This is a genomic window from Burkholderia sp. HI2500 (genome assembly GCF_002223055.1).
In the GTDB taxonomy this organism is placed as follows: domain Bacteria; phylum Pseudomonadota; class Gammaproteobacteria; order Burkholderiales; family Burkholderiaceae; genus Burkholderia.
Map to the genome: position 1 here is coordinate 741,848 of NZ_NKFL01000006.1, position 229,400 is coordinate 971,247.

The 229,400-nt window shown below is 68.0% G+C and carries 197 protein-coding genes (2 of these 197 running past the window's edge); 106 read left to right on the forward strand and 91 right to left on the reverse strand.

Translation table 11 applies throughout. From position 1 onward, the window contains the following. On the reverse strand, window positions 1-29 hold the 5' portion of the coding sequence (locus tag CFB45_RS21110) for an MDR family MFS transporter (RefSeq protein WP_089429072.1). 1,486 nt of this gene lie to the left of the window's left edge; 29 of the gene's 1,515 nt are visible here — the first part of the coding sequence; the start codon lies at window positions 27-29; the stop codon falls past the left edge of the window. A gap of 229 nt (window positions 30-258) precedes the next feature. Between CFB45_RS21110 and CFB45_RS21115 the strand changes: the two genes are divergently transcribed. Next, the gene (locus CFB45_RS21115) at window positions 259-1,818 is read left to right on the forward strand and encodes a methyl-accepting chemotaxis protein (protein ID WP_089427209.1); all 1,560 of its coding nucleotides are present in this window, start codon (window positions 259-261) and stop codon (window positions 1,816-1,818) included. Between the two features lie 56 nt (window positions 1,819-1,874). Here the strand turns inward: CFB45_RS21115 and CFB45_RS21120 are convergent, their stop codons facing one another. Continuing rightward, window positions 1,875-3,542 (reverse strand): ATP-binding domain-containing protein, encoded by a 1,668-nt coding sequence (locus CFB45_RS21120; RefSeq protein WP_089427210.1) that lies wholly within the window; start codon window positions 3,540-3,542, stop codon window positions 1,875-1,877. Between the two features lie 126 nt (window positions 3,543-3,668). Then, entirely contained in the window at window positions 3,669-4,523 is an 855-nt protein-coding gene (locus CFB45_RS21125; protein ID WP_006485970.1) for a helix-turn-helix domain-containing protein, read from the reverse strand. A gap of 224 nt (window positions 4,524-4,747) precedes the next feature. Between CFB45_RS21125 and CFB45_RS21130 the strand changes: the two genes are divergently transcribed. The 3 genes from CFB45_RS21130 (at window position 4,748) to CFB45_RS21140 (ending at window position 8,551) form a co-directional block, all read left to right on the forward strand. Next, window positions 4,748-6,082, forward strand: a complete 1,335-nt coding sequence (locus CFB45_RS21130) for an NAD(P)/FAD-dependent oxidoreductase (protein WP_089427211.1) — start codon at window positions 4,748-4,750, stop codon at window positions 6,080-6,082. 82 nt (window positions 6,083-6,164) lie between these two features. Further along, a complete protein-coding gene (locus tag CFB45_RS21135; RefSeq protein ID WP_069251854.1) occupies window positions 6,165-7,259 on the forward strand; it encodes a potassium channel family protein in 1,095 nt (364 codons plus the stop codon). Window positions 7,260-7,462: 203 nt separating this feature from the next. After that, a complete protein-coding gene (locus CFB45_RS21140; RefSeq protein ID WP_179255086.1) occupies window positions 7,463-8,551 on the forward strand; it encodes a retroviral-like aspartic protease family protein in 1,089 nt (362 codons plus the stop codon). Between the two features lie 260 nt (window positions 8,552-8,811). Here the strand turns inward: CFB45_RS21140 and CFB45_RS21145 are convergent, their stop codons facing one another. Next, window positions 8,812-9,570: an SDR family oxidoreductase gene (locus tag CFB45_RS21145; protein ID WP_089427213.1), complete on the reverse strand. Its 759-nt coding sequence runs from the start codon at window positions 9,568-9,570 to the stop codon at window positions 8,812-8,814. A 140-nt stretch (window positions 9,571-9,710) separates the two neighbouring features. Next, on the reverse strand, window positions 9,711-10,655 hold the full coding sequence (locus tag CFB45_RS21150) for a LysR family transcriptional regulator (RefSeq protein WP_089427214.1): 945 nt from the start codon (window positions 10,653-10,655) through the stop codon (window positions 9,711-9,713). A gap of 166 nt (window positions 10,656-10,821) precedes the next feature. On the opposite strand from CFB45_RS21150, the gene CFB45_RS21155 reads away from it, so the two are divergent. Next, a complete protein-coding gene (locus CFB45_RS21155) occupies window positions 10,822-12,036 on the forward strand; it encodes an FAD-dependent monooxygenase (RefSeq protein ID WP_089427215.1) in 1,215 nt (404 codons plus the stop codon). 175 nt (window positions 12,037-12,211) lie between these two features. Here CFB45_RS21155 and CFB45_RS21160 read toward each other — a convergent pair whose 3' ends face one another. Both CFB45_RS21160 and CFB45_RS21165 read right to left on the reverse strand, forming a co-directional pair. Continuing rightward, on the reverse strand, window positions 12,212-13,147 hold the full coding sequence (locus tag CFB45_RS21160) for an alpha/beta hydrolase (RefSeq protein ID WP_089427216.1): 936 nt from the start codon (window positions 13,145-13,147) through the stop codon (window positions 12,212-12,214). Between the two features lie 61 nt (window positions 13,148-13,208). After that, window positions 13,209-14,306, reverse strand: a complete 1,098-nt coding sequence (locus tag CFB45_RS21165) for an OpgC domain-containing protein (RefSeq protein WP_089429073.1) — start codon at window positions 14,304-14,306, stop codon at window positions 13,209-13,211. 382 nt (window positions 14,307-14,688) lie between these two features. Here CFB45_RS21165 and CFB45_RS21170 point away from each other — a divergent pair, with 382 nt between their 5' ends. Then, window positions 14,689-15,843 carry a porin gene (locus CFB45_RS21170; RefSeq protein WP_089427217.1) on the forward strand — a complete coding sequence of 385 codons (1,155 nt, stop codon included), beginning with the start codon at window positions 14,689-14,691 and terminating at the stop codon, window positions 15,841-15,843. Window positions 15,844-15,888: 45 nt separating this feature from the next. Here CFB45_RS21170 and CFB45_RS21175 read toward each other — a convergent pair whose 3' ends face one another. Further along, window positions 15,889-16,800: a LysR family transcriptional regulator gene (locus tag CFB45_RS21175; protein WP_089427218.1), complete on the reverse strand. Its 912-nt coding sequence runs from the start codon at window positions 16,798-16,800 to the stop codon at window positions 15,889-15,891. 141 nt (window positions 16,801-16,941) lie between these two features. Between CFB45_RS21175 and CFB45_RS21180 the strand changes: the two genes are divergently transcribed. Both CFB45_RS21180 and CFB45_RS21185 read left to right on the forward strand, forming a co-directional pair. Further along, the gene (locus CFB45_RS21180) at window positions 16,942-17,958 is read left to right on the forward strand and encodes an aldo/keto reductase (protein WP_089427219.1); all 1,017 of its coding nucleotides are present in this window, start codon (window positions 16,942-16,944) and stop codon (window positions 17,956-17,958) included. 322 nt (window positions 17,959-18,280) lie between these two features. After that, complete coding sequence (locus CFB45_RS21185; RefSeq protein ID WP_174972364.1) at window positions 18,281-19,021, forward strand: sulfite exporter TauE/SafE family protein; 741 nt, start codon at window positions 18,281-18,283, stop codon at window positions 19,019-19,021. A 112-nt stretch (window positions 19,022-19,133) separates the two neighbouring features. Here the strand turns inward: CFB45_RS21185 and CFB45_RS21190 are convergent, their stop codons facing one another. The 3 genes from CFB45_RS21190 to CFB45_RS21200 form a co-directional block, all read right to left on the reverse strand. After that, entirely contained in the window at window positions 19,134-21,308 is a 2,175-nt protein-coding gene (locus tag CFB45_RS21190; RefSeq protein ID WP_089427221.1) for a hypothetical protein, read from the reverse strand. Between the two features lie 496 nt (window positions 21,309-21,804). Further along, the gene (locus CFB45_RS21195; RefSeq protein WP_089427222.1) at window positions 21,805-22,191 is read right to left on the reverse strand and encodes an ester cyclase; all 387 of its coding nucleotides are present in this window, start codon (window positions 22,189-22,191) and stop codon (window positions 21,805-21,807) included. Window positions 22,192-22,237: 46 nt separating this feature from the next. Continuing rightward, on the reverse strand, window positions 22,238-23,134 hold the full coding sequence (locus CFB45_RS21200) for a LysR family transcriptional regulator (RefSeq protein ID WP_089427223.1): 897 nt from the start codon (window positions 23,132-23,134) through the stop codon (window positions 22,238-22,240). A 511-nt stretch (window positions 23,135-23,645) separates the two neighbouring features. Here CFB45_RS21200 and CFB45_RS21205 point away from each other — a divergent pair. From CFB45_RS21205 to CFB45_RS21215, 3 genes are all read left to right on the forward strand, one after another. Further along, window positions 23,646-24,506 (forward strand): peptidoglycan DD-metalloendopeptidase family protein, encoded by an 861-nt coding sequence (locus tag CFB45_RS21205; protein WP_089427224.1) that lies wholly within the window; start codon window positions 23,646-23,648, stop codon window positions 24,504-24,506. Window positions 24,507-24,716: 210 nt separating this feature from the next. Beyond that, window positions 24,717-25,616 carry a class A beta-lactamase gene (gene bla / locus CFB45_RS21210; protein WP_089427225.1) on the forward strand — a complete coding sequence of 300 codons (900 nt, stop codon included), beginning with the start codon at window positions 24,717-24,719 and terminating at the stop codon, window positions 25,614-25,616. 106 nt (window positions 25,617-25,722) lie between these two features. Further along, window positions 25,723-26,595 carry a LysR substrate-binding domain-containing protein gene (locus CFB45_RS21215; protein ID WP_089427226.1) on the forward strand — a complete coding sequence of 291 codons (873 nt, stop codon included), beginning with the start codon at window positions 25,723-25,725 and terminating at the stop codon, window positions 26,593-26,595. Between the two features lie 68 nt (window positions 26,596-26,663). Here the strand turns inward: CFB45_RS21215 and CFB45_RS21220 are convergent, their stop codons facing one another. The 9 genes from CFB45_RS21220 to sapR form a co-directional block, all read right to left on the reverse strand. Continuing rightward, window positions 26,664-26,999 carry a type 1 fimbrial protein gene (locus tag CFB45_RS21220; RefSeq protein WP_089427227.1) on the reverse strand — a complete coding sequence of 112 codons (336 nt, stop codon included), beginning with the start codon at window positions 26,997-26,999 and terminating at the stop codon, window positions 26,664-26,666. Between the two features lie 379 nt (window positions 27,000-27,378). Continuing rightward, a complete protein-coding gene (locus CFB45_RS21225) occupies window positions 27,379-27,633 on the reverse strand; it encodes a GlsB/YeaQ/YmgE family stress response membrane protein (protein ID WP_089427228.1) in 255 nt (84 codons plus the stop codon). Between the two features lie 128 nt (window positions 27,634-27,761). Beyond that, entirely contained in the window at window positions 27,762-28,538 is a 777-nt protein-coding gene (locus CFB45_RS21230; RefSeq protein WP_089427229.1) for an ABC transporter ATP-binding protein, read from the reverse strand. Next, window positions 28,535-29,449, reverse strand: a complete 915-nt coding sequence (locus CFB45_RS21235; RefSeq protein ID WP_089427230.1) for an ABC transporter ATP-binding protein — start codon at window positions 29,447-29,449, stop codon at window positions 28,535-28,537. The genes CFB45_RS21230 and CFB45_RS21235 overlap by 4 nt, the downstream gene beginning before the upstream one ends. 1 nt (window position 29,450) lies before the next feature. Then, window positions 29,451-30,365: a nickel transporter permease gene (gene nikC / locus CFB45_RS21240; RefSeq protein ID WP_069251831.1), complete on the reverse strand. Its 915-nt coding sequence runs from the start codon at window positions 30,363-30,365 to the stop codon at window positions 29,451-29,453. A gap of 66 nt (window positions 30,366-30,431) precedes the next feature. Further along, window positions 30,432-31,502 (reverse strand): ABC transporter permease, encoded by a 1,071-nt coding sequence (locus tag CFB45_RS21245; RefSeq protein ID WP_089427231.1) that lies wholly within the window; start codon window positions 31,500-31,502, stop codon window positions 30,432-30,434. Window positions 31,503-31,512: 10 nt separating this feature from the next. Further along, window positions 31,513-33,114 (reverse strand): ABC transporter substrate-binding protein, encoded by a 1,602-nt coding sequence (locus tag CFB45_RS21250; protein ID WP_089427232.1) that lies wholly within the window; start codon window positions 33,112-33,114, stop codon window positions 31,513-31,515. Window positions 33,115-33,184: 70 nt separating this feature from the next. Beyond that, window positions 33,185-33,748: a D-alanyl-D-alanine dipeptidase gene (gene ddpX, locus CFB45_RS21255; protein ID WP_089429074.1), complete on the reverse strand. Its 564-nt coding sequence runs from the start codon at window positions 33,746-33,748 to the stop codon at window positions 33,185-33,187. Window positions 33,749-33,772: 24 nt separating this feature from the next. Continuing rightward, the gene (gene sapR, locus CFB45_RS21260; protein WP_089427233.1) at window positions 33,773-34,654 is read right to left on the reverse strand and encodes a sap1 transcriptional regulator SapR; all 882 of its coding nucleotides are present in this window, start codon (window positions 34,652-34,654) and stop codon (window positions 33,773-33,775) included. Between the two features lie 239 nt (window positions 34,655-34,893). On the opposite strand from sapR, the gene CFB45_RS21265 reads away from it, so the two are divergent. The 4 genes from CFB45_RS21265 (at window position 34,894) to CFB45_RS21280 (ending at window position 39,543) form a co-directional block, all read left to right on the forward strand. Continuing rightward, window positions 34,894-35,142 (forward strand): helix-turn-helix domain-containing protein, encoded by a 249-nt coding sequence (locus CFB45_RS21265; RefSeq protein ID WP_089427234.1) that lies wholly within the window; start codon window positions 34,894-34,896, stop codon window positions 35,140-35,142. A 3-nt stretch (window positions 35,143-35,145) separates the two neighbouring features. Continuing rightward, on the forward strand, window positions 35,146-36,480 hold the full coding sequence (locus CFB45_RS21270; RefSeq protein WP_089427235.1) for a type II toxin-antitoxin system HipA family toxin: 1,335 nt from the start codon (window positions 35,146-35,148) through the stop codon (window positions 36,478-36,480). Window positions 36,481-36,894: 414 nt separating this feature from the next. After that, complete coding sequence (locus tag CFB45_RS21275; protein ID WP_089427236.1) at window positions 36,895-38,151, forward strand: oxalate decarboxylase family bicupin; 1,257 nt, start codon at window positions 36,895-36,897, stop codon at window positions 38,149-38,151. Between the two features lie 84 nt (window positions 38,152-38,235). Beyond that, complete coding sequence (locus CFB45_RS21280; RefSeq protein WP_089427237.1) at window positions 38,236-39,543, forward strand: Nramp family divalent metal transporter; 1,308 nt, start codon at window positions 38,236-38,238, stop codon at window positions 39,541-39,543. On the opposite strand, the gene CFB45_RS21285 is transcribed toward CFB45_RS21280, so the two are convergent. The 7 genes from CFB45_RS21285 to CFB45_RS21315 all read right to left on the reverse strand — a co-directional run bounded on the left by CFB45_RS21285 (window position 39,447) and on the right by CFB45_RS21315 (window position 47,250). After that, entirely contained in the window at window positions 39,447-40,802 is a 1,356-nt protein-coding gene (locus tag CFB45_RS21285; protein ID WP_256978299.1) for a hypothetical protein, read from the reverse strand. The two genes, CFB45_RS21280 and CFB45_RS21285, sit on opposite strands and share 97 nt — an antisense overlap. Before the next feature lie 27 nt (window positions 40,803-40,829). Further along, on the reverse strand, window positions 40,830-41,372 hold the full coding sequence (locus tag CFB45_RS21290; protein WP_144025216.1) for a class I SAM-dependent methyltransferase: 543 nt from the start codon (window positions 41,370-41,372) through the stop codon (window positions 40,830-40,832). 170 nt (window positions 41,373-41,542) lie between these two features. Next, window positions 41,543-43,132: an ABC transporter substrate-binding protein gene (locus CFB45_RS21295; RefSeq protein WP_089427239.1), complete on the reverse strand. Its 1,590-nt coding sequence runs from the start codon at window positions 43,130-43,132 to the stop codon at window positions 41,543-41,545. Between the two features lie 136 nt (window positions 43,133-43,268). Then, the gene (locus CFB45_RS21300; RefSeq protein WP_089427240.1) at window positions 43,269-43,604 is read right to left on the reverse strand and encodes a sugar ABC transporter ATPase; all 336 of its coding nucleotides are present in this window, start codon (window positions 43,602-43,604) and stop codon (window positions 43,269-43,271) included. A gap of 257 nt (window positions 43,605-43,861) precedes the next feature. Next, window positions 43,862-44,191: a hypothetical protein gene (locus CFB45_RS21305; RefSeq protein ID WP_089427241.1), complete on the reverse strand. Its 330-nt coding sequence runs from the start codon at window positions 44,189-44,191 to the stop codon at window positions 43,862-43,864. 174 nt (window positions 44,192-44,365) lie between these two features. After that, window positions 44,366-45,925 (reverse strand): DHA2 family efflux MFS transporter permease subunit, encoded by a 1,560-nt coding sequence (locus CFB45_RS21310; protein ID WP_089427242.1) that lies wholly within the window; start codon window positions 45,923-45,925, stop codon window positions 44,366-44,368. A 422-nt stretch (window positions 45,926-46,347) separates the two neighbouring features. Beyond that, a complete protein-coding gene (locus CFB45_RS21315; protein WP_089427243.1) occupies window positions 46,348-47,250 on the reverse strand; it encodes a LysR family transcriptional regulator in 903 nt (300 codons plus the stop codon). Window positions 47,251-47,395: 145 nt separating this feature from the next. On the opposite strand from CFB45_RS21315, the gene CFB45_RS21320 reads away from it, so the two are divergent. From CFB45_RS21320 to CFB45_RS21330, 3 genes are all read left to right on the forward strand, one after another. Further along, the gene (locus CFB45_RS21320) at window positions 47,396-49,429 is read left to right on the forward strand and encodes an FUSC family protein (protein ID WP_089427244.1); all 2,034 of its coding nucleotides are present in this window, start codon (window positions 47,396-47,398) and stop codon (window positions 49,427-49,429) included. Between the two features lie 803 nt (window positions 49,430-50,232). Further along, window positions 50,233-51,408 carry a hypothetical protein gene (locus tag CFB45_RS21325; RefSeq protein WP_089427245.1) on the forward strand — a complete coding sequence of 392 codons (1,176 nt, stop codon included), beginning with the start codon at window positions 50,233-50,235 and terminating at the stop codon, window positions 51,406-51,408. A 125-nt stretch (window positions 51,409-51,533) separates the two neighbouring features. Next, on the forward strand, window positions 51,534-52,433 hold the full coding sequence (locus CFB45_RS21330) for a hypothetical protein (protein WP_089427246.1): 900 nt from the start codon (window positions 51,534-51,536) through the stop codon (window positions 52,431-52,433). 121 nt (window positions 52,434-52,554) lie between these two features. On the opposite strand, the gene CFB45_RS21335 is transcribed toward CFB45_RS21330, so the two are convergent. Both CFB45_RS21335 and CFB45_RS21340 read right to left on the reverse strand, forming a co-directional pair. Beyond that, window positions 52,555-53,475 carry a bestrophin family protein gene (locus CFB45_RS21335; RefSeq protein WP_089427247.1) on the reverse strand — a complete coding sequence of 307 codons (921 nt, stop codon included), beginning with the start codon at window positions 53,473-53,475 and terminating at the stop codon, window positions 52,555-52,557. 12 nt (window positions 53,476-53,487) lie between these two features. Next, entirely contained in the window at window positions 53,488-55,812 is a 2,325-nt protein-coding gene (locus CFB45_RS21340; protein ID WP_089427248.1) for an FdhF/YdeP family oxidoreductase, read from the reverse strand. Between the two features lie 155 nt (window positions 55,813-55,967). Here CFB45_RS21340 and CFB45_RS21350 point away from each other — a divergent pair, with 155 nt between their 5' ends. Beyond that, complete coding sequence (locus CFB45_RS21350; protein WP_089427250.1) at window positions 55,968-57,389, forward strand: aminotransferase-like domain-containing protein; 1,422 nt, start codon at window positions 55,968-55,970, stop codon at window positions 57,387-57,389. A gap of 53 nt (window positions 57,390-57,442) precedes the next feature. Here the strand turns inward: CFB45_RS21350 and CFB45_RS21355 are convergent, their stop codons facing one another. Next, window positions 57,443-58,693 carry a mechanosensitive ion channel family protein gene (locus CFB45_RS21355; protein ID WP_089427251.1) on the reverse strand — a complete coding sequence of 417 codons (1,251 nt, stop codon included), beginning with the start codon at window positions 58,691-58,693 and terminating at the stop codon, window positions 57,443-57,445. Window positions 58,694-58,803: 110 nt separating this feature from the next. After that, window positions 58,804-59,091, reverse strand: coding sequence for a hypothetical protein (locus CFB45_RS21360; protein ID WP_144025217.1), 288 nt, complete (start codon window positions 59,089-59,091; stop codon window positions 58,804-58,806). 97 nt (window positions 59,092-59,188) lie between these two features. Here CFB45_RS21360 and CFB45_RS21365 point away from each other — a divergent pair, with 97 nt between their 5' ends. After that, window positions 59,189-60,907 (forward strand): SulP family inorganic anion transporter, encoded by a 1,719-nt coding sequence (locus tag CFB45_RS21365; RefSeq protein WP_089427253.1) that lies wholly within the window; start codon window positions 59,189-59,191, stop codon window positions 60,905-60,907. Between the two features lie 130 nt (window positions 60,908-61,037). Here CFB45_RS21365 and CFB45_RS21370 read toward each other — a convergent pair whose 3' ends face one another. The 6 genes from CFB45_RS21370 to CFB45_RS21395 all read right to left on the reverse strand — a co-directional run bounded on the left by CFB45_RS21370 (window position 61,038) and on the right by CFB45_RS21395 (window position 65,565). After that, window positions 61,038-62,492 carry a DHA2 family efflux MFS transporter permease subunit gene (locus CFB45_RS21370; protein WP_089427254.1) on the reverse strand — a complete coding sequence of 485 codons (1,455 nt, stop codon included), beginning with the start codon at window positions 62,490-62,492 and terminating at the stop codon, window positions 61,038-61,040. Beyond that, window positions 62,489-63,052 carry an isochorismatase family protein gene (locus tag CFB45_RS21375; RefSeq protein WP_089427255.1) on the reverse strand — a complete coding sequence of 188 codons (564 nt, stop codon included), beginning with the start codon at window positions 63,050-63,052 and terminating at the stop codon, window positions 62,489-62,491. Before CFB45_RS21375 ends, CFB45_RS21370 begins: the two co-directional genes overlap by 4 nt. 66 nt (window positions 63,053-63,118) lie before the next feature. Beyond that, window positions 63,119-63,574, reverse strand: coding sequence for a MarR family winged helix-turn-helix transcriptional regulator (locus CFB45_RS21380; protein ID WP_089427256.1), 456 nt, complete (start codon window positions 63,572-63,574; stop codon window positions 63,119-63,121). A gap of 73 nt (window positions 63,575-63,647) precedes the next feature. Then, window positions 63,648-63,881 carry a DUF7661 family protein gene (locus tag CFB45_RS21385; RefSeq protein WP_089427257.1) on the reverse strand — a complete coding sequence of 78 codons (234 nt, stop codon included), beginning with the start codon at window positions 63,879-63,881 and terminating at the stop codon, window positions 63,648-63,650. A gap of 44 nt (window positions 63,882-63,925) precedes the next feature. Then, a complete protein-coding gene (locus CFB45_RS21390) occupies window positions 63,926-65,023 on the reverse strand; it encodes a serine hydrolase (RefSeq protein WP_089427258.1) in 1,098 nt (365 codons plus the stop codon). 242 nt (window positions 65,024-65,265) lie between these two features. After that, entirely contained in the window at window positions 65,266-65,565 is a 300-nt protein-coding gene (locus CFB45_RS21395; protein ID WP_089427259.1) for a hypothetical protein, read from the reverse strand. A 51-nt stretch (window positions 65,566-65,616) separates the two neighbouring features. Between CFB45_RS21395 and CFB45_RS21400 the strand changes: the two genes are divergently transcribed. Together CFB45_RS21400 and CFB45_RS21405 are read left to right on the forward strand one after the other, a co-directional pair. Next, on the forward strand, window positions 65,617-66,492 hold the full coding sequence (locus CFB45_RS21400) for a LysR family transcriptional regulator (RefSeq protein WP_089427260.1): 876 nt from the start codon (window positions 65,617-65,619) through the stop codon (window positions 66,490-66,492). A 79-nt stretch (window positions 66,493-66,571) separates the two neighbouring features. Continuing rightward, window positions 66,572-66,856 carry a transcriptional regulator gene (locus CFB45_RS21405; protein ID WP_089427261.1) on the forward strand — a complete coding sequence of 95 codons (285 nt, stop codon included), beginning with the start codon at window positions 66,572-66,574 and terminating at the stop codon, window positions 66,854-66,856. 58 nt (window positions 66,857-66,914) lie between these two features. Here the strand turns inward: CFB45_RS21405 and CFB45_RS21410 are convergent, their stop codons facing one another. The 3 genes from CFB45_RS21410 to CFB45_RS21430 form a co-directional block, all read right to left on the reverse strand. Next, window positions 66,915-67,658 carry a transporter gene (locus CFB45_RS21410; protein WP_089427262.1) on the reverse strand — a complete coding sequence of 248 codons (744 nt, stop codon included), beginning with the start codon at window positions 67,656-67,658 and terminating at the stop codon, window positions 66,915-66,917. Between the two features lie 80 nt (window positions 67,659-67,738). Next, window positions 67,739-70,504 (reverse strand): magnesium-translocating P-type ATPase, encoded by a 2,766-nt coding sequence (gene mgtA, locus CFB45_RS21415; protein WP_089427263.1) that lies wholly within the window; start codon window positions 70,502-70,504, stop codon window positions 67,739-67,741. Between the two features lie 718 nt (window positions 70,505-71,222). Beyond that, window positions 71,223-72,881, reverse strand: a complete 1,659-nt coding sequence (locus tag CFB45_RS21430; protein ID WP_089427266.1) for a S8 family peptidase — start codon at window positions 72,879-72,881, stop codon at window positions 71,223-71,225. Between the two features lie 421 nt (window positions 72,882-73,302). On the opposite strand from CFB45_RS21430, the gene CFB45_RS21435 reads away from it, so the two are divergent. Beyond that, window positions 73,303-74,199 (forward strand): glutamate/aspartate ABC transporter substrate-binding protein, encoded by an 897-nt coding sequence (locus CFB45_RS21435; RefSeq protein WP_089427267.1) that lies wholly within the window; start codon window positions 73,303-73,305, stop codon window positions 74,197-74,199. 75 nt (window positions 74,200-74,274) lie between these two features. Here CFB45_RS21435 and CFB45_RS21440 read toward each other — a convergent pair whose 3' ends face one another. Then, window positions 74,275-74,814, reverse strand: a complete 540-nt coding sequence (locus CFB45_RS21440) for a hypothetical protein (protein WP_089427268.1) — start codon at window positions 74,812-74,814, stop codon at window positions 74,275-74,277. Between the two features lie 299 nt (window positions 74,815-75,113). Between CFB45_RS21440 and CFB45_RS21445 the strand changes: the two genes are divergently transcribed. Both CFB45_RS21445 and CFB45_RS21450 read left to right on the forward strand, forming a co-directional pair. Then, a complete protein-coding gene (locus tag CFB45_RS21445; protein ID WP_089427269.1) occupies window positions 75,114-76,367 on the forward strand; it encodes a multidrug effflux MFS transporter in 1,254 nt (417 codons plus the stop codon). A 21-nt stretch (window positions 76,368-76,388) separates the two neighbouring features. Further along, window positions 76,389-76,910 (forward strand): GNAT family N-acetyltransferase, encoded by a 522-nt coding sequence (locus CFB45_RS21450; protein ID WP_089427270.1) that lies wholly within the window; start codon window positions 76,389-76,391, stop codon window positions 76,908-76,910. A gap of 39 nt (window positions 76,911-76,949) precedes the next feature. On the opposite strand, the gene CFB45_RS21455 is transcribed toward CFB45_RS21450, so the two are convergent. From CFB45_RS21455 to CFB45_RS21465, 3 genes are all read right to left on the reverse strand, one after another. Then, window positions 76,950-77,651: a hypothetical protein gene (locus CFB45_RS21455; protein ID WP_089427271.1), complete on the reverse strand. Its 702-nt coding sequence runs from the start codon at window positions 77,649-77,651 to the stop codon at window positions 76,950-76,952. Between the two features lie 100 nt (window positions 77,652-77,751). Further along, window positions 77,752-80,001 (reverse strand): penicillin-binding protein 1C, encoded by a 2,250-nt coding sequence (gene pbpC / locus CFB45_RS21460; protein ID WP_089427272.1) that lies wholly within the window; start codon window positions 79,999-80,001, stop codon window positions 77,752-77,754. A 10-nt stretch (window positions 80,002-80,011) separates the two neighbouring features. Then, on the reverse strand, window positions 80,012-86,065 hold the full coding sequence (locus CFB45_RS21465; RefSeq protein ID WP_089427273.1) for an alpha-2-macroglobulin family protein: 6,054 nt from the start codon (window positions 86,063-86,065) through the stop codon (window positions 80,012-80,014). Window positions 86,066-86,368: 303 nt separating this feature from the next. On the opposite strand from CFB45_RS21465, the gene CFB45_RS21470 reads away from it, so the two are divergent. The 5 genes from CFB45_RS21470 (at window position 86,369) to CFB45_RS21490 (ending at window position 91,549) form a co-directional block, all read left to right on the forward strand. Continuing rightward, window positions 86,369-86,875: a sugar dehydrogenase complex small subunit gene (locus CFB45_RS21470; protein WP_089427274.1), complete on the forward strand. Its 507-nt coding sequence runs from the start codon at window positions 86,369-86,371 to the stop codon at window positions 86,873-86,875. Next, complete coding sequence (locus tag CFB45_RS21475; RefSeq protein ID WP_089427275.1) at window positions 86,875-88,494, forward strand: GMC family oxidoreductase; 1,620 nt, start codon at window positions 86,875-86,877, stop codon at window positions 88,492-88,494. The genes CFB45_RS21470 and CFB45_RS21475 overlap by 1 nt, the downstream gene beginning before the upstream one ends. Window positions 88,495-88,496: 2 nt before the next feature. After that, the gene (locus CFB45_RS21480) at window positions 88,497-89,774 is read left to right on the forward strand and encodes a cytochrome c (RefSeq protein ID WP_089427276.1); all 1,278 of its coding nucleotides are present in this window, start codon (window positions 88,497-88,499) and stop codon (window positions 89,772-89,774) included. 185 nt (window positions 89,775-89,959) lie between these two features. Continuing rightward, window positions 89,960-90,379 (forward strand): DoxX family protein, encoded by a 420-nt coding sequence (locus CFB45_RS21485; RefSeq protein WP_089429075.1) that lies wholly within the window; start codon window positions 89,960-89,962, stop codon window positions 90,377-90,379. Between the two features lie 63 nt (window positions 90,380-90,442). After that, window positions 90,443-91,549, forward strand: coding sequence for a porin (locus tag CFB45_RS21490; RefSeq protein WP_046548031.1), 1,107 nt, complete (start codon window positions 90,443-90,445; stop codon window positions 91,547-91,549). An 84-nt stretch (window positions 91,550-91,633) separates the two neighbouring features. Here the strand turns inward: CFB45_RS21490 and CFB45_RS21495 are convergent, their stop codons facing one another. The 3 genes from CFB45_RS21495 to CFB45_RS21505 form a co-directional block, all read right to left on the reverse strand. Then, window positions 91,634-92,176 (reverse strand): cysteine hydrolase family protein, encoded by a 543-nt coding sequence (locus tag CFB45_RS21495; RefSeq protein ID WP_089427277.1) that lies wholly within the window; start codon window positions 92,174-92,176, stop codon window positions 91,634-91,636. Between the two features lie 229 nt (window positions 92,177-92,405). Next, window positions 92,406-93,725, reverse strand: coding sequence for an MFS transporter (locus CFB45_RS21500; protein WP_089427278.1), 1,320 nt, complete (start codon window positions 93,723-93,725; stop codon window positions 92,406-92,408). 44 nt (window positions 93,726-93,769) lie between these two features. Then, on the reverse strand, window positions 93,770-94,954 hold the full coding sequence (locus CFB45_RS21505) for a M20 aminoacylase family protein (protein ID WP_089427279.1): 1,185 nt from the start codon (window positions 94,952-94,954) through the stop codon (window positions 93,770-93,772). A 181-nt stretch (window positions 94,955-95,135) separates the two neighbouring features. Between CFB45_RS21505 and CFB45_RS21510 the strand changes: the two genes are divergently transcribed. Continuing rightward, entirely contained in the window at window positions 95,136-96,038 is a 903-nt protein-coding gene (locus tag CFB45_RS21510) for a LysR substrate-binding domain-containing protein (protein WP_089427280.1), read from the forward strand. 209 nt (window positions 96,039-96,247) lie between these two features. Beyond that, window positions 96,248-96,568, forward strand: a complete 321-nt coding sequence (gene ppnP, locus CFB45_RS21515; RefSeq protein ID WP_021162026.1) for a pyrimidine/purine nucleoside phosphorylase — start codon at window positions 96,248-96,250, stop codon at window positions 96,566-96,568. A gap of 90 nt (window positions 96,569-96,658) precedes the next feature. Here the strand turns inward: ppnP and CFB45_RS21520 are convergent, their stop codons facing one another. The 4 genes from CFB45_RS21520 to CFB45_RS21535 all read right to left on the reverse strand — a co-directional run bounded on the left by CFB45_RS21520 (window position 96,659) and on the right by CFB45_RS21535 (window position 101,007). Then, complete coding sequence (locus CFB45_RS21520; protein ID WP_021162025.1) at window positions 96,659-96,994, reverse strand: hypothetical protein; 336 nt, start codon at window positions 96,992-96,994, stop codon at window positions 96,659-96,661. A gap of 484 nt (window positions 96,995-97,478) precedes the next feature. Next, complete coding sequence (locus CFB45_RS21525) at window positions 97,479-99,266, reverse strand: chloride channel protein (protein ID WP_089427281.1); 1,788 nt, start codon at window positions 99,264-99,266, stop codon at window positions 97,479-97,481. Window positions 99,267-99,286: 20 nt separating this feature from the next. Further along, the gene (locus CFB45_RS21530; RefSeq protein ID WP_089427282.1) at window positions 99,287-99,700 is read right to left on the reverse strand and encodes a MarR family winged helix-turn-helix transcriptional regulator; all 414 of its coding nucleotides are present in this window, start codon (window positions 99,698-99,700) and stop codon (window positions 99,287-99,289) included. Window positions 99,701-99,831: 131 nt separating this feature from the next. Next, window positions 99,832-101,007: an HPP family protein gene (locus tag CFB45_RS21535; protein ID WP_089427283.1), complete on the reverse strand. Its 1,176-nt coding sequence runs from the start codon at window positions 101,005-101,007 to the stop codon at window positions 99,832-99,834. 362 nt (window positions 101,008-101,369) lie between these two features. On the opposite strand from CFB45_RS21535, the gene CFB45_RS21540 reads away from it, so the two are divergent. Then, a complete protein-coding gene (locus CFB45_RS21540; RefSeq protein ID WP_089427284.1) occupies window positions 101,370-102,338 on the forward strand; it encodes a LysR family transcriptional regulator in 969 nt (322 codons plus the stop codon). Window positions 102,339-102,387: 49 nt separating this feature from the next. On the opposite strand, the gene CFB45_RS21545 is transcribed toward CFB45_RS21540, so the two are convergent. Both CFB45_RS21545 and CFB45_RS21550 read right to left on the reverse strand, forming a co-directional pair. Next, on the reverse strand, window positions 102,388-103,752 hold the full coding sequence (locus CFB45_RS21545) for an MFS transporter (RefSeq protein ID WP_089427285.1): 1,365 nt from the start codon (window positions 103,750-103,752) through the stop codon (window positions 102,388-102,390). Window positions 103,753-103,825: 73 nt separating this feature from the next. Next, window positions 103,826-104,764, reverse strand: a complete 939-nt coding sequence (locus tag CFB45_RS21550) for a 2-hydroxyacid dehydrogenase (RefSeq protein WP_089427286.1) — start codon at window positions 104,762-104,764, stop codon at window positions 103,826-103,828. A 118-nt stretch (window positions 104,765-104,882) separates the two neighbouring features. Here CFB45_RS21550 and CFB45_RS21555 point away from each other — a divergent pair, with 118 nt between their 5' ends. The 8 genes from CFB45_RS21555 (at window position 104,883) to CFB45_RS21590 (ending at window position 114,521) form a co-directional block, all read left to right on the forward strand. Continuing rightward, a complete protein-coding gene (locus CFB45_RS21555; protein ID WP_089427287.1) occupies window positions 104,883-105,791 on the forward strand; it encodes a LysR substrate-binding domain-containing protein in 909 nt (302 codons plus the stop codon). 284 nt (window positions 105,792-106,075) lie between these two features. Next, complete coding sequence (locus CFB45_RS21560) at window positions 106,076-107,104, forward strand: TRAP transporter substrate-binding protein (protein ID WP_089427288.1); 1,029 nt, start codon at window positions 106,076-106,078, stop codon at window positions 107,102-107,104. A gap of 3 nt (window positions 107,105-107,107) precedes the next feature. Next, window positions 107,108-108,994 (forward strand): TRAP transporter large permease, encoded by a 1,887-nt coding sequence (locus CFB45_RS21565; protein WP_089427289.1) that lies wholly within the window; start codon window positions 107,108-107,110, stop codon window positions 108,992-108,994. Between the two features lie 22 nt (window positions 108,995-109,016). Continuing rightward, the gene (locus CFB45_RS21570) at window positions 109,017-110,087 is read left to right on the forward strand and encodes a LacI family DNA-binding transcriptional regulator (protein ID WP_089427290.1); all 1,071 of its coding nucleotides are present in this window, start codon (window positions 109,017-109,019) and stop codon (window positions 110,085-110,087) included. Continuing rightward, on the forward strand, window positions 110,084-111,106 hold the full coding sequence (locus CFB45_RS21575) for a hydroxyacid dehydrogenase (protein WP_089427291.1): 1,023 nt from the start codon (window positions 110,084-110,086) through the stop codon (window positions 111,104-111,106). Before CFB45_RS21570 ends, CFB45_RS21575 begins: the two co-directional genes overlap by 4 nt. Continuing rightward, on the forward strand, window positions 111,103-111,927 hold the full coding sequence (locus CFB45_RS21580) for an amidohydrolase family protein (RefSeq protein WP_089427292.1): 825 nt from the start codon (window positions 111,103-111,105) through the stop codon (window positions 111,925-111,927). Before CFB45_RS21575 ends, CFB45_RS21580 begins: the two co-directional genes overlap by 4 nt. A gap of 666 nt (window positions 111,928-112,593) precedes the next feature. Next, entirely contained in the window at window positions 112,594-113,367 is a 774-nt protein-coding gene (locus tag CFB45_RS21585) for a hypothetical protein (protein WP_089427293.1), read from the forward strand. Between the two features lie 20 nt (window positions 113,368-113,387). Further along, entirely contained in the window at window positions 113,388-114,521 is a 1,134-nt protein-coding gene (locus CFB45_RS21590; protein WP_089427294.1) for a transporter substrate-binding and LysM peptidoglycan-binding domain-containing protein, read from the forward strand. 94 nt (window positions 114,522-114,615) lie between these two features. Here CFB45_RS21590 and CFB45_RS21595 read toward each other — a convergent pair whose 3' ends face one another. Next, a complete protein-coding gene (locus tag CFB45_RS21595) occupies window positions 114,616-115,704 on the reverse strand; it encodes a calcium:proton antiporter (protein ID WP_089427295.1) in 1,089 nt (362 codons plus the stop codon). A gap of 551 nt (window positions 115,705-116,255) precedes the next feature. On the opposite strand from CFB45_RS21595, the gene CFB45_RS21605 reads away from it, so the two are divergent. From CFB45_RS21605 to CFB45_RS21625, 5 genes are all read left to right on the forward strand, one after another. After that, window positions 116,256-117,812 carry a 3-hydroxyacyl-CoA dehydrogenase gene (locus tag CFB45_RS21605; RefSeq protein ID WP_089427297.1) on the forward strand — a complete coding sequence of 519 codons (1,557 nt, stop codon included), beginning with the start codon at window positions 116,256-116,258 and terminating at the stop codon, window positions 117,810-117,812. 59 nt (window positions 117,813-117,871) lie between these two features. Next, window positions 117,872-119,194 carry a phenylacetate--CoA ligase PaaK gene (paaK, locus tag CFB45_RS21610; protein ID WP_089427298.1) on the forward strand — a complete coding sequence of 441 codons (1,323 nt, stop codon included), beginning with the start codon at window positions 117,872-117,874 and terminating at the stop codon, window positions 119,192-119,194. A gap of 38 nt (window positions 119,195-119,232) precedes the next feature. Beyond that, window positions 119,233-120,033 carry an enoyl-CoA hydratase-related protein gene (locus tag CFB45_RS21615; RefSeq protein WP_089427299.1) on the forward strand — a complete coding sequence of 267 codons (801 nt, stop codon included), beginning with the start codon at window positions 119,233-119,235 and terminating at the stop codon, window positions 120,031-120,033. A gap of 149 nt (window positions 120,034-120,182) precedes the next feature. Further along, complete coding sequence (locus tag CFB45_RS21620) at window positions 120,183-120,854, forward strand: MarC family protein (protein ID WP_089427300.1); 672 nt, start codon at window positions 120,183-120,185, stop codon at window positions 120,852-120,854. Window positions 120,855-121,043: 189 nt separating this feature from the next. Then, window positions 121,044-122,024, forward strand: coding sequence for an aldo/keto reductase (locus CFB45_RS21625; RefSeq protein WP_089427301.1), 981 nt, complete (start codon window positions 121,044-121,046; stop codon window positions 122,022-122,024). Window positions 122,025-122,044: 20 nt separating this feature from the next. On the opposite strand, the gene CFB45_RS21630 is transcribed toward CFB45_RS21625, so the two are convergent. The 4 genes from CFB45_RS21630 to CFB45_RS21650 all read right to left on the reverse strand — a co-directional run bounded on the left by CFB45_RS21630 (window position 122,045) and on the right by CFB45_RS21650 (window position 127,243). Then, complete coding sequence (locus CFB45_RS21630; RefSeq protein ID WP_089427302.1) at window positions 122,045-122,911, reverse strand: CPBP family intramembrane glutamic endopeptidase; 867 nt, start codon at window positions 122,909-122,911, stop codon at window positions 122,045-122,047. 74 nt (window positions 122,912-122,985) lie between these two features. Next, window positions 122,986-123,642 (reverse strand): VC0807 family protein, encoded by a 657-nt coding sequence (locus CFB45_RS21635; protein WP_089429076.1) that lies wholly within the window; start codon window positions 123,640-123,642, stop codon window positions 122,986-122,988. Window positions 123,643-123,796: 154 nt separating this feature from the next. Further along, window positions 123,797-125,734 (reverse strand): sensor histidine kinase, encoded by a 1,938-nt coding sequence (locus tag CFB45_RS21640; protein ID WP_089427303.1) that lies wholly within the window; start codon window positions 125,732-125,734, stop codon window positions 123,797-123,799. A gap of 444 nt (window positions 125,735-126,178) precedes the next feature. Next, window positions 126,179-127,243 (reverse strand): 2,3-butanediol dehydrogenase, encoded by a 1,065-nt coding sequence (locus tag CFB45_RS21650; RefSeq protein ID WP_089427305.1) that lies wholly within the window; start codon window positions 127,241-127,243, stop codon window positions 126,179-126,181. 474 nt (window positions 127,244-127,717) lie between these two features. Here CFB45_RS21650 and CFB45_RS21655 point away from each other — a divergent pair, with 474 nt between their 5' ends. Next, complete coding sequence (locus CFB45_RS21655; RefSeq protein WP_089427306.1) at window positions 127,718-128,929, forward strand: MFS transporter; 1,212 nt, start codon at window positions 127,718-127,720, stop codon at window positions 128,927-128,929. A 38-nt stretch (window positions 128,930-128,967) separates the two neighbouring features. Then, window positions 128,968-129,447: a DUF3331 domain-containing protein gene (locus tag CFB45_RS21660; protein ID WP_089427307.1), complete on the forward strand. Its 480-nt coding sequence runs from the start codon at window positions 128,968-128,970 to the stop codon at window positions 129,445-129,447. A 24-nt stretch (window positions 129,448-129,471) separates the two neighbouring features. On the opposite strand, the gene CFB45_RS21665 is transcribed toward CFB45_RS21660, so the two are convergent. Then, window positions 129,472-130,674, reverse strand: a complete 1,203-nt coding sequence (locus CFB45_RS21665; protein ID WP_089427308.1) for a GNAT family N-acetyltransferase — start codon at window positions 130,672-130,674, stop codon at window positions 129,472-129,474. 202 nt (window positions 130,675-130,876) lie between these two features. Between CFB45_RS21665 and pdxR the strand changes: the two genes are divergently transcribed. From pdxR to CFB45_RS21685, 4 genes are all read left to right on the forward strand, one after another. After that, complete coding sequence (gene pdxR / locus CFB45_RS21670) at window positions 130,877-132,349, forward strand: MocR-like pyridoxine biosynthesis transcription factor PdxR (protein ID WP_089427309.1); 1,473 nt, start codon at window positions 130,877-130,879, stop codon at window positions 132,347-132,349. 401 nt (window positions 132,350-132,750) lie between these two features. Next, window positions 132,751-134,331, forward strand: a complete 1,581-nt coding sequence (locus tag CFB45_RS21675) for a trypsin-like peptidase domain-containing protein (protein WP_089427310.1) — start codon at window positions 132,751-132,753, stop codon at window positions 134,329-134,331. Between the two features lie 227 nt (window positions 134,332-134,558). Further along, window positions 134,559-135,770, forward strand: a complete 1,212-nt coding sequence (locus CFB45_RS21680; RefSeq protein WP_089427311.1) for an MFS transporter — start codon at window positions 134,559-134,561, stop codon at window positions 135,768-135,770. Window positions 135,771-135,918: 148 nt separating this feature from the next. Further along, on the forward strand, window positions 135,919-136,473 hold the full coding sequence (locus CFB45_RS21685) for a DUF4303 domain-containing protein (RefSeq protein ID WP_089427312.1): 555 nt from the start codon (window positions 135,919-135,921) through the stop codon (window positions 136,471-136,473). 55 nt (window positions 136,474-136,528) lie between these two features. On the opposite strand, the gene CFB45_RS21690 is transcribed toward CFB45_RS21685, so the two are convergent. The 7 genes from CFB45_RS21690 to cobA form a co-directional block, all read right to left on the reverse strand. Further along, a complete protein-coding gene (locus tag CFB45_RS21690; RefSeq protein WP_089427313.1) occupies window positions 136,529-137,227 on the reverse strand; it encodes a fumarylacetoacetate hydrolase family protein in 699 nt (232 codons plus the stop codon). A gap of 125 nt (window positions 137,228-137,352) precedes the next feature. Further along, the gene (locus tag CFB45_RS21695; RefSeq protein WP_089429077.1) at window positions 137,353-138,294 is read right to left on the reverse strand and encodes a helix-turn-helix transcriptional regulator; all 942 of its coding nucleotides are present in this window, start codon (window positions 138,292-138,294) and stop codon (window positions 137,353-137,355) included. A gap of 119 nt (window positions 138,295-138,413) precedes the next feature. Beyond that, window positions 138,414-139,208: a YkgJ family cysteine cluster protein gene (locus tag CFB45_RS21700; protein ID WP_089427314.1), complete on the reverse strand. Its 795-nt coding sequence runs from the start codon at window positions 139,206-139,208 to the stop codon at window positions 138,414-138,416. 62 nt (window positions 139,209-139,270) lie between these two features. After that, on the reverse strand, window positions 139,271-139,870 hold the full coding sequence (locus tag CFB45_RS21705; RefSeq protein WP_089427315.1) for a uracil-DNA glycosylase family protein: 600 nt from the start codon (window positions 139,868-139,870) through the stop codon (window positions 139,271-139,273). 122 nt (window positions 139,871-139,992) lie between these two features. Beyond that, window positions 139,993-141,045, reverse strand: coding sequence for a CmpA/NrtA family ABC transporter substrate-binding protein (locus tag CFB45_RS21710; RefSeq protein ID WP_089427316.1), 1,053 nt, complete (start codon window positions 141,043-141,045; stop codon window positions 139,993-139,995). A 5-nt stretch (window positions 141,046-141,050) separates the two neighbouring features. After that, a complete protein-coding gene (locus CFB45_RS21715; protein WP_089427317.1) occupies window positions 141,051-141,647 on the reverse strand; it encodes an ANTAR domain-containing response regulator in 597 nt (198 codons plus the stop codon). A 156-nt stretch (window positions 141,648-141,803) separates the two neighbouring features. Then, complete coding sequence (gene cobA, locus CFB45_RS21720) at window positions 141,804-142,574, reverse strand: uroporphyrinogen-III C-methyltransferase (protein WP_089429078.1); 771 nt, start codon at window positions 142,572-142,574, stop codon at window positions 141,804-141,806. A gap of 666 nt (window positions 142,575-143,240) precedes the next feature. Between cobA and CFB45_RS21730 the strand changes: the two genes are divergently transcribed. Genes CFB45_RS21730 through CFB45_RS21745 form a run of 4 tightly spaced genes read left to right on the forward strand, consistent with a single transcriptional unit; the run spans window position 143,241 to window position 151,775 of the window. Further along, window positions 143,241-144,566 (forward strand): MFS transporter, encoded by a 1,326-nt coding sequence (locus CFB45_RS21730; protein ID WP_089427318.1) that lies wholly within the window; start codon window positions 143,241-143,243, stop codon window positions 144,564-144,566. A gap of 21 nt (window positions 144,567-144,587) precedes the next feature. After that, window positions 144,588-147,185, forward strand: coding sequence for a nitrite reductase large subunit NirB (nirB, locus tag CFB45_RS21735; protein WP_089427319.1), 2,598 nt, complete (start codon window positions 144,588-144,590; stop codon window positions 147,183-147,185). A 38-nt stretch (window positions 147,186-147,223) separates the two neighbouring features. After that, the gene (gene nirD, locus CFB45_RS21740; RefSeq protein ID WP_046547994.1) at window positions 147,224-147,571 is read left to right on the forward strand and encodes a nitrite reductase small subunit NirD; all 348 of its coding nucleotides are present in this window, start codon (window positions 147,224-147,226) and stop codon (window positions 147,569-147,571) included. A 16-nt stretch (window positions 147,572-147,587) separates the two neighbouring features. Beyond that, a complete protein-coding gene (locus tag CFB45_RS21745; protein WP_089427320.1) occupies window positions 147,588-151,775 on the forward strand; it encodes a bifunctional nitrate reductase/sulfite reductase flavoprotein subunit alpha in 4,188 nt (1,395 codons plus the stop codon). 25 nt (window positions 151,776-151,800) lie between these two features. Here CFB45_RS21745 and CFB45_RS21750 read toward each other — a convergent pair whose 3' ends face one another. Continuing rightward, window positions 151,801-152,424 carry a hypothetical protein gene (locus CFB45_RS21750; protein ID WP_144025218.1) on the reverse strand — a complete coding sequence of 208 codons (624 nt, stop codon included), beginning with the start codon at window positions 152,422-152,424 and terminating at the stop codon, window positions 151,801-151,803. Here CFB45_RS21750 and CFB45_RS21755 point away from each other — a divergent pair. The 3 genes from CFB45_RS21755 (at window position 152,423) to CFB45_RS21765 (ending at window position 157,128) form a co-directional block, all read left to right on the forward strand. Beyond that, window positions 152,423-152,857: a hypothetical protein gene (locus tag CFB45_RS21755; RefSeq protein ID WP_089427322.1), complete on the forward strand. Its 435-nt coding sequence runs from the start codon at window positions 152,423-152,425 to the stop codon at window positions 152,855-152,857. The genes CFB45_RS21750 and CFB45_RS21755 overlap by 2 nt on opposite strands. Window positions 152,858-153,256: 399 nt before the next feature. Then, window positions 153,257-155,851 carry a bifunctional lysylphosphatidylglycerol flippase/synthetase MprF gene (mprF, locus tag CFB45_RS21760; RefSeq protein ID WP_089427323.1) on the forward strand — a complete coding sequence of 865 codons (2,595 nt, stop codon included), beginning with the start codon at window positions 153,257-153,259 and terminating at the stop codon, window positions 155,849-155,851. Then, window positions 155,848-157,128: a virulence factor family protein gene (locus CFB45_RS21765; protein ID WP_089427324.1), complete on the forward strand. Its 1,281-nt coding sequence runs from the start codon at window positions 155,848-155,850 to the stop codon at window positions 157,126-157,128. The genes mprF and CFB45_RS21765 overlap by 4 nt, the downstream gene beginning before the upstream one ends. 78 nt (window positions 157,129-157,206) lie before the next feature. Here CFB45_RS21765 and CFB45_RS21770 read toward each other — a convergent pair whose 3' ends face one another. From CFB45_RS21770 to uxuA, 6 genes are all read right to left on the reverse strand, one after another. Then, window positions 157,207-157,620, reverse strand: coding sequence for a DUF934 domain-containing protein (locus CFB45_RS21770; protein WP_089427325.1), 414 nt, complete (start codon window positions 157,618-157,620; stop codon window positions 157,207-157,209). Then, window positions 157,617-159,401 (reverse strand): nitrite/sulfite reductase, encoded by a 1,785-nt coding sequence (locus tag CFB45_RS21775; protein ID WP_089427326.1) that lies wholly within the window; start codon window positions 159,399-159,401, stop codon window positions 157,617-157,619. The genes CFB45_RS21770 and CFB45_RS21775 overlap by 4 nt, the downstream gene beginning before the upstream one ends. 201 nt (window positions 159,402-159,602) lie before the next feature. Next, complete coding sequence (locus tag CFB45_RS21780) at window positions 159,603-159,998, reverse strand: hypothetical protein (protein WP_089427327.1); 396 nt, start codon at window positions 159,996-159,998, stop codon at window positions 159,603-159,605. 92 nt (window positions 159,999-160,090) lie between these two features. Continuing rightward, window positions 160,091-161,524: an aminotransferase-like domain-containing protein gene (locus CFB45_RS21785; protein ID WP_089427328.1), complete on the reverse strand. Its 1,434-nt coding sequence runs from the start codon at window positions 161,522-161,524 to the stop codon at window positions 160,091-160,093. A gap of 129 nt (window positions 161,525-161,653) precedes the next feature. Next, entirely contained in the window at window positions 161,654-162,964 is a 1,311-nt protein-coding gene (locus tag CFB45_RS21790; RefSeq protein ID WP_089427329.1) for an MFS transporter, read from the reverse strand. A gap of 71 nt (window positions 162,965-163,035) precedes the next feature. After that, on the reverse strand, window positions 163,036-164,100 hold the full coding sequence (gene uxuA, locus CFB45_RS21795; RefSeq protein WP_179255087.1) for a mannonate dehydratase: 1,065 nt from the start codon (window positions 164,098-164,100) through the stop codon (window positions 163,036-163,038). A 270-nt stretch (window positions 164,101-164,370) separates the two neighbouring features. Between uxuA and CFB45_RS21800 the strand changes: the two genes are divergently transcribed. From CFB45_RS21800 to CFB45_RS21810, 3 genes are all read left to right on the forward strand, one after another. Then, on the forward strand, window positions 164,371-165,093 hold the full coding sequence (locus tag CFB45_RS21800) for a FadR/GntR family transcriptional regulator (RefSeq protein WP_089429080.1): 723 nt from the start codon (window positions 164,371-164,373) through the stop codon (window positions 165,091-165,093). 161 nt (window positions 165,094-165,254) lie between these two features. Beyond that, on the forward strand, window positions 165,255-166,388 hold the full coding sequence (locus CFB45_RS21805) for an ABC transporter substrate-binding protein (protein WP_089427330.1): 1,134 nt from the start codon (window positions 165,255-165,257) through the stop codon (window positions 166,386-166,388). Beyond that, on the forward strand, window positions 166,385-168,175 hold the full coding sequence (locus CFB45_RS21810; RefSeq protein WP_089427331.1) for a bifunctional diguanylate cyclase/phosphodiesterase: 1,791 nt from the start codon (window positions 166,385-166,387) through the stop codon (window positions 168,173-168,175). Before CFB45_RS21805 ends, CFB45_RS21810 begins: the two co-directional genes overlap by 4 nt. 110 nt (window positions 168,176-168,285) lie before the next feature. Here CFB45_RS21810 and CFB45_RS21815 read toward each other — a convergent pair whose 3' ends face one another. The 3 genes from CFB45_RS21815 to CFB45_RS21825 form a co-directional block, all read right to left on the reverse strand. Further along, window positions 168,286-168,585 carry a DUF4148 domain-containing protein gene (locus tag CFB45_RS21815; RefSeq protein ID WP_089427332.1) on the reverse strand — a complete coding sequence of 100 codons (300 nt, stop codon included), beginning with the start codon at window positions 168,583-168,585 and terminating at the stop codon, window positions 168,286-168,288. Window positions 168,586-168,855: 270 nt separating this feature from the next. Then, on the reverse strand, window positions 168,856-169,110 hold the full coding sequence (locus tag CFB45_RS21820; RefSeq protein WP_027791787.1) for a hypothetical protein: 255 nt from the start codon (window positions 169,108-169,110) through the stop codon (window positions 168,856-168,858). A gap of 53 nt (window positions 169,111-169,163) precedes the next feature. After that, complete coding sequence (locus CFB45_RS21825) at window positions 169,164-170,489, reverse strand: D-serine ammonia-lyase (RefSeq protein ID WP_089427333.1); 1,326 nt, start codon at window positions 170,487-170,489, stop codon at window positions 169,164-169,166. Between the two features lie 109 nt (window positions 170,490-170,598). On the opposite strand from CFB45_RS21825, the gene CFB45_RS21830 reads away from it, so the two are divergent. Continuing rightward, entirely contained in the window at window positions 170,599-171,549 is a 951-nt protein-coding gene (locus CFB45_RS21830) for a LysR substrate-binding domain-containing protein (protein ID WP_089427334.1), read from the forward strand. 369 nt (window positions 171,550-171,918) lie between these two features. Here the strand turns inward: CFB45_RS21830 and CFB45_RS21835 are convergent, their stop codons facing one another. After that, on the reverse strand, window positions 171,919-172,767 hold the full coding sequence (locus CFB45_RS21835; protein ID WP_089427335.1) for a sulfite exporter TauE/SafE family protein: 849 nt from the start codon (window positions 172,765-172,767) through the stop codon (window positions 171,919-171,921). A 321-nt stretch (window positions 172,768-173,088) separates the two neighbouring features. Between CFB45_RS21835 and CFB45_RS21840 the strand changes: the two genes are divergently transcribed. Both CFB45_RS21840 and CFB45_RS21845 read left to right on the forward strand, forming a co-directional pair. Beyond that, entirely contained in the window at window positions 173,089-173,985 is an 897-nt protein-coding gene (locus CFB45_RS21840) for a LysR family transcriptional regulator (protein WP_089429081.1), read from the forward strand. A gap of 123 nt (window positions 173,986-174,108) precedes the next feature. Then, window positions 174,109-174,738, forward strand: a complete 630-nt coding sequence (locus CFB45_RS21845; protein ID WP_089429082.1) for a LysE family translocator — start codon at window positions 174,109-174,111, stop codon at window positions 174,736-174,738. Window positions 174,739-174,811: 73 nt separating this feature from the next. Here CFB45_RS21845 and yddG read toward each other — a convergent pair whose 3' ends face one another. The 3 genes from yddG to CFB45_RS21860 form a co-directional block, all read right to left on the reverse strand. Continuing rightward, window positions 174,812-175,756, reverse strand: a complete 945-nt coding sequence (yddG, locus tag CFB45_RS21850) for an aromatic amino acid DMT transporter YddG (protein ID WP_144025219.1) — start codon at window positions 175,754-175,756, stop codon at window positions 174,812-174,814. Between the two features lie 210 nt (window positions 175,757-175,966). Continuing rightward, window positions 175,967-176,254 carry a hypothetical protein gene (locus tag CFB45_RS21855; RefSeq protein WP_089427337.1) on the reverse strand — a complete coding sequence of 96 codons (288 nt, stop codon included), beginning with the start codon at window positions 176,252-176,254 and terminating at the stop codon, window positions 175,967-175,969. A gap of 97 nt (window positions 176,255-176,351) precedes the next feature. Beyond that, window positions 176,352-178,037, reverse strand: coding sequence for a purple acid phosphatase family protein (locus CFB45_RS21860; protein ID WP_089427338.1), 1,686 nt, complete (start codon window positions 178,035-178,037; stop codon window positions 176,352-176,354). Between the two features lie 323 nt (window positions 178,038-178,360). Here CFB45_RS21860 and CFB45_RS21865 point away from each other — a divergent pair, with 323 nt between their 5' ends. The 4 genes from CFB45_RS21865 (at window position 178,361) to CFB45_RS21880 (ending at window position 180,582) form a co-directional block, all read left to right on the forward strand. Continuing rightward, on the forward strand, window positions 178,361-178,660 hold the full coding sequence (locus CFB45_RS21865) for a YXWGXW repeat-containing protein (protein ID WP_089427339.1): 300 nt from the start codon (window positions 178,361-178,363) through the stop codon (window positions 178,658-178,660). Between the two features lie 244 nt (window positions 178,661-178,904). After that, entirely contained in the window at window positions 178,905-179,669 is a 765-nt protein-coding gene (locus tag CFB45_RS21870) for an RNA polymerase sigma factor (RefSeq protein ID WP_089427340.1), read from the forward strand. Further along, window positions 179,666-180,082, forward strand: coding sequence for a hypothetical protein (locus CFB45_RS21875; protein ID WP_089427341.1), 417 nt, complete (start codon window positions 179,666-179,668; stop codon window positions 180,080-180,082). Before CFB45_RS21870 ends, CFB45_RS21875 begins: the two co-directional genes overlap by 4 nt. Next, entirely contained in the window at window positions 180,079-180,582 is a 504-nt protein-coding gene (locus CFB45_RS21880; RefSeq protein WP_089427342.1) for a periplasmic heavy metal sensor, read from the forward strand. Before CFB45_RS21875 ends, CFB45_RS21880 begins: the two co-directional genes overlap by 4 nt. A gap of 147 nt (window positions 180,583-180,729) precedes the next feature. On the opposite strand, the gene CFB45_RS21885 is transcribed toward CFB45_RS21880, so the two are convergent. Continuing rightward, complete coding sequence (locus tag CFB45_RS21885; protein ID WP_254600172.1) at window positions 180,730-181,587, reverse strand: alpha/beta hydrolase; 858 nt, start codon at window positions 181,585-181,587, stop codon at window positions 180,730-180,732. A gap of 386 nt (window positions 181,588-181,973) precedes the next feature. On the opposite strand from CFB45_RS21885, the gene CFB45_RS21890 reads away from it, so the two are divergent. From CFB45_RS21890 to CFB45_RS21900, 3 genes are all read left to right on the forward strand, one after another. After that, window positions 181,974-183,368, forward strand: a complete 1,395-nt coding sequence (locus tag CFB45_RS21890) for a DUF1800 domain-containing protein (protein ID WP_089427344.1) — start codon at window positions 181,974-181,976, stop codon at window positions 183,366-183,368. Then, window positions 183,365-184,528: a DUF1501 domain-containing protein gene (locus CFB45_RS21895; RefSeq protein ID WP_174972527.1), complete on the forward strand. Its 1,164-nt coding sequence runs from the start codon at window positions 183,365-183,367 to the stop codon at window positions 184,526-184,528. Before CFB45_RS21890 ends, CFB45_RS21895 begins: the two co-directional genes overlap by 4 nt. 61 nt (window positions 184,529-184,589) lie before the next feature. Further along, a complete protein-coding gene (locus CFB45_RS21900; protein ID WP_089429083.1) occupies window positions 184,590-184,808 on the forward strand; it encodes a YXWGXW repeat-containing protein in 219 nt (72 codons plus the stop codon). A gap of 34 nt (window positions 184,809-184,842) precedes the next feature. On the opposite strand, the gene CFB45_RS21905 is transcribed toward CFB45_RS21900, so the two are convergent. Next, window positions 184,843-186,036 (reverse strand): tyrosine-type recombinase/integrase, encoded by a 1,194-nt coding sequence (locus CFB45_RS21905; RefSeq protein WP_089427346.1) that lies wholly within the window; start codon window positions 186,034-186,036, stop codon window positions 184,843-184,845. A 301-nt stretch (window positions 186,037-186,337) separates the two neighbouring features. Here CFB45_RS21905 and CFB45_RS21910 point away from each other — a divergent pair, with 301 nt between their 5' ends. Continuing rightward, window positions 186,338-186,718, forward strand: coding sequence for a DUF4377 domain-containing protein (locus CFB45_RS21910; protein ID WP_089427347.1), 381 nt, complete (start codon window positions 186,338-186,340; stop codon window positions 186,716-186,718). Window positions 186,719-186,727: 9 nt separating this feature from the next. Here the strand turns inward: CFB45_RS21910 and CFB45_RS21915 are convergent, their stop codons facing one another. Then, window positions 186,728-188,116 (reverse strand): DHA2 family efflux MFS transporter permease subunit, encoded by a 1,389-nt coding sequence (locus CFB45_RS21915; RefSeq protein ID WP_089429084.1) that lies wholly within the window; start codon window positions 188,114-188,116, stop codon window positions 186,728-186,730. 157 nt (window positions 188,117-188,273) lie between these two features. Between CFB45_RS21915 and CFB45_RS21920 the strand changes: the two genes are divergently transcribed. Continuing rightward, the gene (locus CFB45_RS21920) at window positions 188,274-189,134 is read left to right on the forward strand and encodes a LysR family transcriptional regulator (protein WP_089427348.1); all 861 of its coding nucleotides are present in this window, start codon (window positions 188,274-188,276) and stop codon (window positions 189,132-189,134) included. Between the two features lie 51 nt (window positions 189,135-189,185). Here CFB45_RS21920 and CFB45_RS21925 read toward each other — a convergent pair whose 3' ends face one another. Then, the gene (locus tag CFB45_RS21925) at window positions 189,186-189,536 is read right to left on the reverse strand and encodes a VOC family protein (RefSeq protein WP_011355015.1); all 351 of its coding nucleotides are present in this window, start codon (window positions 189,534-189,536) and stop codon (window positions 189,186-189,188) included. 259 nt (window positions 189,537-189,795) lie between these two features. Here CFB45_RS21925 and CFB45_RS21930 point away from each other — a divergent pair, with 259 nt between their 5' ends. From CFB45_RS21930 to CFB45_RS21965, 7 genes are all read left to right on the forward strand, one after another. Next, window positions 189,796-190,935 (forward strand): LLM class flavin-dependent oxidoreductase, encoded by a 1,140-nt coding sequence (locus CFB45_RS21930; protein WP_089427349.1) that lies wholly within the window; start codon window positions 189,796-189,798, stop codon window positions 190,933-190,935. Window positions 190,936-191,098: 163 nt separating this feature from the next. Next, window positions 191,099-192,292, forward strand: coding sequence for an acyl-CoA dehydrogenase family protein (locus tag CFB45_RS21940; RefSeq protein ID WP_089427350.1), 1,194 nt, complete (start codon window positions 191,099-191,101; stop codon window positions 192,290-192,292). Window positions 192,293-192,302: 10 nt separating this feature from the next. Further along, on the forward strand, window positions 192,303-194,060 hold the full coding sequence (locus CFB45_RS21945) for an FAD-dependent oxidoreductase (protein ID WP_089427351.1): 1,758 nt from the start codon (window positions 192,303-192,305) through the stop codon (window positions 194,058-194,060). After that, complete coding sequence (locus CFB45_RS21950) at window positions 194,060-194,578, forward strand: flavin reductase family protein (protein ID WP_089429085.1); 519 nt, start codon at window positions 194,060-194,062, stop codon at window positions 194,576-194,578. The genes CFB45_RS21945 and CFB45_RS21950 overlap by 1 nt, the downstream gene beginning before the upstream one ends. A 15-nt stretch (window positions 194,579-194,593) precedes the next feature. Continuing rightward, complete coding sequence (locus CFB45_RS21955) at window positions 194,594-195,655, forward strand: ferredoxin--NADP reductase (protein WP_089427352.1); 1,062 nt, start codon at window positions 194,594-194,596, stop codon at window positions 195,653-195,655. Window positions 195,656-195,694: 39 nt separating this feature from the next. Continuing rightward, window positions 195,695-197,281 carry a FadD3 family acyl-CoA ligase gene (locus CFB45_RS21960; protein ID WP_089427353.1) on the forward strand — a complete coding sequence of 529 codons (1,587 nt, stop codon included), beginning with the start codon at window positions 195,695-195,697 and terminating at the stop codon, window positions 197,279-197,281. Between the two features lie 32 nt (window positions 197,282-197,313). Beyond that, window positions 197,314-198,087: an SDR family NAD(P)-dependent oxidoreductase gene (locus CFB45_RS21965; RefSeq protein WP_089427354.1), complete on the forward strand. Its 774-nt coding sequence runs from the start codon at window positions 197,314-197,316 to the stop codon at window positions 198,085-198,087. A 52-nt stretch (window positions 198,088-198,139) separates the two neighbouring features. Here the strand turns inward: CFB45_RS21965 and CFB45_RS21970 are convergent, their stop codons facing one another. Further along, window positions 198,140-198,865 carry a lysozyme inhibitor LprI family protein gene (locus CFB45_RS21970; RefSeq protein WP_174972541.1) on the reverse strand — a complete coding sequence of 242 codons (726 nt, stop codon included), beginning with the start codon at window positions 198,863-198,865 and terminating at the stop codon, window positions 198,140-198,142. A 1,002-nt stretch (window positions 198,866-199,867) separates the two neighbouring features. On the opposite strand from CFB45_RS21970, the gene CFB45_RS21975 reads away from it, so the two are divergent. Next, on the forward strand, window positions 199,868-200,551 hold the full coding sequence (locus CFB45_RS21975; RefSeq protein ID WP_089429086.1) for a hypothetical protein: 684 nt from the start codon (window positions 199,868-199,870) through the stop codon (window positions 200,549-200,551). Window positions 200,552-200,563: 12 nt separating this feature from the next. On the opposite strand, the gene CFB45_RS21980 is transcribed toward CFB45_RS21975, so the two are convergent. Further along, the gene (locus CFB45_RS21980; protein WP_089427356.1) at window positions 200,564-201,790 is read right to left on the reverse strand and encodes an acyltransferase family protein; all 1,227 of its coding nucleotides are present in this window, start codon (window positions 201,788-201,790) and stop codon (window positions 200,564-200,566) included. Window positions 201,791-202,181: 391 nt separating this feature from the next. Between CFB45_RS21980 and CFB45_RS21985 the strand changes: the two genes are divergently transcribed. The 22 genes from CFB45_RS21985 (at window position 202,182) to infA (ending at window position 223,791) form a co-directional block, all read left to right on the forward strand. Continuing rightward, window positions 202,182-202,418, forward strand: coding sequence for a FitA-like ribbon-helix-helix domain-containing protein (locus CFB45_RS21985; RefSeq protein ID WP_039351245.1), 237 nt, complete (start codon window positions 202,182-202,184; stop codon window positions 202,416-202,418). Next, a complete protein-coding gene (locus tag CFB45_RS21990) occupies window positions 202,405-202,821 on the forward strand; it encodes a type II toxin-antitoxin system VapC family toxin (RefSeq protein WP_256976900.1) in 417 nt (138 codons plus the stop codon). Before CFB45_RS21985 ends, CFB45_RS21990 begins: the two co-directional genes overlap by 14 nt. Window positions 202,822-203,020: 199 nt before the next feature. Beyond that, a complete protein-coding gene (locus CFB45_RS21995) occupies window positions 203,021-203,917 on the forward strand; it encodes a VOC family protein (protein WP_089427358.1) in 897 nt (298 codons plus the stop codon). Between the two features lie 9 nt (window positions 203,918-203,926). Next, window positions 203,927-204,820 (forward strand): CoA transferase subunit A, encoded by an 894-nt coding sequence (locus CFB45_RS22000; protein ID WP_089427359.1) that lies wholly within the window; start codon window positions 203,927-203,929, stop codon window positions 204,818-204,820. Window positions 204,821-204,830: 10 nt separating this feature from the next. After that, window positions 204,831-205,628: a CoA-transferase subunit beta gene (locus CFB45_RS22005; protein ID WP_089427360.1), complete on the forward strand. Its 798-nt coding sequence runs from the start codon at window positions 204,831-204,833 to the stop codon at window positions 205,626-205,628. Window positions 205,629-205,636: 8 nt separating this feature from the next. Further along, window positions 205,637-206,569 carry an enoyl-CoA hydratase gene (locus tag CFB45_RS22010; RefSeq protein ID WP_089427361.1) on the forward strand — a complete coding sequence of 311 codons (933 nt, stop codon included), beginning with the start codon at window positions 205,637-205,639 and terminating at the stop codon, window positions 206,567-206,569. After that, on the forward strand, window positions 206,566-207,654 hold the full coding sequence (locus CFB45_RS22015; RefSeq protein WP_089427362.1) for an NAD(P)H-dependent flavin oxidoreductase: 1,089 nt from the start codon (window positions 206,566-206,568) through the stop codon (window positions 207,652-207,654). The genes CFB45_RS22010 and CFB45_RS22015 overlap by 4 nt, the downstream gene beginning before the upstream one ends. 24 nt (window positions 207,655-207,678) lie before the next feature. Beyond that, window positions 207,679-208,488 carry an enoyl-CoA hydratase family protein gene (locus CFB45_RS22020; protein ID WP_089427363.1) on the forward strand — a complete coding sequence of 270 codons (810 nt, stop codon included), beginning with the start codon at window positions 207,679-207,681 and terminating at the stop codon, window positions 208,486-208,488. Further along, window positions 208,485-209,654 carry an acyl-CoA dehydrogenase family protein gene (locus tag CFB45_RS22025; RefSeq protein ID WP_089427364.1) on the forward strand — a complete coding sequence of 390 codons (1,170 nt, stop codon included), beginning with the start codon at window positions 208,485-208,487 and terminating at the stop codon, window positions 209,652-209,654. Before CFB45_RS22020 ends, CFB45_RS22025 begins: the two co-directional genes overlap by 4 nt. A gap of 35 nt (window positions 209,655-209,689) precedes the next feature. Beyond that, entirely contained in the window at window positions 209,690-210,757 is a 1,068-nt protein-coding gene (locus CFB45_RS22030) for an acyl-CoA dehydrogenase family protein (protein WP_089427365.1), read from the forward strand. Then, entirely contained in the window at window positions 210,757-211,908 is a 1,152-nt protein-coding gene (locus CFB45_RS22035; RefSeq protein ID WP_089427366.1) for an acetyl-CoA C-acetyltransferase, read from the forward strand. Before CFB45_RS22030 ends, CFB45_RS22035 begins: the two co-directional genes overlap by 1 nt. 33 nt (window positions 211,909-211,941) lie before the next feature. Continuing rightward, entirely contained in the window at window positions 211,942-212,832 is an 891-nt protein-coding gene (locus CFB45_RS22040; protein WP_089427367.1) for an SDR family oxidoreductase, read from the forward strand. 3 nt (window positions 212,833-212,835) lie between these two features. Beyond that, the gene (locus tag CFB45_RS22045) at window positions 212,836-214,074 is read left to right on the forward strand and encodes an acyl-CoA dehydrogenase family protein (protein ID WP_089427368.1); all 1,239 of its coding nucleotides are present in this window, start codon (window positions 212,836-212,838) and stop codon (window positions 214,072-214,074) included. After that, entirely contained in the window at window positions 214,071-215,273 is a 1,203-nt protein-coding gene (locus CFB45_RS22050) for an acyl-CoA dehydrogenase family protein (RefSeq protein WP_089427369.1), read from the forward strand. Before CFB45_RS22045 ends, CFB45_RS22050 begins: the two co-directional genes overlap by 4 nt. Next, entirely contained in the window at window positions 215,270-216,070 is an 801-nt protein-coding gene (locus CFB45_RS22055) for an SDR family oxidoreductase (RefSeq protein ID WP_089427370.1), read from the forward strand. The genes CFB45_RS22050 and CFB45_RS22055 overlap by 4 nt, the downstream gene beginning before the upstream one ends. Next, window positions 216,070-216,555, forward strand: a complete 486-nt coding sequence (locus CFB45_RS22060; RefSeq protein ID WP_089429087.1) for a MaoC family dehydratase — start codon at window positions 216,070-216,072, stop codon at window positions 216,553-216,555. The genes CFB45_RS22055 and CFB45_RS22060 overlap by 1 nt, the downstream gene beginning before the upstream one ends. Before the next feature lie 17 nt (window positions 216,556-216,572). Then, a complete protein-coding gene (locus CFB45_RS22065) occupies window positions 216,573-217,778 on the forward strand; it encodes an acetyl-CoA C-acyltransferase (protein WP_089427371.1) in 1,206 nt (401 codons plus the stop codon). 150 nt (window positions 217,779-217,928) lie between these two features. Beyond that, complete coding sequence (locus CFB45_RS22070; RefSeq protein ID WP_089429088.1) at window positions 217,929-218,900, forward strand: WD40/YVTN/BNR-like repeat-containing protein; 972 nt, start codon at window positions 217,929-217,931, stop codon at window positions 218,898-218,900. Window positions 218,901-218,955: 55 nt separating this feature from the next. Then, window positions 218,956-221,418: an efflux RND transporter permease subunit gene (locus CFB45_RS22075; protein WP_089427372.1), complete on the forward strand. Its 2,463-nt coding sequence runs from the start codon at window positions 218,956-218,958 to the stop codon at window positions 221,416-221,418. Between the two features lie 67 nt (window positions 221,419-221,485). Beyond that, on the forward strand, window positions 221,486-222,565 hold the full coding sequence (locus CFB45_RS22080; protein WP_089427373.1) for a Rieske 2Fe-2S domain-containing protein: 1,080 nt from the start codon (window positions 221,486-221,488) through the stop codon (window positions 222,563-222,565). 290 nt (window positions 222,566-222,855) lie between these two features. Then, a complete protein-coding gene (locus tag CFB45_RS22085; protein ID WP_006483056.1) occupies window positions 222,856-223,059 on the forward strand; it encodes a cold-shock protein in 204 nt (67 codons plus the stop codon). A 468-nt stretch (window positions 223,060-223,527) separates the two neighbouring features. Then, the gene (gene infA, locus CFB45_RS22095) at window positions 223,528-223,791 is read left to right on the forward strand and encodes a translation initiation factor IF-1 (protein WP_089427375.1); all 264 of its coding nucleotides are present in this window, start codon (window positions 223,528-223,530) and stop codon (window positions 223,789-223,791) included. Between the two features lie 123 nt (window positions 223,792-223,914). On the opposite strand, the gene CFB45_RS39075 is transcribed toward infA, so the two are convergent. Next, a complete protein-coding gene (locus CFB45_RS39075; protein WP_179255090.1) occupies window positions 223,915-224,205 on the reverse strand; it encodes a hypothetical protein in 291 nt (96 codons plus the stop codon). Between the two features lie 410 nt (window positions 224,206-224,615). Between CFB45_RS39075 and CFB45_RS22105 the strand changes: the two genes are divergently transcribed. Together CFB45_RS22105 and CFB45_RS22110 are read left to right on the forward strand one after the other, a co-directional pair. Next, window positions 224,616-225,863, forward strand: coding sequence for an alkaline phosphatase family protein (locus CFB45_RS22105; RefSeq protein WP_089427377.1), 1,248 nt, complete (start codon window positions 224,616-224,618; stop codon window positions 225,861-225,863). Beyond that, window positions 225,860-226,108: a hypothetical protein gene (locus CFB45_RS22110; protein ID WP_089427378.1), complete on the forward strand. Its 249-nt coding sequence runs from the start codon at window positions 225,860-225,862 to the stop codon at window positions 226,106-226,108. The genes CFB45_RS22105 and CFB45_RS22110 overlap by 4 nt, the downstream gene beginning before the upstream one ends. Window positions 226,109-226,217: 109 nt before the next feature. Here the strand turns inward: CFB45_RS22110 and dmpG are convergent, their stop codons facing one another. The 4 genes from dmpG to CFB45_RS22130 all read right to left on the reverse strand — a co-directional run. Beyond that, window positions 226,218-227,249 (reverse strand): 4-hydroxy-2-oxovalerate aldolase, encoded by a 1,032-nt coding sequence (dmpG, locus tag CFB45_RS22115; RefSeq protein WP_089427379.1) that lies wholly within the window; start codon window positions 227,247-227,249, stop codon window positions 226,218-226,220. A gap of 16 nt (window positions 227,250-227,265) precedes the next feature. Further along, the gene (locus CFB45_RS22120) at window positions 227,266-228,165 is read right to left on the reverse strand and encodes an acetaldehyde dehydrogenase (acetylating) (RefSeq protein ID WP_046547936.1); all 900 of its coding nucleotides are present in this window, start codon (window positions 228,163-228,165) and stop codon (window positions 227,266-227,268) included. Window positions 228,166-228,178: 13 nt separating this feature from the next. After that, a complete protein-coding gene (dmpE, locus tag CFB45_RS22125) occupies window positions 228,179-228,961 on the reverse strand; it encodes a 2-oxopent-4-enoate hydratase (RefSeq protein WP_089427380.1) in 783 nt (260 codons plus the stop codon). Between the two features lie 118 nt (window positions 228,962-229,079). Further along, on the reverse strand, window positions 229,080-229,400 hold the 3' end of the coding sequence (locus tag CFB45_RS22130) for a DUF1329 domain-containing protein (RefSeq protein WP_089427381.1). It continues 1,062 nt past the right edge of the window; the window shows 321 of its 1,383 coding nt (coding positions 1,063-1,383); its start codon lies off the right edge, out of view; it ends in the stop codon at window positions 229,080-229,082.

The following is a 229,400-nucleotide window of genomic DNA, read 5'->3' on the forward strand; positions in this document are numbered from 1 at the left end:
GGCGGAGTGAGGAGGGTGTCGGTTGTCATCGAGATATCTGCCATGGCAGGGAATTGTGTCGAATATAGCCATTGATAGTTGACTGGTCAATTTCTGCCCAGCCTCGATGTGTTGCAACCGTAACAGGAGATTGCCGGCCCGGAAAATTGACCGGGATCACGGGAAAGCGGGGACGGACTCAAGTTTTTTGCAGGCAAACCGTAATCCAGAGTGCTGCGGACCGATTGCCGCGGCACTTTTCATCGCTCTCGTCCCGTCATGAACCTGAACGCCCTGTTTTCCCGTTTCTCGATCCGTACGCGGATTTTCTCCACGCTCGGCCTCGTTGCCGCGCTGCTCGTCGTATCGGGGCTGATCGGCCTCGCCGGCATGCAGAGCTCGAACCGCGCGCTCGACGAGGCTTATACGCAGCAACTGGCTGCGAAGACCGCGCTGTCGGCGGCCAGCCTGAACCTGACGATCGTGCGCACGACGCTCGACCGCGCGATGCTGCATCCGGAAGCGCCGGAGGTGCCCGATCTCGTCAAGAAGGCCGAGAGCTATCTCGCGAAGGCCGACACCGCCTGGCGCGGCTACGCGTCGATGCCGCACGACGGCGACGAAGGCCCGCTGGCGAGCCGCCTCGACGCCGCGCGCCAGGCGCTGATCGGGCAGGCGCTGAAGCCGATGATCGACGCGGTCCGCGACGGCCGTCGCGACGAGGCCGACCGGCTGCTGATGTCGGTTGCGCCGCCGCTGTCGGTCGCGCTCACGCAGGCGACCGATGCGCTCGATGCGTACCAGGTCGCACGCGGCAAGGACGTGTACGACACCGCGCAGACCTACTACGGCTGGATGCGCGCGGGCGCGATCGCCGGTATCGCGTTCGGCCTGGCCGCGTGCCTCGGTTGCGCGATCGGCCTGCATTACGCGATCACCCAGCCGGTGAACCGGCTGCTGTCGCATTTCCGCCGCCTGTCGGAAGGCGACCTGACGTCGGAGGTGCGCTGGTCGTCGCGTGACGAGATGGCCGAGCTGGTCAAGGGCGTGACCGGCATGCAGCGCAGCCTCGCGGATACGGTCCGCCAGGTCAGCCAGGGTTCCGAAGCGATCTCGACGGCGACGCACCAGATCGCGGCCGGCAACACCGACCTGTCGCAGCGCACCGAGGAACAGGCGTCCGCGCTGCAGGAAACGGCCGCGAGCATGGAGCAGCTCACCGCGACCGTGAAGCAGAACGCGGACAATGCGATGCAGGCGCAGGCCTGCGCGGATACCGCGAGCGAGATCGCCACGCGCGGCGCGACGGTGGTCGGCGAAGTGATCGGCACGATGAACGAGATCGACCAGAGCTCGCAGAAGGTCGCCGACATCATCGGCACGATCGAGGGCATCGCGTTCCAGACCAACATCCTCGCGCTGAATGCGGCAGTCGAAGCCGCGCGCGCGGGCGAGCAGGGCCGCGGCTTCGCGGTGGTCGCGGGCGAGGTGCGCACGCTCGCGCAACGTTCGGCGTCGGCGGCGAAGGAAATCCGCACGCTGATCGGCGAATCGGTCGAGCGCGTCGCGACCGGCTCGCGGCTCGTCGGCACGGCGGGTGCGACGATGCAGGACATCCAGCAGGCGATCGGCCGCGTGACGGGCATCATGACCGAGATCGCGGCTGCGTCGAACGAGCAGCGCGACGGGATCGAGCAGGTGAACCGCGCGGTGTCGCAGATGGACCAGGTGTCGCAGCAGAACGCGGCGCTCGTCGAGCAGGCTGCGGCGGCTGCCGCGTCGCTGGAAGAGCAGGCCGACGGGCTGCGCCGCGCGGTCGGCGCGTTCCGCGTCGCCTGATCGACCGCGGGCGGCGACGGGGCGGGCGCTTGCCCGCCTGCCGTCCGCCCGTTACATCAGACGGCCGCGAGTTGCGCGGCCGCGCGCGACGACGCGACGATCAGCAGCTTCATCGTCGCACGCGTCGCGCCGACGAACAGCTTGCGCGCGGCACGCGCGTCGAGCGTGTCGAAGTCGACCTCGGTGAGGATCACGCACGGCGCCGACTGGCCCTTGAAGCGGTAGATCGAATCGAGCAGCACGTCGCCTTCGCGATACTCCGGGTTGCCGAACAGGTCGTACTTGCCGGTGAAGCTCTTGAGCCGGTGCGGGCCGAGCTGATCGAGCGGCGCGAGCACCGAGCCTTCGCGGCCGCGATACGACAGCACCGCGATGTCCTGCTTGCGAAAGCCGAGCGACAGCGCATGCGTGATCGCCCGCTTGGTCGCGTCGATGCAGGCGTCGGCCAGTGCGTCTGCCGACGCGCCTTCTTCCCCGTACGACGACACCGACGGATCCGAACCGTCGAACGGGCTGCCCGAGCGCAGCTCGGCCGCCAGCGGCTCGACCCGGCCGACGATGTCGCGCACGAATTCGAGCAGGTCGCGCGGGCTGCGGTAGTTCGTGAGCGCCTTCAGCGTGACCCAGCCCGGCAGCGCGACGGGCTCGCGCATGTACAGGTTCTGCAGCGGATCTTCCAGCCACCACCATGCGCCTTCCGGCGCCAGCAAGCGCGCCAGGGCGGCCGCCCACGGCGCATGGAAATCCTGTCCTTCATCGACGACCAGCACGTCGAAGCGCCAGCGCTCGGGAATCGGCGTTGCCGCGAAGCGCGCCTCGAGCCGCTCGAATTCGCCGGGTACCTGGAAGTCGGGCGTATAGCCGCCGTCGCGCGCGACCCAGTCGCACAGCTGGTGGTAGTTCGCGATTTTCGCGCCGGGCGGCGCGATGCGCGCGATGTAGTCGGCGAGCGGCCGGTTGAAACACACGTAGAGCACGCGCTTGCCGGCCGCGACCGCATCGCGCATCGCCTGCACCGCGAGCTGCGTCTTGCCCGAGCCGGCCGTGCCGGTGACGCGCAGCCGGAACGGCGCGAATTCGAGCTGGCGCGCCCACGCGGCGAGCCCGCCCGACAGCCGCGTGACGAGCGTGCCGGCCTGGCCGACGAGCGCGCTCGTGTCGGGCGTGAGCGCGAGCTCGTCCGCGAGGAAGTGGTGGAGCTTCGGCGCGTTCGGAAAGTGTTCGTCGTCCTCCGGCAGGATCTGCAGGATCACCTGCGCGAGCTGCGCCTTGCGCGATGCATCGACGATGCGGTCGGCCGCGACGCCGGCGATCGACGCGTCGCGGATCGAGTAGTCGGGGCAGTACAGCAGCGCCTCGACGCCGTAGACACCCGCGCCGAGCGCGGCCGTCAGGCGCCGGTGCAGCGTTTCCTGCGTGCGCGCGAGCTGGATCGGGACATTGCGTTCCTTCTGCAGATAGACCTTCACGAGCCCCTTCGGCGTTTCGCGCAGGAAGCCGGCTTTCTGCTCGATCAGCAGCACGCGGCCGGCCGGGCTCACGACGACGAACGCGGCCTCGCCGAACACCGAGAACGCCTGGTCGGCGCGGGTCCAGTGCACGCCGTGATACACGGTGTAGCTGTCGGGCAGCGCATGTTCGAGCACGGCGAGCGTTTCGCGCTCGCGTTCGGCCGCGCCGGTCGCGGCGAGGCTTTTCCAGTCGTCGGGGATGAGGCGGGCCATGGCGTCGGGCGGCGGAAGCCGGCGTGGGCGTGAACGGGTGCGGCTATTGTACTGAGCTATGCACCGGTTCACGACCGCCGTGCCGCGCGGACGCTGGCCGTCAGGAGGAAGAACGGCCCGGGGACGTTACCCGCGGGCGAGCCGTTTCGCGAGATCGGCGCTGAGAATTGCCATGCGCGCGGGCTTTTCGTAGCAGACGACGTCGAACGCGCGGATCACTTCGCTGATGTCGGCCTCGCTCGCGCGGCCGGTGAGCAGGTCGCCGGTCAGCACGAAGATCGGTGCGCCCGGGTTGTCGGATGTGCGCACGGCCTTGATCGCGGTGGCGGCCGTGCTGTCGTCGAACAGCCATTCGGTCAGCACCGCGTCGAACGCCTGGCCTTGCAGCGCGTCGACGAACGGCGCGAGGCCGTCGAATGCGGCGGTCGCGAAACCCTGGCGTTCGAGATAGCGGCACAGTTCGGTCGCGCTGACGCGATCGGGGTCGATCACCGCGACGACGAGCTTGTCGCTCTCCGCGCGGCGCGGATAGATCTCGATCTTGTGCACGTCGTACGCGTTCTGGTAAAGCACGCCGGTGTGGCGCAGCACGCGCCAGCGGCCGTTTTGTTCGTACGCGACGAATTCGGGGCGCGCGCCGGCTTCGAGCGGCGCACCGATCCAGGCGGTGCACGGAATCTCGGCGACGCCCGCGTAAAGGACGGCCTCCTGCGAATAGGCGCCGACCATGCCGGGGTCGAGCGTTTGCGCGCCGAACAGCTGCGCGGCGGGTTCGCCGTACGCTTCGGCGACTTTCTTGATCTGCGCGAGCGTCCAGGGGCTGCTGCCGCGCAGTTTGCGGTGGCCTTGCGAGAAACTCAGGTCGAGGATGCGGCACAGCTCGGTGGTCTGCTGGCGCTTGCCGATGCCGTTGCGGGTCATCAGCTCGCGCACGCGCTCGGCAACCGCGAGGGAATCCGTGGTGATTGCTTCAGTGGTCATGCTACGGGAACGGATCGTGACGTTCAGAACGACGCCTTGCGGCAGTCTCGACGGACAGTCTTCATGACGTCCAGGGGCGAGCCGACCGGCCACGCGCGGAAAAGATAACTTTACCGCAAAATGGTCGTTATTCAGCGTGGCGAAAGGTGCGTTTGTGTGAAAGGTGTGTCACGACGTTACCACCGCCGCCCACATTCGGATGCATTAACGCCTGACAGGAAACAATGACGACAACCTATCCGCTGCATGATGCCCTGACCCGCATAGACACACCATTCCCGCACGAAGCCGACGTCGTGATCGCCGGCGCCGGCATCATGGGCTGCGCAGCCGCGTATTACCTGGGCCTGCGCGGCCTGAAGGCCGTCGTGCTCGACAAGTCGCGCATCGCCGGACAGCAGTCGACCCGTGCATGGGGCTTCGTGCGGCAGCAGGGGCGCGAAGCGGCCGAGGTGCCGCTGATGATGGCCGGCATCAAGATCTGGGAGGGGTTAGAGGAAACCCTCGGTTTCGATCTCGAATGGCGGCAGGGCGGCTGTCTTTATATTGCGGACAACGAAACGGACTGGGCGTCATTCAACGCGTGGCTCGCCGTCGCGCGCGACCACGGGCTCGATACACGCACGCTGACGCGCGCGCAGATCGACGAGTGCGTCAGCGGCCTTTCGCCGCAGGCGCGCACGCTCGGCGGGCTGTACACCGCGACCGACGGGCAGGCCGAGCCGCGTCGCGCGGCCGCCGCATTCGCCGCGCGTGCCGCGGAGGCGGGCGCGCGCTTCTTCGAAGGCTGCGGCGTGACTGCGATCGAGACGGCCGGCGGTGCGGTGGTCGGTGTCGTGACCGAGCGCGGCACGATCCGCACGCGGCGCGTGATCTGCGCGGCCGGTGCGACCAGCTTCCGGCTGCTCGATGGCGTCGGCATCCGGCTCCCGCAACAGGCCGTGCGCGGCACCTGCATGCGCACCAACGTGGTGCCGCCGGTGTCGGCGTCGACGGTGTGGGGCCACGGCCTCGGTATCCGGCAGCGCAAGAACGGCGCGATCAATCTTGCCGACGACATGCAGGTCGACGTCGACCTGACGCTCGGCCACCTGCGTGGGTTGAGCCTGTTCTGGCCGGAGTTCTGGTCGCAGCGCGACAAATTCCGGCTGCACGTGAACGGGGCCGCGTGGCGCGACGTGCTGGCACGCATCAACGGGGCGACCGGGCCGATCGAGCCGCGCGATCCGCAGCCGCAGCCGAATCGCGCGCATGCGCCGCGCGCGCTCGCGAAGCTCAAGGCGATCTTTCCCGCGCTGAAGGACGCGCAGATCGTCGAGGCCTGGGCCGGCCTGATCGACGTGCTGCCCGACGGCATTCCGGTGATCGATGCGCCGGGCACGCCGTCCGGGCTTGCGATCGCGACGGGGTTCTGCGGCCACGGTTTCGCGATGGGGCCGATCGTCGGGCGGCTGCTGGCCGAATGGATCGACACGGGTGCGCCGTCGCTCGACCTGTCGGCGTTTCGTGCGCAGCGCTTCGTCGACGGCACGATGGTGCGGCCGCGCAGCATGCTGTAACGGACGCATCGACGCGATGACGTCGGCCGGCCGCGGCCGACCCATCGTAGAATCGAGCCCGCATCCTTCAGGAGATTCCCCGTTGGCTTCGCCCTCCGCCCAGCGCCGCTCGTTGCGCTCACGCCTGCGTCGCGCCCGCAACCCGTGGCAGGCGCCGCGTGCGCGCACGCTGTTCACGCGTCCCGCGACGTCGCCGCGGCGCACACTGCTGTTCCGGATCGGCGCGGTCGTGCTGCTGTGCACGCTCGCGTTCCTCGTGCTGTATCTCGATCGCGACGGGTTGCGCGATTCGACCAAGAGCACGCCGATGACCGTCGCCGATCTCGTGTACTTCACGATGGTCACGGTCGCGACGGTCGGCTATGGCGACATCGTGCCCGTTACCGCGCGGGCGCGTCTGATCGATGCGTTCTTCATCGTGCCGATCCGCATCGTCATCTGGTTCATTTTCCTGGGCACGGCGTATCAGTTCGTGATCCAGCGCGTCATCGAGGAATTCCGCATGAAACGCCTGCAGAAGCAATTGTCCGATCACATCGTCGTCTGCGGTTATGGCCTGTCCGGCTCGATCGCGGTGCGCGAACTGCTCGAGAGCGGCGTCGATCCGGCGACGCTCATCGTGATCGACTCGCAGCAGCAGGCGATCGAGGCCGCGACGTCGCTCGGCGTGGCGGGATTGCTCGGCGATCCCGCGCATGAGGATCTGCTGCAGCAGGCACAGGTGCGCGAAGCGAAGGCCGTGATCATTTCGGTGACCGATGATCCGACCGCGATCCTGCTCACGTTGTCGGTGCGCAGCATCGCGCCCGATACGAAGATCGTCGTGCGGATCCAGGAGAACCTGTATCAGCGGCAACTGCGGCAGGCGGGCGCCGACGTGATCGTGTCGTCGACGAAGATCGGCGCGCTGCTGCTCGCGGATGCCGTGCATAGCCGCTATATCGTGCCGTTCGTGAACGATATGCTGTCGACGCGCGGCCGCGCGACGCTGCTCGAGCGCGAGGCGATGCCGCAGGAGGTCGGCTGCATGACGAACGTCGTGCCGGGCGCGATCGTCGTCGGGCTCGATCGATGCGGGAAGATTTTTTCGTTCTATGAAGACCCGCCGTGCCGGATCGAGAAAGGGGATACGCTGGTCGTGATTCAGTCGGCGCGGATTCCGGATCCGGATGTTTGACGGCTCGTATGGCAACATGGCCGACCGGTTGCCGCTGATGCAGGGAGGCGGCGCCGGTCCGGCGCACGCGAGGGATCGGCCCGCGCGAACGGGCCGCGAAATCAGAATTAAACGGGGCAATGAAAAGAATGATCGAGAGAGAAAGCGGGGCGACAAGGAACCCGCATGACGCAGATGGGCCGCACGCGTTTTCGAAGGGGCGCATGAGCCGGTCGGTTCGACGCGCCGTCAAGGTGGGCGCAGGGCTCGCGGTGCTGGTCGCCATGACCGCCTGCGACCAGGTCGGCATCGCGGTACCCGACGACATCAAGCCTGCTGTCGACACGTACAAGCTTTCCGGCATGTCCGTTTCCGACATGACGAAGCCCGACATCCGGCGGGCGCTGGTTCAACTGAGCCGGGAGGCTTGCAATCGGGACGCGATGGGCCGAATGGCCGCGCAGATCGACGCGCTCGGCTACCGTCGCGAAAGCGCGTCCGCGCTGATCGGGTTCGTCGATCGATGCGGGCGCGCGGACGGTTTCCTGAGTGCTGCCGCGAACGACCTGATGGCCGTGAGCGATTTCAAGGGCGCCGTGGAGGTTTCCGACCGGCTGATCGCAAACAACCCGTCGGAACCGCAGTATTACTTCGATCGCGGGCGCGCAAACGAAGGCTGGCAGCGCGACGATGCGGCATTGTCGGACTACATGCAGGCGCTGGCTTTGTCGACGAACCTGGCGACAGTCACCAGCAACCTGTTCATCCGGATCGCCGACCTGCATGCGAAGGCTGGCCGCTACTGCGATTCGGTCAGTGCGATCCGGATGTGGGTGTCGGCCGATCCGGAGCGTGCGGACAACACGCAGGCGAAGGGGATGATCGCGCAGTACGCGTCGCATGCGAGTTGCCCGTCGACGTATGCGGCCGGACAGGAGAGTTTTGCCAGGCAATCGGGCAATACGATTCGCGTGAAGGCGAAGGTCAACGGCATCGAGGGTGTGTTCATCGTCGACACGGGCGCGAGCTATGTTTCGCTAAGCGAAGCGTTTGCCCGGCGCGCGCAGGTTCCGACGGAGCAAGCCAAGCGGATTCGTCTGCAGACAGCCAATGGTGCCCGTGACGGACTGCTGGCCCAGGCCCGCGCGGTCAAGGTCGGTGCGGTCGAAGCGTCGGACGTGCCGGTATCGGTCGATGCGGGCGGCAAGTCGCCATACGGCGACGGCATCGACGGCTTGCTCGGCCAGTCTTTCCTGTCCCGTTTCGAGGTGTCGTTCACGCCGACGCGTTGGTCGATCAGCCAGCGCTCCTGACCGGACCGTGGCGTGAGTGGACCTCCTGCGTGAAGACTGGGCGGGCATCCGGAAGATCGGTCTGCAGGGGGCGGTTGCACGTGCACCCGCCGACATCGCTGCGATCTTCGCGCGCGCTCAATCGACCGGTGCGGCCGGTGGCGCTCGAGCCTTGGTGCAACTCGCGTTCGCCCGGCAACACGTGACGGCGTCCGCGATCATGGCGCGGGCGATGTCTCGCGATGCGGGCCGGACGGGATCGGGCGTCGCGTGCGTTTCGCTTATCCCCGTCCGACGAACGGCATGGCCGTCGCCATGATCGTCATGTTCAGGATGTTCGTGTCGAGCGGCAGGTTCGCCATCTGGACGATCGCGTTCGCGACATGCGTGACGTCCATGCGCGCTTCGGCTGCGAGGCTGCCGTCGGCCTGCGGGACGCCTTGCGTCATTCGGTCCGTGAGCGACGTCGCCGCGTTGCCGATGTCGATCTGGCCGCACGCGATGTTGTACCGGCGGCCGTCGAGCGCCAGCGATTTGGTGATCCCGGTCACCGCATGCTTGGTGGCCGTGTACGCGATCGTGTCGGGGCGCGGCGCATGGGCCGAGATCGAGCCGTTGTTGATGATCCGGCCGCCCTGCGGCTTCTGCGTTTTCATCAGGCGCCACGCGGCCCGCGCGCACAGGAAGACACCGGTCAGGTTGGTCGCGACGACGCTGTTCCACACGTCGAATTCGTATTCGTCGAGGGAAACCGGCGGCGCGTTGCGGCCGGCGTTGTTGAACAGCACGTCGAGCCGGCCGAACTGCTGCGCGATCCGGGCGAACGCGTGGTCGACCGAGGCTTCGTCCGTGACGTCCGCAGGAAACACGGGCGCGTCACCGCCGGCGGTGCGGATCGCGTCCTGCGTGTCGCGCAACGATGCCTCGGTGCGTCCGAGCAGCGCGACGGTGTAACCGGCCTGGGCGAGCGCGATGGCCGCCGCGCGACCGATGCCGGAGCCGGCGCCGGTGACGGCTGCGAATTTCTTCGAAACAGACATGGCTTGATTTCCTGCAGGTTGAAAGAGGGGCGAGGTGGCCGACGACCGGAATCGTCGCCACTTCGGCAATGTAGTCGAAATGTGCGGCGCACATGTTCGAGCGACATCGTCAGGCACGCGCGATGGCGTGATGACCTCGGCTACTTCTTCCGGCCAGGAGTGGCCTTCCGCGCCCGCGTGCCTGACTCCGCGAACAGATCGACGACCACGTCGCGCAGCCACTTGTTCCCTTCGTCCTGATTGACCCGCGTATGCCAGAGCATGTGAATCGGCGCGCCCGGCACCGTGACGGGCAACGCGCGCCAGCCGAGCGAGAACGGTGCGGCAAGCTGCTGCGCGAGATGTTCGGGCACCGTCGCGATCAGGTCGGTGCGCTGCAGGATGTAGCCGACGCTCATGAAGTGCGGCACCGTGAGCCGCACCTGGCGCGCCACGCGGCGGCGCTTCAGCCATTCGTCCACCTGCCCGTGACCGGTGCCGGCCGACACCACGACCAGGTGCTCGGCATTGCGCCATGCGTCGATCGTCAGCGGCGCATCCTCGAGCGGATGGCCGCGCCGAAAGAGGCACACATAACGCTGATCGAACAGCCGGCGCTGATAGAAGCCGCCCTTGAGCTGCGGCAGCAGGCCGATCGCGAGATCGACGCGGCCGTCGGCCATTTCGTCGCCGAGGTTGACGCTCGTGTCGCGCACGGTATTGAGCGCGATGCCCGGCGCCGCTTGCGACAGGTGTTCGAGCAGTGCGGGCAGGAACACGACTTCGCCGATGTCGGTCATGCCGATCGTCAGCGTGCGCGTGGCGCGCTGCGGATCGAAACCGGTCTCGGGGTTGAGCGCGGCGTGCAGCGTCGCGAGCGCGTGCGATACGGGTTCCGCGAGGCGCAGCGCGAACGGCGTCGGCACCACGCCGCCGGGCCCGCGCACGAACAGCGGATCGCCGAGCCGGCGGCGCAGCTTCGCGAGTGCGTTGCTCACGCCCGGCTGGCTCATGTTCATCTGCTCGGCGACGCTCGACACGCGCCGTTCCTGCATCAGCCGCTGGAAAAGCAGCAGCAGGTTGAGGTCGATATCGCTCAGTTCCATGGGTTGGGCCTCGCCGGAATCATTGCATTCAGTGATGAAGCAGATTCCGGTCATTTTATTGCGGAATGAAAGTCCGCTCCCGAGAATACCGATACGGCCCATGCAATCGACATGACCGCTGCGCACGCCGCAGACCCCCCATCGGAACATCGGAGACACCTTCATCATGCAGACGAACCTGAAGATTGCGATCGTCGGCGCCGGGATCGGCGGCCTGACGCTCGCGCTTGCCTTGCGCGAGCACGGCATCGACGCGCAGCTCTACGAACAGACGGAGGTGTTGCGCGAAGTCGGCGCGGCCGTCGCGCTGTCGGCCAATGCGACGCGCTTCTACGAACGGATGGGATTGCGGGCGGCCTTCGATGCGGTGTGCGCAGACATCCCGGGGCTCGTCTATCGCGACGGCCGCAGCGGCGCGGTGATCGGCCATCATCGCGGCGACCCCGACTATCGCCGGCAGTTCGGCGGCGCGTACTGGGGCGTGCATCGTGCGGATCTTCAGGCGCTGCTGTCGAAGGCGGTCGGCCTCGACGCCATCCATCTCGGCCATCGGCTGACCGATCTCGCGCAGCATCCCGATCGCGTCACGCTGTCGTTCGACAACGGTGTGCGCGTCGACGCCGATCTCGTGATCGGTGCGGACGGCGCGCGCTCGATCACGCGGCGCTGGATGCTCGGCTACGACGATGCGCTGTATTCGGGGTGTTCGGGGTTTCGCGGCGTGGTGCCGGCCGCGCGGCTGAGCCTGTTGCCCGATCCCGAAACGCTGCAGTACTGGATCGGGCCGCACGGGCACCTGCTGCACTATCCGATCGGCGACGACGGCGACCAGAATTTCCTGCTGGTCGAGCGCCATCCGTCACCGTGGCCGTCGCGCGACTGGGTGATGCCGTCGGAAGAGGGCGAGCAACTGCGTGTGTTCAGGGACTGGCATCCGGCGGTGGTGCAGATGATCACCGCCGTGCCGATCAGCCAGCGCTGGGGGTTGTTCCACCGGCCGCCGCTCGGCCGCTGGAGCCGCGGGCGCGTGACGCTGATCGGCGACGCCGCGCATGCGCTGGTGCCGCATCACGGGCAGGGCGCGAACCAGTCGATCGAGGATGCGGTGGTGCTGGCCGAGCAACTGGCCAAGGCCGGCCCAGGCAACTGGCGCGAAGCACAGGAAGCGTATGAGCGGCTGCGTCGCGGTCGCACGCGCAAGGTGCAGTACGCGTCGATCTCTGTGGCCGATGTGTTGCACCTGCCCGACGGGCCGGCCGCGCAGGCGCGCAATGCGCGTCTGGCCGAGCGCGACTGCGTGCTGCATCACCTGGACTGGATTCACGATTTCGATGCGCTGGCGAGGGAGCCGAGCGAGCGGCAGGGCGGCACTTGGCTTTGAGTCTGCCATCTGGAATCTGGATCAGGGGGCGCGGCGGCAAGCGCAACGAGTGCGCCTTCAGGCGCGACAGGCTCGCCGGGATTGCATGCGCCGGGCATGACGTGGGTCGACGGCCTATGGCCCGCCGATCACCCGCCGGCCTGACGAAAACGGGCGGGGCAACGCCCGCCCGCCGTCACTTCACGCATTCGAGCGCGTACTTCAACCCCTGCCCGAGCAGCCCGCGCCATACATCCCACGTGTGCCCGCCGTCGACGATGCGCAGCTCGGCCGGGTTCTGCGCGCGGCGCAGCTGCGTGTACAGCACGCTCGATTCGGCCTGGATGGTCAGGTCGTCGTCGCCGACCGCGATGAACATCGGGATTCGCCAGCTGCGCGCGAAATAGCCGCGCATCAGCGCCGGGTAGTTGAGCTCGTGCCACACGCGCGGGTCGAACTGCCGGTCGCCGAACACGCCGACGTAGCGCGCGGCGGAATTGAGCGGCGGCTCGTTCGCGTAGATTGCGGGGCTCAGCAGCATCGCGCCGCAGAACAGCCCGGGTTCGAGCAGCGAGAAGCGCAGCGCGCCGAAGCCGCCCATCGACACGCCGCCGATCGCGCGGCCCGCTCGCTGGTTCGACACCGCGAAGTGCGCTTCGACCTCGGGCAGCAGGTCGTTGAGGAACGCGCTCTGCATCTTCTCCTTGCGGTCGACGTACCAGTCGGTGCCGCCCTGCGGCATCACGATCACGACCGGCGGGATCTCGCGGCGCTCGATCAGCGTGTCGGCGGTGGCCTGCAGCCGGCCCTGCGTGACCCAGTCGTTCGCGTTGCCGGCGTTGCCGTGCAGCAGGTACATCACCGGGTAGCGCGCGCCTTCCGGGTTGTAGCCGGGCGGCAGGTAGACCGTGTACGACCAGTCGCGCTTCAGCGACGCCGACCGGAACGTGCGCAGCACGACGCTGCTGCCCGGATTGAGCGCGGGCTCCTGGGCGGCCGACGGGGTCGTCGCGGTCTGGACGGCCGGTGGCGGCGGCGCGGGCGCTGCCGCCGGCGCGGGCGGCGTGGCGCGGGCGGTGGCGATGGAGCCGGCGATCAGGGCGGGGGCGAACGCAAGGGCGAGTCGGCGCATGTCGAATCGTTTCAGGAGAGGCGCCGGCTATCGTAGCAGCGGCGCATGACGGCGCGGCGCGTCATCGCCGCGAACGGAACGGCAGCCGCGCGACGAGCGGCCCGTAGAGTTTGGCGACGAGATACAGCAGGCCCATTGCGACGACGTCGGCAATCAGGCCGAGCTTCACGTCGAGATAGCCTTCGGTCGCCTGGTAGAGCACCGAATCGACCGCGAGCGAGATGGCGGTGCCCGCGACGAAGCACAGCAGCCCCTGCCGGCCGATCGTGCCGATCCACGGCATCGCGTGCGCAACCTTCTTCATCCAGCCGAGGTGGACCAGCTTGGCCGCGAGCCATGCGATCGCGAGGAAGTTCGCGAGCCGCAGTGCGCCGAGGTTCTGCTTGATCGACGGGTCGGTCGGGAACGGCTCGATGCGCAGCCGATAGTACGCGCCGGCCGCGACGATCGCGAGCGCCGCGGCCGTCAGCAGCCAGCCCTGCGGCTTCGGCGCGAGCGTCTGGTAGACGGGCTGGCAGCGCGCGATCACGCCGAGCACGAACAGGAACTGCCATGCGAACGGATTGAAGTCCCACGGCGCGCCTTCGACAGTCGGCAAAAAGCGCGCGGCGTGCGGCGCGGCGTACCACAGCGACCCGCTGAACGCGAGCAGCAGCCACGGCTGCGTGCGCGCGAGCGGCAGCGTGAGCGGGACGAGCAGCGCGAAGAACGCATACATCGGCAGCACTGACGCGAGGTACGGCTGGCGGCGGAACAGCAGGATGTCGCGCAGCGCGGCGAGCGGCTTGTGGAGCAGGCCGTCGAGATCGTTGGTCGGCATGTTCGGGCCGTCGATCGCGAACGCGTTCAGCGCGGCCGTGATCAGCAGCATCAGGCCGGCTGTTACGAGGAACGCACGGTAGATCTCGAACGCGCGCCGGATGAAGCGCTGGCGCGCGGCGGCCTCGTCGTGCCGTTCGGCGAGCGAGTTGTACGCGATCGCGGTGGCGAAGCCGCCGAGGAACACGAAGACCTCGGCCGCGTCGCACAGCGCGTAGGCGTGCAGCGTCACGCGCGACAGGATGCTGCCGCCGATATGGTCGACGACGATGACGAGCAGCACGAGGCCGCGGAAGAAATCGAGCTCGGCGTAGCGGCCGGCCCGGGCCGGTGCGGTCATCGGACCGCCTCCCGGCGCGCGCCGCGGGCGCGGCCGGCACGCGCCGCGCATGAATCGGGGGGAAGCATGACTTCGTGAAGAAATGACGAACGGATGCGCATTGTGCCACCGATGCGGCGCACATCGGGTTTACGCGGATGGTCGGCCGTCGTGCCGCTGCCGATAAGCCGGGTCAGGCAGTCTGCGCAACGGGGCAGTTGGACGAGCGCAACGGTTTGCGCAGGGTTCAGCTACCCCGATGGACGGACGGTTTGCGACGTGACACCATTTTGACCTCACGCGGCCGCACACCGCGTCGTCCGCCCTGCGGGCCACACCTAAAACAGACCAAACATTCGCCGGGCGCTCGACCCTGCCCGGCCCCCGGCTCCGGAGATCCGTCATGAAGAAGCACGTCATTTTTGCCGCCGCGCTAGCCGCTTTCGCCGCGCCGGTCTTCGCCCAGAACAGCGTGACGCTGTACGGTGTGATCGACGAAGGCTTCAATTACACGAACAACGTGAACGTCAATGGGGTCGGAAAAACGAATTACCAGCTGGCGAGCGGCTATGCGCAGGGCAGCCGCTGGGGCCTGAAGGGCAGCGAGGATCTCGGCGGCGGGCTTAAGGCGATCTTCACGCTGGAAAACGGTTTTGACGTGAACAACGGCCGGCTCGGCCAGGGCGGCCGCATGTTCGGCCGCCAGGCGTTCGTCGGGCTGAGCGCGCCGCGCTTCGGCACGCTGACCCTCGGCCGTCAGTACGATTCCGTCGTCGACTATCTCGCGCCGCTCACCGCCAACGGCAACTGGGGCGGCACGCTGTTCTCGCACCCGTTCGACAACGACAACACGGACAACTCGTTCCGCGTCAACAACACGGTCAAGTATGCGAGCGCCGACTGGAACGGCCTGACGTTCGGCGGCACGTACAGCTTCAGCAACAGCACCGGCTTCTCGAACAACCGTCAGTACAGCCTCGGCGCGCAGTATTCGCTGGCCGGGCTGCAGGTCGCGGCTGCGTACCTGCAGGCGAACAACCCCGGCATCGGCAGCGCGGGCGCGATCTCGGCCGACGATGCGAACTTCGTCGCCGACCGCCTGCGGATCTTCGGCGGCGGCGTCAATTACACGTTCGGCCCGGCCACGGTCGGCTTCGTCTACACGAAGACGGACGTGAAGAATCCGGTGTCGACTGTCTACCTGCCGGCGTCGACGTTCGCCGGCCTCGGGCTGACCGCGACGAAGTTCCAGAACTTCGAGATCAACGGCAAGTACCAGCTCACGCCCGATTTCTATCTCGGCGCGCAGTATGTGTACACGGACGGCAAGTACGATGCCGCGGCCGGGACGTTCAAGCCGAAATACCACACGGTCGGCCTGATGGCCGACTACAGCCTGTCGAAGCGCACCGACGTGTACCTGCAGGGCGCGTGGCAGAAGGTGGGCGGCGACAAGACCGGCACGGCGGCCGACGGCGGCTACGTGGTCGGGACGGACGGCCCGTCGGCGTCGTCGAACCAGTTCGCGGTGCGCGCGGCGATCCGCCACAAGTTCTAAAGTTCTGACCGGGCGGCGCCGGGGCGGGTGCGCCGGCGCCTGCCGTCAATCCGCCCGGGGCGTGGCGCCGAGCGTTTCCGCAAGCCAGTCGACGAAGATCCGCACGCGCGGCGCGAGATGCCGGCCGGTCGGAAACACCACCGACACGGGCAGCGGCTCGGCATTCCATTCCGGCAGCACCTCGACCAGCGAGCCGTCGGCGAGCAGCGGCCCGAGCCCTTCGCGCGGCGCCTGGATCAGCCCGAGGCCCGCCAGACAGCACGCGAGATACGCCTGCGAGCTGTTGACCGACACGACGCTGCGCATCTTGACCGCGTGCAGCCGGCCCGAATCCATATCCGCATATTCCCAGTCCAGCTCGCGGCCCGTGCGGCTCGAGAAATAGCCGACCGCGACGTGGTCCGGCAGCTCGTCCGGCGAGCGCGGCGTGCCGTGCCGCTCGAGATACGCGGGCGCCGCGCAATTGATCTGCGCCAGTTCGCCGATGCGCCGTGCGACGAGCGACGTATCGGACATCGCGCCGACCCGCACCGCGCAGTCGATGCCGTCGGCGACGAGGTCGACGAAGCGGTCGGTCGTGCCGATCACGACGCGCAGGTCGGGGTAGCGCGCGTGGAAACCCGGCAGCGCCGGAATCACCTGGTTCAGCGCGAAGCGTTCGGGCAGGTCGACGCGGATCGCGCCGCGCGGCGTCGTGCCGGCGTCCTCGAACAGCGTCTCCGCATCGTCCAGATCGGCCAGCAGCCGCATGCAGCGCTCGTAATAGGTCGCGCCTTCGGCCGTCAGCGCGACGCGCCGCGTCGTGCGCTGCAGCAGGCGGACCTTCAGGTGCTTTTCCAGATACTGGACGGCGTTGCTGACCGTCGGGCGCGGCAGTTGCAACTGCTCGGCCGCTTTCGTGAAGCTGCCGAGATGGGCGACGCGCGCGAAGATGCGCATTGCTTGCAGATGATCCATGCGGGGCGGGTGCGTGGGTGGAGGGGGAGCAGGCTCCATTGTTAATCAGCGTCGAATGGTTTGGTTGAGTGTTTCGCGTTTATCGCGCGCCGCGATGCGCCCAGAATCCGGCCTGTTCATTCATCACTCGAGGAAACGGATATGGAAACGCGTGAACTGGGCCGTACCGGCCCGCGGGTGTCGGCAATTGCGCTCGGCTGCATGGGGATGTCGGACTTCTACGGGCCCGCCGACCGCGACGAAAGCATCGCGACGCTGCACGCGGCGCTCGACCACGGCATCACGATGCTCGACACCGGCGATTTCTACGGGATGGGCGACAACGAGATGCTGATCCGCGACGCGCTGCGCGGCCGGGCCCGCGACCAGGTGCTGATCAGCGTGAAATTCGGTGCGCTGCGCGATCCGGCCGGCGGGTTTGCCGGCTACGACGCGCGGCCGGTGGCGATCCGCAACTTCGTCGCGTACTCGCTGAAACGGCTCGGCACCGACTACATCGACATCTACCGGCCGGCGCGGGTCGATCCGGCCGTGCCGATCGAGGAGACGATCGGTGCGATCGCCGCTCTCGTGAAGGCCGGGTACGTGCGCCATATCGGCCTGTCGGAAGCCGGCGTCGACACGATCCGCCGCGCGGCGGCCGTCGCGCCGATCTCCGACCTGCAGATCGAGTATTCGCTGCTGTCGCGTGGCATCGAGGCCGGGATCCTGCCCGCGTGCCGCGAACTTGGGATCGGTGTCACGGCCTACGGCGTGCTGTCGCGCGGGCTGCTGGGCGGGCGCTGGAGCACTGTGCGGGAAGGCGAGCGCGATTTCCGCGCGGCGAGCCCGCGCTTCCAGGGCGAGAACCTCGCGCACAACCTCGCGCTCGTCGATGCGCTGCGCGCCATCGCCGACGAGAAGGGCAGCAATCCGGCGCAGGTCGCGATCGCGTGGGCGCTGTCGCGCGGCGACGATATCGTGCCGCTGATCGGCGCGCGCAAGCGCACACAACTTCAGGATGCGTTGCAGGCGATTGAGATGCAACTAACGGTCAATGACATCGCTCACATCGAAGCGGCGGTTCCCGCCGGGGCGGCTGCCGGTGAGCGTTATCCGGCCGCACAGATGGCGCACCTCGACAGCGAGCAAGGCCGGGGGGCATCTCACGGGGACTGATCGGCGCGGATCGGCAATGGTTTCGGTGCAGGCTCCGTATTCGGCTCGAATCTGAGGGCTGGGGCTGGGGCTGGGGCTGGGGCTGAGGCTGGGGCTGAGGCCGGGCCGGCAACCCCGATCGCAGTGCATGGCTGGCTTGGCCTGGCCTGACTTGATGCCGGCGGCGCATGTTTCGCCGACGCTGCGGCGCGCCGGCCCATCGGCACAATCGCGCCGCCGCCCCATCCGGCAAGCCCTAGCCAGCCTCAGGCAAAACCAGATGGCGAGCGGCGCGATCGGGGTTCACCATCGGCGCCGTACTCAACCGGACGGAATGCCTTTCATGCAAGTTCATACGCTGACGATCATCGCGGTGGTTTTCCTGCTGGCCGGCGCGGTCAAAGGGATGATCGGGCTTGGGCTGCCGACGATCGCGATGGGGCTGCTGACGCTCGCGATGCCGCCGTCGGCCGCCGCGAGCCTGCTGCTCGTGCCGTCGTTCGTCACCAACGTGTGGCAGCTGTGGCTCGGCCCGTCGTTCGGGCCGCTGCTGTGCCGGCTTTGGCCGTTGCTCGCCGGCCTGACGATCGGCACGCTGACGGGCGGGCTGCCCGCGCTCGCGGCCGGCAGCACCTGGACGCATGCCGCGCTCGGCGTGGTGCTGATCCTCTACGGGCTGTGGGGGCTGGCCGCCGCGCGGTTGCCCGCGCCGGGCCGCCATGAAAAATGGCTGTCGGCCGGGGTCGGCTACCTCACGGGTGTCGTGACGGCCGCGACCGGCGTGTTCGTCGTGCCGGCCGTGCCGTACCTGCAGGCGCTGCGGCTGTCGAAAGACGACCTGATCCAGGCGCTCGGGCTGTCGTTCACCGCATCGACGATCGTGCTCGGCCTGCAGTTGCGCGTGACGGGCGCGCTGGAGACGGTCGATCTCGGCGTGTCGGCGCTCGCGCTCGTGCCGGCGCTGGCGGGCATGGCCGGCGGGCAATATGCTCGGCGTGTGATGAGCGAGAAGGCGTTCAAGCGCTGCTTCTTCGTCGGGCTGATCGCGCTCGGCGCCTATATGGCGGCTTCGGGGTGGCTGTAAGCGGGCATCGCTGACGAGCGCGATGCCCGCTGTCCAATGTCCGTGACGCGCCCGAAGCCGGTTTCGACAACAGCGGGCTTCAGGCGCGTTCACCGGACGTGGGTCACCTCGCTCAGGCCGGGTCGGCGTACTTCAGCGTCCAACCGAACGTGCGGGTCGCGCCCGCGCCGAGGGCAAACGGCTTCGTCGTGCAGGCGAAGTTCGAATGCAGCTGGCCGACCGGCGTCGTCGACAGCGGATTCGTCGTGCCGTTCGCCGTGTCGAAGGCCGACAGCGCGCAGGTGTCGAACCCGGACGCCGCATAGCCGGTCGCGGCGCTGTTCGCGTAGGTCACCGACACGCCGTCGCCGTTCGCCTGCGTCGACGCGAAATCCGCGAACGACGTGAAGTCCGTCTCGACCGACAGGTTGCCGGTGAGCGAGCCCGTGCTCAGCGTGTCGCTGCGGGCGACCGACCCATGCGCGAACGTCAGCACCGTATGCACCTGCAGGTCGAGATCCGTCGTGTACGCCGCATTCTTCGACGCGAGCCGGAACTTCGCGGTATCGAACGACACGATCACCTGGCCGTTGCCTTGCTGAACGTTCAGGTTCTTGTAGTACGTGACGGGAATGTAGGTCTTCCCGTTGTACGACACCTGCGGCACCAGCAGCGCGTAGCCGAGATCGGTCGTGCCGTAGATCAGCTTGTCCGAGAACGGTACCGGATAGTACGGCGTGTAGGAGTTGTAGTCGGGCGCCTGGCTGAGGTTCAGGTTGATCACGCGCCGGCCGTCGCGCACGGTGACGAGCGCCGCACTGTACGGATGCGCGGCGTCACCCGGCTGGTTGTACCAGGTGAGCGTGTAGTGCGGCAGCGCATCGAGCCACGCGTTGTAGTCCGTGTCGGCCATCGGCGCCTTGCCGCCGAAGCCGAGCTTGTTCCACCACGCGTTCACGTACAGGTACTGGTGCAGCAGGCTGAAGTTCTCACCCATCACGCGCGGCTTGCCGCGATACGCGTCCGTGCCGCGGCCCTTGACCCACATGTTCACCGAAGGTGTGGGCAGCGACGGGTCGTACCAGTATGTGTCGAAACGTTGCGCGGCCTGATAGATGAACTTGTATGCAACCTGCTTCTCCTGGTCCGTCAGCACGCCGGCATTGGCCGCGGCCGTCAACACCTCCATGAACGCCGAATCGCCGTACGGGCCGATCGAGCGGCCGTAGTTGAAGCCCTGGCCGTTCGCGTTCAGCTGCGGCAGGATCAGGTCGACCGACTTGCGCAGATAGCCCTTCAACTCGGGCGTGAGGTTCGCCTCGTTGCCCATCTCGAACGTGCGCTCGGTCACTTCGCCGATCAGCAGCGTGCTGTAGCGGTCGAAGCGCGCCTGGTCGTAGTAGGTCGTGTGCGTGTTCGACGCTTCGTCCGAGAACCCGCCCGACGAGTCGTTGCGGATATGGTTCGTGAGCGTGTACAGCAGCGCGTCGCGCGCGCCCATCGTCGCGACCGACGGATCGGTCTTCGATGCAAACGACGGGCTGCTCCAGCCGAGCTTCTGGCGCAGCCCGGCGATGCCGTAGGACACCGCATAGTAGTTCTGTGCGGTGTTGAGCGAGGCGATGTCGATCGGCGCGCCGGCTGCGGGGCACGTATCGGTCTTGCCGCTCGCATCGGGGCCGAACATGTCGCAGAAGGTAAGCCGCCGCTGCAGGGTCGAGAGCATCGCGTCGCTGAAGACTTCGTTGAGCATCCCGTGCGCCTTCAGGTTGTTCAGCGCGACGAGGTAGTAGTACTCGCCCCAGGACGTATTCGCATACGTGTAGTTGCTGCCCGACTGCGCCATCATCGCGGTCGTGATCGTCTGGTACGTCGCGAGGTAGCTGGCGTACTGCGGATCGTTCTTCGACTTCATGTCGATCAGGATGTACGACAGGCCGAGCGCGAGCTTGCCCGGCAGGAATTTGTCGCCGGTGTTCGTGTCGAGCACGTGGACCGGCGTGCCGTCGCCGAGATCCATCACGACCTGCGTGAAGTCGGGCGATTTCCGGATCAGGTCGAACAGTGCGCGCATCTGGCCCATCATCGTGACCGGAATGTTCGCGCCGGCCGGCACGCTGGTGTCGGGCGCGCCGTAGACGAGCGCCTGCAGCGAGTTCGACGCGAGCGTCGGTGTCGTGGACGGGGGCGGCGAAGATGACGACGGTGGCGGCGTGTCGGTCACGTCGTTGCCGCCGCAGGCGCTGACGAACAGGACGGAAAGGGCGCTGAGCGCGGCGCCGAGCGCGAATCTGCTGCGCGGATGCATTGTGTCTCCAGTTTTGAATAGTGATGAAGCACGGGCGGGTGTGGCCGTTGCCGCGCTCGATGCCCGTACCCGGCCGCCGTCTTGCAACCCTGATCCCTGAAGACGGACGGCCTGAATCACTTGTCGAGCGGGCAAGCGTTCTCCCTGCACGGGCCGTGACGGGCGTCGTGCGAAGATATTGGAAAACGTTTTCCAAATTTAGGCAGCCATCGGCGTGATGTCAATGAACTTTCACGTCTGGCGGGGCGGGAAAAACCCGGATGGTGGGAAGGCGGGAGTGAAGGGGGAGAACAAAATGTTGCAGAAATTACCGGGATTTCTTCTTGCTGAGGCAGGGTGCGGCGAAGGATGTCGATGCGGAAATGACGGCAGGAAGGAGTGTCCGCCTATGCCAGCTCGCTGGATTGAGAGAGAAAACGTTATCCATAAGGACCGGGATGAATTCGACGGACATCGGGGCGCGATGGCGACAGGCAGCCACGCCGTTCCGTCGAGCCTAAAGCTGTGCCTCGATCGCGGCCTTGTCGATCACCGACCAGACCTGGCGGATCTTGCCGTCATGAAACTCGTAGAACACGTTCTCGCAGAACGTGACCTTCCGGCCGTCGACGGCGAGCCCCATGAGCGTCCCGCTCGGCGAACAGGCGAAGCGCAGCCGGCAGGCGATGCGCGGCGGCTCGCACACGAGCAGCCGGATGTCGAAACGGAGATCGGGAATGTCGCGGAAGTCCTGTTCCAGCATCGCGCGGTAACCGGCGAGGCCGAGCGGCCGGTCGTTGTGAATCACGTTATCGGAGACGTATTCGCCGAGCGCCGGCCAGTCCTGCCGGTTCAGGCAGTCGATGTACGCGCGGTAGCGGGTTGCAAGATCGGTGTCGGTCATGGCCGTGCCTCCTTGTATCGACGGGATGAGTCGGATGCGGCGCGCGTCACTGCGGCGTGGTTTCGCCGGACAGGAACGCGACGAACTCCCGCGTGTACTTCGGCAGCGCATCGAACGACCGTGCGCACAGCTTCAGCCGACGATGGCTCCACGCATCGGACAGCTCGACGAGCCGCACGTCCATCGTCTGCATCGCGCGCTCGGCCGCATGGCGCGACACGATGCCGATGCCCACGCCGCTCGCGATCACGCGGCAGATCGCATCGAAGCTCTTCAGCTGCACGCGATAGCGGATCCGCTTGCCGAGCGCGCGCGCCTGGTCGGCGAGATGCACCTGCAGCGCGCTGCCGTCGGTGAGGCCGATGAAGTCGGCATCGGCGATCGAGTCGAACGCGACCTTGTCCTGCGACGCGAGCGGATGCGCGGCCGGGACGACGACGATCAGCCAGTCCTCGCGGAACGGCTTCTGTTCGAGCCCGCCGAGCCCGACCGAATCGGCGACGATACCGACCTCGGCCGTCTTGTTGCGGATCGCATGCACGATCTCCTGGCTCGAGCGCTCCTCGACGCTGATCGACAGCTTCGGATGATGCGGCAGGTAGTCGGCCAGCGCATCGGGCAGGTATTCGCTCAGCGACGCCGTGTTGCATAGCAACCGGATATGCCCGCGCAGCCCCTGGCCGTATTGCTGCAGCTCGCCGCGCATGTGGTCGATCTGCTGCAGCACGGTGCGCGCGTGGTGTTCGAGCGCGCGGCCGGCATCGGTGGCCTGCGCACCCGACTTGGTCCGGTGCAGCAGCGGCACGCCGAGCTCGTCCTCCATGCCGCGGATGCGCTCGCTCGCGGCCTGCAGCGTGATGTGGGTCCGCTCGGCGCCGCTCGTGATCGTGCCGGCCTCGCAGATGTTCAGGAAGAGCCGCAGGTCGGTCAGGTCGAAGCGCATGATGGGTGGGGCGATCGTATTGGAATGGCCGATAAGTTAGCAGGGAACCGCGGCCCGGGTCTCAGGCGCAGCTTGAGGCCCGATTCGCCGGTTCCGCATTTTCGGGGCGCGATCGATGGCGGATCATGGCCGCACATCAACCGAGGAGCCTGTCATGCAGATCGATCCGTCGTGGGGCGTGTCGTTCAAGATCGCGTTGCACATGCTGTTCCTGTGCATCGGCATCGCGTGGGCCTGTTCCGAACTCGCCGCGTGGTTGCGTTGAACGTCGCGGCGATCGCCGCCTCGTGCCTATTGAAACCAATCCGTCATAGTTTTCAGAGACGAAAATTCTTCCGCTTTCCTGCAAAAAGACCATCAAGTTTTCCTGAATCGGACCGTATTACCGGTAGCGAATGCCGGCCGGCATCCGGTTCGTGATCGTTTGTCATCATTGTTTGCATCCGGTTACACGTCGGCCGTTCCGTTTTTGAGATGCTTGAAAGATTGTCAAACCGGAGTCGGATCGTCCATGAAAACGCGCGAGATTCACCGCAACGCGGCGTGGCTGCCAGGCCTGGCAGCCGTGCTCGTCATGGCCGGTTGTGCAAGCACGCAGTCCGTTCCGCCGAGCGACACGCTGGCGGGACAGCCTTCGCCGTCGAGCCAGCCTGCCGCTGCGCCGTCGGCTAGCGCACCGCCGCCGGCGCCGATTCTCGTCGCGCAGAAGTACGTCGTGAAGCGCGGCGACACGCTGACGGGCATTGCGTCCGCGAACGGCTGCAGCGTTGCCGACCTGCGCACCTGGAACAAGCTGGGCGCGAACGGCAGGCTGCGCATGGGGCAGGCGCTGCGCATCGTCAAGCAGCAGCCGTTGCCGGCGCCGGGTGCACCCGGCACGCAGGTGGCCGCCTCGTCGGCGTCGGGCAATGGCGCGGCGAGCAACCCGGCAGCTACGCAGACCATCGCGTCGAGCGCGAGCGACCGTCAGGTCGTCAAGGAAACGAAGCGGCATGCGGGCGGCGTCGCGCTCAAGTGGCCCGCGAGCGGCAAGATCGTCGACGGCTTCCGGCCGGGGCAGAACCGCGGCATCCAGATCGCCGGCCGGCCGGGCGACCCGGTCCGCGCCGCGGCCGACGGCCGCGTGATGTACGCGGGCACCGGCCTGAACGACTACGGCAGCCTGATCATCGTCCAGCACAACGCGGATTTCCTGACCGCCTATGCGCACAACCGCAAGCTGCTCGTGAAGACGGGCGACATCGTGCGCCAGGGCGACGAGATCGCCGAGATGGGCGACCTCGACAACTCGCGTGTCGCGCTGCTGTTCGAAGTGCGACGCGACGGCAAGCCGGTCAATCCGATGCCGTACCTGCCTTCGTCGCAAGGGTGAAGCCGGGCCGTTTCGCTGGAACGTCGCGGCGGTCGCTGCTACGCTAGGGTCTGTTCATGCGAGTCCCGCGCTTCGCGGGGCCGACGGTCGTCTTTCGGGGAAGCGCGGCGAATGCCGTCGCGGGCCGGCCGTCGGCGTGAACGGGCACGCTTCTTCAACGCGTGCCCGAGCTGCTTCGTGCCACCGATTCCGACAGAACCCACGACATTCATGGAACACTCTCCGACACGCCGCTCGCTGTTGCTTGCCGCCGTTGCCGCGCCGTTCGTCGCCGCGTGCACGTCCGCGCCGGTCGCCGACCAGGGGCGCGCCCACACCGCCCAGGCTGAATTGACCGCGCTCGAGAAGGCCTCGAATGGCCGGCTCGGCGTCGCCGCGCTCGATACGTCGAACGGCGTGCGCATCGCGCACCATGCGCGCGAGCGCTTCCCGCTGTGCGGCACGTACGCGGTCGCTGCGGCGGCCGCGATACTCGCGCGCGGCTCGCTCGACGCGTCGCTGCTGCCGCGCCGCATCCTGTACCGTCGCTATGAAATCGTTGCGGGCTCGCCGATCACGGAAAGCCACGTCGACACGGGCATGACGATCGAGCAGCTGTGCGCGGCGATGCTGCAGTCCGGCGACAAGGGCGCCGGCAACCTGCTGATGGGCGTGCTCGGCGGCCCGCAGGCCGTCACGGCGTTCGTGCGCGCGAGCGGTGACACGTCGTTCCGCCTCGATCACTGGGAACCCGAACTGAACAACGCCGCGCCCGGCGACGAACGCGACACGTCGACGCCGGTCGAGATGGTCGACACGCTGCAGCGGCTGCTGCTCGGCGACACGCTGCAGGAGCCGCAGCGCGCGCGACTGACGGAATGGATGGTAGGCGGCGCGCGCGGCGCGACCGGCATCGCGGCAGGCGTGCCGCCCGGCTGGCGCATCGCCGACAAGGCCGGCACGGGCGGTTACGGCACGACGACCGACGTCGCCGTGCTGTGGCCGCCGTCGCGTGCGCCGATCGTGATGGCCGTGTCGTTCACGCAGCCGCAGGCCGCCGCGGCGGCCCGCGCGGACGTCGTCGCGTCGGCGGCGCGCATCGTGGCGGGCGCGCTCACCGCGACGGCCTGAGCGTCCCGCGCCTCGCGCAAAGCCGGCGTTTGGCTTATCGTGTCGGACAGTGCGCGCCGGGGTCGGCGCGCGGTCCTTCCGCGCCGTTTTTCCGTTTGCCTTCTTCATGCGCCGACTTCCGCCCCTGCACGCGCTGCAGATCTTCTCGACGGTGGCCCGCCACCGCAGCTTCACGCGCGCGGCCGAGCAGCTGTGCATCACGCAGGGCGCGGTAAGCCGGCAGATCCAGACGCTCGAGGCGCATTACGGTTTCCCGTTGTTCAAGCGGCATGCGAAGGGCCTCACGCTGACGGCGGAGGGCGAGCAGTTGCTGCCGGTGGTCAACGAGAGCTTCGCGCGGATCGAGGACATTTCGATGCGGCTCACGCGGCAGCGCACGGATCTCGCGCTGAAGGTGCCGACCTGCGTGATGCGCTGGATGTTGCCGCGCATCATGCGCTTCCAGGGCGAGCATCCCGATCTCCATGTGCAGATCACCACCGCGTGGCAGCACGTCGTCGATTTCTCGACCGAGCCGTTCGATGCGGCCGTTGTCTACGGCACGTCGCCGGGCGCCGGCGTGTTCGCGCTGCCGCTGTTCGACGAGCGGCTGACACCCGTCTGCGCGCCCGAATTGCGGCAGACGTCGCCGCTCGATGCGGTCGGCGATCTCGCGCGCCATACGTTGCTGCATCCGACGCGTGACCACCGCGACTGGCGCGCGTGGCTCGATCACGCCGGCGAGCGCAGCGTCGATCCCGCGCGCGGGCCGACGTTCGACACGCTCGATCTCGCGACGAACGCGGCGATGCAGGGCTTCGGCGTCGCGATCGGCGACGTGACGCTCGTCGACGACGACGTCAGCGCGCGCCGGCTGGAGCGCCCGTTCGACATCGTGCTCGAGACGGGCGCGCGCTATTTCTTCGTCTATCCCGAGAACATCGGCAACCAGCAGAAGATCCGCGCGTTCAGCGACTGGATCGCGCGCCATCGCGATTGACCGGCGATCACGCAGGTACGCCGAACGGCGCGCGGAATCCGTTGGATCCCGCGCGCCGGCTGACGGCTTTACTGGTACGTCACGACGGCGATCATCGGCGCCTGGTTGTGGCCCGGACGGTTCGGTAAAACGATTGCGCGCGAGGCCTGAGTAAAGGTCGTGGTCTTGATGGCCTGCTGGCTCGCCGCGTCGACGAACGCGATCTGGCCGTAGGCCGGGCGCGGACAATCGGGGCGCACGTGCCCACGGGCGACATCGGCCGTATCGACCGCGAACGAGCAGGGCGGCTCGACGATCATGCCGGAGAAGGTGATGACGCCGGACGCGCCGGCGGCGAAGGACGAGGAAGTGGCCAGAAGCGCAGCAGCCAGGACGAACGAGGCGGCGATAGGGCGGTGCTTCATGACAGGCTCCAGAGAGGAAGCGCGTCGCAGCGGGGCCGCTCGGGTGGCAGTCCGTCTAACGCTGCGATGCTGTATGCGTAAACGGCAAAACCATCGAAACTCTTGAGTGGAAAATTACCAATTTGGGATAGGAGCAAACGATTTCGTATTGCTGAATTCAATCTATGCCTGATTTGCGAGATATCAAATCAGGGTAATGCCGGTGGTGTAGGCTCGACCGGAACGCGGAAGTCCGATGCCGGTCGTCACGACGGGTCGTTGCGAAGTCAACGAGTTTGCGGATCGTGGAAGCGGTGCACAGGTGAATATCGGCGATCCAAAAGAAAACGGCCGCTCGTTTCCGAGCGGCCGTTTTGCGTTGAAGCGGAACGTGCGTCGTTCAGGCCGTGCGCTTGCGTACCGCGCCGACGACCACGAGCAGCACGATCGCGCCGATGATCGACGCGATCCAGCCCGCGCCCTGGCCCGGTGCGTACCAGCCGGCGGCGCGGCCGACGTAGCCGGCGACCAGCGAGCCGACAACGCCGAGCACGATGGTCATCAGGATGCCCATCTTGTCGTCGCCGGGCTTGAGCGCGCGGGCGAGGAGGCCGACGATGAGCCCGACGACCAGGGTTTCGATGAATTGCAGCATGAACGCCTCCCTATTGCGGATGAGCTGTTGACGAAAGAAAGTTGACCCGTGCAGCGCACAAGGGTTCCATGCGCGGCAGGCCGCCGCGTGGCGTGCCGAGTATCGCATGCCGGCACGGCGCGCAGATGTCAGGCCGCCGGCGCGCCCGCCACCGGGTCGAGACGGCGGTAGCCTTCGGTCGCGTTCAGCAGCGTGCGCGTGTAGTCGCGCGCCACCTGCCCGGCGCGCACGTCCTCGATCCGGAGTTGCTCGACGATCTGGCCATGCTGCATCACCGCGACGCGCTGGCACAGGAAGCCGACCACCGCGAGGTTGTGGCTGACGAGGATCATCGTCAGGTTGCGTTCGAGATGCAGGCGGCGCAACAGGTTCAGGATCTCCGCCTGCACCGATACGTCGAGCGCGGACGTCGGCTCGTCGAGCAGCAGCACGCGCGGCTCGACGATCAGCGCGCGCGCGATTGCGACGCGCTGCCGCTGGCCGCCCGACAGCTGGTGCGGATAGCGGAACCGGAACGCGGGGCCGAGGCCGACCTCGGACAGCGCGCGGGCGATGCGTGCATCGGCGTCGCCGATGCCATGGATCGACAGCGGCTCGCGCAGCGTCTGGTCGACCGTGAAGCGCGGATGCAGCGACGCATACGGATCCTGAAACACCATCTGCACGTGACGGCGAAAGGCGCGATCGGGCGTGCCGCCCACCGGCCGGCCGTCGATCGACAGGCTGCCGGACGCGAGGGGCACGAGGCCCGTCAGCGCGCGCAGCAGCGTCGACTTGCCGGAACCCGATTCGCCGACGAGCCCGAACACCTCGCCGTCGCGCACCGCGAAGCTCGCGTTGCGCACGGCGTCGACGTGACCCGTGCGGGTCGGGAAACGGATCGATGCGTGATCGACGTCGATCATCGTGCGGCCTCCTGTCGATCGGCGGGCGTGCCGGCAGGCGACGCGGGCTCGAGCCACGCCGGATCGCGCCGCAGCACGGGCAGTTCGTCCGGCGGGTTCGCGAGCGGCGGGTTCGCCGCGAGCAGCCCGCGCGTATAGGGATGGGATGCGTCGCGCAGGTCGCGCGCGGCGCAGGTTTCGACCACGCGGCCCGCGTACATCACCGCGACGCGATCGCAGAACGACATCACGAGCGGCAGGTCGTGGCTGATGAACATCAGGCCCGTGTCGTGTCGCGCGATCATCGCGTCGAGCACGGCGAGCACCTGCATCGACACGGCGACGTCGAGCGCGGACGTCGGCTCGTCGGCGATCAGCAGGCGCGGGCCGGTCGACACCATCATCGCGATCATCACGCGCTGGCCCATGCCGCCCGACAACTCGTGCGGATACGCATCGGCGACGCGTGCGGGGTCGCGGATCTGCACGGCCGCGAGCGCGTCGACGATCCGTTCGCGCAGCGCGCGACCGCGCAGGCCCGGCTCGTGCAGCCGGAACGCCTCGCCCATCTGCTTCGCGACCGTCATCACCGGGTTCAGCGAATATTTCGGGTCCTGCAGGATCATGCCCATCTGGCTGCCGCACAGCCGCCGGCGTTCGCCCGGCGGCATCGCGAGCAGGTCGTGGCCCGCGAAGCGCATCGTGCGGGCCGACCAGCGCGCGGCATCGGGCAGCAGGCCGAGCAGCGCGCGGCCCGTCAGCGACTTGCCGGAGCCCGATTCACCGACGATGCCGAGCCGTTCGCCGGGCGCGAGCGTCAGCGACAGGTCGCGCACGGCGTCGGTGACGGTGCCGTCGTGGCCGCGAAAGCCGATCTTCAGGCCGTCGATCTCGCAGAGCGGCGCGGGCGAGGGGGCGGGATTCATCGGCATGTCACGCTCCATGGCGGGGATCGAAGACGTCGCGCAGCCCGTCGCCGAGCAGGTTGAACGCGAGGCTCACGAGCAGGATCGCGCAGCCGGGCAGCGTCGCGACCCACCACGCGTCGAGCAGCACGTTGCGGCCCGACGCGACCATGAAGCCCCACTCGGGGCTCGGCGGCTGCGCGCCGAGGCCGAGGAAGCCGAGGCCCGCGACGGTCAGGATGATGCCGGCCATGTCGAGCGTCGCGCGCACGATCACCGACGACATGCACAGCGGCATGATGTAGCGCAGCAGGATGCGCGGGCCCGACGCACCCTGCAGGCGCGCGGCGTGGATGAAGTCGGCCTGCGCGATGCGGATCGTCTCCGCCCGCGCGAGCCGCGCATACGCGGGCCACGCGGTGATCGAGATCGCGACGACCGCGTTGATCACGCCCGGCCCGAGCGCGGCGGCGAACGCGAGCGCGAGCACGATTTTCGGGAACGCGAGCGCGATGTCGGTGATGCGCATCAGCACGCTGTCGACGAAGCCGCCGCAATAGCCGGCCGTCGTGCCGATCAGGAGGCCGATCGGCACGACGATCACGACGACGAGGATGGCGATGCCGAGCGTGAGGCGCGAACCGGCAATCAGCCGCGAAAGGATGTCGCGGCCGAGCTGGTCGGTGCCGAGCCAGTGCGACGGCGAGCCGGGCGGCAGCAGCCGGTCGGACAGCACCTGGCGCAGCGGATCGTGCGGCATGATCAGCGGGCCGACGATCGCGACGACGATCAGCGCGACGAGGATCGCGAGCCCGAACAGGTTGAGCGGATTCGCGGCGAAACGACGCCAGCGCCGGTACGCGAGGCCGAGTGCGGCCTGCGAGCGCGATGCGGGCGCGTCGGAGAGCAGCCACGCACGCAGGGTGAGACGCTCGGCATTCATGACTGGACGACCTTCGGCATGGGCGATGAAAGAAGCAGGGGGGAAGCGGTCATGTCGGGTCGGCCCTCAGCGCGCACGCGGATCGAACACGCGGTACAGCGCGTCGGTCAGCAGGTTGACGATGATGAACATCGCGCCGATCACGAGCGTCGCGCCGAGCACCGCGTTCATGTCGGCGTTCAGCAGCGCGCCGGTCAGGTACGAGCCGAGCCCGGGCCACGCGAACACGATCTCGGTCAGCACCGAGCCTTCGAGCAGGTTGCTGTACGTGAGCGCGATCACGGTGAGCAGCGGCACCATGATGTTGCCGAACGCATGCCGCCAGATCACGCGCCGCTCCGACAAGCCCTTCGCGCGCGCGGTGACGATGTATTCCTGGCTCAACTGGTCGAGCATGAACGAGCGCGTCATCCGGCTCAGGTACGCGACCGAGTAGTAGCCGAGGATCGCGGCCGGCAGCGCGATGTGCGACACCGCGTTGCGGAACACGTCCCACTCGCCCGCGAGCGCCGCGTCGATCAGCAGGCTGCCGGTGCGCGTGTCGACCATCCCGTCGTACACGGGATCGAGCCGGCCGGGCCCGCCGACCCAGTGCAGCCGCGCGTAGAACAGCAGCAGCCCCATCAGCCCGAGCCAGAACACCGGCACCGAATTGCCGATCAGCCCGACGAAGCGCGCGACGTGGTCGATCGGCCGGTTGTGCTTCACGGCGGCCGCGACGCCGAGCCGCACGCCGATCGCGATGCCGATCAGCGTCGCGATCGTCGCCAGTTCGAGCGTGGCCGGGAACACGCGCCTGATGTCGTCGAGCACGGGGTTCGCGGTCAGCAGCGACATGCCGAGATTGCCGTGCAGCACGTCGCGCGCATAGATCAGGAATTGCGTGGCGAGCGGCTTGTCGAGGCCGAGCGCGATGCGCTCGGCCGCATACGCGTCGGCCGACGCGCGATCGCCGAGGATCGCGAGCACGGGGTCGATCGGCACCTTGCGGCCGATCACGAACGTCAGCGCGAGCAGCCCCGCGAACGTGACGGCGAGCGTGAGCGCCCAGCGCAGCACGCGCAGGGCCCAGCGCACGGCCGGGCGCCGCGCGGGCAGCGTGCGCAGTGCTTCGAGGGAGGAGGCGGGTGTCGACATGCGGCGAATCTTATTGCTTCTTCAGGTTGCGGTACGACACGAGATCGTTGATCGGCCCGACGTCGAGCCCGCTCACGCCGGGCCGCGTCGCGACCTGCGCGACTTTCTCGAACATGATCACGAACGGCGAGCGCGCGAGCATCTCCTTCTGCATCGCCTGATACCGTTGCGCGCGTTTCGCGGCGGTCGGTTCGGCGAGCGCGGTGTCGGTCTCCTTCGTCAGTTGCGGAATGTCCCAGCTGTTGCGCCAGGCCAGCATTTTATAGCTCGACTTGTCGGAATTGTCCGGGTTCCATGCAAAACCCTGCGCGTTGCTGTGCGGGTCGATGTAGTCGGCCGACCATTCGCCGATGTAGATGTCGTGCTGGCGCGCGCGGTATTTCGCGAGCGTCTGCTTGTTGTCGCCGGGGATCAGCTGCACCTTGATGCCGGCCTGCGCGAAGTTCGCCTGCACGGCCTGCGCGATTTCGGTGTACGGATAGTCGTTGCGCACGTCCATCGTCACCGAAAAGCCGTTCGGCACGCCGGCCTTCGCGAGCAGCGCCTTCGCCTTCACGACGTCGAGCTTGTACGGGTTCGCGTTCAGCGTGCCGAGGAAGCCTTCGGGCAGGAAGGTCTGGTGCACCTTGTAGGTCGTCTTCACCACGTTGCCCTGGATGCCCGCATAGTCGACCAGCCATTTCAGCGCTTCCTGTACCTCCGGTTTCGCGAGCGTCGGGTTCTTCGTGTTCAGGCCGAGATACAGCAGCGTCGCCTGCGGCGAGGCCGACACCTTCGCCTTGCCGGATTTCACGACTGACGCCAGATCGTCAGGGCTCAGGTCGCGCGCCGCGTCGACGTCGCCGTTTTCCAACAGCAGGCGCTGGCTTGCCGCTTCGGGCACATGGCGCAGCACGATGCGCTTCATCGCGAGCGGCAGACGGTAGCCATCGAAGCGTTGCAGCACGACGCTGTCGCCGGCCGTCCATTTCACGAGCTTGTAGCCGCCGGAGCCGGCTTCGTTGGTCTTCAGCCAGGCGTTGCCGAAATCGTTGCCCTGCTGGTGCGACAGCAGCAGCTTCTTGTCGACCACCGATGCAGGCCACGAGCCGAGCACGTTCAGCACGAAGGTCGGGGCGTACTTCTGGTCGGTCGTGACCGATACCGTCAGGTCGTCGAGCTTCTTCACGTTGGCGACGACGTTCGCCTTCGTGAGCCCGATGCCGGTCAGCACGGCGGCCGGCCCCTTGTCGAGCAGCACCGCGCGCTGGATCGACCAGGCGACGTCGTCGGCCGTCAGCGGGTTGCCCGAGTGGAACTTGAGGCCGGGGCGCAGCTTGAACGTGTAGGTCAGCCCGTCGGTGCTCACCGTCCACGACTGCGCGACGTCGCCGTTGAATTTCGACGGATCGCGCAGATCGACGCGCACGAGCCGGTCGTACGTGTTCGCGACGTATTCCTCGGGCACCAGCTCGTAGATCTCGCCCGGGTCCAGCGTCGTGAATTCGTCGAGCAGCGTGGCCATCACGAACATGTCCTTCGGCGTTTCCGCGCGCGCGGCGGAAAGCGGAACGGCGGCGAGAACGGACGCGGCGGCCAGCGCCGCGACGAGCCGGGATGTCAGCAATTTCATGTGCGCTCCATCTGTCGTTGAGATCGTTGAAGTCGTCGAACGTGAACGGTGAGGGAAATACGTCGGGCCATCACATCAGGTGCCACGAGCCGCTGTCGGCATTGTCGATCTGCGGCAGCGCGTGCGAGCCCGGCAATTCGTAGTGCCACCACTCGCTGTCGATGTGCGCGAAGCCGGCCGCGTGCATCACGCCGAGCAGCAGCAGGCGGTTGCGCTGAACGGCTTCGGGCAGCCCCGCGTGGAAGTGACCGGAGGCGGCGACCATCTCGTCGAAGCCGGTGCCCATGTCGAGCGGCTCGCCGTCCGCGCCGACGAGCGTCAGGTCGAGCGCGGTGCCGCGGCTGTGATTCGAGCCGCGGCCGAGATCGGCGATGAAGTTCGGATCGGGCAGGAAATCCCACAGCACCTGCTGCGCTTGCGGCGGCCGGTACGCGTCGTAGATGCGCAGCGTGAAGCCGGCTTGCGCCGCGATGGTCACCGCGCGGCGCAGCGCGGCTTCGGCCGGCGCCAGCAGCAGGCAATGCGCGCGGCGGTAGATCGGCTTGCCGGTCAGGTTGCGGTCGGTCGCGTAGACGAGATCGATGTCGACGCGATGCGTGGCGGACGTGATTTCAACGAGGCGGTGAGCGTTCATCGGCGGTTCGGAAGGCACTCGCATTCAGGATTCGAATTGATCGAACGTGCGCTGCAGTTCGCGGTTGCGCGCGACGCGCCGGTCGATCGCGGGGCCGAGGCGGTCGACCACGGCCGTGATCAGCAGGTTGAACAGGCAGGTGAGCGGCGCGAGCGAATCCCAGAACTGGCCGACGTCGGTCTTCACCTGCAGCAGGTCGGCCGGCCAGTCGCGCGCCCACGGGCACGAGAGATCGGTGACCAGCGCGAACGGCTGCCCGCGCTCGGCGGCCGCCTGGCAATAGCGGCGCGCGCTGCGCGAATACGCGCGTGTATCGGTGACGATGCAGTACGGCCGCTCGAATTCGGAGTTCAGCGAATCGACGTACGAGCCCGACTGGCCGTCCGAATAGAACACGCGCGGGCGCAGGTATTCGAGGTAGCTGCTGAATGCGTTGCTGATCCCGCGCGTCGACTGGATGCCGAGGATGAACACGGCGTCCGCCTGCGCGATCCGGTCGGCCACCTGCGCGAACACCGGGCCTTCGGCGAGCCGGTACACGTGGCGGATCGCATCGAGCTCGCGCTCGAGCGACGACGCGAGCGGCCCCTCGCGGCCGTTCTCGTGGGGTTCGGCCGCATGCGTGCCGGCGACGCGGCGGTATTCGTCGAGCCGGTCGGTGATCATCCACGGGCGGTCGCCGCCGCCGCGCAGTTCGCGCTTCAGGTCGTCGAGGTTGCGGTAGCCGACGCTGCGCAGGAATCGCCCGACCGAGATGCCGCTGGTGCCGGCCTGCTGCGCGATCTGGTCGGCCGTCTCGAGCCCGAGCCGGTCGAGGTTCGCGAGCATGTAGCTCGCGATGCGCTTGGCGGTCGGCGTCAGCTCGGCATAGCGGGATTCGACGGTTCGGGCAAACGCGCAGGTCATCGGCTGTTAGATTGTTGTCGTCTGGTGATCGAATGTCATCCATCTAACAAAGCCAAAATCATCCGCGCCAGCGGATAAAAACTATGGTGTGAGGATAGGTGATAGGGGGCGAAAGGGGGCGTGAGCATGGCGGTGGATTATTCCTGACAGGCATATTTTGCGTTTATGCCTGACAGGAATAATTTGCGTTTATGCCTGTCAGGAATATACTGCGTTTATTGTCTCCAGGGATCCACACCGTGAATTTCATCGTCAACACGCCCGCGCAACTGGGCGAGATTCTGTCGTCCGCGCGTCAGGCCAAGGGCCTGACGCAGGCCGAAGCAGCGATGCGGATCGGCGTGGGCCAGTCGCGCCTGTCGTTGCTCGAATCCACGCGTACCGAAAGCCTGTCGCTTAGCCAGTTGCTCGAACTGACCGCGTTGTACGGTCTCGAGCTCAGCATCCGCACGAAGGACGGGCGCGGCTCCGTCGACGTCGAGTGGTAAGCGATGGGACGCAAATCGCATACTCGCGCATTGTCGATCTGGGCAAATGGCCAGAGGGTCGGCACCTGGCGGATTCCCGCGCGCGGCGACATGGAACTGCTGTACGACGCAGGCTGGAAGCAGTCGAGCGTCGGCCGCCCGTTGTCGCTGTCGTTGCCGTTTGGTGTCGGCGACGCGCCGCTGCGCGGTGAACGCATCAATCACTACTTCGACAACCTGCTTCCGGACAGCGACGTCATTCGGCGCCGCTTGGCGGCAAGGTTCGGCATAGCGACGACCGAGCCGTTCGATCTTCTCGCCGCGCTCGGTCGTGACTGCGTCGGGGCGGTGCAATTGCTCGGCGAAGACGACGTGCCGACCGGCCTGGATCGTATCGACGGCGCGCCGTTGTCGGACGACGACGTTGCACGTGTGCTCGACCAGGCCAGCGGCGTGGCGGTCGCGGCCGGAGACGACGACGATTTCCGGCTGTCGCTGGCCGGTGCACAGGAAAAGACCGCGCTGCTGTTTCACGACGGGCGATGGATGCGCCCGCATGGCGCGACGCCGACGACGCACATTCTCAAGTTGCCGCTCGGCCTCGTTGGCAACAAGCGGGCCGACCTCACGGCTTCAGTCGAGAACGAGTGGCTGTGTCTTGCGATCCTGCGCGCCTTCGGCTTGCCGGCCGCCAATGCGGAAATCGTGCAATTCGGCGCGTACAAGGTGCTGTCGGTCGAGCGTTTCGATCGCGCGTTGCATCGCGACGGCGGGTGGCTGTTGCGGTTGCCGCAGGAGGATTTCTGCCAGGCGCTCGGCGTGCCGCCTCACCTGAAGTACGAGTCGCACGGCGGCCCCGGCGTGCCCGACCTGGCAGGTCTCCTGCGCCGTTCGGAAACGGCGCGGGAAGACCTCGACACACTGTTCGCGGCGCTGATCGTTTTCTGGATGCTCGCGGCGCCGGACGGGCATGCGAAGAATTTCAGTCTGCGCCTGCTGCCGGGCGGCCGCTTTCGCCTTACGCCCCTCTACGATGTGATGTCGATCTGGCCGGTCGAAGGCGACGGCGCGAACCAGTGGTCATGGCACAAGGCGAAGCTGGCGATGGCCGTGCACGGCAAACGCAAGCACTACGCGATGCGCGACATTACGCGGCGGCACTTCAGCGCGATGGCCGAACACTGTCTGCTCGGTGATATCGCGACGCCGATCGTCGAGCGGCTCATCGCCATGACGCCGCAGGTGATCGAATCTGTCGGTGCGGCGCTGCCCGCCGGTTTTCAGACGCGGGTCGCGGAACGCATTCTGGGCGGACTGCAGTTCGCCGCGCAACGGCTCGACGAAATGCCGCGGGAATGAAGCGCATCCCGGACGGGTTACCCGGCGTTCGTCGTATTCGCATTCGCACGCTTTCGTCCAGATGATCAGTGATGCATAGCGATTGCGCTGCATCGCGATCGTGCGTGACACATTTCATCCTCTTCCTGTCGCCAATCCAGGCGTCGCCGCTGCGCCCGGTCGCATTTCCACCTCCACCTGACACGACCGATTCATCGGCATCGGCCGCCTGCACCCCGCATCTCATCACGCCTCAATCATTACAAAATTAAAGCGAATCAGGTTAACTCATCAATTCAGGTTAATAATTCATTTAATTTTTAGATGAATATGGATTTAACTTGCGTCACGGGATGTTCGATTTTCGATAATCCGAAAAACGGCATGTGTTCCGTAAATGGAAATTCGCACAATCGCAGGCATGAAGAGGAAATCATGACGAATCTTTCTCGACGCAAGATGCTGGCTGGAACGGCCGGCGCCATTGCCGCGGCGGGTATCGCCGTATCGGCCAAGGCTGCTTCGTTCGGTAATCCGGACCGCCCGCCGGAAGGCGCGGTGAATGCGCGCAACCGCCAGAGCCTGACCGACCCGGGGCCCCAAAACCCGGCAATCGCCAATCAATTCCCGTCCTTTCAGGATCCGCCGGCTACCGATATCAATGGGATGCCATTATTCTGGGCGTCATTCAATAACGCCCATAAACGCATTCAAAATGGCGGATGGGCACGTGAAGTCACGCAGGACGATTTTGCGATTTCCGAAACCATTTCCGGCGTCAACATGCGCCTCACGCGTGGCGGCATTCGCGAGATGCACTGGCACCAGCAGGCCGAGTGGGCCATCATGCTCGACGGCCGCTGCCGGATCACGGTACTCGACGAACTCGGCAGGCCATCGGTGCAGGACGTGAAAACCGGCGATCTCTGGTATTTCCCACCCGGTCTGCCGCATTCGCTGCAGGGCCTCGGCACCGACGGCGCCGAATTCCTGCTCGCGTTCGATAACGGCCGCGCGTCCGAATTCAACACGCTGCTGCTGACCGACTGGATCGCGCACACGCCGCCCGACGTGCTTGCGCTCAACTTCGGCGTGCCGGCCGACGCGTTCAGGAACATTCCGCTCGACAACCTGTGGATCTTCCAGGGCGACGAACCGGGCCCGCTGGCGGAAGCCCAGCGCGCGTCGGCGTCGTCGGCCGGGGCGCCGCCGCATCCGTTCATCTTCTCGCTCGGCGACATGAAGCCGGTCAGGAAGACCCGCGGCGGCGAAGTGCGGATCGCGGACAGCACGAACTTCAACGTGTCGACCACGGTCGCAGCGGCGCTCGTCACCGTGCATCCGGGCGGCATGCGCGAGCTGCACTGGCACCCGAACGCGGACGAATGGCAGTACTACCTGCAGGGCGACGCACGGATGACCGTGTTCGACACGGGGCCGAAGGCGCAGACGGCCGACTTCCGCGCGGGCGACGTCGGCTACGTGAAGAAAAGCCTCGGACACTACGTGCAGAACACCGGCAGCACCGACCTGGTGTTTCTCGAGATCTTCAAGACCGACCGCTATGCGGAAGTGTCGCTGTCCGACTGGCTCGCGCATACGCCGCCGCAGCTCGTCGAAGCGCACCTGAACGTCGCGCCGGACGTGATCGCGCAGTTTCCGCGCAACCGTCCCGACGTCGTGCCGCTGTAACGCCGCCGCCTCGGCCGGCAGGCGGCATGCCGGCCACGGCGCCCGAACTTCAGAAATCCTTCCTCATTCGAACGGAACCTCACCATGATTCCCGTCACGAGCAAACGTGCCGGCGGCTTCGCGCTGCCCGACCTGTCCACCGCGCACCCCGATGGCGCGGCGCGCGCCGCGCTGGAAGGGCGCCGCACCGGCGTCGCCGCGCTGCTGCCGTTCGTCGGCCCGGCCGTGATCGCGTCGATCGGCTACATGGATCCCGGCAACTTCGCGACCAACATCCAGGCCGGCGCCGCGTACGGCTACCGGCTGCTGTGGGTCGTGCTGGCCGCGAACGCGATCGCGATGCTGTTCCAGGCGATGTCCGCGAAGCTCGGCATCGTGACCGGCCGCAATCTCGCGGAGCTGTGCCGCGACCGCTTTCCCGCGCCGGTCGTGTGGGGCATGTGGGTCGCGGCCGAGATCGCCGCGATGGCGACCGACCTCGCCGAATTCCTCGGCGGCGCGCTCGCATTCGGGCTGTTGTGCCACCTGTCGCTGTTCGCGGGGATGATCGCGACGGCGCTCGCGACCGGCGCGATCCTCGCGCTCGAAAAGCGCGGCTTCCGGCCGCTGGAAGCCGCGATCGCGGCGCTGGTCGGCGTGATCGGCGCGTGCTATCTCGGCGAGTTGCTGATCGCGCCGCAGGACTGGCATGCGGCCGCGTTCCACCTGATCGTCCCGCAGATTCCGGATCACGCGGCGCTGACGATCGCGGTGGGGATCATCGGCGCGACGATCATGCCGCACACGCTGTATCTGCATTCGGGTCTCACGCAGGATCGCACCGCGCCGCGCGACGACGCGGAGCGGCGGCGGCTCGTGCGCTTCTCGAATCGCGAGGTCGTCGTCGCGCTCGGGCTGGCCGGGTTCGTGAATCTCGCGATGGTGATGATGGCGTCGTCGGCGTTTCACGCGAGCGCGCCGGGCATGACCGACATCGGCGACGCGTATCACACGCTGATCCCGGTGCTCGGGCCGGCGGCCGGCGCGCTGTTTCTCGTCGCGCTGCTGACGTCGGGCGTGTCGAGTTCGGTGGTCGGCACGATGGCCGGGCAGGTCGTGATGCAGGGCTTCATCCACCGCCGCATGCCGGTCTGGGTGCGGCGCGCGGTGACGGTCGTGCCGGCGTTCGCGGTGGTCGCGCTCGGCTGCGATGTCACGCGTGCGATGGTCGCGAGCCAGGTCGTGCTGAGTTTCGTGCTGCCGCTGCCGATGATCGCGCTGCTGTTGCTGTCGGCGCGCACGGACGTGATGGGCGCCTACGCGATGCGGCCGCCGCTGCGGATCGTCGCCGGCGCGGCGACGGTCGTGATCGTCGGGTTGAATGCGTACCTGGTGTGGGCGGCCTTCAATTGAACGGCCGCGGGCCGGCCGCCTACTGCTGCATGTCCGGCGCCTCGCGAAGCCGCCAGATCACGTTGCATTGCTGGCCGCCGAGGCTCGTCGAGCGCAGCGTGATGACGGTGCCGGCCGCGACCTGATACCAGAAATGCGCCATCAGCTCGGTGCCCTTGCGTTGCGCCTGCCCGTCGACCAGCACCTCGCACAGCAGCGGCGACGGCGAGCCGGACGGATGCGTGACGTAGACGTTCAGCCGCGCGATGTCGCGGGTCGCGGTGAGCACGATTTCGTGGTTTCCGCTGCCGATCAGCATCGTGCCGCCGGGTTCGTCGATCGCCTGCAGGTAGGCGCCGGTGCTTTCCTCGATTGCCGCGCCCGGCCGAGCGGACGTAGCCGGTCGCCGCGATGCGCGCGGCAACCGTGTCGGATTGCGCCGGCGTGCCGTCCGACAGCGCGAACGGCATGCCGTCGCGCAGCGCGGCGTCGGTGTGGTTCGGGTAGTAGCGCCACCGGTCGAGGAAGCGGATATCGCCGGTCATGTGCAGCGCGCGGATCGGCTCGCCGTGATACCGGAGCGTCGTCGTGCCGGTGCTGGCATCGAACGCTTCGTGAATGCCGTACTTGCTGACGAAGTTCTGGACCGGATCGAGCAGCGCCGTTTCACCCTGTGCGCCCCACAGGTGCAGGAAGGTCGTATCGATTCCGAAGCATTCCTGGAAATCGGTGCCGATGCGGGCGATGCAGTCGCGCAGGTGGTGGGCATAGCGTGTCCAGGCATCGGCGGTCCCGGCCACGAGCCCGGCCTGCAAGGCGCCGCCGTGGCGCGCGGAGACTTCGTCGACGACGAGACGCCAGTGATGGTCGCGCCGCTCGCCGATCAGCGGCGTGACGACGAACGTGCAGAACAGCGGGTCGGGGCACGCGTGGATCCGGTCGTCGCCGATCTGCGAGAACAGGTCGAACCCCGGTGCGCAGAACCAGATGTCGGCGTCGTACAGCGCGAGCTTGCGGATCTGCGGGTGGCGAGCGCAATACTCGGCGGCCTCGATGAAGCGGCCGACCGGCAGCGCATACGCGCCCGATGCCTCGATCACGTCGACCGCCTGGCTCGCCAGGATCTGCCGCTTGCGTTCGGAGAGGCCGTAGCCGATCACCGCGATCCGGCCGTCGTAGCCGGTGTGCCGTAGCGACAGCAGGAACGGCACGAGCATTTCGTACCACGCGCGGTTGTTGTCGTTGATCGCCACGCAGACCGCGTGCTCGCTCGAATGCATGTTCTTTCCCCGGTGTGCGTGCCCGGCTCAGTAGCCGACGTGGCGCTCGCAGACGACCGCGCCGCAGCCGCGGCTGTCGTGATACGTAATATGAAACTGCTTGTTGTCCCACAGCCACTGGAACACGGCTTGATATACGCCTGCCGTGGTCATGTCGTGCAGCACGATCTTCTTGCGCACCAGCGGGCCGAAGCGGTTCAGTTCGGCGAGCGTCTGCTCGTACGTGTGCGTGGTGTCGATGAACAGCAGGTCGGATGCCAGCGGCTCCATCGCCAGATCGTCGGCGATCCTGAATTCGAAGTCGACCGACAGGTCTTTCGCGGCCTGCTCCAGTTCATGCCGGATCCGGAAGTGCTCGTCGGAGATGTCGACTGACACGAGGCGCTTGGGTTGCGCGAGCATGAAGGCCGTCGTGGTCAGCCCGGTGAACACGCCGAGCTCGAGGATGGTGTCGCACCCGGTCGCCGTTTCCGTATAGAAGTCGAAGCGGGAAGGGCTGTCGCCGAGCCAGCCGATCGGTTCGATCTGGTACTGCAGAAACGCCATTCTCAGTTGTTGTAGCGTGCGCATCCTGTTTTCCTTCGCGAACCGGATTCGGTGGTGGTTGCCAGCGCCGGGACCCGCCGGCCCCCGCGGTGCCGGCCATTGTAGATCGCCGGCCGCCCCTCGCCCTAGCGCGGGCGCGGCGGTGGCGGCGATTACCCGCGCGCCGGCAGGGCCGGCCGCGCGGGCAGCCCCGATTACTTCGCGAGCGTGCGGTATGACACGAGGTCGTTGATCGGCCCGATTTCCGGCCCGGTCGCGCCGGGGCGCGTCGCGACCTGCACGACCTTCTCGAACATGATGATGAACGGCGAATTCGCGAGCACGGCCTTCTGCAGCGCTTCGTAGCGCTGCGCGCGCTTCGCGGGCGACGGCTCGACGAGCGCGGCCTCGGTGTCCTTCGTCAGTTGCGGAATGTCCCAGCTGTTGCGCCACGCGAGCATCTTGGTCGGCGACTGGTCGGAGTTGTCCGGATTCCACGCGAAGCCGCGCGCATTGCTGTTCGGGTCCATGTAGTCGGGCGACCATTCACCGATGAAGATGTCGTGCTGGCGCGCGCGATACTTGCCGATCGCCTGCTTCGCATCGCCCGGAATCAGCTTCACGCGGATGCCGCCTTGCGCGAAGTTCGCCTGCAGCGCCTGCGCGATCTCGAGGTACGGATAGTCGTTCGGCATGTCCATCGTCACGTCGAAGCCGTTCGGCAAGCCGGCCTTGGCCAGTAGCGCCTTCGCCTTCGCGACGTCCTGCTTGTACGGCCGCGCGTTCGACGCACCGAGGAAGCCTTCGGGCAGGAAGGTTTCATGCACCTTGTAGGTCGTGCTGACGATGTTGCGCTGGATGCCGTCGTAGTCGACGAGCCATTTCATCGCCTGCTGCACCTCGGGTTTCGCGAGGTTCGGGTTCTTCGTGTTCAGGCTCAGGTACAGCAGCGCGGACACCGGCCACGACGTGACCTTGATCTTGCCGGCCTTCGTCAGCGCGGCGAGGCTGTCGGGGCTCAGGTTGCGCGCGGCGTCGGCGTCGCCGTTCTCCAGCAGCAGCCGTTGCGCGGATGCTTCGGGCACGTGGCGCAGCACGACGCGCTTCATCGGGTACGGCGTGCGGTATTTCTCGAAGCGCTGCAGCACGATGGTCTCGTTGGGCGTCCACTTGACGAGCTGGTACGGGCCCGAACCCGCGTCGTTGGTCCGCAGCCAGGCGCTGCCGAAATCGTTGCCTTGCTGATGCGACAGCAGCAGCTTCTTGTCGAAGACCGATGCCGGGCACGCGCTCAGCACGTTGAGCACGAAGCTCGGCGCGTACTTGCGGTCGGTTTCGAGCACGACGGTCTGCGGATCGACCACGCGCACCTTCTGCATCACGTTCGCCTTCGTGAGGCCGAGATCGGCGAGCACGCCGGCCGGCCCCTTGTCGAGCAGGATGGTGCGCTGCAGCGACCACGCGACGTCGTCGGCGGTCACCGGGTTGCCGGAGTGGAACGTGAGGCCGGGGCGCAGCTTGAACGTGTAGGTCACGCCGTCGGCGCCGACCGTCCACGATTGCGCGATCTGCCCGTCGAAGCGTGTCGGGTCCTTCAGGTCGACGCGCACCAGGCGTTCGTAGGTGTTCGCGACGTATTCGGACGGCACCAGCTCGTAGATCCCGCTCGGGTCGAGGGTCGTGAATTCGCCGAGCTGCGTCGCGACGACGAAGATGCCGGGCGGCGTGGCCGCCTGCGCCGGCAGTGCCGGAACAAGCGCGACGAGCGCGGCGCTGACGAACAGGCGGGACAGCAGGTGCTTCATGCGGGCTCCGTTGAAAGGGAATCGTGGGTGCGATTCTCTCATCGACGGCTGCCCGGATGAAAATATTCGGCGTGCGCGCCGACGGGGTGGCGCGCAGCCGCGAGCCGGGCGGGCGCCCGGCGTCGGCGGGTTCGAATCAGATCGCGCAGCGCGCGATCGCGAAGCGCATCGCTTCCTCGGCCGGCTCGTTGCCCGAGCCGCGCACGACCTTGATGACCGAACCGTTGCCCGACGGCGTCAACGTGACGAAGTACGAGTTCGAGCCGACCGCGATGTCGGTCACGCCGTTGTGCTGCGATTGCTCGGTGCCCGACAGGCGGCTGTCGAGGCAGTTGGCGACCGCGTAGGCCGGACGTTGCGACGACACGTAGATCATCGGCGCTGCACCGGAGGCGGAGCCCGGGTCGGACGAGGGCGCGGAACCGCAGGCGGCGAGCAGGGCGGCGGGAAGGAGCAGCAGGAATCGTTTCATGATGGGTCGTCGTGGGTCTCGTATCGAGGCTGGGGCGCGGGGGAGGCGAAACGCGAAGCTTCGCGACGAAACCGCCCGGAATCGGGCCGTTTTTGACGGATGACGATGCGACAGGCGGCTGACGACGGAGTATACCCGCAGCGTTTGAAGCCGTTGGCGCGTTGAAACGATTCGATACACAACAAGCACCCGCTACCGCATCGCGGCAGCGGGCGTTTCAGGTGACGGCGAATGGGCACTTGCCGGTGTTGTCGATCTTATTGGCCGATCTGGTGGCTGACCGCATTTTCCTGCTGGTTCAGCACGTGCTTTTCGCTCTTCGTGATGTGGCTGTGATCCTGCGCAGCCATGTCCCGCTCTTCCCGGCGGATCTTGCGGTCGTCACGGTGCAGGCGCGCAGCTTCGGCGTGCGACATCTCGCCTTCCTTCACTTCGTGATGGATCCGGCGATTCTGGTTGGCGAGGCGCTGGTTGACCGCTTCGCGGCGCGGATGCGCCTGTTGCCACGGCGTATCGGCGAACGCGGTACCGGTCAGCACCGACATCAGGGTCGCGGCAATCGCGAGATGGCGGGTCAGGGCTCGCATGGTGTGTTCTCCTGTCGTTGCGCTCCGGATCGTGGGCGCTTGTCCAAAAAACGCGGAGCGGGCACCGGCTGTTGACGTTTCCTCGTGTATCGATTGCAAGTCTTTATTACGTCGGCGTGTGACGGCGCGAGCCCCGGCGCGTGCAGGACGGGGCCCGACCGTCGCGCACTCGGGTCAATGCGCGCCGGCCGCCGCCGCATCGGCATCGCCGCCGCCGGAGCGCTTCGGTTTCGTGATCCAGATGAGCGGAATGATCGCGATGAAGATGATCGCCGACACGTAGAAGATGTCGTTCAACCCCATCACGGCCGCCTGCGAATCGACCGACGCGTTGAAGAACGCGAGTGCCGAATCGGGGCCGAGGTGCAGCAGCGAGCGCGTCGTGTCGACCTGCTGCGCGAAGACCGGATTGGTGACGCTCGCCTGTTCGGTGAGCCGCACGTGATGCAGGATCGTGCGGTCGTTCCATGCGTTGCTGATCAGCGACGTGCCCACCGCGCCGCAAAACGTGCGGCCGAAATTCGACAGGCCGGCGGCGGCCGGGATCTTCTCCGGCGGCAGCCCGGACAGGATGATCGACGTCAGCGGCACGAAGAACATCGCCATCGGGATGCCCTGCAGCAGCGTCGGCAGCACGAGATCCCAGCGCGACACGTCGGTGTAGAAGGTCGTGCGCATCATGAACACGACCGCGAAGCCGACGAACGCGAGTGTCGCGATGTAGCGCGGATCGGTGCGCGGCAGCAGGCGCCCCATGACCGGCGTGAGCAGGATCGCGAACACGCCGAGCGGCGCGGTGGCGAGCCCGGAATCGACCGCGCGGTAGCCGAGATAGCCCTGCATCCACTGCGGCAGCAGCACCAGCGTGCCGAAGAACATCCCGTACGCGACCGAGATCGCGATCGTGCCGCCCGCGAAATTGCGCTGCGTGAATAGCCGCAGGTCGACGATCGGGTTCGCCTCGTGAAGCTCCCACACGAGGAAGAACGCGAAGCCGATCAGCGCGACGATGCCGAGCGCGACCACGACCGGCGAGTTGAACCAGTCGAGATCCTTGCCCTTGTCGAGCATGATCTGCAGCGACGCGACCCACAGCACGAGCAGCAACAGGCCGATCGTATCGATCGGCATGCGTTTCGTGGCCGATTCGCGGTCGCGGAACACGATCCACGTGACGGCGGCCGCGAAGAAGCCGACCGGGATGTTGATGTAGAAGATCCACGACCAGTTGTAGTCGTACGTGATCCAGCCGCCGAGCGACGGCCCCGCGATCGGGCCGACGAGCGCCGTCATCGACCACAGCGCCAGTGCGCTCGACGATTTCTGCCGCGGCCACGCGCCGAGCAGCAGCGCCTGCGACAGCGGCGCGAGCGGCCCGGCGACCGCGCCCTGCAGGATCCGTGCGGCGAGCAGCGTCGGCAGGTTCGGCGCGATCCCGCACAGCCACGACGCGAACACGAACAGCAGGATCGACGTGACGAACAGGCGCACCTGGCCGAAGCGCTGCGTGAGCCAGCCGGTCAACGGAATCGACACCGCGTTCGCGGCCGCGAAGATCGTGATCACCCACGTGCCTTCGTCGACCGACACGCCGAGGTCGCCCGAGATCGTCGGAATGGCGACGTTCGCGATCGACGAGTCGAGCACGTTCATGAACATCGCGAGCGATACCGCGATCGTGCCGATCGCGAGGCGGCCGCCCGATAGCGGGGCTGTAGTGGACGGAGAGGACATGGGTTTCCTGCGTAAGGGACGTAATGGACGTAAGGGGCGGAACGGATGCGACCCGTTGCGGCGGGCACGCGCGGCCGCACGCGGCCACGCACGCGCGCGCGAAAGCGACGCACGGACGGCGCGGCTGCTGAACGGGAGGAAGCACGGCGCGCGCGACGCGGCCCGGTAGAGGGGGCCGACGCGTGCGACGTGCTGCTCGATCGAATGCACGAAGCCGTGGCGGGCTTCGGGAGGCGGAATGCTGCCGGTCAGGAAGGCGGGACGCGCGTGACGCGCCTGCGGGCAGCGGTCAGGCGGCTGCCGTCGCGTGTGGAATGGTTTTGCATCGCGACAGGCTAACGATGTGGCGAGCCGCCATCAACACGTGCCGGCTCATTAATCGATTTCGCTTGCTGCAATAATCGCTGGGCGAACCGTGCCGGTTACGGGGCGGTGCGCCAATCGTCGAACACTTCCGCGAGGAATTCGACGAATGCGCGCACCTTGCTGTCGAGCGTCGCGCGCCGCGGATACAGCACGTGCAGCTCGACGTCGTCGGTCCGGTGCCAGTCGGGCAGCACGATTTCGAGCTCGTTCCGCTCGAGCCGGCGGGCCGTGTAGTGCGTCGAGACCAGCGCGATGCCGCCGCCGCTCGCGGCCTGGCGCAGCACCGTCACCGATTCGTTGGTGATCAGCACCGGCCGCACCGGCACGTCGGCCACTTCGCCGGCCGCATTGGTGAGCCGCAGCGTCAGGCCGGGCGCGTCGCGGCCGACGAGCAGCAGGTCGTGCTGCGCGAGATCCTGCGGCGTGGCGGGCCGGCCGACGCGGTCCAGATACGCGGGGCTCGCGGCGAGCTTCGCCTGCGACCAGCCGAGCGAGCGCGCGATGTAGCTGGAGTCCGTCAGCACGCCCGCGCGCAGCGCCACGTCGAAGCCATGCTCGACCAGATCGAGCGGGTTGTTGTCGTAGATCAGCACGAGCTGGACCAGCGGGTAGCGCCGCCGAAACTCGGCGAGCGCCGGCTCCAGCTCGAACAGGCCGATCGAATAGGGCACCAGCACGCGCAGCATGCCCTCCGGCGCCGTGCGCAGCGCGCGGGCCTGGCGGTCGGCGTCGAGCAGGATGTCCTCGGCGCGCAGGCAACGCTCGTAGTAGTCGCGTCCGGCTTCGGTGACGGACACACGGCGCGTGGTGCGGTACAGCAGCTGGACGCCGAGATCGTCCTCGAGCTGCTTGACCTTGCGGCTTACGCGGCTGAGCGGCATGTCGAGGTGCGTGGCGGCGGCGGTGAAGTTGCCGCGCTCGACCACGCGCAGGAATATCCGGATGCTTTCGAAGTCCATACGAGGTGCTTCAGTGTTCGACCTGCGCGCATCTTACCTGTGCCGGCCGAATTGCTTCGTGCGGCGGCGATTATCCTGCCCGGTGCAATAACGCATCCTGTCCGCGCCTCTTAGTGGCGGCGGCGCGCCCCCGTATGCTCGCCGCATGAAATTCGCCTTGCCCTCTCTACCGCCGCTCGCGGCCGTGCGCACCGCGCTGCGCGACGCCCGGCCGACGCTGCCGCCCGGCGCCCTCGGCTTCGCGTTGCGCAACACGGCCGCGTCGCTCCTCGCGCTCTACATCGCATTCCGGATGAATCTCGACGACCCGAAATGGGCCGCGTCGACGGTGTGGATCGTCGCGCAGGGCAGCCGCGGGATGGGTTTGTCGAAGAGCCAGTACCGGATTCTCGGCACCGCGATCGGCGCGGCCGTCGCACTGGTGCTGACCGGCGCCTTCGCGCAGACGCCCGAGCTGTTCCTGCCGGCGCTCGCCGCGTGGATCGGCCTGTGCGCGGGCGTCGCGACCTTCCTGCGCAATTTCCGCGCGTATGCGGCGGTGCTCGCCGGCTATACGGCGGCGATCATCGCGATGGACGCCGTCTCCGCGCCGCTGCACGCATTCGACATCGCGACCGCGCGCTTCCTGTACGTGGTGGTCGGCATTCTCTGCGGCGCGGCGTTCGAGACGGTGTTCGCGCCCGGTTCGCCGCTGGCCGACGTCCGCACGCGGCTCGCGCGCTATCTCGACCGCGCGGTGGCCGTCGGTGCGGGCGCGCTGCGCCGCGAGCCGAACGGCGCCGCCGTGCACCGGCTGTTCGCGGACGCACTCGAACTCGACACGGCGGCCGAATATGCGGCCGCCGGCGATCCGCCGGTGCGCAACGCGATCGGCCATCTGCGCGCGGCGGTGCTGGGTGTGCTGTCCGCGCAGGCCGCGGGGCAGGCGCTGCACGAGCACGCGGCGCGCAGCGACGGCACGCCGGAGCCGCTGGTCGCCGATGCCGCGCAGGTGCTCGATGGCGTGGCGGCGTCGGGCGAAGCGGGGCCTGCGCTGACCGCATTGCGTGCGCGCGTGGACGACGCGGTGCGCGCCGAGGCCGCGGAGCCGGCCGGCTCCGATCCGTCGCGCCTGCTCACGCTCGACCGGCTGGCGGCGCTGCTTGCCGGGTTCGACGCCGCCTTTGCGGGCAAGGCGCAGCTGGACCGGCCGAATCCGCCGGCGTCGCGCGTGCGCTATGCGTTCCACCACGATCCGGTGCTCGCGTGGCACAACGGCATTCGCGCGTTCGTCGCCGTGCTGGTCGCATCGGCGCTCTGGATCGTCACCGCGTGGCCGTCGGGCGCCGGGTTCGTCGCGATCACGGGCGTGGTCTGCGCGCTGTTCTCGACGCGCTCGAACTCGGTCGGCGCCACCGTCGGCTTCCTGAAAGGGGCGGCCTGCGCGGCGGTCGCGGGCGCGCTCTGCAATTTCGTGCTGCTGCCGGCGGTGTCGGGCTTCGAGATGCTCGCGTACATCCTCGGCGTGTTCATGATCGGCACGGGCATCGCGATGCGCAATCCGCGCACGGCCGGCATCGGCAGCGGCTTCTCGATCTTCTTCTGGAATTTCACGTCGCCGGACAATACGGCGCGCATCGGCGATGCCGCGTTTCTCAATTCGGCGCTCGCCACGCTGCTCGGCATCGCGTTCGGGGCGCTGGTGTTCGCGCTCGTGTTTCCCGGCGATCCCGGCACGAGCCGGCGGCGCCTGCATCGCGCGGTGCGCGACGATCTGGTTCGCATCGCACGCAATCCACGGGCATGGCGGGCGAGTGCGTGGCTGAGCCGCACGGCCGACCGTCTCGGGCGCGAACTCGGTTTCGCGGGCCGTCTGTCACCCACGCTCATCGAGCGCGACCTGCGCGATCTGCTCGCGGCCTGGACGATCGGCGACAGCCTGTTGTCGCTCGCCGAACTGGCCGCGCGCGAGCCGGCGGCGCGCCGGGCGGTCGCGGTTGTGCGGGGGCGGGTCGGGCGCGCGGATTTCGCGCGGCTGGCGCGGACCAGCAACGCGGCTGCCCGCATGCTGCTGCGGCGCGTGACCGAAGTCGACAGCGACGACGGCCGCGCACTGCTGCGCGGTGCGGTGCTGCTGAGAACGATCGCGGAGACGGCGGCCGCGCACGATGGCTTCCTGCGCGCGGTAGCGTTCGTCTGAAATCGGAAGGAGTGGTGCAGTCTCTCCTTCGAAAAACACCTGTCCATCGACGTTGAATGAGGCAGGCGCACCCTGAGGCTTCAGTTTTCCGCTTTGCCTCGCCGGGGAATCATTCGTCAGCGGTATCCAGTTCCGTGGTGTCGTTGCTCACCTTTTTCCCCGGGGCGACTGACGGAATCCAGACCTGAGCGCTTGAATTTATCAGCGTCTGTTCCAATGGTTACTTCCCACCGGTATTCGAAAAATTTGAGCACTCTTGCAGTGCGTTCACATATTTGGCGAGGAGTCCGCTCACTCCCGTGCGCAATTCTATTTTCGGAATAACGTCCATGGTCGAATCCAATTTTTTTGTTGAGCAGCGATCGAGGGACCAGCGCAACGCAGGCAACAACTCCTGCTGTCCACGCGACAAGCACTCAACTCTGTTGTCGTAATGGAGCGGAAAGGGGATATTTTTAATTTAATGCGAACCTATTTATATTGATTCTTGGATTATTGAATAATATTGACGATTGATGAATCGAATTGGGCTGATATAAATGACAGCTTTAAAGTTTATGTTTTTTATCTATGTTTTATTCATGCGGCTGGTTTGATTATTAAGTGTGTGCATAGGAGATTCCGGGAAAAGCGAGGCGAAGTCGTGAAAAACGCCGGGTCAACGCGAAAAACGAGGCGCTCGACTATGGCGTGGCAATGTGGTGGCCGCAGTAATGCGGGAAGGTGCAGTGGATTGATAGGTTTGCTTGCAAAATAATCGGGGCATTTAAATCGTGCATTAAAATAACACAAAGGTGAATGTCATGGCGGATCCAAAAAACTTCGTTGATCTTCAAGCTGGCTTCTACAACGCACTCGCCCAGGGTCTGGGGTACTCCAACCAGGACCCGTTTCAGGTGATTCAACCGTCGCCTCCGCTTCTGGATGGAGAGGGCGCGGATGACTTGCTCTGGGCCTATTTCAACAATCTTCCCGTCGCGTCTCTGACGGGGAACACGCAGATCTCGGGCGGCAATCAGTTTCTTGCCAATTACCAGGCAGTGATGTCTGCATTGCAGTCAGCACCGAACAACTTCCAATCGACGCTCGGCCCGGCATGTTGGGATAGCTATCAGGCTGCGCTGAAGCAGGACAAGAGCCTGACGAATCCCAAGAAGTTTCGCAATTGGGCGCTATACAACGGAGCGTGTTCTGCCGTTGCAGTGTCGGGCGCGTCTGCCTTGGCGGCTGCGGAGCTTGATCCGATCTTTGCTGCGCAGTTGAACGTCGAACCCTACCTCCCGGCCGGTGACGAGTCGGTTGACTTCGTGCCCGGCTACTCGAAGATGCTTGCCTTGCTCAAGAAGGCGCCGTATCGCTCCTTCAATGTCGGTACCAACAGCTGGCAAACCGATGTGTCCAGCACGTGGACCCAAGGTTCGAACAGCGGTTTCTTCGGGCTATGGGGCGGCAGCAGCTATACGTCCACGTTGAGCCAGAAGTTCGCCTCCGGCGGTGTATCGGTGGACGCGAGCTTCCGCAACGTGCTGCCGTTCAACGTGACCCCGGGCACGTGGTACAGCTCGGGCGCGTTCGGCCTCGCATTCAACAACCCGGGCAGTGCGCCGTGGAAGCCCGGTGTCAAGCCCAATTGGGAAACGACATTCGGCGCGTCGGGCAACATGCAACGGTTCGCATCGACTCTCGTGATTGTCAACGAGATGAACATCAAGGTTACGTCTAACGCGTCCTATAGCGAGAGCGAGCAGGAGCAGATCAGAAATAACTCGTCCGCCGGTTTGTGGCCATTCTATTGCTCCAGTAGCTCGGGCGGTTCCAACACGTCGACGGCGTTCAATGCCGCGGGAAACATGACCGTCACGATCACCTCTCAGAAGAACGTACCCGTTGTCATCGGCTGCATCGTTCTTTCCGCAAGCCACTATCTCGGCCATGAGTCGCTGGCGTCGAAGATCCTTACCGAGAAGTTCTACAGCTGACGTCGGGCAGTGATACCTGAGCCGGCATTCCGGCCATTTGCAGCAGGAGGTCGCTGCGCCGTGCTCATTTCGGGCGGGATCCCCTGGATCCCGCCGACTTGCACAACCGAAGAAAGGTCAATCCCATGGCTTCATTCGTCGAACTGCAAGACCGCTTTATCACCGCGGAGTTTGCGGCGCTCGGGTTTTCTCGGTCGGGCGGGCAAGTGCTACAGCCGGCCGCATTGCTCCGCTCCGGGGATAACGAGTCACTGTGGTCCTGCTTCAACACCATTCCGGCCGACTTGCCGGTCTTTGCGCCAAGCGGTGGCGACACGTTTTTTGCGGCATATTCCGCGTTGATCGACTCATTGATACCTGGATCCGCTCTGCTCGATCCGATCGCGGCAGCAAAGCATCGCCTCGATGTGTGGGGGCGGCAGCCCCCCGCCTGGAATGTCGACTATGCCGGCCTGGTGAAGCAGCTTGCGGTAGCCCCTAGCGTCACGTTTCCGTTCGGCAGCAACGCCGAGCCGAATACAGAATTCTGGGGCCTGTGGGGCGGCAGCGATTCCATCTCGGGACCGAGTGCGCAATTCGCCGCCGGCGACGTGTCCGGTCAGTTCGAATTCAAGCACGTGCTTCCGTTGTCGGCAACGCCGTCCAACTGGTACGTTTCTTCAGCGCTGTCACTTGCGCACGCGACGAAGAGCGGCGACCCGTGGAATCCGGGATCGGCGATCAATTGGCAATCGACGTTTGGCCCGCACGGCAACATGCAGCGCTTTGTTGCAAGCTTGCTTGTCGTATCGGGTCTGAATGCCGAGTACACATCGAGTGCGTTGTTTAGCAAAGCCGACCAGCAATCGATCCAAGCCAGTCAGGCGAAGGGTATGTGGCCGTTCTACTTGAGCGGCTCCGGGATTTCCACCCATATTCACTTCAACAGCGAGAACCAGATGACGGTGCAAATCGCCAGCGATCGGAATGCGCCAATCGTCCTCGCCGCGTCCGTGGTAAGTGCAGCGCAATTCCTCGGAGGGTAAGGGGCGCGACGCAATGGCGCGGTCGTCGACGGTGCGGCCCAATCCACGGCAGGACTCGTACCGAGAATGCAGGGGACGTCAACGCCGGGCAGCGCGTCGCTACCGGGCCGAGTCGGCCGGATCAACTGAGCCGCCAGGCCTTGCCCGGCCTCACTTCCGCCGGCAGCGGCTCGCGGTTCAGCTCGAGCAGCGTGCGCTCGATCTGCCGCGTCATTGCATCGAGTGCGAGATGGTTCGGCCCGTCGCCGAACGGCTCGGCGATCGCATGTGCGATCGCGTCGAGGGCGATCAGCGTATAGGCGACGAACACGCTGACGAACGGCGTCGCCGCGCCGATCGAATCGACGAGACCGAACGGCAGCAGCACGCAGTACGCATAGATGGTCCGGTGCAGCAGCACGTCGTATGAAAACGGGATCGGCGTCGACGCAATCCGTTCGCAGCCGCTCACCATCGCGACGAGATCGTCGAGGCGCGCGTCGAGCATCCACAGTCGCGTGTCGGAGAGCTGGCCCGCATCGGCGCGTGCGGTGAACGCTTCGCGCAGTGCGTGCACGATGACGACCGGGCGGAACCGCGCAGCGGCAACGCGCGCGTAAGCGGCGCCGTCGAGCAGCCCGAGCAGGTCCGCGGCCGGATCGGTGCCGCGCAGTTGATGCTTGAGCGCATAGACGAACGCGACGACCGTCCGCACGAACGCGCGCCGCGATGCGTCGTCACGGTCGATCGCGCCATAGCAGAGCGCCTGCGACACCAGCGTGCGCGTGGCGGTCAGCACGCCGCCCCACAGTTGCCGGCCCTCGCGGTAGCGTTCGTAGCTCGCGTTGTTGCGGAACCCCGCGAAGATCGCGAGCGTGAGGCCGATCAGCGTGAACGGCGTCGGGTTCAGCGGCACCTTCTCGCCGAGCACGCGGCCGCCGCCCCAGACCGCGACGAGGCTGATCGCGAGCGTCAGCACGAGCTGCGGCAGGATGGTCGGCAGCACCGAGCCGTTCCAGACGAGCAGCATCCGCAGCCAGTGCTCGCGCGGACGAACGATCATCGCGGCGCTCCGTCAGGCGGCAATCGAGGCCGGCGCGGCCGCGCGATGCAGCAGCACGGGAATCGACTTCGACGTCGGTGTGTTGCACACGTCGCCGACGCTGTCGAGCGGCACGAGCGGGTTCGTTTCCGGGTAGTACGCGCCGATGCAGCCGCGCGGGATGTCGTACTCGACGAGCAGGAAGCCGTCCGCGCGCCGCTCGATGCCGTCGTGCCACACGGTTTCCATGTCGACCCAGTCGCCGGCCTTCAGCCCGAGCATCGCGAGGTCGTCACGGTTGGCGAACACCACGCGGCGCTGGCCGAACACGCCGCGATAGCGGTCGTCGAGCCCGTAGACGGTCGTGTTGTACTGGTCGTGCGAGCGCGTCGTCATCAGCGTCATCAGGCGCTCGCCGTGCAGCGCGCGGGCACGCTGGATCGGCGTGTCGGCCGGCAGCGCGTGCGCGATGAAGTTCGCCTTGCCCGTCGGCGTGAGCCATTCACGGTCGCGCGACGCGACGCGCAGGTGGAAGCCGCCCGGTCGCGCGATGCGCGTGTTGTAGTCGTAGAAGCCGTCGAGCGTCGCCTCGATCGCGTCGCGGATCTTCGCGTAGTCGTCCTTGTAGGCAAGCCAGTCGATCTTGCCGCTGCCGAACAGCGCATGACCCATGTGCGCGACGATCGCGGGCTCCGACATCAGGTTCGGCGACGCCGGCTTGTTCATCCCGTACGACACGTGGACCATGCTCATCGAATCCTCGACCGTCACGCCTTGCGCGACGTTGTCCTGCAGGTCGATTTCGGTGCGGCCGAGCGTCGGCAGGATCAGCGCGTCGCGGCCGTGGATCAGGTGGCTGCGGTTCAGCTTCGTCGTGATGTGCACGGAGAGGTCGCAGCGGCGCATGCCTTCCCACGTGCGCGGCGTGTCGGGCGTCGCCATCGCGAAGTTGCCGCCGAGGCCGATCAGCACCTTCACGTGGCCCTCGAGCATCCCTTCGATCGTCTCGACGACGTCGTAGCCGTGGTGGCGCGGCGGTTCGAAGTCGAACACGTGGCCGAGCCGGTCGAGGAATGCCTGCGACGGCTTTTCCTCGATGCCGACCGTGCGGTTGCCCTGCACGTTCGAGTGGCCGCGCACCGGGCACAGGCCCGCGCCGGGGCGGCCGATGTTGCCGCGCATCAGCATCAGGTTGGTCAGCATCTGCACGGTCGCGACCGAATGCTTGTGCTGCGTGATGCCCATGCCCCACGTCGCGATCACGCGCTCGCTGCGTGCATAGAGCTGCGCGAGGCTGTCGATCTGCTCGTACGGCACGCCGCTTTCGGCCGTCAGCGCCGACCAGCTTTCGTTGCGCAGGTCGTCGGCGAATGCGTCGAAGCCGGCCGTGTGCTCGCCGATGAACGCGGTGTCGAGCACGCGCGGCGCACCGGCGGCGCGCGCGGCGTCGTCGAGTTCGAGCACGCGCTTCGCCATCCCCTTGATCAGCGCGAAATCGCCGCCGATCGTCGGCTGGATGAACGTCGATGCGATCTTCGTGCCCGACATCGTCAGCATCTCGATCGGGCTTTGCGGATCGGCGAAGCGTTCGAGGCCGCGCTCCTTCAGCGGGTTGATCGACACGATCGTCGCGCCGCGCTTCGCGCACTCGCGCAGCTCGCCCATCATCCGCGGGTGGTTGGTGGCCGGGTTCTGGCCGAAGATCAGCAGCGTGTCCGCATGTTCGAAATCGTCGAGCGTGACGGTGCCCTTGCCGACGCCGACCGATGCCGGCAGCCCGCGGCTCGTCGCCTCGTGGCACATGTTCGAGCAGTCGGGGAAGTTGTTCGTGCCGTACAGCCGCACGAGCAGCTGGTACAGGAACGCCGCTTCGTTGCTCGCGCGGCCGGACGTGTAGAACGCGGCCTGGTTCGGGTCGGGCAGCGCCCGCAGGTGGCGCGCGATCAGCGCGAACGCGTCGTCCCATGCGATCGGCACGTAGCGGTCGGTCTGCGCGTCGTACACCATCGGGTCGGTGAGCCGGCCGTGCTGCTCGAGTTCGAAATCCGACTGTTCGAGCAGCTCGGTGACCGTGTGCGCGGCGAAGAATTCGGGCGTCACGCGCTTGCTCGTCGCTTCCGCGGCCACGGCCTTCACGCCGTTTTCGCAGAATTCGAACGTCGACGCGTGCTGGCGATCGGGCCACGCGCAGCCCGGGCAGTCGAAGCCGTCCGGCTGGTTCTGGCGCAGCAGCGTCCGGTAGTTGCCGCCCGCGACCTTTTCCTTGATCAGGTTGATCGTGACGGCTTTCAGCGCGCCCCAGCCGGCGGCCGGGTGGGTGTACGGTTCGATGCGCGCGGTGGCGGATTTCTTTTTCATGATGCAGCGGGTGTCGGGGTCGATGGATGCAGAGTACGCGCGGCCCCCGTCCGGCTGTGTGTACACCTGTTCATTCCAAAAAAGAGTACAGTTGCGGCCATTCAGGCAGTGCGGATCGCAACTGTATTGTTGAAGGGAAGTTGAAAGGGAGGCGCGTGAAGCGTTACGAACAACTGGCCGACGATCTCCAGGCGCAGATCGAGCGCGGCGTGTACCGGCCCGGCGAGCGGATTCCGTCGGTGCGGCAGGCGAGCCGGCAGCAGCAGCTCAGCGTCACGACCGTGCTGCGCGCGTACCTCGTGCTGGAAAGCCGCGGCCTGATCGAGAGCCGGCCGCAATCGGGCTACTTCGTCCGTGCGCGCGCGTCGGCGCCGGCCGAGGCCGAGCTGCACATGTCGGCGCCGGCCGCCGAGCCGTCGGCCGTGGACGTGAGCCGGCTCGTGCTGTCGACGCTGCGCTCGATCTCGCGCGACGACGCGGTGCCGCTCGGTTCGCCGTATCCCGATGCATCGCAGTTTCCGGTGCAGCGTCTTGCGCGCTATGCGCAGACGATCGGCCGCCGCCGCACGCGCTGGGGCGTGATCGACGATCTGCCGCCCGGCAACCAGGAGCTGATCCGCCAGATCGTGCGGCGCTACGCGGAGCGCGGGATCGTGGTCGAACCCGGCGAGATCGTGGTGACGATCGGTGCGACCGAGGCGATCAACCTGTGCCTGCAGGCCGTCGCGAAGCCGGGCGACACGATCGCCGTGGAGTCGCCGACCTTCTACGCGATGCTGCACGCGATCGAGCGGATGGGCATGCGCGCACTGGAAGTCGCGACGCACCCGGTCGACGGCATCGATCTCGACGCGCTCGAACGGGTCCTCGAACGCGAGCGCATCGCCGCGTGCATGGTGATGCCGAACTTCCAGAATCCGCTCGGTTTCCAGATGCCCGACTCGCGCAAGCGCGCGCTCGTCGAACTGCTGGCGAAGCACGGCGTGCCGGCGATCGAGAGCGACGTCTATCACGAGCTGCACTTCGGCGACACGACGCCGAGCGCGCTGAAGTCGTTCGACCGCGACGGGCTCGTGCTGCATTGCGCGTCGTTCACGAAGAGCCTGTCGCCGCGCTACCGGATCGGCTGGGCGATGCCGGGCCGCTACCGCGATCAGGTCGAGAAGCTGAAATTCCTGAACACGCTGGCCACGCCCGCGATCGAGCAGCTCGCGATTGCCGAGTACCTGAAATACGACGGCTACGATTTCCACCTGCGGCGCATGCGCAAGCAGTACGCGCAGCAGGCGAGCCTGATGAGCGCGATGGTGCGGCGTTTCTTTCCGGAAGGCACGCGGCTGTCGCAGCCGCAGGGCGGGTACGTGCTGTGGGTCGAGCTGCCGCGGCAGGTCGATGCGATGAAGCTGTATGCGGCCGCGCTCGCTCAAGGAATCACGGTCGGCCCCGGACACATGTTCTCGGCGAGCACCGATTACCGGCATTTCATCCGGCTCAACTACAGCTATCCGTGGTCGCGACAGATCGAGGATGCGTTGAAGGTACTCGGGCGGCTCGCGTCGGAGTGCGCGGCGCGCTGAGTGCGGGGGCCGCGCGGCAAGCGGCGGCCGACGCTCGGCCGCCACCGCGTGCATCACCCCGCGTGCGGCGCCTGCAGCCCGGCTTGCGCGGCGCCGACCATCTGCCGCATGTCGAAGCCCGACGGGTGCTGGTACACGCGCAGCCCGAACTCCGGCAGCACCGCGATCAGGTGATCGAACAGGTCGGACTGGATGGCCTCGTAGTCGACCCACGTCGTCGTGTCGGTGAAGCAGTACAGTTCGAGCGGAATGCCTTCGGCCGTGAGCGGCAGTTGCCGCGCCATGCAGGTCATGTCGCGGCGGATGCGCGGATGGCCCTTCAGGTAGTTCGCGACATACGCGCGGAACGTGCCGAGGTTCGTCAGCTGGCGGCGGTTCGCCGGGCAGTCGCCGGCCGCGCCGAGCGTGCCGTTCCATTGCTCGATCGCGTCGACCTTGTCCTCGAGATAGTCCTTCAGCAGCGTCAGGCGTTCGAGCCGTTCGATCTCGTCGTGGGAGAGAAAACGCACGCTCGTCGCGTCGACGAACAGCGCGCGCTTGATGCGGCGCCCGCCCGCTTCGGTCATTCCGCGCCAGTTCTGGTAGCTCTCGGTGATCAGCTTCCAGGTGGGCACGGTGATGATCGTGTGATCGAAGTTCGCGACCTTGACGGTGTTCAGCGTGATGTCGATCACGGTGCCGTCCGCGCCGGCCGACGGCATCGTGATCCAGTCGCCGATCCGCAGCATGTCGTTCGACGACAGCTGCACGCCCGCGACCAGGCCGAGCAGCGTGTCCTTGAAGATCAGCATCAGCACCGCGGACATCGCACCGATGCCCGACAGCAGCAGGCCGATCTGCTTGCCGGTCGCGTCGCCGATCACGACCAGCGCGGCCGTGATGAACATCACGAGCTTGACGAGCTGCATCGCGCCTTTCAGCGACAGGTGCGGCTGGCCGCGCTGATCGCGCTGGTACGTGCGATGCGTGTGTTCGAGCGCCGACAGCGTCGCGCTGACGGTCATCGTCACGAGGAACACGATCAGCGCGAACAGCACCTTGTCGGCGACCTCCGCGGCCGTCTCGGGGATGCCGGGCACCGCGCCGAGCCCGAACTTGATCACGACGAACGGGACGATGCGGTTCAGCCACTTGAATGCGCCGAACTCGAACAGCGCGTCGTCGACGCGCGTGGCGGACAGCCGGGCGAGCCGCGCGACCACGCGGAACAGCAGGAAATGGACGACGGCGGTGATCGCACCGGCGGCGGCGAGCAGGATGAGGGTGCCGACGAGCGGCGCAAACCAGGATTCGTTCAGGGTCATAGGGGCAAACAGGGGCCTTCTCGTGCGTTGAATCGGCGCCGCGGCGCGGCGCGCGCCCGGTGAAGGGCACATGAAAGGGACCGTGATTGTGCCATCGGGTTCCGGGCGCGTTACTGCGAGTGCATGGTGCGTGGCTCCCGAATCTCCTCACCATTGCGTAGGTTTCCTCTGTAATCGGGTGAGGGCGGGTGGTGAAAGCGCATCACCGCGAGCCGCCGCGCGCGCATGTCGCCGGATGCGTTGCGCACCGGGCCGGGGATCGGCTGCAGCCCGCTCCAGCGGGCCTTCGCGCTTCGATGCGCGTGAACGGCGATCCATGCAATCATGCGGGCGTCGCCCGTGCCGGCGCGTGTGACGCTCGCTTTCGCGTGCGGCTCATCGCCGACGGTGAGCGACACGTGCCACCTTCGCGCACTTGCCATGGGACGCCTGCCCGGGGCACGATGCACGAACGACTTCGCGAACCACGCCACCCCGTATTCACGCATTCCACGCATGCAAGATTCCAACGAAAGCCGCCCGTCGGGCGTGCGGCTGCTGAAAGGCATCCTCCCGATCCGCCGTGGCGGGGCGATCCGCGACGTGTTCGCGGGTATTTCGCTCGCGTCGATGGACATCCCGCAGGTGCTCGGCTATGCGCGCATCGCCGGCATGCCGGCCGTCACGGGCCTCTACACGGTGTTCCTGCCGCTCGTCGCGTTCGCGTGCTTCGGTGCGTCGCGGCATCTGGTGGTGGCCGCCGATTCCGCGACCGCGACGATCTTCGCGAGCCGGCTGTCGTCGATGGCGCCGGCCGGCAGCGCCGAGTACGTGGCGCTGGCCGGCATGGTCGCGCTGCTGACCGCCGCGATGCTGCTGCTTGCACGCCTCTTCAAGCTCGGCTTTCTCGCCGATTTCCTGTCGCGCACGGTGCTGGTCGGCTTTCTCGCCGGCGTCGGCGTGCAGGTGTCGATCGCGATGCTCGGCGACATGCTCGGGCTGGCCGTGCCGTACCCGGCGTCGCGCAGCCTGGCGCAGCTCGACTACGTCGTCACGCATCTCGTCCACACGAACCGGCCGACGTTCGCGCTCGCGGCGCTCGTCGTCGTCGCGATTCTCGCGTGCAAACGGTTCCTGCCGCGCGTGCCGATGCCGATGATCGTGGTCGTGGGCAGCATCGCCGCAAGCTACGCGTTCGGGTTCGCCGCGCACGGCATCGCGGTGCTCGGGCCGGTCGCCGGCGGGCTGCCGCCGTTGCGCTGGCCGTCCGTCACGTGGCAGCAGTGCCTCGATCTCGTGCCGGTCGCGGCTTCGTGCTTCGTGATGATCATCGCGCAGAGTGCGGCCGCCGCACGCGTGTTCGCGCAGCAGTATGACGAGGAGGTCGACACCAACGCCGACATCCTCGGCCTCGCGGCCGCGAATGCGGCGGCGGCGGTGGGCGGCGCGTTCGTCGTCAACGGCAGCCCGACGCAGACGGCGATGGCCGACGGCGCGGGCGTGCGCAGCCAGATCGGGCACCTCGCATTCGCGGCCGTGGTGGCGGTGGTCCTGCTGTTCTTCAGCACCTATCTGCAGTACCTGCCGCATGCGGTGCTGGCCGGCATCGTGTTCACGATCGCGCTCGGGCTGATCAACGTGCGCAGTCTCGCCGCGATCCGCAAGGAAAGCCCCGGCGAGTTCACGCTCGCGCTGGTGACGGCACTGGCCGTCGTGACGGTCGGCGTCGAGCACGGCATCCTGCTGGCCGTCGCGCTGTCGCTGATGCGGCACGTGCGCCACAGCTACCAGCCGCACACGATGGTGCTCGAACCGGTCGACGGCAACGGGCGGTGGCAGCCGGTGCCCACGCGGCGCGGCGCGATGACGGCGCCGGGGCTGATCGTCTACCGGTTCGGCTCCGACCTGTTCTTCGCGAACGATCATCTGTTCACCGCCGAAGTGACCGAGCTCGTCGAGGCGGCGCCGGTGCCGACGCGCTGGTTCGTCGTCGATGCGGGCGCGATCACCGATATCGACTACTCGGCCGCGCGGACGCTGACCGACCTCGTCAGGATGCTGCAGGCACGCGGGATCGGTGTGCTGTTCGGGCGTGTCAATCGCTACTTGCGCGCGGACATGGATCGTCACCGGATCACGGAGATCGTCGGCGCGTCGTGCATCTTCCCGACACTGCACCAAGCACTGGAGGCCGCCGGCACGACGCCGGCGCCGCAGGAACCGGGCATCGTGTAGCGGGAGCGGGCGCTAGGCCGCCGCCCGCACGCGCGCGAAGCCGTTGCGCAGGTGGCGTCGATCGTGCCGATGTGGCTGCCATGGCGACGCCGCGCGCGGGGCACAGCGCAGCGTGATGGAGCGCCCGCAGTCAGCGCGAACCGGCGCGCGCGGCGCCGGCAGGTTTCCCGCCCGCACCGGCCGACCACAACGGCAGTCGCAGCGTCGTGACGAAGCTCGCCGCGTGCAGCACGCAAAGCAGGCCGAACGCCCACGCATACGCGTTCGCCTGCGTGCCGCCGCTCGCCACCGATTCGGCCTGCAGCCGCCACGCGAGGAACAGCGAGCAGATCGTCGTGAACGTCGGGCCACCGAGACGCTGCACGATATTGAGCGAGGTCGTCGCCATCGGCAGGTTGCGGCGCTCGACCGACGCATACGCGGCGGAAATCGACGGCGCGCCGATCGCGCTCTGGCCCATGCCGCGCAGGAACAGCGCGGGCACGAGCAGGACCGGATCGTAGCCGCTCAGCGCGAGAAACACCAACGGCAGCGTCGCGAACAGCGCGAGCAGGGCGCCTGCGGCGGCCAGCCGGCGCACGCCGAACCGGCTCGTGAGCGCGCCCATCGACGGGTAGGTGACCAGCATGCCGAGCCCCATCGGCGCGAGCAGCCAGCCCATTTCGCCGGGCGTGCGGCCGCAGGCCTGGATCAGGAACACCGGAATCAGCATCTGGCCCGCGAACAGCGCGCCGTTCGACAGGAATTGCGTCGACGCGGCCGCGCCGAATACCTTGCGGCGAAACAGCGCCAGATCGATCAGCGCGTGGTCGCCCTTGCGCGTTTCGACCCGCAGGAACGCCGCGAGCAACAGCGCGGCCGCGACGATCGCCGCGATGCCGAGCGCTTCGTTGATCCGCTCGATCCCGTACAGGAACAGCACGAGCGCCGGCGACAGCAGCGCGAGGCCGACCCAGTCGAGTTCGCGCGGCTGCGTGTCGTCGCGGTCGCCGGGCAGGAACCGCACGGCCAGCGCGAGCGCCAGCACGCCGACGGGCAGGTTCACGAGAAACAGCCAGCGCCACGACGTGTGCTGCAGGATCGCGCCGGCGACGACCGGGCCGAGGATCGGCGCGAGCAGCACCGGCACGGCCGCGTAGCCGATCACGCGCGCCATCTGCTGGCCGGCGACGCGCGCGATCATCATCTGCGCCATCGGCGCGAGCAGCCCGCCGCTCACGCCTTGCAGCACGCGGAAGGCGATCAGCGACGGCGCGGACCACGCGAGCCCGCACAGCGCCGACGTGAGCGTGAACGCCGAGAAGCACCACAAATACAGCGCCTTCGCGCCGATCCGGTCGACGAGCCAGCCGTTCAGCGGCAGCACCAGCGTGAGCGCGAGCAGGTAGCCGCTCGTCACCCACTGGATCGTCGAAAGGTTCGCGTGCAGGTCGGTCGCGAGACTCGACAGCGACACGTTGACGATCGTCGCGTCGAGTTGCGACAGCAACGAGCCCAGCACCGCGACCGCGCTGACCTTCCAGATCGACGGATCGAGCCGGCCGGCCGCGTGGTCCCGCGCCGGCCGAGTGCGTGGATCGCTCACGCGCCGCGCCGGTCGAGCAGCGCGACGATGTCCTGCGTCGTGCCCGTCTCGCCGAGGCGCGGGAACAGGCGCTCGACGCTGTTCACATGTGCATCCGCGTTGAGGTCGGTCATCGCATCGACGGCGAGCGTGACGTTGTAGCCGAGTTCATGCGCCTGCCGTGCAGTCGATTCGACGCCGATGCTCGTCGCGACGCCGGTCAGCACGATCTGCGTGACGCCGGCCGCCTTCAGGTGCGCGTCGAGGTCGGTGCCGGTGAAGGCGCCCCAGGTCTTTTTCGTCACGAGGTGGTCGCCCGGTTGCCGGTTCAGTTCGGGCACGAGTTCGGCCCAGTCAGCCGGGAGCTGTGCCGTGCGCGGCGGTTGCTCGGTGCGACCCGGTGCGCCGCCCGCGACGTTGACGAGCACGACCGGCAGGCCGCGGCTGCGGAATGCGTCGAGCAGTTCACGGGTGTGCGCGATCACCGGTTCGACCGGGTGCGCGGTGGGCAGGGCGACGATGCCTTTCTGCAGGTCGATGACGACGAGGGCCGTGTTCGTGTCGAGACGGGTTGCGCTCATGATGGGACTCCGTGAATGGGCGAAGGAAGCCGTGCGCGCGAATGCGGTGGGGCGCGCCGGCCGGATTCATTGCTCGCCGATGCGGCGGATCAGCGGGATCGCGGCGGCGAGCGTGGCGATGTCTTCGGGATCGAGTTGCGCGATCGCGGCGCCGAGCCACTTGTGCTTCGCGGCGTTGCGCTTGAGCCGCGCGTCGAGGCCGGCCGCGGTCAGCCGGAACAGGATCTGGCGGCCGTCGGTCGGATGCGGTTCGCGTTCGACGAGACCATCTTCCTCGAGGCTGGCAAGCGTCGCCTTCATCGACTGCGGCTTCATCGCTTCGGCGCGCGCGAGGTCGGCGGTCGTCATCGGCCCGTGCCGTTCGAGTCGCGCGAGCGCGCTCGTTTGGGACATGCCGAGCCCGCCGGATTCGATCTCGGAGCGGAGCCGGCGGATCAACTGGCCGACCGCGAGGGTCAGATCGGCGGCGACGATATCGGCGGAAACGCCGGATTTGCGTGGCGGGTTCATGCGGCGGATCATAGGACACGACAGTTAAACTTGCAAGTTTAACTGTCGAATTGATCGCCGGATCGCGGTGCAGCCGGGCGGGTGGTTACGCGCCGGGGAGCGGGACCGGTACGACTTCGCTGTATCGCGGGGTCGCGCTTTCGTGCAGCAGGTCGCCGAGGTATTGCGCCAGTTCGTCGGCGGCAAGCTCGGACGGAATGTGCAGGTTTGCCGGGCGCCGCTTGCCCTCGGCGCCGAGAGCGAACACGATCCAGCGGTCGTTCTTGCGGACGACGGCGAGTAGCCGGCCAAATGCGTTGAAGCGGTATTCGTCCTGCATGGCGTCGCTCCGTGACGGTGAACGCGCCGGCCGCCCGTGCGCGCTTACTGGATCGAGCAGGACAGCCAGCGGTGGATCTTGATGGCATCGCTCGAGACGCCCGCGCGCGTTGGCGCACCGAGCAGCACGACCGTTTCGCGGCGGCCCTTCACCCGCATGCGCATCACGACGCCGTGGCCCGACTCGTTGATGAAGCCGGTCTTCTGCAGCCGGATCGGCAGGCGGCGGTAGCGGACGAGCGGGTCGGAATTCACATACAGCAGCTCGCCGTCGCCCGGGCGCACGGTGGTCGACGTATCCGTCGAGAAATAGCGGATCAGCGGATCCTGCGCGGCCGCGCCGACGAGCTTCGCGAGATCCTCCGCCGTCGACACGTTGTGCGGCGACAGGCCGGTGGGCTCACGGAAGTGCGTATGATGCATGCCGAGCCGACGCGCTTCGCGGTTCATTGCCTTGACGAACGCGGCGCGTCCGCCCGGATAGTCGCGGCTCAGCGCGGCGGCCGCGCGGTTTTCCGACGACATCAGCGCGATATGGAACATCTCGCGGCGCGACAGTTCCGAGCCGACCTGCAGGCGCGACCCGGTGAACTTGATCGTGTCGCGGTCGTGCGCGGTGACGCGCAGCACGCCGTTCAGCGGACGGTCGGCGTCGCGCGCGACGACGGCCGTCATCAGCTTCGAGATCGACGCGATCGGCCGCACGGTGCGTGCGTTGCGGGCCAGCAGCGGCGTGCCAGAGTCGACGTCTAGCACGTAGGCGGCGCGTGAATGGAGCGAGTTGACTGCGCGTGGGGTATAGCCGCAGCTCGCCATCAGGCGCGGCTTGGCGGCCGGGCGTGGGCGCACCGCATTCGAACGTTTCGCGCGGCGCTGCTGCGGGGCCGGTGCCGCCTGGCGCTTGACTGCCTGGTGCTTCACGCGCGGGCGGCGGTGCTTGACGGCCTTCTGCTTACGCTGCGCGGGCTTTTTCCTGACGGCTTTCTTGACGACCTTTTTCGCATGCGGCTGCACATGCGCGACGCGCTGCGGCGTGTGACGTTGTGCGGACGACGCGTTCGTCGAGAAGGCGAACATCAGCATCGACAGGGCGACGAGCAGGGTGGTCCGGGCGAGAGGCAGGCGCGCGATGAGGCCGGTCAAGCGAAAGTCTCCTTGTCACGCGTGGCGAGGCGGCGTGAAATGCGTGGGCGGTCAGCGGGATGCGGAAAATTATACGGTCGATCGCTGGGCGATGACGATTGAAGGCGGGAAAAGATGCGCGATTCGGTGAAATTGGGCGACGCTGATCGGTGATTCGAGGAGGGCGCAGTGGCCTGCGCGCTGGCGGTCGCGCGATATATGACGCGATACGTGGCGCGATCGTGGGTCGATAGCGCCGATGCTCAACGCGGCCAGTTGCGCCGCGACACCACCGCGAAGCTGATCGCGATCGAGCCGGTTACGGGGCGCGGCGGTGCGTCGTTCGTCGCGCTCATCGCGTCCACCGCATCGCCGAAACGAAAGCGGCGGCCGCGGCCGTCAGCGCGTTCGGCACGACGTTTCGGCGCGCGCGGATCAGCCGTTGCGGCGCGCTCATCGAGGGCGGCCCGTGCGCACGACGTGTCGTCGGGCGGACATTCACAGACGAGATCTACAGACATGACGGTCGATTCCTGAAAGGGCATGTCCGTATTGAACGCCATCGCATTCGATCGGTAAAATGAATGTTTCGATCGTTACGATTCCTTTTAAGAATGGAATTGAAACTGCTGCGAACCTTCCTGACGGTCACTGAGCTGAGCCATTTCAGCCGCGCGGCCGATGCGCTGCACATGAGCCAGCCGGCACTGAGCAAGCAGATCGGCGCGCTCGAGGCGAGCCTCGGCGGCAAGCTGTTCGAGCGCGGCCGGCACGGCGCGGAACTCACCGCGTTCGGCGAGCGCTTCCTGCCCGATGCGCAGGCGCTGGTGCGCGATGCGGACGAGATTCTCGTGCGCGCGCGTGAGCTGTCGAGCGGGCAGCGCGGTCATTTGCGGCTGGGCATCTGCCTGTCGGTGCTGACGCTCGTCCCGAAGCTCGTCGCGGAATTTCGCAGCCGGAATCCCGGCATTGCCGTGACGTTGAGCGACCTGTCGTCCGCGGAGCAGACGCGCCGGTTGCGCGCGGGCAAGCTCGATGCGGGATTCCTGCGCCTGCCGTCGGACGAAGGTTTGTCGTCGTTCAAGGTGATCGACGAGGCGCTGGCGCTGGCGGTACCGCCGCATCTCGGCCTGAAGCGCGTGCCGGCCGATCTCGGCACGCTCAACGAGATCGGCTTCATCGCGTTGCAGCGCGCACGCGGCCAAGGGTTGGCCGCGCAGGTCGACCGGTGGTGCGTCGAGCGCCGCTTCGTGCCGCACGTGACGCAGCAGGCCGAGGACGTGCAGTCGGTGCTCGCGTCGGTCGCGGCCGGCGCGGGCGTCGCGTTCATTCCGTCGCGTGCGCAATATCTGCTGCGCGACGCGACGGTATTGCCGCTCGACGGCAAGGATGCGAAGTGGCGCGTCGGGCTCGCATGGCTGTCGGATCGTGACGATCCCGTCACCACACGCTTCGTATCGTTCATGCGTGCCGCGATCAAGAATGCATGAGGGACGAAGCGGTATAGTGTCCTCAGCCGGCAGCGGTCGCCCGATCGCCAGCCCCAGTCTCGCTCAACCACCACCACCCATGACTTCAGAATCCGACGACGCCCCGCTCGATCCCGCACTCGTCGCGACGCTCGCGACACTGAACGACGCCGCGGGCGATCCGGCCGGCAAGGCCTGGTCGCTGCCGAAGATCGCGAAACGCACGCAACTGCCGATGAGCACGCTGCGCCGCGTGCTGACGCAGCTCGACGCCGCGGGCCTGAGCGCGACGACGTTGAACGAGGACGGTACCGGCAGCGCCGCGCTGACCGACGAAGGGCGCGCGGTGTGCGCGCAACTGTTCGGCGCGAACGACGCGCAATGAAAAACGGGCCGCTGGAAGCGGCCCGTCGTCTTGCGGTTCGACGCGCGGCGTCGATGCGCTACCACCGCACCGTCACGCCGCCCATCACTGAATGATCGTAGGTCTGGTCGTTCAGCCCGCGCCGGTAGCCGAGGTCGAGATCGAGCCACGGCTTCGGCGAATAGATCGCGCCCGCGATCACGAATGCGGGATTCGCGCCGGCACCGCTTTCCGTGTGGCGCGACGTGCCGATGTCGGCCACGATCTGCAACGTGTCGGTCGCCTTGTAGATCGCCGCGCCGGACACGGCCCAGATCGACGTCAGGTCGCCCTGGCGATTCGGCTGGTACGTCATGCCCGCATTCGCGAGGAACGAAAACCGCGCGACGTCGAGCTGCGCGAGCAGCGTTGCGCCGGCGCCCACGCGGCCGGTGCCGAGCCCGCGCCGGTCGTTGCCGGTCGGCGCGGTCAGTTTCGGCTTCAGCGCGATCGACAGCGGGCCGCGCTCGACGAACCGCCATTTCATGCCGATCTCGACATCGCCGATTCCGGCGCCGTTTTCATCGGTGCGCGTTTGCAGATGCGTGTAAGGCGCGTTCACGTAGAGATCGACGTGCTCGCCGAACCCGCGCGTGAGCGTCGCGTTCCACAGCTGGTGGCGGCCGTTTTCTTCCTGTTTCGAGGTTTCCTCGGCGTTGAATTCGAACTGCCAGTTCGCGTTGCCCTGCGTGCCCGTGTCGTCGCTGACGAGCGGATGGGTGGCGAGCGCATCGAACGGCGCGAGGAAGGCGCTCGCGGCTGCGAGCGGAAGCATTCTTTTCATCGTGTCACCCGAGATGCGTGGCGAGCCTGCCGGCTTGCGCCCAGGGAGGCGCAGGCCGGCAGGTCGTCAAGCGAAGCCGTTCAGAACCACTGCTTGTAGCGGCGCACGTAGATCGTCTTGACGATCTGCGCGAGCAGGATGTAGCCGACCATCGTCGCGGCGAGCCACAGCCAGAAGGTGCCCGGCAGGTGCATGAAGCCGAGGGATTCGGCGAACGGCGAGAACGGCAGCCAGCAGCCGATCGCGATCGCGGTGAACGTCGACAGCAGCACCGGCAGCGCGGCCGTGCTCTGCAGGAACGGAATCTTCTGCGTGCGCAGCAGGTGCACGACGAGCGTCTGCGAGACCAGGCTCTCGATGAACCAGCCCGAGTTCATCACGATCTGGCCGCCGGTGCCGCCGTTCAGGTGATACATCGCACCCGCGCCGAACACCGTCCACATCAGGATGTACGTCGTGATGTCGAACACCGACGACGTCGGCCCGACCCACAGCATGAAGCGGCTGATGTTGCCGGCTTCCCACTTGCGCGGTTTCTTCAGGAACTCGGGATCCATCTTGTCCCACGGCAGCAGCATCTGCGACGTGTCGTAAATCAGGTTCAGCACGAGCAGCTGCGTCGCGAGCATCGGCTCCCACGGCAGGAACGCGCTGGCGACGAGCACCGAGAACACGTTGCCGAAGTTCGAGCTGGCGGTCATGTTCAGGTACTTCAGGATGTTGCCGAACGTCTCGCGGCCCTTGATCACGCCTTCCTCGAGCACCATCAGGCTCTTTTCGAGCAGGATGATGTCCGCGGTTTCCTTCGCGATGTCGGCGCCGCTGTCGACCGAGATGCCGACGTCGGCGTCGCGCAGCGCGGGCGCATCGTTGATGCCGTCGCCGAGGAAGCCGACCGTGTGGCCGTTCGCCTGCAGCGCCTTGACGATGCGCGCCTTCTGCAGCGGCGTGAGCTTCGCGAACACGGTCGTGCGTTCGACGACTTCCGCGAGCGTCGCGTCGTCGAGCGCTTCGATTTCCGTGCCGAGGATCGGCTTGCCGGGCTCGAGGCCGACCTGGCGGCACACCTTCATCGTGACGACCGGGTTGTCGCCCGTCAGCACCTTCACCGCGACGCCGTTTTCGCGCAGCGCGGCGAGCGCCGGCGCGGCCGATTCCTTCGGCGGATCGAGGAAGGTCAGGAAGCCGCGCACGACGAGGTCGTGTTCGTCGGCGGTGCGGTACTGCTGGCGCTCGTCGCCGCGCGGGATCGTGCGCGTCGCGAGCACGAGCACGCGGAAGCCGTCCTCGTTGTACGCGCTGGCCTGTTCGAGCAGCCGCTTGCGCGCGACGAAGTCGAGCGGGCGCACGCCGTCCTCGTCCTGCACGTGCGTGGAGACGGCCAGCATTTCCTCGACCGCGCCCTTGCAGATCAGCAGGTGCGTGCCGTGCCTGTCCTCGACGACGACCGACAGGCGGCGCCGCACGAAGTCGAACGGCAGTTCGTCGATCTTCTTGTAGCCCTGCGGCTTCACGCGCTCGCCGATCTCGTCGGCACGCGCGACGACCGCGATGTCGATCAGGTTCTTCTGGCCGCTCTGGTGGAAGCTGTTCAGCCAGCCGAGCCGCAGGATCTCCTCGTCCTTGTAGCCCGACAGGTCGAGGTGATGCTCGAGGATGATCTTGTCCTGCGTGAGCGTGCCGGTCTTGTCGGTGCACAGCACGTCCATCGCGCCGAAGTTCTGCACCGAGTTCAGCCGCTTGACGACGACCTTGCGGCGCGCCATCGCCACCGCGCCGCGCGCGAGGTTCGCGCTGACGATCATCGGCAGCATTTCGGGCGTGAGGCCCACGGCCACCGCGAGGGCGAACGTGAGCGCGCTCAGCCAGTCGCCCTTGGTCAACCCGTTGATCATGAACACGATCGGCACCATCACGAACATGAACTTGATCAGCAGCCAGCTCACGCTCGCGACGCCGCGGTCGAAGCTCGTCTCGATGCGCTTGTGGCTCACGACGTTGCGCGCGAGCGAGCCGAAATAGGTGTCCTCGCCGGTCGCGACGACGACGGCCGTCGCCGTGCCGCTGACGACGTTGGTGCCCATGAAGCAGACGTTCTCGAGATCGAGCAGCGATGCCGACGTATCGGTCGCGGAGTCGGCCGCGCGCGTGCCGGCGGATTTGCCGGCGACCGCGCCGAGCGTGTCGTACTTCTCGACGGGCAGCGCCTCGCCGGTCAGCACGGCCTGGCTGATGAACAGGTCGCGCGACGCGAGCAGGCGCACGTCCGCCGGGATCATGTCGCCGGCCGACAGGTGCACGATGTCGCCGGCCACGACTTCGCGCATCGGCACCTCGCGGCGTGTCGGCTCGGACGTGTCGGTCATGGCACGCTGCACGGTGGCCGTCGTGCGGACCATCGCCTTCAGCTTCTCGGCCGCGCGCAGCGAACGGAATTCCTGCACGAAGCGCAGCAGCGCGCTGATCGTGACCATCGTCAGCAGGATCGTCATGCCGACGTAGTCGCGATCGTCGGGCGCCGCGAAGTAGACGTCGGTGAAGAAGCTGATGGCGGCGAGTACCAGCAGCACGTAGACGAACGGGTTGTGGAACGAGAGCAGCAGCTGGCGGGTCCAGTGCGGCGGCTTGTCGTGCGCGATTTCGTTCGGGCCGTAGTGCTGCAGGCGGTCGGCGGCCTGGTCGTAGGTGAGGCCGCGCGTACTGGTGTTCAGCGACTTCAGCGTCTCTTCGAGCGGACGGGCCGCTTCCTGCGCGGCGCGCATGATGCGCGGGTCGTTCTGCTGGGCGCCGCCGGCCTTGATGAAGCCGCGCTGTTTCTTTTGCGATGTGTTGTGTCGTGTTGTCATGAGTCGCTCCTAGCGCACGAGGCGGCGGGCGGGGAGCGACCGTGACGTTATCGACGCACGAGCGCTCCCCGCCGCGTCGCGTCAGGCGCGATCGGCTGTGGATCGGGGAAGGCGGGAACGCTCGCCGGCGCGTGCGGTGCGGCCGGAGGGGCGATGCGCGGCGTCGCACCGGCGAGCGGTAATCGACTACTGTCGTCTGAGTTCATCTGCACTCCTGTCGGTTGTGGATAATCGGCACGGGCGATCGACAGCGACGCACGCACGAAGGCGCGCGGCCGGACGGCACGCGAACGGAAAACGCACGCAGCTGACGCTGCGCGCAACACGAACGCACGCGCGCGACGGCGCATCGCGTGCATTCGACAATAATGAAAATTCGGCGGGAGATCTGGCCAGTCAAGTCAGGCCGGAAGGACGCCGCATCCTGCTTCCCGGGATGCGGCAGAAGACGAGGCTCTGCGCGTTTTCCTCAGGCAGCAGTCGAGTTGGTCAAGCACCAACTACAACTCGCATCGGTGTTCACAGAACACTCCATGTAATTAGACGGGAGCGATGGTAATGGGTCGCTGTGCGAAGCGTCAACCCTTTTGTCAGTCGTTATTTCGAGAAACGTAATCGGGATGAGGGGTGCGCGGCGCGCCGTCGGATCGACGCCAATGAAACGGCCGCGCGCATGCGATATCGGCATGCGCGCGGCCGTGTCGAAGCAGGTGGCGTATTAGTGGGCCGATGCGACGGCGGCCCCTGCATCGAGGATGCCCGAGCCCGCCGGCATCGCGGTGCACGACGTGCCGGCCGCGAGCTTGGCCGTGCGCGTGCCGCCCTGCAGCTTCTGCTGGATCTGCGCGGGCGTGAGGTTGCCGTTCACCGACAACATCAGCGCGGCAACCCCCGTCACTTGCGGCGTGGCGAGGCTGGTGCCGTTCGCGAGGCCGTAGGTGTCCGAGCCCGGGGTCGTCGTGCCGGTATTCGACGTCGACAGGATGTTGACGCCCGGCGCGCTCAGCGAGACATCGGGGCCGAAGTTGCTGAACGACGCGCGGCGGCCGGTCGCGTCGGTGGCGCCGACGCTGATCACGCCGCGGCAGTTCGCGGGCTGGTCGAGCCCGGTCGACAGGCCGTCGTTGCCCGCGGCGACGATGACGGTCACGCCCTTCGCGGTCACGTCGTCGATGGCCTGCTGGAACGTCGAGCTGCACGCGCCGACCCCACCGAGGCTCAGGTTGATGACCTTTGCGGGGCGCGGGTTGTTCGGCACGCCGTTCACCGCGATGCCGGCGGCCCAGCGCATCCCGTCGGCGATGTCGCTCGTCGTGCCGCCGCACTTGCCGAGCACGCGCACCGGCAGGATCTGGCCGAGCCACGACACGCCGGCGATGCCGGTGCCGTTGTTGGCGGTCGCGCCGATCACGCCCATCACGCGCGTGCCGTGCCAGCTGCTGTCGCTCGGCTGGCTCGCGCAGTGATAGTACGGACCGTTTGCGTTGTCGAGTTCCTGCTGCGTGACCCAGTCGCCCGGGTCGGTCGCGTCAGGGCTGCGGGTCAGGCCGTTGTTGCTGGTGTTGACGTTGCTGATGAAGCTGTAGCCGGACAGGATGTTGCCGACGAGGTCGGCGTGCGGCCGGTAGCCCGTGTCGAGCACGGCCGTGACGACGGTCGGCGAACCCTTGGTCACGTTCCACGCGGGCGGCAGGTTGATCCCGGCGGTCGGGTCGGACAGGTACCACTGCTGGCTGTAGAGCGGGTCGCTCGGCGTGTCGCGGATCTGCATCGGATGATCCGGTTCCGCGTAGTCGACGTCGGAATCGGCTGCGAATGCCTGCGCGAGCGCGGCTGCGTCGGTGGCGGCCATGCGCTGGCCGAGCGCCAGCACGGTCGCGCCGTTCGAGATCGTCCGCTCGACCTGCACGTTCACCGGCGTTTGCCCGACCGTGCTTGCATACGCACGTGCGCTGCCGGCGATCGGCGCCGTCCAGCGCGTCAGCGAGCGCTGGATCACTGCGTCGAGCCGCGTCCCGTTGTCGATGGCGGCCATCGCACGCGTGGCCGTCAGCGTCTTCAGCTTGACGATCAGGTGATCGATCGGCGGTTCGGTCGGCGCGGTCTGTGCGGCCATCTGCACGGCGGCCTGCTGCGTCGTGCACGCATTGCTGCCGGACGACGTGGGCGGGTTCGTGGGATTGGACGGCGCGGGAGACGGCGTGGGGGCAGGGGCAGGGGCAGGCGCTGCGTTGGAAGAAGACGGGTTGCTGCCGTCGCCGCCGCCTCCGCCGCCGCAACCGGCGAGGGGCAGGAGGGCGGCGGCGGACAGCATGCCGGCGAGCATGCGCGCATGTGCGGAGCGCGCCAGCGCAAAATTGAAACGCGTGGTTCTCATGTTGAAACTCGATCCTCGTAGATGACCGTCGTGCCGGCGGTGGCGCTGGTCCGGCTGACCCGGACCTTGTCTTTTTTGTCTGACGGTTGCAGCCAGGTTGCTGCGACGCGCCATGCACTGGGTAACGGCCTACGCGGCGGCTTCTTGAGTGCGTTTCACGAGAAAAACCGGGGTGGGCGCAAACGATTACGTTGCTGCGTTGCAGCATGAACGCGTGTTTGGAACGCGTGGCACAAAAGGTGGGGCGAGTCCGTGTGCGGCCGGTCGGGCGACACGGGCGGCGCGGGCGCGTTTGCGCGGTACGGAAAACATCTTTCACGGCCCGGCCGCGACGGAAGGTTGATGACGCTTTCCCTGATGCGACGCGAATTTTGTCGGGCGTACGATCGCGATTCGACCAACGTTTCGTCAGGAGAAAAGCATGGATCGCCGCTTACGCTGGCTGGCCGTCGCGCTGTCCTGTGCGCTGGCGGGCACCGCGCACGCGCAGGCCCTCACCGGCACGCTGAAGAAGATCAAGGACACGGGTGTCGTGTCGCTGGGCATTCGCGAATCGTCGGTGCCGTTCTCGTATTCGGACAACCAGCAGAAGAACATCGGCTATTCGCGGGACATCGCGTCGCGCATCATCGATCAGTTGAAGACGGAACTGAACGCGCCGAACCTCGCCGTGAAGGAAATCCCGATCACGTCGCAGAACCGGATTCCGCTGTTGCAGAACGGGACGATCGATTTCGAATGCGGATCGACGACCAACACGCTCGAACGGCAGAAGCAGGCTGCGTTCTCGAACAGCATCTTTCTGTATGGCATCCGCTTCAGCACGCGCAAGGATTCCGGCGTGAAGGACTTCGCGGACCTGGCCGGCAAGACGGTCGCGACGACGGCCGGCACGTCGGACGAGCGCCTGCTGCGCAAGCTCAACGAAGAGAAGGCGATGAACATGACGATCATCAGCGCGAAGGATCATGCCGAAGCGTTCATGAACGTCACGACCGGGCGCGCGGTGGCGTTCGTGATGGACGAGCCGCTGCTGTACGGCGAGATCGCGAAGGACCGCAACCCGGGCGCGTACACGGTGACGGGCACGCCGCTCGTCCACGAGAACTACGCGTGCATGATGCGCAGGGACGATCCGGCGTTCAAGCACGTGGTCGACGGCGTGATCGCGAAGATGCAGACGTCGGGCGCGGCCGAGAAGCTCTACAACCAGTGGTTCACGCAGCCGATTCCGCCCAAGGGCGTGAGCCTGAACTATCCGCTGTCGGCGGAGATGAAGCAGCTGTTCAGGAATCCAACGGATCAGGCGCAGTATTGATTCGGCCGTCGCAATGAAAAACCGCCGGCGTATGCTGGCGGTTCGAGCGCGCCGCGCCGAGCGCGGCGAAGCGTGTCAGGCCTTGATTTCCGCGCCGCGCGCGGCGGGGGCGGCAGGGGCGGCCGGCGTTGCCGGGGCCGTCGAACGCACCGACGGCTGCGCCGGCACGATGACGAGCACCGGCTCGGGCATGGCCCACGGCGCCATCGCGAAGCCGACGGGCTGCGGCACCGGCATCGCGAACGCATTGGCGAGCGCGATGTGCTGGAGCGCCATCATCTGCTGCTGCATCGCGACCATCTGCGCCTGAGCCGCCTGCATCCGGTACTGCGCGGCCTGCATTTGCCGCAACGCTGCCGCGGGCGGCAGGCCGCCCGACGACGACGTCTGCATCTCGAAGCTCGCGCCGCCTTGCGGGCTGTGCCAGCTCCACGTGCTGACCTTCATCGGGCCGACGGCCGTCTGGACGACGCGCGTTTCGGCTTTCACGGGCACGGCCTGCCCGTCGACGTTGACGAACATCGGTTGGGCGGCCGCCGCGCCGGCCTGCCCGGCCAGGGCGAACACGGGCACCAGCGCCAGCGCGCCCGCCGCCATATACGAACGGAATCGCATCTTCGTATCTCCATCAAACGAGACTGATCGAATCAACAATGACGTGCGGCTCACGGAGTGAGCCATCCGGGACAATGCAGCCGTCGGCTTAAATCAACATTAAAACCGCCGCCGGCCGGCCCGGTCAGCGCAGGTCAGGACGCTCCGCAATCGGCATTCAACCTCGCCCGTGCCAGGGGAATCCTGTCGCCCGATGCAACAACAGGCACAATACGGAATTCGCCGCGACACGCACGCGTGTTCGCCATTCGAACATCGCACGGCTGCGCCGCTGCTGTCCGACCTCCTTCCCCGTCGTCATGAACGCCACGCTCATCCCCGCGCGCGAGTCGAATTCGCCGCGTTTCCTGCTGTTCCTGATCTGCCTGTTCGCGTCCGCCGGCCAGCTCGCGATCGACATCTACGTGCCCGCGCTGCCCGACATGGCACGTTCGTTCGCCACCACGCCGCAGGCGATCCAGTCGAGCGTGTCCGGCTACATGGCGGCCTACGCGCTCGGCCAGCTGATTTTCGGGCCGGTCGCGGATGCCTACGGGCGCAAGCGCGTGCTCGCGTTCGGGCTCGTGATCTACACGATCGGCTGCCTGCTGTCGCTCGGCGCGCAGAACCTGGAGACGTTCGTGCTCGCGCGCTGCCTGCAGGGCTTCGGGATCGCGACCACCAACCTGCTCGCGAAGGCGATCATCACCGATTCGTTCGCCGGCCAGGCGCTGATGCACGCGTTTACGTACATGTCGATCGCGTGGGGGCTGGCACCGATCGTCGCACCGGTGATCGGCGCGCACCTGCAGGAATGGTTCGGCTGGCGCGCATGCCTCGTGTTCCTGCTCGTGTACTCGCTGGTGATGTGGGCGCTGCTGTGGCGTTACCGCGAAACCTTGCCGAAACCCGTGCATCTCGAGCCGCGCACGCTGATGACGAATGCGGGCAAGGTGCTGGCGAGCCCGGTGTTCCAGAGCTGCTTCCTCGCACAGGGGCTGTGCTACAGCATCCTGCTCGTGTTCAACATCGTCGGGCCGTTCATGGTGCAGACCACGCTGCACAAGCCGCCGACTTTCTTCGGCTATCTCGCGCTCGGGATCGGGTTGATGTATTTCCTCGGCGGCCTGTCGAACCGGATTCACCGGCCCGGGCTGCCGAGCGCCGAGCAACGGCTGCGCATCGGCGCGCGCGTGATGGCCGGCGCGTCGGTCGCGATGCTGGTGCTGGCGCTGACCGTCGGGTTGCGCGTCTGGACGCTCGCGACGCCGGTGCTCGTGATGGGTTTCTGCGCGGGCGCGATGTATCCGACGCTGATGGCCAAGGGCAATTCGCTGTTTCCGCATATCGCCGGCCTGACGAGCGCGATCCTCGGATGCGCGCTGCTGCTGGTGTCGTCCGCGATGATGGGGCTGGCCGGCTTCGTGTCGATTCACGTGCTGACGCCGCTCGCGGTGTTCTTCGTCGTGCTGTCGTGCATCGTCGTGTGGATGGTCACCAAGCTGTTGCGATACCTGTCGCAGCAGCAGGCGCAGGCCGCGCCCGTCGCGTGCGGCCGCGAAGAGGCCGCGTAAGTGCCGCCTGTCGACCGGGCCGTGAGCCCGATCCTGCTGAACCGCGTCGCCCGTACCGACGCCGCTGACCTGCTCGCCGCCAACCGCGCGAGCCGGAGCCACCATCTCCCGTGGGTCGATTCGTTCACCGACCAGGCGGGATTCGACCAGTGGTTCGGCCGCTGCCTCACGGGGCCGAACGTCGGCCTCGTCGCACGCGAACGCACGTCCGGGGCGGTGGTCGGCGTGGTGAACCTCAACGAGATCGTCGGCGGCGTGTTCCAGAGCGCGTATCTCGGGTACTACGGGATGGTGGAATTCAGCCGTACAGGGCTGATGACCGAAGCCCTGCGCGCGGCGATCGGCGTCGCGTTCGGCGAACTCGGGCTGCATCGGCTCGAAGCGAACATCCAGCCCGGCAACCACGCGTCGATTGCGCTGGTTCGGCGGCTCGGTTTCACGAAAGAGGGTTTTTCGCCGCGCTATCTGCGCATCGGCGGCGAATGGCGCGACCACGAACGGTGGGCGCTGCTGGCCGACAGCAAGCCCCAAGCGCGCCCCTGACGCCCGATACCGGGCGATCTTCTTCCCGCCGCCGGCCGCCTACAGCGGATGCGCCGCGCCGGCCTGCGTCAGCAGCGATACGGCCGCCGGATCCGGCATCCCGTTCGAGTCGATTGCACCGGCTTTCGCGAGGGCGACGAGATCGCTGTCGACACCCGGTTGCCCGACCGTGAACGATGTCGTCAGGAACGCCGGCGTGGTGAGCGCCACCGAATAGCGCTGCTGCAGGTTCGTCACCACGGCCGATTGCGCGGCCTGTACGGTGTTCGCGCTGTTCATCGCCTGCTGATAGCGCGAATTCCCCTGGAAATTGCCGATCAAGGTGGCCGTGTTCGTACCGAGCTGGGCGGCGAGATAGACCAGCATCAGCTCGGTCTCGGGCGTCGTATTGAACGTGCCGCCCGCATACGCGAGCGAATGCAGGCTCGTGCCGCCCGACGTCACGGTGATCACGCACGGTAGCGCCGCATTGACCGTCACGCGGTAGTTGCCGCCGCCGTCAGTCAGCGTCGTCGCCGACCCTGCCGCGCAACTGACTGTTACCTGCGCGCTGGCGAGCGCGCCGCCCGTCGCGGCCGTGCCGGACAGCGCGACGGTCTGCGTGTTGTTGTTGTTGTTGTTGTTGAAGCAGGCATCGACGCCGAAGCAGGCATCGCCGTTGCATGCCTGGAGCGTCGCGAGGGTGGCGAGGCAGAGGGTGCCCAGCGCGGGGCGGATGAAGCGCCTGGGGTGAATGTTCATGGTCGCGGGCCTTGACGAGAGTGGGGCAACCGGTCGGCGCCGAAAATGCGGCGCCGTTCCTATTCTAGGTCCCGAATCGGGGCGCTGCTTGGCCGTTGGGTCAGTTCGGCCCGCGCGCGGCCGCCTTCGCGAACGCGCCGCGCACCTCGAAGCGGATCGTATCGGCCACCTTGCCGCGCGCATCGACGAGTTCGAGGCGGTGCCGGCCCGGCCACGGCATCCACGCGATGCGATCGGCATGCCCGATCACCTTGTCGTCGAGCCGCCACGCGAACTTCGTCGCGCGTCCGGCCGAGCGCTCGAACCAGATCCGCTGGTTCTTCGGCGGAATGTCCGGATCGATCGCGAAGATCGTGCCGTCGGTCGGCGTGCCGATCGTCAGCGGCGCGCGCGCGCCGTCCTTGCCCGGCGTGACGGGGGCGGCGAGCCGGATCGTGTCGACCGCCGTTCCCGCGATGAACCACTCGTTGCGCGACGGTTCGATATCGCGTTCGAACGTGATGCGGCGCGTCTCGACGCCGGCCGGCGCGCGCGGCGCACGGCTCGGCTGGTCGCGGTGCAGGTAGCCGACGACGGCCGACCACACCGGCGACGCGCCCGTGACGCCCGACACGTCCCACATCGGCGAGCCGTCCGCATTGCCGACCCACACGCCGACCGTATAGCGCGACGTGAAACCGACGGTCCAGTTGTCGCGCATGTCCTTGCTGGTGCCGGTCTTGACCGCCGAGAAGAAGCGCGTCGCGAGCGGATTGTCGAAGCCGAACGTGCGCACGCGCGCGTTGTTGTCGGAGAGGATGTCGGTCACGACGAAGCTGGCCGCGTCGCTGAACACGCGCGTGCCGTCGGCTGCGCGGGCGGGTGACGCGGCCGATGCGCCGGCTGCACCGGACGCCGGCGCCGGCACGTCGATGACCTTGCGCGCGACGCCGCCGTTCGCAAGCGCGCGGTACGCGTTGGTCAGCGACAGCAGCGTGACGTCCGCGCTGCCGAGCGCGAGGCTGAAGCCGTAGTAGTCGCCTTCCTGCGCGAGCGGCAGGCCGAGCGCGGTCAGCGTGCGCGCGAAGCGGTGCGGCGTGACGAGCACGAGCGTGCGCACGGCCGGCACGTTCAGCGAGCCGCCGAGCGCGCTGCGCACGCTTACCCAGCCCTTGAAATCCTTGTCGTAGTTCTGCGGAATGTACAGGCCGCCGCCGGCGGCGAGGTTGATCGGCGCATCGTCGAGCAGCGACGCGGCCGTCAGCCGTTTCTCGTCGATCGCCTGCGCATACAGGAACGGCTTGAGCGTCGAGCCGGCCTGGCGCGGCGCGAGCACGGCATCGACGTCGCGCGCGCCCGACAGCGCGCCGGACGAGCCGACCCACGCGCGAATCTCGCCGGTCGCGTTGTCGATCACGACGACTGCGCCGTCCTGCACGTTGCGCCGGTGCGCGGGTGCGTTGAGTTCGGTCAGCGCGCGCACCAGCGTGTCGCGCGCGAAGCGCTGCAGCGGCGCATCGAGGGTCGTGCGTATCTGCGCGCCGGCCGTTGGCCGGACCTCGGCCGCGATGCGTCGCGCGAAGTGCGGGGCGAGGGCGGCGCCGTCGTCGCGCGCGGCGCCGGCCGGGCGCGCGGTGACGAGCTGCACGTAGCCGTCGAGCGACGCGCAGGCCTGCTCGGCATGCATGTCGCGCAGGATCCGGCATGCACGCTCGGCGACTTTCGCGGAGGTTGCGTTGGGCGCGCGCACGAGCGCGGCCGCGATCGCGGCTTCGCGGGCGTCGAGGCCCGACGGCGCCTTGCCGAACAGCACCTGCGACAGCGCGGCAAGGCCGATCGTCTCGCCGCGGAACGGCACGAGGTTCAGGTATGCCTCGAGCACCTGGTCCTTGCGCCAGCCGCGTTCGAGCAGCAGCGCGTTGACCGCCTGCGACGCCTTCTGCGGCAGCGAGCGCTGGCCCGAGCGGCGCGGCGAATCGCTGAGCAGCCCGGCGAGCTGCATCGTGACGGTCGACGCGCCGCGCGTGCGCTCGTTCCACAGGTTGCCCCACGCGGCGCCGGCGATGCCGCGCCAGTCGACGCCGCTGTGCTCATAAAAGCGCTTGTCTTCGGACACGACGATCGCCTCGCGAAACGCGGGCGACACGTCGGCGAGCGACACCCAGTCGCCGCGCCGCTCGGTGAGATCGACGCGCGTGCGCTGCAGCGGCGTGCCGTCGCGCGCGAGCAGCACCCAGTCGGAGCTGCGCCAGTTGCGGCGCACGTCGTCGTAGCTCGGCAGCGCATGCGCGACGAGCGGTGCGGCCAGCACGATGGCGACGAATACGCGGCCGGCGAAACGCGCCGGCCGCGGCAAACCCTGATCGATCATCGCTTGCTCGTTACTTGCCCGCTTCGGCCGCTTTCACGGTCATCGGCGGGTTCGGCCACAGGCCGTACACGGACGGCGCGTACAGCGCCTCGACACGCGTCGGCGGCAACCCGAACGTGCCGACGTTGTTCAGCCGCACCGTGTACTCGACCGAGAATTTGCCCTTCGGCAGATAGTCGTAGTACGCGCGGTAGCCGTCGAAGTCGCGCTCGATGAACGCCGGCCACGCGCCGTCCGGCGTCTTCTCGCCCTGGGTCGCGGCTTCGGAGTCGCGGCCGAGGCCCGAACCGAGGATCGTCGAACCGGCCGGAACCGGATCGTTGACGACGACCCAGGTCATGTCGCTCTGCGCATCGATGTCGAGATGCACGCGCACGACGTCGCCGCGCGTCAGCACGCCCTTGACGGCGGGCGACACGGGCGTGACGGTCTTCGTGATCCGGTAGCCGGCCGCGAACGGCGAACGCAGCGGCACCGCCGCGAGGCTTTCGATCGTGGCCCACGGGCGGCCCGTGCCGTCCTGCGTGACGGACAGCGTGGCCGGCGCCTGCGACGCGCGCGGCCACGGCAGCATTACGCTGCGGGCCGCGGCGGCGCGGGTGGCCGGGGTGGCCGACGCCGGCGTGTCGGCGGGCGAGGACGCGGGGGCCGATGCCTGCGACCACGAGATCGTGCGCGCGTCGCCGCCGAGCGCGACCTTCGTCGCGCCGGCCACCGGCGTGCTCTCGTAGGTGCGCGAGAAACGTTCGACCGCGAGCAGGCCGAGCGCATTCGACGTCGTGGTCTGCCATGCACCCTGGCGCTGCAGCGCGAGCAGGCCGGCCGTCACGCGCGGCATCTCGTCCTTCCACGCCGGGTCACCGGCGAATTCCAGCGCGAGCCGTGCCGCGTTGGTCTCGTTGCTGGTCATCAGCCACCACAGGTCGTCGTCGCGTGCGGTCGAGAACACGAGCTGCGTGCCCTGGTACGTCAGGCGTGCCCGCAGGATCTGTTCGACCTGCGCGCGTTTCTCGTCGCGTTGCGGGATGTCCTTCACGCGCGTCAGGATCGCGTGATAGTCGATCACCGCGGAAGTCGGCCACTGGTTCGGCGCGATCTCGATCGAGCCGAGCATGCGGCCCTGCGCGGCGCCGTAGCGCGACAGCGCCTCGATCGCGGCGAGCTTGCGCAGGTCGCGATCCTGGCGCGGCGCCCACGGGTTGCGTTCGAGGCGGCCGTCGACGAAACGCGCGAGCCCGGCCTCGAGCTGCGTGCGCAGGTCTTCCGGCAGCGCGAAGCGCGGGTCGAGACGGCTCGCCTCGTCGGACACCACGAGCAGGTACGACGACAGCGTCGCGCTGCCGGCATGCGAATCGTCGGACGACGGCGGGAAGTAGCTCGCGAGCCCGTCGCTGTCGAGATAGACGGGCATGCGGGCGATCAGCGCCTGCCATTGCGCGGGGTCGCGCAGGCCGATCGCGCGCGACGTCTGCTGTTCGAGGCAACGGTACGGATAGCGCTCGAACCAGCGTTTCACGCCGGGCAGCCCGTCGGCGAGCTTCGACTGCAGCGACACGGCGATGCCGCCGCGCGGCAGGCCTTGCGCGTTGTTCGCGGCGCCGGCCGGGGAGGCGATCGGCACCGTCAGCGTGCCGTCGACTTGCGCGAGGGTCGCCTGCTGGACCGTGACCGGCAGCGCGGGCACGACCTTCTGCGCGACCGCCAGCGCGTCGGACGCGCGCTTGCCGCCTTGCTCGGCCGCTTCGATGCGCCAGTTCAGCGCACCGGCCGCGTCGAGCGCCTGCTCGGGCACGGTGATCGTCCATGCGACCTCGGTGGCCGTGTTGGCCGCGAGCGAGACGGTTTGCGGCGCGACCTCGAGGCCCGTCACGCGCGGCGTCACGACAACCTGCATCGCGCGGTCGGTCGTGTTGCGCAGCGTGACCTGCGCGCGGAACGCGTCGCCTTCGCGCACGAGCGGCGGCAGGCCGGAGATCAGCTGCAGATCCTGCGTGCTGCGGATCGACGTGCTGCCGGTGCCGAAGCGGTCGGGGCCGACCGCCGCGATCGCGACGATCCGGAAGCGCGTGAGCGCGTCGTTCAGCGGCACCTCGACGGTCGCGCTGCCATTGGCATCCAGCGTCACGCGCGGATTCCACAGCAGCAGCGTGTCGAACAGCTCGCGCGTCGGCGCGCTGCCGCCGCCGCCGCCCGCGGGCACGGCCTTGCGGCCGAAGTGGCGGCGGCCGACGATTTCCATCTGCGCCGTGGATGTCTCGACGCCGTACGCGCGTCGCCGCAGCATCGCGTCGAGCAGGTCCCAGCTGTTGTTCGGCATCAGTTCGAGCAGGGCTTCATCGACGGCCGCGACCGCGATCTGCGTGCCGGCCGGCGCCGGTTGGCCGTTCGGCAGCGTGACCTTCACCTGCGCCTGCGCCTTGCTGCGCACCGTGTAGCGGGTCGCGTCGGTCGTCACGGTCACGCCGAGACGGTGCACGCCCGTGCCGACCTTGATTTCGCCGAGGCCGTAGCGGAACGCGGGCTTCGACAGGTCGACGAACGCGGTCGGCGCTTCATAGTGACGGCCTTCGCGCCAGAACGCGCGCGCCCATTCGACCGGCGCCTTCCAGCCCCACGTGAAGAACGAGTACCACGGCACCTCGCGAATCCGGCCGCGCAGCGCGAGCACCGACACGTAGACGTTCGGCCCCCACGATTCGCCGACCTTCAGGTCGACCGTCGGGTTCTTGCCGTTCAGCTCGACGATGTGCGTTTCCATCACGCCGCCGCGTTCGACAGCGACCAGCGCGGTGGCGTAGCGGAACGGCATGCGTACCTGGAAGCGGGCGGTTTCGCCCGGTTCGTACGCGGTTTTCTCGGGGATCACGTCGATCCGGTCGGTGTTGTCGCCGCCGAACCAGAGCTCGTCCTCGCGCGTGACCCACACCGACGTCGACGCGTTCGACGTGCGGCCGTCGCCGTCCTTGGCGACCGCGATCAGTTGCACGTTGCCGGCCTGTTCGAGCGTCGCGTCGCAAGCCATGCGGCCCTTGTCGTCGGTCTTGCCCGAGCACAGCACGCCGAGGTCGCGCGTGTCGCTCTTGTTGTCGTACGCATAGAAGCCGCCGACCATCCGCTTGCGCGACGACGTCGTGATGCGCGCGATGCCCTTGATCTCGATCGGCACCGACGCGCGCGGCTTGCCTTGCAGGTCGACCGCCAGTGCCTGCACGGGCACGCGCTGGCCGACCGATACCCAGCGGCCTGCCTTGATGCCGGCCACCACCGCGGCCGGCCACAGGATCGTGTCGCCGCGAATCGTCTGCACTTCGCCGTTCGGGTCGGCGAACGTCGCTTCGAGCGCGATGCGCTTCGGTGCGTCGACGTCGGGCAGGCCCTTGAGCGTGACCGAGCCGGCACCGTTGCGGTCGAGCGTCAGCGGCAGCTTGTCGGCGATCAGCCTCGTCGCGTCGGGATCGTTGCTCGACGTCGATGCGTTGTCGCCGTCCTGCGAATCGTCGTCGGCATTGCCGTCGCCCGCTTCGGGGCGATACGGCGTGAAGCTGAAATCCTCGAAGCGATCGGCGAACGGCGGCGACGCCCACTTCATCAGCGCCGATACCTGCACCGGCAGGTTCGATGCGCCGCCGCCCGACACGTAGTCGATCTGCACCGCGAGCGGCGCTTCCTTCACGGCGACGAGCGGGCTCTTCTGCGCGTCGCGCGCGCCGATCGACCCCTTCAGCACCGGCAGGCGGAACGCCTCGACGCGGAAGCTGCCGCTGTAATAGGTGGCGGTCGGCGCGTCTTCCGGGCCGCCTTCGAGTTCGACGCTGTATTCGCCGAGCTTCGCGGCGGCCGGCAGCGTGAACTGCGTGTCCGCGCTGTGATCGGCGGCCCACGTGAGCGGCAGCTTGTAGGTCTGGCCCGTGCCGAGATGGCGGATCGTCACGCGCGTCGGGTATTGCGACGGGAACGCGAGGCTCTGCAGCGTCTCGGCGCGGATGAAATGCTTCATCGACACGGTTTCGCCGGCGCGCAGCAGCGTGCGGTCGAAGACCGTATGCGCGCGCACGGTGCGTGCGCTGTCCGTGTCGGTCGGCACGTTGAAGCGCCACGATTCGATTCCGCGGTTCCAGCCCGAGCTGACGAACGCCATGTCGGGGCCCGTCTTCGGATCGTTCACGCGGGCCGACACGAAGTAGTCGTCGAAGCGTTGCTCCGAGTCGGACGAGCTGCAGGCACGCTTCGATTCGAACGCGCCGTCGATCTTCAGCAGGCCCTGCGCATCGGTCTTGCCGGACGCGATCTCGTCGCCGTTGCAGTCCGACACGCGGATCTGCGCGTTCGGCACCGGCTTGCCCTTGTCGAGCGTCGTGACCCACACGAGGTTGTTTTCGCGGCCCTGTTTCAGGTGCACGCCGAGGTTGGTGACGAGCACCGTGGTGCGCACGTACATGCTCGACGGCTTCGCGAGCAGCGAGCGGCCGAGCGCGGGCGACGCGAGTTCGAGCACGTAGAAGCCGGGCTTGTCGATCGGCACGCCGACGACCTCGAACGGGCGCAGCGCCTTCGGGTCCGCCTTCGGCAGCGTCAGCGCCTGCACGCCGGGCTGGCCCTTGAGCAGTGTCAGCGAACGCACGTCGATGCGGCGATCCTTCGGCGCGGGCGCCTTTTCGCCGGCTTCGCGCGGCACGTACACGGGATGCTGGCCCTTGCGTTCGAGCAGGCCGGGAATCTGGCGGTCGATCGAGCCGGCCGTCATCGACCAGTTGTCGAAGCGGTCGACCGTGCGCATCCACTGGCGGATCGCGGTGTCGTCGTCGACCTTCAGGTTCGAGAACTGCGCGCCCTGGGTGTTGAGGCCGTCGATATGCAGGTCGGCCTCGACGTTGCGCAGCGTGACGGGCACGAGCGCGGGCGAATCGGGTTCGGCGAAGCGCTCGACGATCCCGAATGTGCCCGACGAGAATTTCGCGAGCGGCGGCATCGGCGCGGTGCGCGTCGCGAGCGGGAACAGGTCGGCGTTCGACAGCGAGCGGTCGGTCACGTCGTGCAGGCCCGACGGCAGTTCGATCGTCAGGCCGGCCTGTTCGGGCAGCGGCGGGTTGAACGTGACGGTGGTGACTTCCTCGCTCTTGTCGTCGGCCGCGAAGGTCGGCGCGAGCGTTCCGTCAGGGCCGCGCAGCTTGATCGCCTCGGCGTGCTTGCGCGAGATCGGCGCGTTGAACGACAGCGTGAGCGGGCGCAGCGGCGTGCAGGGCGCCTTCGCGTTCTCGCGTTCGCACGAGAAGCTCGCGGCGAACGGGGCCCGCACGGTGAAATCGAAGCGGCGCTCCGTTTCGTTCGGGATCCCGCTCGGGCTCGTGACGCCCTTGCCGTACACGAGCTGCATCTTCGCGCTCGCCGGCAGCGCCTGGGCGCACGACAGCGTCAGCACGCGCGCGGCATCCTTCTTCAGGCCGAAGTGATCGAGCAGCGCGTTGCGCGCATCGTCGTCGGCGGCCATGACGGGAATGCGGTTGCCGATGCCGGCCGCTTCGCACCAGATGTTCGCGAGCGCCGAGCGCGGTTCGGCCGGGCCGTTCAGCTTCAGCACGAACATCTGCCGCTCCTCGATCTCGCGCGAGCCGGGGCGGACGTTCACCGGGAACGGGCCGCCCGTCTGGAACGTGAAGCGGCGCGGGCCGCTGGCCGCGTTGCCGGCGACCGAGCGCAACGTGTCGTTGAGCGCGACCGAGCAGCGCACGCCGGGCGGCAGGTCGTTTTCGAAATCGTAAACCCAGGTCTTGTCGTCGAGCCAGTGGCCCTGGCCGCGCGCGGCCGTGGAGTCGTTGCAGGTCACGCGTGCCGGATTCGGCGCGGAGGCCGAGCCGAACGCGACCATCGGTTCGTCGAACTTGACGACGGTTTGCCGGACCTCGGTGACGGTGCCTTGCGGCGACACGCTCACCGTGCGCGCCGCGCCCGCATGCAGCGACAGCGCCGTGGCGCCGCCGAGCGCCGCGACGGCGCCGATGCGCCAGAGCAGCCGGGTGGTGTGGTTGGTTCGTTTTGCTTTGTTCTGTTTGTCGTGCTGCTTCATCGCTCGTTGCCCTTGGAGGGAAGCTTTCTGTTTGATTGCACGGGATTCTAACCGACCGACCTGCGCACGCATCGCACTGCACAGTGTGTCGTCGGCGTGCGACACTGAGGTGCGTGCCGCAGATTTGTCGCGTCAACGACACAAAAATGCAGCGAAATGTCGATTGTCTCGGATTGCGGAACATTTAATGGACTATAAAAAGATTGTTCGATCCGATTTGTGCGCGTACATTTCAGGTCCGCGCCAATGTTTGAGAAATATCAAGCGTGGTTTTCCCGAATCCGGTGTTCGAGAGAAGGAAACATGCACAACGACAACACTCCCCACTCGCGTCGCTCGGGCGACGCAGCCGTAACAGGCATCACACGGCGTCAATGGCTGCAGGGCGCACTGGCGCTGACGGCGGCGGGCCTCACGGGCTCGCTGGCGTTGCGGGCCCTGGCCGACGATCCCGGCACCGCGCCGCTCGATACGTTCATGACGCTCTCCGAAGCAGTGACAGGCAAGAAGGGGTTGAGCCGCGTGCTCGGCCAGCGCTTCCTGCAGGCGTTGCAGAAGGGTTCGTTCAAGACGGCCGACAGCCTGCCGCAACTCGCCGGCGCACTCGCGTCCGGTTCGCTGAATCCCGACCAGGAAGCACTCGCGCTGAAGATTCTTGAAGCGTGGTATCTCGGCATCGTCGATAACGTCGTGATTACCTACGAAGAAGCATTAATGTTCAGCGTCGTATCCGATACGCTCGTGATCCCGTCGTATTGCCCCAACAAACCCGGCTTCTGGGCCGAAAAACCGATCGAGAGGCAAGCCTGATGGCCGATACCGATACGCAAAAGGCCGACGTCGTCGTCGTCGGGTCGGGTGTCGCAGGCGCGATCGTCGCGCACCAGCTCGCGATGGCGGGCAAGTCCGTGATCCTGCTGGAAGCCGGCCCGCGCATGCCGCGCTGGGAAATCGTCGAGCGCTTCCGCAACCAGGTCGACAAGACCGATTTCATGGCGCCGTACCCGTCGAGCGCGTGGGCGCCGCATCCGGAATACGGCCCGCCGAACGACTACCTGATCCTGAAGGGCGAGCACAAGTTCAACTCGCAGTACATCCGCGCGGTAGGCGGCACGACGTGGCACTGGGCCGCGTCGGCGTGGCGCTTCATCCCGAACGACTTCAAGATGAAGACCGTGTACGGCGTCGGCCGCGACTGGCCGATCCAGTACGACGACATCGAGCATTACTACCAGCGCGCCGAAGAGGAACTCGGCGTGTGGGGCCCGGGCCCCGAGGAAGACCTGTACTCGCCGCGCAAGCAGCCGTACCCGATGCCGCCGCTGCCGTTGTCGTTCAACGAGCACACGATCAAGAGCGCGCTCAACGGCTATGACCCGAAGTTCCACGTGGTGACCGAGCCGGTCGCGCGCAACAGCCGCCCGTACGACGGCCGGCCGACGTGTTGCGGGAACAACAACTGCATGCCGATCTGCCCGATCGGCGCGATGTACAACGGCATCGTGCACGTCGAGAAGGCCGAGCAGGCCGGCGCGAAGCTGATCGACAGCGCGGTCGTCTACAAGCTCGAGACCGGGCCGGACAAGCGCATCACCGCCGCGGTCTACAAGGACAAGACGGGCGCCGACCATCGCGTCGAAGGCAAGTACTTCGTGATCGCCGCGAACGGCATCGAGACGCCGAAGATCCTGCTGATGTCCGCGAACCGCGATTTCCCGAACGGTGTCGCGAACAGCTCGGACATGGTCGGCCGCAACCTGATGGACCACCCGGGCACCGGCGTGTCGTTCTACGCGAACGAGAAGCTGTGGCCGGGCCGCGGCCCGCAGGAGATGACGTCGCTGATCGGTTTCCGCGACGGCCCGTTCCGCGCGACCGAAGCCGCGAAGAAGATCCACCTGTCGAACATGTCGCGTATCAACCAGGAAACGCAGAAGATCTTCAAGGCCGGCAAGCTGATGAAGCCCGAGGAGCTCGACGCGCAGATCCGCGACCGTTCCGCGCGCTACGTGCAGTTCGACTGCTTCCACGAAATCCTGCCGCAACCCGAGAACCGCATCGTGCCGAGCAAGACGGCCACCGACGCCGTCGGCATCCCGCGCCCCGAGATCACGTATGCGATCGACGACTACGTGAAGCGCGGCGCCGTGCACACGCGCGAGGTCTACGCGACGGCCGCGAAGGTGCTGGGCGGCACCGAAGTCGTCTTCAACGACGAGTTCGCGCCGAACAACCACATCACGGGCGCGACGATCATGGGCGCGGATGCACGCGACTCGGTCGTCGACAAGGACTGCCGCACGTTCGACCATCCGAACCTGTTCATCTCGAGCAGCTCGACGATGCCGACCGTCGGTACGGTGAACGTGACGCTGACGATCGCGGCGCTTGCGCTGCGGATGTCGGACACGCTGAAGAAGGAAGTCTGACCGTGCGGAAATCTACTCTCACCTTCCTCCTCGCCGGCTGCCTCGCGCTGCCGGGTCTCGTACGCGCGGCCGATGCGGCCGATCCGGCGCTGGTCAAGCGCGGCGAATATCTCGCGGTCGCGGGCGACTGCATGGCGTGCCACACCGCGAAGGGCGGCAAGCCGTTCGCGGGCGGTCTCGGCATGCCGGTCCCGATGCTCGGCAAGATCTACACGAGCAACATCACGCCCGATCCCGAGACGGGCATCGGCAACTGGTCCGCCGAGGACTTCGAACGCGCGGTGCGCCACGGGGTGTCGAAGAACGGCGACAACCTGTATCCGGCGATGCCATATGTGTCGTACGCGAAGATCAACGACGACGACGTGCAGGCGCTGTACGCGTACTTCATGCACGGCGTCGAGCCGGTCAAGCAGGCGCCGCCGAAGAACGAGATCCCCGCGCTGCTGAGCATGCGCTGGCCGCTGAAGATCTGGAACTGGCTGTTCCTGAAGGATGGGGTCTACCAGCCGAAGCCGGCGCAGAGCGCCGAGTGGAACCGCGGCGCGTATCTCGTGCAGGGCCTTGCGCACTGCAGCACGTGCCACACGCCGCGCGGCATCGCGATGCAGGAGAAGTCGCTCGACGAAACGGGCGGCAGCTTCCTGTCGGGCTCCGTGCTCGCGGGCTGGGACGGCTACAACATCACGTCCGACGCCAATGCGGGGATCGGCGGGTGGACGCAGCAGCAGCTCGTCCAGTACCTGCGCACCGGCAGCGTGCCGGGCCTCGCGCAGGCGGCCGGCCCGATGGCCGAGGCGATCGAGCACAGCTTCTCGAAGATGACGGAAGCCGACATCGGCGCGATCTCGACGTACATTCGCACGGTGCCGGCCGTCGCCAGCGGCGATGCGAAGCAGTCGCGCGCGTCGTGGGGCAAGCCGGCCGAGGACGGCCTGACGCTGCGCGGCGTCGCGCTCGCGTCGTCGGGCATCGATCCGGCCCGGCTCTATCTCGGCAACTGCGCGACCTGTCACCAGATGCAGGGCAAGGGCACGCCGGACGGCTATTACCCGCCGCTGTTCCACAACTCGACGGTCGGCGCATCGAATCCGACCAACCTCGTGCAGGTGATCCTGAACGGCGTGCAGCGCAAGGCCGGCAGCGAGGACGTCGGGATGCCGGCGTTCCGCCACGAGCTGTCGGATGCGCAGATCGCCGCGCTGACCAACTACCTGACCGGGCAGTTCGGCAATCCGGCCGCGAAGGTGACCGAGCAGGACGTCGCGAAGCTGCGTTGAGGCGGCGCGCGACGAAGCAGGGCGATAACTGACAAGAGGAGGAGCACAGCACATCGGGTCGTTGCCCGATGCCGGTTGTTGCAGAGCGGGGCGGGCGGCGCAGGCGGCCGCCCGTCCTGGTTCATTCGCAATCCGGTGCGCCGGGCGTGTTTTCGCCGTGCGCATCGCTTTCGTTGATCGACACCATGACACCGAATCAACCGTTTCTCGCGTCCCAGCGCGATGTGCTGCTGCTGCTTGCCCGGATCCTGCTCGTGATCCTGTTCGTCATGTTCGGCTGGAAGAAGATCGTCGACTTCCCCGGGACCATCGCGTTCATGGGTTCCGAAGGCGCGCCCGCGCCGATCATCTCCGCCGCGATTTCCGTCGTGATGGAGCTGTTCGTCGGGATCGCGATCCTGGTCGGTTTCCAGACGCGGGCGCTCGCGCTGCTGCTGGCGCTCTATACGATCGGCACCGGCATCATCGGTCACCACTACTGGACGATGACGGGCGGCGAGCAGATCAACAACATGATTCATTTCTACAAGAACATCGCGATCGCCGGCGGCCTGCTCGCGCTTTGCGCGGCGGGCCCCGGTCGTTTTTCGATCGATCGCGGATAAACGGACCCGGGGCGCGCGCATGGGGCACGCGCTGGAAGGTCGAGACTCCGAGGGGGCATCATTTTGCGACTCAAACATTTCGCATGGCTGATCGCGGCTGCCACACCGGCGGCCGCTTTCGCACAGACGAGCGTGACGCTGTACGGCCGCGTCGACGGCGGCATCGAATACCTGAACCACATCGCGAAGCCGAATGGCGGCAGCGGGACCCGCTGGAGCGCGGAAAGCGGCGACTGGGGCACCAGCATGTTCGGGCTGAAGGGCATCGAGGATCTCGGCGGCGGGCTGTCGACGGTCTTCAACCTCGAAACCGCGTTCCAGGTGATGAACGGCCAGACCGGCGGCGGCCGCATGTGGTCGCGGCGCGCGTACGTCGGGCTGAAGAGCAACACGTGGGGCCAGCTGCAGGCCGGCCGCAACCTGTTCATCGACAGCGACGGCGTGTGGGAATTCGACCCGTTCGTGCAGCAGGCGTTTTCGTCGGCCTCGCTCGTGCGCGGCCGCAACTGGCAGCAGACCAGCAACAACATCGAATATCACAGCCCGGTGATCGGCGGCTTCGACGTGCAGGCGCAATACGCGTTCGGCAACCAGTCGCGCGGCTTCAACTACGGTGCGGCCGACGATTTCGGCCGCTCGGACGGGATCATGATCTCGTACCACTCGCCGTTGCTCGACGTGCGCGGCATCTACGACGAACTGCGCGACAACAACGGCAAGTTCAGCAACATCTTCACCGCGTCGCGCGAGTATTTCGTCGGTGCGAACGTGAAGGTGTCGAAGTTCAAGATCCAGGGCGCGTATACGCATTACCAGGCGCCGGACAGCCCGGCCGGTGTCGCCGATCGGGCCGATCACTACTGGCTCGGTGCGACTTACACCGCGACGCCGCAGTGGGCGGTGACGGGTGGCGGGTACTACGTGAAGGTGGGCGACGGCGGCGGCGATGCGTCACACGATCCGTCGGGGCACGCGATGATGTACGTGTTAGGGACCACGTACAACCTGTCGAAGCGCACGTTCCTGTATGGGACGGTTGCGTATGTTCGAAATGGCGGGAATTCGAATTTCTCGCTGCTCGCGACGCCGCGTGATGCGACGTCTGGGACGAGTCCGATGACGGGTGAGTCGCAGACGGGGGCGTATGTGGGGATGATGCATACGTTCTGAGCAGGCGGTTACGCGACCGGTACGCAATGCACGGGCGGTGGCTGCCCGTGCGTTGTTGTGTTTAGAGTGTGTGAACGGTGTCGATCAGAACGCGCACGCGTCGGTCGTGGTGAGCGTCGCGAACGGCCCACCAAGCGTCGTGTTGTGATGCGCGACGATCCGCTCGGCCGGCAGCTCCGGCGTGTCCATGCAGGTGTGCGCATCGGTCACGAGCACCGCACGAAAGCCGTGATCGGCGGCCGCACGGCAGGCCGTATCGACGCAGTACTGGGTCTTCATTCCCGCGATGACGATCTCGCCGATGCCGGCTTCGCGCAGCCATTCGGCGAGCCGCGTACCGGCGAAGCTGCTCGAGTGCGCCTTGTCGAACACGATGTCACGCTTCATATCGATCGCGAGTTCCGGCACCAGCGCGGTCAGCGGGGAACCGGGCGCAATCGGCGAACCGACAGGCCCGGTGTGGCGCACGGCGAACACCGGTGCATCGGCTTCATGCGCGCGACCGATCAACCGGTTGATGTTCGCGAGCACGCGTTCGCCGTCGTACGGACGCTCGGGGCCATGAAACAGGCCGACCTGCATGTCGATGACGAGCAGTGCGCGTTTCGGGGAACAGACTTCTGGCATTGCGTTTCTCCTGAGTGGCCGGTACGGACGGAGAAACGACAAGACCCCGTCCGGAACCGGCGGGGCCTGTGAGGGATGGCGCTACGACCTTGCGCGCACTCGCCGCACGAGCCCGCCGAAGGCGGTCGTGCGCGTCGTGGTCGAGAGGGTGGTCATGATGTGGCGCATGAAGCGATCATGCCCGATACGCGCGCGCCACGTCAATCGCGCATCGCGCATCGGCCACCAGTTAGTCGAGTGCCTTCCCGGCTTTCTCGTCCATGCAGCGAATCGCGAGCAACGTCATCGCGCCACACCCGATCGCATACCACGCAGGCGCGTTCGGATTCCCGGTCGCCGCGATCAGCCACGTGACGAAGAATTGCGCGAAGCCGCCGAAGATCGCGACGCCGACGCTGTACACGAGCGCACCGCCGGTGGCGCGCACCGCACGCGGGAACAGCTCGCCAAGCATCGCGCCCGTCGCGCCGATGTTGATCGCATGCACGATCGACAGCGCGGCGATGATCGACAGCAGCGATGCGGCGCCCGGCCAGTGGTTCAGTGCGATGAACGCCGGGTAGATCGCGGCCATCAGCACAATGCGCGTCCACCAGACGATCCGGTTGCGCCCGTAGACGTCGGACAGGTGGCCGCCGATCGGCGTCACGAGCATCAGGATCGCGCCCGCCACACAGCCGGCCGTCATCGACAGCCACGTCGGCAGGTGCAGCACCTGCACGCCGTAGATCGCCATGTAGAACACGATGATGTAGTGGATCGACGTGCCGCCGATCGTCACGCCGAGGCCCGCGAACACGGCCTTGCCGTGATGGCGCAGCACGTCGGCGAGGGGCAGCGATGCAACCGGCTCGTCGTGTGCGGCGGCAGGCGCGGCGGCCGGCACTTCCTCGACGGTGCGGCGCAGCCAGTAGCCGAGCGGCACGAACAGCGTGCCGATGATGAACGGCACGCGCCAGCCCCAGCTTTCGAGCTGCGCGGCATTCAGCGTCGACGTCAGCGCGACGCCGGTCAGCGCGCCGGCGAGCGCGGCGAGCCCCTGGCTCGAGAACTGGAACGACGCGTAGAAGCCGCGACGATGCTGCGGCGCCTGTTCGAGCAGCAGCGTCGTCGACGCGCCGACTTCGCCACCCGACGCGAACCCCTGCAGCAGGCGCGCGAGCACGAGCAGCAGCGGTGCGGCGAGCCCGATCTGCGCGAAGGTCGGCGCGACCGCGATCGTCGCGGTGCCGAGCGCCATCAGCAGCAGCGTGAGGATCATCGCCTTCTTGCGGCCGGCGCGGTCGGCATACATGCCGATCACGAGCCCGCCGAGCGGGCGCGTGACGAAGCCGACGCCGAAGCTCGCCACCGCGAGCATCAGTTGCCCGAACGGCGAATGCACGGGAAAGAACAGCTTGCCGATCAGGATGGCGAAGAAGCTGTAGACCGTGAAGTCGTAGAACTCGAGCGCGTTGCCGACGGCGGCGGCCGCGATCAGCCGGCGTTTCTTCGCGGCGGCGCGTGCATCGACCGGCGTGCCGGCGAACGAAAGGGCGGACGTTTCCATGTGGGGCTCCCCGGTTGGGCGCGAAACGATGGGGTAAAGAGCCGTCAGGCGGCGAGCCAGGCTTCGGCGATGCGAACCCAGTAGCTCGCGCCGATCGCGAGGATGTCGTCGTTGAAGTCGTAGCCGGGGTTGTGCACCATGCAGCCGCCCTTGCTGCCGATCCCGTTGCCGATGAACGCGTAGCAGCCGGGGCGCGCTTCGAGCATGAACGCGAAATCCTCGCTGCCCATCAACGGCGCGGCGTCGGTTTCGACGCGTTCGGCGCCGAGCATCTGGCGCGCGATGTCGGCCGCGAACGCGGTCGGCTCCGCGTGATTGACGAGCACCGGGTAGCCGTAGTCGTAGTCGACTTCCGCCGTGACGCCGAAGCTTTCTGCCTGGCCTTTCGCGAGCGCTTCGATGCGGCGCGCGAGCAGCGCGCGCACGTCGGCGTTCAGCGCGCGCACCGACAGCTTCATCGTGACGGTTTCGGGAATGATGTTGAACGTCTCGCCGGCCTGCACGCTGCCGACCGTGATCACGGCCGCATGCTGCGCGTCGACCTCGCGTGCGACGATCGTCTGCAGCGCGACCATGATGCTGCCCGCGGCCGACATCGGATCGCGCGCGAAATGCGGCATCGCGCCGTGGCCGCCGACCCCGCGCAGCGTGATCGTCACGCGGTCGGCCGACGCCATCGCGGCGCCGGTGCGGAAGGCCATGTCGCCGGCCGCGCGGCCCGGCATGTTGTGGATTGCGAAGATCGCATCGCACGGGAAGCGGTCGAACAGGCCGTCGTCCATCATCGCCTTCGCGCCGCCGAAGTTTTCCTCGGCCGGCTGGAAGATCAGGTTCAGCGTGCCGGAGAACTGGCGCGTGGCTGCGAGGTGGCGCGCCGCGCACAGCAGCATCGCGGTGTGGCCGTCGTGGCCGCACGCATGCATCTTGTTCGCGTGGCGGCTCGCGTACGGCAGGCCCGTGGTTTCCGCGAGCGGCAGCGCGTCCATGTCGGCGCGCAGCCCGACCGTGCGCGTGCCTTGCCCTTCGCGCAGCACGCCGACCACACCCGTCTTGCCAATGCCGCGATGCACTTCATAACCCCAGCCGGCGAGCAGCTCGGCGACGAGATCGCTCGTGAGCGTTTCCTCGAACGCGAGTTCCGGGTGAGCGTGGATGCGGCGGCGCACTTCGACCAGCTCGGGTGCGATCGCGGCGATACCGGGGATGACGGGGTTCACGGCTTGCAGCATGGTATCTCCTGTGGGGCAGGTGGGCGTTTGACGCACATATGACGAGCAAGCATATAAATTTCTTTTGTGTACCAGAAGCTGATAAATTGCTTTGGTGCTCACCACCGGTTGCCGCTCGGGAATACCCTGAGCCGGCGTGTGCCGCGCAGCACGGGGTTTCCACGGATCACGCGTCGCCGCCATGAAATACCATCAGCTGAAAGCGTTCGTCACCGTCGCGGAAGAGGGGAGCATTCGCGCGGCCGCGCGGCGCCTGAACGTGTCGCCGGCGGCGCTGACGAAGGCGGTCAAGGAACTGGAGATCGCACTCGGCGTATCGCTCGTCGTGCGCACCGCGCGCGGCGTGCAGCTCACCGCGTTCGGTCAGCAGTTGCAGGTGCGCGCGCGGCTGATCGTCGCCGAAATGCAGCGCGCCCGCGACGACATCGAGCAGGCGCAGGGCGCGATGACGGGCTCCGTCGCGGCGGCGATCACGCCGGCCGCCGCGGTGACGATCCTGCCCGACGCGTTTCGCGCATTCCGGCGCCGCTTCCCGGTGGCGCGCGTCAACCTGATGGAGGGTTTTCCGGGCGTCGCGCTGCCGCGCCTGCACGACGGTTCGCTCGATTTCGCGGTGGCCGTCGTCGTGCCCGAACTGCTGGCGGCCGAATTCGATCACGCGGAGCTCTATGCGAGCCGGTCGCTGATCGTCGCCCGCAAGGGGCATCCGCTCGCGTCGGCCACGTCGCTCGCCGAGCTCGTCGAAGCCGACTGGCTGATGAACCCGTCGCCGGAAAGCTCGACGCAGGTGCTGTTCAATTCGTTCGTCGCCTACGGGCTGCCGGTGCCGGCGCGTGTCGTCGAGTGCCCGAGCTTCGGGCTCGCGCGCAGTCTGATGATGGAATGCGACCTGATCGCGTCGATGCCCGAGCAATTGCTGCAGGCCGAATGGGCGCGCGACCAGCTCGCGGTGTTGCCAATCCGCGAGCGCCTGCCGGGCGTCTCGGTGCAGGTCATCACGCGTCGCGACAGCCCGCTGACACCGGCAGCGGCGATGCTGCTCGACTGCCTGCGTGATTCCGCGCGGCGCAAGGGGCTGCGGTGAACCGGCGCTCGCGATTGGCGATCTTCAATACATCGTCATCCTGACGATTATGCGTGCGGCGTTGCCGTTGTCTGACGGGCACGCGGCTTGCGCAGCAGGCACGCCGTTCCTGCGCATGCCGCGGGAGCCGGTATCATAGCGGCCGGCCCGCCGCTCCGGCCGGCCTCCAACAACATCGCCATCCGGCATCCAGCAATCAGAGGCATTTCATGACCAGTGCAACCCAATTCGACAACGTATCGATCGTCAAGCGCGCGAACGTCTATTTCGACGGCAAGTGCGTGTCGCATACCGTGCTCTTCCCGGACGGCACGCGCAAGACGCTCGGCGTGATCCTGCCGTGCGCGCTCAACTTCGGCACGGACGCCCCCGAATTGATGGAAGTGCAGGCCGGCAAGTGCCGCGTGAAGCTCGACGGCAGCAGCGAATGGCAGACCTACGGCGCCGGCGAATCGTTCTCGGTGCCGGGCAAGAGCCGCTTCGACATCGAAGTGCTCGAGACGCTCGATTACGTCTGCAGCTACCTGTAACACGCCGCCGCGCTGCAAAAGAAAAGCCCCGCCGAAGCGGGGCTTGTCGCAAGCGGATGGCGCCAGGGCCATCCGAAGCGCCTGTTCTCGTTACAGGCAGGCGTTGATGTCGCCGGCCGACGATGCATCGCCACCGCGGAAACCTACCCAGGTCTTCGCATTGGCGGCGTTGGCCGGGCGCACGACGGCCGCGGCGCCATTCGGCGGCTGCTGGCCCGGCGCATACACGGCCATGGCGAGGCCGTTCGCGAGTTCATACTGCGACGTCACTTGTTGCTGTGACTTGTCGGCCCAGGTCTTGGCGATGCACTGCGCGACCTGGTCGGCGGGTTTCTGGCTTTGTCCCACGTTTTGCAGGGCAGAATCGGCTGCATGAGCAGAAAATGCCACGGTCAATGCGATGAGCGGTAAGTATTTCGCGTTCACGTTATCTCCCTCGAGTCGTGATTGATTGAGTGGGATGCGCAGCAGGACTGCGTAACAGTGAGATCGCATCGGGCGAGCACGGTTCCGGCTATTCCGAAACAAGATGTTAACGCGCTTGCCAAATGGCGGCTCCGATGCTTTGCACGTTGCTGCGGCGCGGCATGCATCGTGTGCGGCACGACGTCATGCGCTGCGTGGTCGGCGCGCTGCCCGGTCGTATGGTGACGTGACGGTCGCGGCGAACGGCATGTGTCTTCATGCCGTGCCGTGACTCTTTATTGGATCGCGAAGTGGAATGGCTGGATGGATGGCCCCGTCGCATGAGCACCATGATGACAAACTTTCGCCCGTCGAATTGTTAACCAACTTTAAACACGGGAAGCGGCGGAATGCGATGCGGCACGCGAGAGGCGTGCCGCATCGCGAGCGCAAGCGGTGATGCGAGCGGAGCGTACGCGGCGAGGGGGCCGCGCAGTGCAGTGGGTCAGCCGGCCTTGCGCGTGCCGATGTCGCGCAGGTTGGCCGGGACGATCGGGCGGAAGCGTTCGCGCTTCTGTTCGTCGTCGAAGTGCTGGAGTGCGGGTTTGATCAGGTCGCTGCGCGACACGATGCCCGTGATGCGCATCGATTGCTCGTCGTCGACAACCGGCAGACGTTCGAGGCCGAGCATCGCGAGTCGCGACGCGACGACGCGGCACGTTTCGTGCGCCTGCGCGACCGCAGGCGCGCGGTCGGCGAATGCGCCCGCGATCGGCGTGTCGGCCGCGGCCCGTGCGCGCTGCGCGTCGAGCGTCGCGCGATCGACGAGACCGAGCAGGCGGCCGTTCTGCACGACCGGGTACGCGCGGTGCGTCTGCTTCGCGCCGAAGTACTGCGACTCGACGGCATCGAGCGTCGCTGCGCCGTCGATCGCGACGAGCCGGTCGGCCGACGTCATCACTTCGCCGATGTCGTGCCGCTCGAGCGGATCGACGCCGTATTCGCGATAGATGTGATAGCCGCGACGTGCGATCTTTTCCGTCATGATCGAGCGCTTCATCACGATGGTCGCGAAGCCGTGCGCGACGAGCGTCGCCGCGAGCAGCGGCAGCAGTGCGTTCGCGTCGTGAGTGAGGCCGAACGCGAACACGATCGCGGTCAGCGGGGCGCCAAGCGTCGCGCCGAGCGTCGCGGCCATGCAGACCAGCGGCCACAGCGCCGGGTCGCCCCCCGGCAGCACCGGCGACAGCACGGTGCCGAGGCCGGCGCCGAGCATCAGCAGCGGGGCAAGCACGCCGCCCGACGTGCCCGAGCCGAGCGCGATCACCCACATCACGGCCTTCACGATCAGCAGCGCGAGCGCGATCTTCAATGCGATGTGCTGATGCAGCAGATCGGCGATCACGTCATAGCCGACACCGAGCGCGCGCGGTTCGAGCCAGCCGCCGATGCCGATCACGACCGCGCCGAGCGCGGGCCACCACATCCAGTGCACCGGCAGCTTCGCGAAGGTGTCCTCCACACGATACAGCGCCGCCGACAGGCCGCACGCGAGCATGCCCGACAGCAGGCCCGCGACGATGCACGACAGCAGCGCGACGGGCGTCGGTGCGGCGGTGGTCAGCGGAAACAGCGGATCGACGCCGAAGAACACGGCGCGGGCAAAACCGGCCACCGCGCAGGCGAGCGCGACCGGCAGGAAACTGCGCGGGCGCCATTCGAACAGCAGCAGTTCGACCGCGAGCAGCACGGCGGCGACCGGCGTGCCGAACACGGCCGTCATGCCGGCGGCCGCACCGGCGACGAGCAGCGTCTTGCGCTCGGCGGCGGTGACGTGCACGCACTGCGCGATCAGCGAGCCGAGCGCGCCACCCGTCATGATGATCGGGCCTTCTGCGCCGAACGGGCCGCCGCTGCCGATCACGACGCCGGACGACAGCGGCTTGAGGATCGCGACCTTCGGCGACATGCGGCTCTTGCCGAACAGGATCGCCTCGATCGCTTCGGGAATGCCATGGCCGCGGATCTTTTCCGAACCGAAGCGCGCCATCAACCCCACGATCAACCCGCCGATCACCGGCACGATGATCACCCATGCGCCCAGCGTGCTGTTCGCCGGCGATCGGTCGGCGAACGAGACCTGCTGGTAGAAGAACAGGTTCGTGAACAGGTGGATCAGGCTCAACAGCACGAATGCGGCCAGCGTGCTGAGCAGGCCGATCCCGGCGGCGAGCAACGCGATCCTGGGCAGGCGGTCGTTGGTCGCGAAATCGCGTTTGTGTGGTGCGTTCATCGGAGTGGACAGAGCAGGGGTCAGTAATCGATCTGGGGAACCTGGAACGCGTCCTTGAGCGATCTCAGCTCGGCGCGGTGCATGGCCGCGAGACGCGCGAGCAGCGTTTCGCCGGCTGGCTCGAGGTGGACCTCGACCTGGCGGCGATCCGCTTCGCTCGTCTTGCGCTTCACGAGGCCGAGCGCTTCGCAGCGCGTGACCAGCGCGACGACGCCGTGATGCTGCGCCTGCAGGCGTTCCGCGAGTTCGCCGATGGTCGCCCATTCGCGATGCGGATAGCCCTTGATGTGCAGCAGCAGCAGGTATTGCAGCGGCGTCACGCCTTCGCTTTGCGCGGCGCGTTCGGAGAAGCGCTCGAAGCGGCGCATCTGGTAGCGGAACTCGGACAGTTGCTGGAAATCGCTTTTCGCCAGCGCGCGTCGGGTATCGTTCATCGGGGCGGTCGGACAGTCGGTTTCGGTAGCGATAAATATATCACAACATGATATAGATGTCCGAATGGTGGCGTATGGAAGGCATTCCGCGTTGCGCCGGCCGTTAGATGGCGTTACGTGCGCTGCATGCGCTACGCGGCCTCGCGCATTTGCGTCTGCCGATAAAGGCCCGTGACGAGATCCGTCTGGGTAATGATCCCGACGAGCCGGCGCGATGCATCGACGACCGGAATGTGGTGGTGGCCCGAATGCGTAAACAGCGGCACGAGCGCGGTGATCGGCATCGTCTCCGGCACGCACGCGACGTCGCGCGTCATCACGGTGGCGACGCTCGCCGGCTGGCCGCCGAACGATTGCGGCAGCCGCGCCGAGAGGCGTTGCCACAGCGGGGTCGGCCGGCGCAGTTGGCGCGTGAGGTCCGCACGCGTGACGATGCCGGTCAGGCGGCCTTCGCCGTCGACGACCGGCAGCGCCTTCACACGGTGGCGGTCGAGCAGCGTGAGCGCGGCCGTCACCGACGTCGACGGCGCGACTTCGATCGCGTTCTTCGTCATCAGGTCGGCGCACGACAGCTGGCCGAACGTGCGCGTATAGGCTTGCATCTCGGTTTCGCGCAGCAGCGCTTCGAGATCGTCCGGATCGACGTCGAGCCATTCGCCGCGACGCTTCAGCACCGCATCGAGGTCGCCGCGCGTGAAGCCGCCGCGCGCCGGTGCGGCGCCGCCTGCCTGCGGTTTCGCTTCGGGGCGCACGCCGCCGTGCGGGTAGCGGTGCCCGGTCAGCGCGTGATAGGCGAGCGCGGCCGACAGCAGGACGGCCGATTGCAGCGCGATCGGCTCCAGCACGAAGCTGAACCCGAGCGAATGAATCGCGGGGCCGCCGACCACGGCCGTGAGCGCGACGGCGCCCGACGGCGGGTGCACGCAGCGCAGCACGAACATGCCGCCGATCGCGCACGCGATCGCGACCGCGGCGGCCGTGATCGGATCGGAGATCCATTGGGCGCACGCGACACCGACCGTCGCCGCGACGAGATTGCCGCCGATGATCGCCCACGGTTGCGCGAGCGGGCTCGCCGGCACCGCGAACAGCAGCACGGCCGACGCGCCCATCGGTGCGACGAGCAATGGCACGAGGCCCGGCGCGCCGGGCAGCAGCCGCATCGTCACGCCGACCGTCGCGATGCCGACGAGCGCGCCCATGCACGAGCGCAGGCGCTCGCGCCAGCCCAGCGACATCGGATGGGGAATGAAGCTGTGCAGCCATTGCCGCAACGTGCGGCGCGACGAAGGGGAGCCTGACGACATGGACGGTAAGCGGTAAAAGAGACGGTGCGGATGCGCGCAGCGACGAGCCGCGAATTATATCGCGTTGTGATACAAATTGTCGCGATGCATCAAGCCGTTGCACGTGCGCGGCGCGCCTTGCTTGCAAAAACCTTTCATCTGATGAGAGCTTGGGCGCGGGGCAAGCGCGCAAATTTGTCTGCAGCGGCGTACAATTCGGGCCACTGAATCCCCCGTCATGCCAGAACCCCGTCCGCGATGCCCGCTCTCCCGCCTTTCTCCCGGCACGGTGATCGATTCGACGTGGTTCGCGGCTGCGTTCCGTTCCCCACCTGACGCGAGCGCCGCCGACGCCTCCCCACTGACTCCCCCAAGCCAATTCAATGGACATGCTCGAAAACATGCGCCTGTTCGTGCGCGTTGTCGAATCCGGCAGTTTTACTGCGGTCGCGAAGGAAATCGACGCGACCACCGCGCAGGTGTCGCGCGCGGTATCGAACCTCGAAGCGCACGTACAGACGCGGCTGCTGCATCGCACGACGCGCCACCTCGGCCTCACCGAAAGCGGCGAACGCTATTTCGAGCGCGCGAAATCGATCCTCGCGGAAATCGACTACGCGAACGCGGAGGCGCGCAATGCGTTGCTGCGGCCGAGCGGCAAGATGCGCATCCATGCGATGACAGGGCTCGGGCAGAGTCATGTCGTGTCGTCGATCGTGCGCTACCAGGAGGACAACCCCGACGTGTCGGTCGAACTGACGCTCGCGCAGCGGATGCCGAATCTCGTCGAGGAGGGCTATGACGTATCGATCGTGACGGCGTCGCAACTGCCCGATTCCGGCTATGTCGCGCAAACCTGCGGCACGAGCTGCAGCGTGCTCGTCGCGTCGCGCGAATATCTGGCGCGCCACGGCACGCCGCAGTCGCCCGACGAATTGCCGAACCACGTGTGCCTGCGCCTCGATACGCCTGCGTCGCCGGCCGGCGAATGGCGGCTCGAGCGCAGCGATGGCGAGGAGGCCGTCTACGAACTGCAGCCCGCGCCGTTCCAGGTCAACGTGCCGGACGCGCTGTGCGTCGCGGTGCGCGCCGGGCGCGGGATCGCGTGCGTCGCGCTGTATACGGTGCTCGACGACATCCGCGAAGGGCGGCTGATCCGCGTGCTGCCCGAGTACCGGCTGCAGACGGTGAGCGTGTATGCCGTCTACGCGACGCGCCGCTATCTCGACGCGAAGATCCGCACGTTCCTCGACCACCTGCGCACGACGCTCACGCCCGCGCTGGAGAACGACCTGCGCGAACTCGACCGGCTGACGACCGAACTGACGCCGGGCGGCCGCAAGCGCGCGTGACGATCCGCGCGGGCGTGCGCCGTGCGAACCGCACGGGCCGCGGCGCGGTTCATGCGCGCGGCGTGATGCGAATCCGCTCGAAGCGTCCCGCGAGCCACGCGTAGGCGGCGATGCCGAGCAGCCCGTGCGCGGCGACGAACCACAATGCGCCGGCGAACGAGCCGGTGCTGGCGACGAAATAGCCGATCACGAGCGGCGTGACGATCCCGGCGATGTTGCCGAGGCCATTGAACACGCCGCCGCTCAGGCCGACCATGCCTTCCGGCGCGGTGTCGGCGAGCACGGCCCAGCCGACTGCCGCGAGCCCCTTGCCGAAGAACGCGATCGTCATCAGCGCGATCACGACCGCATTCGACGATGCGCCGTTCGCCAGCACGAGCAGCGTCGCCATCGCCATCCCCACGAGGAACGGCGTCTTGCGCGCCTTCGACGGATGCATGCCGCGCCGGATCAGCCAGTCCGACAGCACGCCGCCGAGCACGCCGCCCGTGAAGCCGCAGATCGCCGGCAGCGCGGCGACCCAGCCGGCCTCCATGATCGTCATCCCGCGCCCCTTGATCAGGTAGATCGGGAACCACGTGATGAAGAAGTAGGTGAGCGCCGTGATGCAGTACTGGCCGACGTAGATCGCCCACAGGTTCCGGTGGCGGAACAGTTGCGACACGTCGTGCCACGACACGCGTGGCTGTTGGCGCACGCGGTTCGCTTCGAGATCGACGAGCGCGCCGTGCGCGCGCAGGTAGTCGCGTTCCGCGTCGCTCACGCGCGGGTGGCCGTGCGGCTCGCGATACCACGCGAACCACAGCGCGGCGAGCGCGATGCCGAGCAGCCCCATCCACAGGAACACGTGCTCCCAGCCGAGCGCATGCGTGAGCCACGCCATCGCGGGCGTGAACAGCACGACGGCCATGTACTGCGCGGAATTGAACAGGGCCGACGCGGTGCCGCGTTCGGCGGTCGGGAACCAGCATGCGACGATTCTCGAATTGGCCGGGAACGCCGGCGATTCGACGAGGCCGAGCATGAAGCGCATGACGAACAGCGCGAGCGTGGCGGATGCGCCTTGCACGGCGAGCCAGCCGACCGTGCCTTGCAGCATCGTGAAGACCGACCACAGCAGCAGGCTCAGGCCGTACACGCGCCGTGCGCCGAAGCGGTCGAGCAGCCAGCCGCCCGGGATCTGCCCGATCGCATAGGCCCACGCGAACGCGGAAAAGACGATGCCGAGCTGCACGGGCGTCAGCCCGAGGTCGTGCGCGACGCCGGTGCCGGCGATCGACATCGTCGCGCGGTCCGCATAGTTGATGACGGTGACCGCGAAAATCAGCGCGAGGACCGCATAACGGACGCGGCCGATCGTGCGCGAGGCGGCGGGTGACGCGGCGAGGGCGGCGCCGCTGGTTCGATTGGGCATGCGTGTCTCCTGGCCTCCGTCATGCGGAGGCATCCGGTGTTGTAACGAGGGGCGGCCGTGCGGTGTGCCGTGATCAGCGTGTGACGCTGGTCGGCGGGCGCTGGCCCGCGAAGCACGCGGCGAGGTTGGCCAGCACGATCCGTCCCATCTCTTCACGCGTTTCGCGGGTCGCGCTCGCCCGGTGCGGCTGCACGACGACACGGTCGAGCTCGAGCAATTCGGCCGGCACGTGCGGCTCGTTCGCGAACACGTCGAGGCCGACGCCGGCGATCGTGCCGTCGGCGAGTGCGCGAATCAGCGCGGCTTCGTCGACCAGCTTGCCGCGTGCGACATTGATCAGGAATCCTTGGGGGCCGAGCGCGGCGAGCACGTCGGCGGTCACGAGCACGTTGCCGTGATCGGCCGATGCCGCGATCACGAGCACGTCGCTGTCGCGCGCGAGCGCGGCGAGGTCGGGCACGAAGCGATAGCCGCTGTCGCGATGCTCGCGCGGGCCGAAGTAGCTCACAGGCATCCGGAATGCCTGCGCGCGCTGCGCGATCGCGCGTCCGACGCGGCCGAGCCCGACGATGCCGAGCCGCTTGCCGCTCACCTGCGTCGCGAGCGGCTGGGCCGTCTTGCCCCAGCGGCCGGCGCGCACGATGCGCTCGCCGGCGCCGAGGTCGCGCAGCGTCATCAGGATCAGCCCCATCGCCATGTCGGCGACGTCGTCGGTCAGCACGTCGGGCGTCGTCGTCACGTGGATGCCGCGTGCCCGCGCACGCTCGAGATCGACGGCGTCGGTGCCGATGCCGCTGATCGCGACGATCTCGAGCGCGGGCAGCCGGTCCATCAGCGCGGCGGCGAGGCCGTTCGCGCCGCCGGTCACGACACCGCGAATGCGTGCGGCCACGCGATCGAGCAGTGCGTCCGGCTGCTCGGCCGCATACAGCCGGTGCACGGCGTAACGGGTGGACAGTTCGGCGTCGATGGTGTCGGGGAGCGGCTGGGTGAGGAGGATGTCGATGGTCATGAAGCTCTCGGTCGGTATGCGCGGCGCGGGCCGTGCCGCGCATCAGGTGCAACCGAGTATAGAAATCGCATCGATATGCGTCTAACATCAAAAGACTATTGATTGATTCAAGAATTGGATGATTGAACTGCACCAGCTTCGCTGTTTCGTCGCGGTCGCCGAGGAACTGCATTTCGGTCGCGCGGCGCGGCGGCTCTTCATGACCCAGCCGCCGCTCAGCCGGCAGATCCAGTTGCTCGAGCATGCGCTCGGCATCGCGCTGCTCGAACGCAGCAGCCGGCAGGTCAGCCTGACCGCGGCCGGCGAGCGGTTTCTACGCGACGCGCGGCACATCCTCGAATTCTCCGCGCGGGCCGAGCAGGCCGCGCAGCGCGTCGCACATGGCGGCGCCGGCCGCATCACGCTCGGCTTCACGGCGGTCAGCGCATACCGGATGATCCCGATGCTGCTGGCGCATGCCGCGCACGCGCTGCCGGACGTCGACATCGAATTGCGCGAGATGGTGTCGACCGTGCAGATCGATGCGCTGGCGTCGCGGATGCTCGACGCGGGCTTCGTCCGCCAGCGCGCCGCGCGCCAGCCGCTCGAATACCGGCTCGTGCAGCGCGAGCCGATGCTGGTTGCGGTCGCGGAGGGCGCGCCGCTCGCCGCGTGCGAGCGCATCGGCCCCGACGAGCTCGACCGGCAGCCGTTCATCGCGTATTCGCCGAACGAGGGGAAATACTTCCACGACCTGATCTCGGGCCTGTTCGCGAACGCGGGGCGGCTGCCGAACTACCTGCATTATGTCGGGCAGACGCATACGATCCTCGGCCTCGTGCGCGCGGGGCTCGGCGCCGCACTCGTGCCGGCGTCGGCGCGCGAACTGCATGTGGATGGCGTGGTGTTCCGGCCGCTGGCGGGCGCCGACGTGGCGGCCGAGCTGTATCTCGCATGGCGCGCGGACAACGACAACCCGGCGCTGCCGGTGTTCAACGCGATGGTCGAGCGGTTCCTGACCGAGAGCGCCGACGAAGCGGGCGCATAGAGGAGCGGCGCGACGCGCGCGAGCGTCCTGCCCACATGCCGGATTAAAAGTCTGTCGTCTGATGATTCGAGATACCCGCTCGAATCATTTCCGGGTCGTCCGGAATCAGCGGGAATTCCGTTTCTTTGCAAAGGAATCGGCCGGAAATCAACGCCGCAGATCCTCCATTTTCACCTTTGTCACGGGAAAACCCCCATTTTTATCTCATCGGTCGTCGTATTACTGTATCGATACACTAAATCGATACAGTGCGTCGTGAGACGCCATCGCAAAGGAGACGGCCCATGAATACCTACACCCGGCGGCGCTTTCTGCAGACGGTGTCCGCCGCGACGCTCGCGGCCGCAGGCGGCTTGCCGGACGCCGTGCGTGCGCAGCCGGTCGTGACGCTGCGTTGCTCGTCGTCGATGCCGGCCGACCAGAACGCCGCGCACTACGTGTGGTACGAGCGTCTTGCCGCGAACCTGAAGGCGAGTGTCGGCGACGCGATCCGGGTCGACTACTTTCCGAACAGCCAGCTCGGCAAGGAAAGCGATGTCGCGCAGCAGGTCAAGATCGGCGCGATCGACATGATGATCGCGGGTTCGTCGATCTGGGCGACGGTGGCGCCGGAGCTCGGCATGCTCGATCTCGGCTATCTGTTCGACAGCTATGCGCACGTCGCGAAAGTGCTCGACGGCCCGGTCGGTGCCAGCCTGAACGCGCTGCTGCAGAAGCGCGCCGGCTGCTCGGTGCTGACCTGGGGCTCGCATTTCGGCGGGCGCTGCGTGTTCACGAAGCAGCCCGTGCTGGCGCTGCAGGGGCTGAAGGGCACGAAGCTGCGCGTGCTGCCGACGCCGGCGTTCATGGACACCTTCAAGGCGATGGGCGCGGTGCCGACACCGATTCCGTTCGGCGAGCTGTACATGGCCGTGCAGACGGGCGTCGTCGACGGGCTCGAGCACGATCCGGCCACGGTGCTCGCGAGCAAGTTCGACGAAGTGGTGAAGTCGTGCTGGCAATCGCAGCACGTGTTTGCCGCGATGACCGTCGTGATGGGGCGGCGTGCGCTCGACCGGATTCCGGCGAACCTGCGTCCCGCGTTCGATCGCGCGGTGGCCGACGCCACCGCGCAGCAGCGCGCGATTGCCGCGCAGAAGGCCGACCAGGCCGAGCAGGCGCTGAAGCAGCACGGCATGCGCTTCCATCCGATGGCGCCGGCCGAACGCGCGGCGTTGCGGCAGACGATGCACGACCGGCTCTATACGGCATTCGCCACGCAGTATCCGGCGACCGCGCCGCTGTTTCCGGCGATCGCCGCCGGGCGGGGCTGAACGATGGAGACCTGTTCCGTTTCGGGCGCCGCGGCGGCGCCTGGCGCCGGCCGCCCGGCACGCCGCGTCGCGCGCGTGCTGGACGCGATGCTGCGCGCGATCGAATACGTGTCCGCGGCGGTGCTGGCCGTCGATGTGCTCGTCGTGTTCGTGTCGGTCGTGTGCCGTTATTTCCTGCACGACCCGCTCGACTGGACCGAAGAAGTCGCGAGTGCGCTGATGATCGTGCTGGTGTTTTTCGGCGCGGCGACGGTGCTCGGGCGCAGCCAGCACGTCGGCATCGACCTGTTTCGCGGCGCGTTCCCCGTGCGCTGGCAGGGCGCGCTCGTGCAGATCGGCCACTGGATCGTCGCGGCCGTCTCGCTGAACCTGCTGGTGTCGTCGTGCCAGTTGCTGGCGGATTCGTACGACCAGTTGACGCCGGGCGGCTTGCCGGGCTGGATCAACGTGTACCCGATGATGTTCGGCGCGCTGTTCATGACCGTGTTCGCGCTGGCGAACGCGCTCGACGAGCCGCGCCGCCGGGTAATCGGCACGCTCGCGTGCTGCGTGGGGTTCGCGGCCGCGCTGTGCGGATGGAATGCGCTGGCGCCGGCGCATGCGATCGCGCCGGGCCTGCTGCTGGCGGCCGGTTTCGTCGGCGGGCTCGTACTGGGCGTGCCGATCGGCTTCGTACTCGCGTTCTCGGCGCTGCTGTATTTCCTCGCCGACCCGACGCTGCCGCTGCTCGTCTATTCGCAGCAGGTCATGGCCGGCGCCGATCACTTCGTGCTGCTCGCCGTGCCGTTCTTCGTGCTGGCCGGGCTGCTGATGGAATCGAACGGCATGTCCGCGCGGCTCGTCGAGCTGCTGCTGCGGATTTTCGGGCGCGTGCGCGGCGGGCTCGGGCTGATCGTGATTCTCGCGACGGCCTGCTTTTCCGGCGTGTCGGGCTCCAAGCTCGCCGACATCGCGGCCGTCGGCGGGGTCGTTATGCCGGCGGTGCGCCGTGCGCGCCAGGATCCGGACGAAACGGCCGCGCTGCTCGCGTGCAGCGCGGTGATGGCGGAGACCATCCCGCCCTGCGTGAACATGATCATCATGGGCTTCGTCGCGAACATCTCGATTGCCGGGCTGTTCGTCGCGGGCATCGTGCCGGCCGCGGTGCTGGCCGCGTCGCTCGCGGTAGTCACGGTGATCACCGGGCGCCGGATCGACGTCTCGGCGGTGTTCACGGAACGCCGCGCGTGGCTGCCGCTCGCGGGCGGCGCGCTGGTTGCGCTGGTGATGGTCGCGATGATCGGCAAGGGCGTGACGTCGGGGATCGCGACGTCGACCGAGGTGTCCGCGTTCGCGGTGGTCTATGCGCTCGTGGCAGGCTGGCTCGCATTTCGCGAGCTGACCTGGCGGTCGGTCGGGCGCGTGTTCGCGCGTGCCGCGTCGATGGCCGGCGGCATCCTGTTCATCGTCGCCGCGGCGTCGAGCGTGTCGTTCGCGCTGTCGATCGAGCAAATTCCGGCGCTGGTCTCGGGCACAATGACCGCGTTCGCCCACCAGTACGGTGCGACGATGTTCCTGCTGCTCGCGGCGCTGGTCATGATCGTGTTCGGCGCGGTGCTCGAGGGGGCGCCGGCGCTGATCATCTTCGGGCCGCTGCTTGCGCCGATCGCGCTGCAGCTGGGCATCAACCCGCTGCATTTCGGCACGGTCGTGGTGGTGGCGATGGGGCTCGGCCTGTTCGCGCCGCCGGTCGGACTCGGTCTGTTCACGACCTGCGCGATCACGGGCACCGAAGTCCGGCACGTTGCGCGGCCGATGGTGAAATATCTGCTGGTGCTGGTCGCCGCCCTCGTGGCGCTGATTCTCGTGCCGGCGTTTTCGTTGTGGCTGCCGGCCCATTTCGGCCTGTAGCCGCCTTTTACAGCAAGACGACATGAGTACGATTCAGGACGTGGCCCGTCATGCGGCCGTTTCGGTCAGCACGGTTTCGAACGTGCTCAACGGCCGCACCGACCAGATGAAGCAGGAAACGCTCGAACGCGTGAAGGCCGCGATGGAAGTGTTGCAGTACCGGCCCAGCACGCTCGCGCGGCAGCTCAAGACGGGGCAGACGCCGCTCGTCGGGCTGCTGGTGCCGTCGATGGCGAACCCGATGTACGGCTACATCGCGCGCGAGGTCGAGGCCTGCGCGCAGGAACGGTACGGCCATCGCGTGCTGATCGGCAATACGTATCGCGATGCGAAGAAGGAGGCGTCGTTCTTCGACGACCTGTTCGCGCATGGCGTGCGGCGCGTGATCGTGATCTCGTCGCTGGCCGACGAAAGCCACCTCGAGCGCGCGGCCGAGCGCGGGATGACGGTGGTGAGCTATGACCGGCGCGCGACGCCCGGCGAACGGTCGAAGGTCGAACACGTCACGGCCGACAACGAGGCCGCCGCGCGGCTCGCGACGCGTTGCCTGGTCGATGCGGGACACCGGCGGCTCGCGTTCGCGACGGTTGCCGGCATGACGGTGAGCCGCAGCGACAAGATCCGGGGCTTTCTCGAGACGGCGCGCGAGGCGGGCGTCGACGCACACGCGCGGGTGCTCGACGGCGGTCCCGCGAACGAGTACGGCGACGCCGTGATCGTCGACGTGGGGCGCGCGCTGGGCGTCGCGCTTGCGGCCGATCCGGCGCGGCCGACCGGCATCGTCGCGGTCAACGACCTGTTCGCGCTTGGCCTGATGGCCGGCTTGCGCGATGGCGGCCTGCGCGTGCCGGACGACGTGTCGGTCGTCGGGATGGACGGTCATTTCCTGTCGGCGATTTCCAATCCGGCGCTGACCACGGTGCAACTGCCGGTCACCGAGATGGCCGAGGACATGGTGCGGCGTGTGATGCGGCCGGACGGCGACAAGCCGCTGGCGCCCGAGCCGCACGTATTCTCCGGCGTGACGCTCGTCGAGCGCGCCTCGGTTGCATCGCCGCCGCAAGCGGGCGATTCGCATGGAGGGGCCGCATGACGCGCGTCTTCGTCACGCATCCGTCGGGGATGCTCGACCGTTATTTCGGCGCGAAGGCCATGCGCGCGCTGCAGGCGATCGCGGACGTCACGTGCAATCCGCTCGATCGCGAGCTGGGCACGGACGAACTGATCGCGGCCGCGCAGGGTTGCGAGGCGATGATCGCGTACCGGCAGACGCCCGCGCCGCGTGCGCTGTTCGCCGGGTTGCCCGCACTGGCGGCGTTCCTGCGTTGCGCGGTCGATATCCGCACCGTCGATGTCGACGCGGCGAGCGCGTTCGGCGTGCTGGTCACGCAGGCGAGCCCCGGCTTCGCGCCGGCGGTCGCCGAGTGGGTGATCGGCGCGATGATCGATCTCACGCGCGGTATCGGCCGTTATGCGTCGGCCTACCACCAAGGGATGCCGCCCGTGCCGCAGATGGGGCGCGAATTGCGCGGCAGCACGCTCGGCCTGATCGGTTACGGGCAGATCGCGCGCCACCTCGCGCCGGTCGCGACGGCGCTCGGGATGCGCGTGCTCGTCAGCGATCCGTACGTGCGCGTCGATGCGCCGAGGCTCGAACAGGTCGAATTCGCGGCGCTGTTGCAGGCGGCCGATTTCGTCGTGTGCCTCGCGCCGGCGACGCCGGCCACCGCGAACCTGATCGATGCGGGCGCGTTCGCGGCCATGAAGCCGGGCGCGTATTTCATCAATGCGTCGCGCGGCGAACTGGTCGACGAGCAGGCGCTGTACGAGGCGCTCGACACCGGCCGGCTCGCGGGCTGCGCACTCGACGTCGGGCGCGCGCCAGACCAGATGCCGACGCCCGCGCTCGCGGCCCATCCACGCGTGATCGCGACGCCGCACGTCGGCGGCCTGACGCTGCCCGCAGTCGAGCACCAGGCGCTCGAGACGGTCGATCAGCTCGCCGCGCTGCTCGCCGGAAGCGTGCCGCGCGGTGCCGTCAACGCGGCGCACGCCTCGCGGCTGGCGCGCTGGCCCACGGCAGGGGCCGATACCGGGGCGGGCGCGCGATGAGACCCGACACACCCACCGGGCGGACGGCCGACGCGTGCGATTGCCACATCCACATCTATGACGACGCGTATCCGCTCGCGCCGACGGCGACGTTCCGTCCGCCGCACGCGCCGGTGGATGCGTATCGCCGGGTGCAGCAGACGCTCGGCCTGGCCCGCGTCGTCATCGTGCAGCCGACCGGCTATGGTGTCGACAACCGTTGCCTGCTCGAAGCGCTGGCTGCATTCGGCCCGCAGGCGCGCGGCGTCGCGACGTTGCCGGTCGACGTGCCGGATGCCGAGCTGGCGCGGTTGCACGCGGCGGGCGTGCGCGGCGTCCGGTTCATGACGTTGGCGGGCGGCCTGGCGCGGTGGGACGAGCTGGAGCGGGTGGCCGCGCGGATCGCGCCGCTTGGCTGGCACGTCGACGTGCAGCTCGACGGCCGGACGCTGCCCGAGGTCCTGCCGTTGCTGTCCTCGCTACCGGCGCGTGTCGTGATCGATCACACGGGCAAGTTCCTGACACCGGTCGCGCCGGACGCGCCTGCGTTTCTCGCGCTGCGGCGTCTGCTCGACCGCGGCCACGCCTGGGTGAAGCTGTCCGCGCCGTACGAGACGTCGCGCTCGGGCGCGCCCGGTTACGACGATGTCGCGCGTCTCGCCGCCGTGCTGGCGCGCGACCACTCGGCGCGTTGCGTATGGGGCAGCAACTGGCCGCACCCGAACGCGTCGCCGGTCCCCGACGACCTGCGCCTGCTCGGCTGGCTGGACGACTGCACGGCGGACGACGCGGTCAGCCGCGCGATTCTGGTCGACAACCCGACCGTACTTTACGGATTCTGAGTCGGCTGCCAGGACGAAACCGAGCGTCACAAGCTTTCAATCCGGAAGCTTGCACAAGCGATGCCAAGCAATCCTGACCGAGCACGACAGGTCGCAGTCCTGCGAATCCTTACCGTGCTGAAAGCGGGTTCGCTGCCGGTGTTCCAACGGAGGAACGCGAGGCTTCACTGCACTGCGACAACTGCTTGACGCTGCATGCCGGTCGGCGCAGGATACGTCCGTGCATGTGGAGTGGGACGCGCCGGCCGCGCGGTTCCTGCACCCGCGATACGCAGAAAAACAACGATGAGCCTTTACGCACTCGTACCGGAATACCGGCCCCGCGTTTCTCGGCCCGCCGGAACAATGCTTCTCCCGACGCCCGTCGCGTCACGTATCCGTCATCCCGTTTCGTACCGTGCATCGGTACACTTTCCCGTCCGCGCGCGAGCCGCGACGATGAGCGGCGCCCGTCCGGCGCGCCGCATCGCAGCGTCGTCTGCCGCTCCTCACCAACGCATCCTGAACGGCGCCTACACCGGCGTCTCGTGACGTCCGTCGCGCCCATCCTTGCATTGCGCCGCCGGCCTGCCTGACTGCCCGGCGGCACCGGAGTCCGAAGCATTTCGATTGAGCTTGAAAAGGCAAACGCAAGCAGTTCGGTTCGAGGTTCAAGGAGAAAAACTCATGTCGCAGCTTTCGAATGAAGAAGCAAACGGCAGTTCGGGGAATGGCAAGGTCAAGCTGATCAAGTGGGCGATCATCATCGCCGGCGTCGCGATCGCGGCACCGGCGGCGTTGTTCATCCTGAAGGGGGTGATCGCACTGGTCACGGCGGCCGTGATCGGCCTCGGCGCGATCTATTTCGCGCCGGTCGTCGCGATGAAGTTCGCGAACCAGAAGGTGAAGATGATCGTCCAGGAGGCGCAGGCGAATCCGATCGAGACGCTGATCAACCAGCTCGCGGAGAAGCGCCAGGCGGCCCAGAAGTTCGCGGACAGCATCACCGCGTTCCGCACCGAGGTGAAGAACTTCGAGAGCAAGACGGAGCTGTTCGAGAAGCAGTATCCGGACGACGCGCCGCGCTTCCGGCAGCAGCTCGACACGATGAAGCAGCTGCTCTCGTTTCGCGAGGGGCGGTACAAGCAGGTGCAGGCCGAACTGAAGAATTTCGCATCGGCGATCGATCGTGCGAAGGCGATGTGGGACATGTCGCAGGCCGCGCAGCAGATGAACAAGCTCGCGGGCCGGCAGGCGTCCGACACGTTCGAGCAGATCAAGACCGACGTGGCCGTCGATTCGGTGATGCGCTCGGTCAACAAGGCGTTTTCCGAAATGGAGACGTCGCTGATGGATAACCCCGAGGTCAAGCAGGCACAGCAGCAGGCGGTGATGAACGCGCCGCATGCGCCCGGGCTCGACGCGACGACCCGCGCGCAACTGCCGTCGAAACAACAATAACTTCCTGCAGGCTCGCAACCATGAAAAAACTTCTTGGCGCCATCGCATTTCTGGTCGTGCTCGTCGGCGTATGGATCGTGCATCAGGGCGGCCTGTCGACGCTGATTCCCGCGCATGACGCGGCCCCGGCCTCGACGTCCGCGCAAAGTGGCGACAGCGGCCCGTCCACGCAGACGTCGCCGTCGTCCAACGTGCTGCCGGCCGGCTTCACGCCGCAGGCCAGCGCGCTGAAATCGATTGCAGAAAACGGTATCGTGCGGATCTCCGTGCAGAACCCGAGCGAACCGTTCTTCGGCGAGGACAAGGGCACGCCGCACGGCTTCAACGTCGAATTCGCGCGGCTGCTGTTCGCGGATCCGTCGTTCTCGCACGGCGGCAAGCCGGTCGTCGTCGATACGCGTCACGAGGTCGACACGTATCCGGGCGTGCCGAAGCAGCTGCTCGATACGGATGCGAAGGGGAACCACGTGGTCGACGTGGCGATGGACGGGCTGACGTTCCCGGACAACACGCCGTCGGGCATCGTCTATTCGGTGCCGTACGTCGACGATTTCGGCTATTCGCTGATCGTGCGGCGAGGCTCCGCGATCCGCTCGACCGACGATCTCGCGGGCAAGACGGTCGGCATCCTGAAGGGCGACCCGGACGTGCGTGCGTTCGTCACGCGCCAGTATCCGAACGTGAAGTTCGTCGAGGTCGACGATTCCGATCCGGCCTTCATCGCGAAGAGCATCGACGGCCATGCGGTCGACGCGTTCATCTACGACTATCCGTTCGCGGTCAGCTCGATCAAGGACACCGACCTGAAGTTCGCGGTGACCAAGCTCGACGGCTCGAACATCGCGTACAAGATCGGCGTGCGCGCCGACGACCAGGATCTGCTGATCTACCTGAACGCCGCGATCGCGAAGCTCAAGCAGTCGCCGCAGTATCTCGACCTGCTGCGCAAGTACTTCGTCAGCGACCAGGCGGTGACGACCGCGGCCGCGTCGGGCGAGCATACGTACGTGGTGAAGGCGGGCGACACGCTGAACCTGATCGCCGCGAGCAAGCTCGGCAGCGGCCAGCGCTATCGCGAGATTCAACGCCGCAACAACCTCGCCAACCCGAACCTGATCCTGGCGGGCCAGCATCTGGTGATTCCGGTGCGGTAACGGCGGCGTGACGTGAACGAAGGAAGCGGAAGGGACGTGAAGGACGGCGCGTGGCCCGGCGGAGAGGATCCGCCGGGCCGCGTGCTTTTCTGCGTCAATGCGTGATCGACAGGAACAGGTAGGCAGCGAACAGCGACAGGTGCACGACGCCGTGCAGCACCGTCGTACGCCCCTGGCTGAGCGTCAGCGTGCTGACCAGCAGGGTGAGCGCCAGCAGCACGGTTTCCATCGGGCCGATGCCGAGCGTGAGCGGCTGGCCGACCCAGATGAACACGGCCGCGACGGTCGGGATCGTCAGCCCGATACTCGCGAGCGCCGAACCGAGTGCGAGGTTCATGCTGGTCTGCAGGCGATTCGCACGCGCGGCGGTGACGGCCGCGAGCGCTTCCGGCAGCAGCACGAGCGCGGCGATCACGATACCGACCGCGGCCTCGGGCGCGCCGAGCTTCATCACCGCATGCTCGACGGCCGGCGACAGCAGCTTCGCGAGCAGCACGACCGCGACGAGACTCACGAACAGCAGCACCAAGCTGATCAGCGCAGTGCGGCCGCTTGGCGGCGCCGCATGCACCGATTCGTTCGCGCTGTCGTGCCCGGTGAGGAAGTAGTCGCGGTGGCGCACGGTCTGCACGAACACGAACGCGCCGTACAGCACGAGCGACGCCACGCCGGCGAATGCGAGCTGCGATTTCGAGAAGAACGGGCCCGGCGCGGCGCTCAGGTAGTTCGGCATCACGAGCGACAGTACCGACAGGGAAGCCAGCACCGCGAGCGCCTTGCTGGCGCCGCGCCCCTGGAAGTCCTGCTCGCCGTGCTTCCACGCGCCGACCAGCAGGCAGATACCGACGATGCCGTTGCAGATGATCATCACGGCGGCGTACACGGTGTCGCGGGCGAGGCCCGATTTCTCCGGGCCCGCGCCGAGCATCACCGACACGATCAGCGCGACTTCGATGACGGTCACGGCGATCGCGAGCACGAGCGTGCCGAACGGTTCGCCGACGCGGTGCGCGACGACTTCGGCATGGTGGACGGCGGCGAACACGGCGCCGGCGAGGGCGGCGGCGAACACCGCGATGACGAGGCCTTCGGCCGGTACGACGCGCGACAGCGCGAGAACCAGCCAGGCGGCAAGCGGGGCCACGAGGGTCCAGCGCGGGAGCTGGTTGGACGAGAGCGGCATGAAGGGTTTCCTTATGCGAGTGGCGGCGCGCGACGCGCCGTCACGGGTTGACGAAGCCCGGCCGTACTATCCGCCGAACGAGGATGATGAAACCGAAGGAGGGCGGCACGCAACGGTGCTGCCCGGGGTTCGCCGCCATGAGGCGGCGAGGGGCGCGGGCGGGCCGGAGCCCGTCGCGGGATGAAACGATTCGATGCGGCCGGCCGCGAACGACGAGGCGAGCACGTGTGACGACGCACGGGCCGGAGGCTCGGTTCCGACCCTGGAAGGGCGGCCGGCAATGGACGGCGGTGGCGACGTGACACGCGGTTTCCCCCTGAAATCCGGCAGTTTGTCGAATTTTATCAGGCGTTTGGGGGTCACTATCTCATATTCGAATGCTTTCATAGACCTTTCGGTTTACAAAAAGTGCCCCGGCCTTTCGATTTTTTTGTCTTTGCAGGTTTCGTAACGGTCTCTTGCACGACAAATTCGGGCTCGCCCTGACATAAATCTACCGACCGGTCGGTTTATAATCGCTCGCACCTCCACTTCATGACGGATCGCAAGCGATGGCTGTTTCTTCTGCACATTCGGTGAACTCGGGCGCGCTGGCGCCATCGGCCGTCGTCGGCGTGATCGGCGCCGGCGCGATGGGCGCGGGCATCGCGCAGGTCGCGGCGGCGGCCGGCCATGCGGTGCTGCTGTACGACCTGAACGAAGCCGCTTGCGACAAGGCGCTGGCCGGCATCCGCGCGCAGTTCGCGCGGCTCGCGGAGAAGGGCCGGCTCGAACCGGCGCAGGCCGATGCGGCCGGCGCCCGGATTCGCGCGGTGCGTGAACTGGCCGATTTCGCGGGCGCCGCGCTGATCGTCGAGGCGGCGGCCGAGCGGCTCGACGTGAAGCGCGAGATCTTCGCGACGCTCGAGCGCCATGTCGATGACGCGTGCCTGCTGGCCACCAATACGTCATCGATCTCGATCACGTCGATCGCGGCCGGGCTGCGTGTGCCGCAGCGCGTCGCCGGCCTGCATTTCTTCAACCCGGCGCCGCTGATGGCGCTCGTCGAGGTGGTCAGCGGGCTCGCGACCGCGCCGGAAGTCGCGCAGGTGCTGGTTGCGACCGCCGCCGCGTGGGGCAAGCAGCCCGTGATGGCGAAATCGACGCCGGGCTTCATCGTGAATCGCGTCGCGCGGCCGTATTACGCAGAGGCGCTGCGCGTGCTGAACGAGCAGGGCGGCGCGCCGGCATCGATCGACGCGGTGATGCGCGAGGCCGGCGGCTTCCGGATGGGGCCGTTCGAGCTGATGGACCTGATCGGCCACGACGTGAACTTCGCGGTGACCGAATCGGTGTTCCGCGCGTATTTCAACGATCCGCGCTACACGCCGTCGCTGATCCAGCAGGAACTCGTGAACGCGGGCTTCCTCGGGCGCAAGTCGGGCCGCGGCTTCTATTCGTATGCGGACGGCGCGACGCCGCCCGCACCCGATCTCGAAGCGCCGCGCGACGCGCCGGCCGACGTCGCATTGTTTGCGCAGGACGGCCCGGCCGCCGCGCTGCATGCGCGCTTCGCCGAACGCATTCCGGGCGCCCGGCAGGCCGGCGCGCATGCCGACGACCTGCTCGCGACGGCCGGCCGCGCATCGATCGCGCTGACCGACGGCCGTACCGCGACCGAGCGCGCCGCGCAGACGGGCGCGGCTGATCTCGTGCTGGTCGATCTGGCGCGCGATTACGCGCAGGCCGGGCTCGTCGCGCTGACGCGCGCGCTCCAGTGCAGCGACGCGGCCTATGCGGACGCGGTCGGCCTGTTCCAGCACTCGGGTTTTCGCGTCGTCGGCGTCGCGGACGTGCCGGGCATGGTCGCGATGCGCACCGTCGCGATGCTCGCGAACGAGGCGGCCGACACGGTGAACCAGGGCGGGTGCTCGCCCGCCGATCTCGATCTCGCGATGGAGAAGGGCGTGAACTACCCGTGCGGCCCGCTCGCGTGGGCCGATGCGATCGGCATCGGCCGCGTGCATCGCGTGCTGTCGAACCTGGCGGCGAGCTACGGCGAGGACCGCTATCGCGTGTCGCCGCGTATCGCCGCGCTGCATGCGGCCGGCCGCACGTTCCGGTCGTAGCCGTCGCCCCCGTCACTTCGAACACGATAACGACATCACTCCATTGGAGGAGCACCCCGATGACTCACCCGACGCATCCCGCCGCCGCCCTCGAGCCGATCGAGACCGCCAGCCGCGACGAACTGCAGGCGCTGCAGCTCGAGCGCCTCAAGTGGTCGCTGAGCCACGCGTACGACAACGTCCCGCACTATCGCCGCACGTTCGAGGCGGCGGGCGTGCATCCGGACGACCTGAAGTCGCTCGCCGATCTCGCGAAATTCCCGTTCTCGACCAAGCACGATCTGCGCGACAACTATCCGTTCGGGCTGTTCGCGGTGCCGCGCGAGCAGGTCGTGCGCGTGCACGCGTCGAGCGGCACGACCGGCAAGCCGACGGTGGTCGGCTACACCGCGCGTGACATCGACACGTGGGCGAACGTGACTGCGCGCTCGATCCGCGCGGCCGGCGGCCGCCCGGGCGACACGCTGCACAACGCGTTCGGCTACGGGCTCTTCACCGGCGGGCTCGGGATTCACTACGGCGCGGAACGGCTCGGCTGCATGGTCGTGCCGATGTCGGGCGGGCAGACCGAGAAGCAGGTGCAGCTGATCCGCGATTTCGAGCCGAAGATCATCCTCGTCACGCCGTCATACATGCTGAACCTGATCGACGAGATGGTGCGGCAGGGGATGGACCCGGCCGAATCGTCGCTGAAGATCGGCATCTTCGGCGCCGAGCCGTGGACGCAGGCGTTGCGCGAGGAAGTCGAGACGCGCGTGGGCATCGACGCGCTCGACATCTACGGGCTGTCGGAGGTGATGGGCCCGGGCGTCGCGTGCGAATGCGTCGAGACGAAGGACGGCCCGGTGATCTGGGAAGACCATTTCTATCCGGAGATCATCGACCCGGTCACGGGCGAAGTGCTGCCCGACGGCAGCCAGGGCGAGCTGGTGTTCACGTCGCTGACGAAGGAGGCGATGCCGGTGATCCGCTACCGCACGCGCGACCTCACCGCGCTGCTGCCGCCGACCGCGCGCGCGATGCGCCGGCTCGCGAAGATCACGGGCCGCTCCGACGACATGCTGATCGTGCGCGGCGTGAACGTGTTCCCGAGCCAGATCGAGGAGATCGTCGTCGCGCTGCCGCAGCTGTCGGGCCAGTTCCAGATCACGCTGTCGCGCGACGGGCACATGGACCGGCTCGACCTCGCGGTCGAACTGCGCTCCGAAGCGGCCGCGTCCGTCAGCGAAAGCGATCGCACGGCGCTCGCGCGCGAGTTGCAGCACCGGATCAAGACGATGGTCGGCGTGTCGTCCGGCGTGACGGTGCTGGCCGCGGGCGGCATTCCCGCGACCGCGACCGGCAAGGCCCGGCGCGTGATCGATCGCCGCCAGGCCGCCTGATTCCCCTGTTTGCCGTTCAACCCGAGGAAACCTGTTCAATGGATGGATTGAAGACCCTGGCCGTCACGGTCGATGCGCGCGGCATCGCAACCGTCGCGCTGCAGCGCGGCGACGTGCTCAACGCATTCGACGAGACGATGATCGCCGAACTGACCGACGCGTTCGCCACGCTCGGCCGGCGTGACGACGTGCGCGCGATCGTGCTGCGTTCGGAGGGCCGCGCGTTCTGCGCGGGCGCCGACCTGCAGTGGATGCAGCGCGCGAGCGCGAACGATGCGGCCGCGAACCTGCGCGATGCGGAGCGGTTCGCCGCGATGATGCGCGCGATCCGGCAATGCCCGAAACCGACGGTGGCGCGCGTGCAGGGCCATGCGTTCGGTGGTGGCGTCGGCCTGTGCGCGGCGTGCGACATCGTGATCGCGAGCGATCACGCGCGCTTCTCGGTCAGCGAGGCACGCTTCGGGATCCTGCCGGCCGTGATCGGCCCGTATCTGGTCGAGGCGGTCGGCCAGCGCCAGGCGCGCCGCCTCGCGCTGACGGCGACCCAGCTCGCCGCGGGCGAAGCGGTCGCGATCGGCCTGATCCACCAGGCCGTGCCGCTCGATGCGCTCGACGAAGCGCTCGACCGGACACTCGCCGAACTCGGCCGTAACGGCCCGAACGCGCTGACGGAGATCAAGCGTTTCTTCGATGCGATCGGCGAGTATCCGCCGTCGGACGAGCGCGCGGCGTTCACCGCGCAGACGATCTCCCGCGTGCGGGCGACGCCGGAAGCGAAGGAAGGCTTCGCCGCGTTCTTCGCGAAGCGGCCGCCGGCCTGGGAGGCGGGCACCGAGTAACGGGAAACCGAGGGGAAACCAGGGCGAAACGGCGGCGCTCGGCGGTGCAGCGGGCCCGGCCGAATTTTGCGGCTCGGGCGCGGGCGCTTGCTCTACAATGCGTGACCTCCGGCGTGCTGCCGGCCCAGCCCCGACCGATTCTTCATCCGATGATCGTCAACCGCCTTATCTCCGAGATCCTGTTCGGCTTCACCGGCCTGATCGGCCTCATCAACCCGATCGGCATCGCGTTCCTGTTTCTCGAACGAACCGAGGCGCTCACCGAGCAAGAACGCGATCTGCTCGCGAGGAAGGTCGCGTTCAACGCGTTCGTCGTGCTGATGGTCGCGTTCTTCGCCGGCACGCCGGTGCTGCATTTCTTCGGGATCTCGATGGAAGCGCTGCGGATCGGCGGCGGCTTCGCGGTTGCGGTGGCCGGCTGGCAGATGCTGAACGAGCCCGACGGGCCGGGCGGCGGCGACACGCCGGTCAAGCCGATCGACGCGAACGCGATCATGACGCGCGCATTCTTCCCGCTGACCATGCCGCTGACGGTCGGCCCCGGCTCGATCGCGACCGCGATCGCGCTGAACGCGAACCGCACGCACAAGCTGTCGGAGTTCGCGCTGTCGAGCATCGTGTCGATCGCCGTCTCGGTGCTGGTGGCGATCGTGATCTGGCAGGTCTACAGCCGCTCCGCGCTGCTGTCGCGCTACCTCGGCAGCGAAGGCACCAAGGTCGCGAAGCGCGTGTCGGCGTTCCTGCTGCTGTGCATCGGCGTGCAGATCATGCTGACCGGTTTTTCCGCGTTCCTGCAGCCGATCGCCGACCAGGTCAAGTAAGCAAGCAGCCCGCGCCGCTGCGCACGTGCTGCGCGGCCGGCGCCCGTACAACCTCGCGCTGACGACCACTCCCTTCGCACCTTGCGGCGACACCGCACGCATTTTTGCCGCCCGGGATACCATGCGACGGTCCGGCGGATGCGCGGCGCGCATCCGGCCGTCAGCTCAACTTCAATGGCGAGGCGTGCAATGGAATACGTGAAATTCGGATCGACGGGGCTGGAGGTGTCGAAGCTGGTGCTGGGTTGCATGACGTTCGGCGAACCGTTACGCGGCACGCATCCGTGGACGCTGCCGGAAGCGCAGAGCCGTCCGATCATCCAGCGGGCGGTCGAAGCCGGCATCAACTTCTTCGATACCGCGAACATGTATTCCGACGGCACGTCGGAGGAGATCGTCGGCCGCGCGCTGCGCGATTTCGCGAAACGCGACGACATCGTGATCGCGACCAAGGTGTTCTACCGGATGCGGCCCGGGCCGAACGGCGCGGGGCTGTCGCGCAAGGCGATCATGACCGACATCGACCAGAGCCTGAAGCGGCTCGGCACCGACTATGTCGATCTCTACCAGATTCACCGCTGGGACGACGGCACGCCGCTCGAGGAGACGCTCGAGGCGCTGCACGACGTCGTGAAGGCCGGCAAGGCGCGCTATATCGGCGCGTCGTCGATGTTCGCATGGCAGTTCGCGAAGGCGCTGCACACGTCGAAGCAGCACGGCTGGACCCGCTTCGTCAGCATGCAGAACCACCTGAACCTGCTGTATCGGGAAGAGGAGCGGGAAATGCTGCCGCTGTGCGAAGACGAAGGAATCGCGGTGATTCCGTGGAGCCCGCTCGCGCGCGGCCGCCTCACGCGCAACTGGGACGAGTCGACCGAGCGGCAGCAGAGCGACGCGGTCGGCCAGCGGCTTTACGATGCGACGGCGGAGTCGGACAAGGCGGTCGTCGATGCCGTGGCGGCGATCGCGGCCGCCCGCAACGTGCCGCGTGCGCAGGTCGCGCTTGCCTGGGTCGCGCAGAAGCGCGGGGTCACCGCGCCGATCGTCGGCATTTCGAAGCCGCAGCAGCTGGACGACGCACTGGCCGCGCTCGAACTGAAACTGACCGACGACGAGATCGCGACGCTCGAACGCCCGTACGTGCCGCACGCGGTCGCCGGGATCAACTGAGCGGCGCCGCCGCGCGGCCGTCAGCGCGCGGCGTCGAGCATCGGGTAGGTGAACAGGCCGAAGTGGATGACGTTCAGCCCCGCATGCGCGAGCGCGGACGCGAGCAGCCCGCCGCGCCGCCAGGCGAGGCCGTAGCCGATGCCGGCCACCGTGCCGAGCACGATCCATTGCCAGCCGCCGGCGGCGTGCGCGGCGCCGAACAGCACCGCGCCGATCGCAAGCGCGGCCCACGGCCCCCATGCGAACGCGCGTAGCGCACGCGTTAGCCCGCCCTGCACGTAGCCGCGGAACAACGCTTCCTCGGCGAGCGTCACGAGCAGCAGGTTGTTCACGAGCCACAGCCAGCCCGACGGCGGCCATTTGGGCGCCCAGCCGACCATCCCGATCGCGAGCGCGCCGGTCAGGCACGCGGCCGCCGTTGCGACGGCCGCCACCGCGCCGGTGCGCAGCGCGCGCGACAGCGGGACGTCGGGGGCGACCCACGGCAGCACCCATACCAGCCACAAGCCGACGAGCGGCTTGTCGAGATTCAGGTACATCGTGAACGGCACGGCATCCGGCGTGAAGCGCGTCGGGCCGATCACGCGCGGATTGTGGAAGCCGGGAATCAGGTGCAGGCTGAGCGCGATCGCGACGGCGGCAAAGACGACGTGCGCGGCGATGCGCACCGCGCGTGGGCGCTCGGGCATCACGCCCCAGGCTGCCGCGCCCAGCAACGCGAGCGGGGCCAGCGCGAGCGGCCCGAGCTTGCCGAACGCCAGCGCGCACGCATAGCCGAGCGCGGCGAGGCCGACGCTCAGGCCGTGCTGCGGGCGATGCCACGCGAACGCGGCGGCCGCGAACAGCGCGAGCCAGATCGTGGCGGACGGAAGGAGCGAAAGGGACATGACAGGAGCGGCATTCGTCGGACGAGACGCCGCGCATCATACAGCAGCCGGCTTGCGATGCCGGTGGAGAGCGGTCAGCGGCCGGCGGTTTCGGTGACGCTGTCGCGGCCCGGGACGTGGACGCTGTTGCGCTCGCGCATCCGCCGCCGGTACCAGAACGTCCACAGCAGCAGACAGCCGAACACGGTGTAGCCCATGATCGGCGACACGACCAGCACGCGTTCGACCGGCCAGGTCACGACCATCCAGAGGCGCAGCAGCATTTCCAGCGTCATGAACGCGCCCCACACGAAGGTCATCCGCCGGAGCATCTGCCGCAGCCCCGGCTGCGCTTCCCAGACGGTTTCGAAATGCGCGGCGCCGCCATCCATCTCGCGGGCCACCGTGGCGCGGGCCAGGTAGAAGATCAGCGGGCGTTCGCGGAACAACGACAGCAGGAACACGACGCCGATCGTGCCCGACGCGAGCGATTCGCGCATCAGCAGCGTGCGCGCGCTGCCGCCGAGCGCCATCCCGAGGATCGACAGCGCGATGCCCAGCAGCACGATGGCCGCTACCGCATCGACGCGGCGCGAGCGGATGAATTCGACGATCGACCAGACGATCGGCGGGACCGCCGACGCGTACAGCGCGCCGGTTTCGCCGAAAGACGGCTGCGCGGCCCGGTAGGCAATCCAGGGCAGCACCAGGTTGACGAAGAGTTCGAGAATCAGTCCGGCTCGCGGTTTCACGGTGAGCAATTCCACGCAGGTTGGGGCGAACCTGCAAAGGGCGTGGTGGCCCGCGGTTGCCCCGAAAAGGGTTCGATTGAGTATATCGAAGAATCGGGCCGGGCTGCGGTGCCGTGTCGGCCGCGTGCCGTCGGCGCCGGTGTCGGTGCCATCGTCATGGAAGCCCCGCGGCCGGCAGCGTGATCGTGACCGTGGTGCCCTGCAGCATGACGCTGTGCACGTGGATCGTGCCTTCGTGCCGCTCGACGACGGTCTTGACGAACGCCATGCCGAGCCCGACGCCGCTGGTTTCCGGCTGGCCGGCGGTGCGGAAGCGCCGGTAACGCTCGAACAGCCGCGTCTGGTCCGCGCTGCTGATCCCGCACCCGCTGTCGCGGATCGTGCAGCGCACGGTCTTGCCGTCGGCGCCCGGCTCGACCCTGCATTCGATGCTCGTCAGCGACGCGCTGTACTTGATGGCGTTGTCCAGCAGGTTGATCAGCGCGCGCGACAGCAGTGCCGGGTCGCCCAGCACGATCGTGTCGTCGCGCCGCGGCACGTCGTCGATCGACATGGATTTCCGGTGCGCGAGCGGCCACACCGCGTCGCGTGCCTCGTTCATCAGGTCGGCGAGGTTGACCGGCACGCGCTCGTAGTCGCTGGCCTCCGCACGCGAGAGCTGCGCGAAGCCGTCGGCCAGCGCCAGCGTGTGCCGCGCCAGCTTGCCGATTCTCGCGAACTGCTGCTTCATCTGCACGTCGCCCGCCCGTCGCGCCTGCGTGTCGATCAGGATGATCAGCGAGGTCAGCGGGGCGCGCATGTCGTGCGAGAACAGCGTCAGCATGTCGTTGCGCTGGCGCTCGAGCATGTCGCGGCGGACGGTCGCGTGGCGCAAGGTTTCCAGTGCGTCGTGGATCTGCGTGATCTCGGGCCCGATGCCGCGCGGCATCGCGACGTGCGACGTATCGCCATCGCTGAGCGCGACGATCCGGCGGCCGAGCGCATCGAGCGGCTTCGACAGCAGTCGCTGCACGCCGCGCGCGAGCGAGGCCAGGATCGCGACGCACAGTGTCGTGGCGAACGCCGACAACGCGACCTTGATCCGGGCGGTGTTCCGGCCGCCGATCGCGCGACGCCGGGCCAGGTCGATCACGTGGTCGCGCAGCCGCTCGCTCGGCCGGAAATGCGGCACGATCGCGCGGGAAAAGTCGGCCGCACTCATCGCATAGACGCCGTTCTTGCCGCCGGCGACGGCCGCGTCGACGAGCGGCAGGATGTGCGCGTCGAAGGCCGCGTTGAGCTGCGCGTATTCGCGCGCCACGTCAGGGTCGTCGAGCTGCGCGCCGATCGAGCCGTCGATCAGCGCGCGCAATTGCTCGATGCGGCCGCGCATCCGCATGATGTCCGCGAACTGCGTGCGCTCGAGCGCCTGCCGCGCGAACATCGGCGCAATGAGCAGCGAGCCCGTGCGGCCCGCGTATTCGCGAAGATCGCCGAGGAGCCGCGCGAGCAGGATCGCACCCGAGGTGCGCGGGTCGCCCATCGCGGTGTCGGTCATGGCGCCGTCGATCAGCAGCGACAGCGTGTCGACGATCCGGAACAGGCGCGCCTGCGCGTGCTGGATATCGTGAACGCCGCGTGTCGCGCGCGGCCGCATGCCGAGTGCATCGACTTCCATACGCGCATCGGCGAGCGTGATCCGGACCGAGTCGAGTGCATGCAGCAGGGTGCTGCGTTCGCGATCGTCGAGCACGGTCGCTTGCGCGATGCCGCCGCGAAAATGGTCGAGCGCCTGGTCGGAACGCACGCGCGCGGCGAGCAGGTGGCGGATCTCGATCGCGCCGTCGTCCTGCGGGCGCACCAGCAGGTCGTTCGTCGGGCCGCGTTCGGCCGAGATCACGTTGGCGGCGCTCATCGCGCCGCGGACGAATTCGAAGCTCTGCAGGTCGGCGTTCTCCTGCCGGTATTGCCGGACACTCCCCCAGATGATCGTGCCGCACAGCAAGGCCAGCAGCGTGGTGACGAGTGCGAAGCCGATATGGGTCTTCTGCTGGATCGTCAGCGATCGAATGTTATATGCGCGTTCCCGGCTAAACGAGAATGAACGATTCATGACACACCATGTTTGCAAGCTATCCCGGGTGGGCCCGTATTCTCGGCCTGTCGGCGCCGCGACACCGTAAGGTTTTGTGGGGGGCGGGGGCCGCCTTCAAGGGGGCGGCAACGATCCCGGCAGGGAGGCCGGATCGTGCCTTGCACAGGATCACCTTGCGTCAGTGTCCTGTCGACATCGGACGAATCGCGCTTGATCCGGAGAAACCCTGAGCGCGCATCGAACCAGCGGCGCATTACGACGGATGGTTTGGATTGCGAATGTTTCTGGTCGTCATGTTCGAACGAAGCGCGGCACGAAGTTCGCGACGGACGAAGGCGGCAAGGAGGGGGCGCTGGAAGGGAATGGCTGGCAGGCGCGCCGCCTGCGCACGGGCGACGCTCCAGGGTGACGCTTGCAGCCCGCGTGCCGCGGCGCGAATCGCTGCCGCGGCCGCGCGTGCGGTCAGGTGAGGGCGGGCTGGACGATGATCTTCACGTTCCGGTCCTTGTTGTTGACCAGTTCCTCGAAGCCATGCGAGACGATGTCGCCGAGCGCGATGCGTCCGGTGATGAGCGGCTGCACGTCGATGCGGCCATCCGCGATGAAGCGGATCACGTCCGCGAATTCGCCGTTGTACGCGAGCGAGCCGATCACTTCCTTCTCGGTCGACACGATGTCGAAGAAGTTGAACGGCGCCGGCTCCTCGAAGATGCCGACCATCACCGACTTGCCGGCCTTGCGGATCACGTCGATCGCGAGCTTCGCGGTGGTGGTGTGGCCGATGCACTCGAACGACACGTCGGCGCCGTAGCCGCCGGTCAGCGCCTTGACTTCCGCGATCGCGTCGGACGTCTTCGGATCGATGACCACGCTCGCGCCGACCTCCAGCGCCTTCTGCTTGCGCGCGGCCGACATTTCCAGCGCGATCACGCGCCCGGCGCCCGCGGCCTTCGCGCACATGATCGTGCACAGGCCGATCGTGCCCGCGCCGACCACGACGACGGTCTGCCCGACGATGTTGCCGGCCTTCTTCACCGCATGCAGCCCGACCGCGAGCGGTTCGATCAGCGCGCCGGCCTCGGTCGGGAAGTCGTCGGGCAGCTTGTACAGCAACTCGGCCGGCACGTTCACGTATTCGGCGAATGCGCCGTTGTTCATCAGCCCGGTGAACGCGAGGTTCTCGCAGATGTTGTACAGCCCATGCTTGCAATACCAGCAGGTGCCGCAATGCTGGCAGGCGTCGGCCGTCACGCGGTCGCCGACCGCGTAGCCCGTCACGCCCGCGCCGAGTTCGGCGATCTCGCCGCTGAACTCGTGGCCGAGGATGCACTGGCCCTTCAGGCCCGTCAGCGGATGCGGCGCGTCGACCGGGATGAAGACCGGGCCCGCGACGTATTCGTGCAGGTCGGAGCCGCAGATCCCGCACCAATGCACGCGAATCGTCACCCAGCCTGCCGGCGGGCGCTCGGGAACGGGAACCTGTTCGACGCGGATGTCGTGTCGGCCGTGCCAGACGGCGGCTTTCATGCTCGGGGCGGTGGTCGTTGCCGGTGTACTCACGTTGCTGTCTCCATCAGGTTGTCGTCGGGCGCGAGGCGTGGCTGCCGGTGCGCCCGTCGCGCGAGTGCGCGAACGACCGGTATGCAGGAACGGGGCCAGCTCGAGTGGGGGCGCCGGACGGCGATCGGACGGGATGGGAACGATGCGATGCACCATTTACCGGCTCGTTGACAGGGAATGATTTGACGGAAGCAGGGGTGAAATTTGCTGCGGAAGCAAAAACTCCGGCCGGGTGAGACGCTGGGACGTTCGTCTCAGCGCAATGAGACGAATCGCGAGACGCACGTTGCCACGCCGATCCATTGCCGCGATCGGCGGAACGGATCGTTGCGCACATTACCCCTTTACTTGAAGTTAACTTCAATTTGTATCATGTGCGCCAGTCCGATCGCGGACGCGTGACGCATCCCGTTGCACGCAGCCGTTTCAACGGAGGGGGAGATGACCGAATCGCCTGTCGCGGCCGATGCCGCCACGCTGCCGTCGCGCAGCTACCGGGCCGCCGTCGCGAACGTCGTGCTGGCGAGCATCGTGTCGGCGCTGCACGTCGGCAAGGCGACGATCGCGTTGCCGTCGCTCCAGCACGAATTCGGCGGCTCGCTCGCGTCGCTGAGCGGGATCATGTCGGTGTTTCCGTTCGTCGGCGTGTTCGGCGGCATCGCGGCCGGCCTGCTGGTGCGACGCTGGGGCGACCGGCTGCTGCTGATCGCGGGCCTCGTGATCCTCGGCCTGTCGAGTGTCGCCGGCGCATGGGCCGGCAGCTTCACGCTGTTGCTGGCCACGCGTTTCGTCGAAGGGCTCGGTTTCGTGATCGTGGTGGTTGCCGCGCCGGCCGTGCTGAATCGCGTGACGCCGCCCGAGCGGCGCAATCTCGTATTTGGCCTGTGGAGCACGTTCATGCCGGTCGGCATGGCGCTGTCGATGCTGGTCGGGCCGCTGCTCGGCGGCTGGCGCAACGGCTGGCTCGCGGCTGCGGCGCTGACGCTCGTCGCGGCGGCTGCGGTGCCCGTCACGACGTCGGCGGATGCGCCGTCGCGGCAGGCCGGCGCCCCGCGCGTCGGGCCCGCGCTGCGCGACGTACTCGCGTCGCGCTCGACCACGCTGCTGGCGCTGGGGTTCGCCACCTACAACGTGCAGTTCTTCGCGGCGATGACGTTCCTGCCGGTGTTCCTGATGCAGCGCCTCGGCGTCGCGGTCGGCGCCGCGGGGTTGATCAGCGCGGCGATCGTCGCCGCGTGCGTGATCGGCAACCTGACGGCCGGCTGGCTGTTGTCGCGCGGCGCACGGCCCGGGATCGTGATGGCCGCGACGTCGGTCGCGATCGGCGCGGCCGGCGCGGGGCTCTTCAGCGCGGCCACGCCGGCGCCGCTCGCGGTGGCGCTGGGTTTTGCGTTTTCGGCGATCGCGGGGATGCTGCCCGCGACGATCCTCGCGTGTACGCCGGGCTCCGCGCCGACGCCGTCGCTGGCGCCGCTCAGCATCGGCTGGGTCGTGCAGGGCAACTATCTCGGGCAGGTGATCGGGCCGCTCGCGATCGGCTCGATCGTCGGCGCATTCGGCTGGTCGGGCGGCATCGGGCTGATGCTCGCGGCCGCGGTCACCGGCGCGGCGATCGGCCTGTCGCTGCTGCGCGAACCAACGGGCCGGCGCTGAGCGCGGCGCCGTTCAACCTGCACGGAAATCCGTCAAGCATGCTCAACACCATGGAAAGCCTGATTTGCGAAGCAGACCCGCCGTGCGATGCGCCGGCATGGGTCGAAGACGATGCGATGCCGCCACGTGGCGGCGTCGCGCATCCGCTCGGGACGATCGGCCGGGCGCCGGGTCCCGACCACGCCGCGGCGGCCGTCTCGCCGTTGCGCCCGCAACTGTTCGTCACGGTGCTGGAGGCCGACGACCACGCGTTGCTGATCCGCTGGGTCGAGAGCGGCCGGTGCCATTACGGCGAGCAGCGCTGGCGCTTGCGCGTCGCGTTGCAGCCGGGCCGCTGCGCGATCTCGGGGCAGCCGATCGAGCCGGGCGAGCCGGTGTTCCGGCCGGTGCGGCGGCCCGTGCCGGCCAATGGCGACGAGATGATCTGCCCGGCGGCGGTGCCGGGTGCGGCCGGCCTGGCAGGTGACGCCGCCCCGGAGGGCGACGACGCGCGCGAGCCGGCCGACGTTTCCCGTTGAACGCCGGCCGGCTGCGACGCCGCGTTACTTCTTCACGTCGTGCCGGTACTGGATGAACCCGGCGTTGTTCGCGAGCTTGTCGTACAGCGCGCGTGCCGTCGTGTTGGTTTCGTGGGTGAGCCAGTACACACGGCTCGCGCCGGCTTCGCGGGCATGTTCGTACACGGCCTCGATCAGCGCGCCGCCTGCGCCTTGCCCGCGTGCGTCGGGTGCGGTGTACAGGTCCTGCAGGTAGCAGTACGGCCCTTCGGTCCAGCACGAGCGGTGGTAGATCGCATGCACGATCCCGACCAGCGCCCCCGAGGCGTCGAATGCGCCAAGCACGAACATCGGCTCGGCCGGATCCATCAGGCGGGCCCACGTCGTTGCGAACACCGCGTCGCTCAGCGCGGTGTCGTAGAACTTCTGATAACCCTGCCACAGCGGGCGCCACGCGGCTTCGTCGGCGGCGACGAGCGGGCGCACCGTGACGCGCGTTGCGTCGTTCGCGCGGCTGGCCGCGTCGCGCGCGCTTGCCTGCGCGTGGCGGATCGCGGTGAGCGACCGGCGCTGCTCGCCCTGCGCGTCGAAGTTTTCCGGGGCGAGCCACGCGTCGAACGCGGCGCGCACATCCGGCCATTCGCCGTCGATGATCGAGAACCACGCGGTGTCGCGATTGCGGCCGCGGTAGATGATCGCCTGCCGGAACGTGCCTTCGTAGCGGAAGCCGAGCCGGGCGGCGGCCTTGCGCGACGGGAGGTTCAGGTCGTCGCACTTCCATTCGTAACGCCGGTAGCCGAGCGTGTCGAACGCGTACTTCATCAGCAGGAACTGCGCTTCGGTCGAAACGGGCGTGCGCTTGAGCAGCGGCGAGAACGTGACGGAGCCGACCTCGATCACGCCGTTGGCCGGATCGATGCGCATCAGCGCGAGCGTGCCGACCGCGCGGCCGGTGGCGCGGTCGATCACCGTGTAGTGCAGCGGATCCGGGCTCGCCTGCGCGGTACGCGCGTACTCGCGGTAGCTCGCTTCGTCGGCGTACGGGCCGTGCGCGAGATAGGTCCAGTCGCTGCCGTCCGGCGCCTGCGAGTAGGCGGCGTGCAGGTCGGCCGCGTGGCGCTCGGCGTCGAGCGGTTCGAGCCGGCAGTAGCGGCCTTCGAGCACGATGCGCTCCGGGCGCGGGCGCGCGGACCAGTCGGGAACGGGGTGGCCGATGGGTTGCTGGAAAGCGTTGGTGAGCGTGGACAAGGTCGATCTCGCTTCGGTTGGCGGCCGGCGACATGCCGGCATGCAGACGATCGTAGTCGCGGCGAGGTACCATGAGAAGCGCCAGAGATCGGCAAATTTATGGTGCCACGATTGATGGGGCGCGAATCGCGAGCCGTCCTTCACCAGCCGTGCGCCACTAGCCGTGCGCCACGTTCCGACATTTTCACGCTGCGATGTTCCGATGACGACTGTCCTTCCTTCCGGCGACGCGCCGTTGCTGCCGCTCGACGCGCCGCTGGCGCGCACGCCGGGCGCGCCTTCGCTGCAGCGCCAGTTGCTGCGCCGCGTGCGCGACGCGATTCTCGGCGGTGCGATGCCGGCCGGCACGCGGCTGCCCGGCACGCGCGCGCTGGCCGAGACGCTCGGCGTGTCGCGCAACACCACGGCCGCCGTCTACGAGCAGCTCGTCGCCGAAGGCTTCCTGCAGTCGGACCGCCGCGGTACGCGCGTGGTCGGGTTGTCACGGCCGGCGCCGCCGCGCCGGCGGGCCGCGCCGCCGGCCGTCGCGCAGCGGCTCGGCCGGATTCGCCCGAGCCGCATCGGCGCCGGCGAATCGGAGGGCTTCCGGCCGGGCGTGCCCGCGCTGACGCATTTCCCGGCGGACGCATGGCGCCACGCGATCGACCGCGCGCTGCGCCGCGCCGGCCGCGACCTGCTCGGCTATGGCGACCCGCTCGGCGAGCCCGCGCTGCGCGAATCGATCGCGCGCCACCTGGCCGTGACGCGCGGCGTGCGCTGCGATCCCGAGCAGATCGTGATCACGGAAGGCGCACAGGGCGCGATCGCGCTGTGCGCGCAGTTGCTGACGAACCCGGGCGATACGGTGTGGGTCGAGGAGCCCGGCTATCGCGGCGCGCGCACCGCGATGCAGGCGGCCGACCTCGACGTCGTGCCGATGCCGGTCGACGCGGAAGGGCTGCGCACCGACGAGGACGACTGGCGCGAGCGGACGCCGCGTCTCGTCTATACGACGCCGTCGAACCAGTTCCCGACCGGCGCCGTGCTGTCGATCTCGCGCCGGCTCGCGCTGATCGATGCCGCGCGCCGGCATCGCGCGTGGATCATCGAGGACGACTACGACAGCGAATTCCGTCACACCGGTGAGCCGATCGGCGCGATGCACGGGCTCGCGCCCGATTCGCCCGTCGTCTATCTCGGCTCGTTCAGCAAGACGATGTTTCCGGCGCTGCGGATCGGTTTTCTCGTGCTGCCCGACGCGCTGCTGGCCGCGGTGCGGCCGGTGCTGCCGGAGATGCTGCGCGGCGGGACGCGCCACGTGCAGCTCGCGCTGGCCGATTTCATCGAGACGGGCGAGTACGGCCGCCATCTCGGCCGCATGCGCCGGCTGTACCGCGACCGGCGGCGGTTGCTGCTCGCCGCGCTCGACGGCAACCTGAGCGTGCCGCATCAGATCGAGGGCGGGCCGTGCGGGCTGCATCTCGCGCTGCGGCTGCCGGCGCGCTACCGCGATCGCGCGATCGTCGACGCCGCGCGTGCGCATGGCATCGGGCCGTTTCCGCTGTCGGGTTTTTCGATCGATGCGGGATCGGCGGGCAACGGGCTCGTGCTCGGTTTCGGCAATACGTCGGCCGACGCGTTCGAGCCGATGTTGCGGATGTTGTCGGCGATCGCGGAGCGGGTGGGTGGGGAGTGATGTGGGGGCGGCCGGGCGCGCGGGTGACGTCACCCGTCGCCGGTGATTTCCGCGTCTGTATCGATTTCGATTTCGCTTTGGGATCCCGACGGGAGAATCGAGTCATGAATGGACGAACTGGATCGGTGATGACCGTCGTTCGTCTGGCTGCCTTCGCTACGGAAGCCGCGTGCGCTGGTGCGACGGATGACAATCGGACTTGTGCGGATTGACGAACCGCACACTTTGTTCGAAACGGCCACCGTCGCGGCTCCGCGCTTGCCGCGCCGCCCGGCATTCGGGTTTCGATTCGTATGGTCGAACAGGCCGCGTGGACTATAAATGGATGGGTGTACCGGGCCTTGTCGAGCGCCTGCGCGTCTCGCGCATGTCGGCGCCGTGACTCCCGGGGGAGGTGCACCGTGGTTCGCCAGACGCTTGCTCGCGCCGTGCTTCGCACCGCGTTGATCGGGGGCGTGTTTGCCGGCTGTTTGCCGGCCCCGCCGGCCGTCCTTGCCGGAACCCTCTCGCCGCCCGTCACGCCGCATCCGATGAAGCAACGGCCGGCTGTCGCGCCTTACGCGATGCCGGTCGATTTTCCGGCGATCGTCGACCGCTACGGCCCGGCCGTCGTGACCGTCATGACCGCCGCACCCGACCAGCAGGCGAGCGGCCCGTCGTTCACGACCCTCGATCCCGACGATCCGCTCGCGGCGTTCTTCCGGCGTGACGCACCGCCGCCCGCGCAGGGCCCGCAGGCGCCAGGCCAGCAGGCGCCAGCACCCGACACCGCGCCGCGCGCGGTATCGGGCAGCGGCTCGGGTTTCATCGTCAGCGCCGACGGCGTGATCCTCACGTCCGCCCACGTGGTCGACGATGCGACCGACGTGACGGTGCGGCTCACCGACCGCCGCGAATTCAAGGCGACCGTGCTGGCCGTCGATCCGCAAAGCGATGTCGCCGTGCTGCGTGTCAACGCAACGAAGCTGCCGTTCGTGCGCGTCGGCGATTCGTCGAAGGTCCGCGCGGGCGAGCCGGTGATGACGATCGGCGCGCCGGACGGATCGGGCAACACGGTTACGGCCGGCATCGTCAGCGCGACGTCGCACCGGCTGCCGGACGGCAGCGCGTTTCCGTTCTTCGAAACCGACATCGCGCCGAACCCCGACAACTCCGGTGGCCCCGTCTTCAATCGGGCCGGCGACGTGATCGGCATCGCAGTGCAGGTCTACACGGGCACCGACCGCTACGCGAGCACGACGTTCGCGATCCCGATCGCGTTTGCCGCAAAGGTGCGTGCGCAACTGCAGAAGCAGATGCAGGCGCAAGCGCAGCAGGCCCAGGCGCCGGGCGAGTCGTCGTCCGGCAATGCGATCGGCGTCGACGTGCAGGATGTCGGCATCGGGCTGGCCGCGGCGTTCGGGCTGCCGCGGCCGGCGGGCGCGCTCGTCAACGGCGTCGCGCCCGGCTCGCCGGCCGCCGCGGCCGGCGTGAAGCCCGGCGACGTGATCGTGAAGCTGGGCGACAAGACGATCGGCCGTTCGGCCGAGCTGAACGACCTGGCCGCCGCGCTGCCGCCGGGCCAGAAGGCGCCGCTGCGGCTGATCCGCAACCGCGCGCCGGTGATGCTGACGATCACGGGCGCCGACGAGGCCGCCGGCACCGCCGGCCCTGCTGTCGCCATGGCCGCGCCGAAGGCGGCTGCACGACCGGCGGCGGGAGCAGCGGCTGCCGACGGCGGCGACCGCCTCGGGCTGACGATGCATGCGCTCAGCGACGACGAGCGCCGCTCGACGGGGCTCGCCGTCGGGATGATGGTGGACGCGGTGCACGGCCCGGCAGCCAAGGCCGGTATTCAACCGGGCGATGTCGTGCTGGAGCTCAACGACACGCTGCTCGAGACGCCCGATGACATACCGACGCTCGAAGCGAACGGCAGCGTGATCGCGGTGCTGATCCAGCGCAACAACGCCCGGAAATTCGTGTCGGTGCGTGCGCGTTAGGGCGTTGACGCGCTCGGCATCGTCCGCCTACCATCGTCCCATCTCGCACGCAGTCAGCGACGCATTCAGGAGCCATCCGGCATGAACGCAGCATTCATCATCGTAGTAGTACCCAGGCGCAGGGTCCGGTAGCGGCACCGCGCCGGCACCCATGCGCCCCCGACTCGTTCGGGGGCTTTTTTTTGCATTGCGCACGGCCGTGCGGCACGTGCGCGGAGGGCATCCGCTTGCAATCGAACCTGCCGATCGCTTCCGAACGGGCGTCGCCGAGACTCGCGACGCTGATCCTGCTGTGTGCGTGCTCGGTGCTGCCGCTGAGCCTGTTCCTGCCGTCGCTGCCGGCCATCGCACGCGACCTGCGCGCCGACTATGCGCTCGTCGCGCTGTCGCTCGGCGGTTACGCGGCGGTGGCCGCGTTGCTCGAATTCGTGATGGGGCCGCTGTCGGACCGGTTCGGGCGGCGGCCGGTCGTACTGGCGAGCGTCGGCGTGTTCGCGCTCGGCTCGCTCGGCTGCGCGATGGCGACCGATATTCGGGCGTTTCTGGCATGCAGGCTGATGCAGGCGGCGATCACGTCGGTCTATCCGGTGTCGATGGCGACGATCCGGGACACCGGCGGCGGTGCGCGCGCCGCGAGCCGGATCGGCTATGCGGCGATGGCGGCCGCGTTCGCGCCGATGCTCGGCCCCACGCTCGGCGGCGCGCTCGACCAGGCGTTGGGCTGGCGCGCGAGCTTCTGGCTGCTCGGCGCGGTGGGCATCGCGCTGTTCGTCTGGTGTGCGTTCGACCTCGTCGAAACCCATGCGAACCGGTCGTCGAGCCTCGGGCAGCAGCTTCGTGCGTATCCGGCGCTGCTCCGCGCGCGCCGTTTCTGGGCCTACGCGCTTTGCATGGCGTTTTCGAGCGGCGCGTTCTACGCGTTTCTGGCCGGTGCGCCGCTCGCCGCGCAAACGGTGTTCGGCATCGCGCCGGCGGAGATCGGCTTCTACATGGGAACCATCACGGCCGGCTTCGTGTGCGGCAGCTTCCTGGCCGCGCGTTACGCGCGCCGCTACGCGCTGGCCACGACGATCCTGTGCGGGCGGGTGGTCGCGTGCGCGGGGCCGTTGATCGGGCTCGCGCTAAGGTTCGGTGGCGCGACGCAGGCGATCGCGTGGTTCGGGCCGTGCGTGCTGGTCGGCATCGGCAACGGGCTGACGAATCCCGGCGCGCATGCAGGCGCAGTGTCGGTGCGCCCGGAACTGGCGGGGAGTGCGTCGGGGCTGGCCGGCGCGATGACGATCGCTGGCGGGGCCGCGCTTTCGTCGCTGACGGGGGCGGTGCTGACAGCCGGCAACGCGGGCTATGCGCCGCTCGCGATGATGCTGCTGTCGGCCGCGATCGCCCTGGCGGCTGCCGTCTGCGTGCGGGTGTTCGATGCGCGGGACGCGGGGCGGTGAACGAAGACACGCGGCATCGGACATGGGGGCTGGCACCGCTACCGTGCCGTGAACGATTGGCGGACAATCGATCGATTATCGGGAGACGACGAACCCGCCGCGCGCCGAGCATGCTCCGACGCGGGAAGGGCGACTGGACGAGGATGCGATGAGCGACTTTTCTGATTTCCAGCGAGACATTGCCGACGCCGCGAGAGCGACATTCAGGGCGCTGCGGGCGCTGCACCCGGACGAGCATTTCTACGCATTCGCGCTGTATACCGACAGCGGCGCGATGACGGTGGTGCCGGCAGCCAATTCGGTCGAAGGGCTGCGCCGGATCCGCGAGCAGCAGGCCGTCCCGGACGACGACCCGTGGTATGCGTGGGGTTTCTCCGAATGGGCGTACGCGGCGGCGGAAGCGTCGCCGTTCAATGCGATCTGCGGCAAGCTCGCCGATGACGTGTTGAGCCCGCAGTTCATCCGCTCGAGATTCCCGGAATTTTCGCGGCAACTGCACGCCGACATGATCGCGGCGTTGCGGCTGCTCGACCGCGAAGGCCTGTTCGGCACGGGCGACGACCGGGCGGCGATCACGCTGTTCGTGTCGATCAGCGACGACGACGCGGCCGAGGCGCTGGAAAACGAATCGGCGAAGGCGCTGAATCCGCCGGCCGTCGCCGACGCATTCCTGCGCCGCTACGACCGACCGAAAGCGGGATAGCGCACGGCGGCCCCGCGCAGGCGGCCGCCGTGCGTGCTGCGTGTCGGCTTATGGTTTACGGCTTCGCGCCCACGACGAATTCGAACGTCGCGACGCCGTCGACGCCGCCCGTGACGCGATCGCCCGGCTGCAGCGCGCCGACACCCGCCGGCGTGCCGGTGAAGATCAGGTCGCCGGCCTTCAGCTCGACCGAGCGCGACACATACGCGATGACGTCGGGCACGGCCCAGATCATGTCGGCCAGATCGCCTTGCTGGCGCGTGTCGCCGTTGACCGCGAGCCAGATGCGGCCCGTCGCCGGGTGGCCGGTGGCCGCTGCCGCGCGCAGCGGAGTCACGGGGCCCGATGCGTCGAAGCCCTTCGCCCAGTCCCACGGACGGCTCAGCTTCTTCGCTTCGGCCTGCAGGTCGCGGCGCGTGAGGTCGACGCCGACGCCGTAGCCCCACACGTGCGACAGTGCGTCGGCCGGGTCGATCGACCGGCCGTCCTTGCCGATCGCGACGACCAGCTCGATTTCGTGATGAAGGTCGTTCGTCAGCGGCGGATAGGCGACGGTGCCGCTGGCCGGGACGATCGCGTCGGCCGGCTTCGTGAAGAAGAACGGCGGTTCGCGGTCGGGATCGGCACCCATTTCGCGCGCGTGGTCGGCGTAGTTGCGGCCGACGCAGAAGACGCGGCGCACCGGAAAGCGCGCGGACGACTGGTCGACTTCGACGGAAGGACGCTCGGCAGCGTCGATGACATAAGCGGACATCGGATGGCCTCGTTCGGTGATAAGACGGATGCCGCGCCCGTGCGGTGCACGGGCCGGCATGCGTGAAACGATACCCGACAGCCGTGCGGCCGGATGCGACGCAACTGCGTTTTACCGGGACAAAACTACGCGTCGGCCGCCGCCGGGGAATCGTCGCCGTCCGGCCGCGCGGCGTTCGCGTCCCGGTACGCCTTCGGCGACACGCCGACCCGCGCACGGAAGCGCCGCGCGAAATACCCTTCGTCGCGGAAGCCGACCGAGCGTGCGATATCGGCGATGCGCCGGCTGGTATGGGCCAGCAGCGACTGCGCGAGCGCGATCCGGCGCTCGGTCACGAGATCGGTGAAGGTGCTGCCGGTTTCCTTGCGGACCAGGTGCGCGAGGTAGTTGGGCGACAGGAACGCGGCCTCGGCGGTCGCGGCGAGCGTCAGGTCCTCGCGGGTCAGGTTGGCGCGCACGTGGCGCAGCACGCGCGCGAGCGCGTCGCGCCGGCCCGCGCGCTGGGCGCCGCGCTGCGCGAGCTTGTCGAGCGCACCCGCGTACTGCGTGCAGACGAGCCCGATCAGCTGCAGCAGGTAGCCGCGCAGCAGCGTGGTCGAGCCGAACGTGCGCACGCGATCGGTGTCGAGCATGCACAGCGCGAGGCGGCGCGCTTCTTCGTAGGTGTCGCCGGTCAGGATGAAGTCGAGGTGTTCCTGGAAGCGGAATGGCGTCAGCTCGGGAAAGCGGTGCGCGGGCACGTCCTCGAGATCGAGCGGGTCGACGTCGAGATCGGCGCGCAGGAACGCCTGGCTGAAGTTGATCACGATGAAGTGCGCGCCTTCCGGATGCGGGATCAGGTGCTCGCGGTGCGGCAGCACGAACGCGAGCGCGCCGCGCGGAAACGGCCGCGTGACGCCGCCGATTCGCTGCTCGGTGTCGCCGCCGAGATTGAACTGGATCTGGAAATACGCGTGCCGGTGCGGCTCGGTGATCGCCTGGCGCGACGCCTGGTCGCGGATGTAGAAGTCGAGCCGGTCGCTGCGTTCGGGCATCCCGTACAGGCGCGGCGGGGCGGTGGAGGGCATGAAGGATTCTGCTGTTCGTGACGCGGTTGAGCCGCGATGGTACAGCGAACCGGGCGCGGCGGCGATCCGTGCGGCCGCACGGCTTCGCCCGGTGTCGCTCGCGGCGTGCCGCGCGGCGATCACTCGTCCGGATGGAAGCCGAGATAACTGGCATGCGGGTTGGCGCTATCGGCACGCTGAGCTGCCGCGCCGACCGACACGAGCGCATCCAGCGTCGACGTACGGTTCGACACCAGCGTCCAGGCGATGGCGGCGTCGGCGCTGGCCGGGGCCGACTCCGCTGCGCGCTGCGCCGTCAAAGCCGTCAGCGCGGCGAGCAGCGCGGCAGCCGGCGGCGCATGGACCGCGAACCCTTCGTTGGCCACCGCCGCCGTATCGATCCCCAGCATCGCGCACAACCGCGCCCGCAGCGGCGTCTCGGCTTCGCTCGCCGCACGCGAGCGCGCGATGTTCTCGCGGGTGGCCGCGTCGACGATCGTGCCGCCGCGGACGAACGGCGCCTGCTGCCACGCGTCGGGCGTGCATTGCTTGCCGTCCGGCACCAGCGGCACGAACGGATTCACTTCGGCCGGATAGATCCGGCACACGAGCGGCCGCGCGTCGTAGATCGCGCAGCGCATGTCATCGCCGAGGTTCGGGCATGGCCCGGCATGGGTCGCGGTGAGCATGACCGTGATGCGGACGGGCAGCGAGCCGCTGAGCGCGGCGCTCGAGCGCACGCGCTTGTACGCGGCGAACGCGTTGTCGGGCTCGGGCTCGACGAGCCACGGCATCGCGTCGCACAGCAACTCCACGTGGCCGCCGCGCTGCAGCCAATCGGTGGCCTCGTCGATCGTCAGCGGAATGCGCAGGTCGCGGCAGCACCCGCCGCAGCCGTTGCAGGCAAAGTCGAGGTCGGTGGGGGTGTCGTTCATGCTTGATTCGATACGGATAACGGGGATGTCGCGACGCGTCGCGACATGGCAGCGGTGTGCGTTTATCGGGCAACCAGCGGCGCGATTCGGCGCCGCAGTTCGGGCACGACCTCGGAGTCGAACCACGGGTGGTGCTTGAACCACGCCTGGTTGCGCGGCGACGGATGCGGCAGCGGCAACACGTCGGGGCCATAGTCGCGCCACGCGTGCACGGTGTCGGTCAGCGTGGCCTTGCGCGACTCGCGCAGGAAATGCCGCTGCGCGTACTGGCCGATCAGCAGCGTGAGCCGGATCGACGGCAGCTCGGCGAGCAATCGGTCGATCCACAGCGGCGCGCATTCGGGGCGCGGCGGGTTGTCGCCGCTTGTGCCGCGGCCCGGGTAGCAGAAGCCCATCGGCACGATCGCGAAGCGCGTCTCGTCGTAGAACGTGTCGGCATCGACGTCGAGCCAGCCGCGCAGCCGCTGGCCGCTCGCGTCGTCCCACGGGATGCCGCTTGCATGGACGCGTGCCCCCGGCGCCTGCCCGACGATCAGGATGCGCGCGTCGCGATGGGCGCGCACGACGGGGCGCGGGCCGAGCGGCAGGTCGGCTTCGCAGGCACGGCACGCGCGGATTTCGGTGAGCAGCACGTCGAGCGGCGCGCGCGTGGGTTTTGGCATCGAATCGGATCGGGGGACGGAGTGGTCATGCGGCGTCACCCGGGGCCGCGTGCCGGGCGCCGGCAGGCGGCCCGGACAGGCGTGGCGCGGGAGCGCGCGCCGCCTGCATCATGCGGCGCGCATCACGCCTGCGACAGGCCCGGTGCGCCGCTTTCGGCGACGGCAGCATCATACAACGCGGTTTGCGCGATCGCCCGGGCGATCCCCGCGTCGTCGTGCGCGCCGTCGAGCATGCCCCAGCGCCGGTATTGGGACAGGAACCACTCGCCTTCGCGCGGATCGGGGCGGTTCACGGCGCCGCCGTCGTGGAAGCGGATCGGCAGCGGCGGCACGGCGAACGGGCCTGAGCCGTAGTCGCCGAGCAGGCGCGGCGCGATCAGCCGGGCCGGCACGCCGAGCGCATCGGGCGACGCGAGCCAGTCGGCCGCCTCGCGACGGTGCGCGGCACTGTCGAGCCAGGCGCAGGCATCGACGAGCGTGCGGATCAGCGCGCGGGCCGTGGCCGGATACAGCGCGACGAAATCGCGCCGGGCCGCGAGCACCTTCTCCGGATGATCGGGCCAGATCTCGCTCGTGACGGCAACGGTCCGCCCCGCGCCGCAGGCCTCGGCCACCGCATGCCACGGCTCGCCGGCGCAGAAGCCGTCGAGCTCGCCGCCGGCGAGCGCGGCCACCATCTCCGGCGGCGGGATCACGACGCTGCGCACGTCGTGCAGCGGATCGACGTCGTGCGATGCGAGCCAGTGGTTCAGCCACATCGCGTGCGTGCCGGTCGGGAACGTCTGGGCAAGGAGCGGCTTGCGGCCGAGCGTCGCGAACGCGTCGCGCACGCTGCCGCTGGCGCGATACGCGTCGGCGAGGCCGCGCGACAACGAGATCGCCTGGCCGTTGCGGTTCAGCACCATCAGCGCGGCCATGTCGGCCTGCGGGCCGCCGATCCCGAGCTGCAATCCGCAGACGAGCCCGTACAGCGCATGCGCGGCGTCGAGCTCGCCGCTCAGCAGCTTGTCGCGCACGGTGGCCCACGACGGCTGGCGGCTGAGCTCGAGCGTGAGGCCGTGCCGTTCGCCGAGGTTCAGGCGCTGCGCGACGATCAGCGGGGCCGCGTCGCTCAGCGCGACGAACCCGAGGCGAAGATGTGCGCGTTCCGGCGCGGCGGGAGAGGAGGTATCCATGACATTCATGACTGGGGTGACGCGTCGAGCAGTTGCCGCGCGACGTCGACGATGCGCAGGCCCTGGTCCATCGCGCGCTTGCGCAGCGCCGCGTAGGCGTCGTGTTCGGACAGCTTGCGCTCATCCATCAGCAAGCGCTTCGCGCGGTCGATCAGTTTGCGCTCCGCGAGCTCGCGCTCGACGTCGGCCAGCCGGCGGCGCAGCGCGTCGTCGTGCGAGAAGCGGGCAAGCGCGACTTCGAGAATCGGCGCGAGGCGCTCGGCCGACAGCCCTTCGACGAGATACGCGCTGACGCCCGCGCCGACCGCCGCGCGGATCAGCGACTGGTTGGCGTCATGGCTGAACATCAGCACGGGGCGCGGCGCGGTGGCGTGCATCACGGCAAGCTGCTCGAGCGTGTCGCGCGACGGTGAATCGGTATCGATGATCACGACGTCGGGATGTTGCTCCTCGACGGCGGCCGGCAGGCGCGCGGGCGTCGCGACGTCGTTCAGCATCTCGTAGCCGAGGTGCGCGAGCGCGTCGCCGAGCTCGCCGATCGGCTTGTCGGTGTCGGTGACGAGCAGCACGCGCAGGCGGGAGGAAGAAGCAGACGTACTCATGACGTGAACGGCGGCGGCGAAAGCGTGGCGCGATGGGCGGATCGGGGGCGGCGGCCCCGTGCGGACATCGTGTCGGTGCCGCGCACGGCGGCCCGGCGGCCGGTGCCGCCGTATTCATGATAGGGGGGCGGCCGGTGCCGCGTGGCGTCGCGCATGCTACGCGGCCCGGGACAAGGCCGTCTCGATCGCGGCGCCCGCGTCCGGCACGTGCTGCACGGCTGCTTCGCCGATCGCGCCGCCGACGAGGATCACGGCCGGGCTGCCGAGCCGCGCTGCGTCGATGCCGCGCGCGAGACCGCCGAGCGTGCCGGTCCAGCGGCGTTCATCGGGCGTGCCGGCCCATTGCACGGCCGCGGCCGGCGTCGAGGGCGACAGCACGGCCAGCAGGCCGGCGGCAATGCCGTCGACGCGGCTCATGCCCATGTAGATCGCGAGCGTGGTGCCGGTCGCCGCGAGACGCGCCCAGTCGGGTTCGCCGTGGTCCTGACGGTGCGCGGTGACGAACGTGACGCCGTGGCAATGCGCGCGGTGCGTGAGCGAGATGCCGAGGCTCGCGGCGGCCGCGAAGCCCGACGAGATGCCGTTGACGATCTCGACCGGAATCGCGGCGGCGCGCAGCGTCGCGAGTTCTTCGCCGGCGCGCCCGAACAGCAGCGCATCGCCGCCTTTCACGCGCACCACGTGGGCGCCGCGCAGCGCGTAGCGGCGCATCAGCTTCTCGATGAATGCCTGCGGCGTGGAGCGGCAGCCGCCGCGCTTGCCGACGCGGATCACGCGTGCCTGCGGCGCGAGTTCGACGATGCCGGGCGCGACGAGATCGTCGAGCAGCAGCACGTCGGCGGCGGCCAAGGCCTTCACGGCCTTCAGCGTGAGGAGATCGGGATCGCCGGGGCCGGCGCCCAGCAGCGTGACTTTGCCTGTCGTCATGTCGTGTTCCAGTGCCGCCTGCATGGGGCGGTCGATAGCGCATTGTCTTGCGCGGCGGCGACGGGCGGTCGAAACGCACCGGCATCCGGCCGTGCCGCGCACGGAAGGACGCCGTTGTCCTGATCGGCCCGCCTGAATGACGGGCATGGGTTGTGGGGACTGCCCACCGGCGCCGTTGCCGGTGTCATGCGGCGGATTCAGCAATATCCGGGCCAACCGGCATGACGCGTCGCGCGGGGGGCGGCGGCAACGGTGCGCATTGCGCCGCGCGATGGCCCCGAGCGTGAAGGCGGCCGCCGCGCGCGGGCAGCCGCAATGCCGCATCGACGTGCATCGTGCCTCGTCAGCACGCACCGCGATGTCGCACGACGACAGTGCTGCATCGCACCACATCTGTGCCTCGCTGCCTCACGACGCATCGTGGGTGACGTGGCGCCGCGCGTCGCATGACGCCCGACGCGCCTTGCGTGGCGGGGATGTGGGCCCGATTCGCGACGACGTGGCACGGCGTTTGCGTTGGGAGGTTCGGGCGGATCAATGGCGATTCGTCCGGCAGTACCGATTACCGACGCGCCCGGCAACGGGCTTCATGGGCAACGGCGTCCTACGCATCGGGTCTCGACGAGACCGGGTGCGCAGGACGCCGTTTTTCGTTTGGCGGATGACATGACCGACAAAGCTACCCGTATCGATCTCTTCAGCTTCCGCACCGCGCCGATGCGCGCGTTCCACCTGACGTGGATGGCGTTCTTCGTGTGTTTCTTCGCGTGGTTCGCGTGCGCGCCGCTGATGCCGCTGATCGCACGCGAATTTCACCTGACGGCCGCACAGGTCGCCAACATCAACATCGCGGCGGTGGCCGCGACGATCGCCGTGCGGCTGCTGGTCGGCCCGCTGTGCGACCGCTTCGGCCCGCGTCGCGTGTACGTGGGCCTGCTGCTGCTCGGCGCGATCCCCGTGTTCGCGGTGTCGTTCACGCACGATTACCTGTCGTTCCTGATCTGCCGGCTCGGCATCGGCGCGATCGGCGCGGGCTTCGTGATCACGCAGTACCACACGTCGGTGATGTTCGCGCCGAACGTGGTCGGCACCGCGAACGCGACGACGGCCGGCTGGGGTAACGCCGGCGCAGGCGCGACGCAGGCGCTGATGCCGCTGCTCGTCGCTGCCGGCCTGATGCTCGGCTTCGGCGAGGATTCGTCGTGGCGCATCGCGCTGGTCGTACCGGGCGTCGCGATGCTCGTGATGGCCTGGGCGTACTGGCGCTTCACGCAGGATTGCCCGCAAGGCGACATCATCGCGCTGCGCAAGGCGGGCGTGACGGTCGACAGCGGCAAGAAGGGTGGCTGGGCGAGCTTCTTCGCGGCCTGCGGCAACTATCGCGTGTGGATGCTGTTCGTCACGTACGGCGCGTGCTTCGGCGTCGAGGTGTTCATCCACAACATCGCCGCGCTGTACTACGTCGATCACTTCAGCCTGTCGCTGAAGGACGCCGGGTTCGCGGTCGGCCTGTTCGGGCTGCTCGCGCTGTTCGCGCGTGCGCTCGGCGGCTGGCTGTCCGACAGGATCGCCGCGCGCCGCAGCCTCGACGTGCGCGCGACGCTGCTGTGCGCGCTGATCGTCGGCGAAGGGCTCGGGTTGATCTGGTTCTCGCATGCGCAAAGCGTCGGCATCGCGCTCGTCGCGATGCTCGCGTTCGGCCTCTTCACGCACATGGCCTGCGGCGCGACCTACGCGCTGGTGCCGTTCATCGACCGCAAGGCACTCGGTGGCGTGGCGGGGATCGTCGGCGCGGGCGGCAACGTCGGCGCGGTGGCCGCCAGCTTCCTGCTGAAGGGTGTCGGCGACGTGCAGCACACGCTGAGCCTGCTCGGCCTGGCCGTCACCGCGACCGCGCTGTGCGCGATGGCCGTGCGCTTCAGCGAAGAACACAAGGCGCGCGAAGCCGAGCTGCGCGACCGCGCGCTGGCTGCCAGCAGCGTCGCGAGCTGATCGACCGAAGGAAACGTCACCATGAAACTCATCGTCATCGGCCACGGCATGGTCGGCCACAAGCTCCTCGAATGCGTCGCGGCGGAAGCGGGCGCCGCGGGCGCGCTGCAGGTCACGGTGCTCGGCGAGGAACCGCGTCCGGCGTACGACCGCGTGCACCTGTCGGAATTCTTCGCGGGCAAGTCGGCGGACGACCTGTCGCTCGTCGAGCCCGGCTTCTTCGAGCGTCATCCGCAATTCGACCTGCGCCTGAATGCGCAAGTCGCGTCGATCGACCGCGCCGAGCATACGGTCACGCTCGCATCCGGCGAAACGCTCGCGTACGACAAGCTGGTGCTCGCGACGGGTTCGCGCCCGTTCGTGCCGCCGATGCCGGGGCACGATCGTGACGGCTGCTTCGTGTACCGGACGATCGAGGATCTCGAAGCGATGCAGGCGTGCGGCACGCATGCGAAAAGGGGCGTCGTGGTCGGCGGCGGCCTGCTCGGCCTCGAATGCGCGAAGGCGCTGCGCGACATGGGGCTCGACACGCACGTCGTCGAATTCGCGCCGCGGCTGATGGCCGTGCAGGTCGACGACGGTGGCGGCCGGATGCTGCGCGCGAAGATCGAGGCGCTCGGCGTGACCGTGCATACGGGCAAGAACACGCTGGAAATCGTCGATGGCGAGGCAGGTACGCACCGGATGGCGTTCGCCGACGGCTCGCACCTCGACGCCGACATGATCGTGTTCTCGGCCGGCATCCGCGCACGCGACGAGCTGGCCCGCGCTTGCGGTCTGGACATCGGCCCGCGCGGCGGCGTCGCGATCGACGACACATGCCGCACGAGCGATGCCGACATCTACGCGATCGGCGAATGCGCGGCCTGGAACGGGATGGTGTACGGCCTCGTCGCCCCCGGCTACGACATGGCGCGCGTGGTCGCGAAGCAGCTTTGCGGCGATGCGAACAGTGCGGCCGAGGCCGCCTTCGCCGGCGCCGACATGAGCACGAAGCTGAAGCTGATGGGCGTGGACGTCGCGAGCATCGGCGACGCGCACGGCACGACGGCCGGCAGCCGCACCTACCAGTACGCGGACGAGCGCCGCCAGGTCTACAAGAAGCTCGTGGTGTCCGACTGCGGCAAGTTCCTGCACGGCGCGGTGATGGTCGGCGATGCAGCCGAGTACGGCACGCTGCTGCAGATGATGCTGAACCGCATCGAGCTGCCCGAATCGCCGGAATTCCTGATCCTGCCGTCGTCGGACGGCGTCGCGAAGCCGGCGATCGGCGTCGAGGCGCTGCCCGCGGCCGCGCAGATCTGCTCGTGCAACAACGTGTCGAAGTCGCAGATCTGCACGGCGGTCGCCGACGGCGCGACGAGCCTCGGCGCGCTGAAGACGTGCACCGGCGCCGGCACGTCGTGCGGCGGCTGCGTGCCGCTCGTCACGCAGATCATGAAGGCCGAGATGAAGAAGCAGGGCCTCGCGGTCAACAACCATTTGTGCGAGCACTTCCCGCATTCGCGCCAGGAGCTGTTTCATCTGATCCGCGTCGAGCGCATCACGACCTTCGACGAACTGCTCGCGAAGCACGGCCACGGCCTCGGCTGCGACGTGTGCAAGCCGGCGGTGGCGGGCATCCTCGCGTCGTGCTTCAACGAATTCGTGCTGAAGAAGGAGCACGCGGGGCTGCAGGATTCGAACGACTACTACCTCGCGAACATCCAGCGCGACGGCACATACTCGGTCGTGCCGCGCATGCCGGGCGGCGAAGTCACGCCGGAAGGGCTGATCGCGGTGGGCCAGGTCGCGAAAAAGTATGGCCTGTACACGAAGATCACCGGCGGCCAGCGCGTCGACCTGTTCGGCGCGCGCGTCGAGCAGCTGCCTTCGATCTGGGAAGAACTGATCGCCGCCGGCTTCGAATCGGGCCACGCGTACGGCAAGGCGCTGCGCACCGTGAAATCGTGCGTCGGCTCGACGTGGTGCCGCTACGGCGTCGACGATTCGGTCGGCCTCGCGATCGACCTGGAGAACCGCTACAAGGGGCTGCGCGCACCGCACAAGATCAAGTTCGGCGTGTCCGGCTGCACGCGCGAGTGCGCGGAAGCACAGGGCAAGGACGTCGGCATCATCGCGACCGAGAAGGGCTGGAACCTGTACGTGTGCGGCAACGGCGGGATGAAGCCGCGCCACGCGGAACTGCTCGCGTCCGATCTCGATCGTCCGACGCTGATCCGCTACATCGACCGTCTCCTGATGTTCTACGTGCGCACCGCTGACAGGCTGCAACGCACGAGCGTGTGGCGCGACAACCTCGAAGGCGGCCTCGACTACCTGATCGACGTCGTCGTGCACGACCGGCTCGGGCTCGGCGCCGAACTCGAAGCCGACATGCAGCACGTGGTGGACACCTACGAGTGCGAATGGAAGAAGGCCGTGACCGATCCGGAAACGCGCAAGCGCTTCCGCCACTTCGTGAACAGCGACGCGCCGGACACGACCATCGAGTTCGTCGAGACGCGCGGCCAGATCCGGCCCGCGACGCCCGGCGAACGCGCGGGCGGCAAGCGCGTGTCGATTCCCGTCGTGGCCGAAGGCGTGACGCAAGCCGCCACCGAACCCGCCACCGTTTGACCCTGACCGACACCCGCGTCTTTTCCAAGGAGCCCATCATGAATGATCGTCTTCCGCTGTCCTGGACCCGCGTGTGCCCGCTCGACGACATCGTGCCGAACACCGGCGTGTGTGCACTCGTCAACGGCGAGCAGGTCGCGGTTTTTCACGTCGCGCATGCCGAAGCAGGCGGCGTGTTCGCGATCGACAACGTCGATCCCGTATCGCAGGCGGCCGTGATGTCGCGCGGGCTGATCGGCAGCCTCGGCGAGCGCGTCGTCGTCGCGTCGCCGCTGTACAAGCAGCATTTCGACCTGCGCACCGGCGAATGTCTCGAGGCGCCCGAGCAGTCGGTGAGCGCGTATCCGTCGCGGGTCGAGGACGGTTTCGTGTGGATCGCAGCCTGACCACCCCGGAGCGCGCATGACCGCCACCCCCGTCAAGAGCGTGTGCCCGTACTGCGGCGTCGGTTGCGGGATGGTGCTGCACGTCGAGGAAGGCGAAGTCGTCAAGGTGTCCGGCGACGCCGACCATCCGACCAACTTCGGGCGGCTGTGCACGAAGGGCTCGTCGGCGCACGTCGCGCTGCGCCGCTCGGGGCGGCTCGACCGCGCGTTCGTGCGCCGCGCGCGCGAGGACGACCTGGTGCCGCTGCCGGCCCGCGACGCGATCGCCGACACCGCGCGCCGCCTGCGCGCGGTGCTCGATACGCACGGGCCCGACGCGCTGTCGTTCTACGTATCGGGGCAGATGTCGATCGAGGCGCAATACCTCGTCAACAAGCTCGCGAAGGGCTTCGTCGGCACCCACAACATCGAGTCGAATTCGCGCCTGTGCATGGCGAGCGCGAGTACCGGCTACAAGCAGTCGCTCGGCGCGGATGGCCCGCCCGGGTCGTACCAGGATTTCGATCGCGCGAACCTGTTCTTCGTGATCGGCGCGAACATGGCCGACTGTCATCCGATCCTGTTCCTGCGGATGATGGATCGCGTGAAGGCCGGCGCGAAGCTGATCGTCGTCGATCCGCGCCGCACCGGCACGGCCGACAAGGCCGACCTGTTCCTGCAGATCCGGCCGGGCACCGATCTCGCGCTGACCAACGGGTTGCTGCACCTGCTGCATGCGAACGGCCGCACGGATGCCGCGTTCATCGATGCGTACACCGAAGGCTGGGACGCGATGCCCGCGTTCCTCGCCGACTACACGCCCGAGCGTGTCGCGGAAATCACCGGGCTCGCGGAAGCCGACCTCCGCACGGCCGCGGAGTGGATCGGCGATGCGCCGGAGTGGATGAGCTGCTGGACGATGGGGCTCAACCAGAGCACGCACGGCGTGTGGAACACCAATACGATCTGCAATCTGCATCTCGCGACGGGCAAGATCTGCCGCGCCGGCAGCGGCCCGTTCTCGCTGACCGGCCAGCCGAACGCGATGGGCGGGCGCGAGATGGGCTACATGGGCCCCGGGCTGCCGGGCCAGCGCTCGGTGGCGTCCGACGACGATCGCCGCTTCGTCGAGAGCCTGTGGCGCGTGCCGGCCGGCACGCTGCGCAAGGAGACGGGGCACGGCACGGTGGACATGTTCTCGCGGATGGCGGCCGGCGACATCAAGGCGTGCTGGATCATCTGCACGAACCCGGTCGCGACGGTGCCGAACCGGCAGAATGTGATCGCCGGCTTGCAGGCCGCCGAGCTCGTGATCGCGCAGGACGCGTTCCTCGATACCGAGACCAACCGCTATGCGGACATCCTGCTTCCCGGCGCGCTGTGGGCCGAGGGCGACGGCGTGATGGTCAACTCCGAGCGCAACATGACGCTGATGCGCGCGGCGGTCGCGCCGCCCGGTGACGCGCTGCCCGACTGGCGCATCGTCGCGGAAGTCGCGCGTGCGATGGGCTTCGGCGATGCGTTCGACTATGCGTCGGCGGCCGACGTGTTCGACGAGATCGTGCGCTTCTCGAATCCGGCGACGGGCTACGACCTGCGCGGCGCGAGCCATGCGGCGCTGCGCGACGGGCCCGTGCAGTGGCCGGTCGCGCCGGGCACCGCGCGCGAGCGGCACCCGATCCGCTACCTGAACGACGGCGTGAGCCAGACGCTGCGCGCGGCGGGCAACGGTGACGCGACCGACGCGCCGCGCCTCGCATTCCCGACGCCGTCGGGCAAGGCGCGCTTCTTCGCGCGGCCGCATGTCGATCCGGCAGAGCTGCCGGACGACACGTTCCCGATCGTGCTGAACACCGGGCGGCTGCAGCATCAGTGGCACACGATGACGAAGACGGGCAAGGTCGCGATGCTGAACAAGCTCAACCCGCGCCCGTTCGTCGAGCTGCACCCGGACGACGCGAGCGCGCTCGGCATTGCCGCGAAGGACAGCGTCGAGATCCGTTCGGCGCGCGGCCGCGCGGTGCTACCGGCCGTCGTGACCGAGCGCGTGCGGCGCGGCAACTGCTTCGCGCCGATGCACTGGAACGACGTGTACGGCGACGACCTGTGCATCAACGCGGTGACGAACGACGCAATCGATCCCGACTCGCAGCAACCCGAACTGAAATACTGCGCGGTCGCGCTGCGGCGCGTCGAGACGGATGCGTTCGCGTCCGCCGATGAAGCGACCGTGCAACCCGATGCACGCGCCGACGACACGCTGCCCGCGCCCGCGCCGACGCTTGCTTCACAGGAATCCGACATGGCAGACATCGACACTTTCGCGGCCGCGCTCGGCGTGGCCGACCTCGCGCCGCCGCCGTTGACGGACACCGAACGGCTGTACGTGGCCGGCCTCGTCAGCGGGCTCAAGGCGAGCGCGGGCCGGCGCGAGGGCGGCGTGCCCGTGCTGCCGGCCGGCGCGCCGCTCACGCCGCCGGCGCGGTTCTGGCTCGACGGCATGCTGGCCGGGCTGTTCAGCCGCACGCTGCCGGCGAGCGTGCCGGGTGCCGCGGCGCCTGCGTTGCCGGCCGATGCCACTGCGTCGGGCGGCGTGCGGATCGTGCGTACACGGCCGAAGGTCGTGCTGCTATGGGCGTCGCAGACCGGCAACATCGAATCGTTGACCGAGGATTACGCGACGCAACTGATGAACGCGGGCTTCGAGATCCGCACCGCGTGCATGTCGGACTATCCGGCGGCGTCGCTCGCCGGCGCGCAATACGTGCTGCTGATGACCAGCACGTTCGGCGACGGCGATGCGCCCGACAACGGCAGCGAATTCTGGGACGCGCTGCGGGCCGGCAGCGCCGCGCGCCTCGATGGCGTGCACTTCGCGGTGCTCGCGTTCGGCGATCGCAACTACGACCAGTTTTGCGGCCACGGCCGCCGGCTCGACGCGCGGCTCGCGGAACTCGGCGCGGCGCGCCTCTGTGCACGCGTCGATTGCGACGTCGAATTCCAGCGCGACGCCGACCAGTGGCTCGAACGCGTCGTCGCGCGGATCAAGGAGGCCGATGCCGCGCTGCACGCGGTGCCGACCGGCGCGATGAGCCCGTCGGGGCTGCTGCCGACCAAGGCGCATCCGGCGCCGTCGAAGCTCGTCGCGAACCTGCGGCTGAACCGCCCGGGCGCGGCGAAGGACACGCGCTACGTGTCGCTGTCGACCGAAGGCGCGAACCTCGAATACGAAACCGGCGACGCGCTCGGCGTGTGGCCGACCAACTGCCCGGAGCTGGTCGACGAGCTGCTGTCGGTCACCGCGCTGAAGGCCGATGCGCCCGTGTCGGTGGCGGGCGTCGGCGACGTGCGCCTCGGTGATGCACTCGCGCGTCACTTCGACATCACGCGCCCGCATCCGGACACGCTTGCGTTCATCGCGTCGCGCAGCCCGAACGGCGCGCTGAAGTCGCTGCTCGGCGACGACCGCAAGGGCGACCTGAAGCAATGGCTGTGGGGGCAACAACTCGCGGACGTGCTGCACGAGTTTCCGGTCGAGCTGTCGGGCACGGAGCTGATCGGGATGCTCAAGCGCATGCAGCCGCGCCTCTATTCGATCGCGTCGAGCCCGAGCGCGCATCAGGGCGAGATCCACCTGACCGTGTCGGCCGTGCGCTATCACAACGGTCGGCGCGCGCGCAAAGGCGTGGCGTCGACGTTCCTCGCCGATCGCGCGGACGACGGCCGCGTGCCGGTGTTCGTGCAGAAGTCCGCGCATTTCCGGCCGCCGGTGAACGGCGACGTGCCGATCGTGATGGTCGGCCCGGGCACCGGCGTCGCGCCGTTCCGCGGCTTCCTGCACGAGCGGCAGGCGCGCGGCGCGCGCGGGCGCAACTGGCTGTTCTTCGGCGAGCAGCACGCGCAGACCGACTTCTACTACGGCGACGAGCTGGGCGCGATGCACGACAGCGGCTTCCTGACGCGGCTCGACCTCGCGTTCTCGCGCGACCAGGCCGACAAGATCTACGTGCAGGACCGGATGCGCGAGCAGGGTGCCGAGCTGTTCGCGTGGCTGGAGGAAGGCGCGCACTTCTACGTGTGCGGCGATGCCGCGCGGATGGCGAAGGATGTCGACACGGCGCTGAAGGCGGTGGTCGCCGAGCACGGCGGGATGTCGGATGAAGCCGCGAACGATTATGTCGCGCGGCTCTCGAAGGCGCGGCGCTATATGCGGGACGTGTACTGAACGCCGGCGACGCGGGCCCGGCGGGTTACGCCTGATCGTCCGGTTGCGGCCGGTTGAACCACTGCCGGCTCGAGCGCGACAGCAACAGCAAGGTCGCCAGCGTGAACAGGCAGTAGACGGCGCTCAGGAAATCGACCGGCCGATGGGCGACCGTAAAGGCCATCAAGGCGAGCGTGGCGATGACCAGCCCGATCATCGTGATGCGCGCCCAGTTCTTCCGGCGCGCGATCTGCACGACGAGCAGCGCGAGGGCGAGGGCGATCGCGATGAAGGCCGCCGCGAGCATCTGGACGATCCTGACGCGTAACGCGTCACCCGAGACGCGGTCGAGCAGGGCCGGAACGATGGCCGACTCGAAAATGGCGATCCGGTACGCGAAGATGCACCACGCGCCTGCCAGCAGCGTGACGGCCACCCGGACCGTTTCCGGCGTATCTCCGCCGAAAATCGGCATATTCTTCAGCGAAGTCATTTTCATTCCGATGGGTTCCTTCGCGGCGGCGGGCATGCCGCTTGCGCTCGGCTGGCGGCGTCGCGGCCGCAGGCGGGAATCGATCGTCGCAGCGTAGCACAGGCGTCGGCGCCGGCAATGGCCGGTTCGTTTCGCGGCCGGCGCGCACCTTCCTTCACGATCGACCGGAGCAAACATGAAGACGAGATTTGTCAGCGCGGCGGCCCGGGCCGCGACCATCGGCATCCTGATGGCGGCAGCGGCAGGGAACCTGCCCGCCGCCGCGCAGGGCGCGTCGTCGCCCGTCGGGTCGGCCGCCGCGACCCCCGACAACGCGGTGCTGCTCACGGTATTCCTGAAACACGACCAGTCGCGCCCGCTTGCCGAGCTCAATGCGCAGCTCGCGAAGCAGGGGTTTTACAAGGCATTTCCGCCGCCGGGTGTCGAAGTGGTGAGCTGGACCGTGACGATGGGGATCGGGCAGATCGTCGTGCTGCGGTTGCCGGCGTCGCGGCTGCGGGAGGTCAATCGCGTGCTCGAGGATACGGCGTGGGGCGCGTACCGGACGGAGTTCTATCCGACTTACGACTACAAGGCGATCGGGTTGGGGGAGCATGAGCGGGCGAAGTGACGGCAAGCGGGTGCTTGCCCGAGACGGCGCCTCCCGTCCCGGAAAGCCGCGCGGCGTTGCGTATTTGTCCCTGTCCGCGCGGGCACTCCCGGCGATTTTTTCCCAAATGCATCACAAGTCATTCATCAGATGAAAAAACCATCCCGGTTCCCGGTATGATGCGCACCTTGCGTCGCAGGACGCCTTGTTTCTTTATGCGTTTTTGATGGTCGAGTTACCACAAATCCGCACAAAGCCGACGTGAAAGATTCTGTAATATAAATTCCGTATACTCGTAAGTTCTGACCCAGGCGCCTCCGAGCCCGTCTTCGGCCGGCCGCCCACGCAGAACAACCACAGATACGTCGCCGCCCGGCCAACCCGCGCCGCGACACGCTATGCACCACCACTGAACAACTTATGTCTTCCCGCCACTCTGGTTCGCCTGGTCGTGCCGCGGCGGTGATCGCCCGTGCCCGGGCGCTGATCCGCAACGAGCGCGTGCTGTCGCCGCTGCTCGCGCTCGGCATCGGCCTGCTGCTGATCGTGGTTTTCCAGCACCTGTCGGAATCCGTCGACTACCGGTCGGTGATCCGCCAGCTGCGTCACATGTCCGTCGGCGAATGGGGCGCGTCACTGGCCGCGACGGCCCTCAGCTATCTCGCGCTTGTCGCCCGCGACGCGGTCGGCCTGCGCTACGTCGCCGCGAAGGTGCCGCGCGTCGCGCTGTGGATCGGCGCGATCGCCGGGTCCGCGCTCGGTAACGCGACCGGCTTCGGCGCGCTGACGGGCGGCGCGGTGCGCGCACGCGTGTACGGCGTATCGGGCGTCACGCCCGCGCAGATCGGCCGGATGACGGTGTTCACGAGCGGCACGCTGGCGCTCGCGATGGTGTTGATGACGGCAGTCGGCATGGTGTGCATGCCGGAAGCGCTCGCCGCGATGCTGCACGTCGCGCCCGGCGTGCTGACCTGGACCGGGGCGGCGCTGCTGGTGGTGCTGGCCGCGATGGTCGTGATGTGCGGCCACACCGCGCGCCCGGTCGTCACGCGCTTCAAGTGGCTGTCGTTCGACGTGCCGGCACGGCGCGATCTCGTCGCGCAGGTCGTCTATGCGGTACTCGACGTCGTCGCGGCGGGCCTGACGCTGTGGGTGCTGCTGCCGGCCGCGCCGGTCGGCTTCCCGACCTTCATTACCGTTTACGCCGCCGCGTTGTTGCTCGGGATGATCGGCCATACGCCGGGCGGGATCGGCGTGTTCGAAGCCGCGATGGTCTTCACGCTGGGCCGCGAAGTGCCGCCGCACGCGATGGTCGCCGCGCTGATCGCGTATCGCGCGATCTATTTCGGCGTGCCGCTCGTGCTGTCGGCCGGCCTGCTGGCCGGTTTCGAGGGCCGCGCGCTGCGGCGCCGGCTCGTGACGCGGCAGGCCGTGCGCGTGTCGCAGCTCGCACCGGTGTTCCTGAGCCTCGTGACGTTCGCGGTCGGCGGGATGCTGGTGATCTCGAGCGCGACGCCCGCGTTCTGGCACCGGATCGCGATCCTGCGCCACCTCGTGCCGCTGTGGGTGCTCGAAGGCTCGCAGGTGATCTGCAGCGTGCTCGGTGTCGCGCTGCTGTTCGTCGCGCGCGGGCTGCTGCGCCGCCTCGACGGTGCCTGGTGGATGACCTTCGCGCTGACGCTCGCCAGCCTCGCGCTGTCGCTGGCGAAGGGCCTCGCGTTCGTCGAGGCCGGCGTGCTCGGCACGCTGCTGGTGCTGCTGCTCGTCAGCCGTCGCCGCTTCAACCGCCATTCGTCGCTGCTGGCGGAGCGCTTCACGGTGAGCTGGTTCGTATCGGTGGCAATGGTGCTGATGCTGGCCGTGTGGGTGCTGTTCTTCGCGTTCCGCGACGTGCCGTACACGCGCGAGCTGTGGTCGCATTTCTCGTTCGACGCGCGTGCGCCGCGGGCGCTGCGCGCGACGCTTGCGTCCGGCGTGTTCGTCGCGCTGTTCGCGCTGTGGCAACTGCTGCGCCCGGCGCCGGGCCGTTTCGTGAAGCCCGCGGAGCAGGACCTGTCGGATGCCGAACGAATCATCCGCGCGCAGGAATGCAGCGATGCGGGCCTCGCGCTGATGGGCGACAAGTCGTTCCTGTTCTCGGAGTCCCGCCGGGCCTTCCTGATGTATGCGAAGAACGGCCGCACGTGGGCCGCGCTGCACGATCCGGTCGGGCCGCGCGAGGAATGGCCGGCGCTGATCAGCAAGTTCATCGCGCTCGCCCACGCGCATAGCGGCCGTGCGGCGTTCTACCAGGTGCGCGCGAACGCGCTGCCGCTGTATCTCGACGCGGGGCTCACGCTGATGAAGCTCGGCGAGGAAGCGCATATCGCGCTCGACCGGTTCGACCTGAAGGGTTCGAACCGCTCGCACCTGCGCTACGCGCTGCGCCGCGGTGACAAGGACGCGCTGACGGTCGAGGTGATCGCGCCGAGCGACGTGCCGGCCGCGCTGCCGGCGCTGCGCGACATCTCGGACGGCTGGCTCGACAGCCGCGACGCGCGCGAGAAGAGCTTCTCGGTCGCCGCGTTCCACGACGGCTATCTGGCGACGCAGTCGGTGATGCTCGTGCGGCAGGCCGACAAGCCGATCGCGTTCGTCACGTTCATGACGACCGACCTCAACACCGAGGCGACGGTCGGCGTGATGCGCCATCTGCCGGACGCGTCGCCGTACGCGATGGAGTATCTGTTTACGCAGCTCGCGCTGCATCTGAAGGAAGCGGGTTTCCGCAAGCTGAGCCTGGGCATCGCGCCGTTCTCGGGGATGGGGGCGGCGAAGATGCCGTCGCCGTTGCACCGGATCGGCCTGATGGTCTGGCGCTTCGGCGGCCGCTTCTACAACTTCCGCGGCTTGCGCGCATTCAAGAGCAAGTTCGAACCGCACTGGGAGCCGCGTTACCTCGCGGCCTCGGGCACGGTCGGCGTGTTCGTCACGCTGGCGGATCTGTCATTGCTGGCTGGAGGTCGGCGTTCATGATGTTGAAGAAGGGAATCGCGCGGGCGGCAGCCGCCTGCGCGGGAATGATGCTGGCCGGCGCCGCGTGCGCCACGCAGCCAGCCGCAATGAAGGCCGAAACCGTATCGGGCGGCCGCTACGGGCCCGTGACCGTGACCAAACCCAGCGGGCCGTTGCGCGGCTTCGTCGTGCTGTTCTCGCGCGAGGCCGGCTGGAATGCGGCCGACCAGCAGGCCGCCGAGGCGCTCGCGAAGGCCGGGGCGATGACGGTCGGCGTCGATTCCGAGCGGTATGCGATGAATCTCGCCGCGAAGCAGGAGACCTGCCATCACCTCGACGGCGACGCTGAAGCGGTCAGTCACCAGCTCGAGCGCCTTGCACAGTCGTCGCGCTACTTCACGCCGATCGTCGCGGGCGTCGGCCAGGGCGGCACGATCGCGAAGCAGATCCTGTCGATGGCGCCGGAGAACACGATCGCCGGTGTCGTATTGGTCGATCCGGCCGCCAAGCTCGATCCGCGCTTCAAGCCGTGCCCGCCCGATCCGACGATCGTGCGCCGCGCGATGCCGGGCTTCGTCGACACGGCGGCCACGGGCGATTCCGCGAAGCTCGTGTCGCTCGTCACGTCGCATCTGCTGGACACTACCCGCGGCGACGAACTCGACGTGTCGGACCTGCCGCTCGTCGAGCTGCCGGCCAAGGGTGGCAACGGCCAGCTCGCGATCGTGATCTCGGGTGACGGCGGCTGGCGCGATCTCGACAAGACGATCGCCGAGGCGCTGCAGCGCGACGGCGTGTCGGTGGTCGGCATCGACAGCCTGCGCTATTTCTGGAGCGAGAAGCCGCCGGCGCAGGTGAGCCGCGATCTCGCACGCGTGATGCGCACCTACATGGCGCGCTGGCATGCGAACCGCGTGGCGCTGGTCGGCTACTCGTTCGGTGCCGACGTGATGCCGTTCGCGTACAACCGGCTGCCGGCCGACCTGCGCGACAAGGTCGCCGTGATGTCGCTGCTCGGCTTCGCGCCGGCCGCCGATTTCCAGATCCGCGTGACGGGCTGGCTCGGCATGCCCGCAAGCGACAAGGCGCTGAAGGTTGCGCCGGAAATCGCGAAGGTGCCGCCGCAGCTCGTGCAGTGCTTCTATGGCGCGGAAGAGAAGGACACGATGTGTCCGGCACTCGCGAACACGGGCGCCGACGTGATCAAGACGCAAGGCGATCACCACTTCGGCCGCGACTACATCGCGCTCGAGAAGAGGATCCTCGGCGCGTTCGGCAAGCCGGTCGCGGCACGCTGAACGCCGGCGCCCGCTTTGCGGCGGGCGCCGACCGGTAGCTTCCGGTTCATCGTACGGGCGGCCTGCGGGCCGCCCGTTTCATTTTCCGGCGGGCGTTGCCGTTCGCGCATCGTGCTGATAGAAGCCGGTGAACCGGTCGAGCTGACGCCGCGCGGCCGCGAGGTCCGTGCCGTCGCCGAGCACCGCGCTCGAAAACCCCGTGCGTTCCATCAACAGCAACTGGTCGACCAGCACCTCGCCGGTCGCGCGCAGGTCGCCGGCGAAGCCGTAGCGCTTGCGCAGCAGGTACGCCTGGCTGTACGCACGCCCATCGGTGAACGACGGAAACGCGAGGTCGATGCGCGCGGCCCGCGCGATGTGTTCGGCGAGCGGCGGCAGTTCCTCGTCGTTGCCGATCGTCAGCGTCGCCGTGCCGTGCTGCTGCGTGTCGCCGGCGTGTTCGGCCGGTGTCAGCAGCCGGATGCGTGTGGTCGAATTCTCTCCGTGCGTCATGCCTGCTCCACCTGATGGCGCGCGTCGTTCGCGGCGGCCTTGAAGGGTTCCGTGCCGATGCGGCGGACGGTGTCGATGAATCGCTCGCTGCGGCCGTCGTCGTCGATGCGCGCGTCGAGATACGCGTTGACGAGCGCATCGACGACATCGACGATTTCGTCCGCCGAAAACGACGGGCCGATCACCTTGCCCGGCCGCGCGGGGCCGCTCGCGCTCGAGCCGTCCGAGCCGCCGAGCGTGACCTGGTACCACTCGGCGCCGTCCTTGTCGACGCCGAGGATGCCGAGGTGGCCGCTGTGATGATGGCCGCACGAGTTGATGCAGCCGCTGATGTGCAGGTCGATGTCGCCGACGTCGTGCAGCATGTCGAGATCCTGGAAGCGTTCGGCGATCGCATCGGCGATCGGGATCGAGCGAGCATTCGCGAGCGCGCAGAAGTCGCCGCCCGGGCACGCGATCATGTCCGTCAGGAGTCCGACGTTCGCGCTGGCGAGCCCGATCGCGCGCGCGTTTTCCCACAGCAGGCACAGGTCGTCGACATGCACCCATGGCAGCACGACGTTCTGCGTGTGCGTGACGCGCGCCTCGCCGGCCGAGAACTGGTCGGCGAGATCGGCGAGCGCGTCGAGCTGGTCCGGCGACGCGTCGCCCGGTGCCTGCAGGCGGCGCTTGAACGACAGCGTGACGATGCGCAGCGCCGGATCGCGGTGGTCGGCCACATTGCGTGCTAGCCAGCGCGCGAAGGCCGGATGGCGTGCCGCCTGGGCGGACAGGCGCAGGTTCGCGTCGCGCAGGCTGACCGTGCGCGGCTTGAGCCGCGGCGGGACGAACGATGCGGCGACGCGGTCGAACTCGACCTGTGGAATCGTATGCAGCCCGCCGTCGTGATCGACGATCTGGCGGAACTCTTCCTCGACGTCGTCGATGTAGCGCTGTCCCTCGGTCTTCACGAGGATCTTGATGCGCGCCTTGTACTTGTTGTCGCGCCGGCCGTAGCGGTTGTACACGCGGACGATCGCCTCGATGTAGTTCATCACGTGCTGCCACGGCAGGAACGCGCGCAGCAGCGTCGCGATCATCGGCGTGCGGCCCATCCCGCCGCCGACGCTCACGCGAAAGCCGAGCTCGCCCGCGTCGTTGCGCACGAGCTTCAGCCCGACGTCGTGCCAGTCGGTGGCGGCGCGGTCTTCGGTCGCGCCGGTGATCGCGATCTTGAACTTGCGCGGCAGGAACGCGAATTCGGGGTGCAGCGTGGTCCACTGGCGCATCACTTCGGCGAACGGGCGCGGATCGGCGATCTCGTCCGGCGCGACACCCGCGCGCTCGTCGCACGAGATATTGCGGATGCAGTTGCCGCTCGTCTGGATGCCGTGCATGTCGACGGTCGCGAGCAGGTCCATCACGTCGGCGGCCTTGTCGAGCGGAATCCAGTTGAACTGCACGTTGGTGCGCGTCGTGAAGTGCGCGCTGCGGGTCGGTAGGCGCAGCGTGCCGAGCAAGGCCTGCGCGTCGGATGCGGCGCGGTAGGTGGCGTCGTCCGGCACGTCGTAGTCGCGCGCGATCCGCGCGAGCACGCGCAGCTGTGCGCTCGACAGTTCGCCGTACGGGACGGCCACGCGCAGCATCGGTGCGTGGCGCTGCACGTACCAGCCGTTCTGCAGGCGCAGCGGCCGGAATGCGTCTTCGCTCAGCGTGCCGTGCTGCCAGCGTTCGAGCTGATCGCGAAACTGGGCGGCGCGGCTGTGCACGAGCGCCCGGTCGAAAACGGTATATCGATACATGACGTGATACGCGAGAGGAGCCGTGGCGCGGAGCGCGCGGCTCGGGACAGACGTTGCGACGGGTGTCAGGCAACCGGAGACAGCGTAGGGAACGCGGTGCGGCGCGACAAGCAGCAGATGGGGACGAAAAGGGCGCAGCAGATGGCCGGCGTGACGCCGGCGCGGGCCGGGCATGCGTGCGGGCATGCCCGTGGCGGGCGTTTAAACGGCGGCGTCGACGACGAGCGCCGGATCGAGCGCGCGGATGCGCTGGTCGATGAAGTAGCCGCCGCCTTCCTGATAGCGCAGGAACAGGCGGCCGCACGAGCGGCAGCGGTTGACGGTGCAGCGGTTGTACGGGAAATGGCGCAGCGCGATCGGCGCGTCGTCCGACGCGTAGCGCGTGCCGGCCGGGTGATATTCGGCGTAGGTCGGCTCCGTCTCGTCGGGCGGCGCGAGCGTGGCGACTTCGGTCAGTTGCGCGTCCTGCAGCGACAGCGGCAGGGTCGTCCATCCGGCGAGCGGCGTTTTCGTGCAGATGCACGACTGCGTGACGTGCGCGGCTTCAGCGGTCAGTTTCAACAGCGCGTCGTGATCGAGGTAGGGCAGTTGACTCATCGGAAATCATGAAGGGCGGCGGGAACAGCACTGTAACCCGCGTGCGGATTGCGCGCATCACCGTGACGCAGGCGGTGCGCCCCGGGTGAGATTCAGCCGCCCTTGCGGACCGACGGCTGCGCGACGAGCTCGCCGAGCACACGGATCGCACGCTCGATGTCGCGGCTCCACGGATGGCCGAAGTTCACGCGCACGCAACGTTCGAAGCCGTGCGCGGCCGAAAACAGCGGCCCCGGCGCGAAGCTGATCCCGCGTGCGATCGCCTGGCGATGCAGTTCCATCGCGTCGATCGCGTCGGGAAACGCGAGCCACAGAAAATAGCCGCCTTCAGGCCGCACCCATTCGACGCCGGCCGGCAGCCAGCGCCGCAGCGCGTCGTCCATCCGGTCGAGCTGCGTGTGCAGCGCGCCGCGCAGCTTGCGCAGGTGCCGGTCGTAGCCGCCGTGCTCGAGATAGTTCGCGATGCCGACCTGCGCGGGGATGCTGGCCGACAGCGTCGTCATCAGCTTGAGCCGCTGCACCTTCTCCGCGAACCGGCCGGCGGCGGCCCAGCCGATCCGGTAGCCGGGCGCGAGCGTCTTCGAGAACGAACTGCAATGCATCACGAGGCCGTGCCGGTCGAACGCGCGCGCGGGCAGCGGATAGTCGGGGCCGAAGTGCAGCTCGCCGTACACGTCGTCCTCGATCAGCGGCACGTCGCGCGCGGCGAGCAACGCGACGAGCGCGCGCTTCTTCTCGGCGGACAGCGTGACGCCGGTCGGATTCTGGAAGTTGGTCATGAACCAGCACGCGCGGATGTCGTGCCGGTCGAGCGCGTTCGCGAGCGCGTCGAGATCGAGGCCCATGCGCGGATCGACGGGAATCTCGACCGCACGCAGGTCGAGCCGCTCGAGCGCCTGCAGCGCCGCATAGAAACCGGGCGCTTCGACGGCCACGACGTCGCCGGGCCGCGTGACGGCCATCAGGCACAGGTTCAGCGCTTCGAGCGCGCCGTTCGTGACGACGATCTCGTCGATCGGCTGCGAGATGCCGGTCGCGAGATAGCGCCGCGCGATCTGCTGGCGCAGCGCCTCGTTGCCGGGCGGCAGGTCGACGACCGTGCTCCACGGGCTGACGAGCCGCGTGGCTTGCGCGAGCGATTTCGCGAGACGCGGCAGCGGAAACAGTTGCGGCGACGGGAACGCGGAGCCGAGCGGCACGATGCCGGGTTGCGTCGCCGCGTCGAGGACGGAGAACACGAGGCTGCTGATGTCGACCTTGCGGGTGACGCCGGCGCGGCTTGCCTGGCGTTTGGCGGCCGGGCTTGCCGCCGGCGTGGCGCCCGGCGCGACGTAGTAGCCCGAGCGTTCGCGCGCGCGGATCAGCCCCCACTGTTCGAGCAGGTAGTACGCGCGAAACACCGTCGACTGGCTCACGCCGTGCTGGGCGATGATCTGCCGCAGCGACGGCAGGCGCGTGCCGACGGCGAGGTTGCCGTTGCGGATGTCGTCGGCGATCGTGTGGGCGAGGGTTTCGTAGCGTTTCATCGGCGAGGGTGGCGCGCGCCGTCGCCACGCGCGGGCCGGGGTGGCGCCGCGCCGGCGGGCGCGGCTCATTGTCCGATGCGCGGCCCGAAAAGGAAAGCGCAGGCGCGGCGGCCGCGCTTTCCGGCTGCGTCAGGCCGCGTTCGGCTCGACGTTCTGCCGGTTCGGGGCGCCGCGCAACGGCGGCAACGGCTCGACCTTGCCGACGATGAACAGGTACGACAGCGCGCCGACCACGCACAACGCACCGGCCACCGCGAGCGGCACGACGAACGAGCCCTTCGTGATCGACAGCATCACGCCCGTGAACGTCGTGATGAAGATCCCCGCGAGATTGCCGGCGAAGTTCTGGATGCCGCCGAGCGATGCGACATGCGCGGGCGTCGGCGCGACTTCGCCGACGAGCGTCCACACGTTGGCGCCTGCAAACGACAGGCTCGCATACGCCAGTGCGAACAACCCGAGGCAGGCCCACACGTTCTCGACGAAGGCCGACAGCGCGATCGACGAAGACAGCAGCATGCCGAGCACGAGGCAGGTCTTGCGCGCGGCGGTCGCGCTCCAGCCGCGGCGGAACAGGCTGTCCGACACATAGCCGCCGAGCCAGCCGCCGGGAATCGCGAGCAGCGCGGGCAGCATGCCCCACGTGCCGAGCGACGCGAGCGAGAAGCCGCGCGACTGCAGCAGGTAGCTCGGGAACCACGTGATGAAGAAGTAGATCGCGAAGTTCAGGCAGAACAGCCCGATCATCATGCCCCACACGGTGCGGTAGCGGAACAGGTCGAGCCACGACACCTTCGGGCCGTCGGTTGCGGCCGCAACGGTCGGTGCGCCGCGCTGCGCGAGCAGCGCATCGACGGCGTCGGGCGCGATCGCACGGTAGCGTTCCGGATCGCGATAGACGAACCACCACGCCAGTGCCCACACGATGCCGATGCCGCCCGTGATCACGAACGACCCGCGCCAGCCGACGATCGAGATCAGCCACGCGACGAGCGGCAGCGACAGCGCGGAGCCGACGCGCGAGCCGCTGTCGAAGATGCTGCTCGCGAGCCCGCGTTCGCTGCGCGGGAACCAGTTGAACGCGACCTTCGCGAACGACGGGATCGCGGCCGCTTCGCCGACGCCGAGCATCAGCCGCACGCCGACGAGCTGCGTGAGGCCGCGCGCGGCGCCCGTCGCGACGGTGAACACCGACCACCAGCCGACCGCGAGCGCGAGGCTCACGCGCACGCCGACCTTGTCGATGAACCAGCCGGCCGGCAGTTGCAGGAACGCGTAGGTCCAGAAGAATGCGCTCAGCACGAGCCCCATGCCGACCGCGTCGAGGCCGAGGTCGGCGCGGATGCTGGGCGCCGCGATCGCGAGGTTCGCGCGGTCGATGAAGTTGATGACGTTGGCGAGGAAGCACATGAGGATCATGGCCCATCGGATGCGTGGCATGCGGTGTCTCCGCGCGGAATGTCGTGACGGGCCGCCGGCGATCCGCAGCGCCGGCGGCCTCGATGGGCGGGTTATCGCGTGGCGTGCGACGGCGTGCGGTCGAACTTCGCGAGCGCTTCCCACAGGCCGTTCAGGTAGACCGCGCCGAGCGCGCGGTCGTAGAGGCCGTAGCCGGGCTTGCCCGTCTCGCCCCAGATCATGCGGCCGTGATCGGGGCGCACGTAGCCGGTGAAGCCGGTGTCGTGGTACGCCTTCACGATCGCGGCGATGTCGAGCGAGCCGCAGCTCGACAGGTGGGCGGTTTCCTCGAAATCGCCGTTCGCGTCGACCTTCACGTTGCGGATGTGCGCGAAGTGGATGCGGCCCATCGCGCCGAATTCGCGCACGAGCGCCTCGACATCGTTCTGCGGGCCTGCGCCGAGCGAGCCCGAGCACAGCGTCAGCCCGTTCGCGGGTGTGTCGACGATGCGCACGATCCGCGCGAGATCGTCGCGGTTCTTCACGATGCGCGGCAGCCCGAAGATCGGGCGCGGCGGATCGTCGGGGTGAATCGCCATCTTCACGCCGGCTTCCTCGGCGACGGGGATGATCGCCTTCAGGAAGTATTCGAGGTTCGCCCACAGCGCGGCTTCGTCGACGTCGCGATACTCGGCGAGCAGCGCCTTCAACTGTTCGGGCCGGTAGCTCGAATCCCAGCCCGGCAGTGCGATGCCGTCGTCCGGATCGATCCGGTCGACCGCATCGGTGCTGAACGCGAGGCAGGTCGAGCCGTCGTCGAGCGTCTTCGACAGCTCGGTGCGCGTCCAGTCGAACACGGGCATGAAGTTGTAGCAGATCACGCGCACGCCGGCCGCGCCGAGATGGCGAATCGTCTGACGGTAGTGGTCGATCAGGCGGTCGCGGCCCGGCTTGCCGAGCTTGACGTCCTCATGGACGGGCACCGACTCGACGACTTCGAACTGCAGGCCGGCGCGCTCGATCGTCGCCTTCAGCGCGTCGATCTTGTGCGCGGGCCAGACTGCGCCCACCGGTTCGTCGTAGATCGCGGACACGATATGCGTGACGCCCGGGATCTGGCGGATGTATTGCAGCGAGACCGGATCGGACTCGCCATACCAACGGAAAGACATCTTCACTGGCGCGGCTCCTGGCTGGCGGTTGTGACATCGGACGAACGGGCGGCAGCGTGCCGGCCCCGTCTCCGGTGTGCGGATTATGATTGGTATGCCAGTTGTGCGGGATAGTGGTTTACCAGTTGTCGAGGTGGAATCGGGGTGTCAGCGCATCACAGGAAAGGCATGCGTCGCGCCGGCCACCTCGCCGAATCGGAGGCGGCCCGAAATTGGTGTACCATTTTGGCGATTCGGTGCCGCGACGGCGCCGGCCAGCCTGTTGCGAGCCTTTCGATGACCGATCTTTCCAGCCTGCCCGCCAGCCGCGATACCGATGCCGCGGACCGCTCCTATATCGGCCTTGCGCGGCAGATTCACGCGATGGTGGCCGCCGGTGCGTTCGAGGCCGGCGCGCGGCTGCCGTCCGAGCGCAGCCTGGCCGACCAGTTCGGCGTGAGCCGCACGCAGGTGCGCGAGGCGATCATCGCGCTCGAGGTGCAGGGGATCGTCGAGGTGCGAATCGGTTCGGGCATCTACGTATCGGCGGCCGACGCCGCGCGGCCGGTGACGTTCGAGGTGCCGCGCGGCCCGGGGCCGATCGAGACGCTGCGCGCCCGCGGGCTGATCGAGGCGGAAGTCGCGGCGCTCGCGGCGACCGAACGCAAGGACGCGGATCTCGACCGGCTGTTCTTCTCGCTGACGACGATGCGCGAGCAGATGGACGACAAGGTCGCGTACGACGCGGCCGATCGCCAGTTCCACCTGCGTATCGCGGAATCGACCGGCAACACGGTGCTGCTGCACATGGTCACCGCGATGTGGGACTGCGCGCGCAGCGATCCGCTGTGGGACAAGATCGAGGAGCATTTTCACTCGACCGCGCTGCGCGAGGCGTCGCAGGAAGATCACCAGCGGATCTTCGCGGCGATCATGGCGCGCGACGCAACGGCGGCACGCGACGCGATGCGTGCACACCTGTCGCGCGTGATCGCGGAATTCACGCAGGCGTGGCGCTGACGCGCGTTCCGTCAGAGGGAACAGGCCGGCGTAACGTTACCGTCATACGGCGGTGAGGGTTGGCGCGCGCGGCCCCGTTGTACGGCTTCTTCCGATTGCATGACCGTAGGTTTTATGGTCTTGTTGCGGGATATCGCATCGACTCAAAAAAGGACAGTCGAATGCAGCCGGGCGATTCACACGGGGTCCAATTGATCAGGGGAATCGGCGGACGTACATGCGTACGGTTCGCCGTGCGCCGGCTGCTTGTCATTTTGACGGCGGGCTTACTGGCCTCCGTGCTTCCCCCCGCGTTCGCCGCCTCTCCCGAAACCGTCAACGACAACGTGCTGCGTGTGCTCGCATGGCCCGGCTATGCGGACGACGATGTCGTCAGTGCGTTCGAGGCGCAATTTCACGTCCGCGTCGAAGTCACGTTCGTCGACTCCGACGAAGCACTGTGGACGCGCATGCACAGCGCGGCGCCACCGCCGTACGACGTGCTGGCCGCGAATACGGCCGAGATCCAGCGCTATGCGCACGAACGCCTGCTCGCGCCGATCGACCTGCCGCGCATCCCGAACCGGCGGCGGCAGTTGCCGAACTTCCAGCAACTCGCGGCGATCGACGGGCTCGTTGAAGCGGGCGCCCCGTATGCGATTCCGTTCACGTATTCGTCGATGGGGCTGATCTACGACCGCAAGCAGGTGCCGGCCGCGCCGCGCTCGATGCGGGAGATGTGGAATCCGCGCTATCGCGGCAAGGTGCTCGACTTCAACAGCGCGCAGCACAATTTTTCGTTCACGGCGCTGGCACTCGGCTTTCCCGATCCGTTTCGCCTGTCGCCCGCGCAGACGCTCGCCGTCGCGCACAAGCTGATCGACCTGCGCCGCAACCTGCTGACGTACTACACCCTTCCTGAAGAGGCGACCGCGTTGTTCGTCCAGCATCGTGCGGCGCTGATGTTCGGCAACTACGGCACGCAACAGGTCGAACTGCTGCGACGGGCCGGCGCGGACGTCGGCTACGTGATCCCGGATGAAGGCGCGCTCGCGTGGCTCGACTGCTGGGCTGTCACGCGCGGCGCGCAACATCCGGAGCTCGCGTTCGCGTGGATCAATTACATGCTCGAACCGGCGATCGGCGCGCTGCTGACCGAACGCCAGGGCCTCGCGAACACGCTCGCGTCGCCGCCGGGACTCGACACCGGGCACCAGCATCTCGTCTGGCTCCAGCCCGTCGAGGACATCGCGCGGCGCGAATCGCTGTGGAGCCGCATCGTGTCGGGCGACCGGCCGGAGCGTTTCGGAAAATGATCCGGCTCGGGCTCACGTCGAAACTGTCGGTGCTGTTCGCCTGCATCGGCGTGATCGCGTCCGGCACGACCGGCTATTACGCGTATCGCGCGAACCGCACGATGCTCGTGCAGGAAGCGCAGCACAGCCTGCTGATGTCGACGCAACTGCTCGGGCAGCGCTTCACCACGGCGCTGTCCGACGTCTCGGACGATGCGCTCGTGCTCGCACAGTTGCCGTCGTGTGCACGGGTCTCGAGCGGCGGCAACCGGGATGGCGCGCCACGCGCGCGGCTCGAGCAGGTGTTCTACAGCTTCATGAGAAATCACCCGGAGTACCTGCAGGTCCGCCTGATCGCGCGCGGGGATTTCGGCCTCGAACGCATCCGTGTCGATCGCGATGCGCATGGCATCGTCGTCCTGCCGGACAGTGCGTTGCAGGAGAAAGGACAGTTTTCCTACGTATTCGATACGCTGGCCACGGCGCCCGGTCATATCTACCTGTCGCCGATCGTGATCAACCACGAGACTGGGGCGCACGCGGCCGAAGGGCTGCCGATCCTGCGCGTGGGCACGCCGGTCGTCGACGCGTCGGGCCAGACGGTGGGGGCGCTCGTCGTCGACGTCGAGCTGTCGCGCGTGTTCGACCGGCTCGAGCGCGATCTGCCGGAAGACTACACGGTGTACCTCGCGAACGAGTGGGGCGATTTCCTCGTGCATCCCGATCCGACGCAGACGTTCGGCTTCGATCGCGGCCGGCGCGTGCTGATGCAGGACCGCTTCGCCGTCACGCGTGCGCTGTTCGACAGTGCGCGCGCAAACGTTACCCTCAATGGCCTGGCCGACCCCGCCGCGGCGCCGGGCCAGATGTTCGCGTTCGTGCGCACGCCGTTCGGGCACGACGAGGGCAACCGCTTCGTCGTGCTCGGGATGGGGCGCCCGCTGGCGGATGTGTTGTCGCCGGCGGGCATGCTTGGCGAGCGGATCGTCCGGATGGTGCTGGTGTCGAGCTTGATGGCGGTGATCCTCGCGATCCTGTTCGCGCGTGCGATCACGCGGCCGCTGCAGACGCTCGCGCGCGCCGCGACGCACGTGTTCGACGATCCGGCCACCGAGCAGTTGCCGGTTGGGCGTGCCGACGAGATCGGCGTGCTCGCGCGCTGTTTCGACAGCATGCGCGTCGAGATCCGCACGCAGGTCGCGATGTTGCGCGCGAAGCAGCTGGAGCTCACGCACCTCGCCGGGCACGATGCGCTGACCGAACTGCCGAATCGCCTGCTGTTCATGGAGCATCTCGATGCCGCGATCCGGCGTGCGGCCGCGCTGCACGAAGGGCTGGCCGTGATGTTCGTCGACCTCGACCGCTTCAAGCAGATCAACGACCAGCACGGCCACTCGGCCGGCGACCGCACGCTCGTCGCGGTCGCCAAGCGGCTGAGCCTCGTGCTGCGTGGCGGCGACATGGTCGCGCGGCTCGGTGGCGACGAATTCATCGTACTGGTTACGGACGTGCGCTCACCGGCGGTGATCGGCGACGTCGCGTCGCGCATCCAGCGCGTGATGGACGAGGAACTGGAGTTCGGCGACCGGCGGGTGGCCGTGGGCGCGAGTATCGGCGTCAGCGAGTTTCCGGCCGACGGTGCGTCGGCCGAGGAACTGCTCGTCAAGGCCGATGCGGCGATGTACGCGGCGAAGGCGTCCGCGCAGCGCGCGTTCGTGCGCTATCAGGAACTGGTCGGCAACGGGAGCGGCGCCGGCAGCGGGACGGACGAAGCGGCCGGCCGGGTCGCGTCGGGCGGCGGCCGGTGACCGGTTGCAGCCGGTCGCTGATCCACGCGTTGCAAACGCCACGAGCCCGTCGCAAGACGGGCTCGTGGCGTTTGCGGACTGCGCGCGAAGGCGCGCGGCGGCAGGCTTGCTTAGTGGCCGAAGTAGACCGAGTCGCGCGGGTTTTGCGCCTTGACGGCCGGTGCGCCACCCTGGACGGTCGCGGCCGGTTGCGCACCGTAGCCGCTGTTGTCGGCACCTTGCACGCGGGCTTGCGCGGCCTGGATGTCGGCCGGGTAATACGGGCTCGACTGGCTCGGCTTGTAGCCGGCGCTTTCGAGCTGAACCAGTTCATTGCGCACTTGAGCGCGGGTCACGGTGCTTTGGGCGAAGGCGCCGAACGAGGCGGACAGGGCGGCAGCAGCAACGATTGCGGAAACGAGCGATTTCATGATGACCTCCGATGTTTTTGGCTTTCCGCGTTCGACACCATGTCGTAAGCGGTTGATTACATCGTAGGCGTCGGTCGACCTAGGGTAAACGTGAGTTTCGGCGAAAGATCGTTGCAGCCGGGGCAATAATTTCGAGATAAATGCCTTCCGTCCCTAATCGACGTTGCCGGATTTGCAAGGGAACGGGCGGCGGATGCGCGCGCACGCACGGACGGGCGCGCGGCGGCGAAGGCGCGGGCGGAGAGGGGGACGCACTGTGACGCTGGCGGATCAGACGTCGTCGTCGATTTCCTTGCGCTCCCGGCGTTCTTCGTTGCCGCGGCGCGCGCGCAGGCGCTGGCGCGACAGCACGGCGATCACCTGCTGGGTCGGCGCGCCGGACGGCAGTTCGTTGCGGATGCGATCGGGCACCATGGGCAGGCCCGCGCGCTGCCGGCGCAGCGCCTTGGCAATTGCCCGGCGGCATTCGTCACCGTGGCAATCCCATTCATCGCGGATTCTCTGGCAATAACGGCATTGTTCCATCGGGACAGTCTAACGCGTCTTCGGGAGCGGGGCTGAACGCTTGCCCCGAAGCGTCACGTGTTGGTTGCGACACCGGCGAGCGCTTTCGCATGCGACTGGAAGCGTCGGTGCTCTTCCGGCGGCACGAGCGAGCCGCCCGTCGCCCAGATGACGTGCGTCGACCGGCGCAGGTCGATCGCGCGGCGACGCACGAAGTCGCGGCCGGCCGGGGACGCCGTCAGCCAGCCGGGGCCACTGACGGCCGCGGCGGCCGACGGTTCGAGTTCCACGCCCGTCGCGCGCTGAACCGCGAGCAACTGCGCGTAGAGCTGCGCGTCGCTGACGGTGAACACGCCGGACAGCAGCGACGCCATCAGCGGGCTGACGAGGTGCGATGCCTGTGCGACGGCCAGGCCGTCGGCCTCGGTCCGGTTGTCGAGCCCCACGTCGTAGACGGACACGGGCTTCCCGGGGCCGGCGGCCAGCTGGACCAGCATGCACGGCGACGCGACGGGTTCGGCAAAGAAGCAATGCACGTGCTCGCCGAACAGCGCCTTGAGGCCATACGCGATGCCGCCCGGTGCGCCGCCGACCCCGCACGGGATATGAACGAAGAGCGGATGCGTCGCGTCCACGCGGCGGCCCGCGTCGGCGAGCTGCGCGGCGAGATGCCGGGCGCTGGCCGCGTAGCCGAGGAACAGCATCAGCGAGCCTTCGTCGTCGACGAAGTGGCTGCGTGGCTGATCGCGTGCCTGCGCGCGTCCGGCCGCGACGGCTTGCGCATAGTCGCCGTCATGTTCGATCACGCGAACGCCACGCTTTCTCAGGCGCGCCTTCTTCCACGGTTTCGCGTCGGTCGACATGTGCACGACCGATTCGAACCCCAGCGCGGCGGCCATCACGCCGATGCTCAGGCCGAGATTGCCGGTGCTGCCGACGATGACGGTGTGCGCGGCGAACCGTTCGCGTGCGGCGGCCGATGCGAGGATCCGCCGGTCGCCCGCGGGGGCGAGCAACCCGTGTTCGATCGCGATCGACTCCGCGAGTGCGAGCACTTCATGAAAGCCGCCGCGCGCCTTGATCGAACCGGCGATCGGCAACGCGTCGTCGCGCTTGATGAACCAGGCGCCGTGTGCGCCTGCCGGCAGCGACAGCCTGCGCGGCAGGTCGTCTGCCGGCATCAGCGGCGATTCGATTTTTCCCGCGCTTGCCGCGAGTTCGGGAAACAGCTCGGCCACCAGCGGTTCGCAGCGCGCCAGCCGCGCTTCGGCCATCGCAATGGCGCCGAGCCCGGGCGCGTCGTGCGGCAACGGGCTGCCGGCATGGGGATTCAGCCACAGTAGCGGATGGCGGGATTGCAGTTTGGCTAATAGATCGTCGGGCAGGAGCGTGAGGGTCATGGATCGGTCTTGCGCTGGATAAACGTGAGGGGTGGCCGGAATGCTACGATCCGGGACGCCTGCGCGAAAGCGCCGATTTCTAATGGATCCATTAGCCTGACTGATACCTATGCGACTCGACGGTTCGACCCTGGGTGCGTTGCTCTGCTTTGAAACCGCCGGCCGGTTGCTGAGCTTCACGAAGACGGCACAGGCGTTCAACCTGACGCAAAGCGCCGTGAGCCAGCAGATCCGGAACCTGGAGGACCGGCTCGGCTATCCGCTATTCGTGCGCCAGGCGCGCGGACTGAAGCTGACCGAGAAGGGCGCAATCCTGCTCGGGACGATGTCGAGCGCGTTCGTCGACATCAACCGCACGCTTCAGGCGCTTGGCACGTCGGATGCCCCGCTGCAGGTCAGCTGCCTGCCGTCGCTTGCGCTGCAGTGGCTGATGCCGCGCCTGTCCGAATTTCACCGGCAGCAGCCGAACGTGCCGGTTCGCGTGAAGGCCGAGTTTCAGGTGCTGGATCGCCAGGCCATGGAGACCGACGACATCGATGTGGCGGTGCGCTATGACCCGGTGCAATACGATCGGCTGCATGCCGAGGCCATCCTCGACGAAATCCTGTTTCCGGTCGCCACACCGGCGTATCTGGCGCAGCATCCGGCCTTTGCCCGTGGCGAATCGCTGGATGGCGTCGTCCTGCTGCACGACGCCGCGCCGTGGGGCGGCGCGCCCGAGTTCGTGGAGTGGCGCGCGTGGCTGGAGGCAGTCCGTCCGGCGTGGGCGGCCGATCTTGACGGCCCGCAGTTCAACTTCTCCAGCCTGGCGATCACGGCCGCGCTGAACCATCAGGGTGTCGCGATGGGGCGCGCCGCGCTCGTGCATGACGAGATCGCGAGCGGGCGGCTCGTGGATGTCTTCGGCAAGCACGTGCGTGCGCCGGCGCGCTACATGCTGTTGTCACGCCATCCCGACGATCCGCGTACCGAGGCGTTTTCGGACTGGCTCAAGGCCGAGTGCACGCGCTTCGATGCCGCGCGTTCACGTTTGCTTTCGAACGGAAGCAAACGCGGGTAGCCGACGCTGTCGGATAGCTGAATCGGAGTGCGAAGTAGTCGGGTGACGAATGCGGATGCAAACTACAGTTTCCCGTTCGTCTCCATACGAATAGCTTGCGCGTGGACGGGGCGGGCACGCGTTACTTGAGTTGCCAGATGCCCCAGACGGCGATCAACAGGCCAAGGCCCAATCCGCAGCCGAGCAATACGTAGGTTTCCATGTCATGCCTCTGAAAGCGTGGCCGCGCCGATGCGGGCATCAGTGAGCGAGCAGCAACATCGGTGACGTATCGTTCGACCCGTCGGGCGGGGCGATACGCCGGGTCCGCGAATACTACGCTTCGCAGCTTTCAGAACGCATGCGCGATCGACGGCTTCGCGCCGTCTCTCAGTTCTTGCCCGTGTGTGCGTTGTTCATCTGGCTAACGTGCGAGCCACCGTGCCGGAACACGCCCGATTTCCAGATCATCTGCGATGCCGCGACGAGCACGAACAGCAGCACGACCATCCGGAAGATCTTCGGCGACATCTTGTCCCGCAGCGGGCGAACGAGCCACATGCCGGCAATCGCCGGCAGGCTGGCTGCGGCCGAGATCGCGAGGTCGGCGCCGCTCGCGTGCGCGGCGCCGCTGAACGTCGTGATCAGCGTGACGATCGACACCACGAGGATGATCGCGATCTGCTTCGTGAAGACGCGTCCGGTTGCACCGGACGAAATCAGGTAGGTGGCGAGCAGCGGGCCGGGAACCGACGCGATGCTTTCCATCAGCGCCGCACCGAAGCCGAGTGCGAAGCCGACGGGCTTCTGCCATGCGTCCGGCAGGTTGAGTTTCGGCGCGGCGAGCATCAGCGCCGCGGCCACGATCAGCAGTGCGCCGGACGCCGCCTGCGCGTGGCCCGGATTGAGCGACAGCAGGATCGCCACGCCGACGATATTGCCGATCACGGTGCCCGCGATCGGCGCGGCGATCTTGCGTGCCGTCGCCAGCAGCTGGCCGCCTTCCAGCGCCTGCGGGATGTTGCCGAGGATGATCGGCATCGACAACAGCAGCACCGCATGCCGGATCGGCAGGAACTGGCTGAGTATCGGCATCGCGATCAGCGGCACGCCGATGCCCGTGATCCCCTTGGCCATGCCGCCCAGCAATAGCGCGATGGCGATGCCGGCCAGCTCGAACGCGCTGAGCCCCTGCAGGCTGGAGACCAGCACCCCTTCAGTCAGATTGAAATGCATCATGGAATGGCATGTCGCGGCATATCCGGCAGCGAGCGCTGTCGATGGCGCACGTGGCGGTCGCGTGTGTCTGGCACGCGTGTGTTCTGGATTGGCTTGAACCGGAAGTCGATCGCGTGGCGTCGCGCCGTTGTGCGGCCGGGGCCGCGGGCAATCGATGGGCGGTTCGACGGTGCATCTTACCTGAGCGTCGCGAAGGACATTCGGCACGGACTGTGGCGCGTCACGGGGCGCGTCGACGTGATCATTTCCGCGGTTCAATATAATTCATGACAGTTTGTCGTTTCATGTGAAGTTCTCATATCTTTGAACGAGGAGGCATCGATGACGCTGGCCCAGTTGCAGGCCCTGGCGGCCGTGGTCGAACTCGGGTCGCTCACGGCCGCGGCCGATCGGTTGAGCCGCAGTCAATCCGCGATCAGTCATGCATTGACCGAGCTGGAAGACCTCACGGAGGTCAAGCTGCTGTGGCGCGACCGGCAGCCGGTCGTCCTGACGGCGGCGGGCGAACGCCTGTGGCCGTACGTGCAGAACGTGGTGCGGGAAGCGCAGCTGCTGCGCCAGCAGTTCAGCCTGTCGCGCGGCAAGCTCGAAGGGAAGCTGGTGGTCGCGTCGTTGCCGAGCGTGTCGCTGGCGTTCGTCGTGCCCGCGCTCGAGGCGTTGAAGGAAATGCACCAGGGCGTGTCGGCGGTGCTGCTCGAAGGCACGGACAGCGAAGTGGAAGGGTGGATCGACGACGGTACGGCCGATGTCGGCGTGGTGGCCGGCACGAAGACGTTCGCACACACTCTGCCGCTGCTCGACGAGGATTTTGTCGCGGTGGCGGCCGACGGCATGTTCGCCGGCCGCAAGAGCGTGTCGGCGAAGCAGTTGTCCGCGGCGCCGTTCATCTTCTCGAAGGCAGGATGCGGGCCGGTGATCGCGGATTACTTCGCGCGCGGCGGGGTGCCGCTGCGGGCCGCGTTCAACGTGGTCGAGATGCGCACCATTCTGTCGATGGCGGAGGCCGGCATGGGCGTGTCGATCGTGCCGCGCATCACGCTCACGTACACGCAATTCGGCGGCCGCGTGCTGGAACTGTCGCCCAGGCTGCATCGCTCGGTGCGGTTGTCGTGGAATACGGCCGGCAACGCGGTCGCAGAGGAATTCGTGCGGCTCGTCGACGCGCAACGCGCGAAGGCGGCGAAGGCGGTCAACACGCGTGCAAGAAAGGCCCGGTGACGAGCGGCTTCAGCGATGAACAGCGCTCATGGGCGACTTGAAGTTTATTCAAGCCGGTGGCATTCGAGATGCAATACATTGTTCGAACTCGCCCCTGACCGCTTCGTCCCGAAGGAGATTGCCGTGCCGGCCTTGCCCACCTTGCTTGCTTTCGGACTCGTGTCGCTCGGCATGGTGCTGACACCCGGGCCGAACATGATCTACCTGGTGTCGCGCTCGATCTGCCAGGGGCGCCGTGCCGGGCTGGTGTCGCTCGGCGGCGTCGCGCTGGGGTTCGTGTTCTACATGGTGTGCGCGGCGTTCGGCATCACCGCGCTCGTGATGGCCGTGCCGTATGCGTACGACGCGTTGCGTTTCGCCGGTGCGCTTTATCTGGCGTACCTCGCCTGGCAGGCGTTGAGGCCGGGCGGTCGCTCGGCGTTCCAGGTCAGGCAACTGCCGCCCGACAGCCGTGCCAGGCTGTTCACGATGGGCTTCGTCACGAACCTCGCGAATCCGAAGATCGCGGTGATGTACCTGTCGCTCCTGCCGCAGTTCATTTCGCCGGGGCACGGCAGCGTGCTCGTGCAATCGCTGGCGCTCGGCTGCGTGCAGATCGCGGTGAGCGTCAGCGTGAATGCGCTGATTGCCTGCATGGCAGGCGGCATCGCGGGCTTTCTGGCGGGGCGGCCGGTCTGGGCGTCGGCCCAGCGCTGGTTGATGGGTACGGTGCTGGCCGGGCTGGCCGTGCGTATCGCACTGGAGTCGCGCTAGCGCGAATGATTGGCGGTATGCAGGATCGCCGGGGGGCTCTCAAGCGGCATCGCAACGCAAGCGCCCGGCATCGTCAGCCCTGGCAGTTGCCCTGCGCTTCGTTGCCGACCGGGACAGGTGCGGCTTTTTCATGGCGCCGGCTGCGCGTCGCGAGCCAGCACAGGATCGACCCGCCGCACACCATCAATGCACCTTGCCAGAATTCGATCGACAGCGGCGCATGCAGCAGCGTCGCGGCGAGCAGCGCGGCGAGCACCGGCGTGAAGTACGACGCGCCGACGATGACGGTCACGTTGCCGTACATGATGCCGGTGTTCCAGGCCGCATAGCCGAACCCCAGCGCCGATGCCGCCAGCACGATGTAGATGACCGCATGCAGGCTGAACGTCATGCCGCCGCCGCCTTCGATCGCGAACTTGATCCAGAGCGCCAGCGCCACCAGCATGAAGAAAGGCGTGACGCCGTTCTTGCCGTCGGCGAGGCGTGCCGTCACCGTGCAATAGCCGGCCCAGATCAGCGCGCCGAAGAACGCGAGGCCGTAGCTCAGCGGATTGTCCGCGACGTTGTGCAGCATGCCGGCCGGGTCGAGCCCCTGGTCGCCGCCGAGCACCCGGCAGATCCCGAGCATCGACAGCAGGACGCCGGGCACGACCAGCAGGTTGGCGCGCTGCTTGTTGAACACGATCGCCGCGACCAGCGTGAAGCTCGGCCACAGATAGTTGACCATCGCGACTTCGATCGCCTGCTGGCCGTTGCTGGCATAGCCGATCGACAGCGACAGGCACAGCTCGTACGCGACGAACAGCAGCCCGCCCCAGAGCAGATATTTTTTCGGGAATTTGCTGAGATCGGGGAAGCCGATCGTCAACAGCAGAAGCGCGGATGCGACCGTATAGATCATCGCGGCGCCGCCGGTCGCGCCGAGGCTTTCACTCACGCCGCGAACGAGGGCGACCACGGAGGCCCACAACAACACCGCACCGAGCCCGGCGAGCGTGGCCTTGTTCTTGCGCTTCATGCTTCCTGCCTGTTTCAACATTCAAATTCGATTTCGGGTGATTCGGGTCCGCCTGCATGAGCCACGCGCGCATTCGGCATGCGGAACGGCCAGTGCGGACGGAGGCGCGTAGTTTAACGGGGTGCCGGAGATCGAGCAGTGGCGTCGGCGGTGATCAGCCCTGCGCTTGAGGCCGATCATCCGGGCGCATGGGCGTCACGCGGCAACCCGTCACGCGTCGGCGATGCGCCAAGCCGCGCCGAGTGCGGACAACGCGAAGCTAATCGAGCCGAGCATCGCGTCCCGCGTCGGTCCGCGCGTCGTGACCAGGAAGAAATCGTCTGCGTCGGTCGACAGGCCGATCAGCGGCCAGCCGCCAGCATCGCCACGGACTTCAAGCTGTCGTCGGTCGGGATCGATGTCGATGTCGTCATTCGCTTGCCGCAACGCATTCGCGATGGCATCGAATGCGTCGGCCGACGGCGTCGTGTGGATCCGGTATTCGAAACTCATCTGCATGGGCCGGTGGGCGAGGCGGGCAGTCTAACGCGTGCCAAGCCGCAACACGCCCTGACAGCACCGCATCAGGCGCCCGCCGCAACGGGCGCCCGCCCGATCACCGCTCGCGCCGCTTCTTGCTCAGTTCGATCGTCTCGAACAGTTCGTAGTCGGCGGTCGGGTGCTGGTCGGCGCCCGGCACGTGGTAGTAGCGCATCGTGATCGTCGTGTGCCCGCCCGGCTTGCCCGGGTCGTGGTCGAACACCGCGATCCCGTAGCCGGTGCCCGTATCGCGGCGCGCGGACCAGATCGCATCCTCGAGCGCATCGGCCGGCGCGCGCACGAACGTATTCGGCGCCGTGCCCGGCACCGGTCGGTTCGGCTTCGTGAACACCTTCGCCCGCGCGAAGCCGGTCGCCGGGTTCTCGCCATACACGTCGAGCGGCGCGCTGGTGCCGCCGCCGCCGAGGATCAGGTGGATCGTGCCGTGGCTCGTGTCGAACGTCGTGCGGTCCGGGTCGTTCGAGCCGACCGGACGCGGCTGCAGCGTCTCGACGACTTCGCCGGTCGTCGCATCGACACCCGCGCGGTGATTGCAGCCGCGCACCGGGTAGCTGCGCTCGTAGTCGTGATCGTGGCCGCACAGCACGAGGTCGACGCCGTAGCGATCGAACAGCGGCAGCCATGCTTCGCGAATGCCTTTGTCGGAACCATTGCCCGTCTTCGACGAACTGAGGGCGTCCTGATGCATCTGCACGACGATCCAGTCGATGTCGTCGTCATGCGCGGCATGGCGCAGCGTGTGTTCGAGCCAGCGCGTCTGCTCGCCGTTGCTGTAGCCGCGCACGTAGAACGACGTGCCGGGCTCGATCGGCGGGCGGCCCGTGCTCGCGGCCGGCACGAGCGGTGCGGGGCCGCCGACGAACGCGGCGGCGTCCTGGTACACGACATCGTCCGCGTCGAGCGAGACGAACAGCACCGAGCTCACGCGGAAGCTGTACCAGCGGCCCTGGAAGCGCGTGCCGTTCTCCGGCAGCGTATAGCGCGCGAGATACGAGTCGAGCCCCTGCGGGCCGTTGTTGAACTCGATCTCGTGATTGCCCGGGCACGGCATCCACGGACGATTCGCGGCCGACGTCTGGTTGTTGTTGCCGAAATCGCGCCACACCTCGGGCTGGTGCGCAGGGTTCAGGTTCGCGTAGCAGAGGTCGCCGTTCAGCAGGTGGAACAGCGGCTGGAATTGCTCGACAGCCTGCACCGCGAAGCGGCTCTGCGGCGACGACAGCACCCACGCGCCGTTCGGCGTCGCGAGATCGCCGTAGCTCGTGAAGCGGAACGGCGCGCGGCCGCGCGGCGCGGTCGAGAAATTCGCGGAGAACGGCTGCGCGGCGTTGCTGTCGTTGTCGGCCGTGATCTCGTAGCGGTAGCGCGTATTCGGCTTCAGCCCGTGCACGCGCGCGTGGTACGCGAATACCGTCTCGCCGTTCAGGCCGTCGGTGTACACGCGCTGGACGCCGTGCACGGTGCGCGCCGGCTCGCCGTCGGCGACGATGCGCGCGCGCGGATTGACGGCCGGCGCGAGCGAGGCCCACGAGATCACGACTTCCGACGTCGGGTCGTTGCCCCACGTCAGGTGCACCTGTTCGGGCGTGCCGTCCGGGTTCGACGCGGCGGCCCGGGCTGCCGCGAGGCCACCGGCGGCGGTGGCGAGGCCGGATACGCCGGCAAGTTTCAGGAAGCCGCGACGCGACACGGACGCGGCCGGCTCGTTCGGCTGGATCGGGGAGTTGTCCTGGTTCGACATGGTCGGTGTTTTCGTGGGTGGAGACGCGAGATGTGGAACCGCCTGGCCATGCGCGAGCGCGGCCAGTGCGTGAGCCGGAAACGAGCGGGATCCCGGTGCGAGACATTGTCGAAGGGCAGTTTTGCCGGGTTGTGACAGCAGGGCAACCCCGCGCGCGTGTCGGCGACTGTCCGCGTGTGCACATCACGGCATCCGGCCCGTGCCGGCGCGCATCCGGTCCGACCGAAATTTATTTGCAGACTCCGCGACGGATTCCGTTCGCCCGCGCCGTTTAACGCATGAACGGCCGCTTCCGGTCGATACCCGCTACTTCGGAGTCTTGCATGAAGCTTTCCATTCCATTGCGGTTCGCAGCGGCATGCGTGGCCGCGCTGGCGGCGTCGGCCGCCTTCGCGCAGGCGGTCATCGTCGCGCCTTACGCGCCGCCGGCGCCTCGCGTCGAAGTGATGCCGGCGCCGCGCGCGGGCTACGTGTGGGACCAGGGCCACTGGCACTGGCGGCAGGGCCGCTACGTGTGGATTCCGGGCCACTGGCAAGTGGTGCGCGTCGGCTATCACTGGGTGCCGGGCCACTGGGCCGCGCGCGGCCCGGCCTGGCGCTGGGTGCCGGGTCACTGGGCCTGATGCGCATGCCGCCGCACGGCACGCGATGCCGGCGCGGCGGCGCTTTCCCGCAACGTCATGAGGCGCAGCAGCCATGCCTTTTCGAACCGTGGTGATACTCGCGGCCGCAGTTGTCGTGCTGGCCGGCTGTGTCGTGGTGCCGGCGCGTCCGGTCTATTACCGGCCCGCGCCGGTCGTCGTATATTGAGCACGCCGGCCGCCGCTCGCGCAAACGGGCGGCCGGCACCCGATCGACCCGATCGCCATGCAGCCTGAAACGGATGCCGATGAAACGGACCTTGCCGAGGCCGTGCGCGATGCGCGCGGCGATCCCGAACCGCCACTGGGGCGGGGCCGGGTAATGGCGCGGCGCATGCAAGGAGAGCACGACGATGAGCTTGAGTCTGCCGGCGGGCGCATCAACGATCGCGCCGCGGCACAGACGCGCGATGCGCTGGAGCGCCCCGCGTTGAGCGACGGCGATCCGGACGCGGCCCTGGTCGCACGGGTCGGCGCGCGCGACGCGTCGGCCGTGCGCATGCTCGTCGCGCGCAAGCTGCCGCGGCTGCTCGCACTCGCGACGCGCATGCTCGGCGACCGCACGGAAGCCGAGGACGTCGCACAGGAGACGTTCTTGCGGATCTGGAAACAGGCGCCGGGCTGGCGCGAAGGCGAGGCACGGTTCGACACGTGGCTGCATCGCGTCGTGCTGAATCTGTGCTACGACCGCTTGCGCGGCCGCCGCGAGGAGCCGGTCGACGTGTTGCCCGATGTGCCCGATCCGCAACCGGAGCCGGCCACCCGTGCAGAGACCCGCTCGCGCGACGCGCGCGTGCGGCAGGCGCTCGCGGCGTTGCCGGCGCGGCAGCGCGAAGCGCTCGTGCTCCAGTACTATCAGGAAATGTCGAACGTGGAGGCGGCCAACCTGATGGGCATTACCGTCGACGCGCTGGAAAGCCTGCTTGCACGTGCGCGGCGAAACTTGCGCGCGCAACTGGCGGGCGACTCACCTAGCGAGGACATCCGATGACACCCGAACGATTTCGTACCATCGTCGCCGCGTACGGCTCGGATGCGCGGCGCTGGCCGGACGGCGAGCGCGCGGCCGCCGAGGCATGGGCGCGCGCGCATCCGGGCGACGCATTGGCCGCGCTGGACGATGCCGCCGAACTCGATGCGTGGCTCGCCGACGATACGGTCGCACCGCCCGCGCCGGCGCTCGTCGAGCGCATCGTCGCGACGGCACCGGCCCCGCGGCGCGCGCGGCCGCGGGGCGCCGTGTGGTGGTCGGGCGCGGCATTCGCGGGCGTGGGCCTGGCCGGCGCGCTCGCGGGTGCGGTGGCCGTGTCGATGCTGATGCTCGGCAGCGTGCCGCCTGCGCATGAGCCGGGCTATCTGACAACGACGTTCGGTGGGCCGAGCGTGGACTGGAGTGATGAATGAGTGAGCGTGGCTGGAAATTCGTCCTCGTCGGGTCGGTCGTGCTGAACGTATTCATGCTCGGCGCGATCGGCGGCGGTGCGTATCAGTGGTTTTCGACGCATCGCGACCTGCGGGCCGCGGGCGCACCGGCGTCGCACACCGCATTGCGTTTCGCCGCGGACGAATTGCCGGACGCGCGCCAGCAGGAATTCGTGGCGGCGCTGAAGGCGGCGCGCAAGGACGGCCGCGATTTCGCGCGGGAAGGGCGCGACGACCGGATCACCGTGCTGGACCTGCTCGCCGCGCCGCAACTCGATCGCACGGCGATCGACGCGGCGCTCGACCGCACGCGTGCGGCCGATACGGCGCTGCGTGCGCAGGTCGAGCGCCGCGTCGTCGATTTCGCGGCGACGCTGACGCCGGACGAGCGCGCGAAGTTCGTCGACGGGTTGCGGCGCAGCGGGAACTGGCGGCTGCCGGCGAAGTGGCAGAAGAAGCAGGACGACGCAGCGAGCAAGTAAGCCAACGCCGCACGGGCAACGTGCGGCGGCGTGCCTTTTCGGTGATGCGCAACGCGTACGCCGAAGGTGGGTCGGCAATGCTTGCAGGCTGAGCTTCGACAAAGGATCGCAAGGAGCAGCTTCGACTTCGCTACGCGGCGCGCCCGTTCAGCGCGCCAGCATCCACGCGGAGATCGCGTCGACCACACCGCTCTCAAGGCCATTGAAGCCGTGATAAGCAAAGGCTTCGCACGGGTCGCCCCGGGACGTGCCGCCCGACACGATCATCAGTTCGGCTTTCGGAGACTGCTCCAGCTTCTTCAGCAGCGTATCCGTTTCGGATACCGGACAATGTTTGCAGCCGTCATTCTGGTGATGAACGATGAGCACCGGAATCGTGAGACTGGCAAGGTTCATGTCCGTAACCGCGGTCCCGCCTCGCTCTTCGCGGAGGATGGTGGACGTCAGCACGAGACCGTCGGGCCCGCCGCCGCCGGCCAGCGCAACCGCAATGGCGGCGGCGGACTGCGTGCCGCGGCTCGTCCCGACCAGCCAGACCGGTACATGGAGTTGCTCCTTCAACCACGCAATCACGGCGCGTGCGTCGTCGGCGTGTTCCTTCGACAGTCGAAAGCCATTGAGGTAGGGCGCGGATTGCCGGTCGCTCGGTGCATCGATGACCGCGACGGCGATGCCGTCATTCACGAACAGCTGCCGGGTGCGGACGAGAAAGTTGCCTGCGCCCCATCCGAACTGTCCGGACGGTTCCAGTTGCAGCCCGCCATGTCCGCCGGCATAGAGAATGGCCGCTGCCTTGGGTGCGTCGGGTGCGATGAAGAGAATCCGTTGAGTCACGCCGGGGCGCGTCGGGATGTCGACGACCTTGGGCGCATTCTGCGCATGGGCCGGATAGCCGGGCAGCGTCAGCGCGATGGCAAGCAGCCACGCACGGATCCAGTGCGAGTGCGGACGCATCGAACCGACGCAACGAAACCGCGCACGCAAGCTGACGGGAAGAGTGGGCATCGTAGTGGTCGCTGGGTCGGGACGGCAAAACGCCGTGACGCGGGGGCGATACCTTTCATTGAGTCTAGGTGGCTTTCCGGGAACGGCAAGCGTCCGGGTGGGGCGGTCGGCGAGCCTTCCGCTGAGATCGAGGCCGGTCAGGCAAGTGAAAGCCGGCTAACCGAATGTCGAAACAGGCCCGTCCTTCGCAGGGACGCGGGACCCCGATACGGCCGCTGAGCGACCCACCGATTCGCGACTTTGATCAGCCGAATCCGCGACCGGCATTCGAGCGGCAACACGCACGCATCCAAGGCCGCGCGACGCACCGGAAATATTCGTCTCCCCAGCGACGGATTTCCCGCCGACCCACGTTAAACACGGGTACGCATCGCGAGAGCCCTGTCATGGACCACCCGAACGACATCACACCGGCCGCCATCGCGCTGAACCGTTTCGGTCTCGGCGCGCGGGCCGACGAAGCGCCGCCGGCGAACCCGAAGGCAGCGCTCGTCGCACAATTCGACCGTTACGACGCGCGGCCGGCCGCATGGGCCGGCGAGCCCGACGCGGTCACGCTCGCGACACGCTTCGCGAACGCACGCAATGCGATGACGGCCAACGATCCGGCGACGAAGCGCGCGACCGAGCAGTCGATCCGGCGCGACGGCAACGACACGTATCGCAGCGCGGTCGTCGCGCGGATGAACAGTGCGCTGAATACGCCCGCACCGTTCGTCGAGCGTCTCGTGCATTTCTGGGCGAACCATTTCGCGGTATCGGTCGACAAGGGACCGGTGGCGGCCTACGCGGGTGCGTTCGAACGCGACGCGATCCGCCCGCACGTGCTCGGCCGTTTCGAGGACATGCTGGTCGCCGTCGAACAGCATCCGGCGATGCAGCTTTTCCTCGACCAGGCGCGCTCGGTCGGCCCCGACAGCCCGGCCGCGCTGCGTGCCGAAGCACGCAATCCGTCGGCCAGGCGCGGGCTCAACGAGAATCTCGCGCGCGAAATCATGGAACTGCACACGCTCGGCGTACGCACGGGATACACGCAGGCCGACGTGACGGAATTCGCGCGTGCGCTGACCGGCTGGAGCATCGCCGGCGGACGCGGCCCGCAGCCCGGCGATGCGGCGCCCGGCGCGTTCGTGTTTCGCCCGAAACTGCACGAGCCCGGCGTGCGTACCGTGATGGGCCGCAGCTACGACCAGCCCGGTGAAGCGCAGGCGCGCGCGATCCTGCACGACCTCGCGCATGCGGAGGCGACCGGCCGGCACATCGCGTTCCAGCTGGCCCGTCATTTCGTCGCCGACAATCCGCCGCCCGCGCTGACCGACCGGCTGGCCCGCGCGTTCGACGCGAGCGGCGGCGATTTGCCGACCGTCTATCGCGCGCTCGTCGATTCGACGGATGCATGGTCGCCGGTCAACCGCAAGTTCAAGACGCCGTGGGAGTGGGCCGTGTCGGCGCTGCGCGGGCTCGGCTGGCGCGAAACGGGCGACCTGAAGGCCGCGCCGCTGCTCGCGCAGCTCGGCCAGCCGGTGTGGCGGCCCGGCTCGCCGGCCGGTTACGACGACGTGGCCGCGAGCTGGGCCGCGCCCGACGCACTCGTGCGCCGCGTCGAGCTCGCGCAGCGGCTGGCCGCGCGCACGGGCGACCGGCTCGACCCGCGCACGCTCGGCAACACGCTGCTCGCCGGTTCGTTGAGCGCGCCGACGGCGACCGCGCTGTCGCGCGCCGAAAGCGCGACCACGTCGCTCGCGCTGTTGCTCGTCTCACCCGATTTCCAACGGAGATGACCATGTCACTGTCCCGCCGACAATTCCTGAGCGTGGCCGCCGCCGGCGCAGGCGCGATCCTCGTCGCACCGCGGATCGTGTTCGCGAACGTCGAGACCGATCGGCGCTTCGTGTTCGTGATCCAGCGCGGCGCGGCCGACGGCCTGAACATCGTCGTCCCGTATGCCGAGCCCGCGTATGCGTCGCTGCGCGGCCCGCTGGCGATCGACACGTCGGCCGCGACGCGGCTCGACGGCACGTTCGCGCTGCATCCGTCGCTCGTGCAGACCGCGCAGTTGTACCGCGACGGGCAGGCGCTGTTCGTCCATGCAATTGCCTCGCCGTATCGCGACCGCTCGCATTTCGACGGGCAGAACGTGCTCGAGACGGGCGGCCGCGCGCCGTACCAGGTGAAGGACGGCTGGCTGAACCGGCTCGCCGCGCTGCTGCCGGCCACGCGCGAAAGTGCGATCGCGTTCGCGCCGACCGTGCCGCTCGCGTTGCGCGGCACCGTGCAGGCCGCGTCGTACGCGCCGTCCGGTTTGCCGGCCGCGCCGGACGACCTGCTCGCGCGCGTGTCGGCGCTCTACGAGGCCGATGCGCAGCTCGGCCCGTTGTGGCAGTCGGCGATGGACGCGCGCGGCCTCGCCGGCGATGCGCATGCGCGACAGGATCCGGCGGGCGTCGGCAAGCTCGCCGCGACGTTCCTCGCGCGCGACGACGGCCCGCGCATCGCGATGATCGAGACGGGCGGCTGGGACACGCACAGCGCGCAGAACGCACGGCTCGCGAATCAGCTGAAAGCGCTCGACACGATGCTCGCCGCGTTGCGCGACGGCCTCGGGCCCGCGTGGCAGCAGACCACGGTGCTGGTCGCTACCGAGTTCGGCCGCACGGCGGCCGCGAACGGCACGGGCGGCACCGATCACGGGCAGGCATCCGTCGCGATGCTGGCGGGCGGCGCGGTCGCGGGCGGCCGCGTGATCGCCGACTGGCCGGGGTTGAGGCCGGGCGACCTGTACGAAGGGCGCGACCTGAAACCGACCGCGTCGCTCGACGCGCTGATCTCGGGCGCCGCCGCCGACAGCCTGCGGCTCGATCCGCGCCGTACCGCGTCCGCGCTGTTCGCGGAAAGCGGTGCGACGCGGCCGATGAGCGGGCTGATTCGCGGAACCGCGTGACGCACAGCGTTGCCGCGTCGGCACTCAATCCATTCACTACAAAAAGGGAGAATGCAAGATGATCAAGATCCGATCCGTTTCGCTCGCCATGCTGGTGACGGCCAGCGCAGCGTTGATGTCCGCGTGCGTTGTCGAACCCGTGCGGCCGCCGCAACCGGCGCCGATCGTCGAGGTGCCGCCGCCGATGCCCGCGCCGGGCTATCGCTGGGTGAAGGGCCATTACCGGTGGGCCGGCAATCACTGGGCGTGGGTGCCCGGGCACTGGGTGGGCGTGTACTGATCGTGTGTGACGCGCCGAGCCGGCCGATGCGCGCCTACCACCCGATCCGGTGCTTCTCCTCCGTCTCGCGATGCCGCCAGTCGTCGTCCGCGTGCAGGTACTGGCTCGTGGTCGTGAGCGACACGTGGCCGAGGTTGTCGCGCACGAGCCGCAGGTCGACGCGGCCGTCCGCCATGTGCGAACCCGCACTGTGGCGCAGCCAGTGCGCGGACGCCTGTTCGAGCACGCGCGCCTGCTGCGCGCCGGCTTCGCCGTTCGCACGCAGCCGGTCGGCCGCGTGCCGGAACACCTGCTTCACGATCCGGTGCAGCGCCGCGCGCGTGAGCGGCTTGCGCGCCTGGCCAACCGGCAGCACGAGCGGCGTGGCCTCGCCGTCGGACGGCAACGCGGGCAGGCCGTGCGCGCGCCGGTAGCGCGACAGCTCGGCCATCATCTCGTCGGTGGCCGGCACGAGCCGCTGCCGGCCGCCTTTGCCCGTCACGTCGAGCCACCAGCGGTCGCGCCCGTCCGCATCGCGCCGGCAGAAGAACTGGCCCATCGTCGTGTCGGCCGCTTCGGTGATGCGCAGCCCGCCGAGATACAGCAGCGTGAACAGCCAGCGCGCCCGATCCGCATGGAAGCTCGCCCGCGCGTCGTCGCGCGGCATCGCGGCGATCGCATCCTTGACCGATTGCCACAGCGGCTGCCCGAGATGGCGCGTGACGCGCGGCGCGGGCCGGCGCTGCCGCTGGCGCGACAACGCGAGCGGATTGCCGGCGAGATAGCCGGCCTGCACGAGCCACGAGAACATCACGTTCAGGATCACCAGTGCCTGCCGCTGGCTGGCCGCCGACAGCGGCCCGTAGAACGGCCGCCAGCGCGGATCGTCGCGCGGATGCTTGCGCCCGCCGTTCGCACACCACAGCTTGGCCGGCGCGGGTGCGAGCAGGAACTGGCGGTAGACGACCAGATCCTCGTGCGTGAGCGACGACAGCGGCTTGCCGCACGCGATCACGGCCCACAGCAGCAGGCGTTCGGCTTCCTTGCGGTAGTTCTGGAACGTGGTCGGCGTATCGACGAAGCGGGCGAGCCACGCGCGCACCGCGTCCAGATCGTTGGCCGCAGCAATCTGCGGATGCGCGCTGCTCGAGCGGTTGGTGCCCGTGCGTCCGTCGAGCGCGGCCGGCACGGTCAGCGCATCGATCGGCAGCGGGCGCAGCGCGGTGTCGGACGGAACGGGTGAGGTCATGCGAGGCGGGGTGCGCTGTGCGGATCGTACGCATGTGAAAAGGCGGACGAATGCAGTGCGATCAGGCATATCGGGAAGCGTCGATGGTACACGATCAGCACACGGTGAATTCGCCGTCGGCGGCGATCGTCTGACCGGTGACGAAACGCGCGGCGGGCGAGCATAGTCACGTCTCCGCTACCGCGAGGTCGTGCGATCCGCCGGGCATGAAAGAGGTGGCGTGAATTCTGTAAGGTATTTGTGAACTTTCTTGCCGTGAGAGCCTCTAATCGGCCCTCCAACGCTTCCAGAGGAACACCCGATGATTCGCCCATCCAGAACGCTGCTCGGCGCGGCCGTCATTGCCGGCAGCACGCTCCTCGCCGCATGCCAGACCGACGCCGTCGCCACGCAGCCGAACGCGGTGCGCCCGGCCGACAGCAAGCCGGTGACCAAGACCGTGTATGTCGCGCCGCAGTCCACGCGCTGCACGGGTGTCGCGCCGATGGAGTGCCTGCAGGTGCGCAACAGCCCGAACGAGCCGTGGAGCCTGTGGTACGCCGGCATCGAAGGCTTCGCGTACCAGCCCGGCTACCTGTACACGCTCGAAATCGACGAGTACCACGTTGCGCAGCCGCCGGCCGACGGTTCGTCGATCCGCTGGGTGCTCAAGCGCGTCGTCGAGCGCCGCCAGGTGAACTGACGGCCGCGCTCACGCGGACGGGCGCGCTGCCGCGCGGGCCGGCGGCGCGGCCGTATCGATCCGCCGGAACACGACGGACGACAGCAGCGTCACCACGCCCATGCACGTGAACGACAGCATGAACCCATGCGCCATCGAGCCCCAATAGTCGGCAAACAGGTTGACGAGGCCGCCGCCGATCGACACGCCGAGCCCCATCGCCAGCATCTGCATCATCGTGAACAGGCTGTTGCCGCTGCCGGCGTCGGCATGCGACAGCCCCTTCAACGTCACGCCGTTCATCGCGGCGAACTGCATCGAGTTCGCCGTGCCGAACACGATCAGCAGCGCGCCTTCCAGCAGTGGCGCGGGCCGCATCGACACCAGCGCGAACCCCGCGATCGCGCACCCGACGATCCCCGTATTCACGACCAGAAACGCCGCGTAGCCGAACCGCTTCACGAGCGGCGCGATCCAGCGTTTAGCAATGACGCCCGCGATCGCGGCCGGCAGCATCATCAGCCCCGACTGCAGCGGCGTATAGCCGAGCTGCACCTGCATCAGCAGCGGCAGCATGAACGGCACGGAGCTCGTGCCGATCCGGCACAGCAGGTTGCCGAGCAGGCCCGAGCCGAAGTTCGGCTCACGGAACAGCCCGAGCCGGAACAGCGGCTGCGCGCGGCGCCGCGCGTGCGGCAGGTACGCAAGCGCGCTCGCCAGCCCGACCACGGCGAGCCCGGCCGCCCAGGCGGCTCGATGCGCGGGCATCGGCGGGTCGATCGCGAGCGACAGCGCGATCATCGCGACCGACAGCAGCGCACAGCCGACGAAGTCGAACGGCGGCGGCTGGTGCGCCTGGTCGTGCGGCAGGTAGCGCTGCACGGCGACGAAGCCGACCACGCCGACCGGCACGTTGACGATGAACACCCAGTGCCACGAAATCGCCTGCGTGAGCCAGCCGCCGAGCGTCGGCCCGACGATCGGGCCGAGCTGGCCGGCGATCGACACGAACGCGATCGCCGCGACGTACTGTTCGCCCGGCACGCGGCGCAGCACGGCGAGCCGGCCGATCGGCAGCAGCATCGAGCCGCCGATGCCCTGCAGCGCGCGCGCGGCGACGAGCTGGCCGAGCGTATGCGACGCCGCGCAGCCGATCGAGGCGAGCACGAACACGAGAATCGCGAGCGAGAACACGCGGCGCGTGCCGAACCGGTCGGCGAGCCAGCCGGACGCCGGCGTGAGCATCGCCATCGTCAGCGTATAGACGACCACGACCGGCTGCATCGCGAGCGGCGACGCATGCAGGCTTTGCGCGATCGAAGGCAGGGCAGTGTTGACGATCGTCGTGTCGAGCGACTGCATGAAGAATGCAGCGGCGACGATCCAGAGCAGCGCGGAATGTGTGGGTTCCCGGGACATGGCGAAATCGGTGGTGCAAAGGCCGGCGCGGAGGGCGCCTTCACGCGGTTGCGTGGCGCCTGCGGTCTCCAAGCGCACGATGGTACCGATTCCGACGGTCATCGGGAAGCTGCCTGAAGACGTTGACTGTCATCGGTATTGCCGATGACAATGTGCCATGCTCAATCCTGTCTGGCTCAACACGTTCGCGACCGTCACGAACTGCCGCAGCTTCACCGAAGCGGGCCGGCAGCTCGGGCTCAACCAGTCGAGCGTCAGCGAACACATCCGTCGTCTCGAGGAGAGCGTCGGCCGACGGCTGTTCGTGCGCGACACGCATTCGATCGCGATGACGGCCGACGGCGAGGCGCTGCTCGTGCATGCAAACGTGATCCTGCAGGCGCTGAATCGCGCGGAATCGCAGTTTCGCAAGCCGAGGCTCAAAGGGCGGGTGCGCCTTGGCGCGCCGGACGATCTCGCGCTCGTCGCGTTGCCGGACGTGCTCGCCGGGTTTCGCGCCGCGCATCCGGACGTCGCGCTGGAAATCACCACCGGCATGACGAGTCGGCTGTATGAAGGGCTGGACGCGGGCGCGCTCGACCTGATGATCGGCAAGCGGCGGCTCGGCGAGCGGCGCGGCACGCCGCTCTTGCGCACGCGGCTCGAATGGGTCGCGCGGCCCGGCACCGTCGTCGATCCGGAGCGGCCGCTGCCGCTCGTGCTGGTCGCCGAGCCGAGCGTGACGCGCGCGATCGTCCTGAACGCGCTCGCGGAGAAGGGGATCGGCTGGGAAGTCGTGTGTTCGAGCAGCAGCCAGCCGGGCTGCATCGCGGCCGCGCGCGCGGGGCTCGGCCTGACCGCGACGTCGCACTATCTGTCGACGCGCGGGCTCGCGCCGCTGGTCAACGGCGATGCGCTGCCCGTGCTGCCCGACATCGAATTCATCGCGCTGGCCGCGAAGCGGCTCAGCCAGCCGGCGCGCACACTGCTCGAATTGCTCGAAGCGAGCGACCTGAGCACGCCGGGCGCGCACGCCTAGCGGGCGCGCCGCGCACGAGGCGCCCGTATCCGGCGCCCGCGCGGCGTGCGGTCATGCGGCCCGTTTCTGCGAAATCACGAGCAATGCACCGTTCTTGTCCTCCAGCACCGCGCGGTATTCGTGCGGCCCGGCCTGCACGGGCACGCGCACCGACGCGCCGGCCTTCACCACTCGCGCCATCGCCGCATACAGGTCGTCGTCCTCGTCCACGCGCAGCGTGAGCGCCGCGCGCTCGACGATCTGCTCGTCGCCCGCGACCAGCGCGATCGTCAGCGGGCCGCCGTCGAGCGCGCAATAACGGTCGCCGTCGCGAAACTTCACGTTCAGGCCCAGTCCGTCGACGAACAGCGGCAGCGCCGTGTCGATGTCGTCGACCGGATACAGCAGCATCGATACCTTCATTCCCTCTCTCCCTTGTCGTTGGTCGGCGCGCGCCACGCGCCCGCCGTTCGATGCTAGCGCGCCGGTCGCGCGCTCACGCAGTCCGATCGGATGACGGTGAAACCCCTCTGTCCCCGCAGGCGCGCCGGTACTCCGAACAGACGATGCCCGCACCCGTGCGCGCGCCGACACTCCCATTCGTGGACCGTCGCGCTTCGTCCGTATCGTGCGGGCGTGCTGCACGACCCCGACTCGTCCAACAACCATGGAGACGCACGCAATGAAGTTTTCCCTCATCTACGAAGCCCAGACCACCGACGCATCGCGCGAGGGCGACCACCGGGTATTCAAGGAGACGGTCGAACAGGCGCTGCTCGCCGAGCAGGTCGGCTTCGACACGATCTGGTGCGTCGAGCACACGTCGCTGACCAACTATGCGCACATGAGCGCACCGGAAACCTTCCTTGCGTACCTGGCCGGCCGCACGACGCGCATCGGCCTCGGCCACGGCGTCGTGTGCCTGCCGCCGGCGATGAACCACCCGATCAAGGTCGCGGAGCGCGTCGCGCTGCTCGACATCCTGTCCGGCGGCCGCGTGCACTTCGGCGTCGGCAAGGGCGGCAGCCAGCAGGAAGCCGGCGCGTTCGGCTACGACCTCAACGAACTGCAGCCGATGATCGACGAATCGATGTACCTCGTGCCGAAGATGTTCGTGCAGGACGAGATCGAGCACGACGGCAAGTACATCAAGATTCCGAAGCGTCCGATCCACCCGAAGCCGTTCCAGGATCCGCATCCGCCGATGTACCTCGCGTGTACCAACACCGACGCGCTGCTGCGCGCCGGGCAGCGCGGGATGGGCGCGCTGGTGCTCGGTTTCGGCGGCCCCGACGAAGTCGCGAAGAAGAACGCCGTGTATCGCGAAGCGTGGGCGAACCGCAAGCCGGAAGACCAGGTCGGCTTCCGCCCGACCCAGCACCTCGCGGCGCTGTGCCCGACGGTCGTGATGGCCGACGGCCAGGCCGCCCGCAAGATCGGCATCCGCGGCCAGCGCTACTTCATGGAATCGCTCGCGTACTGGTACACGGGCGGCGAGCGTCCGGACCCGGCGAAGTGGGGCGACGACCTCGTGCAGGCCGATACCGGCGAGATGGTGATCCGCTCGCGCTTCGCATCGGAGGAAGTCGTCGTGAACTTCGCCGACCCGGCGCTCGCGATGATGAACCCGAACCACGCGTACGGCACGGTGGACGACTGCATCGGCTATGTCGGCCGCCTGCAGGAAGCCGGCGTCGACGAGGTGCTGTTCCTGTGCCAGATGGGCACGGTGCCGCACGACGCGCAGATGGAGACGATCCGCAACATCGGCGAGCACGTGATTCCGTTCTTCAACCGCGAGAAGGCGCGCGCCTGCGCGTGATGCCCCGGGCCGCGCCCGTCGTCCGGTCGGACGATGCGGCGCGCTCGCGCGAAGCCGACCATCGGTGGTGGCGAGCATCGCCCGCGGCCAGGCCGCGCCGGACAACTTTGAACGAGAGCGGGGCCCGCGCCGCAGCGCATCACCCGCTTCACAGGAGACATTCGTGCATCGCGACAACGATTCGAACGCACTGGCCGCCACGCTGATCGCCCGGGCCGAGGCACTGGCGCCGACGCTGGCCAGCCGCGCCGCGCAGGCGGACGCGCAGGGCCGCATCCCGGCCGAGACGATCGCCGACATGCAGGCCGCCGGCTTCTTCAAGGTGCTGCAGCCGAAGCGCTACGGCGGCTACGAGCTCGATCCGCAGGCGTTCTTCGACATCCAGATGGCGCTCGCGCGCGGCTGCATGTCGACCGCGTGGGTGTACGGCGTCGTCGGCGTGCACAACTGGCAGCTCGCGCTGTTCGACGAACGCGCGCAGCAGGACGTGTGGGGCAACGACCCGACGACGCTGATCGCGTCGACCTACATGCCGGTGGGCCGCGTGACGCCGGTCGACGGCGGCTTCCGCCTGTCGGGCCACTGGAAGTTCTCGAGCGGCAGCGAACTGTGCGAGTGGGTGTTCCTCGGCGCGCTGGTGCCGCCAGCCGTTGCCGGCCAGCCGCCCGAATACCGCACCTTCCTGCTGCCGAAAGCCGACTACCGGATCCAGCAGGACTGGGACGTGCTCGGCCTGCGCGCGACGGGCAGCCACGACATCGTCGTCGACGACGTGTTCGTGCCCGCGTACCGCACGCACAAGGCGATCGACGGGATGATGGGCACGAGCCCGGGCCTCGCCGTCAACGACGCGCCGCTGTTCAAGCTGCCGTTCGCGCAGATCTTCGTGCGCGCGGTGTGCACGTCGTGCATCGGCGCGCTGCAGGGTGCGCTCGACGATTTCACCGGCTATGCGGCCACGCGCGTGTCGGCCAACAGCGGCGCGAAGACGACCGACGATCCGGGCGCGCAGAACGCGTGCGCGAACGCGGCCGTCGCGATCGACGAGATGCAGGTGCTGCTCAAGCGCAATTTCGCGGAACTGATGGCGTCGGTCACCGGCGGCCCGGCCGTGTCGATCGAGCGCCGCGTGCATTTCCGCTACCAGTCCGCGCAGGTCGCCGAGCGTTGCGCGCAGGCGGCGAACGCGCTGCTGCGCTACGCGGGCGGCAACGGCATCTATCACCGCAATCCGCTGGTGCGCCGCTTCCTCGACCTGCATGCGGCCCGCGCGCACTACGCGAACAACGTGGACCGCTTCGGCCAGAACCTCGGCGCCGTGATGCTCGGTCGCGAGAACACCGACTTCTTCATCTGACGAGGCCGCGATGAACGACCCGCAAGCACCGCAATACGTGTTCGACGTGGTGGTCGTCGGTTCGGGCGCGGGCGCGCTGCTCGCCGCGTGCCGCGCGGCCGACCGCGGCCTGTCCGTCGTCGTGATCGAGAAGACGGCGCTGTACGGCGGCACGTCGGCCGTGTCGGGCGGCGGCATCTGGGTGCCGTGCAACCACCATATCGCCGAGCTGGGCGCGACCGATTCGCGCGAGGCCGCGCGCGGCTATATCGAAGCCTGCGTGGCCGGCGAATCGACGCCCGAGAAGATCGACACCTATCTCGACCGCGCGCCGGAGATGCTGCGCTACCTGGAAACGAAAACGCCGGTGCGTTACCAGTCGCTGCCGAAATACGCGGACTATTTCCAGAAGGTGCCGGGCGCGATGCCGGGCTACCGCGCGCTCGATCCGATGCCGTTCGATGGCGGGCTGCTCGGCGACGAACTCGACCGGCTGCGGCCGGCGTCGCCCGGCACGCTGATCGACGGGCGCGTCGCCGTGACGTCGAAGGAGGCGCACACGCTGTTCTCGCGCGGGCCCGGCTTCATGAAGCTCGCGATCGCGCAGTTCGGCCGCTACTGGCTCGATATCGGGATGCGCCGCCGCACGCGGCGCGACCGGCGCCTGACGCTCGGCAACGCGCTGATCGGCGGGCTGCGCCGTGCGCTGCTCGACCGCAACGTGCCCGTGTGGCTCGATACGCCGATGCGCGACCTGCTCGACGTCGACGGCCGCGTGACCGGCGTGCGCGCGCAGCGCTTCGGGCAGCCGGTGACGATCGTCGCGCGGCGTGGCGTGATCCTCGGCGCGGGCGGGTTCGAGCGCAACCAGCCTATGCGTGAACGCTACCTGCCGCAGCCGACGCAGGCGCAGTGGAGCGCGACGCCGCCGGCCAACACCGGCGACGCGATCGCCGAAGGCCACCGGCTCGGCGGCGCGCTGGCGCTGATGGCGCACGTGTGGGGCGCGCCGACGGTCGGTGTCGCGGGCGAGGAGAAGCAGCGCGCGCTGTTCGTCGAACGCAACCTGCCGGGCTGCGTGATCGTCAACAGCCTCGGCAAGCGCTTCGTCAACGAAGCTGCGCCATATTCCGAATTCGTGCCGGCGATGTATCGCGACCATGCGCGCACCGGCGCGAGCGTGCCGGCGTGGATGGTGTTCGACGCGCGGTTTCGCCGCAAGTATCCGTGCGGGCCGATCATGCCGGCGTCGATGATGCCCGACACGAAGATCCCCGCCGCGTTTCGCGACGTGCTCGTGAAAGCCGACACGATCGACGCGCTCGCTGCACGCATCGGCGTCGACGCGGCCGGCCTGCACGACACGCTGCGCGACATGGCGCGCTACGCAGTCACCGGGATCGACGAAGCATTCGGCAAGGGCGACAACCTGTTCGACACGTACTACGGCGATCCGCAGAACACGCCGAACCCGTGCCTCGGGCCGGTCGACCAGGCGCCGTTCTACGCGGTGCGGATCGACGCGGGCGACATCGGCACGAAGGGCGGGCTCGTCACGGACGTGCACGCCCGCGTGTTGCGCGCCGACGGCGAGCCGATCGACGGCCTTTACGCAATCGGCAACACCAGCGCATCGATGATGGGCGCGAGCTACCCCGGTGCGGGCTCGACGCTCGGTCCGGCGATGACCTTCGGGTATCTCGCCGCCGACCACCTGGCTGCTCGCGCAGCCGACGCCGGCGGCCCGCCCGCCCGGCCATCCACGACTGAACTTGACGGAGTCCAATGATGAGCGATCTCACCACCCATCCGCTGCGCACCGACATGCTGCTCGCGATGCGCCGCCTCGCGCGCTCCGTCACGGTCATCAGCAGCGCGCACGACGGCCGGCGCTACTCGATGTCCGCGACGGCGGTCGATTCGCTGTCGACCGATCCGCCTTCGCTGCTGATCTGCATCAACCGCAGCGCGTCGCTGTATCCGCCGCTCGACGCGGGCGCCGGGTTCTGCGTGAACGTGTTGTCGGCGGCGCACGAAGGCATCGCGATCGACTGCAGCGGCCGCCTGAAGGGCGAGGCGCGCTTCACGACCGGCGACTGGCATACGTCGGCGCTCGGCGTCCCGTATCTGCGCGACGCACAGGCGAGCCTCGTGTGCGAGCAGGACGGCCGCTTCGAATACGGCACGCACACCGTGTTCATCGGGCGTATTCGCGAGGTGCTGATGAGCGGCGACGTCGATCCGCTCGTCTATCTCGACGGCGCCTACACGACGCCCGGCGCGCCGGTGGCCCGTGCGGCCGCGTGACGTGAGGAGCCGGCCATGAGCGATTCGCGCTTCCATCGGCTGACCGTGGCCGACGTGATTGCCGAAAGCGACGACGCGTGCTCGTTCGTGTTCGACGTGCCGGCCGCGTTGCGCGACGCCTTCGCGTACCGGCCCGGCCAGTTCCTGACGCTGAACGTGCCGTGCGCGGACGCCACCGTCGCGCGCTGCTATTCGCTGTCGAGCGCGCCCGGCATCGACGCCGCGCCGAAGATCACCGTCAAGCGCGTGCGCGACGGCCGCGCGTCGAACTGGCTGTGCGACCGCGTGAAGCCGGGCGACACGCTCGACGTGCTGCCGCCGGCTGGCGTGTTCACGCCGCGCGCGCTCGATGGCGACCTGCTGCTGTTCGCGGGCGGCAGCGGCATCACGCCGGTGCTGTCGATCCTGAAATCGGCGCTCGTGCACGGACGCGGGATGCTGACGCTGATCTACGCGAACCGCGACGAACGCTCGGTGATTTTCCGCGCCGAATTGCAGCAGCTCGCGCAGCGCCATCCGGGCCGCTTGCGCGTGATCCACTGGCTCGACAGCGTGCAGGGCATTCCGCAGCAACGCCATCTCGAGGAGCTCGCGCGGCCGTTCAGCCAGCAGGAGACGTTCATCTGCGGGCCCGCGCTGTTCATGGAGAACGCGCTGGCCGCGATGCTCGGCCTCGGGTTGCCGCGTTCGCGGGTCCATGTCGAGCGTTTTGCCTCGCTGCCTGATGCGCCGGCGCCGGCGTCGACGGCGGCGGATACGACGGCGTCAAGCGTCGTAGCGGCGGCGTCGGCATCCGGCGACGGCGCGGCGATCGAGACGGTGCTCGACGGCGACGCGTTCGCGTTCGACAGCGCCCCCGGCGAAACGCTGCTCGACGCGATGCTGCGCGCGGGTGTGCCGGCGCCGAATTCCTGCCGGATGGGGCAATGCGGCGCGTGCATGTGCCGGATCGAGCGCGGCGAAGTCGCGCTCGACAGCAACCATGTGCTCGACGACGACGAGATCGCGGCCGGCTGGACGCTCGCCTGTTGCGCACGGCCCGCGAGCGACGCGCTGCGCGTGGTGTTTCCCGACTGAGCCGTCGCGCGCCGGCGGCGCGCACGGCCACCCTGATCTATGACGATGGACAACGAAATCCTGACCACGCCCGCGCTGATCGCCCGGGCAGCCGCGCGCCACGGCGCGCATCCGGCGATCGAGTCGGAGCATGGCCGGCTGACCTACGCGGAACTCGATGCTGCGCGCGTCGACGCGGCCCGCGCGCTGCTCGCGAGCGGTATCGAGACAGGCGACCGCGTCGCGGTGTGGGCGCCGAACCTGCCGGAATGGATCGTCGCGGCGCTGGCGATCCACACCGTCGGCGCGATCCTCGTGCCGGTCAATACGCGGATGAAGGGGATGGAGGTGGGCGGCATCCTGCACGACGGCGGCGCACGGCTGCTGTTCTGCTGCGGCACCTTCCTCGGCGAATCCTATCCGGCGATGCTCGCGCCGCACCGGCCCGCGACGCTCGAGCGCGTCGTCGTGTTCGACGGCGAGCCGCCTTCAGGCGCGCGCGACGAGACCTGGGACGCGTTCCTCGCACGCGGCGCCGAGGTGCCGCTGGCCGCGGTGCGCGAACGCGAGGCGCAGGTCACGCCCGACACCGTGATGGACCTGATGTTCACGTCCGGCACGACGGGCCGCCCGAAGGGCGTGATGACCGCGCACGGCCAGAACCTGCGCGCCGCGCAGGCATGGGCGGCGATCGCCGGCGTGCGCGCCGACGACCGCTACCTGATCGTCAATCCGTTCTTCCACACGTTCGGCTACAAGGCCGGCTGGCTCGCCGCGCTGTCGAGCGGCGCGACCGTGCTGCCGCATCTCGTGTTCCAGCCGGTCGACGTGCTGCGGCGTGTCGCCGACGATCGCGTGTCGGTGCTGCCCGGGCCGCCGACGCTGTACTACGCGCTGCTCGACGCACCCGATCGCGCGACGCGCGACCTGTCGTCGCTGCGGATCGCGGTGACGGGCGCGGCGGCGATCGCGCCGAGCCTGATCGAGCGGATGCGCGCGGAGCTCGGCTTCGAGACGGTGCTGACCGGCTACGGACTGACCGAATCGTGCGGCTTCGCGACGCTGTGCCGTCAGGGCGACGATGCGCAAACCGTTGCCTATACGTCGGGGCGCCCGATGCCGGATGTCGAATTGCGTATCGCGGGCGAAGGCGGTGAGCCGCTCGGGCCGGACGAAACCGGCGAGATCTGGGTGCGCGGCTACAACGTGATGCGCGGCTACTTCAACCAGCCGGACGCGACGCGCGAGACGATCGATACGGATGGCTGGCTGCATACGGGCGATCTCGGCTGCGTCGATGCGAACGGCAACCTGAAAATCACCGATCGCATCAAGGACATGTTCATCGTCGGTGGCTTCAACTGCTATCCGGCCGAGATCGAGCGGCTGCTCGCCGCGCATCCGGCGATCGCGCAGGTCGCGCTGGTCGGCGTGCCCGATACGCGGCTCGGCGAAGTCGGGCATGCGTATGTCGTGCTGCGGCCGGGCGCGCATGCCGGCGCCGACGAACTGAACGACTGGGCACGCCGCAACATGGCGAACTACAAGGTGCCGCGGCATTTCACGTTCGTCGAGCAACTGCCGACGAGCGCGGCCGGCAAGGTGCTGAAGTACCGCCTGCGGGCGGGGATCGACGCGGCGGCCTGAGCGCCGCCGCGACACACGAACGGGATGAACGCATGAACGACAACGGGTTTCCGCAGGGCGCGGTGCTGGTGTTCGGCGGCAGCGGCGGGATCGGGCAGGGTGTCGCGCTCGAGTTTGCGGGTGCTGGCGTGCCGGTCGCGGTGGGCTATCGGAGCAAGGCCGACGTGGCCGGGCGCGTCGCGCGCGAGATTCGCGGCGAAGGCGTCGCGGCCACCACGCACTGCGTGGACGTGACCGATTCCGCCCAGGTCGATGCGGCGCTCGCGGCCGCGATCGACGCGCATGGCCGCGTGCACACGGTCGTCTGGGCGGCCGGGCCGTTCGTGAACCAGCGTCACATCGGCGACATGACGCACGACGACTGGCGCCGCGCGATCGACGTCGAGACGGTCGGCTTCTTCGTGGCGGCGAAGGCTGCGTTGCCGCACTTCCGTGCGTCGGGCGGCGGATCGTTCGTGACGCTAGGTTCGGCCGGGCACCTGCGCTGGCCGGATCGCGACGGGCTGTCGGTCGCGCCGAAGGCGGCGAACGAGGCGCTGGTGAAAGGGCTGGCGCGCGAGGAAGGGCGTTACGACATTCGCGCGAATTCGATCCTGGTCGGCGTGATCGAGGCCGGGATGTTTCCGGTGCTGCTCGAACAGGGGCAGTTCGATCAGGCGTGGATCGACGAGACGCAGAAGATGCTCGCGCTCAAGCGCTGGGGGAAGGCGCACGATGTCGGACGGGCGGCGGTGTTCCTGGCGTCGGACCGGGCCAATTACATCACCGGGCAGCAGTTGAATGTGTCTGGGGGGTATGGGTTGTAACGGGTACAAAAAGCCTGCTCGGACGAGCAGGCTTCATCGTCGCCGAGTCGCGTCAGTTGTCTTGAACGTTGACATCGCCGGTTTGGGCGATCTTCGTCAGAACGCGCTTCTGATACGCGTACCACGATGTCAGACAGTCCTTGTCTCGACAATTCTTCTCGCGAAAATTCCACTGCTTTCGTGTCCGCTCAACAAAGGCGGTCTTGTCGATGACGGCATCTTTCGCTTGTTGATATGTCGCGGCAAGATCCCGATCTGAAGCTGCAAGATCGGCATCGTGACAGATCAGAAATTCTGGAATGGACTTGGCTTTGGCACAGTCGAAGCTTGTTTGTTGCAGCGGTGAAGCTGCGGCATCGCTTGCTGGTTGATTTGCCACCGGCTGAGCAGCAGGCAAGTTCGATTGTGTCGAGATTGCCGTAGTAGATGATTGTTGAGGTTGGGGCAACGTTGCCGTGCGTTGACCATAAGGTGTCAGTTGCCCCGACATCGCGTCTTCGACCATCGCGCCGATCAGTGAATTAGGTACAACCCGTACTGTTTCAGTTTTAAGAATCGAATCACCAGCCATGGTTTGCGACTTGGCGAAATTGCACGGGGCCGAACAGGTAATGCGATTCGAAATGTTCGGGTTGTCTTCATCGACCAGGAGCAGAATATAGCTGCCATCCCTAAGTCCAACGTAGCGCATCATGACAAGCGCCTTCGTGGCTTTTCCTGCTCTCACGTCGTCTTCACTAAGCGCAGGCTCGTAACCATACGTGCCATCTTGGCTCATTGCGTAGTTGTGTGAAGGGGGAGGCGGCGCAGGGGCCACCACTGGAGGCGGTTGCTGCGGCGTGGAAGTATCGCTTGATGTGCTGGGGCTCGTTGCTGACGACTGAGTGCCGTTGTCGGATTGTTTCGAATTGCAACCAGCAACAGTGGCTGCTACCAACAAAAGAATTGCGATGTGTTTCACATTTCCCCCGCTAATCGATTGGTCTTATGAATCGCCGATGGTTGCCGCGGATATTCGACGTGGAATGCCTCGTCTGCAATTTTCCGGTGGCCGGATTGATTTATAAATCGGCTTGGTCTTGGTCGATGGATTGTACCAAGCTGCTTCGTTTGGTTGGTGATCTGGAAAGTCAATAAATTGGAGCATCGTGGCTGCATTCAAATGAAAAACACGCGCCGGCACCCGTATTCACCCTGAATTGCCATGTGCGATCGCACGTCGGCCACGCGCTCGAGCCGCGCGCGGTCACATCCTTGCAACGTTTCGTCCACGCATTGCGCCGCAAGCCCTTGACGGCAACGACGACTCGCAGCGCTGAAGGCCGTCCCGCCTCGTTCAATACGCATTGCGGCATCGATGCGGACACATCGGATCGCATGTCCCGGCTTCGTCTGCCGAATAACGATGCGTTCCTGAAACATTTCCTCCGATTACACGCCGCGCGACTGCCCGCGTCCGGCGATGACGCATGTCCCGCTTCGATTTGCGCCGCATGGCACGCGCTTTGCGATTGACCCGGTGCCGCCGGTGCAAACGAAACACGCAACCACGATGAACGCATCGGCGGCATGCAGCGACATCGAAACAAACGGGGAATCGGATCGGGGCGTGGGCGCCGCCTGGAGCGACGTACATGCCGCGCATGTCGTATCGGCCATGCGCAAGGGGCAACGCGCTCCCGATCCGTCGAACAGCAAGCGTGCTTGCAAGGTGTCGTGCCGGGGGTCGCGTCACGCGTGGCGGCGCAGGTCGCATGCGTTGGCGAGGCGCGCCCGGCACATGTCGGGGGAGGCGCCCGTGAAAACGACGGTGAACCAATGGGTAGCGGTCGCGGTGACGTGCGCCGCGAGCATGCATGTACTCGCGCAGGAGATCTACCTGCAGGGCGGCACGCAGGGCGTCGGCATTGGCGCGGCCGTGAGCTTCAATTCGATGCTCGGTGCGCATGCGGACTTCAATGCGATCGATCTTTCGCATGACTTCACGGTAGCCGGCAATCGCTATCAGGACGACCTGAAGCTGCGCCAGGGCGGCCTGTACGCGGACATCTTTCCATGGCGCGGCAGCGGCTTCCGGGCGACGCTCGGCCTGCGCTTCAACGACGACGAACTCCGTGGGGTATCGGTGCCGACCAATGGCTCCTATGTGTTCGGCGGCAAGCGCTATCCGGCGATGCCGGGGATGAACGCGGTGGCTGAAGCGCGCTATCCGACCGTGATGCCGTACTTCGGGATCGGCTACGGGCACCGGCCGGCATCGAAGGGGCTGGGCTTCGTCGCGGATCTTGGCGTGGCCTACGGGATACCGAAATGTTCGTACACGCTGTCGCCGGAACTGGCGGCCGCGGCCGGGCCGGCGAAGAGCCAGATCCTGACCGCGAGCGGGCTGGATTCGCTGCGGCAGGTGATGTCGCGCTATCGGTGGTACCCGGTGTTGCAGATCGGGATTTCGTATCGGTTCTGAGCGGTGGGCAGGTCACGGCGTGGCCGTTTGACGCTCGCGTTCGGGCGGTACCGATCGGTGTGCCGGACGCGCGCTGCTGCGTTTCGCGATGAATGGATGCTCGATGTAGCGATAGGTCAGCAACGCACAAAGTACTGCGACCAGCGCGCATCCAAGCGAGAGCATCCAGCGTTGCAGGTCGTCCGCGGAACCGATCTGGAAAACGAACCGGTTGATCGCGTGGATCAGCACGTACACGATCACCATGTGGATCATGTAGATGCTGAAGCTGACCGTGCCGAGCAACGCGAGCGGCCGGGTCTTGAGCACGCCGTAGAACGTGTTCCCGCACGCGACGCAGACGAACACGGGCAGCAGCGGCAACACGCCCTCGATCGAATAGCGTTCACCCGGGCTCGGGGCGACGGCAAGGATCAGCAACGCGACGGTGGCGGCCGATTTCGTGTCGAGCCGCGCGCGGATGGCGGGGTGCCGCGACATCTCGAATGCCACGGCACCGAGCGCAAACAGCAGGGCCAGGCTGCCAGGCTGCCCGAACAGCGTCGCGCAGATCGTGACGATCGCGAGCGCGAACAGCTTGCGCCACGCATGCGTCGCGACGAACCACGCGAGAAACGGAACGACGGCATAGAACCGCCATTCATATCCGAGCGTCCACCAGACGCCGCTCAGATAGCTGGTGTGTCGGGCGCCGTTGATCGGGAACGCGCCGAACCAGCCGAGCGACACGGTCTTGAGCACGTCGGCCAGCAACTGCGTCGGCGCGTCCACGACGTGGCGAGGAAACCAGACCAGCGTGCAGACGACGATGACGATCGCGCAAGCGAGATAGAGCGGGGCGACGCGCCGCACGCGCCCGACGAAGAAGGTCCGCACGTCGAGCGTGCCCTTGCACGCGCGTTCCCAGAACAGGAACCCGGTGACCATGAAGAACATCGCGACGGGAATCGTCCCGAGATTGCGCAGGAAGCCGGGGCTCGTGCCCCAGCTTCCGGTCGTGAGCAAGCCCTGGTTGCACGCGAAGTGATGAAAGACGACGGAGGTGGCGAGGATGCCGCGGAATCCGTCCAGATTGCGATAGCGCATCGACAGCGACTGGTCGACGGCGAACCGGTAGAACGGCGTGTGTCGCGCGACGAACCACGCGATGATCGCCACGGCCGCAAGGCAGGCCGGGAAGTAGAGTTTGTCGGGAGTCGGGGAAAGGAGGGTGTCGAAAGAAGGCGTAACAAAGTCCACTGAAAGGCGTCTCGTGTCTTGATCGGGATTTCAGGCACGGATGATCCGCGTCGATGCAAGGTCTTCTGCGCGCTTTGCTCGGCGTTCTATCGCCAGTCTCATGGTTTCGATGGTATCAAACGATGCCGATGGCCGCAGAGCCGGCGAGTGGCGGCAGGCTGCGCGTCGGAAACTGCCCATTCGGCTGTCTTTCACCTCGCTCCGTCCCGGTTTACCTTGGGCGACAGCAGTTCGAGGCGTCGGGCCAGCGGCGGCCGGTGGGCGGATCCGTTTCGTCCGGTGCCGAGGGCCAGCGCCGACATCGTCGTCCGTCCGTCATCAAGATGATAGCAATGCTTGCACTTCATCCTGTTGGCGCTATCATTGATAGCAAATCCGGATGGAGGAATTCATGGCAAATCTACTGGTGCGTAACGTGGATGACAGTATCGTTCAGAGCCTGCGCGAGCAGGCTGCGGCAAATGGCAGGAGTGCCGAGGCCGAACATCGGGCCATCCTGGCCGATGCGCTCGGCCGGCCGAAGCGAAAGACATTTGCGCAAGTGCTGATGAGCATGCCCGATGTTGGCGACGACGCGGATTTTCAACGTGTTCAGGATTCGGGCGAGGCCAGGCGTGTATTTGATTGATACGAACATCATCAGCGAAATCAGGAAGGGCAAGCGAACCAACCGTGGCGTGCGGGCGTTCTTCACGCAGGCCGCGGCGGACGCGAGCCCGCTTTACCTGTCCGTCGTGACGGTTGCTGAACTTCGCCGCGGCGTCGATCTGATCCGTCATCGCGGCGATCATCCTCAGGCGTCGGCGCTCGAGGCCTGGATGGCGACCATCCTGTCCGGCTATGCGCCGAACATCCTGCCGGTCGACATCGAGATCAGCCAGATGTGGGGGCATTTGCGCGTGCCCGATCCGACGCAAGAACTCGACAAGCTGATCGCGGCCACCGCGCTGATCAACGATCTCACCGTGGTCACGCGCAACGTCGCGGATTTCGCCCGCACCGGCGTCCGGCTGCTGAACCCGTTCGACTGACCCGTGTTGCCGCGCCGCGGCAATCCGCACCCGCTCCCCGTCTCCTCCCGCATGCACAGCCCGTCCCGCCGGGCTTCCGCGCGCACCTGCGCCGCGCCGATTCCCCGCCGCCTCTCGTCCCAACAGACGATGTAACACCACCCCCGACCGGCCAGAATCCTTTCACGAACAACGGATTCTGAACCAGGAGGAGGCCGACATGATCGATGTCCGTGCGCTTGGCTATGTCGTCGTCGAGGCGACGCGCGTCGATGCGTGGCGCCGCTACGCGGAAGACGTGCTGGGCATGCAGGCGCTCGACGCGCCCGACGGCGCGCTGTACCTGAAGATGGACGAGCGCGATTTCCGCTACGTGATCGTTCCCGGCTCGACCGACCGCTATTTCGCGTCGGGCTGGGAACTGCCCGACGGCGCCGCGTTCGACGCCGCGCTGGCGGCACTGCAGCGGGCGGGCGTCGAGCCGGTGCGCGCGACCCGCGACGAAGCCGCGCTGCGCCGCGTGCAGGCGATGGCGTGGTGCACCGACCCGTCCGGCAACCGCCACGAGCTGTACTGGGGCGCGCGCTGCGACTTCCGCCGCTTCGTGTCGCCGCTGGGCGTCTCGCACTTCGTCACCGGCGACATGGGGCTCGGCCACGCGGTGCTGCCCGCGCCGCAGTTCGACGCGACCGACGCGTTCGTGCGCGGCGTGCTCGGCTTCGAGCTGTCCGACATCTTTCGCGTGAAGTTCACCCCGGATCCGGCCGAACCCGAGAAGCGCATCCACTTCATGCACTGCCGCAACGCGCGCCATCACAGCCTCGCGCTGTTCGAGATGGCCGTGCCGTCGGGCTGCGTGCACGTGATGGCGGAAGTCGGCTCGATGGACGAAGTCGGCCGCGCGCTCGACCGCGTGGCCGCGCACGACGTGAAGCTGTCCGCGACGCTCGGCCGTCACTGCAACGACCAGATGATCTCTTTCTACATGAAGACCCCCGGCGGCTTCGATCTCGAATACGGCTTCGGCGGCCTCACGGTCGACTGGTCGAAGCACGCGGTGTTCGAGGCCACGAAGGTGAGCCAGTGGGGCCACGATTTCAGCATCGGATACCGGTAAGCCAGCACGATGACGATGAAACCTCTCGACAAGACGATGTCCGCGCGCGACGTGGTCGCGCAACTCGCCGACGGCATGACGATCGGCATCGGCGGATGGGGGCCGCGGCGCAAGCCGATGGCGCTGGTGCGCGAGATCGCGCGCTCGAACCTGAAGGACCTGACGATCGTCGCGTACGGCGGCGCCGATGTCGGCCTGCTGTGCGCGGCGGACAAGGTGCGCAAGGTGGTGTTCGGCTTCGTGTCGCTCGACGTGATTCCGCTCGAACCGCATTTCCGCCGGGCCCGCGAGCAGGGCCGCGTCGACGTGCTCGAACTCGACGAAGGGATGCTGCAGCTCGGCCTGCGCGCGGCCGCCGCGCGCCTGCCGTTCCTGCCGACGCGTGCCGGGCTCGGCACCGCGCTGCTCGATCACGCGCCGCAACTGCGCACCGTGCAATCGCCGTACGACGACGGCGAGACGCTGCTCGCGATGCCCGCGATCGACCTCGACGTCGCGCTGCTGCACGTGAACGCGGCCGACCGGATGGGCAATACGCGCATCGACGGCCCCGATCCGTTCTTCGATGCGTGGATGGCGCGGGCCGCACAGCGCTGCTACGTGTCGGCGGAAACGCTCGACGCATCGCTCGCGAGCGAAGACCTCGACGCGGCCAAACGCAACCCGTTCGAGCGCTCGCTCGTCACCGGCGTCGTGCATGCGCCGGGCGGCGCGCACCCGACGTCGTGCGGGCCGGCCTACGGCTGGGACCTGCCGCACCTGCGCGCGTACTGCGCGAGCGCGGAAGACGACGCGAAAACGACGGCGTACCTGCGCGACGTGGTCGGCCAGGACGAACGCCGGTACCTCGAAGGCGTCGGCGGTCTGTCGCACGTGACGACGCTGCCGTTGCCGATTCTGTAAAGGAGCGCCTGTGAGCGAATCTCTCGACCATTCCCTCGCGGAACTGATGATCGTCGCGTCCGCGCGACTCTGGCGCGACGACGGCGAAGTGCTGGCGACCGGCATCGGCACGGGCCCGCGGCTCGCGGCCGGCCTCGCGCGGCTCGCGTACAACAACGGGCTGATGCTGACCGACGGCGAAGCGTATCTCGTCGAGGAGCCGGTGCCGCTGGGGCCCCGCCCCGACGGCTACCGCGTGAAGGCGAGCGGCTGGATGACCTACGAGCGCGTGTTCGACTGCCTGTGGCACGGCCGCCGCCATGCGCTCGTGATGCCGACGCAGATCGACTGCTTCGGCCAGGCCAACATCTCGTGGCTCGGCGACGACTACGCGCGCCCGAAAACCCAGCTGCTCGGCGCGCGCGGCTTCCCCGGCAACACGACGAACCACGCGAACTCGTTCTTCGTCAGCGGCCACGGCAAGCGCACGTTCGTCGAACGCGAAGTCGACATGGTGTGCACGGTCGGCTACAACCCGGCGCGCCGGCTGCCCGGGATGAAGACCTTCGTCGACCTGCGCAGCATCGTCACCGACCTGTGCGTGATGGATTTCGGCGGGCCGGACCATGCGATCCGCGTGCGTTCGCTGCATCCGGGCGTGAGCTTCGACGAGGTGCAGGACGCGACCGGCTTCCCGCTGATCGCCGTACCCGACCTCGGTACGACGGCCCCGCCGAACGCGGAAGACCTGCGCATCGTGCGTGCGCTCGATCCGCACAACCTGCGCGCGGCGATCGTGCGCAACAATCCGGCGCCGCGCCGGGGATGAGGCACGACATGGAAGCGACCCAGGTGACCTTTGGCGACGGTGTCGTCGACTACGCGGTCGAAGATGGCATCGCGACGATCACGATGAACCGCCCCGAGTATCACAACGCGCAGAACTCGAAGATGACGTATGCGCTCGACGCGGCGTTCCGGCGCGCGGCGCACGACGACGCGGTGAAGGCGATCGTGCTCGCGGGCGCCGGCAAGCATTTCTCGGCGGGCCACGACATCGGCACGCCGGGCCGCGACATCCACGAGTCGTTCGATCGCGCGTCGCTGTGGTACGACCACGTCGACAAGGAGGGCGGCGAATTCCTCTATGCGCGCGAACAGGAGGTGTACCTCGGGATGTGCCGACGCTGGCGCGACCTGCCGAAGCCGACGATCGCGATGGTGCAGGGCGCGTGCATCGCCGGCGGCCTGATGCTCGCGTGGGTGTGCGACCTGATCGTCGCGTCCGAGGATGCGTTCTTCGCCGATCCGGTCGTGCGGATGGGGATTCCGGGCGTCGAGTATTTCGCGCATGCGTACGAGCTCAACCCGCGCATCGCGAAGGAGTTCCTGTTCCTCGGCGAGCGGATGCCGGCCGAGCGCGCGTACCAGATGGGGATGGTCAACCGCGTGGTGCCGCGCGAGCGGCTGCGCGACGCGACCTATGCGATCGCCGCGAAGATCGCGACGATGCCGCGCCTCGGGCTCACGCTGACCAAGCAGGCGCTGAACCACGTCGAGGAACTGCAGGGCAAGCGCGCGGCGATGGACGCGGCGTTCGCGTGGCATCACTTTGCGCATGCGCACAACGAACTGGTGAGCGGCGACCGCCTCGGCGGCTACGACGCGCGCAGCATGGCCAGCTCGCAGCGCCAGCCGAACGGCGCGAACCGTAGCGAGGCACAGGAGCCGGCACCGGCGCCGGTCGCCGTCAACGGAGCCGCCGCATGAGCACGACGCTGCATACGCCTTTATGCGACCTGCTCGGCTGCCGCTATCCGATCGTGCAGACCGCGATGGGCTGGGTGGCCGATGCACGGCTCGTCGCGGCCACCGGCAACGCCGGCGGCTTCGGCTTCCTGGCCGGCGCGACGCTCGAACCCGACCAGGTCGAGGCCGAGATCCTGAAAGTGAAGTCGCTGACGGACCAGCCGTTCGGCATCAACTTCCACATGTTCCAGAAGAACGCGCAGCAGGTCGTCGAACTGGCGATCAAGCACCGGCTGCGCGCGGTGAGCTACGGCCGCGGGCCCGATGCGAAGACGATCCGCCGCTTCAAGGATGCCGGCATCGTCTGCATGCCGACCGTCGGCGCACCGAAGCATGCGGCGAAAGCGGTTGAACTCGGCGCGGACATCGTGACGGTGCAGGGCGCGGAAGGCGGCGGCCACACCGGCTCGGTGCCGACCACGCTGCTGCTGCCGAAGGTGCTCGACGCGGTGCGCGTGCCGGTGGTCGCGGCCGGCGGGTTCTTCGACGGGCGCGGGCTGGCTGCTGCGCTCGCGTACGGCGCGGCCGGCATCGCGATGGGCACGCGCTTCCTGATGAGCGCCGAATCGCCGGTGCCGCGCGAGACGCTCGAGCGCTACGTCGCGGTCGGCGACCCGGCACGCATCCGCGTGTCGGACGCGCTCGACGGGCTGCCGCAACGGATGATCGACAACCCGTACCTGATGAAGCTCGAACGCTTCGGCCCGCTGCGCCGCACGTGGTTCGCGTTGAAGACGGCGGAAGCCTGGCGGCGCCAGAACGGGCTGAGCACCGGCGACATGCTCGGCCTCGCGCTCAAGGCACTGCGCTCGCATGACTACACCGCCAGCCAGACGCTGATGGCCGCGAACGCGCCGTTCCTGATCCAGCGCGCGATCGTCGAAGGCCGCCCGGATGAAGGCGTGCTGCCGAGCGGCCAGGCGGCCGCGATGATCGGCGCGATCGAATCGTGCGACGCATTGATCGCACGGATCGTCGCGGACGCCGGCGAGCGGCTCGACGCACTGGCCGCGCTGCGCGGCGCGCCGGCCGCACGGGCTGCGTGAAAACATAACAGGGAGGCTTTGGAGATGACAGCATCCAACCAACCGGCCGGCGCGACGCCGTTCCGGATCGATCGTGCCGATGGCATCGCCGAACTGGTGATCGCCCATCCGCCCGTAAACGCGCTCGACGCACAGGGCTGGCTTGCGCTCTCGCGCGCGCTCGACGCGCTCGGCGCGGACGACGACGTGCGCGTGATCATCGTACGCGGCGAAGGGCGCGGCTTCTGCGCGGGCGTCGACATCAAGGAACTGGCCGCGCATCCGGAGCGGATCGTGGCGGTCAACGCGGGCAACTACGAGACGTTCCGCGCGGTGCACCGCAACCCGAAGCCGGTGATCGCGGCCGTGCACGGCTTCGTGCTCGGCGGCGGGATCGGCATCTGCGGGGCGGCGGACATCGTCGTCGCGGCCGACTGCGCGCGCTTCGGCGTGCCCGAGATCGACCGCGGCGCGATGGGCGGCGGCGCGCACCTGCAGCGGCTGTTCGGCGTGCAGAAGGTGCGCGCGATGTACTTCACCGGCGACATGATCGACGCGGCGGAAGCTTACCGGCTCGGCGCGGTCGAGCAGGTCGTGACGCGCGACGCGCTGCGCGACGCGGCGCTCGCGATCGCCCGCAAGATCGCGACGAAGAGCCCGGCGATGGTGCGGCTCGCGAAGGAGGCGCTGAACGGCGTCGAGGACGGCGATCTCGAGGACAAGTACCGCTGGGAGCAGGGCTTCACGCTGCAGGCGTACATGACCAACGACTCGACGGAAGCGCGTGCCGCGTTCGTCGAGAAGCGCGATGCGCGTTTCGATGCGCAGGCAACCGCCGAGGAGGCACGCGCATGAACCTGACCTATACGCCGCAGCAACAGGCGTTCCGCGCGGAGATCCGCGCATGGCTCGCGGCGCACGTGCCGCGCGAGCGCTTGCCGAGCTTCGACACCGAGGAAGGCTTCGCCGCGCACCGCGAATGGGAGCGCACGTTGCACTCCGGCCGCTGGAGCATGGTCACGTGGCCGCGCGAACTCGGCGGCCGCGGCTGCGACCTGATCGAGTGGCTGATCTTCGAGGAAGAGTACTGGCGTGCCGACGCGCCGATGCGCGTGAACCAGAACGGCATCTTCCTGCTCGGCCCGACGCTGATGGATTTCGGTACGGCCGAGCAGAAGGCGCGCTTCCTGCCCGCGATGGCGGCCGGCGAGCACGTGTGGGCGCAGGGCTGGTCGGAGCCGAACGCGGGCTCGGACATGGCCGCGATCCGCACGACGGCCGCCCGCATCGGCGACGAATACGTGCTGAACGGCCAGAAGATCTGGTCGACGCGCGCGGTGTGGGCCGACTGGTTGTTCGGCCTGTTCCGCAGCGATCCCGAATCGTCGCGTCACCACGGGCTCACGTTCCTGATGGTGCCGCTGTCCGCGCCGGGCATCACGGTGCGGCCGATCCGCCAGCTGAACGGGCAGACCGGCTTCGCGGAAATCTTCTTCGACGATGTGCGTGTGCCGGTAGAGAACCGGCTGGCAGCGGAAGGCGCGGGCTGGCAGGTCGCGATGGCGACGGCCGGGTTCGAGCGCGGGCTGATGCTGCGTTCGCCGGCACGCTTCCAGCGCACTGCACAGGCGCTGCGCGACCTGTATCTCGCGCACCGTGACAGCGCCGACCGCGATCCGACGCTGCGCGAGCGCGTGGTGCAGGCGTGGATGGATGCGCAGGCCTATGCGCTGTCGACCTACGCGACCGCGAGCCGGCTGCTGAAGGGCGGCCATATCGGCGCGGAATCGAGCACCAACAAGGTGTTCTGGTCGGAACTCGATTTGCGCATGCACCAGACCGCGCTCGACATCCTCGGCGCGCACGGCGAGATCGTCCCACAGACGGCCGCGCAGCACGCGACGCTCGGCCACTGGCTCGACGGCTTCCTGTTCGCACAGGCCGGCACGATCTACGCGGGCACCAACGAGATCCAGCGCAACATCGTCGCCGAACGGATGCTCGGCATGCCGCGTGCGTAAGCGCGCCGGCGCCACTCTTACAGAACGGACATCGTATGGATTTCGTATTCGATGAAGACCAGGAAGCGCTCGCGGACAGCGTGAAGCGCCTGCTGATGACCGAGATGACGCCCGAGCTGATCCGCGAGCTGTGGGCCACGCCGACTGGGCGCTCGGACGACCTGTGGGCGCTGTTCGCGTCGCAGGGGTTGACCGCCGTGTCGGTGCCCGAGGCGCACGGCGGCCTCGGCCTGACCGAAGCGGAATGGGCGCTGCTCGCGCAGGCCTACGGCTATTTCGGCAGCCCCGAGCCGCTGCTCGATACGGCGCTCGTATCGGCCGGCGTACTCGCGCGGCTGCCGGCGAGCGACTGGCGCGACGCATTGCTGCGCGACATCGCCGAAGGGCGCGCGCGCGTCGCGCTCGTGCATCCGGTGAATCCGTATGCGGCCGACGTGCATGTCGCGCAGACGCTGCTGTGCGAGCACCGCGGCGAGCTGCACCGCGTCGATCCGGCGCAATGCGCATGGCGTGCGGTTGACAGCGTCGACCCGTCGCGGCGGCTGTTCACGCTCGACTGGGAACCGTCGGCGGCCACGCGCATCGCGAGCGCCGACGCGGCCGCACCGCTGCTGAATCGTGCGCTCGACCACGGCGCGTTCGCGGTCGCCGCGCAACTGCTCGGCCTCACGCAGCGCGTGCTCGACGTCGCGATCGACTACAGCGCGCAGCGCAAGCAGTTCGGCAAGGCGATCGGTTCGTACCAGGCGCTCAAGCACCTGCTCGCCGATGTCGCGATCCGCTACGAGTTCGCGCGGCCGGTGGTGGCGCGCGCCGCGCAGGCGATCGCCGACGATCACCCGCAGCGCGCGGTGTTCGTGTCGCACGCGAAGCTCGCGGCGACGTCGGCCGCGCAACTGGCCGCACGCCACTCGATGCAGGTGCACGGCGCGATCGGCTACACGTGGGAGCTCGACCTGCAGATCTTCATGAAACGCATCTGGGCGCTGTCCGGCAGCTGGGGCGACAGCGCGTTCCACAAGGCCCGCGTGGCCGACGCGATCCTCGGCGACGCGTTGCCGATCGGCCCCGCGCAGACCTTCGACCTCGAGGAATTGAACTGATGAGACAAGCCTATATCGTCGACGCGCTGCGCACGCCGACCGGCCGCCGCAAGGGCGGGCTCGCGCACGTGCACGCGGCGGACCTCGGCGGCTTCGTGCTGAAGACGCTGGTCGAGCGCAACGCGATTCCCGCCGATGAATACGACGACGTGGTGTTCGGCTGCGTCGACACGATCGGCCCGCTCGCGGGCAACATCGCGCGCACCTGCTGGCTCGCGGCCGGGCTGCCGCTGCAGGTGCCGGGCGTGACGGTCGATCGCCAGTGCGGCTCGTCGCAGCAGGCCGTGCACTTCGCCGCGCAGGCGGTGATGAGCGGCGTGCAGGATGTGGTGGTGGCCGGCGGCGTGCAAACGATGACGCAGATCCCGATCTCGTCCGCGATGACCTGCGCCGCGCCGCTCGGCTTCAACGACCCGTTCTCGGGCAGCACCGGCTGGCGCGCGCGCTTCGGCGATGCGCCGGTGTCGCAGTTCGTCGCCGCGCAGCGGATCGCCGATCACTGGAACCTGTCGCGCGACGCGATGGAGCGCTATGCGCTGGAGAGCCACCGCCGCGCGGTTGCGGCGATCGAGGCCGGGCATTTCAAGCGGGAAATCGTGCCGCTCGAAGGCGTGATGCACGACGAGACGCCACGCCCCGATACGTCGCTGGAAAAGATGGCGACGCTCGAGCCGCTGACGCCGGGCGGCTCGCTGACGGCGGCCGTCGCGAGCCAGACGTGCGACGCGGCGGCGGCGCTGCTGATCGTGTCGGAGGAGGCGTTGAAGCGCTACGGCCTCACGCCGCGTGCACGCATCCATCACCTGAGCGTGCTCGGCGACGATCCGCTGTGGATGCTCACCGCGCCGATTCCCGCGACGAAGGCGGCGCTGAAGAAGAGTGGCCTCGACTGGTCTCGGATCGACGTCGTCGAGATGAACGAGGCATTCGCGTCGGTCGCGCAGGCCTGGCTCGCCGATACGCGTTTCCCGCACGAAAAGACCAACCCGAACGGCGGCGGGATCGCGCTCGGCCATCCGCTCGGCGCGACCGGCGCACGGCTGATGACGACGCTGCTGCACGAACTGGAACGCACGGGCGGCCGCTACGGGCTGCAGACGATGTGCGAAGGCGGCGGCCTCGCGAACGTCACGATCATCGAGCGCCTGTGAGCGCGCCACCTTCACGATCCACGAGGCACAAGCATGGGAATCTGTAACGGACGCACCGTCATCATCACCGGCGCGGGTGGCGGGCTCGGGCGCGAATACGCGCTGGCGTTCGCGGCCGAAGGCGCGGCGGTCGTCGTCAACGACATCCGGCACGATGCCGCGCAAGCGGTCGTCGACGAGATCGCCAGTCGAGGTAAAACCGGCGGCGGCCGCGCGCTCGCGAATGCGGACGACATCACGCAGGTCGACACCGCTCAGCGGATCGTCGATGCAGCGCGCGAAGCATTCGGCGACGTGCACGTGCTCGTCAACAACGCGGGCATCTGCCGCGACAAGATGTTCACGAGCATGACCGAAACCGACTGGGACGACGTGATGCGCGTGCACCTGCGCGGCCACTTCTGCCTGTCGAGCGTGCTGGCGCGTGTGTGGCGCGATGCGGCGAAGGCCGGCAATCCGGTCGACGCGCGGATCGTCAACACGAGTTCGGGCGCCGGGCTGCAAGGCTCGATCGGCCAGTCGAACTACGGCGCGGCGAAGGCCGGGATCGCCGCGCTCACGCTGATGCAGGCGGCCGAGCTGCAGCGCTACGGCGTGCGCGTGAACGCGCTGGCGCCGGCCGCGCGCACGTCGATGACCGAAGGCGTGTTCGCCGACATGATGAAGAAGCCCGAGGACGGCGGCTTCGACTATTTCGATCCGGCCAACGTCGCGCCGCTGGTCGTGTGGCTCGGCAGCGCGCTGTCGGCCGACGTGACGGGCCAGGTGTTCGAGGTCGCGGGCGGGATGATCGCGGTCGCGGAAGGCTGGCGCACCGGCCCGAGCGTCGATCGCGGCGCGCGCTGGGAAGCGGCCGAGGTCGGCCCGGCGGTGGCACAGCTGCTCGCCGCTGCGCGTCCCGCGCAGCGCGTGTACGGGAGTTGAGCGATGGATCTGGCGCTCACCGACGAACAGGCGATGATCCGCGACGCGGCGGCCGACGTGCTCGTCGAACGCAGCGCGTCCGCCGACGTGCGCCGCGCGCTCGAGCAGTCGGCCGGCCGCGACGATGCGCTGTGGGCTGCGCTGTCCGGCGAACTCGGCTGGAATGCGCTCGCATTGCCCGAGGCGGCCGGCGGGCTGGGGCTTGGTGCGGTCGAACAGACCGTACTGATGGAACAGCTCGGCCGGCGCGTGGCGTGCGTGCCGTATTTTTCGACTGCATGCCTTGCGGCGACCGCGCTCGCTGGCTTCGCTGATACGCCGCTGGTAAGCGGCTGGCTCGCGAAGATCGCAGAAGGCGCGTGCAGCGCGACGCTCGCGCTGCCGGTCGACCTGCCGACCGTTTCGCGGTCGTTGCCGGTCGTCGCGGAAGAAGCGGCGGGCGGCTACGCGCTGTCCGGCACGCTCGAACAGGTGATCGACGGCGCGCGTGCCGACCTGTTGCTGGTGCCCGCGCGGATCGCGAACGAAGGGCAATCGATCGGCCTGTTCGCAATCGACGTCGCAACGGCATCCGGGCTCAAAGTCACGTCGCTCGACACGCTCGACGCGACACGGCCGATCGCGCGCGTGGTGTTCGACGAAGCCCGCATGAGCCGCGACGCGCTGCTCGCATGCGGCACGGCGGCAGCGCAGGTGCTGGAACGCACCGCCTGGTTCGCGGCACTCGCGCTCGCCGCCGAACAGCTCGGCGGTGCCCAGCAATGCCTCGACCTGACGCTCGACTACACGAGCCAGCGCGTGCAGTTCGGCCGTGCTATCGCATCGTTCCAGGCCGTCAAGCACCGCTGCGCACAGATGATGGTGCTGATCGAATCGGCGCGCTCGGCCGTGCTCGGTGCTGCACACGCGTGGGATGCCGAAACCGGCCGCACGCAGCCGAGCGACGCATTGCGTGCCGACATCGCCGCCGCGAAATCCGCCGCGAACGACGCGTATGCGTTCTGCGCACAGGAAGCGATCCAGCTGCACGGCGGCGTCGGCTTTACGTGGGAATACGACCCGCATCTCTATTTCAAGCGCGCACAGGCATCGGGTGCGCAGTTCGGCAGCACGCCGCAACTGCTCGAATGGATCGCGACCCATGCGATCGACGGCGGCGCATCGCATCGCGACCAAGCGTTCGCCCCCGCCACCGCGATGGCATCACGCCCATCGGCCGCACGCGCAGGAGCCCTGCAATGAACAGCGAAACGCGCGAACAGCAATTGCGGCACGAAGTGGCCGACTGGGTGCAGTCGCACCTGACCGGCGACTTCGCATGCCTGAAATACCGCGGCGGCCCCGGCGACGAGGAAGCGTGGCCCGAACTGCGCAAGGCGTGGGAACAGGAACTGGCGAAGGGCGGCTGGACCGGCCTCGGCTGGCCGACGGACGCCGGCGGGCGCGGCTTCTCGGTTGCCGAGCAGGTGATTTTCCATGAGGAATACGCACGCGCGGGCGGCCCCGGGCGGATGGGGCACATCGGCGAAGGGCTGCTTGGGCCGACGCTCGTCGCGTGCGGCACCGACGACCAGCGCGCGCGCTTCCTGCCCGGCATCCTGGCCGGCACGCAGTTCTGGTGCCAAGGGTATTCGGAGCCCGGCGCGGGTTCCGACCTCGCCAATGTGCGCACGCGTGCCGAACAGGACGCGGACGGTACGTGGCGCGTGTACGGACAGAAGGTCTGGACGTCGCTCGCGCACGATTCCGACTGGATCTTCGTGCTCGCGCGCACCGATCCCGCGTCGAAGGGCAACAAGGGGCTGTCGTTCCTGCTGATGCCGCTCGACCAGCCGGGCATCGAGATCCGGCCGATCAAACAGCTCAACGGCGGCGCGGAATTCAACGAAGTGTTCTTCGACGGCGCGCGCGCTCAAGCCCGCGACCTCGTCGGCGCACCCGGCGACGGCTGGCGGATCGCGATGACGCTGCTCGGATTCGAGCGCGGGATGTCGACGCTCGGCCAGCAGATGCAGTTCGTCCGCGAGCTCGAATGGGTGATCGACGCCGCGCGCGAATCGGGCGCGGACCGCGACCCGGTGCTGCGCCAGCGGATCGGTCGCGCGTGGGCCGGGCTGCGCGTGATGCGCTGCAACGCGCTGCGGATGCTGTCCGGTGCGGACGACATCGATGCCGGCGCCGGTACGCCGCTGCGCCGCGAGGCGCTGATCTACAAGTATTTCTGGTCGAACTGGCACCGCGACCTCGGCCAGCTCGCGATGGACGCACTGGGGTCGCGCGCGAACGTGATCGACCCGGCCGACGAAAAACTCACCCATCTGCAGCGCGTGTTCCTGTTCTCCCGTGCGGACACGATCTACGCGGGCACCAACGAAATCCAGCTCAACATCATGGCCGAGCGCGGGCTCGGCATGCCCAGGGAAGCCAGAGGAACAGCATGACCGAACCCCAGATCCAGAAAGCGCCGGCCTATGTGCCGGGCCATCAGCTGCTCGCCGGCAAATCGGTGCTGATCACGGCGGCCGCCGGCGCCGGCATCGGCTTCGCGGCCGCGCGCCGTTGTGCGGAAGAAGGCTGCCGTGCGCTGTTCATCTCCGACATCCACGAAAAGCGCCTCGAACAGGCGGTCGAGACGCTGCGCGCGGAAACGGGGCTGCAACAGGTCTACGGCCGCCTGTGCAACGTCGCGGTGGAGGCCGACGTGCAGGCGCTGGTCTCGCAAGCGCAGGACAAGCTCGACGGCGTCGACGTGCTGATCAACAACGCCGGGCTCGGCGGTTCGACCCGCATCGTCGATATGGACGATGCCGAATGGTCGCGCGTGATCGACATTAGCCTGACCGGGACGTTCCGGATGACGCGCGCGATGTTGCCGCACATGCAGGCCCGAGGCCGCGGCGCGATCGTCAACAACGCATCGGTGCTCGGCTGGCGCGCGCAGGCGGAACAGGCGCACTACGCGGCGGCGAAAGCGGGCGTGATGGCGCTCACGCGCTGCGCGGCGCTCGAGGCGTCGCCGTACGGCGTGCGCATCAACGCGGTCGCGCCGAGCATCGCGATGCACGATTTTCTGAAGAAGTCGGCTCCGGCCGACCTGCTGAATCAACTGGCGTCGCGCGAAGCCTTCGGGCGCGCCGCCGAAGTCTGGGAGGTCGCGAACGTGATGGTGTTCCTTGCAAGCGATTACGCGTCGTACATGACCGGCGAAGTGCTGTCGGTCAGCAGCCAGCACGCATGATGAGCACGACCCTCGACCCCGTGCGCGCGACGCCCCGCGTGTTCGCGCATCCCGGCGAACTGGCAGAGGCCGTCGGCGACACGCTCGGCGCAAGCGCATGGCTCGCGATCGACCAGCTCCGCATCGACGGTTTCGCCGACGCGACGGGCGACCACCAGTGGGTGCACGTCGATCCGGTGCGCGCGAAAGACGGCCCGTTCGGCGCATGCATCGCGCATGGGTACCTGACGTTGTCGCTCGTCAATGACTTCCTGCCGCAGATCGTGCGGATCGACGGCGCGCGGCTCGGCGTCAACTACGGCTGCGACAGGATCCGTTTCCCGGCGCCGGTGAAGGTCGGTGCGCGCGTGCGCGGCGTCGGCGAGCTGCTGCGCGTCGAGCCGCTCGAAGGCGGCGTGCAGGCCTGGATTCGCGTGACCGTCGAGATCGAAGGCGAAGCGAAGCCCGGCTGCGTGGCCGACACGATCAGCCGCTACTACTTCTAGTTCCAGAGAGCAGACACATGGAAGACGCAGTCATCGTTTCCGTTGCACGCACGCCGATCGGCAAGGCGTTTCGCGGCATGTTCAACGACACCGAGGCGCCCGCGCTGGGCGGCCACGTCGTGCGCACCGCGCTCGAACGCGCGGGTGTCGCGCCGGCCGACGTCGACGACGTGCTGATCGGCTGCGCCGCGCAGCAGGGCACGCAGGGCTACAACATCGGCCGCCTGTCGGCCGCGGCGGCCGGGCTGCCGGCGTCGGTGCCCGGCATGGCGATCGACCGCATGTGCTCGTCGGGCCTGATGTCGATCGCGAGCGCCGCGCGCAGCATCGGCGCGGGCGACGCACGGATCGTCGTCGCAGGCGGCGTCGAGTCGATCTCGCTCACGCAGAACAAGCACAAGAACGCGTATCGCGCGCGCTCGCAGGCCGTGCTCGACCACCAGCCGGCGGCCTACATGGCGATGATGGAAACGGCCGAGATCGTGTCGCGCCGCTACGGAATCTCGCGCGCCGCACAGGATGAGTTCGCGCTGCAGAGTCACCAGCGCACGGCCGACGCCCAGGCGGCCGGCCGCTTCGACGCGGAAATCGCGCCGCTCGACGTGCGGCGCGCGCTGTTCGACAAGGAAGGCAACCCGGCCGGCTTCGAGGACGTAAACGCCGCGCGCGACGAAGGCGTGCGTGCCGACACGACGGCCGAGCGGCTCGCGGGGCTGAAGCCGTCATGGAGCGGCGGCAAGGTCGTCGAGCAGGGCGAATTCGTGACGGCCGGCAATGCGTCGCAACTGTCGGATGGCGCGGCGGCCGTCGTCGTGATGTCGCGCAGTGAGGCGGTGCGCCGTGGGTTGACGCCGCTCGGCGCATTCCGCGGCCTCGCGGTGGCCGGCTGCGAGCCCGACGAGATGGGCATCGGCCCGGTGTTCGCGATTCCGAAGCTGCTGGCGCGCTTCGGGATGACCGTCGGCGACATCGGGCTGTGGGAGCTGAACGAGGCATTCGCGTGCCAGGCGCTGTATTGCCGCGACACGCTCGGCATTCCCGACGACCGGCTGAACGTCGATGGCGGCGCGATCGCGCTCGGCCATCCGTTCGGGATGTCGGGTACGCGGATGACGATGCACGCGCTGCTCGAAGGCGCGCGGCGCGGCGTGCGGCACGCGGTCGTGACGATGTGCATCGGCGGCGGGATGGGCGCCGCCGCGCTGTTCGAAGTCGGCGCATAGCGGTACGCGGACGAGCCGCGCTGCACAGGCGGCTCTCCATTCAGGACCATTCGAGGCCGCGGCAACGACCGACGGCCCGGAGACATGCAGGCGACGGCGGTGGGCGCGATGGCGCGAACCGTCGTCGAACGCAGACACAGGAGACAAGCGATGAAACGAACTTTGCCCGGACTCGCGATGTCGGCGCTGGTGCTCGGCGCCGCGCTGTTCGCGTTTTCGCCGCGCCCGCTGCCGGCGTTCCCGGTCACCGCGATCCACGCGGACCGGCTGCAGATCAACGGGCTCGCCCGGGCCGGCGCGCGCATCGTCGCGGTCGGCGAACGCGGCGTGATCCTGCTGAGCGACGACGCGGGCGCCCACTGGCGGCCGGCCTCGACCGCACCCGACCACGCATCGACGCTCACGCAGGTGCGCTTCATCACGCCGACGCTCGGCATCGCGGTCGGCCACGACGGCCGGATCGTGCGCAGCGACGACGCCGGCCTGCACTGGCGCGACGTGCACATGGACCACGCGCATGCCGATCCGCTGCTGTCCGTGTGGGGCACGGCCGGCGGCCCGCTGTTCGCGGCCGGCAGCTTCGGCCAGCTGCTGCGCTCGGACGACGCGGGCCTCACCTGGCAGACCGTGAAAACCCCGGCCGGCGACCGTCACCTGAACGCGATCGTCGGCGACGGCCACGGCAACCTGCTGGTCGCGGGCGAGAGCGGCACGCTGCTGCGCTCGACCGACAACGGCGCGACGTGGGACAAGCTGCCGTCGCCGTACGCCGGCTCGCTGTTCGGCGCGCTGATGCTCGCGAACGGCGACTGGGTCGCATACGGGATGCGCGGCAACGTGGTGCGCAGCACCGATCGCGGCGCGACCTGGACGCACGTCGACAGCCACGTGCCGGTGTCGTACTTCGGCGCGACCCAGCTCGCCGACGGCGAACTGGTGCTGGTGGGCCAGGGCGGCGCGATCGTCGCGTCGCGCGACGGCGGCCTGACCTTCGACGTGCGCAAGCTCGGCGGCGTGCAGAGCCTCGCGGCCGTGCTCGACATGGGCCACGGCGCGCTGCTGCTCGGCGGCGAGGCCGGCGTCGCGCCGCTCGCCGGCGCGGCTGCGTCAACGCCGTCCTGACGCGCGGCGGTCCCGCTGCCTGCTCCCGTTCGTTTCGCATCGACAAGAGAATTCCATGAACGACCTGTCACGCCCCCCTGAAGCCGTCCCCGCGTCGCGCCTCGCCGCGTTCGTCGAGCGCTGCGCCGACACGATCATCCGCCGGCGCAAGCTGCTGATGCTGCTGTGCGTCGCGGTGACGCTCGCGCTCGGGCTGTCCGCGACGCGGCTGAAGCTCGATCCGGGCTTCAACAAGATGATCCCGATGCAGCATCCGTACATGCAGGTGTTCGAGCGCTATGCGGGCGCGTTCCCCGGCGCGAACACGATCCTCGTGAGCCTGCGCTGGAAGGGCGACGGCGACATCTACAACCAGTCGTTCATGGACGCGCTGCGCCACGCGACCGACGATGTCTTCTTCATCCCGGGCGTGAACCGCTCGCGCGTGTTCTCGCTGTTCACGCCGAACGTCCACTACACCGAGGTGACCGAGGCCGGCTTTCGTGGCGACGTGGTCGTGCCGGGCCAGTTCTCGAGCGCGAATCCGGACGATCTTGCAAAGGTGCGCCGCAACGTCGCGCGTTCCGGGCAGATCGGCCGCCTCGTCGGCAACGACCTGAAGTCGGCGCTGATCCGCGCGGAGCTGCGCGAGACCGATCCGGCCACCGGCAAGCGGCTCGACTACAGCGCAGTCGCGCGCCAACTGGAGGAGATCCGCGCGAAGTACGCGAAGCAGGGGATCGACGTGAACATCATCGGCTTCGCGAAGCTGGTGGGCGACGTCGAGAGCGGTATCGCGGGCGTGATGGCGTTCTTCGCGCTCGCATTCCTCGTGACGGCCGCGCTGCTGTTTGCCTATACGCGTTCATTGAAGACCACCGTGCTGGCGCTCGTCGTCGCGCTGCTGCCGGTCGTATGGCTGCTCGGCGCGCTGCCGCTGCTCGGCCTCGGCATCGACCCGATGTCGATCCTCGTGCCGTTCCTGATCTTCTCGATCGGCGTGTCGCACGCGGTGCAGATGACCAATGCGTGGAAGCAGGCGCTGGTGCGCGGCGCGTCGTCGGTCGATGCCGCGCGCGACGCGTTCCGCAAGCTGTTCGTGCCGGGCACCGTCGCGCTGCTGACCAACGCGCTCGGCTTCATGGTGATCATGCGGATCCGGATCGACATCGTGCGCGAGCTCGGCATCACCGCGTGCCTCGGCGTGCTGCTGATGATCGTGACGAACAAGGTGTTCCTGCCGATCCTGCTGTCGTACACGCGCCTCGAGCGCGGCACGCTGGCGCGTGCGCAGCGCACGGCGGCGGCCGGCGGCAGCCGGATGTGGTCGCGCTTCGCGGTGTTCGCCCGGCCGGCGCCGGCGCTCGGCGTGTTCGCGGTGGCGCTCGCGCTGCTCGCCTACGGCACGCTCGAATCGCGCAAGCTGGAGATCGGCGACATCGGCACCGGCGCGCCGGAGCTGCGCGCGAACTCGCGCTACAACCTCGACAACGCGGCGATCACGCACCAGTACAACATCGGCGTGGACGTGCTGTCGGTGATCGTCGAGACGACCGGCTTCGACGACGCGTGCCTGCATTACCCGGTGATGAGCGCGATCGAGAAGTTCGAGATGACCATGCGCGGCGTGGCCGGCGTGCAGTCGGTGACGAGCGTGTCGTCGCAGGGCAAGGTGTTCATCGCCGCGTTCAACGAGGGCAACCCGCGCTGGGCCGCGCTGCCGCGTTCCAGCGACGGGCTCACGCAGGGCTCCAACGCGTTCGACCCCGACAACGGGATGAACACCGCGAACTGCAAGGCGATCCAGGTGCTGATCTACACGAAGAACCACGAAGGCACGACCATCGCGCACATCGTCGACGAGATCAAGCGCTTCGCGGCCGAGAACCCGACGCCGAACGTCGCGTTCCGGCTCGCGGGCGGCAACGTCGGCGTGATGGCCGCGACCAACGAGGCCGTCGGCGACGCGGAGATCGCGATGCTGCTGTCGATCTTCGGCGCGATCGCGCTGCTCTGCGCGGTCACGTTCCGCTCGTGGCGCGCGGTGCTGTGCATCATCGTGCCGCTCACGCTCGTGTCGATCCTGTGCAATGCGGTGATGGCGCGGCTCGGCATCGGTCTGAAGGTCGCGACGCTGCCGGTGATCACGCTCGGCGTGGGCGTGGGGGTCGACTACGGGATCTACCTGTACGAGCGCCTGCAGCACGACCTCCGCCACGGCGCGACGCTGCCGGACGCGTTCGCCGACGCGATGCGCCAGCGCGGCACGGCGGCGCTGTTCACGGCCGTCACGATGTTCATCGGCGTCGGCACGTGGGCGTTCTCCGCGCTGAAGTTCCAGGTCGACATGGGCGTGCTGCTCGCGTTCATGTTCCTCGTGAACCTGTTCGGCGCGGTGTTCCTGCTGCCCGCGCTCGCCGCATGGCTCGGCGTCGAGCGGGCCGAGCGCCGCGTGGCGCACCGGCAGCAGCCGTCACCGGCGGCCCCGGCGCCGTTGAAGCCGTCGCCCGCGCTCGAACCCGGCAACCCGATGCGCTGACCGGCGCCCCCATTTCCCCCGCGCGCGGCCGGCCGCCGCGCGCTCTCCACAAGAGGAGTCAACCCACATGTCCGCACGCCCTTACAAGATCGAAGCCCAGCCGCTCGCACAGCGCTATGCGCGCGGCTGGCACTGCCTCGGGCTCGCCCGCGATTTCAAGGACGGCAAGCCGCACACGCTGAACGCGTTCGGCCGCAAGCTCGCCGCGTTCGCCGATTCGACCGGCAAGGTCAACGTCGTCGACGCCTACTGCCCGCACATGGGCGCCGACCTGAGCCTCGGCACGGTGCAGGGCGACCACCTCGTGTGCCCGTTCCACGGCTGGGCGTGGAGCGGCGAAGGGCAGTGCGCATCGATCCCGTACTGCAAGCGGATCCCGCCGAAGGCGCGCATCGGCGCCTGGCCGACCTGCGAGGAAAACAACCTGCTGTTCGTGTGGAACGACCCGGAAGGCAACGCGCCGCCGCCGGAAGTCGCGATTCCGCGGCTCGACGTGTGCTTCTCCGACGAATGGTCGGACTGGGTCGTCGACAAGATGGTGATTCAGGCCAACTGCCGCGAGCTGGTCGACAACATCTCGGACGTCGCGCACTTCGCGACCGTGCATCGCGCGCCGATCGACTATTTCGCGAACCTGTTCGAGGATCACAAGGCGACGCAGCTGATGGTCGGCCGCAGCGAGAAGCTCGGCGGTGATGCGCTGACCGCGCTGTCGACGTATTTCGGGCCGGCCGTGCACATCACGCAGATGACGGGGCAGAGCGGCGGGCAGCCGATCCACTCGGTGCTGCTGAACTGCCACGTGCCGATCGACATGAACAGCTTCGAGCTGCGTTACGGCGTGATCGTGAAGAAGGTGGCCGGGCTGACCGACGCGCAGAACATGGAGATCGCGAACGCATACGTGAAGGAGGCGCAGCGCGCGTTCTACGAGGACGTCGACATCTGGCACAGCAAGACGCGGATCGACAACCCGCTGCTGTGCGAAGGCGACGGGCCGCTGTACCAGATGCGCGACTGGTATTCGCAGTTCTATCTGGACGTGGCGGACGTGCGGCCGACGAGCGTCGCGCGCAAGGCATTCGAAATGCGGATTCGCGAAGGCGCCGCGCCGCCGGCGCTGCATCACGTGTTCGAGCCGCAGTAAAAACCCGGCGGGCCGGCCGAAAAAGGGGGCGCATCGAAATACGTGCCGTCGGCCGGCAACACCCGCTGCGCAAGGCGCACGCGGCGGGCAGGCTTGTGCGCCGCATCAAAAAGACTTGACGAAGCGACTGCCATCGCGTAGTGTCCATGGCCGAAGTGTTCAAGAAGTTCGATTGCTCATCATTGGCCGCACTCCGTGCGGCAGTCGTTGGTCTATCCCTCTTTTGATTCTTTATGTGCCCGTCGCGGGCGCATGTTCAATTATTCGTCATTTGTATTAAGGAAGTATTTGTGGATACCGGTACCGTCAAGTGGTTCAACGAAACCAAGGGCTTTGGTTTCATCTCCCCGGACAACGGCGGCGACGATCTGTTCGCCCATTTCTCGGAAATTCGCGGCACGGGCTTCAAGACCCTGGCCGAAGGCCAGAAGGTCAGCTTCGAAGTGAAGCGCGGCCCGAAGGGTCTGCAAGCGTCGAACATCACGCCGCAGTAAGCCGCATCGGCAACGGCCGCCACACGGTGGCCGCTGCCGGATGGATTGGCGCGCAGGGCGCCGCTTTGGCGGCAGCCGGCGCGTTCCGATGCGCACGACCGATGCATCGCGACATTCGCGATGCATCGGTCGTGACGCTTCCCTCATCGCATGCGTGACCCGCGTGCGACGCAACGCCTTCGTGGAGCGCCTGTCGCTTCGCGAGCGCATCACCGCTTCAACGCATCAACCTGAGCAGACCGCCGCCATGCCGTAGCAGGCGCGGTCCCGACTTGCGCGGCGCTCCATGCGCCGCCGCCACCGACCGCCTGAACGCCGCATCGCGCCGGGCTCCGATCACAAGACAGACCCTGGGTCCGTCTGAACGAACCGACACCCGGCAGCCTGCCGGTCGCCGTCCCGTTGCGGGAAACGGCGCCGGGCAGATCGCCGCGGCCGCGGTCAATCACCTTGTCTGGAGGAATTGGTTTGGCAAAAGAAGAACCGCTGGAACTCGACGGGATCGTCGACGAAGTGCTGCCGGACAGCAAATACCGTGTCACGCTGGAAAACGGCGTCGTGGTCGGCGCGTACGCGTCGGGCCGCATGCGCAAGAACCACATCCGCATTCTCGCGGGTGACCGCGTGACCCTGGAACTGTCGATGTACGACCTCACCAAGGGGCGCATCAACTTCCGTCACAAGGACGCGAATTCGCCGCGTCCGCCGCGAACCGGCCAGCCGCGCCGTTAAGCGGTAACGATCGGCGCGGGCACGCAGCACCGCCTCGCCAATCGAATCCTGTCCGGCCGACGAGGCCGGACGAACCGGGTGGGCGACACATCGCGTGCCGTTCACCGGTCGCCGGCGGCATCGTCATGCCGCGGCGGCCAATACCGCCTTCACCGGCCGCCGCGCGTGCGCAACGCTCAGGCGGCCGCGTCCCGCAGGAAATCCTCGACGATCATCGCGACATTCGGCGGACCTTCCTGCATCGGGTAATGTCCGCAATTCGGTATCGTCACGAGCCGCGCGTTCGGATGCCACGCGAGGAAGGTCGCCTGCATCGCCGCTGCGTCGAGCCCGCGGATCCTTGTCGCCGACGATCACCGGGAAGCGCGTGTCGAGCCCGCGGATGTCGTCGACGAAATCCGTGCCGGTCAGCATGTCGAGATACGCGAGCCGGCAAGCCGGCGCCACGCGCGCGGTTCTGCGGCAGCTTCACGTCGGCCCCGCGCGCCGACAGTCCCCCCGTCACGAATCGCACGAGCCGGCGAAACGCATCGTCATCGACGGTCGTCTCGGCGATCGGCGCGTGATGCGACCTGCTTGCACGGTCGATGATGAAGTTGAAACGGTCGACGCCCCAGTCTGGGAGGGCCTCGTGCAACGGGCCGGCAAGCGGTCGAACACGCACACCGCCACACGGTTCGCATGCAGCTTTACGCGCGGGCCGGCGCGGTCGTACACTCGTCGGCAATCTCGGCCCGCGCCGTGGCTTTCAATCCCTTCAGCAGCTTTCAGCGGGCCGACGACCGTGCCAGCCGGACTTTCGTCGCGCGACGCCAGGAGGCGCCATGAGTGCAGACGCAGCCCCCGCATCCCCGTCGGTTCAGGACCGCATCCAGCACGTGTTCGTGCTGATGCTCGAGAACCGTTCCTTCGATCACCTGTTCGCGCTGTCGGGCTACCCCGACATCGTTGCCGCGTCGCCGGGTAACAGCAATGCGTACGGCGATGCGGTCTATCCGTTCGGCGGCGGCGCGCCCGCCCGGATGCCGACCGATCCGTGCCACGAATTCACGGACGTGCTCGAGCAGCTGTGCGGCGCGAGCGTGCCGTTCGTGAAAGGGCAGCCGTATCCGCCGGTCGTCAACACCGGGTTCGTGTCGAACTACGCGACCTCGCATTCCGAAGGCACACCGCCGCAGCCGGCCGACGCGGGCAAGATCATGCAGGGCGTCGATATCGCGACGCAGGCGCCGTCGCTGCACGCGCTCGCGAACGCGTTCGTTCTGTGCGACGCGTGGCATGCGTCGATGCCGGGGCCGACCTGGCCGAACCGCTTTTTCCTGCACGGTGCGTCGTCGGCCGGGCTCGACCATTCGCCGACCAAGGAAGAAATGGCCGGATGGGACGCGTTCAACGGCTTTCCGTATCCGAAGGGGTCGATCTTCGCCGCGCTCGGCGACGACAACTGGCGCATCTACCAGGACCAGACCGGCGACCCGCTCGGCCACGTGCCGCAGGTCGCGTCGCTGAAGGGCATCAGCTTCTTCGACATCGACGACCTCGCCCATTTCGAGGCCGATCTCGCGGCCGGCTATACGGCGCGCTACACGTTCATCGAGCCCGGTTACGGCGACATCGTGCACGGCACTTACCAGAACGGCAGCTCGCAACACCCGATGGACGGCCTCGCCGGCGGCGACCAGCTCGCCGCGCGCGTGTACAACGCGATCCGCCAATCGCCGGTATGGAACAGCAGCCTGCTCGTGATCTGTTACGACGAGCACGGCGGCTTCTACGATTCGGTCAGGCCGGGCGCCGCGCCGCCGCCGAACGACGGCGCGGCGGCAACGCTGAACGCGAGCGGCTTCGGGTTCGACGTGTATGGCGTGCGGGTGCCGGCGATCGTGATTTCGCCGTGGGTCGCGGCCGGGCAGGTCGACCATACGCCGTACGATCATGCGTCGGTTGCCGCAACGCTCGAGCGGCTGTTCGGCCTCGCGCCGCTGACGGATCGCGACCGCCTCGCGAACGACCTGCTGGCGCTCGTCTCCACGACGTGCCGCAGCGACTGCCCGCAAAGGATCGGATCATGAGTACGACACCGGCCTTCGACCCGCGCGATGCGCTGCCCGTGCGCGACGGCACGAGCCTGATCGCCTATCTGCACATCCTGAAGAAAGCGCATGCGGCGCTGGTCGGGCATGACAAGGCCCATCAGCGCTTCAGCGAGATCGTGACGCGCGGGCAGGCGCGGCAATACATCGAGGAACTGATGCCGTCGCTGTTGCAGGCGCGTGAAGCGCATCGGCGCAAGCGGCACGGCGGGAAGCATCGCTGAAGTCGGCGGGCGATGCATGATCGAGGTGACTCGATCCGCGCATCCGAAATGAAAACGGGGCTTGCGCCCCGTTTCCCGCCGCTTCCGGACGATGGCCGGCCGCGTTCGTTCAGGCCGCCACTGCCCGTGCCCGCACCATCGTCAGCGCCGCATCCTCGATCATGTCCTCCTGCCCGCCGACGAGCCGCTGCCGCCCCAGCTCGACGAGGATGTCGCGCGCGGGAATCCCGTACTTCGCTTCCGCGCGCTTCGCGAACAGCAGGAACGACGAGTAGACGCCCGCATAGCCGAGCGTCAGCGCATCGCGGTCGAGGCGGATCGGCGCGTCCATGATCGGCACGACGAGATCCTCGGCGACGTCCGAGATTGCGAACACGTCGACACCCGTCTCGATCCCCATCCGGTCGCACACCGCGACGAACACTTCCATCGGCGTGTTGCCCGCACCGGCGCCGAGGCCGGCCGCGGCCGCATCGATCCGGTTCGCGCCGGCGGCAACCGCGGCGACCGAGTTCGCGACGCCCATCGCGAGGTTGTGGTGGCCGTGGAAGCCGAGCTCCGTCTCCGGCTTCAGCGCGTCGCGCACCTGGCTGATCCGCGCGGTCACGTCATCCGGCAGCATGTGGCCGGCCGAATCGGTGATGTAGATGCAGTTCGCGCCATACGACTCCATCAGCTTCGCCTGCACGACGAGCTGCGCCGGCGACGACATGTGCGCCATCATCAGAAAGCCGACCGTATCGAGCCCGAGCGTGCGCGCGAGGCCGATGTGCTGCTCCGACACGTCCGCCTCGGTGCAGTGCGTCGCGACGCGGATCGTGCCGACGCCGAGTGCGTGCGCCATGCGCAGATGCTCGACGGTGCCGATACCCGGCAGCAGCAGCGCCGACACCTTCGCCTGCTTCAGCTCCGGAATCACGGCGCTCAGGTATGCCTCGTCGGTGTGCGCGGGGAACCCGTAGCTGACCGACGCGCCGCCGAGCCCGTCGCCGTGCGTGACCTCGATCAGCGGCACGCCGGCCGCGTCGAGCCCGCGCGCGATGTTGCGCATCTGGTCGAGCGTGATCTGGTGGCGCTTCGGGTGCATCCCGTCGCGCAGCGACATGTCGTGGACGGTGATCTTCTTGCCTGCAAGTGACATCGCGTGGCTCCTCAACTCAAGCGGTGGCGGCCGTCGCGGCCAGCATCTGTTCAGCGAAACGCTCGGCCGTGGCGGCCGCGGCGGCGGTCATGATGTCGAGGTTGCCCGCGTATTTCGGCAGGTAATCGCCGAGCCCTTCGACTTCCATGAAGACGGACACGCGATTGCCGTCGAACACGGGGCCGTTCTTCAGCGTATAGCCGGGCACGTAGCGCTGCACTTCCTTGACCATCGCATGCACGGACGCGGTGATCGCATCGACGTCGGGCGGGCCGTCGGTCAGGCAGTGGATCGTGTCGCGCATGATCAGCGGCGGCTCGGCCGGGTTGATCACGATGATCGCCTTGCCCTTGCGTGCGCCGCCGACCTGTTCGATCGCACCGGACGTCGTGCGCGTGAATTCGTCGATGTTCTTGCGCGTGCCGGGGCCGACCGAGCGCGACGACACGGTCGCGACGATCTCGCCGTACGCGACCGGCTGCACGCGCGATACCGCGTACACCATCGGGATCGTCGCCTGGCCGCCGCACGTGACCATGTTCACGTTCGCCTGCGCGCTGTCGAGATGCGCGTCGAGATTCACCGGCGGCACGCAATACGGCCCGATCGCGGCGGGCGTCAGGTCGATCATCTTCACGCCGAGCGCGGTGAGCTTGTCGGAGTTGTCGCGGTGCACGTACGCCGACGTCGCATCGAACGCGATGCGGATGTCGTCGGCTGCCACGTGCGGCAGCAGCCCGTCGACGCCCTTGTCGGTGGTCTTCAGGCCGAACTCGCGCGCCCGCGCGAGGCCGTCGGACGCCGGATCGACGCCGACCATCCACACGGGTTCGAGCACCGGCGAGCGGCGCAGCTTGTAGAGCAGGTCGGTGCCGATGTTGCCCGGCCCGATCAGTGCGCATTTGATTTTCTTCATCAGGATTTTTCCTTTAGATAAAGCGGACGTCGCAGCTGCCGATGCCGGAGATGTGCATCGACAGCGCGTCGCCGGCCGTGACCGGAATCAGTTTCGCGAGCGAGCCCGACAGCACGATCTCGCCGGCGAGCAGCGGCACGTCGTACGCGGCGAGCGTGTTCGCGAGCCACGCGACCGCGTCGGCGGGGTGGCCGAGCGCCGCGTCGCCGCGGCCCTGCGCGACTTGCTCGCCGTTCTTGTCGATCGTCATCTCGCACGCGGCGAGATCGAGCGTGCGCGGATCGACGCGTGCATCGCCGAGCACGTACACGCCGCACGACGCGTTGTCGGCGACGGTGTCCTCGATGCGGATCGCCCAGTCGCGGATGCGCGAATCGACGATCTCGAAGCAGGGCGCGACGGCGGCCGTCGCGGCGATCACGTCGGTGCGGTCGATGCCGGGGCCGCGCAGGTCGCGCGCGAGGATGAACGCGATCTCGCCCTCGGCGCGCGGCGCGATCAGCGAATCGGCGGCGATCGCTTCGCCGGCCGCGTAGTGCATGCCCGACAGCAGGATGCCGAAATCGGGCTGGCGCACGTTCAGCATGTCCTGCACGGCCTGGCTCGTCACGCCGATCTTCTTGCCGACCACGGCCTCGCCGTGTTCGATGCGGCGTTCGATGAAGCGCTGCTGGATGCGGTACGCGTCGTCGAGCGACAGGCGGCGCGGGCGGCTCGACAGCGGCGCGACCGGCGCACGCGCGTGCCACGCGGCGTACAGCTCGTCGCCGAGCGTCGTATGCAGGCGGGAAGACATGAAAGGGCCCTCGAATCTCGAATGAATCGAATGGAACAGGCCGCCGTCGCGGGCGGCGCCGGGCGCCGGAGCGAGGCTCCGGCGCGTGGGGCGCGGGCGTGCCGCGTCGGCGGGTTGCTTAGTTACCCGAACTGCGGATCGCGTCCGGCGAGAAGTACGCCTCGTTGAACTGCGGGCTGTTGTCGAGCTTCGGCATCGGGCCTTCGTTCGTCAGGCGGTCGGCCATGTACGCGCCGGAGATCAGGTCATGAAAGAACACGACGCCCGGGTAGAACACCTTCGCGTCATACGCGTACAGCGTCGTCGCGACATTGGTGCGCCACAGCTGGCCACGCGCGTCGTAGTTGTCGGCGAGCAGCGTCATCCACGAATCCTCGTCGATGTACAGCACGCGCTTCGCATACTGGTGGCGGTAGTTGCTCTTCAGCGTCGCCTGCAG

Bases quoted from the DNA above. Each gene is read 5' to 3' on its own strand.
- CFB45_RS21605 (WP_089427297.1), top strand. From the start codon at position 116,256: ATGGCTGTTTCTTCTGCACATTCGGTGAACTCGGGCGCGCTGGCGCCA.
- CFB45_RS21870 (WP_089427340.1), top strand. From the start codon at position 178,905: ATGCAGCCTGAAACGGATGCCGATGAAACGGACCTTGCCGAGGCCGTG.
- CFB45_RS21915 (WP_089429084.1), bottom strand. From the start codon at position 188,116: ATGTCCCGGGAACCCACACATTCCGCGCTGCTCTGGATCGTCGCCGCT.
- nikC (WP_069251831.1), bottom strand. From the start codon at position 30,365: ATGAATGCCGAGCGTCTCACCCTGCGTGCGTGGCTGCTCTCCGACGCG.
- CFB45_RS22070 (WP_089429088.1), top strand. From the start codon at position 217,929: ATGAAACGAACTTTGCCCGGACTCGCGATGTCGGCGCTGGTGCTCGGC.
- CFB45_RS21530 (WP_089427282.1), bottom strand. From the start codon at position 99,700: ATGAACGATACCCGACGCGCGCTGGCGAAAAGCGATTTCCAGCAACTG.
- CFB45_RS21880 (WP_089427342.1), top strand. From the start codon at position 180,079: ATGAGTGAGCGTGGCTGGAAATTCGTCCTCGTCGGGTCGGTCGTGCTG.
- CFB45_RS22015 (WP_089427362.1), top strand. From the start codon at position 206,566: ATGAGCACGACGCTGCATACGCCTTTATGCGACCTGCTCGGCTGCCGC.
- CFB45_RS21755 (WP_089427322.1), top strand. From the start codon at position 152,423: ATGAAGACGAGATTTGTCAGCGCGGCGGCCCGGGCCGCGACCATCGGC.
- CFB45_RS21475 (WP_089427275.1), top strand. From the start codon at position 86,875: ATGGCCGATACCGATACGCAAAAGGCCGACGTCGTCGTCGTCGGGTCG.
- CFB45_RS21535 (WP_089427283.1), bottom strand. From the start codon at position 101,007: ATGTCGTCAGGCTCCCCTTCGTCGCGCCGCACGTTGCGGCAATGGCTG.
- CFB45_RS21925 (WP_011355015.1), bottom strand. From the start codon at position 189,536: ATGAAGGTATCGATGCTGCTGTATCCGGTCGACGACATCGACACGGCG.
- CFB45_RS21280 (WP_089427237.1), top strand. From the start codon at position 38,236: ATGATTCCCGTCACGAGCAAACGTGCCGGCGGCTTCGCGCTGCCCGAC.
- CFB45_RS21825 (WP_089427333.1), bottom strand. From the start codon at position 170,489: ATGACCCTCACGCTCCTGCCCGACGATCTATTAGCCAAACTGCAATCC.
- CFB45_RS21920 (WP_089427348.1), top strand. From the start codon at position 188,274: ATGCTCAATCCTGTCTGGCTCAACACGTTCGCGACCGTCACGAACTGC.
- CFB45_RS21565 (WP_089427289.1), top strand. From the start codon at position 107,108: ATGGAGACCTGTTCCGTTTCGGGCGCCGCGGCGGCGCCTGGCGCCGGC.
- CFB45_RS22055 (WP_089427370.1), top strand. From the start codon at position 215,270: ATGACCGAACCCCAGATCCAGAAAGCGCCGGCCTATGTGCCGGGCCAT.
- nirB (WP_089427319.1), top strand. From the start codon at position 144,588: ATGAAACTCATCGTCATCGGCCACGGCATGGTCGGCCACAAGCTCCTC.
- CFB45_RS21865 (WP_089427339.1), top strand. From the start codon at position 178,361: ATGAAGCTTTCCATTCCATTGCGGTTCGCAGCGGCATGCGTGGCCGCG.
- CFB45_RS21575 (WP_089427291.1), top strand. From the start codon at position 110,084: ATGACGCGCGTCTTCGTCACGCATCCGTCGGGGATGCTCGACCGTTAT.
- CFB45_RS21995 (WP_089427358.1), top strand. From the start codon at position 203,021: ATGATCGATGTCCGTGCGCTTGGCTATGTCGTCGTCGAGGCGACGCGC.
- ppnP (WP_021162026.1), top strand. From the start codon at position 96,248: ATGACCAGTGCAACCCAATTCGACAACGTATCGATCGTCAAGCGCGCG.
- CFB45_RS21395 (WP_089427259.1), bottom strand. From the start codon at position 65,565: ATGGCGTTCAATACGGACATGCCCTTTCAGGAATCGACCGTCATGTCT.
- CFB45_RS21710 (WP_089427316.1), bottom strand. From the start codon at position 141,045: ATGGATACCTCCTCTCCCGCCGCGCCGGAACGCGCACATCTTCGCCTC.
- CFB45_RS21885 (WP_254600172.1), bottom strand. From the start codon at position 181,587: ATGCCCACTCTTCCCGTCAGCTTGCGTGCGCGGTTTCGTTGCGTCGGT.
- CFB45_RS22105 (WP_089427377.1), top strand. From the start codon at position 224,616: ATGAGTGCAGACGCAGCCCCCGCATCCCCGTCGGTTCAGGACCGCATC.
- CFB45_RS21630 (WP_089427302.1), bottom strand. From the start codon at position 122,911: ATGTCCCTTTCGCTCCTTCCGTCCGCCACGATCTGGCTCGCGCTGTTC.
- CFB45_RS39075 (WP_179255090.1), bottom strand. From the start codon at position 224,205: ATGCTGACCGGCACGGATTTCGTCGACGACATCCGCGGGCTCGACACG.
- CFB45_RS21430 (WP_089427266.1), bottom strand. From the start codon at position 72,881: ATGAGAACCACGCGTTTCAATTTTGCGCTGGCGCGCTCCGCACATGCG.
- CFB45_RS21855 (WP_089427337.1), bottom strand. From the start codon at position 176,254: ATGCAGATGAGTTTCGAATACCGGATCCACACGACGCCGTCGGCCGAC.
- CFB45_RS21320 (WP_089427244.1), top strand. From the start codon at position 47,396: ATGAAATTCGCCTTGCCCTCTCTACCGCCGCTCGCGGCCGTGCGCACC.
- CFB45_RS21895 (WP_174972527.1), top strand. From the start codon at position 183,365: ATGACCATGTCACTGTCCCGCCGACAATTCCTGAGCGTGGCCGCCGCC.
- CFB45_RS21400 (WP_089427260.1), top strand. From the start codon at position 65,617: ATGGAATTGAAACTGCTGCGAACCTTCCTGACGGTCACTGAGCTGAGC.
- CFB45_RS21950 (WP_089429085.1), top strand. From the start codon at position 194,060: ATGAGCGATCTCACCACCCATCCGCTGCGCACCGACATGCTGCTCGCG.
- CFB45_RS21960 (WP_089427353.1), top strand. From the start codon at position 195,695: ATGACGATGGACAACGAAATCCTGACCACGCCCGCGCTGATCGCCCGG.
- CFB45_RS21245 (WP_089427231.1), bottom strand. From the start codon at position 31,502: ATGTCGACACCCGCCTCCTCCCTCGAAGCACTGCGCACGCTGCCCGCG.
- CFB45_RS22065 (WP_089427371.1), top strand. From the start codon at position 216,573: ATGGAAGACGCAGTCATCGTTTCCGTTGCACGCACGCCGATCGGCAAG.
- CFB45_RS21335 (WP_089427247.1), bottom strand. From the start codon at position 53,475: ATGATCGTTCGTCCGCGCGAGCACTGGCTGCGGATGCTGCTCGTCTGG.
- CFB45_RS21655 (WP_089427306.1), top strand. From the start codon at position 127,718: ATGACCGAATCGCCTGTCGCGGCCGATGCCGCCACGCTGCCGTCGCGC.
- cobA (WP_089429078.1), bottom strand. From the start codon at position 142,574: ATGACGACAGGCAAAGTCACGCTGCTGGGCGCCGGCCCCGGCGATCCC.
- CFB45_RS21685 (WP_089427312.1), top strand. From the start codon at position 135,919: ATGAGCGACTTTTCTGATTTCCAGCGAGACATTGCCGACGCCGCGAGA.
- CFB45_RS21550 (WP_089427286.1), bottom strand. From the start codon at position 104,764: ATGACCATCGACATCCTCCTCACCCAGCCGCTCCCCGACACCATCGAC.
- dmpG (WP_089427379.1), bottom strand. From the start codon at position 227,249: ATGTCACTTGCAGGCAAGAAGATCACCGTCCACGACATGTCGCTGCGC.
- CFB45_RS22050 (WP_089427369.1), top strand. From the start codon at position 214,071: ATGAACAGCGAAACGCGCGAACAGCAATTGCGGCACGAAGTGGCCGAC.
- CFB45_RS21745 (WP_089427320.1), top strand. From the start codon at position 147,588: ATGACCGCCACCCCCGTCAAGAGCGTGTGCCCGTACTGCGGCGTCGGT.
- dmpE (WP_089427380.1), bottom strand. From the start codon at position 228,961: ATGTCTTCCCGCCTGCATACGACGCTCGGCGACGAGCTGTACGCCGCG.
- CFB45_RS21815 (WP_089427332.1), bottom strand. From the start codon at position 168,585: ATGAAATCGCTCGTTTCCGCAATCGTTGCTGCTGCCGCCCTGTCCGCC.
- CFB45_RS22035 (WP_089427366.1), top strand. From the start codon at position 210,757: ATGAGACAAGCCTATATCGTCGACGCGCTGCGCACGCCGACCGGCCGC.
- CFB45_RS21455 (WP_089427271.1), bottom strand. From the start codon at position 77,651: ATGAACATTCACCCCAGGCGCTTCATCCGCCCCGCGCTGGGCACCCTC.
- CFB45_RS21440 (WP_089427268.1), bottom strand. From the start codon at position 74,814: ATGCGATTCCGTTCGTATATGGCGGCGGGCGCGCTGGCGCTGGTGCCC.
- bla (WP_089427225.1), top strand. From the start codon at position 24,717: ATGGAACACTCTCCGACACGCCGCTCGCTGTTGCTTGCCGCCGTTGCC.
- CFB45_RS21340 (WP_089427248.1), bottom strand. From the start codon at position 55,812: ATGAAAAAGAAATCCGCCACCGCGCGCATCGAACCGTACACCCACCCG.
- CFB45_RS21275 (WP_089427236.1), top strand. From the start codon at position 36,895: ATGACGAATCTTTCTCGACGCAAGATGCTGGCTGGAACGGCCGGCGCC.
- CFB45_RS21495 (WP_089427277.1), bottom strand. From the start codon at position 92,176: ATGCCAGAAGTCTGTTCCCCGAAACGCGCACTGCTCGTCATCGACATG.
- CFB45_RS22020 (WP_089427363.1), top strand. From the start codon at position 207,679: ATGACAGCATCCAACCAACCGGCCGGCGCGACGCCGTTCCGGATCGAT.
- CFB45_RS21510 (WP_089427280.1), top strand. From the start codon at position 95,136: ATGAAATACCATCAGCTGAAAGCGTTCGTCACCGTCGCGGAAGAGGGG.
- CFB45_RS21875 (WP_089427341.1), top strand. From the start codon at position 179,666: ATGACACCCGAACGATTTCGTACCATCGTCGCCGCGTACGGCTCGGAT.
- CFB45_RS21215 (WP_089427226.1), top strand. From the start codon at position 25,723: ATGCGCCGACTTCCGCCCCTGCACGCGCTGCAGATCTTCTCGACGGTG.
- CFB45_RS21505 (WP_089427279.1), bottom strand. From the start codon at position 94,954: ATGCTGCAAGCCGTGAACCCCGTCATCCCCGGTATCGCCGCGATCGCA.
- CFB45_RS21190 (WP_089427221.1), bottom strand. From the start codon at position 21,308: ATGCATCCGCGCAGCAGATTCGCGCTCGGCGCCGCGCTCAGCGCCCTT.
- CFB45_RS21945 (WP_089427351.1), top strand. From the start codon at position 192,303: ATGAACGACCCGCAAGCACCGCAATACGTGTTCGACGTGGTGGTCGTC.
- CFB45_RS21580 (WP_089427292.1), top strand. From the start codon at position 111,103: ATGAGACCCGACACACCCACCGGGCGGACGGCCGACGCGTGCGATTGC.
- CFB45_RS21465 (WP_089427273.1), bottom strand. From the start codon at position 86,065: ATGAAGCAGCACGACAAACAGAACAAAGCAAAACGAACCAACCACACC.
- CFB45_RS21300 (WP_089427240.1), bottom strand. From the start codon at position 43,604: ATGAAACGATTCCTGCTGCTCCTTCCCGCCGCCCTGCTCGCCGCCTGC.
- CFB45_RS21910 (WP_089427347.1), top strand. From the start codon at position 186,338: ATGATTCGCCCATCCAGAACGCTGCTCGGCGCGGCCGTCATTGCCGGC.
- nirD (WP_046547994.1), top strand. From the start codon at position 147,224: ATGAATGATCGTCTTCCGCTGTCCTGGACCCGCGTGTGCCCGCTCGAC.
- CFB45_RS21975 (WP_089429086.1), top strand. From the start codon at position 199,868: ATGTCGGGGGAGGCGCCCGTGAAAACGACGGTGAACCAATGGGTAGCG.
- CFB45_RS21270 (WP_089427235.1), top strand. From the start codon at position 35,146: ATGGGACGCAAATCGCATACTCGCGCATTGTCGATCTGGGCAAATGGC.
- CFB45_RS22010 (WP_089427361.1), top strand. From the start codon at position 205,637: ATGGAAGCGACCCAGGTGACCTTTGGCGACGGTGTCGTCGACTACGCG.
- CFB45_RS21805 (WP_089427330.1), top strand. From the start codon at position 165,255: ATGCAGCCGGGCGATTCACACGGGGTCCAATTGATCAGGGGAATCGGC.
- CFB45_RS21860 (WP_089427338.1), bottom strand. From the start codon at position 178,037: ATGTCGAACCAGGACAACTCCCCGATCCAGCCGAACGAGCCGGCCGCG.
- CFB45_RS21315 (WP_089427243.1), bottom strand. From the start codon at position 47,250: ATGGACTTCGAAAGCATCCGGATATTCCTGCGCGTGGTCGAGCGCGGC.
- CFB45_RS21220 (WP_089427227.1), bottom strand. From the start codon at position 26,999: ATGAAGCACCGCCCTATCGCCGCCTCGTTCGTCCTGGCTGCTGCGCTT.
- CFB45_RS22110 (WP_089427378.1), top strand. From the start codon at position 225,860: ATGAGTACGACACCGGCCTTCGACCCGCGCGATGCGCTGCCCGTGCGC.
- CFB45_RS21785 (WP_089427328.1), bottom strand. From the start codon at position 161,524: ATGAAACGCTACGAAACCCTCGCCCACACGATCGCCGACGACATCCGC.
- mprF (WP_089427323.1), top strand. From the start codon at position 153,257: ATGTCTTCCCGCCACTCTGGTTCGCCTGGTCGTGCCGCGGCGGTGATC.
- CFB45_RS21525 (WP_089427281.1), bottom strand. From the start codon at position 99,266: ATGAACGCACCACACAAACGCGATTTCGCGACCAACGACCGCCTGCCC.
- CFB45_RS21560 (WP_089427288.1), top strand. From the start codon at position 106,076: ATGAATACCTACACCCGGCGGCGCTTTCTGCAGACGGTGTCCGCCGCG.
- CFB45_RS21700 (WP_089427314.1), bottom strand. From the start codon at position 139,208: ATGAACGACACCCCCACCGACCTCGACTTTGCCTGCAACGGCTGCGGC.
- CFB45_RS21595 (WP_089427295.1), bottom strand. From the start codon at position 115,704: ATGCCGCTCTCGTCCAACCAGCTCCCGCGCTGGACCCTCGTGGCCCCG.
- CFB45_RS21405 (WP_089427261.1), top strand. From the start codon at position 66,572: ATGACTTCAGAATCCGACGACGCCCCGCTCGATCCCGCACTCGTCGCG.
- CFB45_RS21810 (WP_089427331.1), top strand. From the start codon at position 166,385: ATGATCCGGCTCGGGCTCACGTCGAAACTGTCGGTGCTGTTCGCCTGC.
- CFB45_RS21770 (WP_089427325.1), bottom strand. From the start codon at position 157,620: ATGACGCACGGAGAGAATTCGACCACACGCATCCGGCTGCTGACACCG.
- pbpC (WP_089427272.1), bottom strand. From the start codon at position 80,001: ATGATCGATCAGGGTTTGCCGCGGCCGGCGCGTTTCGCCGGCCGCGTA.
- CFB45_RS21305 (WP_089427241.1), bottom strand. From the start codon at position 44,191: ATGCGAGCCCTGACCCGCCATCTCGCGATTGCCGCGACCCTGATGTCG.
- CFB45_RS21325 (WP_089427245.1), top strand. From the start codon at position 50,233: ATGGCGGATCCAAAAAACTTCGTTGATCTTCAAGCTGGCTTCTACAAC.
- CFB45_RS21250 (WP_089427232.1), bottom strand. From the start codon at position 33,114: ATGAAATTGCTGACATCCCGGCTCGTCGCGGCGCTGGCCGCCGCGTCC.
- CFB45_RS21365 (WP_089427253.1), top strand. From the start codon at position 59,189: ATGCAAGATTCCAACGAAAGCCGCCCGTCGGGCGTGCGGCTGCTGAAA.
- CFB45_RS21170 (WP_089427217.1), top strand. From the start codon at position 14,689: ATGAAGAAGCACGTCATTTTTGCCGCCGCGCTAGCCGCTTTCGCCGCG.
- CFB45_RS21485 (WP_089429075.1), top strand. From the start codon at position 89,960: ATGACACCGAATCAACCGTTTCTCGCGTCCCAGCGCGATGTGCTGCTG.
- mgtA (WP_089427263.1), bottom strand. From the start codon at position 70,504: ATGACAACACGACACAACACATCGCAAAAGAAACAGCGCGGCTTCATC.
- CFB45_RS21435 (WP_089427267.1), top strand. From the start codon at position 73,303: ATGGATCGCCGCTTACGCTGGCTGGCCGTCGCGCTGTCCTGTGCGCTG.
- CFB45_RS21835 (WP_089427335.1), bottom strand. From the start codon at position 172,767: ATGATGCATTTCAATCTGACTGAAGGGGTGCTGGTCTCCAGCCTGCAG.
- CFB45_RS21650 (WP_089427305.1), bottom strand. From the start codon at position 127,243: ATGAAAGCCGCCGTCTGGCACGGCCGACACGACATCCGCGTCGAACAG.
- CFB45_RS22080 (WP_089427373.1), top strand. From the start codon at position 221,486: ATGTCCGCACGCCCTTACAAGATCGAAGCCCAGCCGCTCGCACAGCGC.
- CFB45_RS21695 (WP_089429077.1), bottom strand. From the start codon at position 138,294: ATGCCCTCCACCGCCCCGCCGCGCCTGTACGGGATGCCCGAACGCAGC.
- CFB45_RS21285 (WP_256978299.1), bottom strand. From the start codon at position 40,802: ATGCATTCGAGCGAGCACGCGGTCTGCGTGGCGATCAACGACAACAAC.
- CFB45_RS21175 (WP_089427218.1), bottom strand. From the start codon at position 16,800: ATGGATCATCTGCAAGCAATGCGCATCTTCGCGCGCGTCGCCCATCTC.
- CFB45_RS21690 (WP_089427313.1), bottom strand. From the start codon at position 137,227: ATGTCCGCTTATGTCATCGACGCTGCCGAGCGTCCTTCCGTCGAAGTC.
- ddpX (WP_089429074.1), bottom strand. From the start codon at position 33,748: ATGAACGCTCACCGCCTCGTTGAAATCACGTCCGCCACGCATCGCGTC.
- CFB45_RS21200 (WP_089427223.1), bottom strand. From the start codon at position 23,134: ATGCGCTTCGACCTGACCGACCTGCGGCTCTTCCTGAACATCTGCGAG.
- CFB45_RS21800 (WP_089429080.1), top strand. From the start codon at position 164,371: ATGACCGATCTTTCCAGCCTGCCCGCCAGCCGCGATACCGATGCCGCG.
- CFB45_RS21660 (WP_089427307.1), top strand. From the start codon at position 128,968: ATGCTCAACACCATGGAAAGCCTGATTTGCGAAGCAGACCCGCCGTGC.
- CFB45_RS21540 (WP_089427284.1), top strand. From the start codon at position 101,370: ATGGACATGCTCGAAAACATGCGCCTGTTCGTGCGCGTTGTCGAATCC.
- CFB45_RS21640 (WP_089427303.1), bottom strand. From the start codon at position 125,734: ATGAATCGTTCATTCTCGTTTAGCCGGGAACGCGCATATAACATTCGA.
- CFB45_RS21765 (WP_089427324.1), top strand. From the start codon at position 155,848: ATGATGTTGAAGAAGGGAATCGCGCGGGCGGCAGCCGCCTGCGCGGGA.
- CFB45_RS21155 (WP_089427215.1), top strand. From the start codon at position 10,822: ATGCAGACGAACCTGAAGATTGCGATCGTCGGCGCCGGGATCGGCGGC.
- CFB45_RS21235 (WP_089427230.1), bottom strand. From the start codon at position 29,449: ATGCCGATGAATCCCGCCCCCTCGCCCGCGCCGCTCTGCGAGATCGAC.
- sapR (WP_089427233.1), bottom strand. From the start codon at position 34,654: ATGACCTGCGCGTTTGCCCGAACCGTCGAATCCCGCTATGCCGAGCTG.
- CFB45_RS21985 (WP_039351245.1), top strand. From the start codon at position 202,182: ATGGCAAATCTACTGGTGCGTAACGTGGATGACAGTATCGTTCAGAGC.
- CFB45_RS21970 (WP_174972541.1), bottom strand. From the start codon at position 198,865: ATGAGCCAAGATGGCACGTATGGTTACGAGCCTGCGCTTAGTGAAGAC.
- CFB45_RS21150 (WP_089427214.1), bottom strand. From the start codon at position 10,655: ATGGAACTGAGCGATATCGACCTCAACCTGCTGCTGCTTTTCCAGCGG.
- CFB45_RS21570 (WP_089427290.1), top strand. From the start codon at position 109,017: ATGAGTACGATTCAGGACGTGGCCCGTCATGCGGCCGTTTCGGTCAGC.
- CFB45_RS21715 (WP_089427317.1), bottom strand. From the start codon at position 141,647: ATGAGTACGTCTGCTTCTTCCTCCCGCCTGCGCGTGCTGCTCGTCACC.
- CFB45_RS22120 (WP_046547936.1), bottom strand. From the start codon at position 228,165: ATGAAGAAAATCAAATGCGCACTGATCGGGCCGGGCAACATCGGCACC.
- CFB45_RS21930 (WP_089427349.1), top strand. From the start codon at position 189,796: ATGAAGTTTTCCCTCATCTACGAAGCCCAGACCACCGACGCATCGCGC.
- yddG (WP_144025219.1), bottom strand. From the start codon at position 175,756: ATGAAGCGCAAGAACAAGGCCACGCTCGCCGGGCTCGGTGCGGTGTTG.
- CFB45_RS21185 (WP_174972364.1), top strand. From the start codon at position 18,281: ATGCAAGTTCATACGCTGACGATCATCGCGGTGGTTTTCCTGCTGGCC.
- paaK (WP_089427298.1), top strand. From the start codon at position 117,872: ATGACTCACCCGACGCATCCCGCCGCCGCCCTCGAGCCGATCGAGACC.
- CFB45_RS21585 (WP_089427293.1), top strand. From the start codon at position 112,594: ATGTCGCAGCTTTCGAATGAAGAAGCAAACGGCAGTTCGGGGAATGGC.
- CFB45_RS21355 (WP_089427251.1), bottom strand. From the start codon at position 58,693: ATGACCCTGAACGAATCCTGGTTTGCGCCGCTCGTCGGCACCCTCATC.
- CFB45_RS21820 (WP_027791787.1), bottom strand. From the start codon at position 169,110: ATGGAACAATGCCGTTATTGCCAGAGAATCCGCGATGAATGGGATTGC.
- CFB45_RS21545 (WP_089427285.1), bottom strand. From the start codon at position 103,752: ATGCCCAATCGAACCAGCGGCGCCGCCCTCGCCGCGTCACCCGCCGCC.
- CFB45_RS21500 (WP_089427278.1), bottom strand. From the start codon at position 93,725: ATGGAAACGTCCGCCCTTTCGTTCGCCGGCACGCCGGTCGATGCACGC.
- CFB45_RS21380 (WP_089427256.1), bottom strand. From the start codon at position 63,574: ATGATCCGCCGCATGAACCCGCCACGCAAATCCGGCGTTTCCGCCGAT.
- CFB45_RS22045 (WP_089427368.1), top strand. From the start codon at position 212,836: ATGGATCTGGCGCTCACCGACGAACAGGCGATGATCCGCGACGCGGCG.
- CFB45_RS21130 (WP_089427211.1), top strand. From the start codon at position 4,748: ATGACGACAACCTATCCGCTGCATGATGCCCTGACCCGCATAGACACA.
- CFB45_RS21310 (WP_089427242.1), bottom strand. From the start codon at position 45,925: ATGTCCTCTCCGTCCACTACAGCCCCGCTATCGGGCGGCCGCCTCGCG.
- CFB45_RS21590 (WP_089427294.1), top strand. From the start codon at position 113,388: ATGAAAAAACTTCTTGGCGCCATCGCATTTCTGGTCGTGCTCGTCGGC.
- CFB45_RS22000 (WP_089427359.1), top strand. From the start codon at position 203,927: ATGACGATGAAACCTCTCGACAAGACGATGTCCGCGCGCGACGTGGTC.
- CFB45_RS21750 (WP_144025218.1), bottom strand. From the start codon at position 152,424: ATGTTTGCTCCGGTCGATCGTGAAGGAAGGTGCGCGCCGGCCGCGAAA.
- CFB45_RS21120 (WP_089427210.1), bottom strand. From the start codon at position 3,542: ATGGCCCGCCTCATCCCCGACGACTGGAAAAGCCTCGCCGCGACCGGC.
- CFB45_RS21790 (WP_089427329.1), bottom strand. From the start codon at position 162,964: ATGCCACGCATCCGATGGGCCATGATCCTCATGTGCTTCCTCGCCAAC.
- pdxR (WP_089427309.1), top strand. From the start codon at position 130,877: ATGACGACTGTCCTTCCTTCCGGCGACGCGCCGTTGCTGCCGCTCGAC.
- CFB45_RS21375 (WP_089427255.1), bottom strand. From the start codon at position 63,052: ATGAGCGCAACCCGTCTCGACACGAACACGGCCCTCGTCGTCATCGAC.
- CFB45_RS21330 (WP_089427246.1), top strand. From the start codon at position 51,534: ATGGCTTCATTCGTCGAACTGCAAGACCGCTTTATCACCGCGGAGTTT.
- CFB45_RS21205 (WP_089427224.1), top strand. From the start codon at position 23,646: ATGAAAACGCGCGAGATTCACCGCAACGCGGCGTGGCTGCCAGGCCTG.
- CFB45_RS21160 (WP_089427216.1), bottom strand. From the start codon at position 13,147: ATGCGCCGACTCGCCCTTGCGTTCGCCCCCGCCCTGATCGCCGGCTCC.
- CFB45_RS21290 (WP_144025216.1), bottom strand. From the start codon at position 41,372: ATGCGCACGCTACAACAACTGAGAATGGCGTTTCTGCAGTACCAGATC.
- CFB45_RS21955 (WP_089427352.1), top strand. From the start codon at position 194,594: ATGAGCGATTCGCGCTTCCATCGGCTGACCGTGGCCGACGTGATTGCC.
- CFB45_RS21115 (WP_089427209.1), top strand. From the start codon at position 259: ATGAACCTGAACGCCCTGTTTTCCCGTTTCTCGATCCGTACGCGGATT.
- CFB45_RS21905 (WP_089427346.1), bottom strand. From the start codon at position 186,036: ATGACCTCACCCGTTCCGTCCGACACCGCGCTGCGCCCGCTGCCGATC.
- CFB45_RS21445 (WP_089427269.1), top strand. From the start codon at position 75,114: ATGAACGCCACGCTCATCCCCGCGCGCGAGTCGAATTCGCCGCGTTTC.
- CFB45_RS21775 (WP_089427326.1), bottom strand. From the start codon at position 159,401: ATGTATCGATATACCGTTTTCGACCGGGCGCTCGTGCACAGCCGCGCC.
- CFB45_RS21840 (WP_089429081.1), top strand. From the start codon at position 173,089: ATGACGCTGGCCCAGTTGCAGGCCCTGGCGGCCGTGGTCGAACTCGGG.
- CFB45_RS21615 (WP_089427299.1), top strand. From the start codon at position 119,233: ATGGATGGATTGAAGACCCTGGCCGTCACGGTCGATGCGCGCGGCATC.
- CFB45_RS21705 (WP_089427315.1), bottom strand. From the start codon at position 139,870: ATGCCAAAACCCACGCGCGCGCCGCTCGACGTGCTGCTCACCGAAATC.
- CFB45_RS21730 (WP_089427318.1), top strand. From the start codon at position 143,241: ATGACCGACAAAGCTACCCGTATCGATCTCTTCAGCTTCCGCACCGCG.
- CFB45_RS21140 (WP_179255086.1), top strand. From the start codon at position 7,463: ATGAGCCGGTCGGTTCGACGCGCCGTCAAGGTGGGCGCAGGGCTCGCG.
- CFB45_RS22060 (WP_089429087.1), top strand. From the start codon at position 216,070: ATGAGCACGACCCTCGACCCCGTGCGCGCGACGCCCCGCGTGTTCGCG.
- CFB45_RS21145 (WP_089427213.1), bottom strand. From the start codon at position 9,570: ATGTCTGTTTCGAAGAAATTCGCAGCCGTCACCGGCGCCGGCTCCGGC.
- CFB45_RS21965 (WP_089427354.1), top strand. From the start codon at position 197,314: ATGAACGACAACGGGTTTCCGCAGGGCGCGGTGCTGGTGTTCGGCGGC.
- CFB45_RS21830 (WP_089427334.1), top strand. From the start codon at position 170,599: ATGCGACTCGACGGTTCGACCCTGGGTGCGTTGCTCTGCTTTGAAACC.
- CFB45_RS21195 (WP_089427222.1), bottom strand. From the start codon at position 22,191: ATGACCGACACCGATCTTGCAACCCGCTACCGCGCGTACATCGACTGC.
- CFB45_RS21295 (WP_089427239.1), bottom strand. From the start codon at position 43,132: ATGAAGCACCTGCTGTCCCGCCTGTTCGTCAGCGCCGCGCTCGTCGCG.
- CFB45_RS21410 (WP_089427262.1), bottom strand. From the start codon at position 67,658: ATGAAAAGAATGCTTCCGCTCGCAGCCGCGAGCGCCTTCCTCGCGCCG.
- CFB45_RS21125 (WP_006485970.1), bottom strand. From the start codon at position 4,523: ATGACCACTGAAGCAATCACCACGGATTCCCTCGCGGTTGCCGAGCGC.
- CFB45_RS21385 (WP_089427257.1), bottom strand. From the start codon at position 63,881: ATGCAGGACGAATACCGCTTCAACGCATTTGGCCGGCTACTCGCCGTC.
- CFB45_RS21620 (WP_089427300.1), top strand. From the start codon at position 120,183: ATGATCGTCAACCGCCTTATCTCCGAGATCCTGTTCGGCTTCACCGGC.
- CFB45_RS21470 (WP_089427274.1), top strand. From the start codon at position 86,369: ATGCACAACGACAACACTCCCCACTCGCGTCGCTCGGGCGACGCAGCC.
- CFB45_RS21780 (WP_089427327.1), bottom strand. From the start codon at position 159,998: ATGAGTCAACTGCCCTACCTCGATCACGACGCGCTGTTGAAACTGACC.
- CFB45_RS21555 (WP_089427287.1), top strand. From the start codon at position 104,883: ATGATTGAACTGCACCAGCTTCGCTGTTTCGTCGCGGTCGCCGAGGAA.
- CFB45_RS21165 (WP_089429073.1), bottom strand. From the start codon at position 14,306: ATGACCGCACCGGCCCGGGCCGGCCGCTACGCCGAGCTCGATTTCTTC.
- CFB45_RS22025 (WP_089427364.1), top strand. From the start codon at position 208,485: ATGAACCTGACCTATACGCCGCAGCAACAGGCGTTCCGCGCGGAGATC.
- CFB45_RS22030 (WP_089427365.1), top strand. From the start codon at position 209,690: ATGGATTTCGTATTCGATGAAGACCAGGAAGCGCTCGCGGACAGCGTG.
- CFB45_RS21230 (WP_089427229.1), bottom strand. From the start codon at position 28,538: ATGATCGACGTCGATCACGCATCGATCCGTTTCCCGACCCGCACGGGT.
- CFB45_RS21625 (WP_089427301.1), top strand. From the start codon at position 121,044: ATGGAATACGTGAAATTCGGATCGACGGGGCTGGAGGTGTCGAAGCTG.
- CFB45_RS21180 (WP_089427219.1), top strand. From the start codon at position 16,942: ATGGAAACGCGTGAACTGGGCCGTACCGGCCCGCGGGTGTCGGCAATT.
- CFB45_RS21890 (WP_089427344.1), top strand. From the start codon at position 181,974: ATGGACCACCCGAACGACATCACACCGGCCGCCATCGCGCTGAACCGT.
- CFB45_RS22075 (WP_089427372.1), top strand. From the start codon at position 218,956: ATGAACGACCTGTCACGCCCCCCTGAAGCCGTCCCCGCGTCGCGCCTC.
- CFB45_RS22040 (WP_089427367.1), top strand. From the start codon at position 211,942: ATGGGAATCTGTAACGGACGCACCGTCATCATCACCGGCGCGGGTGGC.
- CFB45_RS21225 (WP_089427228.1), bottom strand. From the start codon at position 27,633: ATGCTGCAATTCATCGAAACCCTGGTCGTCGGGCTCATCGTCGGCCTC.